This is a genomic window from Butyrivibrio sp. M55, assembly GCF_900116865.1.
Classification (GTDB): Bacteria; Bacillota; Clostridia; order Lachnospirales; family Lachnospiraceae; genus Butyrivibrio.
Genome location: NZ_FPCD01000001.1, coordinates 1 through 230,686 on the forward strand (window position 1 = coordinate 1; position 230,686 = coordinate 230,686).

215 protein-coding genes and 1 tRNA gene (1 of these 216 cut by a window edge) are annotated in these 230,686 nt (G+C 41.8%); 198 read left to right on the top strand and 18 right to left on the bottom strand.

From position 1 onward, the window contains the following. Window positions 1–4: 4 nt before the first annotated feature. From BM398_RS17575 to BM398_RS00080, 16 genes are all read left to right on the top strand, one after another. Window positions 5–157 carry a metal-sensing transcriptional repressor gene (locus BM398_RS17575; protein WP_092336240.1) on the top strand — a complete coding sequence of 51 codons (153 nt, stop codon included), beginning with the start codon at window positions 5–7 and terminating at the stop codon, window positions 155–157. 136 nt (window positions 158–293) lie between these two features. Then, the gene (locus BM398_RS00010) at window positions 294–2,171 is read left to right on the top strand and encodes a heavy metal translocating P-type ATPase (RefSeq protein WP_092335874.1); all 1,878 of its coding nucleotides are present in this window, start codon (window positions 294–296) and stop codon (window positions 2,169–2,171) included. Beyond that, entirely contained in the window at window positions 2,165–2,338 is a 174-nt protein-coding gene (locus BM398_RS00015) for a hypothetical protein (RefSeq protein WP_242949721.1), read from the top strand. Before BM398_RS00010 ends, BM398_RS00015 begins: the two co-directional genes overlap by 7 nt. Window positions 2,339–2,414: 76 nt before the next feature. Beyond that, window positions 2,415–4,274 carry a hypothetical protein gene (locus BM398_RS00020; RefSeq protein WP_092335881.1) on the top strand — a complete coding sequence of 620 codons (1,860 nt, stop codon included), beginning with the start codon at window positions 2,415–2,417 and terminating at the stop codon, window positions 4,272–4,274. A gap of 10 nt (window positions 4,275–4,284) precedes the next feature. Beyond that, window positions 4,285–5,691: a hypothetical protein gene (locus BM398_RS00025; RefSeq protein WP_092336241.1), complete on the top strand. Its 1,407-nt coding sequence runs from the start codon at window positions 4,285–4,287 to the stop codon at window positions 5,689–5,691. A gap of 69 nt (window positions 5,692–5,760) precedes the next feature. Continuing rightward, window positions 5,761–6,186: a phage holin family protein gene (locus BM398_RS00030; RefSeq protein ID WP_092335884.1), complete on the top strand. Its 426-nt coding sequence runs from the start codon at window positions 5,761–5,763 to the stop codon at window positions 6,184–6,186. After that, entirely contained in the window at window positions 6,186–7,616 is a 1,431-nt protein-coding gene (locus BM398_RS00035) for a phage tail tip lysozyme (protein WP_092335887.1), read from the top strand. The genes BM398_RS00030 and BM398_RS00035 overlap by 1 nt, the downstream gene beginning before the upstream one ends. Before the next feature lie 156 nt (window positions 7,617–7,772). Beyond that, window positions 7,773–8,699 (top strand): helix-turn-helix transcriptional regulator, encoded by a 927-nt coding sequence (locus BM398_RS00040; RefSeq protein WP_092335890.1) that lies wholly within the window; start codon window positions 7,773–7,775, stop codon window positions 8,697–8,699. After that, complete coding sequence (locus BM398_RS00045) at window positions 8,689–9,381, top strand: GyrI-like domain-containing protein (RefSeq protein WP_092335893.1); 693 nt, start codon at window positions 8,689–8,691, stop codon at window positions 9,379–9,381. The genes BM398_RS00040 and BM398_RS00045 overlap by 11 nt, the downstream gene beginning before the upstream one ends. 4 nt (window positions 9,382–9,385) lie before the next feature. Further along, complete coding sequence (locus tag BM398_RS00050; RefSeq protein WP_092335896.1) at window positions 9,386–10,264, top strand: SPL family radical SAM protein; 879 nt, start codon at window positions 9,386–9,388, stop codon at window positions 10,262–10,264. A 19-nt stretch (window positions 10,265–10,283) separates the two neighbouring features. Continuing rightward, on the top strand, window positions 10,284–11,030 hold the full coding sequence (locus BM398_RS00055; RefSeq protein WP_092335898.1) for an N-acetyltransferase: 747 nt from the start codon (window positions 10,284–10,286) through the stop codon (window positions 11,028–11,030). 10 nt (window positions 11,031–11,040) lie between these two features. Then, window positions 11,041–11,355, top strand: coding sequence for a TfoX/Sxy family protein (locus BM398_RS00060; RefSeq protein ID WP_092335900.1), 315 nt, complete (start codon window positions 11,041–11,043; stop codon window positions 11,353–11,355). Between the two features lie 132 nt (window positions 11,356–11,487). Then, complete coding sequence (locus BM398_RS00065; RefSeq protein ID WP_092335903.1) at window positions 11,488–11,703, top strand: excisionase; 216 nt, start codon at window positions 11,488–11,490, stop codon at window positions 11,701–11,703. A gap of 141 nt (window positions 11,704–11,844) precedes the next feature. Further along, window positions 11,845–13,122, top strand: coding sequence for a site-specific integrase (locus tag BM398_RS00070; RefSeq protein WP_092335904.1), 1,278 nt, complete (start codon window positions 11,845–11,847; stop codon window positions 13,120–13,122). A 262-nt stretch (window positions 13,123–13,384) separates the two neighbouring features. Next, window positions 13,385–13,879 carry a low molecular weight protein-tyrosine-phosphatase gene (locus BM398_RS00075; protein ID WP_092335905.1) on the top strand — a complete coding sequence of 165 codons (495 nt, stop codon included), beginning with the start codon at window positions 13,385–13,387 and terminating at the stop codon, window positions 13,877–13,879. Between the two features lie 31 nt (window positions 13,880–13,910). Then, window positions 13,911–15,275: an MATE family efflux transporter gene (locus BM398_RS00080; RefSeq protein ID WP_092335906.1), complete on the top strand. Its 1,365-nt coding sequence runs from the start codon at window positions 13,911–13,913 to the stop codon at window positions 15,273–15,275. Here BM398_RS00080 and BM398_RS00085 read toward each other — a convergent pair. Together BM398_RS00085 and BM398_RS00090 are read right to left on the bottom strand one after the other, a co-directional pair. Next, window positions 15,272–15,604: a YolD-like family protein gene (locus BM398_RS00085; protein ID WP_092335907.1), complete on the bottom strand. Its 333-nt coding sequence runs from the start codon at window positions 15,602–15,604 to the stop codon at window positions 15,272–15,274. The genes BM398_RS00080 and BM398_RS00085 overlap by 4 nt on opposite strands. A 51-nt stretch (window positions 15,605–15,655) precedes the next feature. Continuing rightward, entirely contained in the window at window positions 15,656–16,921 is a 1,266-nt protein-coding gene (locus BM398_RS00090; protein WP_092335908.1) for a Y-family DNA polymerase, read from the bottom strand. Between the two features lie 184 nt (window positions 16,922–17,105). On the opposite strand from BM398_RS00090, the gene BM398_RS00095 reads away from it, so the two are divergent. The 11 genes from BM398_RS00095 (at window position 17,106) to BM398_RS00145 (ending at window position 31,693) form a co-directional block, all read left to right on the top strand. Next, window positions 17,106–18,683, top strand: a complete 1,578-nt coding sequence (locus tag BM398_RS00095; RefSeq protein WP_092335909.1) for a helicase HerA-like domain-containing protein — start codon at window positions 17,106–17,108, stop codon at window positions 18,681–18,683. Window positions 18,684–18,960: 277 nt separating this feature from the next. After that, window positions 18,961–19,887 carry a hypothetical protein gene (locus BM398_RS00100; protein ID WP_092335910.1) on the top strand — a complete coding sequence of 309 codons (927 nt, stop codon included), beginning with the start codon at window positions 18,961–18,963 and terminating at the stop codon, window positions 19,885–19,887. A gap of 441 nt (window positions 19,888–20,328) precedes the next feature. Continuing rightward, complete coding sequence (locus tag BM398_RS00105; RefSeq protein WP_092335911.1) at window positions 20,329–21,093, top strand: flagellin; 765 nt, start codon at window positions 20,329–20,331, stop codon at window positions 21,091–21,093. A gap of 349 nt (window positions 21,094–21,442) precedes the next feature. Further along, complete coding sequence (locus BM398_RS00110) at window positions 21,443–22,369, top strand: ABC transporter permease (RefSeq protein ID WP_026654626.1); 927 nt, start codon at window positions 21,443–21,445, stop codon at window positions 22,367–22,369. A 17-nt stretch (window positions 22,370–22,386) separates the two neighbouring features. After that, a complete protein-coding gene (locus tag BM398_RS00115) occupies window positions 22,387–23,445 on the top strand; it encodes an ABC transporter permease (protein ID WP_092335912.1) in 1,059 nt (352 codons plus the stop codon). 49 nt (window positions 23,446–23,494) lie between these two features. Further along, on the top strand, window positions 23,495–24,484 hold the full coding sequence (locus BM398_RS00120) for an ABC transporter ATP-binding protein (protein ID WP_026666898.1): 990 nt from the start codon (window positions 23,495–23,497) through the stop codon (window positions 24,482–24,484). After that, on the top strand, window positions 24,481–25,473 hold the full coding sequence (locus BM398_RS00125; RefSeq protein ID WP_092335913.1) for an ABC transporter ATP-binding protein: 993 nt from the start codon (window positions 24,481–24,483) through the stop codon (window positions 25,471–25,473). Before BM398_RS00120 ends, BM398_RS00125 begins: the two co-directional genes overlap by 4 nt. Before the next feature lie 38 nt (window positions 25,474–25,511). Next, window positions 25,512–27,386: a peptide ABC transporter substrate-binding protein gene (locus tag BM398_RS00130; protein WP_092335914.1), complete on the top strand. Its 1,875-nt coding sequence runs from the start codon at window positions 25,512–25,514 to the stop codon at window positions 27,384–27,386. Window positions 27,387–27,571: 185 nt separating this feature from the next. After that, window positions 27,572–29,215 (top strand): SulP family inorganic anion transporter, encoded by a 1,644-nt coding sequence (locus BM398_RS00135; RefSeq protein ID WP_092335915.1) that lies wholly within the window; start codon window positions 27,572–27,574, stop codon window positions 29,213–29,215. Between the two features lie 89 nt (window positions 29,216–29,304). After that, the gene (locus BM398_RS00140) at window positions 29,305–30,696 is read left to right on the top strand and encodes a PhoH family protein (RefSeq protein ID WP_092335916.1); all 1,392 of its coding nucleotides are present in this window, start codon (window positions 29,305–29,307) and stop codon (window positions 30,694–30,696) included. 85 nt (window positions 30,697–30,781) lie between these two features. Then, entirely contained in the window at window positions 30,782–31,693 is a 912-nt protein-coding gene (locus tag BM398_RS00145; RefSeq protein WP_175531776.1) for an RluA family pseudouridine synthase, read from the top strand. A gap of 61 nt (window positions 31,694–31,754) precedes the next feature. On the opposite strand, the gene BM398_RS00150 is transcribed toward BM398_RS00145, so the two are convergent. Beyond that, window positions 31,755–33,038 carry a DNA polymerase Y family protein gene (locus BM398_RS00150; RefSeq protein WP_175531777.1) on the bottom strand — a complete coding sequence of 428 codons (1,284 nt, stop codon included), beginning with the start codon at window positions 33,036–33,038 and terminating at the stop codon, window positions 31,755–31,757. Between the two features lie 321 nt (window positions 33,039–33,359). On the opposite strand from BM398_RS00150, the gene BM398_RS00155 reads away from it, so the two are divergent. Then, window positions 33,360–33,917 carry a CAP domain-containing protein gene (locus tag BM398_RS00155; protein WP_242949723.1) on the top strand — a complete coding sequence of 186 codons (558 nt, stop codon included), beginning with the start codon at window positions 33,360–33,362 and terminating at the stop codon, window positions 33,915–33,917. A 173-nt stretch (window positions 33,918–34,090) separates the two neighbouring features. Here the strand turns inward: BM398_RS00155 and BM398_RS00160 are convergent, their stop codons facing one another. From BM398_RS00160 to BM398_RS00170, 3 genes are read right to left on the bottom strand one after another with little or no spacing between them, the layout of a single operon-like run. Next, window positions 34,091–34,534 (bottom strand): aspartate carbamoyltransferase regulatory subunit, encoded by a 444-nt coding sequence (locus tag BM398_RS00160; RefSeq protein ID WP_092335920.1) that lies wholly within the window; start codon window positions 34,532–34,534, stop codon window positions 34,091–34,093. Between the two features lie 20 nt (window positions 34,535–34,554). Further along, window positions 34,555–35,502, bottom strand: coding sequence for an aspartate carbamoyltransferase (pyrB, locus tag BM398_RS00165; RefSeq protein WP_092336242.1), 948 nt, complete (start codon window positions 35,500–35,502; stop codon window positions 34,555–34,557). 60 nt (window positions 35,503–35,562) lie between these two features. Further along, window positions 35,563–36,573 carry a DUF5050 domain-containing protein gene (locus BM398_RS00170; protein ID WP_092335921.1) on the bottom strand — a complete coding sequence of 337 codons (1,011 nt, stop codon included), beginning with the start codon at window positions 36,571–36,573 and terminating at the stop codon, window positions 35,563–35,565. A gap of 118 nt (window positions 36,574–36,691) precedes the next feature. Between BM398_RS00170 and pheA the strand changes: the two genes are divergently transcribed. From pheA to BM398_RS00250, 16 genes are all read left to right on the top strand, one after another. Next, entirely contained in the window at window positions 36,692–37,819 is a 1,128-nt protein-coding gene (gene pheA / locus BM398_RS00175) for a prephenate dehydratase (RefSeq protein ID WP_092335922.1), read from the top strand. Window positions 37,820–37,854: 35 nt separating this feature from the next. Continuing rightward, entirely contained in the window at window positions 37,855–39,402 is a 1,548-nt protein-coding gene (locus BM398_RS00180) for a Ppx/GppA phosphatase family protein (RefSeq protein ID WP_092335923.1), read from the top strand. A gap of 19 nt (window positions 39,403–39,421) precedes the next feature. After that, on the top strand, window positions 39,422–41,581 hold the full coding sequence (locus BM398_RS00185) for an RNA degradosome polyphosphate kinase (RefSeq protein WP_092335924.1): 2,160 nt from the start codon (window positions 39,422–39,424) through the stop codon (window positions 41,579–41,581). A 61-nt stretch (window positions 41,582–41,642) separates the two neighbouring features. Further along, window positions 41,643–42,218, top strand: coding sequence for a Maf family protein (locus BM398_RS00190; protein ID WP_092335925.1), 576 nt, complete (start codon window positions 41,643–41,645; stop codon window positions 42,216–42,218). 14 nt (window positions 42,219–42,232) lie between these two features. Next, window positions 42,233–42,487: a hypothetical protein gene (locus tag BM398_RS00195; RefSeq protein ID WP_026654642.1), complete on the top strand. Its 255-nt coding sequence runs from the start codon at window positions 42,233–42,235 to the stop codon at window positions 42,485–42,487. A gap of 15 nt (window positions 42,488–42,502) precedes the next feature. Next, the gene (locus BM398_RS00200; RefSeq protein ID WP_092335926.1) at window positions 42,503–43,321 is read left to right on the top strand and encodes a Cof-type HAD-IIB family hydrolase; all 819 of its coding nucleotides are present in this window, start codon (window positions 42,503–42,505) and stop codon (window positions 43,319–43,321) included. Between the two features lie 148 nt (window positions 43,322–43,469). Next, a complete protein-coding gene (locus tag BM398_RS00205; protein ID WP_242949724.1) occupies window positions 43,470–43,928 on the top strand; it encodes an RNA polymerase sigma factor in 459 nt (152 codons plus the stop codon). Next, a complete protein-coding gene (locus tag BM398_RS00210) occupies window positions 43,918–44,631 on the top strand; it encodes a hypothetical protein (RefSeq protein WP_092335928.1) in 714 nt (237 codons plus the stop codon). The genes BM398_RS00205 and BM398_RS00210 overlap by 11 nt, the downstream gene beginning before the upstream one ends. Beyond that, entirely contained in the window at window positions 44,628–45,317 is a 690-nt protein-coding gene (locus BM398_RS00215) for an ABC transporter ATP-binding protein (protein ID WP_092335929.1), read from the top strand. Before BM398_RS00210 ends, BM398_RS00215 begins: the two co-directional genes overlap by 4 nt. Before the next feature lies 1 nt (window position 45,318). Next, a complete protein-coding gene (locus tag BM398_RS00220) occupies window positions 45,319–46,449 on the top strand; it encodes an ABC transporter permease subunit (RefSeq protein WP_175531778.1) in 1,131 nt (376 codons plus the stop codon). A gap of 24 nt (window positions 46,450–46,473) precedes the next feature. Further along, window positions 46,474–47,325: a PHP domain-containing protein gene (locus BM398_RS00225; RefSeq protein WP_175531779.1), complete on the top strand. Its 852-nt coding sequence runs from the start codon at window positions 46,474–46,476 to the stop codon at window positions 47,323–47,325. 59 nt (window positions 47,326–47,384) lie between these two features. Further along, a complete protein-coding gene (locus tag BM398_RS00230) occupies window positions 47,385–48,761 on the top strand; it encodes a TrpB-like pyridoxal phosphate-dependent enzyme (protein WP_092335932.1) in 1,377 nt (458 codons plus the stop codon). A 104-nt stretch (window positions 48,762–48,865) separates the two neighbouring features. Further along, window positions 48,866–50,029: a glycosyl hydrolase family 8 gene (locus BM398_RS00235; protein WP_092335933.1), complete on the top strand. Its 1,164-nt coding sequence runs from the start codon at window positions 48,866–48,868 to the stop codon at window positions 50,027–50,029. Window positions 50,030–50,177: 148 nt separating this feature from the next. Then, entirely contained in the window at window positions 50,178–50,789 is a 612-nt protein-coding gene (locus tag BM398_RS00240) for a hypothetical protein (RefSeq protein WP_092335934.1), read from the top strand. Between the two features lie 78 nt (window positions 50,790–50,867). Then, on the top strand, window positions 50,868–51,170 hold the full coding sequence (locus tag BM398_RS00245) for a Dabb family protein (RefSeq protein WP_092335935.1): 303 nt from the start codon (window positions 50,868–50,870) through the stop codon (window positions 51,168–51,170). 113 nt (window positions 51,171–51,283) lie between these two features. Beyond that, window positions 51,284–51,859 (top strand): hypothetical protein, encoded by a 576-nt coding sequence (locus tag BM398_RS00250; protein WP_092335936.1) that lies wholly within the window; start codon window positions 51,284–51,286, stop codon window positions 51,857–51,859. Between the two features lie 60 nt (window positions 51,860–51,919). Here BM398_RS00250 and BM398_RS00255 read toward each other — a convergent pair whose 3' ends face one another. Both BM398_RS00255 and thrH read right to left on the bottom strand, forming a co-directional pair. Next, a complete protein-coding gene (locus BM398_RS00255) occupies window positions 51,920–52,339 on the bottom strand; it encodes an HIT family protein (protein ID WP_092335937.1) in 420 nt (139 codons plus the stop codon). A gap of 39 nt (window positions 52,340–52,378) precedes the next feature. Continuing rightward, a complete protein-coding gene (thrH, locus tag BM398_RS00260; RefSeq protein WP_092335938.1) occupies window positions 52,379–52,978 on the bottom strand; it encodes a bifunctional phosphoserine phosphatase/homoserine phosphotransferase ThrH in 600 nt (199 codons plus the stop codon). 123 nt (window positions 52,979–53,101) lie between these two features. On the opposite strand from thrH, the gene BM398_RS00265 reads away from it, so the two are divergent. Then, entirely contained in the window at window positions 53,102–54,736 is a 1,635-nt protein-coding gene (locus BM398_RS00265) for an Mbeg1-like protein (RefSeq protein ID WP_092335939.1), read from the top strand. Between the two features lie 239 nt (window positions 54,737–54,975). Further along, window positions 54,976–56,508 (top strand): zinc ribbon domain-containing protein, encoded by a 1,533-nt coding sequence (locus tag BM398_RS00275; protein ID WP_175531780.1) that lies wholly within the window; start codon window positions 54,976–54,978, stop codon window positions 56,506–56,508. 60 nt (window positions 56,509–56,568) lie between these two features. Here the strand turns inward: BM398_RS00275 and BM398_RS00280 are convergent, their stop codons facing one another. From BM398_RS00280 to BM398_RS00290, 3 genes are all read right to left on the bottom strand, one after another. Beyond that, window positions 56,569–57,444 carry a phosphoribosylaminoimidazolesuccinocarboxamide synthase gene (locus BM398_RS00280; protein WP_026654658.1) on the bottom strand — a complete coding sequence of 292 codons (876 nt, stop codon included), beginning with the start codon at window positions 57,442–57,444 and terminating at the stop codon, window positions 56,569–56,571. A 31-nt stretch (window positions 57,445–57,475) separates the two neighbouring features. Beyond that, entirely contained in the window at window positions 57,476–59,116 is a 1,641-nt protein-coding gene (locus BM398_RS00285; protein WP_027208831.1) for an ABC-F family ATP-binding cassette domain-containing protein, read from the bottom strand. A 164-nt stretch (window positions 59,117–59,280) separates the two neighbouring features. Next, complete coding sequence (locus BM398_RS00290; protein ID WP_092335942.1) at window positions 59,281–60,141, bottom strand: AraC family transcriptional regulator; 861 nt, start codon at window positions 60,139–60,141, stop codon at window positions 59,281–59,283. A 77-nt stretch (window positions 60,142–60,218) separates the two neighbouring features. On the opposite strand from BM398_RS00290, the gene BM398_RS00295 reads away from it, so the two are divergent. The 4 genes from BM398_RS00295 (at window position 60,219) to ppdK (ending at window position 66,840) form a co-directional block, all read left to right on the top strand. Then, window positions 60,219–61,397 (top strand): iron-containing alcohol dehydrogenase, encoded by a 1,179-nt coding sequence (locus tag BM398_RS00295; protein ID WP_092335943.1) that lies wholly within the window; start codon window positions 60,219–60,221, stop codon window positions 61,395–61,397. A gap of 125 nt (window positions 61,398–61,522) precedes the next feature. Further along, a complete protein-coding gene (locus tag BM398_RS00300; protein ID WP_092335944.1) occupies window positions 61,523–62,851 on the top strand; it encodes an MFS transporter in 1,329 nt (442 codons plus the stop codon). Window positions 62,852–62,961: 110 nt separating this feature from the next. After that, complete coding sequence (locus BM398_RS00305) at window positions 62,962–63,870, top strand: glycerophosphodiester phosphodiesterase family protein (RefSeq protein ID WP_175531781.1); 909 nt, start codon at window positions 62,962–62,964, stop codon at window positions 63,868–63,870. Between the two features lie 141 nt (window positions 63,871–64,011). Next, window positions 64,012–66,840, top strand: a complete 2,829-nt coding sequence (gene ppdK / locus BM398_RS00310; protein ID WP_092335945.1) for a pyruvate, phosphate dikinase — start codon at window positions 64,012–64,014, stop codon at window positions 66,838–66,840. Between the two features lie 82 nt (window positions 66,841–66,922). Here the strand turns inward: ppdK and BM398_RS00315 are convergent, their stop codons facing one another. After that, window positions 66,923–67,678, bottom strand: coding sequence for a hypothetical protein (locus BM398_RS00315; protein WP_092335946.1), 756 nt, complete (start codon window positions 67,676–67,678; stop codon window positions 66,923–66,925). Window positions 67,679–67,926: 248 nt separating this feature from the next. Here BM398_RS00315 and BM398_RS00320 point away from each other — a divergent pair, with 248 nt between their 5' ends. The 35 genes from BM398_RS00320 (at window position 67,927) to BM398_RS00490 (ending at window position 108,271) form a co-directional block, all read left to right on the top strand. Further along, complete coding sequence (locus BM398_RS00320; protein WP_092335947.1) at window positions 67,927–70,452, top strand: DUF342 domain-containing protein; 2,526 nt, start codon at window positions 67,927–67,929, stop codon at window positions 70,450–70,452. Between the two features lie 138 nt (window positions 70,453–70,590). Beyond that, window positions 70,591–71,280: a F0F1 ATP synthase subunit A gene (locus tag BM398_RS00325; protein WP_092335948.1), complete on the top strand. Its 690-nt coding sequence runs from the start codon at window positions 70,591–70,593 to the stop codon at window positions 71,278–71,280. Between the two features lie 22 nt (window positions 71,281–71,302). Continuing rightward, window positions 71,303–71,521, top strand: a complete 219-nt coding sequence (gene atpE, locus BM398_RS00330; protein WP_026654672.1) for an ATP synthase F0 subunit C — start codon at window positions 71,303–71,305, stop codon at window positions 71,519–71,521. 24 nt (window positions 71,522–71,545) lie between these two features. Next, window positions 71,546–72,037 carry a F0F1 ATP synthase subunit B family protein gene (locus BM398_RS00335; protein ID WP_092335949.1) on the top strand — a complete coding sequence of 164 codons (492 nt, stop codon included), beginning with the start codon at window positions 71,546–71,548 and terminating at the stop codon, window positions 72,035–72,037. A 268-nt stretch (window positions 72,038–72,305) separates the two neighbouring features. Then, entirely contained in the window at window positions 72,306–73,817 is a 1,512-nt protein-coding gene (gene atpA / locus BM398_RS00340) for a F0F1 ATP synthase subunit alpha (protein WP_092336244.1), read from the top strand. After that, on the top strand, window positions 73,804–74,748 hold the full coding sequence (atpG, locus tag BM398_RS00345; RefSeq protein WP_092335950.1) for an ATP synthase F1 subunit gamma: 945 nt from the start codon (window positions 73,804–73,806) through the stop codon (window positions 74,746–74,748). Before atpA ends, atpG begins: the two co-directional genes overlap by 14 nt. Continuing rightward, entirely contained in the window at window positions 74,745–76,136 is a 1,392-nt protein-coding gene (gene atpD, locus BM398_RS00350; RefSeq protein ID WP_092335951.1) for a F0F1 ATP synthase subunit beta, read from the top strand. Before atpG ends, atpD begins: the two co-directional genes overlap by 4 nt. 3 nt (window positions 76,137–76,139) lie before the next feature. Continuing rightward, on the top strand, window positions 76,140–76,565 hold the full coding sequence (gene atpC, locus BM398_RS00355) for an ATP synthase F1 subunit epsilon (protein WP_026654676.1): 426 nt from the start codon (window positions 76,140–76,142) through the stop codon (window positions 76,563–76,565). A gap of 13 nt (window positions 76,566–76,578) precedes the next feature. Continuing rightward, the gene (locus BM398_RS00360; protein WP_092335952.1) at window positions 76,579–77,157 is read left to right on the top strand and encodes a hypothetical protein; all 579 of its coding nucleotides are present in this window, start codon (window positions 76,579–76,581) and stop codon (window positions 77,155–77,157) included. A 33-nt stretch (window positions 77,158–77,190) separates the two neighbouring features. Beyond that, window positions 77,191–78,252, top strand: coding sequence for an acyltransferase family protein (locus BM398_RS00365; protein WP_175531782.1), 1,062 nt, complete (start codon window positions 77,191–77,193; stop codon window positions 78,250–78,252). A 3-nt stretch (window positions 78,253–78,255) separates the two neighbouring features. Next, window positions 78,256–80,724 carry a homocysteine S-methyltransferase family protein gene (locus tag BM398_RS00370; protein ID WP_092335954.1) on the top strand — a complete coding sequence of 823 codons (2,469 nt, stop codon included), beginning with the start codon at window positions 78,256–78,258 and terminating at the stop codon, window positions 80,722–80,724. 24 nt (window positions 80,725–80,748) lie between these two features. Further along, window positions 80,749–82,380, top strand: coding sequence for a biosynthetic-type acetolactate synthase large subunit (gene ilvB, locus BM398_RS00375; RefSeq protein WP_092335955.1), 1,632 nt, complete (start codon window positions 80,749–80,751; stop codon window positions 82,378–82,380). Window positions 82,381–82,420: 40 nt separating this feature from the next. Beyond that, complete coding sequence (gene ilvN, locus BM398_RS00380; protein ID WP_026515331.1) at window positions 82,421–82,903, top strand: acetolactate synthase small subunit; 483 nt, start codon at window positions 82,421–82,423, stop codon at window positions 82,901–82,903. 168 nt (window positions 82,904–83,071) lie between these two features. After that, window positions 83,072–83,575: an acetolactate synthase small subunit gene (ilvN, locus tag BM398_RS00385; RefSeq protein ID WP_026654681.1), complete on the top strand. Its 504-nt coding sequence runs from the start codon at window positions 83,072–83,074 to the stop codon at window positions 83,573–83,575. A gap of 88 nt (window positions 83,576–83,663) precedes the next feature. Next, window positions 83,664–84,692: a ketol-acid reductoisomerase gene (gene ilvC, locus BM398_RS00390; RefSeq protein ID WP_026654682.1), complete on the top strand. Its 1,029-nt coding sequence runs from the start codon at window positions 83,664–83,666 to the stop codon at window positions 84,690–84,692. Window positions 84,693–84,811: 119 nt separating this feature from the next. Then, window positions 84,812–87,292, top strand: coding sequence for a YfhO family protein (locus BM398_RS00395; protein WP_092335956.1), 2,481 nt, complete (start codon window positions 84,812–84,814; stop codon window positions 87,290–87,292). Window positions 87,293–87,375: 83 nt separating this feature from the next. Then, window positions 87,376–88,647 (top strand): 3-isopropylmalate dehydratase large subunit, encoded by a 1,272-nt coding sequence (gene leuC, locus BM398_RS00400; protein WP_092335957.1) that lies wholly within the window; start codon window positions 87,376–87,378, stop codon window positions 88,645–88,647. Window positions 88,648–88,659: 12 nt separating this feature from the next. Continuing rightward, a complete protein-coding gene (leuD, locus tag BM398_RS00405; RefSeq protein ID WP_092335958.1) occupies window positions 88,660–89,157 on the top strand; it encodes a 3-isopropylmalate dehydratase small subunit in 498 nt (165 codons plus the stop codon). 3 nt (window positions 89,158–89,160) lie between these two features. Further along, the gene (locus tag BM398_RS00410) at window positions 89,161–90,147 is read left to right on the top strand and encodes a glycosyltransferase family 2 protein (RefSeq protein WP_092335959.1); all 987 of its coding nucleotides are present in this window, start codon (window positions 89,161–89,163) and stop codon (window positions 90,145–90,147) included. Window positions 90,148–90,185: 38 nt separating this feature from the next. Further along, complete coding sequence (locus BM398_RS00415) at window positions 90,186–91,007, top strand: Mrp/NBP35 family ATP-binding protein (protein ID WP_092335960.1); 822 nt, start codon at window positions 90,186–90,188, stop codon at window positions 91,005–91,007. Between the two features lie 25 nt (window positions 91,008–91,032). Continuing rightward, window positions 91,033–92,427, top strand: a complete 1,395-nt coding sequence (locus tag BM398_RS00420) for an AI-2E family transporter (RefSeq protein ID WP_175531783.1) — start codon at window positions 91,033–91,035, stop codon at window positions 92,425–92,427. Window positions 92,428–92,515: 88 nt separating this feature from the next. Beyond that, window positions 92,516–93,559, top strand: coding sequence for a branched-chain amino acid aminotransferase (locus tag BM398_RS00425; RefSeq protein ID WP_092335962.1), 1,044 nt, complete (start codon window positions 92,516–92,518; stop codon window positions 93,557–93,559). Window positions 93,560–93,708: 149 nt separating this feature from the next. Further along, complete coding sequence (gene rlmH, locus BM398_RS00430) at window positions 93,709–94,191, top strand: 23S rRNA (pseudouridine(1915)-N(3))-methyltransferase RlmH (protein WP_092335963.1); 483 nt, start codon at window positions 93,709–93,711, stop codon at window positions 94,189–94,191. After that, window positions 94,188–95,237, top strand: coding sequence for a PhoH family protein (locus BM398_RS00435; protein ID WP_092335964.1), 1,050 nt, complete (start codon window positions 94,188–94,190; stop codon window positions 95,235–95,237). The genes rlmH and BM398_RS00435 overlap by 4 nt, the downstream gene beginning before the upstream one ends. Then, window positions 95,224–96,435, top strand: a complete 1,212-nt coding sequence (locus BM398_RS00440; protein ID WP_092335965.1) for a hypothetical protein — start codon at window positions 95,224–95,226, stop codon at window positions 96,433–96,435. The genes BM398_RS00435 and BM398_RS00440 overlap by 14 nt, the downstream gene beginning before the upstream one ends. Beyond that, entirely contained in the window at window positions 96,419–96,922 is a 504-nt protein-coding gene (ybeY, locus tag BM398_RS00445) for an rRNA maturation RNase YbeY (protein ID WP_092335966.1), read from the top strand. Before BM398_RS00440 ends, ybeY begins: the two co-directional genes overlap by 17 nt. A 24-nt stretch (window positions 96,923–96,946) precedes the next feature. Then, complete coding sequence (locus tag BM398_RS00450) at window positions 96,947–98,578, top strand: MATE family efflux transporter (RefSeq protein ID WP_092335967.1); 1,632 nt, start codon at window positions 96,947–96,949, stop codon at window positions 98,576–98,578. A gap of 11 nt (window positions 98,579–98,589) precedes the next feature. Then, entirely contained in the window at window positions 98,590–99,819 is a 1,230-nt protein-coding gene (locus BM398_RS00455) for an aminoacetone oxidase family FAD-binding enzyme (RefSeq protein ID WP_092335968.1), read from the top strand. Window positions 99,820–99,843: 24 nt separating this feature from the next. Then, a complete protein-coding gene (locus tag BM398_RS00460) occupies window positions 99,844–101,547 on the top strand; it encodes an NAD(P)/FAD-dependent oxidoreductase (RefSeq protein WP_092335969.1) in 1,704 nt (567 codons plus the stop codon). Between the two features lie 23 nt (window positions 101,548–101,570). Beyond that, window positions 101,571–102,173, top strand: a complete 603-nt coding sequence (locus tag BM398_RS00465; RefSeq protein WP_092335970.1) for a 5-formyltetrahydrofolate cyclo-ligase — start codon at window positions 101,571–101,573, stop codon at window positions 102,171–102,173. 18 nt (window positions 102,174–102,191) lie between these two features. Beyond that, window positions 102,192–103,433 (top strand): glutamate-5-semialdehyde dehydrogenase, encoded by a 1,242-nt coding sequence (locus BM398_RS00470; RefSeq protein ID WP_092335971.1) that lies wholly within the window; start codon window positions 102,192–102,194, stop codon window positions 103,431–103,433. Beyond that, the gene (locus tag BM398_RS00475) at window positions 103,433–105,358 is read left to right on the top strand and encodes a class II aldolase/adducin family protein (RefSeq protein WP_092335972.1); all 1,926 of its coding nucleotides are present in this window, start codon (window positions 103,433–103,435) and stop codon (window positions 105,356–105,358) included. The genes BM398_RS00470 and BM398_RS00475 overlap by 1 nt, the downstream gene beginning before the upstream one ends. Beyond that, entirely contained in the window at window positions 105,355–106,407 is a 1,053-nt protein-coding gene (locus BM398_RS00480) for a S66 family peptidase (protein ID WP_092335973.1), read from the top strand. The genes BM398_RS00475 and BM398_RS00480 overlap by 4 nt, the downstream gene beginning before the upstream one ends. A gap of 73 nt (window positions 106,408–106,480) precedes the next feature. Next, window positions 106,481–107,167, top strand: a complete 687-nt coding sequence (locus tag BM398_RS00485; RefSeq protein ID WP_092335974.1) for a hypothetical protein — start codon at window positions 106,481–106,483, stop codon at window positions 107,165–107,167. A gap of 39 nt (window positions 107,168–107,206) precedes the next feature. Then, the gene (locus tag BM398_RS00490; RefSeq protein WP_092335975.1) at window positions 107,207–108,271 is read left to right on the top strand and encodes a lactonase family protein; all 1,065 of its coding nucleotides are present in this window, start codon (window positions 107,207–107,209) and stop codon (window positions 108,269–108,271) included. A gap of 66 nt (window positions 108,272–108,337) precedes the next feature. Here the strand turns inward: BM398_RS00490 and aroC are convergent, their stop codons facing one another. Continuing rightward, window positions 108,338–109,435 (bottom strand): chorismate synthase, encoded by a 1,098-nt coding sequence (gene aroC / locus BM398_RS00495; RefSeq protein WP_092335976.1) that lies wholly within the window; start codon window positions 109,433–109,435, stop codon window positions 108,338–108,340. Window positions 109,436–109,662: 227 nt separating this feature from the next. Here aroC and BM398_RS00500 point away from each other — a divergent pair, with 227 nt between their 5' ends. The 14 genes from BM398_RS00500 (at window position 109,663) to BM398_RS00565 (ending at window position 129,650) form a co-directional block, all read left to right on the top strand. Further along, window positions 109,663–110,778 (top strand): M15 family metallopeptidase, encoded by a 1,116-nt coding sequence (locus BM398_RS00500; RefSeq protein WP_092335977.1) that lies wholly within the window; start codon window positions 109,663–109,665, stop codon window positions 110,776–110,778. A 9-nt stretch (window positions 110,779–110,787) separates the two neighbouring features. Continuing rightward, the gene (tgt, locus tag BM398_RS00505) at window positions 110,788–111,969 is read left to right on the top strand and encodes a tRNA guanosine(34) transglycosylase Tgt (protein ID WP_092335978.1); all 1,182 of its coding nucleotides are present in this window, start codon (window positions 110,788–110,790) and stop codon (window positions 111,967–111,969) included. 102 nt (window positions 111,970–112,071) lie between these two features. Continuing rightward, complete coding sequence (gene yajC, locus BM398_RS00510; protein WP_092335979.1) at window positions 112,072–112,446, top strand: preprotein translocase subunit YajC; 375 nt, start codon at window positions 112,072–112,074, stop codon at window positions 112,444–112,446. Window positions 112,447–112,568: 122 nt separating this feature from the next. Further along, complete coding sequence (leuB, locus tag BM398_RS00515; RefSeq protein ID WP_092335980.1) at window positions 112,569–113,672, top strand: 3-isopropylmalate dehydrogenase; 1,104 nt, start codon at window positions 112,569–112,571, stop codon at window positions 113,670–113,672. Beyond that, on the top strand, window positions 113,650–115,347 hold the full coding sequence (locus BM398_RS00520; RefSeq protein ID WP_092335981.1) for an ArnT family glycosyltransferase: 1,698 nt from the start codon (window positions 113,650–113,652) through the stop codon (window positions 115,345–115,347). Before leuB ends, BM398_RS00520 begins: the two co-directional genes overlap by 23 nt. A gap of 20 nt (window positions 115,348–115,367) precedes the next feature. Beyond that, window positions 115,368–117,044, top strand: coding sequence for a dihydroxy-acid dehydratase (gene ilvD, locus BM398_RS00525; protein WP_026666851.1), 1,677 nt, complete (start codon window positions 115,368–115,370; stop codon window positions 117,042–117,044). 33 nt (window positions 117,045–117,077) lie between these two features. Further along, window positions 117,078–118,760, top strand: coding sequence for a biosynthetic-type acetolactate synthase large subunit (gene ilvB / locus BM398_RS00530; protein ID WP_026654713.1), 1,683 nt, complete (start codon window positions 117,078–117,080; stop codon window positions 118,758–118,760). A gap of 24 nt (window positions 118,761–118,784) precedes the next feature. Then, complete coding sequence (locus tag BM398_RS00535; protein WP_092335982.1) at window positions 118,785–120,326, top strand: L,D-transpeptidase; 1,542 nt, start codon at window positions 118,785–118,787, stop codon at window positions 120,324–120,326. Window positions 120,327–120,388: 62 nt separating this feature from the next. Continuing rightward, on the top strand, window positions 120,389–121,966 hold the full coding sequence (locus tag BM398_RS00540) for a L,D-transpeptidase (RefSeq protein ID WP_092335983.1): 1,578 nt from the start codon (window positions 120,389–120,391) through the stop codon (window positions 121,964–121,966). A 387-nt stretch (window positions 121,967–122,353) separates the two neighbouring features. Beyond that, the gene (gene serC / locus BM398_RS00545; RefSeq protein WP_026654716.1) at window positions 122,354–123,436 is read left to right on the top strand and encodes a 3-phosphoserine/phosphohydroxythreonine transaminase; all 1,083 of its coding nucleotides are present in this window, start codon (window positions 122,354–122,356) and stop codon (window positions 123,434–123,436) included. Between the two features lies 1 nt (window position 123,437). Then, window positions 123,438–124,607, top strand: coding sequence for a phosphoglycerate dehydrogenase (locus BM398_RS00550; protein ID WP_092335984.1), 1,170 nt, complete (start codon window positions 123,438–123,440; stop codon window positions 124,605–124,607). A gap of 2 nt (window positions 124,608–124,609) precedes the next feature. Beyond that, window positions 124,610–125,848: a DUF1015 domain-containing protein gene (locus tag BM398_RS00555; RefSeq protein WP_092335985.1), complete on the top strand. Its 1,239-nt coding sequence runs from the start codon at window positions 124,610–124,612 to the stop codon at window positions 125,846–125,848. Between the two features lie 98 nt (window positions 125,849–125,946). After that, the gene (gene glgB, locus BM398_RS00560) at window positions 125,947–128,403 is read left to right on the top strand and encodes a 1,4-alpha-glucan branching protein GlgB (protein ID WP_092335986.1); all 2,457 of its coding nucleotides are present in this window, start codon (window positions 125,947–125,949) and stop codon (window positions 128,401–128,403) included. Window positions 128,404–128,555: 152 nt separating this feature from the next. After that, window positions 128,556–129,650, top strand: coding sequence for a hypothetical protein (locus tag BM398_RS00565; RefSeq protein WP_092335987.1), 1,095 nt, complete (start codon window positions 128,556–128,558; stop codon window positions 129,648–129,650). Window positions 129,651–129,739: 89 nt separating this feature from the next. Here the strand turns inward: BM398_RS00565 and BM398_RS00570 are convergent. Continuing rightward, window positions 129,740–129,812, bottom strand: a tRNA-Thr gene (locus BM398_RS00570). Window positions 129,813–130,028: 216 nt separating this feature from the next. Here BM398_RS00570 and BM398_RS00575 point away from each other — a divergent pair. The 31 genes from BM398_RS00575 (at window position 130,029) to BM398_RS17045 (ending at window position 160,272) form a co-directional block, all read left to right on the top strand. Next, window positions 130,029–130,346: a hypothetical protein gene (locus tag BM398_RS00575; RefSeq protein WP_092335988.1), complete on the top strand. Its 318-nt coding sequence runs from the start codon at window positions 130,029–130,031 to the stop codon at window positions 130,344–130,346. Further along, window positions 130,343–130,705, top strand: a complete 363-nt coding sequence (locus tag BM398_RS00580) for a DUF5082 domain-containing protein (RefSeq protein WP_092335989.1) — start codon at window positions 130,343–130,345, stop codon at window positions 130,703–130,705. Before BM398_RS00575 ends, BM398_RS00580 begins: the two co-directional genes overlap by 4 nt. 20 nt (window positions 130,706–130,725) lie before the next feature. Continuing rightward, the gene (locus BM398_RS00585; RefSeq protein ID WP_092335990.1) at window positions 130,726–132,342 is read left to right on the top strand and encodes a T7SS effector LXG polymorphic toxin; all 1,617 of its coding nucleotides are present in this window, start codon (window positions 130,726–130,728) and stop codon (window positions 132,340–132,342) included. Further along, a complete protein-coding gene (locus tag BM398_RS00590) occupies window positions 132,342–132,749 on the top strand; it encodes a hypothetical protein (RefSeq protein WP_092335991.1) in 408 nt (135 codons plus the stop codon). Before BM398_RS00585 ends, BM398_RS00590 begins: the two co-directional genes overlap by 1 nt. A gap of 67 nt (window positions 132,750–132,816) precedes the next feature. Then, window positions 132,817–133,125, top strand: a complete 309-nt coding sequence (locus BM398_RS00595) for a hypothetical protein (RefSeq protein WP_139233773.1) — start codon at window positions 132,817–132,819, stop codon at window positions 133,123–133,125. 64 nt (window positions 133,126–133,189) lie between these two features. Then, a complete protein-coding gene (locus BM398_RS00600; protein ID WP_092335993.1) occupies window positions 133,190–133,483 on the top strand; it encodes an immunity 53 family protein in 294 nt (97 codons plus the stop codon). Window positions 133,484–133,541: 58 nt separating this feature from the next. Then, window positions 133,542–134,024, top strand: coding sequence for a DUF2691 family protein (locus BM398_RS00605; protein WP_092335994.1), 483 nt, complete (start codon window positions 133,542–133,544; stop codon window positions 134,022–134,024). Between the two features lie 395 nt (window positions 134,025–134,419). Continuing rightward, window positions 134,420–134,944: an adenine phosphoribosyltransferase gene (locus tag BM398_RS00610; RefSeq protein ID WP_026654721.1), complete on the top strand. Its 525-nt coding sequence runs from the start codon at window positions 134,420–134,422 to the stop codon at window positions 134,942–134,944. A 5-nt stretch (window positions 134,945–134,949) separates the two neighbouring features. After that, window positions 134,950–137,235: a RelA/SpoT family protein gene (locus tag BM398_RS00615; protein ID WP_092335995.1), complete on the top strand. Its 2,286-nt coding sequence runs from the start codon at window positions 134,950–134,952 to the stop codon at window positions 137,233–137,235. Continuing rightward, the gene (locus tag BM398_RS00620) at window positions 137,235–137,888 is read left to right on the top strand and encodes an MBL fold metallo-hydrolase (protein WP_092335996.1); all 654 of its coding nucleotides are present in this window, start codon (window positions 137,235–137,237) and stop codon (window positions 137,886–137,888) included. The genes BM398_RS00615 and BM398_RS00620 overlap by 1 nt, the downstream gene beginning before the upstream one ends. A 1-nt stretch (window position 137,889) precedes the next feature. Further along, entirely contained in the window at window positions 137,890–139,287 is a 1,398-nt protein-coding gene (gene hemZ, locus BM398_RS00625; protein WP_092336245.1) for a coproporphyrinogen dehydrogenase HemZ, read from the top strand. A gap of 30 nt (window positions 139,288–139,317) precedes the next feature. Then, window positions 139,318–139,995, top strand: a complete 678-nt coding sequence (gene hypB / locus BM398_RS00630; protein WP_092335997.1) for a hydrogenase nickel incorporation protein HypB — start codon at window positions 139,318–139,320, stop codon at window positions 139,993–139,995. A 225-nt stretch (window positions 139,996–140,220) separates the two neighbouring features. Then, window positions 140,221–141,378, top strand: coding sequence for a GGDEF domain-containing protein (locus BM398_RS00635; protein ID WP_092335998.1), 1,158 nt, complete (start codon window positions 140,221–140,223; stop codon window positions 141,376–141,378). A gap of 119 nt (window positions 141,379–141,497) precedes the next feature. Continuing rightward, window positions 141,498–143,612 (top strand): type I DNA topoisomerase, encoded by a 2,115-nt coding sequence (gene topA / locus BM398_RS00640; RefSeq protein ID WP_092335999.1) that lies wholly within the window; start codon window positions 141,498–141,500, stop codon window positions 143,610–143,612. Window positions 143,613–143,751: 139 nt separating this feature from the next. Continuing rightward, entirely contained in the window at window positions 143,752–144,531 is a 780-nt protein-coding gene (gene codY / locus BM398_RS00645) for a GTP-sensing pleiotropic transcriptional regulator CodY (protein ID WP_026654729.1), read from the top strand. Window positions 144,532–144,843: 312 nt separating this feature from the next. Beyond that, complete coding sequence (gene flgB, locus BM398_RS00650; protein WP_026666844.1) at window positions 144,844–145,239, top strand: flagellar basal body rod protein FlgB; 396 nt, start codon at window positions 144,844–144,846, stop codon at window positions 145,237–145,239. A 45-nt stretch (window positions 145,240–145,284) separates the two neighbouring features. Continuing rightward, the gene (gene flgC / locus BM398_RS00655) at window positions 145,285–145,731 is read left to right on the top strand and encodes a flagellar basal body rod protein FlgC (RefSeq protein WP_026654731.1); all 447 of its coding nucleotides are present in this window, start codon (window positions 145,285–145,287) and stop codon (window positions 145,729–145,731) included. 46 nt (window positions 145,732–145,777) lie between these two features. Further along, window positions 145,778–146,119: a flagellar hook-basal body complex protein FliE gene (gene fliE / locus BM398_RS00660; protein ID WP_026654732.1), complete on the top strand. Its 342-nt coding sequence runs from the start codon at window positions 145,778–145,780 to the stop codon at window positions 146,117–146,119. Window positions 146,120–146,165: 46 nt separating this feature from the next. Then, window positions 146,166–147,782 (top strand): flagellar M-ring protein FliF C-terminal domain-containing protein, encoded by a 1,617-nt coding sequence (locus BM398_RS00665; RefSeq protein ID WP_092336000.1) that lies wholly within the window; start codon window positions 146,166–146,168, stop codon window positions 147,780–147,782. Window positions 147,783–147,796: 14 nt separating this feature from the next. Further along, on the top strand, window positions 147,797–148,822 hold the full coding sequence (gene fliG / locus BM398_RS00670; protein WP_175531784.1) for a flagellar motor switch protein FliG: 1,026 nt from the start codon (window positions 147,797–147,799) through the stop codon (window positions 148,820–148,822). After that, window positions 148,815–149,690: a FliH/SctL family protein gene (locus BM398_RS00675; RefSeq protein WP_092336001.1), complete on the top strand. Its 876-nt coding sequence runs from the start codon at window positions 148,815–148,817 to the stop codon at window positions 149,688–149,690. The genes fliG and BM398_RS00675 overlap by 8 nt, the downstream gene beginning before the upstream one ends. A 56-nt stretch (window positions 149,691–149,746) precedes the next feature. Continuing rightward, window positions 149,747–151,066 carry a flagellar protein export ATPase FliI gene (fliI, locus tag BM398_RS00680; RefSeq protein ID WP_442857300.1) on the top strand — a complete coding sequence of 440 codons (1,320 nt, stop codon included), beginning with the start codon at window positions 149,747–149,749 and terminating at the stop codon, window positions 151,064–151,066. Window positions 151,067–151,084: 18 nt separating this feature from the next. After that, window positions 151,085–151,543: a flagellar export protein FliJ gene (locus BM398_RS00685; protein ID WP_026654738.1), complete on the top strand. Its 459-nt coding sequence runs from the start codon at window positions 151,085–151,087 to the stop codon at window positions 151,541–151,543. Window positions 151,544–151,545: 2 nt separating this feature from the next. Further along, complete coding sequence (locus BM398_RS00690; protein WP_092336003.1) at window positions 151,546–152,493, top strand: magnesium transporter MgtE N-terminal domain-containing protein; 948 nt, start codon at window positions 151,546–151,548, stop codon at window positions 152,491–152,493. A 125-nt stretch (window positions 152,494–152,618) separates the two neighbouring features. Then, entirely contained in the window at window positions 152,619–154,112 is a 1,494-nt protein-coding gene (locus tag BM398_RS00695) for a flagellar hook-length control protein FliK (RefSeq protein WP_092336004.1), read from the top strand. Between the two features lie 21 nt (window positions 154,113–154,133). Then, window positions 154,134–154,817, top strand: a complete 684-nt coding sequence (locus BM398_RS00700; RefSeq protein ID WP_092336005.1) for a flagellar hook capping FlgD N-terminal domain-containing protein — start codon at window positions 154,134–154,136, stop codon at window positions 154,815–154,817. 24 nt (window positions 154,818–154,841) lie between these two features. Beyond that, window positions 154,842–155,267: a TIGR02530 family flagellar biosynthesis protein gene (locus BM398_RS00705; RefSeq protein ID WP_026654740.1), complete on the top strand. Its 426-nt coding sequence runs from the start codon at window positions 154,842–154,844 to the stop codon at window positions 155,265–155,267. 157 nt (window positions 155,268–155,424) lie between these two features. After that, the gene (locus BM398_RS00710; RefSeq protein WP_092336006.1) at window positions 155,425–158,589 is read left to right on the top strand and encodes a flagellar hook-basal body complex protein; all 3,165 of its coding nucleotides are present in this window, start codon (window positions 155,425–155,427) and stop codon (window positions 158,587–158,589) included. Between the two features lie 220 nt (window positions 158,590–158,809). Continuing rightward, a complete protein-coding gene (locus tag BM398_RS00715; protein ID WP_092336007.1) occupies window positions 158,810–159,223 on the top strand; it encodes a hypothetical protein in 414 nt (137 codons plus the stop codon). A gap of 213 nt (window positions 159,224–159,436) precedes the next feature. Continuing rightward, window positions 159,437–160,003 (top strand): hypothetical protein, encoded by a 567-nt coding sequence (locus BM398_RS00720; protein WP_092336008.1) that lies wholly within the window; start codon window positions 159,437–159,439, stop codon window positions 160,001–160,003. A 113-nt stretch (window positions 160,004–160,116) separates the two neighbouring features. Continuing rightward, window positions 160,117–160,272: a hypothetical protein gene (locus tag BM398_RS17045; RefSeq protein ID WP_175531785.1), complete on the top strand. Its 156-nt coding sequence runs from the start codon at window positions 160,117–160,119 to the stop codon at window positions 160,270–160,272. A 43-nt stretch (window positions 160,273–160,315) separates the two neighbouring features. Here the strand turns inward: BM398_RS17045 and BM398_RS00725 are convergent, their stop codons facing one another. Next, window positions 160,316–160,885 carry a tyrosine-type recombinase/integrase gene (locus BM398_RS00725; RefSeq protein WP_092336009.1) on the bottom strand — a complete coding sequence of 190 codons (570 nt, stop codon included), beginning with the start codon at window positions 160,883–160,885 and terminating at the stop codon, window positions 160,316–160,318. A 308-nt stretch (window positions 160,886–161,193) separates the two neighbouring features. On the opposite strand from BM398_RS00725, the gene BM398_RS00730 reads away from it, so the two are divergent. Further along, complete coding sequence (locus tag BM398_RS00730) at window positions 161,194–162,126, top strand: hypothetical protein (protein WP_092336010.1); 933 nt, start codon at window positions 161,194–161,196, stop codon at window positions 162,124–162,126. A gap of 63 nt (window positions 162,127–162,189) precedes the next feature. Here BM398_RS00730 and BM398_RS17485 read toward each other — a convergent pair whose 3' ends face one another. Then, a complete protein-coding gene (locus BM398_RS17485) occupies window positions 162,190–162,312 on the bottom strand; it encodes a hypothetical protein (protein WP_255367598.1) in 123 nt (40 codons plus the stop codon). A gap of 187 nt (window positions 162,313–162,499) precedes the next feature. Between BM398_RS17485 and BM398_RS17050 the strand changes: the two genes are divergently transcribed. From BM398_RS17050 to BM398_RS00975, 49 genes are all read left to right on the top strand, one after another. Beyond that, window positions 162,500–162,664: a hypothetical protein gene (locus tag BM398_RS17050; RefSeq protein ID WP_175531786.1), complete on the top strand. Its 165-nt coding sequence runs from the start codon at window positions 162,500–162,502 to the stop codon at window positions 162,662–162,664. A 623-nt stretch (window positions 162,665–163,287) separates the two neighbouring features. Then, a complete protein-coding gene (locus BM398_RS00740; protein ID WP_081670600.1) occupies window positions 163,288–163,461 on the top strand; it encodes a flagellar FlbD family protein in 174 nt (57 codons plus the stop codon). Between the two features lie 50 nt (window positions 163,462–163,511). Continuing rightward, on the top strand, window positions 163,512–164,321 hold the full coding sequence (locus BM398_RS00745) for a motility protein A (RefSeq protein WP_092336012.1): 810 nt from the start codon (window positions 163,512–163,514) through the stop codon (window positions 164,319–164,321). Further along, window positions 164,321–165,154 carry an OmpA/MotB family protein gene (locus BM398_RS00750; RefSeq protein WP_092336013.1) on the top strand — a complete coding sequence of 278 codons (834 nt, stop codon included), beginning with the start codon at window positions 164,321–164,323 and terminating at the stop codon, window positions 165,152–165,154. The genes BM398_RS00745 and BM398_RS00750 overlap by 1 nt, the downstream gene beginning before the upstream one ends. An 18-nt stretch (window positions 165,155–165,172) precedes the next feature. Further along, window positions 165,173–165,715 (top strand): flagellar basal body-associated FliL family protein, encoded by a 543-nt coding sequence (locus BM398_RS00755; protein ID WP_026654749.1) that lies wholly within the window; start codon window positions 165,173–165,175, stop codon window positions 165,713–165,715. Window positions 165,716–165,775: 60 nt separating this feature from the next. Beyond that, complete coding sequence (gene fliM / locus BM398_RS00760; protein ID WP_026654751.1) at window positions 165,776–166,759, top strand: flagellar motor switch protein FliM; 984 nt, start codon at window positions 165,776–165,778, stop codon at window positions 166,757–166,759. Window positions 166,760–166,763: 4 nt separating this feature from the next. After that, window positions 166,764–168,032: a flagellar motor switch phosphatase FliY gene (gene fliY, locus BM398_RS00765; RefSeq protein ID WP_092336014.1), complete on the top strand. Its 1,269-nt coding sequence runs from the start codon at window positions 166,764–166,766 to the stop codon at window positions 168,030–168,032. A gap of 58 nt (window positions 168,033–168,090) precedes the next feature. Next, a complete protein-coding gene (locus BM398_RS00770; protein WP_092336015.1) occupies window positions 168,091–168,432 on the top strand; it encodes a flagellar biosynthetic protein FliO in 342 nt (113 codons plus the stop codon). A gap of 3 nt (window positions 168,433–168,435) precedes the next feature. Further along, the gene (gene fliP, locus BM398_RS00775) at window positions 168,436–169,380 is read left to right on the top strand and encodes a flagellar type III secretion system pore protein FliP (RefSeq protein ID WP_081670602.1); all 945 of its coding nucleotides are present in this window, start codon (window positions 168,436–168,438) and stop codon (window positions 169,378–169,380) included. 33 nt (window positions 169,381–169,413) lie between these two features. After that, on the top strand, window positions 169,414–169,686 hold the full coding sequence (fliQ, locus tag BM398_RS00780) for a flagellar biosynthesis protein FliQ (protein ID WP_026654755.1): 273 nt from the start codon (window positions 169,414–169,416) through the stop codon (window positions 169,684–169,686). Between the two features lie 9 nt (window positions 169,687–169,695). Then, window positions 169,696–170,481: a flagellar biosynthetic protein FliR gene (fliR, locus tag BM398_RS00785; RefSeq protein ID WP_026654756.1), complete on the top strand. Its 786-nt coding sequence runs from the start codon at window positions 169,696–169,698 to the stop codon at window positions 170,479–170,481. Continuing rightward, window positions 170,456–171,610, top strand: a complete 1,155-nt coding sequence (flhB, locus tag BM398_RS00790) for a flagellar biosynthesis protein FlhB (protein WP_242949727.1) — start codon at window positions 170,456–170,458, stop codon at window positions 171,608–171,610. Before fliR ends, flhB begins: the two co-directional genes overlap by 26 nt. 48 nt (window positions 171,611–171,658) lie before the next feature. Continuing rightward, window positions 171,659–173,716, top strand: a complete 2,058-nt coding sequence (gene flhA, locus BM398_RS00795; protein ID WP_026666838.1) for a flagellar biosynthesis protein FlhA — start codon at window positions 171,659–171,661, stop codon at window positions 173,714–173,716. Continuing rightward, window positions 173,717–174,994: a flagellar biosynthesis protein FlhF gene (flhF, locus tag BM398_RS00800; protein ID WP_092336016.1), complete on the top strand. Its 1,278-nt coding sequence runs from the start codon at window positions 173,717–173,719 to the stop codon at window positions 174,992–174,994. A 17-nt stretch (window positions 174,995–175,011) separates the two neighbouring features. Then, on the top strand, window positions 175,012–175,938 hold the full coding sequence (locus BM398_RS00805; RefSeq protein WP_026654761.1) for a MinD/ParA family protein: 927 nt from the start codon (window positions 175,012–175,014) through the stop codon (window positions 175,936–175,938). A 37-nt stretch (window positions 175,939–175,975) separates the two neighbouring features. Then, the gene (locus BM398_RS00810; protein ID WP_092336017.1) at window positions 175,976–176,698 is read left to right on the top strand and encodes a flagellar brake protein; all 723 of its coding nucleotides are present in this window, start codon (window positions 175,976–175,978) and stop codon (window positions 176,696–176,698) included. 2 nt (window positions 176,699–176,700) lie between these two features. After that, the gene (locus BM398_RS00815; protein WP_175531787.1) at window positions 176,701–177,771 is read left to right on the top strand and encodes a protein-glutamate methylesterase/protein-glutamine glutaminase; all 1,071 of its coding nucleotides are present in this window, start codon (window positions 176,701–176,703) and stop codon (window positions 177,769–177,771) included. 115 nt (window positions 177,772–177,886) lie between these two features. Then, entirely contained in the window at window positions 177,887–180,013 is a 2,127-nt protein-coding gene (locus BM398_RS00820; protein WP_092336019.1) for a chemotaxis protein CheA, read from the top strand. 38 nt (window positions 180,014–180,051) lie between these two features. Next, window positions 180,052–180,555 (top strand): chemotaxis protein CheW, encoded by a 504-nt coding sequence (locus tag BM398_RS00825; protein WP_026654765.1) that lies wholly within the window; start codon window positions 180,052–180,054, stop codon window positions 180,553–180,555. A 17-nt stretch (window positions 180,556–180,572) separates the two neighbouring features. Then, a complete protein-coding gene (locus BM398_RS00830) occupies window positions 180,573–181,208 on the top strand; it encodes a chemotaxis protein CheC (protein ID WP_026654766.1) in 636 nt (211 codons plus the stop codon). A 10-nt stretch (window positions 181,209–181,218) separates the two neighbouring features. Further along, window positions 181,219–181,704: a chemotaxis protein CheD gene (locus BM398_RS00835; RefSeq protein ID WP_026654768.1), complete on the top strand. Its 486-nt coding sequence runs from the start codon at window positions 181,219–181,221 to the stop codon at window positions 181,702–181,704. Then, on the top strand, window positions 181,701–182,042 hold the full coding sequence (locus tag BM398_RS00840) for a hypothetical protein (RefSeq protein ID WP_092336020.1): 342 nt from the start codon (window positions 181,701–181,703) through the stop codon (window positions 182,040–182,042). The genes BM398_RS00835 and BM398_RS00840 overlap by 4 nt, the downstream gene beginning before the upstream one ends. A 26-nt stretch (window positions 182,043–182,068) precedes the next feature. Next, complete coding sequence (locus BM398_RS00845; protein ID WP_092336021.1) at window positions 182,069–182,845, top strand: FliA/WhiG family RNA polymerase sigma factor; 777 nt, start codon at window positions 182,069–182,071, stop codon at window positions 182,843–182,845. 30 nt (window positions 182,846–182,875) lie between these two features. Next, complete coding sequence (locus BM398_RS00850) at window positions 182,876–184,453, top strand: DUF342 domain-containing protein (protein WP_092336022.1); 1,578 nt, start codon at window positions 182,876–182,878, stop codon at window positions 184,451–184,453. A 15-nt stretch (window positions 184,454–184,468) separates the two neighbouring features. Next, on the top strand, window positions 184,469–184,864 hold the full coding sequence (locus BM398_RS00855) for a hypothetical protein (RefSeq protein WP_026666834.1): 396 nt from the start codon (window positions 184,469–184,471) through the stop codon (window positions 184,862–184,864). A gap of 66 nt (window positions 184,865–184,930) precedes the next feature. Then, window positions 184,931–185,800 carry a DUF6115 domain-containing protein gene (locus BM398_RS00860; protein WP_092336023.1) on the top strand — a complete coding sequence of 290 codons (870 nt, stop codon included), beginning with the start codon at window positions 184,931–184,933 and terminating at the stop codon, window positions 185,798–185,800. Window positions 185,801–185,814: 14 nt separating this feature from the next. Next, window positions 185,815–186,624 carry an endolytic transglycosylase MltG gene (locus BM398_RS00865; protein WP_139233774.1) on the top strand — a complete coding sequence of 270 codons (810 nt, stop codon included), beginning with the start codon at window positions 185,815–185,817 and terminating at the stop codon, window positions 186,622–186,624. 278 nt (window positions 186,625–186,902) lie between these two features. Further along, window positions 186,903–187,658 carry a 30S ribosomal protein S2 gene (rpsB, locus tag BM398_RS00870; RefSeq protein WP_026654775.1) on the top strand — a complete coding sequence of 252 codons (756 nt, stop codon included), beginning with the start codon at window positions 186,903–186,905 and terminating at the stop codon, window positions 187,656–187,658. Between the two features lie 83 nt (window positions 187,659–187,741). Beyond that, window positions 187,742–188,695: a translation elongation factor Ts gene (gene tsf / locus BM398_RS00875; protein WP_026654777.1), complete on the top strand. Its 954-nt coding sequence runs from the start codon at window positions 187,742–187,744 to the stop codon at window positions 188,693–188,695. A 183-nt stretch (window positions 188,696–188,878) separates the two neighbouring features. Further along, window positions 188,879–189,622, top strand: a complete 744-nt coding sequence (minC, locus tag BM398_RS00880; RefSeq protein ID WP_092336025.1) for a septum site-determining protein MinC — start codon at window positions 188,879–188,881, stop codon at window positions 189,620–189,622. 12 nt (window positions 189,623–189,634) lie between these two features. After that, entirely contained in the window at window positions 189,635–190,414 is a 780-nt protein-coding gene (gene minD / locus BM398_RS00885; RefSeq protein ID WP_026654778.1) for a septum site-determining protein MinD, read from the top strand. A gap of 15 nt (window positions 190,415–190,429) precedes the next feature. Then, window positions 190,430–190,711: a cell division topological specificity factor MinE gene (gene minE, locus BM398_RS00890; protein ID WP_092336026.1), complete on the top strand. Its 282-nt coding sequence runs from the start codon at window positions 190,430–190,432 to the stop codon at window positions 190,709–190,711. Window positions 190,712–190,839: 128 nt separating this feature from the next. Beyond that, the gene (locus BM398_RS00895; protein WP_026654780.1) at window positions 190,840–191,283 is read left to right on the top strand and encodes a MarR family winged helix-turn-helix transcriptional regulator; all 444 of its coding nucleotides are present in this window, start codon (window positions 190,840–190,842) and stop codon (window positions 191,281–191,283) included. Between the two features lie 122 nt (window positions 191,284–191,405). Continuing rightward, a complete protein-coding gene (locus BM398_RS00900; RefSeq protein WP_026515425.1) occupies window positions 191,406–191,696 on the top strand; it encodes a metal-sensing transcriptional repressor in 291 nt (96 codons plus the stop codon). 169 nt (window positions 191,697–191,865) lie between these two features. Then, a complete protein-coding gene (locus tag BM398_RS00905; protein WP_242949729.1) occupies window positions 191,866–193,662 on the top strand; it encodes an NADH-quinone oxidoreductase subunit 5 family protein in 1,797 nt (598 codons plus the stop codon). Then, window positions 193,662–194,531 (top strand): respiratory chain complex I subunit 1 family protein, encoded by an 870-nt coding sequence (locus BM398_RS00910; protein WP_092336028.1) that lies wholly within the window; start codon window positions 193,662–193,664, stop codon window positions 194,529–194,531. The genes BM398_RS00905 and BM398_RS00910 overlap by 1 nt, the downstream gene beginning before the upstream one ends. Window positions 194,532–194,547: 16 nt before the next feature. Beyond that, window positions 194,548–195,216 (top strand): NADH-quinone oxidoreductase subunit B family protein, encoded by a 669-nt coding sequence (locus tag BM398_RS17505; protein ID WP_092336029.1) that lies wholly within the window; start codon window positions 194,548–194,550, stop codon window positions 195,214–195,216. Beyond that, window positions 195,213–195,545, top strand: a complete 333-nt coding sequence (locus BM398_RS00920) for an NADH-quinone oxidoreductase subunit C (RefSeq protein ID WP_026654786.1) — start codon at window positions 195,213–195,215, stop codon at window positions 195,543–195,545. Before BM398_RS17505 ends, BM398_RS00920 begins: the two co-directional genes overlap by 4 nt. A gap of 14 nt (window positions 195,546–195,559) precedes the next feature. Further along, window positions 195,560–196,639 carry a hydrogenase large subunit gene (locus BM398_RS00925; RefSeq protein ID WP_092336030.1) on the top strand — a complete coding sequence of 360 codons (1,080 nt, stop codon included), beginning with the start codon at window positions 195,560–195,562 and terminating at the stop codon, window positions 196,637–196,639. A 37-nt stretch (window positions 196,640–196,676) separates the two neighbouring features. Next, a complete protein-coding gene (locus BM398_RS00930; protein ID WP_026654788.1) occupies window positions 196,677–197,144 on the top strand; it encodes a 4Fe-4S dicluster domain-containing protein in 468 nt (155 codons plus the stop codon). Between the two features lie 6 nt (window positions 197,145–197,150). Next, window positions 197,151–199,499 (top strand): carbamoyltransferase HypF, encoded by a 2,349-nt coding sequence (gene hypF, locus BM398_RS00935; protein WP_092336031.1) that lies wholly within the window; start codon window positions 197,151–197,153, stop codon window positions 199,497–199,499. 3 nt (window positions 199,500–199,502) lie between these two features. Further along, window positions 199,503–199,721 carry a HypC/HybG/HupF family hydrogenase formation chaperone gene (locus tag BM398_RS00940; RefSeq protein ID WP_026654790.1) on the top strand — a complete coding sequence of 73 codons (219 nt, stop codon included), beginning with the start codon at window positions 199,503–199,505 and terminating at the stop codon, window positions 199,719–199,721. A 1-nt stretch (window position 199,722) separates the two neighbouring features. Then, the gene (gene hypD, locus BM398_RS00945) at window positions 199,723–200,769 is read left to right on the top strand and encodes a hydrogenase formation protein HypD (protein WP_092336032.1); all 1,047 of its coding nucleotides are present in this window, start codon (window positions 199,723–199,725) and stop codon (window positions 200,767–200,769) included. A gap of 90 nt (window positions 200,770–200,859) precedes the next feature. Then, a complete protein-coding gene (hypE, locus tag BM398_RS00950) occupies window positions 200,860–201,870 on the top strand; it encodes a hydrogenase expression/formation protein HypE (RefSeq protein ID WP_092336033.1) in 1,011 nt (336 codons plus the stop codon). A 50-nt stretch (window positions 201,871–201,920) separates the two neighbouring features. After that, a complete protein-coding gene (locus BM398_RS00955) occupies window positions 201,921–202,769 on the top strand; it encodes an adaptor protein MecA (RefSeq protein WP_092336034.1) in 849 nt (282 codons plus the stop codon). Window positions 202,770–202,827: 58 nt separating this feature from the next. Then, on the top strand, window positions 202,828–203,538 hold the full coding sequence (locus BM398_RS00960) for a pseudouridine synthase (protein WP_092336035.1): 711 nt from the start codon (window positions 202,828–202,830) through the stop codon (window positions 203,536–203,538). Between the two features lie 104 nt (window positions 203,539–203,642). Then, the gene (ligA, locus tag BM398_RS00965; protein ID WP_092336036.1) at window positions 203,643–205,685 is read left to right on the top strand and encodes an NAD-dependent DNA ligase LigA; all 2,043 of its coding nucleotides are present in this window, start codon (window positions 203,643–203,645) and stop codon (window positions 205,683–205,685) included. Continuing rightward, window positions 205,675–206,640, top strand: coding sequence for a homoserine O-acetyltransferase MetA (metA, locus tag BM398_RS00970; RefSeq protein WP_092336037.1), 966 nt, complete (start codon window positions 205,675–205,677; stop codon window positions 206,638–206,640). The genes ligA and metA overlap by 11 nt, the downstream gene beginning before the upstream one ends. Before the next feature lie 115 nt (window positions 206,641–206,755). After that, window positions 206,756–207,235, top strand: a complete 480-nt coding sequence (locus BM398_RS00975) for a hypothetical protein (RefSeq protein ID WP_092336038.1) — start codon at window positions 206,756–206,758, stop codon at window positions 207,233–207,235. Window positions 207,236–207,292: 57 nt separating this feature from the next. Here the strand turns inward: BM398_RS00975 and BM398_RS00980 are convergent, their stop codons facing one another. After that, entirely contained in the window at window positions 207,293–211,546 is a 4,254-nt protein-coding gene (locus BM398_RS00980) for a 2-hydroxyacyl-CoA dehydratase (RefSeq protein WP_092336039.1), read from the bottom strand. A 152-nt stretch (window positions 211,547–211,698) separates the two neighbouring features. Here BM398_RS00980 and BM398_RS00985 point away from each other — a divergent pair, with 152 nt between their 5' ends. From BM398_RS00985 to BM398_RS01000, 4 genes are all read left to right on the top strand, one after another. After that, entirely contained in the window at window positions 211,699–212,610 is a 912-nt protein-coding gene (locus tag BM398_RS00985) for a hypothetical protein (protein WP_092336040.1), read from the top strand. Between the two features lie 94 nt (window positions 212,611–212,704). Continuing rightward, window positions 212,705–213,583, top strand: coding sequence for a rhomboid family protein (locus tag BM398_RS00990; protein ID WP_092336041.1), 879 nt, complete (start codon window positions 212,705–212,707; stop codon window positions 213,581–213,583). Window positions 213,584–213,590: 7 nt separating this feature from the next. Then, a complete protein-coding gene (locus BM398_RS00995; RefSeq protein ID WP_092336042.1) occupies window positions 213,591–214,358 on the top strand; it encodes an RNA polymerase sigma factor region1.1 domain-containing protein in 768 nt (255 codons plus the stop codon). After that, window positions 214,355–214,771: a hypothetical protein gene (locus tag BM398_RS01000; protein WP_092336043.1), complete on the top strand. Its 417-nt coding sequence runs from the start codon at window positions 214,355–214,357 to the stop codon at window positions 214,769–214,771. The genes BM398_RS00995 and BM398_RS01000 overlap by 4 nt, the downstream gene beginning before the upstream one ends. A gap of 70 nt (window positions 214,772–214,841) precedes the next feature. Here BM398_RS01000 and rpmB read toward each other — a convergent pair whose 3' ends face one another. Beyond that, complete coding sequence (gene rpmB / locus BM398_RS01005) at window positions 214,842–215,027, bottom strand: 50S ribosomal protein L28 (protein WP_026512990.1); 186 nt, start codon at window positions 215,025–215,027, stop codon at window positions 214,842–214,844. Window positions 215,028–215,256: 229 nt separating this feature from the next. Here rpmB and BM398_RS01010 point away from each other — a divergent pair, with 229 nt between their 5' ends. From BM398_RS01010 to BM398_RS01075, 14 genes are all read left to right on the top strand, one after another. Continuing rightward, window positions 215,257–215,619 (top strand): Asp23/Gls24 family envelope stress response protein, encoded by a 363-nt coding sequence (locus tag BM398_RS01010; RefSeq protein WP_026654842.1) that lies wholly within the window; start codon window positions 215,257–215,259, stop codon window positions 215,617–215,619. A gap of 72 nt (window positions 215,620–215,691) precedes the next feature. Continuing rightward, window positions 215,692–217,548, top strand: coding sequence for a DAK2 domain-containing protein (locus BM398_RS01015; protein WP_442857301.1), 1,857 nt, complete (start codon window positions 215,692–215,694; stop codon window positions 217,546–217,548). 93 nt (window positions 217,549–217,641) lie between these two features. Continuing rightward, entirely contained in the window at window positions 217,642–219,711 is a 2,070-nt protein-coding gene (gene recG / locus BM398_RS01020; protein ID WP_092336045.1) for an ATP-dependent DNA helicase RecG, read from the top strand. Between the two features lie 68 nt (window positions 219,712–219,779). Beyond that, a complete protein-coding gene (locus BM398_RS01025) occupies window positions 219,780–220,649 on the top strand; it encodes a DegV family protein (protein ID WP_092336046.1) in 870 nt (289 codons plus the stop codon). A gap of 35 nt (window positions 220,650–220,684) precedes the next feature. Further along, the gene (locus tag BM398_RS01030; protein WP_027208386.1) at window positions 220,685–222,607 is read left to right on the top strand and encodes a DNA gyrase/topoisomerase IV subunit B; all 1,923 of its coding nucleotides are present in this window, start codon (window positions 220,685–220,687) and stop codon (window positions 222,605–222,607) included. A gap of 10 nt (window positions 222,608–222,617) precedes the next feature. Further along, complete coding sequence (locus BM398_RS01035; protein WP_092336047.1) at window positions 222,618–224,855, top strand: DNA gyrase/topoisomerase IV subunit A; 2,238 nt, start codon at window positions 222,618–222,620, stop codon at window positions 224,853–224,855. Then, entirely contained in the window at window positions 224,852–225,409 is a 558-nt protein-coding gene (gene rsmD, locus BM398_RS01040; protein WP_027208384.1) for a 16S rRNA (guanine(966)-N(2))-methyltransferase RsmD, read from the top strand. The genes BM398_RS01035 and rsmD overlap by 4 nt, the downstream gene beginning before the upstream one ends. Beyond that, entirely contained in the window at window positions 225,406–225,909 is a 504-nt protein-coding gene (coaD, locus tag BM398_RS01045; RefSeq protein ID WP_026654850.1) for a pantetheine-phosphate adenylyltransferase, read from the top strand. The genes rsmD and coaD overlap by 4 nt, the downstream gene beginning before the upstream one ends. Further along, window positions 225,910–226,623 (top strand): ATPase, encoded by a 714-nt coding sequence (locus BM398_RS01050; RefSeq protein WP_092336048.1) that lies wholly within the window; start codon window positions 225,910–225,912, stop codon window positions 226,621–226,623. 91 nt (window positions 226,624–226,714) lie between these two features. Then, the gene (locus tag BM398_RS01055) at window positions 226,715–227,755 is read left to right on the top strand and encodes an N-acetylmuramoyl-L-alanine amidase family protein (RefSeq protein ID WP_092336049.1); all 1,041 of its coding nucleotides are present in this window, start codon (window positions 226,715–226,717) and stop codon (window positions 227,753–227,755) included. 2 nt (window positions 227,756–227,757) lie between these two features. Next, window positions 227,758–228,486 (top strand): pseudouridine synthase, encoded by a 729-nt coding sequence (locus tag BM398_RS01060; RefSeq protein WP_092336050.1) that lies wholly within the window; start codon window positions 227,758–227,760, stop codon window positions 228,484–228,486. 18 nt (window positions 228,487–228,504) lie between these two features. Next, window positions 228,505–229,113, top strand: a complete 609-nt coding sequence (locus BM398_RS01065) for a hypothetical protein (RefSeq protein WP_092336051.1) — start codon at window positions 228,505–228,507, stop codon at window positions 229,111–229,113. Window positions 229,114–229,121: 8 nt separating this feature from the next. Next, a complete protein-coding gene (locus tag BM398_RS01070) occupies window positions 229,122–230,102 on the top strand; it encodes an RluA family pseudouridine synthase (RefSeq protein WP_092336052.1) in 981 nt (326 codons plus the stop codon). A gap of 49 nt (window positions 230,103–230,151) precedes the next feature. After that, window positions 230,152–230,686, top strand: the 5' portion of a protein-coding gene (locus BM398_RS01075; RefSeq protein ID WP_092336053.1) for a Holliday junction resolvase RecU. The gene runs 2 nt beyond the window's last position; the window shows 535 of its 537 coding nt (coding positions 1–535); the start codon lies at window positions 230,152–230,154; its stop codon straddles the right edge of the window (only 1 of its three bases is visible, at window position 230,686).

Consider the following 230,686-nt stretch of genomic DNA (forward strand, 5'->3'; position numbering starts at 1 on the left):
GCAGATCAGTGCGGCAAAGTCTGCACTAAACAAGGCAGGTCAGGTTGTTCTTGAAGGACATATCAATCACTGTATCAAAGATGCAGTTGAAGAAGGCGATGAGTCGAAAATTGAGAACTTTACCAAGGCGATAGAGCGGTTCGCAAATATGCAGTAATAGACAAAGATAGAATATAACTGATTACGAGAATAGAAGGCAGTCGTTGGACTGTCTTTTATTATGGACTTGACAACCTATACCCCCATAGGTACAATATAGGGCATACCCCCATGGGTATAGATTGGAGGTTCATATGAAGAAATTCATGTACCGATTGGAGGAATGGATGGAGATCGGCGGTACGAAGAAGGACATCGTGCTGCTTGTGATAGGCGGCATTTCTCTTATCTTAAGTTTATTGGATAGCAGATTGCACTTTAATCCGTTTCCATTTGATATTGCGTGGGCTGCGATCATTCTCTGTGGTATTCCCATCATACTTGAGGCGATTATCGGTCTTATTACACGCTTTGATATCAAGGCTGACGTGCTTGTTTCCCTTGCTCTGATTGCGTCCGTTTGTATCCATGAAGACTTTGCGGCTGGCGAAGTTGCTTTCATCATGCAGCTTGGGTCATTGCTTGAAGACCTAACCGTAGCACGTGCAAGAGCAGGAATTGAAAAACTTGTACATCTTACTCCGCAGACAGCCAGGGTAATAAAAGACGGAACTGAACGGATTGTTCCGGCAGAGCAGGTACAGGTGGATGACCTGATCAGGGTGCTGCCTGGTGAGACAATCCCGGTTGATGGTATCATCACATCCGGGCAGACAAGTATCAATCAGGCTGTTATGACCGGTGAATCCCTTCCGGTGGATAAAACCGTCGGGGATGAGGTTTCCAGTGGAACTGTCAATCAGTTTGGCGCTTTCGAGATGAAGGCTGCCAAGGTCGGCGAAGATAGTTCCATCCAGCGGATGATAAAGCTGGTTCAGTCTGCGGATGCTGATAAAGCAAAAATCGTAGGATTGGCTGACAGATGGGCAACTTGGATCGTAGTCATTGCGTTATCGGCAGCGGCTCTTACATGGATATTTACTGGGGAAATCATTCGTGCGGTGACAATACTGGTTGTGTTCTGCCCGTGTGCATTGGTGCTTGCCACGCCAACAGCTATCATGGCTGCGATAGGAAATGCAACGAAGCATGGTTTCCTTGTGAGAGAAGGAGATGCACTGGAACGGTTGGCAAGAGTATCACGGATTACCTTTGACAAGACGGGAACGCTGACCTATGGAGTACCAAAGGTTACAGCGGTAAAGTCCGTGTCGAATTATACGGAAGATGATGTATACAGACTGGCTGCTTCTGCTGAAAAATTATCTGAGCATCCGCTTGGCAAAGCGATTGTGAAATCATACGGGAAAGACATTCCGGTTCCGACAGACTTTCATATGGAACCGGGTGAGGGAGTTACTGCGAAGGTTGATGGGATTACAGTCCGTGCCGGAAATGAGAAGATGATCAGAAATGCTGGACTTGATCTTCCTGTTTCAATGGACATCAAGAAGTATCTGGAACAGGGCAGCACAGTCATCTATGTGGGGACTGATCAGGAAACGATTGGATATATCGTGCTGTCAGATACTCTGCGTGAAGAGGCAGGGGAGATGATACAGAAGACGAGGGCACTTGGTATTACACCGGTGCTGCTTACCGGTGATAACGAACAGGCTGCAGGTCATATCGCAGGAAAGCTTGGAATAGAAAACATCACTGCGAATTGTATGCCTGAGGATAAGCTGAAAGAAATCGGGAATCTTCAGAGTGGCGGAAATAGAGTCTTAATGATCGGTGACGGTATCAATGATGCGCCTGCACTTAAGAAGGCGAATGTCGGTATTGCAATGGGAGGTGTTGGAAGCGATATCGCTGTGGATGCCGCGGATATCGCACTTGTTGATGATGAGATCAAGGAATTGCCTCATCTTCTGGCATTGTCGAAGAGGATGATGACAACGATAAAGATTAATCTAACGTTTTCGATGACGCTAAACTTCCTTGCAATCACTCTTGCGATAACGGGGACTCTGGGGCCGGTAATCGGGGCTCTTGTGCATAACGCCGGAAGTGTGGCGGTCATTATAAACTCAGCTTTACTGCTTAAATGGAAGAAAAAGTCATGGTAATTGGAATTATTGAGATCATCATAGGATTGCTTGTGTTGGGAGCAGGAATCTATTATTTGGTCAAGGAAAAGGACGATAAGGAATCGAAGAAAATATACGGAATCACATCAGGTGTGGGTGCTGTGGTTTCTGTTGTAGCCGCAGTAATATTGATAACGCATCTGTAAAACAAACATAGGATGATTATTGAAGGAGAGTCGAGTAACATCGGCTCTTTTATTTTGTCCGGAGGGAGGTGGTCATTTGTATCCGGTCAGCAATGCTTTCCTGACAGCGGTGAAGGCGAATACAAGAAAATATTACTGGACGGGCAGGATCACAACGACTGCCGAGACGGTTTATGAATTTGATCAGGATGATATGGTCAAGGGCAGCGGGTATATCACATCTCAGTGCTGCGGTTCCACAGAGATCGAGCTGGGAACGGTGTATGCTGCGGAGATGGGGATTTCTCTTTTTTCTGAGATCAACCGATACACGCTGGAAGATGCAAAGGTGGAGCTGTTCTATCATCTGCAGGTGGCTAGCGGTTCCTATGAGAGGATCCCGATGGGGATCTTTGAAGTATCGGAGGCGAACCGGAAAGCGAAGTGTCTTGAGATCAAAGCCTATGACTACATGGTGAGATTTGAGAAGGCTTTTACTTCTTTGGAATCCATCGGTAATGCTTATGATTTCATGGTGCTTTGCAGTACGGCCTGTGAGGTGACGCTTGCTCAGGACAGGGCAACGATTGAGGCGATGCCGAACGGAACGGAGAACCTGTCCATCTATTCTGATAATGACATTGAGACTTACCGCGATGTGCTGTTCTATGTGGGACAGGTGCTTGGCGGTTTTTTCGTGATCAACAGAGCCGGGGAACTGGAACTTCGGAAGTATGGGAATACGCCGGTGCTGACGGTGGAGAGGAAGCATAGGTTCTCTTCCAGCTTTTCAGACTTTATCACGAGATATACAGCGGTCAGCTCAACAAATCTTCGGACACAGATTGCGGAGTATTATGCGCTGGATCCGGATGATGGGCTGACCATGAATCTGGGCGTGAATCCGCTGCTGCAGTTTGGTCTGGAAGAGACAAGGCAACAGCTTTGTACGAATATCCTGAACGACATTTCAGTGGTCAATTATGTGCCATTTGATTCAGACACGATTGGAAATCCGGCGCTTGATCTGGGGGATGTGCTTCAGTTTACCGGAGGACAGGCAGATTCCAATAAGGTTTCGGCTATTACGTCATTTAACTGCAAGATCGGCGGGAAAATGACATTAAAGGGTGTCGGCAAGAATCCAAGGCTGGCTCAGGCTAAGAGTAAGAACGATAAGAACATCAGTGGTTTGCTGAACCAGATCGAGGCAGGAAGGATCGGGATACATACTTTCACGAATGCTTCGGCGTTTACTGTGACAGATACGGATACCAAGATCATTTCTATTCAGTTTGCTACTTCCGAGGATAATCATGCTCAGTTTTTCGGGCAGATCATCGTGGATGTGGATGCAGATGCGGTGACGAAGACGGCAACGGCTGAGGGGGATGTGGTTATACCGTCTGTGGCGGTGGATGAGCCGGAACCTGTGGATCCCGATAATCCAGAGGTTATCGGCAATACGGAAGAGCAGACGGTTTCCGTATCCTTGCCGGTGAGCTGGTCAGAGGATGGAGAGGCTGTTGTTCATTTTATTTTTGAATTTAATGAGCAGACGGTTGATATCCATCAGCCTGAAGAGACCTGGCATTCCGGAAAGCATACGATCTTGCTTTATTATCCGATCGAGAACGTGGTGGCAAACTACACCAATACCTTCAATGTCTATATGAGGGTGACAGGCGGCAGCGGAACCGTTGCGGTCGGTGGCTGTGTTGCTTCCATCAGCGGTCAGAGCATGGGCGCAGATGCGGCATGGGATGGAAAGATCGACCTGGAAGAGCAGGTGACAAGGTTCCAGATCGGAGGAAATCTTGCGGTACGCAGCTTTACCTTTACCGATGGCTGGGAGATCGATGAACTTGTGAAGCGTGAATACACGGATTCTAAGTCGGGAAGATCCGGCATCGGAGGCTTTGCAATGCCTGTAGATGTAAACGGAAGCAATGTATAAGGAGGGTACGATGAGAAAGTACAGTGGAAATTTGGTCTTGGAGCTGACCGATGAGAATTCGGGAACTACTGAGACCTTAACAGAAACAAATATGGTGACAAATGCCGTGAATGACATTTTAGGCATTAATCCGCTTGCACTCTTTTATAAGGTGGCCGGTGAATATGATGAGATGGTCATCTGGAATGAGGAACTGCTTCCGATATGCCCGAACATGATCGGAGGCATTCTTTTATTTCCGAGTGCACTTACGGAGGATGCGAACAATCTGTATCCGTCATCCAGTAATCTGCCGGTGGCGTATGCTTCTAATGATGTGAATGCAACGGCAAATGTCCAGAGAGGAAGCATGAACCTGACGGAGAGTATGGCGCTGGAAGATGGCTATAAATTTGTCTGGGAGTTTACACCATCGCAGGGAAACGGAACGATCGCAGCTGTGGGTCTTACATCAAAGCATGGCGGAGCCAATGCTTACGGCAGTTCTGCAGAGGTGGATACCGGACTTTTACTTTTGAGGCAGAATTCGCTTTCGCTGGATGTGTCATGGCTGAATATCCTGTTTCGAACGGTTGAGGTGGATTTTGAGAATGGGCTGTTGTATTCCATCGCTTATTCGAGCAGCACGGTGTCTATCAGCAGGTACAGGATACCGGTATTTGATATAGGGCTGAATGAAAAGTTGGATGATACGACGCTGACCTTAGAAGATACAACGGTGCTGCAGTGTTCTACTTTCAGCTTTTATGGAAGTTATACACCGTATGGAATTTTCCTTGATGGAGGCGATGGCTACTGGTACGGCTTTTCCAATCAGTCTAATTCTTCCGGGGATTCTACAATGCTCTGGATCAAGATCAAGAAGGATGACCTGACCTTTACAGAAGGATCCTGGACGTTATCGAATGCCCATTTGAAGGCTGTGGGAAGTTTTCGTGAGGATTCCAGTTATCCGAATACGCAGAGGAACGCCGTGGTAAGAAACGGATATCTCTATGTGCTGGGTTATGACGATGACGGTGTCTACAAGATCAATGTGAGCAATTCAACAGATGTTACATTTATTAGCTTTGGCTTTACTTCGGAGGCAAAGTCCATCTGTACTTCCGGAAGCTGTGAGGCGAGGCTTTTGATGCTTAAGGATCTGATCATCGGATATGATTTTATGATCGATGTAAATGATAACATGATCCAGACATACGGCGGTACGAGGACCAGTAATCTGGCGACTCCGCTGTTTTGCTATAAGGAATATGTGATGGGCTGGGGCGGCTCATACGGAAATGAGTACAGATATAATTATCTGCTTACGCCGTATCTGGCGACAATCTGTAACCTGAGCCAGGCAGTGGTCAAGAATGCGGATAAGACAATGAAGATCACATACACTCTGACGGAGGTTGTGGAAAGTACATAAGATTATTGGAACTGTTGTTAAAGGCGGTGCTCTTAAAAGGGTGCCGCCTTTTTGAATGGAGGGATTGCGATGAAAGAATTTTGGGGATTTATTCAGATGATTTTTACGGCTGTCGGAGGCTGGCTTGGTTATTTCCTTGGGGGATGTGACGGGCTGCTATATGCTTTGCTGGCGTTTGTGGTACTGGATTACATCACGGGGATCATGTGTGCGGTGGCAGATAAGAAGCTTTCTTCTGCCGTCGGTTTCAAGGGGATTTGCCGCAAGGTGCTTATCTTTGCCCTGGTCGGGGTGGCACATCTGCTTGATGTGCAGATCTTTGGTGAGACAGGGGTACTGAGAACAGCCATCATTTTCTTCTATATGAGTAATGAAGGGCTTTCGCTTATAGAAAATGCGGCGTATCTGGGATTGCCTATACCGGAGAAGCTTAAGAGGGTTTTGGAACAATTACACGATAGAGCTGAGGAAGATAAGAAGGACGGTGAGAAGTGATGAAGTATTCGGATAAGAATAAGCCTATGGTCTGCATGATGACTCAGAGTACCTGCTATCGGCAGACGAAGAAGATGCAGATCAAGGGCGTGCTCTGGCATAGTACCGGGGCGAATAATCCTACATTGAAAAGATACGTGCAGCCGGATGACAATGCCGCTGACCGTGAGGCGATGCTTGCTCTGCTTGGCACGAATGCTTATAAGAACGACTGGAACCATAAAACTGTGCAGGCTGGACTCAATGCATGGATCGGGAAGCTGGCTGACGGCAGTGTTGCAGCGGTTCAGACGATGCCCTGGGAGTACAGACCTTGGGGATGTGGTTCCGGAAGTAAGGGGAGCTGCAATAACGGCTGGATCCAGTTTGAGATCTGTGAGGACGGGCTGAATGACGAGGATTATTTTGCAAAGGTTTATAAGGAGGCTTGTGAGCTGACGGCGTATCTTTGCAGGATATATGGGATTGATCCGAAGGGAAGCGTAGACTTAAACGGAGTAAAGGTTCCTACGATTCTCTGCCATGCGGATTCTCATAAGCTGGGGCTTGGGAGCAATCATGGGGATGTGTTGCACTGGTTTCCTAAGTTTGGGAAGAGTATGGAGAGCGTGAGAGAGGATGTGGCTGCTCTTATGAGTGCTTCGAGTGCGGTACCGACAGATCAGATGCCGGTTGCGGATAAGGTTTCGGATCCTGAGAAATACATTTGGGATTATCTTATGGGTAAGATAGGCAATGCCGCTGGCGTGGCAGGTCTTATGGGAAATCTTTATGCTGAGTCAGGGCTTAAGTCCAATAACCTGCAGAACAGTTATAATAAGCGGCTGAATATTTCTGATGAGGATTATACAAGGCTGGTGGATGGGGATAATTATCCTGATTTCATCAAGGATAAAGCAGGTTATGGTTTGGCGCAGTGGACATTTTGGAGCAGGAAAAAGGATCTGTTGGAGTTTGCGAAGCGTCAGGGCAAGTCGATCGGAGATCTTCAAATGCAGCTTGATTTCCTCTGGAAGGAAATGAATGACAGCTATCCGGCGGTGCTGGTGGTGCTGAAGGGTGCCGATAATGTAAGGCAGGCATCGGATGCAGTGCTTTTATGGTATGAGAGACCTGCGGATCAGAGCGAAGCAGTGCAGGTGAAACGTGCCGGGTATGGAGAGAAGTATTTGAAGAAGTATGATGAAGGCAGCGTTCCGTCATCCAGTGGGATGAGCAATGCGGATTGTCCGTTCCTTGTGAAGGTGACGGCGGAGGATCTGAGGATCCGGAAGGGTGTTGGAACTGATACGAAATGGACAGGGAAGTATGTACCGCCCGGAGTGTATACGATTGTGGAGGTTAAGGATGGCAAAGGCTCTGAGGCCGGATGGGGAAGGCTGAAGAGCGGAGCCGGGTGGATTGCGCTCGATTATTGTAAAAGAGTGTAGGTGAATAACGATTCGTTACCCCGCCTGCGGGTATTGGGAGAGATCCTGATGCTTGCAGGCTATTTTTATTTACGAAAAAAATTTTGACTGTTATAATAAACATGACATATAGTTGTCATGTTAGGTTTGATATGATACATACGGAGCGTGAGCAGAATGAAGATAGACAGGCTGATCGGAATATTGTCAGTACTGCTGCAGGAAGAGAAAACTACGGCACCTGAGTTGGCAGAACGGTTTGAGGTTTCAAAAAGAACAATTAATCGTGACATTGAGGATCTTTGCAAGGCGGGCATTCCTATACGTACAACACAAGGCACCGGCGGCGGTATAAGTATTATGGATGGATATCGGATGGACAGGACAATCCTGACATCAAAGGATATGCAGATGATCCTTGCAGGGCTGCGGAGTCTGGATAGTGTGAGCGGAAGCAGCTATTACGGTCAGCTTATGGAAAAAATCCAGGCAGGATCTTCTGAGTTTATTACTGGTAGGGATTCCATTTTGATTGATTTGTCATCATGGTATCGGGATTCGCTGGCTCCAAAGATAGAGACAATACAGGACGCAATTGGGGACAGGCATTTGATCAAGTTCCGGTATTATGCTCCATCAGGTGAGAGTGAACGGACGGTTGAGCCATATTATTTGGTGTTTAGGTGGTCGAGTTGGTATTTGTGGGGATGGTGCCTGAAAAGGAAGGACTATAGGCTGTTCAAGCTGAACCGCATGGATAAAGTCCGTGGAACAGACAAGGCATTTGAATGCAGAGAGGCTTCAATGCCAGATCTTTCTAATGAGAAAATCTTTCCGGGTGGTATCAAGGTGAAGGCGCTGTTTGATGCGGATCAAAAGTGGCGGCTAGTAGAAGAGTTCGGGACGTCATGCTTTACAGAGAATGATGATGGCAGGCTTCTCTTTACAGCGGATTATACAGACATCGAGAATTTGGTTACGTGGATTATGACTTTCGGAGATAAAGCTGAGTTGCTTGAACCGCAAGAAGCAAGAGAAAAGATATCAAATATGGTGCAGAAAATGACAACCTTTTATAAGGAGGCAAAACACGGTGGTTTTTGATTTCAAAAAAGAATACAAAGAGTTTTATATGCCGAAGAATAATCCCGGTATAGTGACAGTGCCGCGCATGAATTATATTGTCGTGCGAGGAACCGGAGATCCGAATCAGGAGGACGGGGAATACAAGCATGCTATAGGGTTGCTGTACGGAATCGCCTTTACAATCAAGATGAGCAAGAAGGGTGATTATCGGATTGATGGGTATTTTGATTTTGTCGTTCCACCATTAGAAGGATTCTGGTGGCAGGTTGAGCGACACCCGGTGGATGCCATGCAGCGGACCGACCGAGCCGGCAGACGAGAAGGCGTGGACGGAATCGACTATGCACACAAGGAAGATTTCCATTGGATTTCCATGATACGCCTTCCGGATTTCGTGACAGAGGATGATTTCCGGTGGGCTGTAGATGAGGCTACGAAAAAGAAAAAGCAGGATTATTCAAAGGTGGAGCTTTTGACAGTTGAAGAAGGGTTGTGTGTACAGTGTATGCATATTGGTTCTTATGATGATGAGCCTATTACAGTTGCTATGATGCATGAGTTCATGGAAAAACAGGGTTATGAGCTTGATATTACGGATAATCGCTTTCATCATGAGATTTATCTGAGTGATGCCCGGAAGGTTGCTCCTGAGAAGCTGAAGACCGTGATCAGGCATCCAATAAAAACGAAGGGGAACTGATAAAATGCATTTTGTTGATGCAAAAGGGATTCTATCTGGCAATGGCGGGTATTATGGAATGAATATTTACAGGGGATGTACTCACGGCTGCATTTACTGTGACAGTAGGAGCAAGTGTTATCAGTTCACGCATCCCTTTGAAGATATTGAGGTAAAACAGAATGCACCGGAACTTCTGGAAAAGGCGCTGAAGTCGAAAAGAAAAAAGTGCATGATTGGAACGGGTGCGATGTCGGACCCGTATATGCATTGTGAAGAAGACTTAAGGCTGACAAGGCGATGTCTGGAGATTATTCAGGAAAATGGTTTTGGTGTCACGATTCAGACAAAATCAGACCGTATCCTTCGGGATATTGATCTACTTTCTGAGATCAATCGGTCTGCAAAATGCGTGGTGCAGATGACACTTACAACTTATGACGATGGCCTGTGTCGAATATTGGAACCGAATGTCTGCAATACAAAGCGACGGATTGAAGTATTGGAAGAAATGCGAAAGAAGGGCATTCCAATGATTGTCTGGCTTACGCCGATTTTGCCTTTTATCAATGATAATGAGGATAATATCAAGGCAATTCTGAATGAGTGTGTAAGAGTCGGGGTAAAGGGCATTATTGATTTCGGCATGGGTTTGACGCTTCGGGAAGGAGACAGGGAATACTACTATGCAGCGCTTGACAAGTACTTTCCGGGAATGAAAGAACGCTACATCAGGATGTATGGGAATTCGTATGAACTGCCAAGTCCTAATGCAAAAGAATTGAAAGGGTTATTTCAGAGAATTTGTAAGGACAATGGAATATTATCAACTCCGGATGAGTGTTTCAGGTTTATGCAGGAACTACCGGATAAGTATCAGCAGATGAGTATATTTGATTTGTAAAACGAAGGAGGCTGATTATATGGAGTACATCAGGGTAACAAGGGATAATTTGGAAAAGGAACACATTTGCTGTGCAATTTCTAATAATAAGGATGTACAGGTGTCTTCAAAGAAGGCCTGGCTGGCTGACAGGTTTGATGAAGGACTTGTTTTTTTGAAGAGTGTTGAGCGGGGCAAGTGCTTTATCGAATATATCCCGGCGGAAAGCGCATGGGTTCCAATCGATGCAGATGGGTATATGTATATTGACTGTCTGTGGGTGTCGGGGTCTTTCAAAGGACACGGATATTCCACGGATCTTCTTTCTGCTTGCATCGAGGATAGTAAAGTAAAAGGCAAGAATGGGCTTTGTATTTTATGTGCAACTAAGAAAAAGCCGTTTCTGGCTGACCCGAAGTTTCTGAAATACAAGGGCTTTGTCGTCTCTGATGAAGCTGATAATGGTATTCAGCTTTGGTATCTGTCGTTTGAAGAGAAGGCAGATACACCACGCTTCAAAGATTGTGCTAAGCATCCGCATATAGAAGAGAAGGGCTATGTTTTGTATTATACGAGCCAGTGCCCATTCAATGCAAAGTATGTTCCGATTCTGGAACAGACGGCTAAAGAGAATGGTATCCCATTCCGGACAATTCATATAGAGAGCAGAGATGAAGCTCAAAATGCCCCGACTCCCATCACGAATTATGCTCTTTTTCATGATGGAGAGTATGTAACAAATGAGCAGATGAACGATAAGAAGTTCTTGAAGCTCGTAAAAGGATAGGAGGGGTAGCATGGCATCGACAAAAGAGTATCTGGACTTTGTCCTAGAGCAATTATCAGAATTAGATGAAGTCAGCAGTCGGGCGATGATGGGAGAATACATCCTTTATTATCGCGGAAGAGTGTTTGGCGGGATATACGATGACAGGCTTTTGGTAAAGCCGGTTCCGGCGTCGGTGAAGCTGATGCCGGATGCATCAATGGAACTTCCCTATGATGGGGCAAAAGAAATGATTCTGGTTGATGATGTTGATAATCGGGAATTCTTGTGTGGACTGGTTCAGAGGATGTGGGAAGAACTGCCAGAGAAGAAAAAGAAGAAGTAGAGTCAATAAGTGAATTGGCGGCGGTCAGTGGAGAGAAAACTCTGCTGGCCGTTATTTTTTTGGCTTTTTTCGGTTTTTACCGGAAATATCTCATCCAAAGGCGCTTAGGAAGATAGAAGGGAGGTGCCTTGGATGAACGGTACAGATAAACAATTATTGCCATGGTGGCAGAAATACACATTAACGCTTAATGAAGCATCAGAGTATTTCGGAATCGGATATAAAAAATTGAAGCTTTTTGTTCAGGAACATTCAGATGCGGATTTTGTGCTCTGGAATGGAAACAGGGCTCTGATCAAACGGGAACTGTTTCAAAAGTATATGGACGACCAGATGAATGTGATCTGATACAAAACTTTTTCAAATTTGTATGGTAAAAGAGCCGTGTCTGTGATATGCTATTGATACATAGTCGGATACATACTATGTACCTTCTATTAAAAGCAAATAGAATACGGCTCTCCGATAACAGAAAGGAGACGATGTTCAATGAGCGAAAAGCGACGCGATAGTAAAAATCGCATTCTTCGCACAGGGGAGAGCCAGGAAGCGGATGGACGATACAAGTTCAGATACATCGATGCCAATGGAAAACGTAAATCGGTTTATAGTTGGCGGTTGGTGGCAACGGACAGTATTCCAGCCGGAAAAAGAGATAATGCGCCTTTGCGAGACCAGGAGAAAGCAATCAACAGAGACCTTGATGATGATATTATTCCTGATGGCGGTGGTATGACGGTTCTCCACTTGGTGAAGAAATATACAGCAACGAAGACCGGCGTAAAACATACCACAAGAGCAGGTTACGGTACGGTAATCAAGTTATTAGAGAGGGATCCGTTTGGTTCTAAAAGAATTGATAAGGTGAGGCTCTCTGATGCAAAAGAGTGGTTGATCAGATTGCAGCAGGAAGACAAGAAGAGTTACTCAACAATCCATACCATTAGAGGTGTGGTGAGGCCTGCATTTCAGATGGCAGTCGATGATGACTTATTAAGGAAGAATCCTTTTGAGTTTCAGATGACAACCGTATTGGTAAATGATTCTATGACTCGTGAAGCCATTACAAGAAAACAGGAAAGAACATTCCTTGATTTTATTAAGAATGACTCGCATTACTGCAGGTACTATGATGGCATGTACATCCTGTTCAAGACAGGGATGCGCATTTCAGAGTTTACGGGCTTGACTGTATCGGATCTCGATATGGAAAACAGAACCATCAATATTGATCATCAGTTGCAGAAAACCGGAACTTTGGTTTACATTGATACGACAAAGACCTATGCCGGAACGAGGGTGATTCCCATGCAGGATGATGTGTATGAGTGCTTTGAGCGTATTCTTGCCAAAAGACCTAAGTTGAAGGTGGAGCCTATGATTGATGGGCATTCAGGATTCCTTTGCTTTGACAAGGATGGAAAGCCGATGGTGGCAATGCACTGGGAGAAATATTTCCAGCATGCGGTGGAGAAGTATAATAGCATATATCGTGTGCAGCTTCCGAGGATTACACCTCACGTGTGCCGTCATACCTATTGCTCAAATATGGCAAAGTCCGGTATGAATCCCAAGGTGCTTCAGTACCTGATGGGGCATTCGGATATCAGCGTTACTCTCAACACCTATACGCATTTGAAATTGGATGATGCGAAGGAAGAAATGGAGAAGCTGGCGCAGAAGCAGGAGGCAGCAGAGTCGGAATTGAGGCAGCTTGGCATGAAGGAAAATGAGATTACGGTGCTGAAGTTTGGTACAAATGGTTGACGGAGTAAAGTGGTAAAGGGTTTTAAAAAATACTTTGCCATAGGTGAGCGGCAAATGTCAGGAAAATAAGCAATGGTCTAAAACGAAAATTTGAGACCAATTTAGACCAATATTTAGACCATTTGAAGGAAAAAGCATACCGAGATAAGCCGAAATAAGCCGAGATACAGTCAAAATGCCAGGATATTGACAAATGCAGTAAACAAGCCAAAAACCGAGATAAATCAAGGTAAAACCGAGATAAATTAGGAGCAAAAAAGTTATGATTAGAGTGCTATTCATCTGCCACGGCAACATATGCCGTTCTCCTATGGCAGAGTTTGTATTAAAAGATATGGTGAAAAAACGCGGGCTTGAAGATGAGTTCTACATCGAATCCGCAGCGACAAGCACGGAGGAAATCTGGCACGGAGTAGGTAATCCCGTGTATCCGCCGGCTAGGGCTAAGCTTAGAGAGCATGGAATTGGAACTTCTGATAATGAGCTTGGTGTTAGTGAGAAGAGAGCCAGGCAGACTGTGTGCGGCGACTATGAGAAGTTCGACTATATAATAGGTATGGATAGCGCCAATATGAGAAATATGCAGAGGATATATGGCGGAGATCCTGAAAACAAAGTGTACAAGATGCTGGATTTTGCGGGAAGAAGCGCTGATGTGGCAGATCCCTGGTATACGGGTAATTTCGATGCTACATGGAACGACGTTGTTGATGGTTGCAACGGTCTTATTTCCAAAGTTATAGGAGCAACAACATAAAAATTATCGCTTACATGGAAGAGGATGCTCGATGAAAAAGGCAGGAAATACAGTTATAGATGAAAATACACCGCTTCTGGTATTGGCAGGCCCCATGTTTTTGGAGCTTTTGCTGAATACGATGCTACATAACGTCGATACTGTCATGCTAAGTCATTTTGATGAATATGCTGTCGGAGCGGTGGGCAATGCAAACACTATCATGTTTATGATGATCATTCTTTTCAACATCATTGCAACGGCTACAAGTGTAGTTGTTGCGCAGTATCTCGGTGCTAAGATGTATGACCGGATGAACATGATATATACGCTTTCGATTGTTGTAAATCTGGTATTGGGAATCGGGCTCAGTGCGGCGTTTTGTGCTGCAAATCCGTTTATTATGGATTTTCTTCATGTGTCGCCCGAGATGCGTCCGTTCTCAATGACATATATTTATATTGTCGGAGGCGCAGGTTTTCTGATGGCGGTTTCCAATGTTATGCTCCAGATTCTGCGCTGTAACGGATATACCAAGATAGGCATGTGGGTTACGTTTGGCATAAATATCGTCAACATTGTCGGAAATTATTGCTTCCTTTACGGACCACTTAAGTTTTTGAATATGGGCGTTGCCGGTGTGGCGATATCTACAGTGGTGGCAAGGCTTTTGTCTGTGGTAGCGCTTATTGTTTTCTTCTATGTGACAAAAACAGGAAGGATTTCCCTTCGCTATTTGATAACGTTTCCGATGAAACTGCTCTTAAAAATGGTAAGGATAGGCCTTCCTTCTGCGGGTGAGAACCTTACATACAATCTTTATCAGACAACACTTCTTTCCTTTATTAATGCGATGGGAAATGATGCGGTTAATGCAAGGGCATATTGCAATACGCTTATTTCCTTTGCGATGATCTTCTCGAATGCTTCTGCGATGTCAACGCAGATAATCACCGGGCATCTGGTAGGTGCGGGAAAGACTGAAGAGGCATATAAAAGAGTGTTCAAAACGCTTAAGACTTCTATGCCTATCACGATAGCACTGGCATGTATCAACGCGATTCTTTGCGGATATACGTTGCGTATATTTACGGATAACCTCAATATAATCGCTCTTGGCAGGACGATAATGATCGTAGACATATTTGTTGAGACGGGACGTTGCCTTAATATGACATTTGTCAGCAGTCTCAAGGCTGCCGGGGCTTATATATTCCCGTTTATAGCCGGAGTTTTGTGTAACTGGGGACTTGGTCTTACGGTGGGATATACGGTCGGAGTTGTGCTTGGACTGGGCGTTGCCGGAATCTTCATAGGAACGGCAACAGATGAATGTATCAGAGGCCTGATAGTTATGTACTATTGGTATAAGAAGAAATGGCTTGGAAAATCCGTGGTGAGTCGTAGCGTGGACTAGGGCATATAGCGGGGGCTGTTTTCTTCAAATTCAATATCGAGAATATCATCAAATTTTATCTTGGTATTTACAATCTGAAGTATTCTTGCTACTTCATCAAAGCGGGCGACCATACCTGTTACTTGAAGGTATTCACCTTTATTAAAGTAGACACATGTTAAAATTAATCCCTTTCTAATGTTATGCATTTTCTTATCGAGTTCTTCGGCCATTTCGTCGGAGAGCTCGATTTTTGGTACTTTTATTTTTTCTTTTGCCAAAAGAGCTTCATCAAGTCCCTTAACAGCCTGAAAAGGCAGGAACTGAGCGGCTCTTTTATCCATGGACATTTTTTGCCTCATTTATATATCCTCTGATGAAAACTTGATTCAATCCTCAACTTACGCTTTGTGGCCGCCAATCTGATTATTCCTGTCTCTGGTTGTGGCGCCTTCTTCAAAGTTAAGTCCCTTTAATATTGCGTTTTTACCGAATTTATTCTTTATCTCAAGAACTGCCTTTTGCATGCGTCTGTCGCGCTCGAGGTCGGCGGGAGATACGAAGAAGGAGTACTGAGTATATTCTTCGGGAATGACGTTGTTTGCAACGACGTACATTCTGCGGACAAGATACAGTGGATTGACAATCTGTTTGTAGAGGTCGGCAATTCCGGGAATCAGAAGCATTGATGCATTGGTCTCGGTATCGAGCGAAAATGTGCCTTTCGCTGAAGGAATCGGCGTTCCTTTGGCATATCCGACCATAAGGGAAAAGGATTTACTGACAAGTCCTTTGTCGACCATATCAAGACACATCACATCCATCATTTCTTTTGCTATGATAAGTCCTTTTTCATAGCTGTAATCGCTCATAAGGACCTGCCCCTGGCTGAGGGAATGGGAAGAAGAGCTGTAGGCTTTGATGTCGCTTATCGTAACCGGCTCGCGCCCCCACGCGTGGTCTATAAGGAGTTCGGCATTTACGCCAAAAAGTTTGTAGAGAAGATTCTCATCGCCGTTTGCAATGTCTCTCATTGTGAGCATTCCGTATGTGGCAAGGCGGTTTGCGATACCTTTTCCGATGCGCCAGAAGTCGGTGAGCGGTCTGTGATCCCACAAGGTCTCGCGAAAGCTCTTTTCATCAAGTTCTCCGATAAAATCGGGGGAGTGTTTGGCTGTGATATCAAGAGCTATCTTGGCCAGAAAGAGGTTGCTTCCGATTCCGCAAGTGGCGCGGATTTTTAAGTTTTTGTCTATGTCATCCATTATCTGCCGGCCGAGCTGCTTGGCGGTCATATGGTAGAGGTTTAGGTATTCCGTGACATCCATGAACGCTTCGTCGACGGAGTAGACGTGAATATCGTCCTTGGAAATGTACTTAAGGTAGATTGCGTATACTTCGGCGGAGTAATCGAGGTATTTCTGCATTCTGGGAACAGCCATGATGTAGTCGATATTTTTGGGTATCTCAAATACACGGCATCTGTTGTGGACGCCGAGGGCTTTCATGGCCGGTGATATGGCAAGACATATCGTCTTGTCGGAACGCTTGGGGTCTGCCACAACAAGGCGGGTTGTCATAACATCAAGGCCTCTTTCCGCGCATTCAACCGATGCGTAGAAAGATTTGAGATCTATGCAGATGTAAGTTCTTTCTTTTCCTACCATGAGATAATAGTACAGAACAAACGTTCTTGTGTCAAGCGATGTATCAGATTAAAAACGATATACCGCTCCATTTGTTAACATGAAGCCGAAGGCTTGAAATAGGGATTTGGACTTGAGGTGCCATCGTGTTATAATAACCAAAATGGCCAATTGCTATTAATTGAATATGTAAGAGGAGGGGACTATGTTAAAAGACGGAAAGATTTGGATCGCCAACACAGAAGACGGAAAAAATGTATTTCTTTTGCCCAAGATGGCTAACAGGCACGGACTTGTAGCCGGTGCTACGGGAACGGGAAAAACGGTAACGCTTAAAGTTTTGGCGGAATCATTCAGTGACATGGGAGTCCCCGTATTTCTTGCAGATGTTAAGGGCGACCTTTCCGGAATGGTGTGCGAGGGCGCGGATTCTGAAGATATGCAAAAGAGAATCCAGAAATTTGGACTTGCTGAAGCGGGCTTTAAATATCAGAAGTATCCTGCGACATTTTGGGATGTTTTTGGAGAAAAAGGAATACCGCTCAGGACGACAATCTCGGAGATGGGACCGCTTCTTTTGGCCAGAATATTGGGGCTTAACGACCTTCAGAGAGATATTCTCTCGATTGCATTTAAGATTGCGGATGACAACAACCTTCTGCTTATCGATACCAAGGACTTAAAGGCAATGCTCAACTATATCTCCGATAATAACAAGGAGTTTGCGGCTGACTACGGAAATATCAGTAAGGTTTCCGTGGCTGCTATCGTAAGAGCGGTGGTATCGCTTGAGATTGCAGGGGGCGACAAGTTCTTTTTCGAACCCGCACTTAATATAAGGGACTGGTTCACAACAGGAAGCGACGGCAAAGGAATGATCAACATTCTGGATAGCACAAGCCTTATAAACAACGGCACTTTGTACGCGACGTTCCTTCTGTGGATGCTTTCGGAGCTTTTTGAGACGCTTCCCGAAGTTGGTGACCTTGATAAGCCCAAGATGGTGTTCTTTTTTGACGAGGCACACCTTCTGTTTGCGGATACGCCAAAGCCTCTGATGGATAAGATTGAGCAGGTGGTTAAGCTCATTCGTTCCAAGGGAGTCGGTATCTATTTTGTAACGCAGAACCCGAGGGATATTCCGGACGGTGTTCTTGCACAGCTTGGAAATAAGATCCAGCATGCGCTTCATGCATATACGCCGGCTGATATGAAGGCGGTCAAAGCAGCAGCCGATTCTTTTAGAGAGAATCCGGAGTTTAAGACGGAAGACGTGATTCAGGAGCTTGGAACGGGTGAAGCAATATGTTCGTTCCTTGCAGAAGACGGTACGCCGACTGTGTGTGAGAGGGTTAAGATTCTTCCTCCTCAGAGTAAGTTTGGCGGAATTGATGATTCAGTCAGGGAAAAAGAGATCAAGGGTAGCATTTTGTACAGCAAGTATTATGAGCCCGAAGATCCCGATTCTGCGTATGAGTTCCTTGAGCGTAAGGGAATCGCCGATGCGGAAGAAGCTGCCAAGTTAAAGGCTGAAGCAGAAGCAGCGAAGGCAAAAGAAAAAGAGGATGCCGCAGCAGCAAAGAAGAAAGAAAAAGAAGAAGCCGCTGCTGAAAGAAAGAGAAAACAGACGGCTAAGACAATAGGAAATTCAGTAGTTGGAACGGTCGGAAGAGAAGTTGGCAAGACTGTCGGAGGGAAGTTTGGTAAATTCGGAAAGACTCTCGGCGGAAACCTTGGTGCCAGCCTCGGAAGAGGGATTTTATCAACATTATTTAAGTCATAATTTAGAGAACTCACACAAATGGAGAGCGTTTTTTATTTGATGGGAATTTCCTATCAAATAAAAAAGCGCCTTCGAATCCGAAAGACGCATTGTTTTTGGGAGGAGGGGTTGCTGGTGGGGAAACCGGCAACCCGTGTATGAAAAAAAGTATTGTTGGGGGTTCAGAAGGTATGTTCTTCTGACAGTTTTTATGATACAGCCCAACTGTTGCCAAATTGTGTCAGAACTCTAAAAGATATATAACGTATTATTAAATAAGTATTGGAGTAAAATAAAAATGTCAGGAAATAATCTAAACAGAAGAGATGCGCATATCCCCAGAGACCGGGACGGATACGGAGGAGGCGATGAATATAGAGAAATAGAGCGATATGAAGACGAATTCAATGAATACAGCGATGATTTCAGCGACAGATATCGTGATGACGACAGATACAGAGATGACTACCGTGATGACTATAGAGACGACGACTACAGAGATGATTACCGCGACGACTATAGAGACAGGGATGACTATAGGGACAGAGACGATTACAGAGATGACTATCGCGACGACTATAGAGACGGAGACGGCTACAGAGACAGAGACGATTACAGGGATGATTACAGAGACGGCTACGATGGCGATGGCAGGGATCGTTACAGGGATGATGATTATGACAGAGACCGTTATGATGATGAAGACCCTGGTATATACAGAAATCGCGGCAGCTATAGAAAAGAAGTCGGAGATATCGATCGCTACAGGGATATAGACAGGAATAAAGAAGATATGGGAAGAGGAAAGAAAAACACTTACATTCCGAGAGACAGAAACAAATTTGTTTTCGGAAAGTTTATCTTTACACTGATGGTTGTTTGCCTTGTTTTGATGATGTTTATCAAGGTTGCGCTTCCGAAGCTTGTTAAGAAGGCAAAGAAAGCAGCAGCAGATAAGGCAGTTGAAATCATGTATGACAATGTTGAGAAGATCGCGGGAAAGAATCCCAAGGTAAAAGAAGCACTGGAATCAATGTCTGAAGAAGATAAAGAGAAGGTGAGCGAGATAGTTGCGGAGCACATGGATGCCGAAACTATGACAGATGTCATGGAATACGTGAATAAGAATGATCAGGCCGGACTCGTTGAATATGCGGCAAAGAATTTTTCACCCGAAGAGATGAACGAGTTCAAAGACCTTTATGAAAAATATGGCGATAAGTAATAATGATCAGTAAAAAGAAAAAGAGCTTGCGGCGGTTTATTTAACCGGTCGCAAGCTAATTTTTTAATTTGTATAAAAAATATCCCTAACACGCAAAAACACCCACGGGGGGACGTGAGTGCCTGCGATTTTCTTATGAGGGGGAGATAGTGATTAGCTCTACAGATTAGAGCAAACTTACATCACTAACTTAATAATAACTATATACTAAAATTGTGTTCAAAAAGTGAAAAAATCCGACTTTTTTTGAAAAAATTTCTAAGCCAGTATCCATCGGGGTTTTTATCTTTTTTGAAATCATTATTTCAATTTTAATTGGAAATTTCGGTAATTCTGTTTCATTTTTACGAATTTGTCATCGAAATTGTATAGATTTTTTTTACGATAATGCTACTATATGTTCAAGAAATTGTTTTTTTGCACTTATAAAAGGAGGTTTATATGAGTAGCGTATCATCTGTCAGCGGATCGGGTTATTCGTCATACTCTGTTATTGCTAATGGCGGAACCTATGTCAGGGCTGCTCAAGGGGCGTCAGAACTTGCAATGCAGGAGAGAACCAAACAGCAGGTGGGTGGACTCGAAGCGGGTTCTGAGAATCTCACATCAGCCAGATCGGCACTTAAGGTCGAAGACGGTGCTATGGGAGAAGTTACCGGGTATCTACAGTCGATCAGGGAATTGTCTGTAAAGGCAATGAACGGAACGATGTCGGACAGTGACAAGAAATCCATTCAGGATCAGATCGATCAGTACAAAAAAGGTATTGAAGATATTGCAAACAATACCACGTACAACGAGAAGAAACTATTAGACGGAACAGCTAAGGATATGACGGTTGCATCTGATGCAAACGGATCATCCGAGACTATATCAGGCTACAATATGACACTTGAATCCCTTGGTATAAAGGACTTTGATGTCACCAAGGATTTTGACCTTAAAGATGTGGACAAGGCTCTTGATAAGCTTTCGGATTCAAGGACCGGAGCGGGAGCTAAGACAAACGGAGTTGAGTATTCTCTTTCATATAATTCTCATGCAGCATTGGAACTTGATGGTTTCCAGATGGACAAAGAGGAGAAAAACAGCGTGGATGCTTACCAGCAGCTTAAGACAAAGCAGGCGCTGGATGCTTACAAAACAACGCTTCAGAAGAAGCAGCAGGATGACGAAGAGCGCAAATCTATGATGCTTTTCGCATAATTTCAAGTTTACATAAATACAAAAACGTTAAATCTGTCCGTGTATTGCGGACAGATGTTTTTTTGTCACAGATGGTTGATATATATTAATCACTTTCATATACTTTTGAGCGAATTTAATCAATCTACTTGACATAAGTTTGGTATTTATTTATCATAATTTTTGCTTGCACGTATTATTTACATAAATACGTGTATATCAAGGTGATAGAACGATACAATGGCGTACGGGCAAGTATGTCGTTGTATTTTTTTTTGTGATTTAACGTGGTGCAGTGCTAATGTTATGAACGAAACATCTTGATAACAATTTTTACATTTATATTTTTAGAGAGACAGGTTGGAGAATTATGAACACAAAGACACTGATGTACATTCTAAAGAGGATTTTGCTTGCAGTTGTTACAGTATGGGTGGTTATAACAGTTACATTTTTTGTAATGCATGCAGTTCCCGGTGGCCCCTTCGTGGGAGAGAAAGCCGTAACCCCGGCGGTTCAGGCGGCTATGGAAGCTAAGTATGGTTTGGATAAGCCTCTTAGCGAACAATATTTTACTTATCTTAAGGACATCACAAGATTAGATTTTGGTCCTTCACTTAAGAGCAGAGGTCGTTATGTAACAGACATGATCTTTGATGGAATGAAAACTTCTATCAAGCTCGGTGTTATAGCAGCATTCATTGCACTTGCTTTTGGTGTTGTATTCGGCGCTATAGCAGCTCTTAGAAGAAACAAGATTATCGACAGAATAATCATGGTAATCACAACGGCATTTGTATCAATGCCATCATTCATTATGGGTTCTTTGTTACTTGTTGTATTTTCTACAAAGCTTGGATGGTTGCCGGCTAACGGAGCACAGAAGAACGGACTTATTCTTCCTATAATCACGTTGTCGCTTTATCCGATGGCTTATATAACAAGACTTACAAGATCGTCAATGCTTGAAGTTCTTGGTCAGGACTATATCAGAACCGCTAAGGCCAAGGGTGTTTCGGGCGTCAAGATAATCTTTGGACATGCGCTGAAAAATTCGCTTATTCCAGTCATCACATATTTTGGACCTATGCTTGCATACATCGTAACAGGTTCACTTGTAGTAGAGCAGATCTTTGCTGTTCCCGGAATCGGAAGAGCTTTCGTAAACAGCATCACGGGTCGTGATTATCCGCTCGTTATGGGAACAACGATCGTACTTGCTACACTTATCGTAATAATGAACCTTATCGGCGATATTATGTATAAGATTGTCGATCCTCGTATTACATTAGAATGATTGGAGATATTTCAGACATGGATAATAAGATATTAAGCGCACAGGTTAATATGGATGATTTCATTCCTGCAACCGAAGAAGAAAAAGAATATATGGTGCAGATGCGCCCTTCATCAACATTTTTTAAGGATAGCGTTAAGAGACTTCTTAAAAATAAGGTCGCAACTGTTTGTTTCTTTATAATAATATTAATTACATTGGCAGCAATTTTCATTCCTATGTTTTGGCCTTATTCATACGATCAGGCTCTCGGAGTTATTCCCGGTAAGCCGGTTGATAACACATTCAACGATCTTGCACCGTTTGAATATGGTAAGGCAGAGCTTAAGAGAATTGAAAAAGGAGAGAGCGTTGTTCCTCACATTTTCGGAACAGATGCTCAGGGACGTGACTATTTCATAAGAGTAGTTTACGGAACACGTATTTCTCTTGCTGTTGGATTTTTTGCAAGTATCATCGTTCTTATAATAGGTATGACTATCGGAGCTGTGGCAGGTTATGCCGGCGGCAAAGTCGACCTTATTATCATGAGAATTGTCGATATTATTTATTCACTTCCTGACATGCTGATGGTTATCCTTCTTTCATCGGTACTTAAGGTTGTTCTTGAGGGAGCACTTGATGGAACTGTGCTTTCCAAGATTGGTTCCAACATCATAAGCTTGTTCCTTGTCTTTGGTGTACTTTACTGGGTATCAATGGCAAGACTTATCAGAGGACAGATCTTGTCTCTCAGAGAACAGGAATATGTACTTGCTTCACAGGCGGCCGGAGCAAAAGGAAAGTGGATTATCTTAAAACATCTCATTCCTAACTGCTTTTCGGTTATAATTATATCAACAGCACTTCAGATTCCCAGTGCGATATTTACAGAGAGCTATCTTTCATTCCTGGGACTTGGTGTAAATGCTCCCATGCCTTCATTGGGATCACTTGCTTCAGATGCGCTTAACGGAATCAATTCATATCCTTACAGATTGGTATTCCCTGCGCTTGTTATTTCACTCATCGTTTTGTCTCTCAATCTTTTCGGTGACGGACTTCGCGATGCGTTCGATCCTAAGCTTGATACTTGATGTGACAAAGTTTTTTACAGTAGACAATATTATGTGGAGATTTTAAAAGATGAGTTTATTAGAAGTTAAAGATCTGCATACCTCATTTTTTACCGACGCCGGAGAGGTTAAGGCAGTTAATGGCGTATCATTTTATTTAGATAGAGGAAAAGTCCTCGGAATAGTAGGAGAGTCAGGTTCCGGAAAATCTGTAACGGCATATTCGATCATGCAGATTCTTGCAGGAGCCGGCAAAATTGTTTCAGGCTCAATAAAGCTTGACGGACAGGAACTTGTTGGTTCAGGTGAGAAAGTTATGAAGACCGTTCGTGGAAATAAGGTTTCAATTATTTTCCAGGATCCCATGACATCACTTAACCCTACATATACAATCGGTCATCAGCTTATGGAGGCAATTCTTCTCCATACTGACAGAAACAGAGAGCAGGCTAAAGAGCGTGCTATCGAGATGCTCAAGCTCGTTAATGTAAACGAACCTGAGAAGAGAATGAATCAGTATCCGTATGAGTTTTCAGGCGGAATGAGACAGCGTGTTATGATCGCTATGGCACTTGCGTGCGAACCCGACATTCTTATCGCTGACGAGCCTACAACAGCTCTTGATGTAACAATTCAGGCTCAGATCCTTGATCTTATGAAGTCACTTCAGAAAGAGCTCGGAATGGCTATTATCATGATCACACATGACCTTGGTGTTGTTGCACAGATGTGTGATGAAGTTATTGTAATGTATGCAGGATCAATATGTGAGCAGGGTACAGCAGATGAGATATTCTACAATCCCCGCCATGAATATACAAAAGGGTTACTTCGCTCAATCCCTACAGAGGGAAAGGAAGGCAAAAAGTTAGAGCCTATCACAGGTACACCTATTGACCTTCTCAATATGCCTAAAGGATGTCCTTTTGCACCTAGATGTGACGCTGCTATGAAAATCTGTCTTCGTGAGAGAGCAGAACGTATGCAGATCAATGATGATCATGCAGCATGTTGCTGGATGAATGTTAAGAAGCAGATGGAAGGCGGTGAACCACAGTGAGCGAAAATATCAATAATGAAAAAAATCTCGTTGAAATAAAACATTTAAAAGAGTACTTTAATATTAATGTAGGATTTTTTAAATCAAAGTATTTAAAAGCCGTTGATGATGTTTCATTTACAATAAAGAAGGGTGAAACACTCGGTCTCGTAGGTGAGTCCGGATGCGGTAAGACTACAGTTGGAAGAACAATATTAAACTTATATAAGCCTACAGCCGGAGAAATCTGGTACGACGGTAAGCTTATTAAGACAAAGAGTGATATCAAGGAATTCAGAAAAAAGGCAACAATGGTATTCCAGGATCCATATTCATCATTGAATCCCAGAATGACTGTTTCCGATATTATCGGAGAGCCTCTTGACATTCACAAGCTTTATGATACAAAGGAAGAGAGAAGAGAGCGTATTCTTGAGCTCATGAACTATGTAGGTCTTAACAGTGAGCATGCTTCAAGATATGCGCATGAGTTCTCAGGCGGACAGAGACAGAGAATTGGTATTGCAAGATCTCTTTCCGTAAACCCTGAGTTTATAGTCTGCGATGAGCCTGTATCCGCTCTGGACGTTTCAATCCAGGCACAGGTTATAAATATGTTTGATGAGCTTCAGGATAAACTTGGACTTACATACTTGTTTATCGCTCATGACCTCTTGGTTGTAAGACATATTAGTGACAGAATAGCGGTTATGTACCTCGGTAAGATGGTTGAGCTTGCAGATGCTGATGAGATCTACTTGCATCCGCTTCATCCATACAGTAAGTCTCTTCTTTCCGCGGTTCCTATTCCTGATCCTAAGATTGCAAGAGCAAACCAGAGAATTGTACTTTCGGGTGATATCCCAAGTCCTCTCAATGCTCCTTCAGGATGTCCTTTCCGTACCAGATGCCCTTATGCAAAAGCAGATTGTGCAGAGAGTATGCCTGAATTTAAGGAAGTTAGCAAAGGTCACTTTGTTGCGTGTCATCATGTAGAAGACGCCAACTAAATGATATATTACATTCATAATTCAGAAGGAGGAAAATTATGAAAAAGAAATTGCTCTCAGTACTTCTTGCTTCCAGCATGTTACTGAGCCTCGCTGCTTGCGGAAAATCATCTGATGCCGCAAATGAAGCGGGATCACAGACAGCTGCAGATTCAGCAGCGCAGGAAACATCAGCAGCAAAGCCTGCTGAAGAAAAAAATTCAGGTATTATCAATGTTTGTATCGGCTCAGAGCCTCAGTCACTCGATCCGGCAATCAACTCTACAGTTGATGGCGCAACAGTAATCAGCCATCTTTTCTCAGGCCTTGCAAAGTGGGGCGCTGATGCTAACGGAAAAGCTGAGCTTCAGCCTGATTGTATAGAAGGATTTACAGAAGGCGTTAAGAATGATGACGGAACTGTTACATACACATACAAACTTAGAGATGGCCTTAAGTGGTCAGATGGTAAGGACTTGACAGCAGGAGATTTCGTATATTCATGGAACCGTGCTGCAGGAACAGAACTTGCTGCTGACTATTGCTACATGTTCGATGTAATCGTAGGTTACGACGAGATGTGGGCTGACAATGCAAAGGGTGATGAGAAACTTAAAGTTGAAGCACCCGATGATAAGACTATCGTTGTTACACTTAAGAACGATGTTCCTTACTGGAACGAGCTTCTTGCTTTCCCTGCATACATGCCTGTTCGTGAGGACGTTGTATCAAACGAGAGCTGGGCTGCAGAACCAAGCGGATACATCTGCAACGGACCTTACACAATCAGTGATTGGCAGCACAACTCAGTTATCAAGGTAACTAAGAGAGATGATTATGTTGACGCAGCTGATATAACAATTAATGAGATCAATTTCTATCTTTCTGATGATCAGAATAACATGCTTGCTAACTTTGAGAACGGATCATGGGAGTTCATCGATGATGTTCCTACAAACGAAATCCCTAACCTCAAAGAGAACTATCCTACAGAGTTCAAGGTAGAAGGTCAGCTTGGAACATATTTCATTTGCTGGAATATCAACAAGAATCTCCTTCCTAAGTCAAGCAAGCTTACAGGCGTTGAGAAGACAAGAGCAGAGGAAGAAATCCGTAATGCATTTGCTCTTCTTATCGACAGAAACTACATCGTAAATGACGTAGCAAAGGGTGGACAGGTTCCCGCTTCTTCATTCGTTGCTATGGGTCTTACAGATGCTGACGGATCACAGTTCTATGAGAACGCAGGTCCCGATCCCAGCTATGTTGGATACTATGATGTAAAAGAAGATGCTTATGAAGCAAACTGGGAGAAGGCTCTCACAACACTTAAGAAGTATTACACATTTGACGAAGCTACACAGAAGTTCACAGATGTTCCTACAATCATGTACCTCTACAACACAAGTGAAGGACACAAGGCTATCGCAGAAGCTGTTCAGTCTACACTTGCAGGTATCGGTATTACAATGAACCTTGAGAACCAGGAGTTTGCTACTTGCGTTGAGACTCGTAAAAAGGGTGATTACTATGTAGCACGTCACGGTTGGCTCGGTGATTACAATGATCCTATTTCATTCCTTGATATGTGGACATCAGGATCAGGTAACAACGACGTTCAGTACGGTAAGGGTGCTAACGCTGATGTTAAGGCATACAGCATTGACCTTACAGACCTTGGATATGAGACAAAGGTTGAGAACGGAACATGGGCTGAGACTTATGATGTTATAATTAAGGATATCAAAGAGAGCACAGATACAAAGACTCGTTATGAGCTTATGCACAGAGCAGAAGATCTCCTTATGTCAACAGGATGCATCTGCCCTATCTACTTCTACACAGATATCTACATGGTAGATGACAGTGTAAGCGGATTCTACTCAAGTCCTCTTGGATTTAAGTTCTTTATGCACGCAAAAGTTAACAAGTAATAGAATACGTGTTATAATATGAAACGCCGCCTCGGTATTCCGGGGCGACGTTTTTTTGAGTAGAGCACTTAGTGAGGTCTTTTCGAACTTAGTGCGAACCATGGGGGAACACTTAACGAGCTGCAAGCGAGTTTAGTGAGAATCCCATGTGCAAAGCTCAAAGTACAATATCAAGGGAGATTATTATGGAAAATGAAAGACTAAAACCCATGCTGTTTACTGTTTTGAAAGGGTATAACGGCAAGCAGTTCTCGCAGGATCTTATCTCGGGAATCATTGTTGCGATTATTGCGCTTCCGCTCTCAATCGCGCTTGCGCTTGCATCGGGTGTGGGACCTGAAGAGGGACTCTATACCGCGATAGTAGCTGGATTTATCATCTCGTTTCTTGGTGGAAGCAGAGTTCAGATTGCGGGACCTACTGCAGCTTTTGCGACTATAGTTGCAGGAATTGTTGCAAGTAAGGGAATGGAAGGACTTGCGCTTGCTACGATATTTGCAGGTGTTATTCTTGTTTTAATGGGTGTATTCAAACTCGGATCACTTATCAAATTTATTCCTTATACCATCACTACAGGATTTACGGCAGGTATTGCTGTAACTATCTTTGTCGGCCAGATTAAGGACTTTTTAGGCCTTACTTATCCGGCAGGAACTACAACAGTTGAGACAGTAGAGAAGCTTGAAGCAATCGGAAAGAATATTTCTACGATAAATTACAGCGCTCTTATTGTCGGCGTAATATGTCTTGTTATCCAGATTGTCTGGCCTAAGATAAATAAGAAGATACCCGGATCGCTCATTGCGGTTATTGTCGGTATCCTTATGGTTAAACTCCTTAATATGAATGTTAATACTATCGGCGATCTTTATGAGATAAAGGGACAGCTCCCTGCACTCAGATTTCCGGCTTTCAGCTATAAGACACTTAGGGAAGTTGCAGGAGATGGCTTTACCATCGCAATCCTTGCAGCTATCGAATCTCTTTTGTCCTGTGTTGTCGCAGACAGCATGATTGATTCCAAGCACAGATCAAACATGGAACTTGTTGCACAGGGTGTAGGTAATATCGGTTCTGCTTTATTCGGCGGAATCCCTGCTACAGGTGCTATCGCACGTACCGCTGCAAATATCAAGAACGGTGGAAGAACTCCTATTGCAGGTATGATCCACTCAATATGCCTTGTTCTTGTACTTGTTGTTCTTATGCCTTTTGCGGCACTTATTCCTATGCCGACAATTGCGGCAATTCTTTTCATGGTTGCATATAATATGTGCCAGTGGAGAACTTTCGTACATTTGTGTAAGACAGCGCCAAAGAGCGACATCCTTGTTCTTGTAATGACTTTTGTTCTTACAATCGTATTTGACCTTGTTGTTGCTATTGAGATCGGTATGGTTGCGGCCTGCGTTCTCTTTATGAAGAGAATGAGCGAAGAGTCAAGGGTCAAAGGCTGGAAGTACTATGATCCCGAGGATGATCCGGACGGAACAGGTCTTAGAGATATTCCTAAGCATGTTCGTGTGTACGAGATAAGCGGACCTATGTTCTTCGGTGATGCTGAGCAGATTGCGGCTATCGGATTTAAGGAATTCACAAGAGTTCTTGTTATTCGTATGAGAGGTGTTCCGGCTATCGATGCGACAGCTATGCACTCTTTTGAAGAACTTTACAACAGATGCAAGAAGAACAATGTAACTCTTGTATTCTCACACGTAAATGAGCAGCCTATGAGCACTATGGAAAAGGATGGCTTTGTAGATCTTGTGGGACGTGAGAATTTCAGACCTCACATTGATGATGCGCTTGCAAGAGCCGCTGAACTGTAATTTCTACTGCTTGTACACTCCCTGTTTCTGTAACACAATATGTGGTATAATAAAGGTGTATCAAAAATAAAATATGGGGAGGGCTCCGTATGAAGAAGATCTACGTACTGGACACCAATGTTTTGATTCAGGCACCACACGCCTTGAAGTGCTTTGAGGATAACGAGGTCGTTCTTCCGCTGGTAGTCTTAGAAGAACTTGACGCCCACAAGCGTGACGAGGGCGAGAGAGGAGCTAATGTACGAGAGGCAATCAAGATCCTCGAGCAGATTCGGGGTAAAGGCGATCTTGTTGCAGGGGTTAAGCTCGATAACGGTGGAGTTCTGAGAGTTGAAAAGAACTTCAAGGATGTGGAGCTTCCCAAGGATCTGTCGGAGCACAAATCCGACAACCGAATTCTGAAAGTATGTAAAGGGCTTTCGGAAAGTAGGAAAGAGCAGGTAATTCTTGTAACCAAGGACATTCTCATGAGGATTAAGGCTCAGATACTCGATATGAGGTCTGAGGACTTTACAACTGAGCAGGTTGCGGGAGGTGGTGAGCAGTACAGCGGACGTGTAGATGTGTACGCTCCCGAGGATGCTTTTAAAGAGTTCAAGAAAAAGGGCATTCCGGTCGATAAGGTTTATTGTTGCGATGCAGACGGCAAGCAGTTCACACCGGAGCTCTATGAGAATGAGTTTGTTGTTGTAAGAGCAGATCAGTCCAATAACAAAACTCAGATGGGCAGAGTCTCAAAGGGCTTTATCAAAAAGCTTGATTATGAAAAGAGTCAGCCCTATGGCGTTAAGCCAAGAAATGCAGGTCAGTATTTCCTTCAGGAGGCACTTATGCAGCCTGCTGAGGTTGCACCGCTTGTTATTGTCAAAGGAATGGCGGGAACTGCCAAGACTTTCTACTCTCTTGCAGTCGGGCTTGAGAAGATGCTCAACAGACCAACGGGCGAGTACAGAAGGATTCTTGTGTGCAGACCAAATTCGCAGTTTGATGATGATATAGGCTTTTTGCCCGGAGACGAGCAGGAGAAGATTTCACCGCTTATGCGTCCCATAATCGACAATCTGGAACAGCTCATTGATTCCAACGAGGAAGAACGCTATAAGGATGAAAAAGAACTGACTGACAAAACAGACGAAGTCTTTGAGCGAGGCATCATTCAGTGTGAGGCTTTGAACTTTATAAGAGGACGTTCCATTCTAAAAACGTTCCTTATTATTGATGAGGCACAGAACATGACGCCTACTCAGGCCAAAGGTATTATTACAAGAGCAGGTAAAGACACCAAGATAATTCTTCTTGGCGATCCTAACCAGATTGACAGGCCGTTTCTTGATGAGAGAACAAACGGTTTATCTTACGCAAGTGAGCATATGAAGGGAAGTCCCTTCTGCTGGCAGATTTCTCTGTCTGCATCTGAGTGTGAGCGTAGCCGCCTTGCAATGGATGCTATTGAGCGTATGCGTGATAAGAAAGACTTCTGATGTTTTATTTATTAAAAAACTTCATAATGATTATTCTGTGCGGGTGATTTTGACACCCGCACTTTTTTTTAATAGAATACCCACTATGGGTAACGAATATAGAGAAATTGAATATACAGTGAAAGAAGCGGACGGAAAGCTAACGGCAGGAGAAATTATGAGAGAACGTCTCATGCTGTCAAGCAGAGAGGTCAGCAGATGTAAACTCTTTGATGACGGTGTTATGTGTAAGGGGATGCCTGTCAGGATAATCTCAGAGCTTGAACCCGGTGAGGTGCTTACGGTAAGGCTGTATGAGGATATAGAGAATAGTTCTGAAATTGTGCCGAGTGACGAGCCGATTGATGTTGTTTATGAGGATGAAGATCTTATCTTATTAAATAAAAAAGGAGATCAGGTTGTGCATCCCTCGTATGCTCATTATAAGGATTCGCTCAGCAATGCTCTTGCCGGATACTATGTAAGAACGGGGCAGGAGCACGTTATGCGTGTGATAGGAAGGCTCGACAGGGAAACGTCGGGACTTATTATCTTTGCAAAGAACAGGCACAGCGCGTCGATTCTTTCGCGTAAGAATGAGAATATGTCACGCAGAAAAGAGTACCTGGCCCTGTGCAGCGGAATTTTTGATGAAAAAGAAGGAACGGTAGATGCTCCGATTGAGAGAATTCCCGGACAAAGGATGATAAGAGAAGTTCGAGATGACGGTAAGAGAGCGATAACTCATTATAAGGTTGAAAAAGAGTTTAAGGATTTTTCATTGGTACGCCTTAAGCTGGATACCGGAAGAACGCACCAGATAAGAGTCCATATGTCATACCTCGGGCACCCGCTTCTTGGAGATAATCTTTACGGAAAAGAGATTGAAGATAACAAAGGACTTACAAGGGCGGCACTTCATGCATGTCACCTTGAATTTGAACAGCCTATAACGGGAGAAAAGCTTTCTTTTGAAGCCGAACTTCCCGAAGACATGAAAAAGGCGATGGGAATATAAAGATAAAAAGAGCAGATTTATACATATAACAAATTGTATAAATCTGCTTTTATTTTGAGTATCAAACGCGTCCCTTCTTTATAGTATCTTTTCCGAATTTTAGATTGATCTCATCGGCCATCTTATTCAGTCTCTTGGTTCGTTCATCGTTCTTGTTGCTGTTGTTACTATTAAATGAAACATCAAACAGTGAGAGCTGTCTGTAGGAACCGTCGTCGAGCTTACTTACTCCGACGCCTACAAGCCTTACGTTTTCGCCTTTCATAAACAGTCCGTCTGTTCCTAGCATCATCTTATCTGCAAGCTCTTTGGAATAAATAAAGAGCTTATCTGCATCGTCAATTGAATTTTCAAGCTGCATTTGGCAGGAGTGACGCCTAAAATCTGTTGTCTTTACCGATACGGTAACGGTGCGGCCAAAAACACCATCTCGCCTTAGCCTTCGTGATACGCTCTCGGATAAATGTTTCAGAATGGGAATAATATCTTTATCATAATTATCTGCCGTAAGGTCTGAGGAAAGAGTGGTCTCATTGGAATAACTCTTAGCCTCTTCATATTCTCCGGAAACTTCGGTGCTTCCGTATCCGTTTGCACTGTAATAGATATAGCTTCCTATATTTTCTCCAAGTATATGAGACAGCATTACGGGATCTGCATTTGCAGCATCTCCGATTGTTCTGATGCCGATCCGCATAAGCCTGTCGGCGGTTGCCTTACCGCATCCGTATAAGTCACCTATGGGAAGCGGCCACATTTTCTTTTCCACTTCTTCAGGGAAAAGAGTGTGAATCCTGTCGGGCTTGGTAAAGTCACTTGCCATCTTTGCAAGGAGTTTATTGTCCGAAATTCCGACATTAACTGTAAAGCCCAGAGTGTCACGGATCTCATTTTTTATCTTATCGGCAACACAGATAGGGAAGGGCATATCGGGAGTTACAAGATCTGCGTAGACAACTTCCGTTCCCGTCATATCAAGATACGCTTCATCGACCGATACCTGCTGAACACACGGAGAATACTTGTTCAATATTTCGATAAAAGCGTGAGAGTATTCTCTGTAAGTTGCAAAATCCGATTGAACAAGGACGAGTTTGGGACATTTCTGGAGAGCCTTGATGACAGGTTCTCCCGTGACAATCCCGTATTTCTTTGCGGGGATTGATTTGGCGGTGATAATGCCGTGACGGGTCTTGACGTCGCCACCTACTGCGGAAGGGATAGTCCTTAGATCAATGCTTCCGGGCTCTTCACGGAGCTTTTTTAGTGCTGACCATGAGAGAAATGCTGAGTTTACATCGATGTGAAATATATAATTATCATAATTATACGAAATAATGTTCAAACGTAGCCTCTTAAACGATAAAGTGTACGGAATAACTGATTTTTTTATTACAATACCACTATACACCGAACATATATTCGAATCAACAGGGCAAAATGTGAATTTTTTAAATCCAGTAGGTAAGGGCGTTTGAAGAATTCTATCGAAATTTAGGTAAAAAAATTTCATCGGACAACTTATTTAAGTGAAATAATAGATATTTTTAACCCAAAAAATGTGATTAACTATATTGAATGATAAATAGAATTGCTTTAAAGTATATTTAGGTTATGAGAGGGTTATGTTGTACCTAATATTTATGCTTATGCAGGAGAGATGGATATGAGAAATTTAAAAAAACTTTTCGCTGTAATGTTTTCATGTGTACTTGCTTTTACTTTTGTAGCTTGCGGTTCTACCAAAGAGGGGGCACTTGATGGTGGTGCTGCTGCAAGAGGAGCTGAAGAGGGCGCCGGAGAAATCTACATTGATGATGAGGCAATTGCTCTTGCAGGATCAGCTTCATCAAGCCAGGCAGCTATCGATGCTTGCGCAGGTGTTTTCAACCTTATGAATCAGCAGAGAGCAGCTCAGGGACTTTCAGCACTCGTATGGAGCGATGCTCTTACATCAGCAGCTCAGGTTAGAGCTAATGAGATCACAACTTCGTTTTCACACACAAGACCTAACGGATCTGATTTCTGGACAGTAGATAGTAATGTTCAGTACGGTGAGAATCTTGCTAAGCTGTATCAGTCAGCTGACGCAGTATACACAGCATGGATGAATTCACCTACACACGCTGCCAACATTATGGATGCAGGATATAAGACAGTAGGTATCGCAGTATTCCTTGCTCCCGATGGTAACTGGTACTGGGCACAGGAATTCGGATATTGATAAATTGATAATATAAACAAATACAACAGACAAACCCCAATGAAATAGAAGCCTTGAGAAACAGATGATTTCTCAAGGCTCTTTTCATATGCAAAAATGTAAGAAAAACGCCATAGCAAGTGTTTGCCATGGCGCATATTTATAATATCATAATGTGAATGTCCGACACATTGTCAGTTCTTGGAAGCGTCCCCTTCTGTATACTTCTCATCGCAGTACTTGCAACGGTAAACCTCGTTCTTTTCGTCTGCAAGATAGAAGACCTGTGGAAGCCCCTGCTCGATAGATGAGATACATCTGGGATTGTGGCAGCGGATAACGTTTGTAATCTCCTTAGGAAGTACGAGAGCACGCTTTTCGATGATTTCGCCGGCTCTGATAACATTAACCGTGATATTGTGATCGATGTATGCTAGGATATCGAGGTTGAGAGTATCGATGTCGCATTCAACCTTTAAGATATCTTTTTTGCCCATAACCTTACTCTTGGCATTCTTTATTATGGCAACCGTAGAATCGAGCTTATTGAGCCCCAAATGGTTGTAAATCTGCATGCCTTTTCCGGCCTGGATATGATCAAGTACAAAACCTTCTTCAATTTTTCCGATATTTAACATGTATGACCTCTTTCTGTTTATTAGAATTTTTTAAGCAATCCTTCATTCATGTGCGCATCTGTCATATTAAGAAGCGTAAGGATAAGTGCCATTCTTACATACAGACCGTACTGAACCTGCTTGAAATATGCAGCTCTGGGGTCTTTGTCTATCTCGACCGCAATCTCGTTAACTCTCGGGAGCGGATGGAGAATGTGCATTTTTTCTTTTGCGAGAGTCATCTTTGCTTCATCTAAGATATAGAAATTACGAAGTCTGATATAATCTTCCTCGTTGAAGAAACGTTCTTTCTGAACACGTGTCATGTAGAGGAAATCAAGCTTTGGCATAACTTCTTCAAGCTTTATAACTTCTTCATATTTGATGCCCTTGTTATTGAGCATTTCTGTGATGTAATCGGGAACACGAAGTTCCTTGGGAGAAACGAAGATGAAATTAATTCCTTCATATCTTGTCAGAGCATTTATCAAAGAATGGACTGTTCGACCAAATTTAAGGTCGCCGCAAAGACCGATAGTGAAATCGCCTAATTTACCGTGTAAAGATCTGATTGTAAGAAGATCGGTAAGTGTCTGTGTAGGATGCTGATGGCCGCCGTCACCTGCATTGATAACAGGGATTTCTGAGTTGGCAGCTGCTACCATCGGAGCACCTTCCTTGGGATGACGCATGGCACATATGTCTGCGAAACAAGAGATAACACGAATGGTATCGGCAACGCTTTCGCCCTTGGCTGCCGAAGAGTTACTTGCATCTGCAAAACCGAGGCACTTGCCTCCGAGTCTTAACATAGCTGTTTCAAAACTAAGTCTTGTTCTTGTGCTTGGTTCATAGAAACATGTAGCCAGAAGCTTTCCGTCGCACTTGTGAGAGTAGGCTTCCATATTATTCTCAATGTCGTTGGCTACATCGAAAAGGTCCTCCAATTCAGATACACTGAAGTCGAGGGGGTTCATCATGTGTCGCATATTATTCATACCGTCTCCTCAATAAAATACAAAAGATTACTAAAAAATATATCAAACGGATCAATAAGCACTTACAAAAATAGAAGCAGGTGACGATCCGCTCAATGGCATATGATACATCACATCATCCAATCCGTAAACCTTAAAATAAACATATTTGGATGACAGATTTATACTATTCACAATTCCGTCATATAAGACCACTGTGTCCGATCCGTCAAGGTTACATCTCCTAAGAGACGGAACATTCGGATCGGAAAATGCGTAGTAAATATAGTTGTCGTTCATGGCAAAGCAGTCGAGTCTGTCGCTTACAACAGGCTGCGCATTGCCGCTTGCAAGATTGGTGCGCCATAAACTGTAATTGTCATCGCCGTTCATATAGTAAATATAATCTCCCTGAACAACAGGATAGAAGTAATTTCCTTCGATAATGGTAGATATTGCATCACCTGCAGTTGTCTGCAGAGTGTGAATGTTGTGATCTTCGGTAACACCTGTAAAGTAGATGGTGCCGTTGTTGTAGCAGACCGGAGATATCTTCTCGTTAGCGACGGTAGAGCGGTTCTTCTGGTCGACTCTTATCTTTTCAAGAGTTCCGCCGTTACCGTTATTTACCTGGAAATACAGATATTCTCCGCAAAGCTGAACTTCTCCGCAAAAATCTCTTAAAAGGCATGTCTGGTTTCTGCCGTTTACCTTGCATCTGTAGATACCGTACTGGTTGGTTACGGTACTGAGACCTGAAAGCTTGTCGGATTTTTTGGTCGAATCCATATAGAAATACAGAAGACCGTTTGCACCGTTTATATATTTGACTCCCATGCTGGTGAGTCTTTTTTGATTAGCTTCGTTGGGATCCATGGAATAAAGACAATTGCTGTCGGCGGGATTGGAAAAAAAGACCTTGCCGTCCATTTCAAAGACAAGACCGGAATTGTGAAGGTTGCCTGCCAGGTTTCCATGATCTGAAGGGAACATAGTAATCTGCTGTTCCTTGATGTGGGCAGCAACAACAAATGCTATGATAAGAGTGATTAGCGCGAAAGTAACCGCAGTACGTTTGGTCATTTGTCTACCTCTTTCTATGTTTCCGTTATAATTATTATAGGCGTGTTATTTCTTGCTATCAAGAAGCATTTGTTCTAAAATTCTATTAGATTTAATACTGGGAGGAATGTGTGGATTTATGGATCTGAAAGATTTACGAAGCGAGATTGATGTTATAGACAGGCAGATAGTTGAACTGTTTGAGAAGAGAATGGATGTAGCATCACAGGTCGCTGATTATAAAATATCGGTTGGTAAAAAAGTATTTGATAAAGAAAGAGAAGACGAGAAGCTTAAGGCAGTTAAGGCGCTTGCACATTCTGACTTTAACAGGACGGGAGTTGAGGAGCTTTTTTCACAGCTGATGTCAATGAGTAGAAAGCTTCAGTATCAGAAACTTTCAGAGAAAGGAGCTTCGGGTAATCTTCCTTTTATACAAAAAGACAGTATAGATAAAAAGAACTCAAGAGTGTGCTTCCAGGGAGCTGCGGGCTCTTATTCGGAAGAAGCAATGAAGAAGTTCTTTGGAAAAGACGTAAACAGTACGGCGGTTGAGACGTTCAGGGATGCAATGGCTCTTTTGGAGGAAGGAAGTGTTGATTATGCGGTTCTTCCGATTGAAAATTCGACAGCCGGAATCGTAAGCGAGATATACGATCTTCTTGCGGAGTATGAGCACTACATTGTAGGAGAACAGATAATAGAGATAAAGCATTGTCTTTTGGGCGTGCCCGGAGCGAAGCTTGAAGATATCAAGACGGTCTTTGCTCATCCTCAGGCACTTATGCAGAGCGCAAAGTTCTTATCGGACAACAGCAGCATTCAGCAGATCGGTATGAAGAATAATGCATTTGCGGCAGAGAAGGTTGCTAAGGAAAAAGATAAGTCTCAGGCTGCAATTGCCGGAGCCGGAGCTGCAGACGTTTACGGACTTGAGATAATAAAAGAGGGAATAAATCAGGCGGATTCAAACTCGACCAGATTTATCATAGTTACGAACCAGAAAGTATTTTTGAAGGATGCGAAAAAGATAAGCATATGCATGGAAATTCCACACGAGGCAGGCTCTCTTTATCACATCATGTCACATTTTATATACAACAATCTCAATATGACCAAGATAGAGTCAAGACCTATCGAGGACAGAAATTGGGAATACAGATTCTTTATTGATTTCGACGGAAATCTTGGAGACAGTGCAGTTAAGAATGCTCTTCGCGGACTTCGTGAGGAAGCAAAAATGCTTAGAATACTCGGTAATTACTGATTTTATACTAAATTAAACTATGAGGGGTTTAACTTATGACGGGTGAAGTATTTGCTGCAATTGATGTCGGTTCATATGAAATATCGCTGAAGATCTTTGAGCTGTCCATGAGAAAGGGCGTAAGGGAGCTTGATCACGTGCGCCACCGCATGGATATCGGAAGTGAGACTTATGCAACGGGAAGGATATCGAGTTATCACGTAGATGAGATGATTCGTATCCTGTCCGAGTATAAGAAGATAATGAAGGAGTACGGAGTAACTCATTATCAGGCTTACGGAACGAGTGCGATCAGAGAAACCAAGGATATAGCGATAGTCCGCGATCTTATAGAGAACAGGACCGGCATACACATTGATGTTCTCAGTAATTCGGAACAGCGTTTTATTGACTATAAGTCTATCGCTCTTAAATACGATCAATTTGAAGAGATAATCTCAAAGCCTACCGCGATTGCGGATATCGGAGGCGGAAGTATACAGATATCTCTTTTTGAAAAAGATACACTTGTTGTTACGCAGAATCTTATGACAGGTGTTCTTCGTCTTCATACCACCATGGAACAGGTACACGCATCGAGACTTAAGTACGCGGAGCTTGTAACGGAGCTTATCAATTCAAGGCTTTCTGTCTTTAGTAAGATGCATCTTAAGGACAAAAAAGTCGAGAATCTTATCATCATTGATGACTACGTTTCTCCTGTACTTCAGAAGATGGGGCTTGGCACTGAGAGAGAGGGCTATGCTTCAGCGGAAGAGTTTCGTAAGCTCTTTAAAAAGGCTTATAAAAAGAGTGACCTTGAGGTTGCCAAAAAGCTTAATATCCCGGAGGAAAATGTACCTCTTTTCCATGTTGCGGGAGTTCTTGTTAAGTGTATTCTTGACGTCACAAAGGCAGAAAACCTCTGGGCGCCCGGAATTACTCTGTGCGACGGAATAGCTTACGAATACGCGGAAAATAAGAATTATATAAAATCGCCTCATGACTTTGAACAGGATATCATCGCATGTGCTCAGAATATCTCAAAGAGATATATGGGTAGCAGATCAAGAAGAGAGACGCTTCAGAAGATCGCACTGACTATCTTTGACAGTACCAAGGAACTTCATGGGCTTGGCGATAGGGAGAAGCTTCTTTTACAGATTGCGACTATCCTTCATGACTGCGGCAAGTATATAAGTCTTGTTTATCTTGGAGATTGTTCGTACAACATAATAATGTCGACTGAGATTATCGGTCTTTCCCATGTAGAGAGAGCCATCGTTGCCAATGTGGTCAGATTTAATCACGAGAGTTTTGAATATTACAATAATAAGAGCAAGTTCTTTGACGGACTTTCAAGAGAAGACTACTTAAGGATTGCCAAGCTCACGGCGATAATAAGAGTAGCCAACGGTCTTGACAGGACGCATAAGCAGAAGTTTAAGGACGTAACCGTCGAGCTCAAAGAGAGGGAACTTGTAATAAACGTTGATACGGCGGCTGATATAACGCTTGAAAAAGGTCTTTTTACAAACAGAGCGGAATTTTTTGAGGAAGTTTTCGGAGTAAAGCCTGTAATAAGGCAGAAGAAGATGTTGTGAAAGATATGAGAGGGATGCTATGACTAAGGACAAAACTGTGGGTAAAACGAGCGTCAATGTTGAGAGCTCCAAATATTATACAAACAGGGAACTTAGCTGGATTCAGTTTAACGAAAGGGTTCTTTGCGAAGCCGAGGATGAGTCGAATCCGCTTCTTGAGAGAGTTAAGTTTCTGAGTATCTCTGCGAGCAATCTGGATGAGTTTTTTATGGTCCGCGTTGCGTCTTTGAAGGACATGATAAACGCGGAGTACAAAAAGCCGGATATCGCCGGAATGACTGCGACAAAGCAGCTTCATGAGGTGCTCAAAAAGCTACATGATTTTACTGAGAATCAGTATGCGGTTTATAATGATTGTCTTTTGCCCCTTCTTGAAGAGAATGGGTTTAGTATCTGCGATATAAGCGAGCTTGGGGGGAAAGAGCTTGCTTATGCGGAGAGATATTTCGATGAGGTTGTATTTCCGGTTCTTACGCCGATGGCGGTAGATTCATCAAGACCGTTCCCGCTTATAAGGAATAAGACGCTTAATATCGGAGCGCTCCTTAAAAAGAAAGAGGGTAAGGACGACGTTGATTTTGCTACCGTTCAGGTGCCTGACGTTCTTCCGAGGCTCTTTCACATTCCGGGAAACGAAGAGAACAAATTCGGGAAGTATATCTTCCTTGAAAATCTCATAATGCACAACGTAGATAAGCTCTATCTTAACTACGATGTCATTGCGAGTGCGCCTTACAGGGTTGAGCGAAACGCCGATCTTTCAATTGATGAAGATGAGGCGGAAGATCTTCTTAAAGAGATCGAGAAGCAGATAAAAAAGCGTCAGTGGGGACAGGCTATAAGACTTGAAGTTTCTACGGGAATGGATGAGAAACTCTTAAAGCTTATAGCTGAAGAACTTGACGTTGATGATAATGAGATATTTAAGGTGAACGGACCGCTCGATCTTACCTTTTTGATGAAGCTGTATAAGGTGGAAGGGTTCGATCATCTGAAGGAACACGGATACAGACCGCCCAGCGCTGTGCCTGAATTTATCGGGGAAAAAGATATTTTCAGTGCGATAAGTAAGGGCGATATACTGATGCATCATCCTTATCAGACATTTGAGAATGTCGTTAAGTTTGTCGAAGAGGCAGCAGTTGATCCCGGAGTTCTTGCCATTAAGCAGACTCTTTACAGAGTAAGCGGTAACTCGCCTATTATCGCGGCGCTTGCAAAGGCAGCTGATAACGGCAAGCAGGTTACCGTGCTTGTAGAGCTCAAGGCAAGGTTTGATGAAGAGAATAACATCGTATGGGCAAAGATGCTTGAAAAAGCGGGATGCCACGTAATATACGGTCTTGTCGGTCTTAAGACGCACTGTAAGATAACGCTTGTAGTCAGAAAGGAAGAGGACGGTATAAAGAGATACGTCCATCTTGCGACGGGAAACTATAACGATTCGACGGCAAAACAATATACAGATATAGGTCTTTTCACCTGTGCACCTGCATTTGGTGAGGATGCGACCGCTGTGTTTAATATGCTCTCGGGATATTCTGAGCCGCTTGGTTGGAATAAGCTTTCTCTTGCACCTTTGTGGCTTAAGGACAGGATCATAGATCTTATCAGAAGGGAAAAAGAGCATGCTCTTAAGAATGAACCTGCAAGGATAGTTGCTAAGATGAATGCGATATGCCACAAGGATGTCATTGCGGAGCTTTATCTTGCGAGCTGTGCGGGTGTTAAGATAGACCTTATAGTAAGAGGTATATGTTGTCTTAAAACGGGAATAAAGGGTGTTTCGGAGAATATTACGGTAAGGTCCATAGTAGGTAATTTCCTTGAGCACAGCAGGATATTCTGTTTTGAGAACGGCGGCAGCAGGGAAATCTACGCAAGCAGCGCGGACTGGATGCCCAGAAACCTTGAGAGGCGTGTGGAGATTCTTTTCCCTATTGAGAATGAAGAACTCAAGAAAAAGGCATGGCACATACTTGAACTTGAACTTCGTGACACCGAGAAGGCTCACATAATGAATGACAAGGGAGAGTACGAAAAACCTGTTATTTCGGAGGATGTACCGAGAATAAACTCGCAGAAGATCCTGTGTGATGAGGCGTATGGAGCAGCGAAAACCCTCAACAACAGGAATACGAGAATCTTTATTCCCGAGACAAATCCTAATATGAAATGATATAAAACTTCATAAAAAGTGAAAAATGTACTATTGTAAAGGAGCAGCACGAGGTAATAAGATGAGATATATACTGGCATCGGGGTCACCCAGACGCAAAGAGCTTTTGAGAAAGGTGATTGAAGACTACGAGATTCTTATACCGGAAGGTGAAGAGATCGCCGACTCAAAGGAGCCCGATAAAATCGTCATGGAGCTTTCGTTCCGAAAAGCTTCAGAGATTTTTCATAAAATTTTTACGGAAGACGTGGTTGTAATAGGCGCTGACACAGTCGTATCATATAATCAGAAAGTGCTCGGTAAACCTACCGATAAAGATGATGCGAAGAATATGATCGGGGAGCTTTCGGGCAACACACATCAGGTATACACAGGGGTGACTTTATTTTTCAGAAAAGACGGAAAAGAAGATCACGTATCATTCTGCGAAGAAACTAATGTGGATGTCGTGAAAATGACTGATGAAGAGATTAACGCTTATGTTAAAACTAACGAACCTGACGACAAAGCGGGAGCCTATGGGGTTCAAGGCTTGTTTGCACGTTATATCAGCGGTATTAAGGGTGATTATTACAATGTCGTAGGTTTGCCTGTGGCAAGACTCTACACAGAGATGAAAAGGAAAGATTTGTTGTAATTGGAGGTTTTTTTATGCATGAGTATGATGAAGCAGTATTGAGATGTTTTTTGGAGAATCAGGGACAGCTTTTTCCTGAGGACGTAGCAGAGAACATGGAAGAAGCGGAAGCTTTTTTGGAGGATTCGATGGCAGTTGTTGTTGACAGTCCTGATGAAGTCGAAGAGTATTTTGAGGAGTCGGGCGTTGACACTGAAGGTAGCAATGTACTTGAAGCTAATGAAGTTTTTGATATAGGTGATGGAAGATATTTGATCGTTGAAGCATAAAGTTAGGAGTATTAAGTGAAGAGATTGGACAGAAAGATTTTTTTCTTTGACCTGGATGGTACTCTTCTTACAACTAAAAAAGATATTTCACCAAGGACGATGGATGCCCTGAAGAAGTTCACGGATGCCGGTAATTATTTTTGTATAAACACCGGCAGGGCGATAGATAGCGCAAAAGCTGTCTATCGCGGACTGGGACTTAACTTTAAGGGCTCTTTTTTGTGCGGTTGTAACGGAACTGAGATATACAGTGTCGATGAGGAAAAATACGTTTATAAGACGGGCGTTCCGCTTGAGCTGGTGCCTGTTATCATGGATATGGCAAAGGAGCATGATATGCATTGTCATACCTATAATGACACGCATATTGTCACTGCAATGAACGGTGAGTGCATGGAGTATTACAGAAGAGTCATTAAGACGCCGCTTCTTGTTACGGATGATGTGGTAAAAGAGCTGACATCTCCTCCACCTAAGATGATAGCGATCGAGCTTCACGATAAGGCGAAGCAGGAGAATTTCCGTAAGGCACTCGATGAGGTTGTGGGCGATAAACTCACTCTTTTGTACTCAAGTCCGTATTATCTTGAGATATTTCCTAAGGAAGCAGGCAAGGGAAATGCGGTAAAGAGACTTGCGGATATATTGGGAGTTCCTATCGAGAATACCTATGCTGCGGGAGATGAGGAAAATGATATTTCAATGCTCGAGGCAGCAGGTGCCGGCGTAGCGATGCTTAATGCAAAGGATGCGGTCAAAAAAGTCAGCGACGTTGTGACGACTTTCGATAACGATCACGACGGACTTGCTGATATAATACTGGGTGCAATCTGAAAAATTATATATATGTTTGTAGGAAGCAATTGAGATTGAAAAATCTTGGTTGCTTTTTTCTTGGATTAATTGCATAAAAGTTATTTAGTGCCGCACATTTTCGTGGTGATATCCGTTAATCATTATGAAGGGGGTCAAAACTGAATCCATGGACTTAGAAAAAGCTTATGACAAGATATACCGGTATACGTACTTTAAACTTAATGATCAAGCCGTTGCGGAAGATATAGTGCAGGAAACGTTTCTTCGCTTTATGGAACAAAGAGGAAGATTTAACGATTATGAAATGCGATATTTATATACCATAGCCAGAAATCTTTGTATTGACGAATTTAGAAGGGTTAAACCGGAACCATTGCCTGATGACTATGAACAGAGGAACTTTTATTCGGGGAAATCCACGGAAGATATAGTGATGGTTCGTGAAGCGTTATCACATTTATCTGTTGAAGATCAGGAATTATTGCTATTAAGGCATGTGAACAAAGAATCGGTTGGAACTATCAGTAATGCGCTTGGAATATCCAGATTTGCGCTTTATAGACGGTTGAAGGCAGCTGAGAATGAACTTCGCATGAGATTGGAGGTGGAGAAAAATGAAGGATGATATGGAAAAACTTTTAAGTGACGCTTTTTATGCGCCGGAGCCAAAGAATAAACAGGCATTTCTTAAGAACATACGACCAAGGGAAATAAGCACATTTGAAATGATCCTTCAGCAGTTTTCTTATATCAGATTTTCCGTTTGGCTATATGTACTGGGATTGATCGTGGTCGTGGTTTCGGGGGCGTTATTACAATTTGAGGCTATAAGAATTCTTTTTACCATTATGATGTCTTTTACTGCGGTAATTACGGTTCTGGAGACAAGAAGATCAAAAAAATTCGGAATGTCGGAATTGGAAATGGCAACGAGATATTCATTAAAAAGTGTGGTTATTGCAAGAATGTTGATCGTTGGAATGGTTTCACTTGCTGCTTTATTCATCTCGTCACCGATTATGGCAATTTCTTTTCATGAGGATGTAATAATCACGACAATGCGAACAATGATTCCGTATCTTGTTACATTGTTCGTCAGTCTGAGATTTGAGCGAAGTGTACTTGGAAAATCGACAGAATATGGTTCTTTGGTTATAGGATTTGCTGTTTCAGCAGCTATGATCTTTTTTCACACTAATTGCAGGGAGATTATCATTGGATACATTGAAATGGTAGAAAAGTGGGGCGTTTTTATAGTGGTATTACTTATTGCATTAACTGTGTCTGAGCAATGGAAGACCGTGAAAAATGTGGAGGAGTTTGCATGAACTTATCAGTAGACAGATTATCTAAACAATACAAAAACAAAATTGCAGTTGATCGGATATCTTTCAATCTTACGGATGGTGTGACCGGCTTATTGGGGGCAAACGGAGCGGGAAAGACGACACTTATGCGTATGATGTCGGGAATATTAAATCCGACAAGCGGATCTGTGACAGCAGATGGTATTCCTGTTCAGACAGAAGAATACCGTGCTCTTCTGGGCTATTTACCGCAGGATTTTGGATATTACCCTGAATTTACTGCAAGAGAATTTGTGCAATATATAGCGGCACTTAAAGGAATCGAGAAGAAAAAAGCAAAACGAAAAACGGAAGAATTATTGGAGACGGTAGGCCTTTCTGATGTTGCAAATAAAAAGATCAAGACTTTTTCCGGAGGTATGAAACAAAGAGTCGGTATTGCACAGGCTCTTATAAACGATCCGAAAATTCTGATTTTGGATGAACCGACTGCAGGACTTGATCCTAAGGAGCGCGTACGTTTTCGAAATCTGATCGCAGAGATCGGTAAAACAAGTATAGTCTTATTTTCAACGCATATTGTGTCTGATATTGAGCACATCGCCGGCAATTTACTTATGATACGTGACGGACAATTGATTTATGAAGGAAAGTGGGACAACAGGAAAGGTGACCTTGAACAATTCTATATGGAGGAGTTTGGCTGACATGAATAATCTCGGAACGCTTTATAGATTTGAAATTAAAAAGATCCTGAAGAATCGAGTAACTCAGGTAATGTTGGTAATCTTATGTATAATTACCATACTGGAAGCGATAGTTCCCGGTCTGTCTGTGACACGAGATAAGCGCGATGCACGTATGGAACTGAACGGAAGAATTATTGATGATACATTGCTGAATGAAATGTATCAAAATATAGATGATAATGGACATTCGTCAACCCCGAATAATGAAAAGTATTTTGAAATATGTTACTTGGAACAGACTTCGATCCCCGGGCCTGATAATGTTCTTGCTGATTACACGGCAGAAGATATGTATAGGGCTCGAGAAGAACAAATTTTGGGATATATGGATGATATAGAGCTGAGCGATCAAATTATTACCCACTGGAAAGAAACAATGAAAAATGAAAAGCCTTTTAAATATATTTATTCGTGCGGAAGTCTTTTCTTATCACAGGGACTTGGCGTAATGATGTTGATAATCATGCTTTTGTCTGCATTATGTCTTACTACGGTATTTACGATTGAGTACAGGCAACGTACGGATCAGATTGTGCTAAGTAGCAGGAACGGCCGAAAAGAGACTTATCTTGTTAAATTATGCGCGGGGCTTTCTGTTATTATTGCAAGCACTGTTTTTGCAACCGGACTACTTACAGTGCTTATACTTGTAATATACGGTAGTTCGGGATTTGATTCTATTGTTCAGTTATCATCGCCGTTTTCAACATATCCTTTTTCAATGGGGCAGTTCATTATTATTCAAATGATAATAATGATCACGGTGGTAATAATGTATGCTGTGTTTGCAATGGTGGTTTCAATATTTACTAAAAACAGTCTTGCCGTTATGGGGATGATGTTTGGTGCATATCTGTTTGGAGAGCTTGATGCTTTATCGTATAAGGCAGGGAATATATCTTTTCTGAGAACTTTAATGCCGTCATATGTAATCAGCATGCATTCTCTTTCGGAATACAGGATGCTGAATATCGGAGGTAAACTGTTTACGATATATGTTGCTTCACCGATACTATATCTGCTAATATCAATCATATTAACTGTTGTAGGAAGTATGGTTTATGAAAAAGGTCAGGTTAACGGCCGCTGATACCTGCAAGATATAGGAGAAATCATGAGAGCAATCGATCTACATACACATTCAACATATTCTGACGGAACGTTTTCTGTAAAAGAGCTGATTGACAGGGCGCATGAAAAGGGGCTTGCTGCGATAGCGCTGACAGATCATGACACAGTGGACGGCATTGATGAAGCCATAGAATATGCCGCTTCGAAATATCCGGATTTAGAAGTTGTTCCGGGAGTGGAGCTCTCTACGGAAGGCGAAGGAAGAGAAGTACATATCGTGGGACTATATATAGATAACCACGATAAGGAATTTGTAGATGGGCTTAGTGCTTTTATTGATTCGAGAACTGTTAGAAATAAGAAGATGTGTAAGAAGCTCACTGAAGAGGCTGGGATTCCCATCTCGTATGTGGAGCTTACCAAAGAGTTTCCGGATACCGTGATAACAAGGGCGCATTACGCCAAGTTCATGGTGGATAGGGGATATGTAAACAGCAGAGCGGAGGTTTTTGACAGATATATAGGAGACCATTGCCCGTACTATGTCGGAAGGGAGAAGATAACTCCGGAAGATGCCATAAGGAGCATACTTAAGGCTAAGGGAGTTCCTGTTTTTGCCCATCCTATCTTGTGCAGATTCGGCGACGACAGACTGGATGCGTTTGTAGGAAAGCTTAAAGAGGCGGGGCTTGTCGGCATAGAAGCTGTTTATTCAACATATGAGAGAAGAGATGAGACTCAGATAAAAGAGCTGGCTAAGAAGTACGATCTTCTTATCAGTGGCGGATCTGATTTTCACGGGGCAAATAAACCTGATATAGACCTTGGAACGGGCTGTGGAAGGCTGTTTGTTCCTGAGGATTTACTTATACCTATAAAGGCTGCAAGAGGTTGACATTGCAGTCTTTTTTGTGCTTTAATGGACTAAATTGCGAAAGTTAGGGGGCTATAATTATGAGTCAAAATAATATTCCTTATAAAATTTATTTGAGCGAAGATGAGATACCCAAGCAGTGGTACAACGTAAGGGCTGATATGAAGAACAAGCCTGCGCCGCTTCTTAATCCTGCGACATTGCAGCCGATGGGATTTGACGATCTTCGTCCTGTTTTTTGTGATGAACTTATTAAGCAGGAACTTGATGATACAACTGCTTATATCGATATTCCGGATGAAATCCGTAGCTTCTACAAGATGTACAGACCCGCTCCTTTGGTAAGAGCATATTGTCTTGAGAAGGCGCTCGGAACTCCGGCTAAGATTTACTACAAATTTGAAGGTAATAACACAAGCGGAAGCCATAAGCTTAACTCCGCCATTGTTCAGGCATATTATGCTAAGCAGCAGGGCCTTAAGGGTGTTACCACAGAGACCGGTGCAGGTCAGTGGGGAACAGCTCTTTCTATGGCATCTGCATATCTTGGAATTGACTGTAAGGTATACATGGTTAAGGTTTCATATGAGCAGAAGCCTTTCAGACGCGAAGTTATGCGTACATACGGAGCAAGCGTAACACCTTCTCCTTCAATGGATACAGAGATCGGAAGAAAGATAAATGCCGAGCATCCCGGAACAACAGGTTCACTTGGATGTGCTATTTCTGAGGCTGTAGAAGTTGCAACCAAGACAGAAGGATACAGATATGTTCTCGGAAGCGTACTTAATCAGGTCCTTCTTCATCAGACTGTAATCGGTCTTGAGGCAAAGGCTGCACTTGATAAGTATGGCATCACTCCCGATATCATCATTGGATGCGCTGGTGGCGGATCAAACCTCGGAGGACTTATTTCTCCGTTCATGGGTGAGAAGCTTCGCGGTGAAAAAGATTATCAGATCATTGCTATTGAGCCTGCAAGCTGCCCGAGCTTTACAAGAGGTAAGTTTGCATATGACTTCTGCGATACCGGAATGGTTTGCCCTCTTGCCAAGATGTATACACTTGGAAGCAACTTTATTCCTTCTGCGAACCATGCGGGCGGACTTAGATATCACGGCATGAGCCCTATTCTTTCACAGCTCTATCACGACGGTTACATGGAAGCAAGATCTGTTGAGCAGACAGCTGTATTCGAGGCAGCAGAGCAGTTTGCAAGAGTTGAGGGAATTCTTCCCGCTCCCGAGAGCAGCCATGCTATCAGAGCTGCCATTGATGAAGCTCTTAAGTGCAAGGAGACCGGTGAGGAAAAGACAATTCTCTTTGGTCTTACAGGAACAGGCTATTTCGATATAGTTGCTTACCAGAAGTTTAACGACGGTGAGATGTCAGATTACATCCCTACAGACGAAGAACTTGAGAAGAGCTTTGCAACACTTCCAAAGGTAAATATTTAAAAAAGTAAATGCTTAAAATTGAGGCAAAAGTGATTTAGGATGATAAGTCACTTTTGCCTTTTTTGTTTATAATAAGAACTATGATTACTATAAGGAGGGTTCTTATGGCGGCGTATAATGACAAAAAATACAGAAATGTTTTTAGTGAGATCGGAAAAAGCGATGCTGAGATCGAAAAGAAGATCAAGGATGCGGTAGATACCTTTTTCTATGGATCGGAAGATGAGAGAATTTATCATCCCGTGGGCGATGATATGGGATATCTTGAGGATACTGGCAATCATGACGCTAGGACTGAAGGTATGTCTTACGGAATGATGATGTGTGTTCAGCTAGACATGAAGGAAGAGTTTGACCGTATCTGGAAGTGGTCCAAGACCTACATGTGGATGAATGAAGGTGAAAACGAAGGCTATTTTGCATGGAGCTGCAATGTAGACGGATCAAGGAATTCTGACGGTCCCGCACCCGACGGAGAAGAGTTCTACGCGATGGCTCTTTTCTTTGCATCTCACAGATGGGGCGACGGAGAAGGAATCTTTAATTATTCAGCAGAGGCAAAAGAGATTCTCAGGGCCTGCGTTCACAAGGGTGAGAACGGCAGAGCCGGTGCGCCTATGTGGAACAGGGACAATCATCTCGTTTTGTTTGTTCCGGGACATCCTTTTTCAGATCCTTCGTATCATCTGCCTCATTTCTATGAGCTTTTCGCAGAGTGGGCTTATGAAGAAGATAAAGAGTTCTGGCAGACTGCAGCCAAGGAGAGTAGAAAGTATCTTGTAAAGACCTGCCATCCTGTTACAGGACTTAATCCCGAGTATGGAAATTTCGACGGATCTCCTGTAAACGATCCCATGCCTTGGGACGGAAGTATTCACGGAAGATTCTTTAGCGATGCATACAGAACAGCAGCTAACATTGGTCTTGATGCGGAGTGGTTTGGAACAGATGAAGGCCAGCTTTCTGTTCCACTTAAGATGATGAAGTTCTTCGGAACAGATATTGAGGCAATGAGATGCGTATATGAAATTGACGGAACAAGCCTTGAGCTTCCTGTTCTTCATCCTGTAGGACTTCTTGCAACAATGGCCCAGAGCGCACTTTCAGTTCCTTACAGCAAGGCTGAAGGCAGTGACTTTGAGATTGCGTCAAAGTGGGTTGAGTGGTTCTGGAATCAACCGCTCAGACAGGGTAAGAGAAGATATTATGATAACTGTCTGTACATGTTTGCACTTCTTGCTTTGTCAGGAAAATACAGAATCTGGTAATTGAATTAAGGGATTATTGCCCCGTGTTTTCGGGCTATGAGCAATCGTGTTATTGCTTAAAGCCTGCAAACACGGGGCTTTTTATTTGATTTGAAGCAACGAACGGCTCAATAACTTGTGTTATCATATAAAGCATATTGGAGGTTATATGGAAAAAAAGAAGATAATTAGCATTGCTTTGATGATAGGCATTTGCGTATTGATGTGGGGAATATTTTTTATGCTGGGGATTAAGACGATAGGTGCGGTACTTGCTCCTATTGTAATCTGTTTAATATGCTGGGGAGCCGGTGTGGCATATGATAAGCTCATTGATAAGACAGGCGAGAATAAGAAGACTTTAGTAACAATACTTTTACTTGCCTTTTTGGGAGTTCTTTCTGTTTTGTTTCTATCAGAAGGAAAAGATATAGCTGGAAAGGTAGTCAGCTTTATTTTCCCCGGTGTACTCGGAGGAATGATATTTGCGGGAGGATGCCTTGGAAATAAATGTAAGGCGGATGATGCGAAAAAGCTTAATATGTTTAAGGGCATTGCTGTAGGTGTTGGAGTTGTTTTTCTCCTGCTATATGTATTTGCTGTGTTTAATAAGCATGTGATTGGAACCCTGAACGATGTATTGCAGATGATCGTTTTTGGGGTGATATTCTTTGTTGCAAGCTTTCTGGAGAAGACGTCTGAGTCTGAGTGTGATGATACAGAAGAGAGCGCTATAGAGGAACCTGCTGAAACTGTGGAAGAAAATACACAGGAGCACTAAAAACTATCAATAGGTTCGATTTTAATAGTATAATATTAATTGAATTGCAAAAAAAGCAATATAGAGGAGGGGAACCAAATGGTAAAACATGTAATTATATGGACACTTAAACCGGAGCTTGATTCTGAAGATAGGGCTATAGTTATTCCGAGGATAAAGGAACATCTTGAGGCTTTAAAGGGTGTTATTCCGGGAATTGTTGAGCTCAAGGTATATACTGACGGACTTGCTTCTTCAAATACCGATATCATGCTTGATTCAACATTTGAAAATGAGGAAGCACTTAAGAATTATGCAACGCATCCCGAGCATGTGAAGGTGGCAAGTCGCTATGTACGACCTTACACATATATTAGAAGTTGCTTTGATTATGAAGTGTGAAAATAGAGTATTAAAAATAGGATATTATAAACAAATAATTAACTTTTGATAGTAATTATTCGAATGCTGTGATATCATACAAAGCGTAATATTGTTTTTAAGGAGAGAAAAGTATGAAAAAGAAACTTTTAACATTATGCGCTATTGTATCTATAAGTGCCATGGCAATAGCATGTGGGGATACAGCCGCTGAGACTGAGGAACCCGCTGTAGAAGAGTCAGCAGAAGTGGCTGAAGTTGATACTCAGACAGACGCAGCGGATGCAGAAGTATCTGAGGAAGCGGATGATGCTGCATCTACCGATGGTAGTGGCGAAGAAGGAAAGTATTCTGTATTTACAGATGCCAGCGATGCTGAGGTAGAGGCATATGCACAGAAGGTTGTAGATGCAGTTCTTGCAAAAGACTGGGATTCTGTTGGCGATATGATTTCTTATCCTATCGGTTCTAAAGAGGATAACAACCTTTGCAATAATAAGGAAGAGTTTGTGGAATATGCCAAGAATACAGGTTTTGATGATGAATACTTCAAATCACTTTCAGATTGGAAAGTTTCAGATTTATGGGGCAACTGGCAGGGTGGTTGTATTGATGATGGAAATATCTGGTTTAGTGGTGTAAATGATGAAGGATTCAAGATTCTTACATTGTTTGATTTACGCATGGGTGATGCTACAATAACAGATTAAATTTAAAGGGCTAAGCACAAATAATCAGTGCTTAGCCCTGTTTTTTCTATCAAAGTTCTATCAAAGATTTGCTTTGATCTTAGCGATAATTTCGCCGTACTCAGCATCAGTAAGGAATTTCTCCTGAGGATTCATTGCGAATACGCCGCCCCATTCATAGCCATCCTTGTACTTGGGTACGAGATGCATGTGAAGGTGGCAGAGAGTATCACTGTAAGCGCCGTAATTAACCTTATCGGGATTAAATGCAGCGTGGATAGCCTTTGAAGCGCGGTTAACATCTGCAAAGAAAGCGTTTCTTTCTTCATCGGAAATGTCTACCATTTCATGTACGTGATCCTTGTATGCTACGATGCATCTTCCAAGGTGGCTTTGCTCTTTAAAAAGAACAAGCTGGCTTACTCCGAGGTCACAGATTTTGATTCCGAATTTTGCAAGGGCTTCTCCGCCTGCGCAATAAGGACAATTGTTGTCTTTCATACTTCTTTTCCTTTCAAAACGTCAAATTCTATTATGATATTATAATGCTTTTTTGATCGCTTGTAAAAGGTCTTTGTACTCTTCGAATGCAGGAAGATCGGGATAATCAGCCTTGATCTTATCTGTAGAGCGGAAGAGGAAGCCTGCTTTTGAAGCCTGGATCATTCCAAGATCGTTGTAGCTGTCGCCGCTTGCGATGGTATCATAGCCGATTGACTGAAGAGCCTTAACGGTTGTGAGCTTTGAGTTTTCAATTCTCATCTTGAAACCTGTGATCTCGCCGCTTTCTGCAACTTCAAGAGAATTGCAGAAGATTGTGGGCCATCCGAGCTTCTCCATAAGAGGAGTTGCAAACTGTGTGAAAGTATCACTGATGATGATTACCTGAGTTGTCTTTCTGAGCTCGTCGAGGAACTCTTTTGCTCCCGGAAGCGGATCGATCTTAGCGATTGTGTCCTGAATCTCTTTGAGTCCGAGACCATGCTCTTTAAGGATTCCGATTCTCCATTTCATAAGCTTATCGTAATCGGGCTCGTCTCTTGTTGTTCTCTTAAGTTCAGGGATTCCGCTTGCCTCGGCAAATGCGATCCAGATTTCGGGAACGAGCACGCCTTCAAGGTCTAAACAAACAATATTCATTATTTTATGCTCCTATTTCGTATTTTTTCTTTGACGATTTTAACACATTAAAGCGATACAGACAATGTTTTGTTGGACAAATCTCACATTAGGATTAATATTAATTATAAGAGGTAAGAGATTATGGCAAATCTTATAAATTATATTAAATGGCGCGGGGATCTTGATTTTGAGCAGTCGCCCTTTAATGAGGTGGACAATCTTGCACTTTCGCTTCTTATATACAATGACTTAAACGGGATTGTTCCCGATTCGGAAAACGGCGGTAAGATTTCGGTCAAAAAAGCCGCCGACATATATTTTAGTACGCATCCTATCGATGGACTTTCGAGAGTCGATTTTGATTGGGTGCTACTTTACATGGCAAAGAGTAAAAGGTTTGGGGAACTGACACTTTCTGATTATCTTGATGTCAACGATATGGACAAAGACATGCTTATAACGGCGATGACGATACATTTTCCGGACGGAAGCCTGTTTGTCTCATTTCGCGGAACGACTATGGATATCGATGACTGGAGGATGGATTTCAAGATAAGTTTTGAAGAGATCATGGCGCAGAAAGAGGCTGTGAACTATCTTAGATATATTTTGTCCAAGTACGCAGGCGATGTGTATGTCGGAGGGCATTCAAAGGGCGGAAATCTGGCTGTTTATTCCGCAATGAATCTTCCAAATATAGTTCAGCCAAGGATCAAGCATGTTTACAGTAACGACGGTCCCGGAATCTGTCCTGAACTTCTTAATGAAAGGAAGTTTGCAAACGTAAAGTGGAAGCTTACGCATATTGTGCCTACGTACAGTATTGTTGGAATGCTCTTTGAACTTGATGTTCCGCATAGGATAGTTGCAAGTGACGGCGAGAGAATGCTTCAGCATTCGGGAATGACCTGGAAAGTTGCGGGAGATCATTTTGTTACAAAAAAGCACCTTACAGAGGAAAGTTCTGCGCTCAACAGAGTTATCGATGACTGGATAGAAAACGCTACAATGGAGCAACGAGAGGCGTTTACGAGGGATATTTTTGATGCAATGAAAGCAGGAGGTGCGGTCTCTTTGTATGACATTTCAAAGGGCGGATTCCATGATTTTGGAACGATTCTTTTATCCGCGGCGCAGTCTGAGAGTAAGACCAAGATTATTCTTGGAAAGTTCTTTGGATCTCTCTGGCGAGAATTTGAGAAAATAAGGGTTATGGAGGCACTTAAGACTCAGCAGGGCCTTATTGATGCATTTCTTATACTTCTGGGAATTGTGTTCCTTGCTATTCCTAAAGCTATCTACAACATGATAGGCGGCGCCGTTGCGCTTACGTGCGCGCTTTTTAGCGCTTCTAGAATAATTAAAGCAGGAATGCGCGATGAGAAGGCGTTTATCAAGCGTGGACGAATGCTTTTTCACATACTTGTTATGAGTTTCATGGTATTTATCGTGTCGAATATAGAGCGCATTCCGAAATGGACGAACGTGTTTATTTCAATTGTCTTTTTCACCATGGCGTCAGCAAGCGTTCAGTACGTTATCAAGCATAAAAAGACAATAAAGTCGGCGGGAAAATTCTGGATGATCCTTATAGCTGTAGTCAACATCAACATCGGTATCATTTCTTTTGCCACGCCGCAAAGGCTCACTTCAGTTAAATCTCTTACGGTCGGAAGCTATCTGGTGCTAATCGGAGTAGTGAGACTGCTTATTCAGATATTGTCGAAAAGACCTTCTTCAAAGGACAACGGATATTCCTATGAAGATGATGATTGATATTTTTCAGGAAGATGGGAGTAATCCGTACGCAAAAGTACCACCACCGGGAGTCTACCGCAGTGATGGTACTTTTATTTATTGTTTAAAGGGAGGTTATTTAGCAGGTTTATTTATCTTTGTAAGATATATCGGAAAAATCATATTGGGGTTTAGCGGTTTATATTTTTTTGATATATTGTTTAGAAATGGGAAATTTAGTTGAGGATAAAAATAGTTTGTTGAAGGAGACGAGAGTGATGAGGTGTACTGATTGTGGGAGAGAAATAAATAATGGAAGCAAATTTTGCCCGTACTGCGGAGTACCTGTAAAAAAGAAAAATGAAAAACTGTTGCTGATCGTTTTGGTAGTGGCTATTTTTGCAATTGCTGCGGGAGCTGTGTGTGTAATTGTTTCGAGTGTATTTGGCCGGATTAAAGAAGGTGGCGCGGTTTCTCAAGAGGCAAAATCCGGAATCAATATGGTTGCCGTCAATGGGCAAATATTCAATTCTTCCGGAGCTGTAAACGATAAGTTTAAGGGGACGGATTATTACGAATTTTATACCGATCCGGAAGGCGCAGTCGGAATGATATTTGCTGACGGAGGAGTATATATGATCGACTCTGCTCTCAAGGAAACTCTGATTGATGATGGTTGTGTGGATGCGGTAATGAATTATACAGGTGAATATGTTTATATTGCGACCTCTGAAAAATCCAAGCTTGGCAAAGGTCTATGCGTATACAGTACCAAAGATAATAGTTATAACTTGATAGAAGCGTGCGATATTACATACTTAAGCTGTATTACGGCTTCTCCTGACGGTAATACGGTGCTTGTTTCAAGAGGAGATGGAATTTTTATAATGGGTCTTGACGGAACGAGCGAAAAGATATACGACGAACAGCATAGTGTATCTAATGTGTTTGCTGTATCAAATGACAGAAAAGTGGCATATTTTTCGCCTGATCCCGGTGAAGGGCTGTTTTGCTGGAAAGAAGGCAATGTGATTAATCTTTATAATGAATACTTTGGCGGCTATATCGCTCTTAATTCTGATTGTAAAAAAATAATGTTTGAGAATACAGATGGATTGCGTTATTTTGATTCAAACGCAATGAACGAGTCTAAAGTGATTCTGTCATATCCATATTTTGATGCGATCTTTAAAGGAAAAGAATTTTTTTATTCAGATGTTGATGCAAATTATTTTCCGGGGGCTGATTCGTTTGAAGGAATGTACATAAAAGCCGATAGAAGCAGTTATTGGCTTAATGCCGATATGGAAGCTGTCTGCAAATCGGACAGCTTGGCATATGCATATTCAGACCGGGAATTTAAAGTCTATGATATAGAAGATGATTCGATAAAAGCAATTTTATATAAAGACGGAGAAACACAGACAGAAGAGTTGTACCACAATGATAATGGTGTATATGATGTTGCGGTAAGTGATAATGGCGAGGTTTTATGGATCTTATTGGATGATAAGATCGTTACATACAAAGACGGAAAAGTTATGAGCGAAGCATTTAAGGTTCCGGGTGATGGTTTTTCCATCGGAAATATAATGAATGATCCATTGAGTGATAAAGCGTATTGCTTAAGCGATAACGGAACTGTATTTGCTCTCGATGAAAATGGAAACCATTCCGAGATCGGAACAGTTAAAAATGCGTATGGTCTGTGGAGGGATTATTCCAATGGGAAAAGCATTATTGCTGTAGAAGATGATGATGGAGATATGACATATATTGTACACGATCACCTTGTAAAAAAAGACAGATAAGAAATTACAAAAAAAGCCGGTCGCATAAGCGGCCGGCGCATTTCATTCCTGTTATTTACATCAAACGTTAAGTTCTGAACCTGTAAGGAGCTTATAAGCTTCAAGGTACTTAGCGATTGTCTTGTCAATTACGTCCTGAGGAAGGTTGTAATCACACTCAGGATTAGCCTTTAAGTAGTCACGAACGAACTGCTTGTCAAATGAAGGCTGACCGTGTCCGGGTTCATAACCTTCTACAGGCCAGAAACGTGAGCTGTCAGGTGTGAGCATCTCGTCTGCAAGAACAACTTCGCCGTTCTCATCGATACCGAACTCAAACTTTGTGTCTGCGATGATGATTCCGCGAGTGAGAGCGTAGTCTGCACATTTCTTGTAAAGAGCGATTGTGTAATCCTTGATCTTTGTTGCGTACTCAAGGCCCTTTCCGGGGAATGCCTTCTCGAGAACTTCTACGCTGCGGTCGAAGTCGATGTTCTCATCGTGATCACCGATCTCAGCCTTTGTGCTGGGAGTGTAGATGGGTTCAGGGAGCTTGTCGCACTCTTTGAGACCTTCGGGAAGCTTGATTCCGCATACAGTTCCGTTTTCCTTGTAGCTGTTCCAGCCACTTCCTGTGATATATCCACGAACGATGCACTCAACGGGAACCATGTTGAGCTTTTTGCAAAGCATGCTGTTTCCTTTAAATTCCTCGCTTCTGAAAAATTCAGGCATATCGTTTGTATCAACGCTTACCATATGGTTGTTTACGATGTCCTTGGTATAATCAAACCAGAACTTTGACATCTGGGTCAACACAGCACCCTTCTTAGTAACTTTGTTCTTGAGAATTACGTCGAAAGCGGAGATTCTGTCTGTTGCAACCATGATAAGGTTCTCTCCGATGTCGTAAATTTCTCTTACTTTTCCTTCTTTTACGGGACTAAATGTCTGCATGCTTATGCTCCTCCTAATATAAATGCTTTAATCAGTCGTCTTCCTCTTCTTCGGCAACTGTATTATAAACTGTACGTTTTCTAGCCATCTCATCACTTTCAAGATATTCGTCATAAGTAGAACGCTTGTCGACAAGTGATCCGTCGGGGAGAATTTCCATTATTCTGTTTGCTGTTGTCTGAACAACCTGATGGTCACGGCAAGCGAAAAGTTCTACGCCGGGAAATTTGATCATTCCGTCGTTGAGAGCGGAGATTGATTCCATATCAAGGTGGTTTGTGGGTTCATCGAAGATAAGGCAGTTTGCGCCGCTTATCATCATCTTTGAAAGGAGACAACGAACTTTTTCTCCTCCTGAAAGAACCTTAACTTTCTTGACGCCGTCTTCACCTGCAAAGAGCATTCTTCCGAGGAATCCTCTTACGTAAGTTGCGTCCTTTATCTCAGAATAGCCTGTAAGCCATTCGGTAATGTTGTAGTCGTTATCAAATTCTTTTGTATTATCCTTGGGGAAGTAAGCCTGTGAAGTTGTTACACCCCATTTGTATGTTCCTTCGTCGGGCTCAAGTTCTCCTGTGAGGATCTGGAAGAGAGTAGTCTTTGCGAGCTCGTTTCCACCTACAAAAGCAATCTTGTCATCGTGCTGTACGACGAATGAAATGTTGTCGAGAATCTTCTCGCCGTTTATTGTCTTTGAAATTCCTGAAACGGTAAGAACTTCGTTACCGATCTCACGCTCAGGTCTAAAGTCGATGTAAGGATACTTTCTGCTTGAAGGCTTGATTGTATCGAGCTCGATCTTCTCAAGAGCTTTCTTTCTTGAAGTAGCCTGCTTTGATTTACTTGCGTTAGCAGAGAAACGTGCAATGAACTCTTTGAGTTCCTTGATCTGTTCCTCTTTTTTCTTGTTTGCTTCCTTCATCTGGCGAATCATGAGCTGTGATGACTCGTACCAGAAGTCGTAGTTACCGGCATAGAGCTGAATCTTGCCGTAGTCTATATCAGCAATGTAAGTGCAGACTTTATTGAGGAAGTAACGGTCGTGAGATACGACAATGACCGTATTCTCGAAGTTGATAAGGAATTCCTCAAGCCATGCGATAGCATCGAGATCCAAATGGTTGGTAGGCTCGTCGAGAAGCAGGATATCGGGGTTGCCGAAAAGAGCTCTTGCAAGAAGAACCTTGACCTTCTGATTACCGTCAAGTTCTTTCATGAGCTTGTAGTGATTTTCAGTTTCGATACCAAGTCCGTTAAGAAGGCTCTCTGCGTCTGATTCAGCTTCCCATCCGTTCATCTCTGCAAACTCAGCTTCGAGTTCACTTGCGCGGATTCCGTCTTCGTCAGTGAAATCTTCCTTTGCATAAATGGCGTCTTTTTCATTCTTGATCTCAAAAAGACGGGCATTTCCCGAAATAACGGTATCAAGAACTACCTTGTCGTCATATTTAAAGTGATCCTGTTCAAGGAAAGACAAACGCTGGCCGTCTGTGATAACGACATCGCCGTTTGTTGTCTCAATCTGACCTGATAAGATCTTCAAAAAGGTAGATTTTCCGGCGCCGTTTGCACCGATGATTCCGTAGCAGTTTCCTTCGGTAAATTTGATATTTACGTCTTCGAAAAGAGCTTTTTTACCAACTCTCAGTGTTACGTTATTAGCACTTATCATTAAAAATAGCCTCGCTTATTAATATAGAAATAGTCTTTGCAACATTTCGTATTATAGGAGAAACTCCTGTAAAATGCAATAAGGACAAAAAATGAGAAGCCCATATATCAAAATATGGGCAGTTAAAAGCAGGGTGATGAATTATATTTTCAAATATAGCCGGATTAAGCAGAAAAGCTTGCGCGATATTCACTTGGCGACATATTCTTTTGCTCCTTAAAAACCCTGTTAAAAGAGGATATACTTTGAAAGCCTGACAGCATGGCAATTTCTGTCAGTGACATGCCGTCATTTGACATAAGCTCCGCGGCTTTTTCGACTCGTATAAGATTCAGCCACTTATTATAATTAAGACCGGTTATTTCTTTAAAAATACGTGAGAAATAATCTTTGCTTATTCCGGCTCTTTTTGCCATTTCTGATTGCGTTAGGTTGTCATCTGTGAGATTATTTTTTATATAGTCTGTTACCTTTACCATTTTGAAAAACAGTTCGTCTGTGACGGAAGCATAGTAGTTATCGGTAAGTTCACCGCTAAGTTCCTGCTTGTGATCGTCAAGAAGCATCATAAAATCAAAAAGGAGCTTGGTACACAGTATTTCTTTGTTGTTTTTGTTCGATCTGAAGGTATCGCGCATCTTATGCGCAATCTCACCAAGTTTAAGGGCAAGTTCCCTGTGATTGTTTATGCAGATAACGTGAAGATTGTGATAGTAGTGAATGATACGTTTAAAGTCAAAAACGGCATCTGCTATCGTATTACTAAACTGCAGGATGACAGAGCATGTTCTGTCGGCATCAACAATCTCGTGAATTTCCATAGGCCATATAAGCACGATATCACCTTCAACCAGGTTATATATTTTTTGACCGATCTTATATACATTTTTTTCACCGGGTCCTACGAGGATGATCTCGCCAAAAGAGTGCCAGTGTGACGGGAACGATCTTTCCTCAGAACCGGTAGCAAGATTAAATGCGTGGGTAGTCTGAAAAGGAAAAGTCTCATATTGACTTGGATCCATATTCGTACCTCCGTTTTTGCTAAATGAAATAATAAAATAATTTTATATGAATCTTATATAGAAAGGAATGGAAAAAAATGGACAATTTTACCTTTTATTCTCCCACATATTTTGTTTTTGGAAAAGACACTGAGAACGCAGCCGGCGAGTATGTGAAAAAATTTGGCGGAAGCAAAGTTCTCATTCATTACGGCGGAGGCAGCGTAGTACGTTCCGGCCTTCTTGACAGGGTGAAAAAATCTCTCGAAAAAGAGGGCATTTCTTATAAAGAACTCGGAGGAGTAAAGCCCAATCCAAGGAGCGGCCTTGTATATGAAGGAATAAAGCTCTGCAAGGAAGAAAAAATAGATTTTGTTCTCGCTGTAGGAGGCGGAAGTACGATAGATTCTTCAAAAGCAATCGCGGCAGGAACATTGTATGACGGCGATTTCTGGGATTTCTATCAGGGAAAAGAAAGAATTAAAGAGGCTCTTCCTGTAGGAACAATCCTTACGATCGCTGCAGCCGGAAGTGAAGGAAGTCCCGATTCTGTAATAACAAAAGAAGAGGGAATGTTTAAAAGAGGCGTGGGTTCCGATGCGCTCAGACCTAAATTCAGCATTTTGAACCCTGCACTTACACAGACTCTTCCCGCATATCAGACGGCAGCCGGGGTGACAGATATCATGGCACATCTTTATGAGAGATATCTTACCAATACCAAGGATGTTGAAGTTACGGACAGAATGATCGAGGCGCTCCTTCTTACAATGAAGCATGAGGCTCCGAGAGTAATAGAAGATCCCAATAACTATGAGGCAAGAGCGAATATTATGTGGGCAGGAATGATGGCTCACAACAATTCTTGCGGTGTGGGAAGAAGTCAGGACTGGAACAGCCACAATATTGAACATGAGCTCTCTGCGGTTTATGACTGTGCGCACGGTGCGGGACTTGCGGTTACCATGCCTGCGGTATTCAGCTATGTTATGAATCACGACGTTATGAGATTTGCAAAGGTTGCAACAAGAGTATGGGGCTGCCAGATGGACTTCGATCATCCCGAAGTTACGGCAAAAGAGGGAATCAAAGCATTCCAAAATTTCCTTATTTCTATCGGAATGCCAAAGAACTTTGAAGAACTCGGTGCAAAGGAAGAGGATATTCCCAAGCTTGTTGAAGTTCTTTGCAGAGGTGACGGAAGAAACGGTACTATCAGCGGTTTCGTTACTCTTAATGAAGATGATTGCACGAAGATTTACAAGATGATGGTATAAAAAAGCTTATATTTAGACGTGTTTATGGCAGAAGACTGTTGCATATCGGCAGTCTTCTGCTTTCTTTATGATAATTCTTCATATATAATATAGTGTACAAAAAAATGGGGATATGGAGATACACTATGAAACTAAACTATAAGAGAACTATACTTATCGGATTTGCATTTCTATCTATCTGTGCATTCTGGCAGTTTTATGATAACGAGATTCCAAAGATATTAAAATATAGCTTTGGTCTTGGCGAGACCGCAACAGGTATAGTGATGGCTCTTGATAATGTGTTTGCACTTTTTCTTTTGCCATTGTTCGGAAATCTTTCGGATCATACCGACAGTAAAATAGGAAAAAGAATGCCGTATATTCTTGTTGGAACGGCAATGTCGGTTTCTCTTTTATATTTGCTTATTGCTGTAGCTAGAAAGAGCGGAAACTTGCTCTTATTTATGTTCGGACTTCTTTTTATTTTGTTTGCAATGGGAGTCTACAGATCGCCCGCAGTTTCACTTATGCCCGATCTTACACCGGCTCCCTTAAGAAGCTCGGGAAATGCGATAATAAATCTTATGGGAACAGTCGGTGGTATCTTTGTTCTTATCATGACAAAGGTTTTGCTAAAAGAGGCTGAGAATCCGGCACAGACGGATTACATGCCTTTTATCATTAGCATTATCATCTGCATGGTTGTGTCTGTGGGAATATTGTTTTTTACCATAAATGAAAAGAAGATAAGAAAAGAAGTAGAAGAGCAGGGAGGACTTAAGTCTCTCGGAGAGGCTTTCGATGAGAAAGCTTCGGAAGACGGCGACGGTACTTCGGAGGAAGAAACAAAGGGTAAGATGCCTGCTGAGGTGAGAAGAAGTCTCATTTTTCTTCTGATCTCGGTATTTTTCTGGTTTACGGCTTACAATGCGGTGACTACGGCATTTTCGCGCTTTGTTGGCGTTGTGTGGGATCTTCATAACAATGATTACGCCACATGCCTCCTTGTTGCCACTGTTGCGGCTACACTCAGTTATATTCCTATTGCGTATATATCAGGAAAGATAGGTAGAAAAAAGACTATTCTTTGCGGAATTGTTCTTATGGCTGCAAGCTACATTATTACAGGACTTTATCCGCATTTTTCGGCTTCAATAAATATCTTTTTTGCAATTGTGGGAATAGGATGGGCTGCAATCAACGTAAACTCTTATCCGATGGTTGTTGAGATGTGTAAAGCGGGAGAGATAGGCAAATACACGGGAACATACTATACGTTCTCGATGGCTGCCCAGGTGTTTACACCTGTATTCTCCGGATATCTGCTTGAGCATATATCATACAAGACGTTGTTCCCTTATGCGTTTATCTTTTCGGCTTTGGCATTTTTAACAATGCTTATGGTCAAACACGGCGATGCGAGACCCGATATGAAGGGTAATATACTCGAGAATTTCGACGTTGATGATTAAAATTATATGAAATTAATGTCGATTAACGCATTTAATTGTTGCGAATTAAACAATTAGGAAGTAAAATATGTAGCAGACGTGTTAAAAAATTATCAGTAGGAAGTGGATTAATGCTTTTTATTAAGGTTTTGTGCGAAATAGCACCTATAATGGTCGTTCTTTATTTTCTGATGATCATGCCGAGGGTAGTGCATAAACCTGAAAGATTACCTCATGTAGGTGTGCGTTATGCGCACCGCGGACTTCATGACAATTCATCAGATGCACCGGAAAACACGATGGCGGCCTTTAAGAAGGCAGTGGATGCCGGCTATGGGATTGAGTGTGATGTTCAGCTTACCAAGGATGGTGTTCCGGTTATTTTTCACGATTTTACACTTGCCAGAGTGGCGAGATACGCAGAGGGTGAGATTCCCGAAGATGCTGTGAAGAATAAGGACGGGAGCTTCGGAGTTAAGGGTAAGGTAATTGACTATACATATGAAGAGCTTCAAAGGTTTCATATTCTTGATTCTGTTGAAAAAATCCCCAAATTCGAAGATTTTTTGGCGCTTGTAGACGGTAAAGTTCCGCTTATCGTGGAGCTTAAGATCGAATTTAAAAACTGTACTGTTTGTTCGAAAGCGGATGCGCTTCTTTCATCATATAAAGGAGTATATTGCATCGAGTCCTTTAATCCTCTCGGAGTGCTTTGGTATAGAAGGCACAGGCCGCAGATCATGAGAGGACAGCTCTCCGATGAGTTCCACAAGGAGTCGCCTTCGGAATTTAACAGCTTTCTTTACTTTGCGCTTACAAATCTTTTTCTGAATTTTTTAACCAGACCCGATTTTATTTCATACAATCACAAATATCCGGGTAACCTGTCATTATGGCTGTGCAGGCACCTGTATAAGAATGTCACCGCTGCATGGACGATTAAGAGCGAAGAGGAGCTTGCAAGGGCAGAGCAGAATTTTGACATTTATATATTTGACAGTTTTGTTCCAAAAAACGGTCCCAAAGTTAATAAAGTGTAATATTTAGAGGTTTTATATTTTATTAAATCGGTAATTATCCGCGTTTTATTTCACGGTCAGTGGTTTCCGCGGTAGTTATAAAATAGAAATACATGAAAGGTACCGGTTTTATATAGTACCGGTAAGAAAGGTAAGACAAAAATGGCGAACAAGTGGGTTTATATGTTCAACGAAGGTAACATGACAATGCGTAACCTTCTCGGTGGTAAGGGTGCTAACCTTGCTGAGATGACAAGTATTGGTCTTCCTGTACCTCAGGGATTCACAATCACAACAGAAGCATGTACACAGTACTATGAGGATGGTCGTAAGATTAACGACGAGATCATGGCTCAGGCTATGGACGGCGTTAAGAAGATGGAAGAGATCAACGGCAAGAAATTCGGCGATCTTCAGAATCCTCTCCTTGTTTCTGTTCGTTCAGGAGCTCGTGCTTCTATGCCCGGTATGATGGATACAATCCTCAACCTCGGTCTTAACGATGAAGTAGTTGCAGCAATGATCAAGGGAAATCCCGATCCTGCATTCGAGCGTTTTGTATATGATTCATATCGTCGTTTCATCCAGATGTTCTCTGACGTAGTTATGGAGGTTGGTAAGAAGTACTTCGAGCAGCTTATCGACCAGATGAAAGAGAAGAAGGGTGTTAAGTTTGACGTTGACCTTACAGCAGCTGACCTTAAGGAGCTCGCTGAGCAGTTCAAGGCTGAGTATAAGAAGCAGCTCGGCAAGGACTTCCCTTCAGATCCTGTAGAGCAGCTTAAGCTTGCTATCGAGGCTGTATTCCGTTCATGGGATAACCCTCGTGCTAACGTATATCGTCGTGACAACGACATCCCTTACTCATGGGGAACAGCTGTTAACGTAATGCCTATGGTATTCGGTAACCTTAACAATGAGTCCGGTACAGGTGTTGCATTCACTCGTGACCCTGCTACAGGTGAGAATAAGCTTATGGGTGAGTTCCTTATCAACGCACAGGGTGAGGACGTAGTTGCAGGTGTTCGTACACCTATGCCTATCGCTCAGATGGAGAAGGAGTTCCCTGAGGCATACGCTGAGTTCATCAAAGTATGTGATACTCTTGAGAACCACTACCATGACATGCAGGATATGGAGTTCACTGTTGAGAACAAGAAGCTCTATATGCTTCAGTGCCGTAACGGTAAGAGAACAGCTCCTGCTGCTCTTAAGATTGCTTGCGACCTCGTTGATGAGGGACACAAGACTCCTGAAGAAGCAGTTGCTATGATCGATCCTCGTAACCTTGATACACTTCTTCACCCTCAGTTCGATGCTGCTGCTCTTAAGGCTGCAACACCTATCGGAAAGGGTCTTGGTGCATCTCCCGGAGCTGCTTGCGGTAAGGTTGTATTCACAGCTGATGACGCAGTAGAATGGGCTGCAAGAGGCGAGAAGGTTGTTCTTGTTCGTCTTGAGACATCGCCTGAGGATATCACAGGTATGAAGGCTGCTCAGGGTATCCTTACAGTTCGTGGTGGTATGACATCACACGCTGCCGTAGTTGCTCGTGGAATGGGTGAGTGCTGCGTATCAGGTTGTGGCGACATCAACATGGACGAAGAAAACAAGAAGTTCACTCTTGGTGGAAAAACATTCACAGAGGGAGACTTCATTTCAATCGATGGTACAACAGGTAACATCTACGAAGGACAGATTGCAACAGTTGACGCACAGATCGCCGGCGAGTTCGGACGTATCATGGCTTGGGCTGATCAGTTCAGAAAGCTTAAGGTTCGTACAAACGCTGATACACCTGCTGATGCTAAGAAGGCTAGAGAGCTTGGTGCTGAGGGTATCGGTCTTTGCCGTACAGAGCACATGTTCTTCGAGGAAGACAGAATTGCTGCATTCCGTGAGATGATCTGTTCAGATACAGTAGAAGAGAGAGAAGCTGCACTTGATAAGATTCTTCCTTATCAGCAGAACGACTTCAAGGCTCTTTATGAGGCACTTGAAGGAAATCCTGTTACAATCAGATTCCTTGATCCCCCGCTTCACGAGTTCGTTCCTACAACAGAGGACGAAATCAAGAAGCTTGCAGATGCTAAGGGCAAGAGCGTAGAAGATATTAAGGCTATCATCAATTCTCTTCACGAGTTCAACCCTATGATGGGTCACAGAGGATGCCGTCTTGCAGTTACATATCCTGAAATTGCTAAGATGCAGACTAAGGCTGTTATCCGTGCTGCTCTTGAAGTTCAGAAGGCACACGCTGACTGGAACGTTAAGCCTGAAATCATGATTCCTCTTGTTTGCGAAGTTAAGGAGCTTAAGAACGTTAAGAAGGTAGTAGTAGAGACAGCTGATGCTGAGATCGCTGCTGCAGGCGCTAAGCTTGAGTACGAAGTTGGTACAATGATCGAGATCCCCAGAGCTGCTCTTACAGCTGATGAGATCGCTAAGGAAGCTGACTTCTTCTGCTTCGGTACAAACGACCTTACACAGATGACATTCGGATTCTCTCGTGATGATGCTGGTAAGTTCCTTGATGCTTACTATGATGCTAAGATATTCGAGAATGATCCTTTCGCTAAGCTTGACCAGACAGGTGTTGGTAAGCTTATGGAAATGTCACTTAAGCTTGGTAAGCCCGTTAATCCTAGTCTCCACGTTGGTATCTGTGGTGAGCACGGTGGTGATCCTTCATCAGTTGAGTTCTGCCACAAGATCGGTCTTGACTATGTATCATGCTCACCTTTCCGTGTACCTGTTGCTAGACTTGCTGCTGCACAGGCTGCTATCGCTGAGAAGAGCGCATGCTGCGGTTCAAAGAACATCGTAGATGACGAGACAAAGGAAAAGCTCAAGGATGCTGCTGAGAAGGCTACAGTTATTGCTAAGGAACTTGCTGAGACATCAGCTGAGGTTGCTAAGGCAGGACTTGCTGGACTTAAGGCAGGACTTGAAGAGGCTAAGAAAGTTTACAACAACTCAAAGAAGAACTGATAATGATTATCAGATAAGATTCTAAAAGAAAAGAGCTTCACACATTTGTGTGGGGCTCTTTTTTAGAAGTGAAATATTTAAATTATTCAGCTATTTTTTCTGCGCTTAATAATTCTGAGTCATAGTTATCGGCTTCAAGTCCCGATCCTGTGAAAGTTATAATATAACCGTCTTTGATAAGACAGATACATCTCTGGTACAGAACTGTGCCGTTTATTTTTGCATTAAGTACAAGTGAAGGATGATCTTCACCCAAGAACTTAACTGTCTCCATCTCGGCAGTTACATCTGTTAATCCCTGAGCTTCAAGAGCTGAAATTGAAGGCTCTTTCTGAGATTCCATAATTGACTGCTCATTTGCAAGTGCTCCTGCAAGTGAACCTACACTCTGAAGAACAACATTAAGTGTTTTGCCTGTTGTTCCGTCAACAGCGTAAGTTACTACCATAATACTACCGCTGTCGAGAGCTTTCTTTGCAGCTTTGTTATCTTTGAATGCATCAAGATCTGTTATTGTGCTGTTTAATGTCTGAAGCTCTTCAGCATTTGCAAATTTGTAGTTATCGCCTAAAGAAAACTTAACCCCAAAAAACTTGTTTTCATATGTGGTTCCGTTTACAACACCTGAAATGTTTTCGCCGGAATCACTTGCGTCAGAGCTTTCTGAAGATGTGCTTTCTGCAGCGTCTTCATTTGAAGAATCAGAAGGTGCTGCTTCAGCGGATGCTTCGCTTTCTGCATTGTTGTTTGTTGCAGGCTCAACTTTCTGAGCTCCGCAAGCAACAGAGCTTGTTGCTAATGCAAGTGCGAACATTGTTGCCAATAATTTCTTTTTCATATTTTTCTCTCCTAATTTAAAATAAAAACTCGTTTCATTCTAGCACATTATATTTGGGAATGCTATTAAAAAATTAACGGTTTTATCGTTTGTGTAATAAACGCAGATTTGAACTGGGTTTACAAGGGAGGGGGATTAATTAGTTCTTGAGTGGTAATTGTAATAATGATAAAATTGTTATAAGAAATAGATAATTGATAGTGCATTGCAGGCCGATATTTCATGACCGGTTGGGAGATGTGACATCTATGGATGCTCAGGAACTTGATTTAGAACTTGATCTTGAAAATGAAACGATGTCTTACTCCGGTCTCTCTTCACTTAATAAGAGTGCGTTGGAGAGAGAACTAGAGATGTGCAAGAATTTAGGGGCTGATGCTGATAAGCTCAGAGCTCTTAATTTTAATGCGCTTCAGCTTTCCGAAATACGAAAAGGTATCAAGGATAAAGTTGATGTTGCAAAGTATATGGATCCCAGAAAATCATGGACTGAGATGGAAGAACTTCGTCTTGAAATGTCTCAGAACATTGATATGAGCTCGTATAGGGAGCAGGGATTTGATGTTCAGCAGCTTTCCGAGATAAGGAAGGGAATTGCTGCCGGAATTGATGTATCTTCATATGCAAAGAGGGAATACCTTGCAGACCAGATGAGAGAACTTCGTATCGGTCTTAGCAGGGGAGAGGGCGTTCCCATTATTTTCTTTCAGGACCCGGCATTTGACAGCCTTCAAATGCGTGAGATCAGAAAAGGTCTCGAAGCGGGGATTGATATCTCTAAATACGCTTCTGTTGATATTCCATACATGAAAATGAGAGCAATAAGAAAAAGTGCGGAAGACGGACTTTTCTTTGATGATGCCCAGATACGCAGTTATAATGCGAGCATACTTGAGGAACTGCATGCGGCGCACAATGATAATGTTGATATAAGCCAATATGTCAGAGAACGATATGATGCGGAGCAGATTGAACAGATCAGGATCTGCCTTAAGGAAAGAATCTCGATTGATAAATATATCAACCCTGACATGAGAAGTGATGCGATAAAAGAGATAAGGATAGGTCTTGAGAATGGTATTGATGTCGGAAGATATGCAGATGCATCGTATGGCTGGCAACAGATGTATGAGATGCGAATAGGCCTTGAACATCAGATTGATATTACACCCTATACCAATCCTCTTTATCAGGCCGATCAGATGAGAGAGTTGAGGCTCGGTATAGAAGACGGACTTGATATAAGCGCATTTTCATCGATGATGTATACTGCCCGCGATATGCGCCGCATAAGAGAGCGCATATTGGGTGAAGGATATGGTTTTGTAGGACACAAAGTGCATGATGCCGAAGTACTTGATAGGACTGACGGTGTTCCCAATGAAACTGTTCTTCTTAATTACATGCTTGAAAACAGAGATGAGTTCCTGTCGTTTACTTCCGATGAGATGATATGCTGGATCAAGCTTCCTGCGCGAAATGACGGCGCGGTATATACCGAGGATCTCATTATGAGCTTCCTGGTTCAGTGTAGAATAATGGCCGGAATCAACAAAGAAGCAATTTCAAATATGCTAAGTAACTTAAATCATAATGAGAAATATGTTGTTGCCGCAGGAAAAACTGCTGTTAACGGAGTTGACGGCTACTATGAATTTTTGGTGGACATGGAGCAGGAACAGGAGCCTGTGATATTAAATGACGGAACGGCGGATCTTTCTAATATCGAAGCAATCAAGCAGGTTAAGGCCGGTGATAAGATTGCGATATATCACAAGGCGAAAAAAGGAGAAGACGGATATAACGTATACGGAGAGGCTCTGCGTGCAAGAAACGGTAAAGAAATCCCTATCTTAAAAGGAGAGGGATTCATGATATTAAATGACAGGGTTACTTATGTTGCAAAATATTCCGGCGCCATCAGCATGGTTGACGGAGTGATCAATATCGAAAAGATCATGATACTTCCTGAAGTTAAGATAACCGATAATAAAATTTCTTATGACGGAGTAGTATATATAACCGGAGATGTTCATTCCGGATGTGATATTAACGCGTCGGGTGACGTGATAATAGGCGGTCACATGGAAAGCTCTGAAATAGTTAGCGGAAGGAATGTTGTCATTAAAGGGGGTGCGACATGTCCCATAAGAGGCTCGATAAAAGCAAAGGGAGATGTCTCGGCGAAATTCTTTGAGGGTGTGACGATAACCGGAAAAAATATTTCCGCTAACTATTTCATAAACTGCAATGTCATTGCGAGCGGACTTATCAGAACATATGGAAGAGTGGGAACTATTTACGGAGGAAGTGTTCAGAGCCTTTTTGGAATCGAGACGGCATCAGTCGGAAACAAAGCCGGTGCAAAGACTATTGTCACTCTTGGCGTAAACAATACCATACTTGCTGAGCTCAGCAATATTAATAAAGCAATCAGCAGAGAGGAAGAGGAACTAAATAGCCTTAAGGTACAAAGAGACAGGCTTTCTGAGGATGCATCCGCCGACAGACAGAGGATGCAATGGAAGATCAAGGTTAATGCTGCTATAGGAATGAAGGAAGGCAAGATAAAAGACCTTGAAGCGAAAAAAAGTAAGGTCCAGGCTGAAATTGACAAAGGAAGCGAGGCTAGAGCAACAATTACCGAAGTTGCTTATTCCGGAACGGTGTTTGTCATTGACAGAATGGTGCTTAGAATTGAGGAAGACAGAAAGACATATGATAAACTGACAATCAAAGCAAGCGCCGACAGAGACAGTATAGAAGTAATATAAAACATGGTACAAAAATAATATCAAAAGCTTTAACTTTGCCAAAACACCAAATTAAGCAAAGTTAAGGCTTTTTTTTACATTGCATTATTAAAGTGGATTTTCTATAATTATTGTATATTTTTGGGGAAGGTATACGCTATGGATTTAAAAGAGATTCTTAATGAACTTTTGATGGAAGATAAAACGTTCCTTAGAATTCCTGTCGGAAGCGGAACTTTGGAAATATATAAGTCCGTTGTCCTGACATGGGTGGTTATGCTTGTTTTGTTTATTCTTATGCTAATCCTTACAAGGGATTTTAAGGTACATAATATTTCAAAACGCCAGGCCGCGGTTGAAAGTTTTGTGTTATGGATAAGAGGCGTTACCGGCGGAATGCTGGGAGAAGAGGCAATAGGATATGCCGATTATATTGCAACGGTGCTTATATTCATTGCTTTTTCCAATATGGTCGGATTATTTGGTGTTGTACCTGCGACCATGGACCTTAACGTGACGATAGCGCTTTCAATCATGAGCATTATTCTTGTTGAAGCCGCAGGCTTTAAGAAGAAGGGCTTCAGGAACTGGATCAAAGGCTTTGCACAGCCAATGGCTGTGATCGCACCTATGAATGTTTTGGAGCTTCTTATAAGACCGTTGTCTCTTTGCATGAGACTTTTCGGTAATATTCTCGGAGCTACGGTTATCATGGAGCTTATCAAAGCTGTCGCACCGGTAATCGTACCGGCAATGTTTAGCTTGTATTTTGACATATTTGACGGAGCAATCCAGGCATATGTCTTTGTCTTTTTGACGTCATTATACATTAAAGAAGCCGTTGAATAATACGGCACAAGGAGGAAATAAAATGGATTTAACAGCAATAGGAGCAGCTATAGCTGCATTCACAGGATTAGGAGCAGGACTTGGTATCGGTATAGCTACTGCAAAAGCTACAGATGCGGTTGCAAGACAGCCGGAAGCTGACGGTAAGATAATGAAGCTTCTTCTTTTGGGTTGTGCACTTGCAGAGGCTACAGCTATCTACGGATTTGTAGTTGCTATTATGATTATTATTTTCAAATAATTATCGACAAAAAGGGGTTACGACGTGTTAAATGTAGATTGGATACAAATTGGTTTAACTATATTTAATCTTTTGGTTTTGTATTTGCTGGCGAAAAAATTTCTTTTCGGCAGGGTCGACGCTATTCTCATGCAGAGAAGAGAAGAAGTGGACAGTGCTACAAAAGCGGCAGATGCTGCTCAGCAGGAAGCGCTTGAGACCAAAAAAGAATATGAAGAAAAGATTGCTCATGTTGATGAAGAGAAAGAGCAGATCCTTGGCGACATCAAGAAGCAGGGATATGCGGAATATGAGCGTATTGTTAATGACGCCAGGAAAAAGGGCGATCAGATCATTGTTGAGGCTAAGCACAATGCCGAAGTTGAGAATGAACGTGCCAAAGAGGTATACGCAGCTCAGCTTACAGATATGGTTATAGATGCGGCATCCAAGATTGCCGCTACCAAGCACAGTGCTGCCGACGACAAAGAATTATACGACAAATTTATAAACGAAGCCGGAGCAAAGAATGAGTGAATTATTGAAAGCTAAACTGCGCTATGCGGGCATTGCTCCCAGTGAGGAACAGCTTTCCAAGATAAAGGGAATACTCCTTAAGAAGTTTGACGTTCCGGAAATTGATATGGAACTTGTTCAGGATACTTCTATCGGAGGCGGATTCATCGTATCATGCAAGAACTTTGAATACGACTGGTCCGATGCGGGAAGAGCAAGGCAGCTTCGTGCAGAATTAAATAACTTAAGCAGGAAGACCGGAGACAGAGAAACCGGCAAGATCATCAGTATGCTCAGCAGCAAAGTTGAGAACTTTGATCTTGCAATAGGTGACAGAGAAGTCGGAACGGTAACCTGGGTTGGAGACGGAATCGCTAATATCGACGGTATCGAGCATGCTTTCTATGGCGAGATCATCGAGTTTGAGGGCGGAACCAAAGGTATGGCCCAGGATATACGTGAAGATCACATCGGATGTATCCTGTTTGGAAACGATACAGGCATCAGACAGGGAACAAGAGCTGTCAGAACTTACAAGGAAGCCGGAATACCTGTCGGAGAAGCATTTATCGGAAGAGTAATAGATGCTCTCGGAACGCCTATTGACGGACTTGGAGATATCAAGGAATCCGGATACAGACCGGTTGAACAGCCGGCACCCGGAATTATTGAGAGACAGTCCGTAAATGAGCCTATGGAAACGGGAATCTTGTCTATTGATACCATGTTCCCTATAGGACGCGGACAGAGAGAGCTTATTATCGGTGACAGACAGACCGGTAAGACATCGATTGCCCTTGATACCATTATTAACCAGAAGGGCAAAAACGTAATATGTATATATGTTGCAATCGGTCAGAAAGCATCTACCGTTTCAAAGATCATACAGACACTTAAGAAGACGGGAGCTATGGACTATTCGATAGTTGTAAGCTCAACAGCATCAGATATGGCGCCGCTTCAGTATATTGCGCCGTATTCAGGAACAGCAATGGCTGAGTATTTCATGCATCAGGGTAAGGATTGCCTTATTGTTTATGACGATCTTTCCAAGCATGCCGTTGCATACAGAGCAATATCACTTCTTCTTGAGAGATCACCGGGAAGAGAAGCGTATCCCGGAGATGTATTTTATTTGCACTCAAGATTGCTTGAGAGATCAAGTAAACTTTCATCGGAACTTGGAGGAGGTTCAATTACTGCACTTCCTATCATTGAGACACAGGCGGGTGATGTATCTTCATACATTCCTACCAACGTTATATCTATTACAGACGGACAGATCTTCCTTGAGAGTGACCTGTTCTTTGAGGGAATGAGACCTGCCGTTAACGTAGGACTTTCCGTATCCCGTGTAGGTAGCGCGGCTCAGACCAAAGCGATGAAAAAAGCAGCGGGAAGTATAAGAGTGGATCTCGCACAGTACAGAGAAATGGCTGTGTTTACACAGTTTAGTTCAGACCTTGATGAGACAACCAAGAATCAGCTTGCACACGGAAATGTTCTTATGGAACTTCTTAAGCAGCCGCTTGAGCATCCGCTTGCAATGCATGAGCAGGTAATCATTCTGGTTGCTGTCGGTGCGGGCAGACTTGATATGATCCCTGTTAAAAAAGTCAGGGAATACAAAGAAAGACTTCTTGCTTATTTCGATACGGAACAGGGCGATATCTGCGAAGAACTTTCTAAGAGCGGAGATTTGTCCGATCAGTTAAAGAAGAAAATTATCGAAGCCGTTGATGCTTTCAACGACAGCGAGAACAAGAGACTTAAGGAAGAATTGGAAAGTGGCGACCATTAAAGAAATCAGGGATCGTATAAACAGTGTAAACGATACCAGAAAAATTACAAATGCGATGTATCTGATCTCTTCTACAAAGCTTCGAAGGGCGAAGAAGATGCTCACTGATACCGAGCCGTTCTTTTTTTCCACGCAGGCAATGATCTCACGTCTTGTAAGACATTTACCGGAAGGTGTTGATAATATCTTCCTGGAGACGAGGCTTGAAATCCCTGAGGATGAGCGAAGGAGAGGATACATCATCTTCACTGACGACAAGGGACTTGCGGGTTCTTATAACCACAATGTCATAAAGCTTGCCGAAGAGAAGATTGCAGCTGATAAAGGGGGCTGGAAACTCTTTGTCATAGGTGAGGTCGGCCGTTTTCATTTCCTTTCCAAGAATGTTGATATTGAGGAATCATTCATGTTTACGTCGCAGAATCCCACTCTTCACAGAGCAAGGAAAATAGCGGCGGAAATTCTTGATTATTACTATTCGAGAAAACTGGACGAGTTCTATATTATTTATACGACCGTTCACGGAACAAAGATTGATACTAAGTTTGAAAAGCTTCTTCCTCTTGAGATCATTACCGATATCAAGAGAGAAAAACCGGTGACCGGAACCATACTCGAAGAGTTCCTTATGGAGCCAAGCCCTTCGGCGATCCTGGATAATATAGTTCCCAATTATGTTACGGGATTTATTTACGGAGCATTGGTTGAGGCTTTTTGCAGTGTTCAGAGTGCCAGAATGATGGCGATGGATTCCGCGAATAAGAATGCGGAGGCAATGATCGCCGAACTTCAAAGAACCTATAACAGGCAGAGACAGGCAATGATAACTCAGGAAATAACTGAGGTTGTCAGCGGAGCGAAAGCTCTTAAGAATGCCAAAAAAGCCAAAGAGAGAAACAAAGATAAGCAGAAAACGAGGAATTACAGTTGAAAAACGGTAAGATTTTGCAGGTCATGGGACCTGTTGTAGACGTAAAATTTGAGGACAGCGATCTTCCTTATATCAGTGATGCACTCTTTGTAATGGTCGAAGACCAGAAGCGTGTCATGGAAGTTGCACAGCATATCGGTGACAACGTTGCAAGATGCATCATGCTTTCTCCCAGTGAGGGACTGAGCAAAGATATGGAAGTTTATCTCACGGGTGGACCTATCAGTGTTCCTGTAGGAGAGGAAGTCCTTGGAAGATTGTTTAATGTTCTCGGAGATACGATCGACAAAAAAGGTGATGTGAAGACATTGGAAAAATGGGATATTCACAGAGAACCACCGAGGCTTGTCGATCAGAGTCCCGTAGTTGAGATTCTTGAGACGGGAATAAAGGTTATCGATCTTCTTGCACCTTATGCAAAAGGTGGTAAGATCGGACTTTTCGGTGGTGCCGGTGTAGGTAAGACCGTCCTTATCCAGGAACTTATCCAGAATATCGCGACGGAGCACGGCGGATATTCAATCTTTACGGGAGTTGGAGAAAGATCACGTGAAGGTAACGACCTTTGGAGTGAAATGAATGAATCAGGCGTTATTAATAAAACAGCGCTTGTGTTCGGCCAGATGAATGAGCCACCCGGAGCAAGAATGCGTGTTGCGGAGACAGGGCTTACAATGGCTGAGTATTTCAGAGATGTAAAGCACCAGGACGTACTTCTTTTCATAGATAACATATTCAGATTTGTACAGGCGGGTTCAGAGGTTTCTTCACTTCTCGGAAGAATGCCTTCGGCGGTTGGATATCAGCCTACTCTTGCAACGGATCTTGGTATGCTTCAGGAGAGAATTACATCAACCAGACTTGGATCGGTTACATCCGTTCAGGCCGTATATGTGCCTGCGGATGACCTTACGGATCCTGCTCCTGCGACGACATTCGCGCATCTTGATGCTACGACGGTTCTTTCACGTAAGATTGTTGAGCAGGGTATTTATCCTGCGGTAGATCCTCTTGAATCTTCAAGCAGAATCCTTGAAGAGGACATTGTTGGAAAAGAGCATTATGAGACCGCAATAAAGGTTCAGGAGATACTCCAGAAGTACAAAGAACTTCAGGATATCATCGCAATCCTCGGTATGGAGGAACTTAGTGATGAAGATAAGATTACTGTTTACAGAGCAAGAAAGATTCAGAGATTTTTGTCTCAGCCTTTCCATGTTGCTGAACAGTTTACGGGTATAGAAGGAAAGTTTGTACCTCTTGCCGATACCATTAAAGGTTTCAAGGCCATTATTGACGGTGAGATGGACGAGTATCCGGAAGCTGCATTTTTCAACGTCGGTACTATTGAAGAAGTCGTTGAAAAAGCAAAGCAGATAGAGGCATAAAATATGAATGGTAATAAGGTAATGACCTTCGGACTGAGGGTAATTTCCGTCAACGGAATATTTTATGACGACAGGGCGGAAGAGATCATTTTACCTTGCGCAGACGGTGAGCTCGCCGTACTTGCCAATCATGAGGAAATGATCCTTGCGTTATCTGACGGTGTGATCAAGATTAAAAAGCCCGGTGGGGAGTGGCTTTATGGTGTGGTTAGTCTTGGTTCTGTTCAGGTTGCAAACAACAGATGTATCGTGCTTGTAAATACTGTAGAGAAACCCGAGGATATCGACAAACAGAGAGCTAGGGAGGCTTATGAATTCGCGATGGAACATTTGCAGCAGAAGCAGTCCATCAAGGAATTCAAGAAATCACAGGCCGGTCTTGCAAGAGCGCTTACAAGACTTAAGGCTGCATCAAAATACGTTGATTGATATGGAGATTGTTTTGGAAAAGAAGAGAAAATTCAAGATTGTTAATGTTGTTCTTAGTATGACATTTTTTATGGTATTAACAATTATGACGGGGTGTGGAAAGAAAGAGGATAGTGCTCTTTCTGCGTATAAGACAAGTATGTCGGAGTTTTACGACAAACTTGCGGAGTATGACAGTTCGATAAACGGTATAAATCCTGATTCCGACTCTGCAAAAGAGGAACTTCTCGGTTACCTTGATGAGATGAATGAGGCCTATAAGGCTATGGGGGAACTCAAAGTTCCGAATGAATTTTCAGGTATTGCGGATATTGCATCCGAGGCAAAAGACTATATGCAGATGGCGAATGAATGCTATCACAAAGCATATGACAATGAGTTTGATGAAGAGAGCTTATCTCTTGCAAGTCAGTATTACGAACGTGCAAATAAAAGAACCTTCATAATGTTGCAGGTTCTTCACGGGGAAAATCCCACGGATGAAGGCGTTTCGGTAACTACCGAAGATGCATTCAAATTTGCTACTATAAGTGATGATGACGAAGCTGAAGAAACAGAAGAAGTTACAGAAGATACAGAAAGCACTGAGTAATATCAGTGCTTCTTTTCTGAAATGGCCAAAATAATGAAAGAAAACAAATTCTTATATCTTGTAAATTTTATAGCATGCATGCTGGTTATCGTGATACATACAAGGTTTCCCGGAAACTTTGGAACAGCGATGGATGCCGTAAGCAGAATAGCGGTGCCTTATTTCTTTGCGTTGTCCGGAAGATTTCTTTTACGAGACGGGGATGAAGATACAGATAAGATCAGGGAAAAGAGCGGAAGATATCTCGTTAAGTTACTTAAGATAACGGGAATTGTCTATGCCGTTTATTTTGTTTTTTCTCTTTTAATTCATATTTATCTTGGCGATTCGATAAAAGAGTGGCTTGTATCAAAATATTCTCCGAAGGAAGCGCTTTGGTTTGTGCTTTTTAATTCAGGTACTTTTGTTTATGACTCTGTATTTACGTTCGATCATATGTGGTTTCTCTTTGCACTCATTTATGCGATCGGGCTGATCTATATATTTGCCGGAGTTCTCAGAAAATGGTACAAGTGGCTGATTGCGGGCCTTCTTTTTATGTTATATTTTGGAGAGGCACTTCAGACTTATTATCCGATAAGACCTTTTGATATCAGCATTACAACGTGGTATGTTATGAGAAACTGGCTGTTTGTCGGCCTTCCGTTTGTGCTTATAGGAATTTTTTTGTCTGATATTTTCAGGGAAAAGAAACAGGAATACGGCGATTCTTATGTTGAAGTGATGACAAAGAAAAAGCCCGTATTTATTCTTATGATCGCGGCAGGGATTGCCTGTTCGGTCGCAGAGACTTTTATCTTTGGAAAAAAAGAAGTCTATGTAGGATCGCTTATTGCGGTTGTCGGAATATTTCTTTTGTCCGAGTGCGAAGCCGGTTGCGGAAAGTATCTGTATAAGATCGGTAAAAAGAGTTCTGATGTAATTTACTATTATCATGTACTTGTTATTGCGGTACTTGATAGATTATCATACAGTGGGGTGATTCCTTATCCGTCAATGCGGGTTAAACCTGTGTTGGTGATGATACTGTGCTTGATGATTTTTTATGTTACCCCGATAGTTTTTGAGCAAAAGATTTGTGTAAAAGGAAAATGATCTATGACCAGAGAAGAATTTTTGAAATTTAGCGAAGACAGGGTAATATTCCTTGACGGAGCTACGGGATCCAATCTCATAAAAGCAGGAATGCCGGTCGGAGTATGCCCTGAAGACTGGATTCTTAATCATAAGGATGTCTTGAGAAATCTGCAGAGTGCTTATGCGGAGGCAGGCTCTCATATTGTCTATGCTCCCACTTTTACGGGAAACAGGATAAAGCTTGCAGATTATGGATTTGAAGGAAGAATTGAAGAGATAAATTCCGAACTGGTCAAGCTTTCCAAGGAAGCGGTCGGCGAAAGAGCGCTTGTCGCAGGCGACCTTACCATGACGGGAAAGCAGCTTAAGCCTATTGGCGACCTTGATTTTGAAGAACTTGTAGATGTTTATAAAGAACAGATAAGAATACTTGAAGGCGCAGGATGTGATCTTCTTGTTGTTGAGACGATGATGAGCCTTCAGGAATGCAGAGCTGCGCTCATTGCGGCAAAAGAAGTGTCCGATCTTGCGGTAATGGTAACTCTTACTTTTGAAGCGGACGGAAGAACTCTCTTTGGTTCAGATGCTGCGGCAAGTGCCATAACATTGGAAGCTCTCGGCGCATGTGCGATAGGTGCGAACTGCTCGACGGGCCCCGATAAGATGGTTGAGATTATTGGGAATATGGCTTCTGTAACAAGTATTCCGATCATTGCAAAACCTAACGCAGGACTTCCTTCAGTCGATGAAAACGGAAACACCGAGTATGACATGGACTGCAAGACTTTTGTAATTGAGATGGAGAAGCTTATAAATGCGGGTGCATCTGTCCTTGGCGGATGCTGCGGAACAACTCCCGACTTTATAAGCGGGCTCAAAGAAAGATACGGCGATCTGAAGCCTTCTACGATAAGAGATGATGAAGGAAATCCCATTCGCAGAAAAGATTCTTCAAAGAGATATCTTTCTTCAGAAAGAAGTAGTCTGGCATTTGGAATGGACGATCTTTTCATGATAGTAGGTGAGAGAATAAATCCTACAGGTAAGAAGAAACTTCAGGAACAGCTTCGCGAGGGCAATCTTGATATGGTAATCGACTTTGCTGAGAAACAGGAAGAAGACGGAGCGTCTATTCTTGATATAAACGTCGGCATGAGCGGAATTGATGAAAAGGGCATGATGCTCACGGTTATGGAGGAAGTTACTTCCATAACGGATCTTCCTCTTTGCCTTGATACGAGTAGTGCGGAGGTTATGGAAGCGGCTCTTAGAAGGTATCCGGGAAGAGCGCTTATGAATTCCATATCACTTGAGAAGGGTAAAGCAGAGGTATTTCTTCCGATTGCGAAGAAGTACGGAGCTATGTTCATCCTTCTTCCGCTTAATCCGGAGGGACTTCCCAAGAACACCGAAGAGAAAATCGGCAATATCGTTAAGCTCTCCGAGATGGCAAAAGATATGGGCATGACAAAACAGGACATTGTTGTCGACGGTCTTGTTGCGACAGTCGGAGCGGATCCCGCTGCGGCGCTCAATACGCTTGATACAATTGATTATTGTTATAAAAACGGTTTCGCTACAATATGCGGACTTTCAAATATTTCATTCGGACTTCCTCAGAGAAGTAACGTAAATACTGCGTTTTTGACCATGGCAATAGAAAAGGGACTTTCGATGGCAATTGCCAACCCTTCTCAGGAAATGCTGGTAAATGCCGCGTTTGCATCAGACCTTCTTAAGAAGAAAGAAGGCGCCGATCTTCGCTACATCCAGAGGATGCAAAGATATGAAATGAAGAATGAAAGTGGTGCACCTTCGGGAAAAGAGGTTAAAATCACCACTAACTCTAATGAAGACATTCTTGATATAATAAAAAAAGATGTGCTCACGGGTTCTAAGCGCAGCATCGTTAAGAACACCGAAAAAGCCGTGAATATGGGAATCGAGCCGAGGGTTATTCTGGACACCGTCCTGATGCCTGCGATCAACGAAGTGGGTGACCTTTTTGACAAGGGTAAATACTTCCTTCCGCAGCTTATAGCCGGAGCTGAAGCGATGAAGCTTTCAATCTCTTATCTTGAGCCGCTTCTTAAGGGCAGTGATGACGACGGCAAGGAACTTCCTGCAATAGTTATCGCAACCGTGCACGGCGATATTCACGATATAGGTAAGAACCTGGTGGCACTTATGCTTAAAAATTACGGCTTCAACGTCATCGATCTTGGAAAAGATGTGCCCAAGGAAGAGATAGTAAAGGCTGCGAAAGAAAACAACGCCAGCATAATCGCTCTTTCCGCACTTATGACCACAACAATGAAAGAGATGCGAAACGTTGTCGACCTTGCTCACGAAGAAAATCTTGATTCCAAGATAATAATAGGGGGCGCCGTTGTAACTCCCGATTATGCGGAAGAGATCGGCGCGGACGGATATTCAACCGATGCCGCAGATGCAGTGAGGCTGGTAAAACAGATTTTAAGCATAGACTAATAGAATAGATTTTGGAGGAACGACATGATAGGAGCTGAGGCTATAGTAAAATGCCTTGAAAAAGAGAAGACAGAAGTTGTATTCGGTTATTCGGGAGTTGCGATAGATCCTTTTTGGAACAAGATTCTCGAAACTGACATCAAGAGAGTACTTATAAGAACCGAGCAGAATGCCGCACATTGTGCAAGCGGATATGCGAGGATAAGTGGTAAGGTTGGTGTCTGTGCCGTGACTTCGGGCCCGGGTGCCACAAATCTTATTACAGGTATTGCAACGGCTTATGCCGACAGTATTCCTCTTGTTGCTATCACAGGTCAGGTAAACAGCGACATGATCGGAAGCGATGTTTTCCAGGAAGCTGACATTACCGGCGCTGTCGAGTCTTTTGTAAAATACAGTTATCTTGTGAGGGATGTTAATGACATTCCCAGAATTTTTAAAGAAGCTTTTTATCTTGCGGGAACAGGCCGAAAGGGACCCGTCCTTATAGATATTCCTTTTGATGTGCAGAATGCGCAGCTTGAAGGAAAATTCAGTTATCCCGAGACAATTTCCATGAGAACCTATAAGCCCACCGTTAAGGGAAATATGGTTCAGATAAAGAAAGTCATAAAAGAAGTTGAGAAGGCTAAGAAACCTATTATCTGCGTGGGAGGCGGTGTTCATTTAAGTAAGGCTACCGCTGAGATCAGAAAGTTTGCCGAACTTAACAGTGTGCCTGTTGTTTCTACAATGATGGGTATCGGCGTAATGCCTACAGAACATCCTCTGTATTTCGGAATGGTCGGAAATAACGGCCAGAGCTATGCAAACAGAGCGATGAACGAGTCGGATCTTCTTCTTATGGTAGGTGCGAGAGTCGCTGACAGAGCGGTAAACAGACCCGATCTTATAACCGAGAATAAGGTTATGGTTCATATTGATGTAGATCCCGCCGAGATCGGTAAAAATGTCGGACCGACGATTCCGCTTGTAGGTGACATTAAGCATATTTTTGCTGATTTCCTTGAGCAGGACGAGCATGCGGACGATCATTCAGAGTGGCTTGAGATCTTAAACGGTTACAAGAAAGATGCGGCTGTTAAGGCTAAGCCCGCAAAGAGCGGTTATGTTAAGCCAAAGGATTTCATCGTAAGACTCTCAGAGCTTATGAAGGACGATGCGATCTACGTTGCAGACGTAGGACAGAATCAGATGTGGTCCTGCGCATATCATATAGTAAAGAACGGCAGATTCATTACATCAGGCGGTATGGGAACAATGGGATATTCAATCCCCGCAGCTATGGGCGCAAAACTTGTAGATAAGAAAAAGCAGGTTATTGCGGTTACCGGCGACGGTGCTTTCCAGATGTCGATGATGGAACTTGCAACAATGAGACAGTACGGAATAAACGTAAAGATTGTTGTCATGAAGAACGGTTTCCTTGGAATGGTAAGAGAGCATCAGCACTTTGCTTATAACGACAATTATTCCATGGTTGAACTTCAGGGTGATCCCGATCTTTCTCTTATTGCCGCAGCATACGGAATGGATTATGAGAAGGTTGACGGAAACAGCGACATAGACGCCGAGATCAAAAAGTTCTTAAAGGACGATAAGTCGGCTCTTATGGAAGTCTGTGTAGATCCCATGGAACTTACAAAAGAGAAGTGATGATCGCTGTCACATATGATATTAGATAAGGAGCCCAGATATGAAGCGTATTTATTCAGTTCTTGTAGAAAACAGAGCAGGTGTCCTTTCCAAGGTATCCGGTTTGTTCTCGAGAAGAAATTTTAATATTGATTCACTTGTTGTAGGTGAGACTGCTGATAAGAGCGTGTCCTGCATGACAATTGTCTCATCGGGAGATGAGCGCACGATCGAACAGATCGAGAAACAGCTCAATAAGAAAATAGATGTCATCAAGGTAAAGACATTTAAAGAGAGCCTTAGTATAAACAGAGAGCTTATGCTCATCAAAGTAAAATACAATAAAGAAAACAGAAGAGACATCATGGAAAACTGTGAGATCATGAATGCTCAGATAGTTGATATGTCAAAGAACATGATGATCATTCAGATCTGTGATACGTCTGAAAGAATAGAACTCTTTATCGAAATGCTCAGAAGTGTAAGTATTGTCGAGATTGCGCGCACCGGAACGGTTGCACTTACAAAATGCAAAGAACAATGACGGCTTAAATCCGTCAATACAGCGCTTTATCGAGTTGAATCGGTAAAAAATTAAAGTGAAAAAGAAAAACTTGTTGAACAAGTGTGCTTGTAGTGCTACAATGCATATAATTGGTTAAAAAACAGGGTGCATATTTATCCTGAAATAATCAAAGGAGCAGAAAGTAAAATGCAGAAAAAAGTATTTCAGCTTCTCGTAGATAATAACCCCGGCGTTCTTTCGAGAATTTCGGGTTTGTTTTCAAGAAGAGGATATAATATTGAAAGTATCACGGCCGGTGTAACAGCCGATCCCAGATACACAAGAATCACTATAGTGGCTTCGGGAGACGACGTCATACTCGATCAGATTGAGAAACAGGTTGGCAAATTGGTGGATGTCAGAGATATTCACGAACTTATGCCTTCGGACAGTGTTTACAGAGAACTTGCCATGGTCAAAGTTAAGGCGGCTGCCGAGCAGAGACAGAGCATTCTTGCTACGGCAAATGTCTTCAGAGGAAATATTGTCGATGTCAGCGTTGATTCGGTCATTGTTGAGATCACAGGTAACCAGTCCAAGATTGATGCGTTCCTTAAACTTCTTGAGGGATATGAGATCCTTGAACTTGCAAGAACAGGAATTGCTGGACTCGGAAGAGGAACAGACAAGGTCATTTACTTAGATGATTGATGTTTAATTATTGATAATATATGATTTTGATCTTTCAAAATATATATAAACTTTTAAAACCTTAAAAGGAAAAACGGAGGAAAAAGAAATGTCACAGGATGCACGTATTTTTTATCAGGAAGATTGTAACCTTTCATTATTAGAGGGTAAGACTATTGCAATTATCGGTTATGGTTCACAGGGACATGCTCACGCACTTAACCTTAAAGATTCAGGATGCAACGTAATTATCGGTCTCTACGAGGGATCAAAGAGCAAGGCTAAGGCTGAGGCTCAGGGACTTAAAGTTTACAATACAGCAGAAGCTGCTAAGATGGCTGATATCATCATGATCCTTATCAATGATGAGAAGCAGGCTAAGATGTACAAAGAGGACATCGAGCCCAACCTTCAGCCCGGCAACATGCTTATGTTCGCTCATGGTTTCAACGTACACTTCGGACTTATCAAGGCTCCTAAGGATGTAGACGTTGCTATGATCGCTCCTAAGGCTCCCGGACACACAGTTCGTTCAGAGTACCAGGCAGGAAAGGGAACACCTTGCCTTGTTGCTGTTGAGCAGGATGCTACAGGTAAGGCACTTGATCTTGCACTTGCTTACGGTGCAGGAATCGGTGGAGCAAGAGCAGGTCTTCTTGAGACTAACTTCAGAACAGAGACAGAGACTGACCTCTTCGGTGAGCAGGCAGTTCTTTGCGGCGGTGTATGTGCACTTATGCAGTGCGGTTTCGAGACTCTTGTTGAGGCAGGATATGATCCCAGAAACGCTTACTTTGAGTGTATCCACGAGATGAAGCTCATCGTAGACCTTATCTATCAGTCAGGCTTCGCAGGAATGAGATATTCAATCTCTAACACAGCTGAGTACGGTGATTACATCACAGGACCTAAGGTTATCACACCTGAGACAAAGAAGGCTATGAAGCAGATCCTTAAGGACATCCAGGATGGAAGCTTCGCTAAGGAATTCCTTCTTGATATGTCAGAGGCAGGCGGACAGGTTCACTTCAAGGCTATGAGAAAGCTTGCATCTGAGCATCCCGCTGAGAAGATCGGTGAGGAGATCAGAAAGCTTTACAGCTGGAACAACGAGTCTGATAAGCTTATCAACAACTAATCCGTATATAATTGAAATTGTTTCAAAATAGGGATAATATAGAAAGAGTGTCGTTTATTTAAATGGCGACACTCTTTTTTCTTTAGATTAAGCATTTTTTTATATACGAGGAGATTATATTGGATACTGGTTTGGAAACTACTAATACTAAGAAAAAAATTACGGAAAAAAGCTGGTATGTGCCTGTGGTAATGTTTCTTAGCGCATACCTTATGTATGTGATCGCTGTACTTCCTATTCTCATCAAGAGAGGAATGCCTTTCTTTTATTATGGCGACTACAATGTACAGCAGATCCCGTTTTATATCCTTGCACACAGAGCGGTACGAAACGGACAGTTCTTTTGGAACTGGAATGTCGATCTGGGCGGAACAATGTTTGGAGATTTTGCATTTTATCTCTGGGGAAGTCCGTTCTTTTGGCTGACCACTCTTTTCCCTGAGAGTGCGATACCTTTCATGATGCCTTTTCTGATGGCACTTAAATATGCCGTATCGGCTACATGTGCTTATCTGTATATCAGAAAATATGTACATAAGTATACCTATGCCATGATCGGTGGTTATCTCTATGCATTTTCAGGATTTAACGCATGCAACATAGTGTTCAACCATTTCACGGATGCAGTTGCATTCTTCCCACTGTTCCTTTTGGCATTTGACAATCTTATGAATGCGCCCGCAAAAGAAGACGGTAAGTATAAGTTCGCAGGAAAGCCGTTTGTATTGTTTGCGCTTATGACAGCTTTTATGTCTATCGTGAATTACTACTTTTTCTTCGGACAGGTTGTCTTTCTGATTATCTATTTCGTTATCAGATATGTCGATCTTGAAGATAAAGAAATCATTGCGGTCAGATTCGGAAGAGCATTTGCTTCGGGAGTTGTGGGAGTTTTGTTTGCGGGATTTTTCCTTCTGCAGGCTTTTGTCGGTGTTCAGGGCAACACAAGACTTGATAATTATATAAACGGCTATGATATGCTTGTTTATCCAAGCGAAAAGCTTCTTTTTGATATCGTTAAGAGCCTTTCAATGCTTCCCGACATAATCGGAAAGGGAACACTTTTCTATACCGGAACCGTTAAGAATGCATCTCTTGCGGCTTATATTCCTTTGTTCGGAATTTCAGGCGTTATAGCATTCTTTTTACAGAATAAAAAGAAAAAGACCTGGCAGAAGACACTTATCACGGTATGTGCGGTTATAGCAGTGGTGCCTGTATTAAATGCGGCATTTTCTATGTTTAACAGTTCATACTATGCAAGATGGTTCTATATGCCCATCCTTATCATGTGTCTTATGACTTCAATGGCTGCTGAGCGTGGAAAGTCAATACAGATGAAAAAGGGCGCCGTTGCTGCGGTTATAATGTTCCTGTTCTTTGTTTTTGTATACCTTCTTCCTTCCAAGAATGACAAGGGAGATATTGTATTCTTCAACATGACTGAGAATGTTCACATCTTTTTAAAGGATCTTCTCTGGTCTTCAATTCTGTCATTTATGCTTTTGGTTACGATATTCCTTATACCGAAGCGCTTTAAATTTGAACAGAAGATGTTTGAAGAAAAGAAAGTAAGAATGCACATCAGCTTCAGAGATCATCTTGTTCTCGGAATTGTAATCGTAAGCTGTGTTCTTTCTACATATGTTCCCATCGTCAACGGAAGTTCCATCATTTCCGACAGGGGAAAAGAGAAGTGGCAGAATCAGATGCTCTTTAACAAGGTTAATGTTGATCAGTCAAGTTTCTGCAGAGGTGAAGTTGACAGCACATCGACCAACTACGATATGGTCTGGGGAATACCTTCGATTCATTGCTTCTTAAGTACGGTTCCGTCTGAGATCTTTGATTTCCTTGACGGCGCTGCAGGAATCACAAGAACCGTTGAGACCAATATTCCAGTAAACAGAGCAGGTATCCGTTCAATCTTATCTGCAAGATATTACATGGAAAATGAACAGGTTAGTAAGAACAGGCTCTTCAATGACGGAGAGGGTACAGAAGGATATTCATTCCGTGATAATCAGGACGGATTTGACGTATTTGAGAATTCAAATTACATCCCTATGGGATTTGCGTATGATTACTACATAACCGAAGATGAGTGGGGCGACCTCGATCCTGCGGATTATGACTATGAACTTGCAAGAGTCCTTATCCTTTCAACTGAAGATGCGGTCAAATATGCCGATTCACTTGGAATGGAAGAGATGAAGTCTGAGGAATTATCCAATGCAAGTCTGACTTACAGCAAGTTTACGGAAGAGTGTAAAAAGAGAGCACAGACCGCATGTACATCATTTACAACCGATACATATGGATTCAGCGCAAAGACAGCCAATCTTGGGGAAGGAAGACTCGTATTTTTCTCGGTTCCTGCGACAGAAGGCTTTAGCTGTACGGTTGACGGACAGGATACTGATATAGTAAAAGCCGATTACGGTCTTATGGCTATTCCTGTACCTGCGGGAGTTCATGACATCAGAGTTACCTACACACCTGAAGGATTCAAGGCAGGTCTTGCAATGTCGATCGTAGGAGCGGCTTTATTGGTAATTTATTCAATCTATACATTAAAAATTATCAAGAAAAACGATTAAATTTGTCATGTTCTTTATGTGAGAACGTTGTGTTATATTTAGTAGTATATTTTTGATTATAATTAATTGAAGGAGATTACAATATGAGCGGAATGACTATGAGCCAGAAGATATTGGCAGCCCATGCCGGACTTCCCGAGGTAAAAGCTGGGCAGCTTATCGAGGCTAATCTTGATCTTGTTCTTGGCAATGACATTACAAGTCCCGTTGCTATTAACGAGATGGCTAAATTTACAAAGGACGGCGTGTTTGACAAAGATAAGATCGCTCTTGTCCCCGATCACTTTACTCCTAACAAGGATATTAAGTCTGCAGAGAACTGCAAGTGCGTAAGAGAATTCGCAAGAAAGAATAAGATCACAAACTACTTTGAAGTAGGCCAGATGGGAATTGAGCATGCGCTTCTTCCCGAGCAGGGACTTACGGTTCCCGGTGACCTTATCATCGGCGCAGATTCACATACATGTACATACGGTGCGCTCGGCGCTTTCTCAACAGGTATCGGTTCTACCGATATGGCTGCCGGAATGGCTACAGGTAAGGGATGGTTCAAGGTTCCCAGTGCCATTAAGTTCAACATCATCGGAAAGCCCTCAAAGTGGATTAGCGGTAAGGATGTTATCCTTCATATTATCGGTATGATCGGTGTTGACGGAGCTCTTTATAAATCAATGGAGTTTGTCGGTGAAGGTATCAAGAACCTTACAATGGATGACAGACTTACAATTGCAAATATGGCTATCGAAGCAGGCGGAAAGAACGGTATTTTCCCTGTTGATGATATTGCAAAAGAATATCTCAAGGAGCATGCTCTGGGTAAAGAATATACTGTTTATGAAGCAGATCCAGATGCTGAATACGATGAGGAGTATACAATTGACTTAAGCACTCTTAAGCCTACAGTTGCTTTCCCTCATCTTCCTGAAAATACTCACACATTTGATGAGATTGAAGATACAAAGATCGATCAGGTTGTTATCGGTTCTTGTACAAACGGACGAATCGGAGATCTCAGAACTGCTGCGGAAGTTATCAAGGGAAGAAAAGTTGCACAGGGAATCAGATGTATCGTTATCCCCGCAACTCAGAAGATCTTTTTACAGGCTATGGAAGAAGGACTTATCAAGAGCTTTGTTGAAGCCGGTGCGATCGTATCAACACCTACCTGCGGTCCTTGCCTTGGCGGATATATGGGTGTCCTTGCTTCAAAAGAGAGATGCGTTTCTACAACAAACAGAAACTTTGTCGGCAGAATGGGTGCAATAGATTCCGAGATTTATCTTGCTTCTCCGGCTGTAGCCGCTGCAAGTGCGATCACAGGAAAAATTTCACAACCCGCTGAACTTGGATTATAAGGAGAATAGAAAATGAAGGCTGCAAAAGGTACAGTTTTTAAATATGGTGATAATGTAGATACAGACGTAATCATTCCTGCCCGTTATCTTAACAGTACAACGGGTGAAGAGCTTGCAAAGCATTGCATGGAAGATATCGATAAGGACTTTACAAAGAATGTTAAAGCAGGAGATATCATCGTTGCCGAGAAGAATTTCGGTTGCGGATCTTCAAGAGAACATGCACCTCTCTCAATTAAGTGCGCCGGCGTAAGCTGTGTTATTGCTAAGAACTTTGCCAGAATCTTTTACAGAAACAGCATCAATATCGGACTTCCCATCATTGAATGCGAGGAAGCCGCAGATGCTATCAAGAACGGAGATATTGTAAGCGTAGACTTTGACTCCGGCATCATTACGGATGAAACGACAGGGGAGAAATTCCGTGGACAGGCTTTCCCTGAATTTATGCAAAAGATAATTGATTCTGAGGGGCTTATCAATTATATAAACTCATCGGAGGAGAAATAAAAAATGAACAGATTATTCTGCGTGATTCCTTGTTATAACGAACAGGAAGTATTACCTGAGACATCCAAAAGACTCAAGGAAAAGATTGAAGACCTTGTCGGAAGAAAGATGATCGCTCCCGACAGCAGGATCCTTCTGGTAAACGATGGTTCAAAGGATGAAACATGGAATATAATTAAAAAACTTCATGAAGAAGATGAAGTCTTTCAGGGAATAAATCTCTCAAAGAATATGGGACATCAGAACGCTCTTTTGGCAGGACTTATGACTGCCAAGGATCTTTGTGATATGGCCATTTCTCTTGATGCGGATCTTCAGGACGACATCAATGCGATCGATGCCATGGTTGATAAATTCAACAAGGAAGATTGCGAAGTTGTATACGGAGTAAGATCTAAGAGAACTACTGATACTTTTTTTAAGAGATTTACTGCTGAATCATATTACAAGCTCATTGATGCAATGGGTGCAAAGACAGTCTATAACCATGCGGATTACAGACTTCTTAGCAGAAGAGCTCTTCAGGCTCTTTCTGAGTTTGGAGAAGTTAATCTTTTCCTCAGAGGAATTGTTCCCATGCTCGGCTTTAAATCTGATATTGTATATTATGAGAGAGCTGAGAGATTTGCCGGAGAGAGTAAGTATCCTCTTAAGAAGATGCTCAGTTTTGCGATTGAGGGAATCACAAGCCTTAGCACAAAGCCCATAAAGATGATAACGGGGCTTGGCTTCTTTATTTTCTTTGCAAGTATTGTGGTACTTATATATTCACTTGTGAGATATTTTACAAACCATACGATTCCCGGATGGACAACAACCGTTCTTTCCGTATGGGCAATCGGTGGTCTTATCATGATCTCTCTTGGTGTAATAGGAGAGTATATTGGCAAGATCTATCTTGAGACCAAGAATCGTCCGAGATTTATTATCGAGTCTTATGTCGGTGACAAAGAAGATGAAGAAATTGCTGATTGCGTATATAAGCGTTAAACTTTTGCATAAACTTTTTTATGAAACGGAGATAGAAAATGGCTAACGGACACGGTAAGAAGCCGGAGGACTTTAAGAAGCAGATGGAGGACAACTTTAAAGTTGCTCCCGGAGAACATACACATGTAAAGAAGGTTATCGGAATAGTAAGCGGAAAGGGTGGTGTTGGAAAGAGTCTTGTGACAGGCCTTTCTGCTGTATATATGGCAAGAGAAGGCTTCAAGACAGCAATCCTTGACGCTGATATTACGGGGCCTTCAATTCCGAAGATGTTTGGAATAGGACAGGCTAAGAACGCTGATGAGACAGGTCTTTTACCTGCTGAATCAGAAAAAGGGACAAAGGTAATGTCTCTTAATATGCTTATGGATAATGAGACGGATCCCGTTATCTGGAGAGGACCTGTTATTGCAGGTATCGTTAAGCAGTTCTGGTCTGATGTAAACTGGGGTGATGTTGACTTTATGTTTGTTGATATGCCTCCCGGAACTGGTGATGTTCCGCTTACTGTTTTCCAGTCTCTTCCCGTGGACGGAATAATTGTTGTCGCGACTCCTCAGGAGCTTGTCGGCATGATAGTTGAAAAAGCAATAAATATGGCTGAGATGATGAAAATCCCGGTACTTGGTATCGTGGAGAACATGAGCTATATGAACTGCCCTCATTGCGGAAAGCCTATAAATATATTCGGCGAGAGCAAGATTGAGAGCTATGCGGCTTCAAAGGGAATCAACATTCTTGGAAGGATTCCTCTTGATCCGGCTATTTCAGCACTTTGTGACAGTGGAAAAATTGAAGAAATAAATGATGATTATCTCGACAGCTTAAAGTACATTTTGAAGGAAATGACAGAGCAGTAATGTCGGATAATCGGGGGGCATGAATATGAAAATGAGACCGGAGAAAAACCAGGTAACCTGGGCAATAACAATTTTCTTCCTTAGCATTGCGATAATGCTCGCTTATTATGTAATATTTAACGGAATATCTGTCGTCAAGACGGTTTCCAAGGTGGTGGATTCCTTATCTGGAATTATAATAGGCGTGATCATTGCGTTCGTTCTCATACCGCTTACGGATGGGATTGAGAGGAAGATAGTTATTCCCATATATCATTTGAGGGGATATGACATTTCGCGTGCATCAAACGTGAATGCTAAAAAGAGAAAACAGGCTAGGAAAATATCTGTTGCAATCACAATGCTTATTTTCCTGTTTGTAATATACAGTTTGTTCAGGATCATTATTCCTGAACTTATAGACAGTATCAGGCAGATCGTAAGGAAGTTTCCTGAGTATGAAAAGCAGATAAACGAAGAATCACAGCTTTTGTTTGAATCAAACTCAATCGAGGTTCAGAATTTTATTAATTCGCAGCTCGACCGTTCTTATGTTTCGCTAAGTGAATTCCTTCAGGAAAAGCTTATGCCGCTTGTGCCGAGTGTTGATTCTTTCTTTAAGATGGCATCTCAGGGAGTGTTCTCTATTATCAAGGTTCTTTTTGACCTTGTTGTAGGACTTATTGTTGCAATATATGTTCTTAATTCCAAAGAGGTGTTCTCTACAAAAGGTAAGAAAATTGCCTATGCTTTATTTAGGGAAGAATTTGCAAATGAAGTTATCGGCGGATTCAGATTTATCGGTGATATTTTTGAAGGATTTGTGGGCGGTAAGCTGGTTGATTCCGTAATAATAGGAATTATTTGCTATATAGGATGTGTTCTTCTTAAACTTGATTATCCTTTGCTTATTTCTGTTATTGTAGGCGTGACCAATATTATTCCTTTCTTTGGACCGTATATCGGAGGAGCGATAGGAGCGATGCTTCTTTTGATAACTCCGGTAAAGGCACTTATTTTTCTGATATTTATTATCGTACTGCAGCAGTTTGACGGAAATATTTTAGGACCTACGATCCTTGGAAGTTCAACAGGTCTTTCAAGTTTTTGGGTTCTCTTTTCAATCACATTCTTTGGCGGAATGTGGGGAATAGTAGGATGGCTTGTGGGTGTTCCCATTTTTGCCGTCATATATGCCTTTATATCGAGGATTACCAATATCCTTCTTACCAAGAAAGAACTCAGTGTCGTGACGGAGGATTATGACGATCTTGCGTATATAGAGAATAAAGAGTACAAGACGCTTACCGATGAGCATAATGATAAGTACAATGCACACAAAGAAGTCGGTATGGTGACAAAGCTCTATCACAACGGCCGCGATAAGGTGAAGGGGATTGTCGAAAAGGTTAAAAAGAAAGATAAACCCGACAAGAAATAATTGTTTTTATTCATTACTTGACGTTCAAAAATATTGGACTATAATTTAACTATTAGCGCTTTGCCGCATTAAAGTAACTGGAAAGGGGATGCAGTGTAAAATGAGCAAGAAAAATTTAGATTGGGCAAATATCGGCTTTAATTACATGGTTGCCGATAAGAGATTCGTTTCAAATTATAAAGACGGAAAATGGGATGACGGTGTCATTACCGATGACAATATGATCGTACTTAGTGAGGATGCGGGTGTTCTTCATTACGCACAGGAGTGCTTTGAGGGACTTAAGGCCTATGAGACTGAGGATGGCAAGATCGTAACTTTCAGACCTGACTTAAATGCCAAGAGAATGGTAGATTCAGCTACAAGACTTGAGATGCCTGCTTTCCCTGAAGATAAATTTATCGAGGCTGTTGAGAAAGTTGTTAAGGCTAACCTTGACTGGGTTCCTCCTTACGGAAGCGGAGCAACACTTTACATCAGACCTGTTATGTTCGCTACAGGTAATGTTATCGGTGTTAAGCCAGCTGACGAGTATCAGTTCAGAATTTTTGTAACACCCGTAGGACCTTACTTCAAGGGTGGTGCTAAGCCTATCGTTGTTAAGATAAGTGATTTCGACAGAGCAGCACCGCACGGAACAGGAAACATCAAGGCCGGACTTAACTATGCAATGAGCTTACATCCTATCGTAAAGGCTCACGAGGAAGGTTTTGCCGAGAACGTATATCTTGATGCAGAGAGCAGAACATACATCGAGGAGACAGGCGGAGCTAACATCATCTTCGTTACTAAGGAAGGTGGACTTGTAGTTCCCAAGTCACACACAGATTCAATTCTTCCTTCAATCACAAGAAGATCTATCGTTTATGTTGCTAAAGAGATTCTTGGTCTTAATGTTGAAGAGAGACCTGTTAAGCTTTCAGAAGTTGAGAACTTTGTTGAGATGGGACTTTGCGGAACAGCTGCTGTTATAAGCCCTGTTGGTAAGATCAACGATCACGGCAAGGAAATCTGCTTTGCAAGCGGAATGGATGAGATGGGACCTGTTATCAAGAAACTCTATGATACACTTACAGGAATCCAGATGGGACGCGTTGAAGCTCCTGAAGGATGGATCCACACAATCAAATAAAATGAACAATATCGAAGCAGATGCAGAAATAACAATGCATCTGCTTCTTTTTTTGCGCGATTTAATGCATAGAATGTGATATAATGTATGAGATTATTTGATGATAGCCTGCGGTCATTTTATGTAGACTTAAAAACAGGAGAATATTTTTGGGTAATATCAGTATAATTTGTGTCGGCAAGATCAAGGAAAAGTACTGGAATGATGCGATAGCGGAATATTCCAAGAGGCTTTCGAGATATTGCAAATTAAGTATCGTGGAAGTTGCCGACGAGAAAACTCCGGACAATGCTCCGCCTGCGGTAGAGGAGCAGATTAGGAAAAAAGAAGCGGAGAGAATTTTAAAGAATATTGATGAGAGAGCACATGTCTGTGTACTTGCCATAAAGGGCAAGAGATATACGTCGGAAGCTTTTTCTGAATATATAAGCGGGCTTGGTGTAAACGGCACAAGTCACATACAATTTGTCATAGGAGGATCGCTTGGACTACATGAAAGCGTCCTTAAGAGGGCGGATTCATCAATCAGCTTTTCGGATATGACATTTCCTCATCAGATGATGAGAGTTATTCTTTTGGAACAGATTTATCGTGGTTATAAAATTTTCTGTGGAGAACCGTACCATAAATGAGTGAGATTACAGAACTTAGATTAGCGCTTACTGCTGAGGATGAGCGCAATATATTCGGCGGAAACGACAGCTATATCCGCAAGATTGAAGACAGTCTTCATGTTGAGATCATCGACAGAAACGGTGAGCTTCGCATAATCGGTGAAAAAGAGGGAGCAAACAAGGCTTCAAGTATTATAAGAGAACTTGTTCAGCTTTCAAGGAGAGGCTCGAATATTGAAGAGCAGAGCGTTGATTACGCAATCTCATTAAAAGAAGATGCCGCTAAGAACAAGGATGTTGCACAGAATGACAATGTTCTTGTTGATATAGACAGAGATATAATCTGTCATACGATTTCGGGTAAACCTATTAAACCCAAGACTCTCGGACAGAAGAAATACATTGATGCGATCAGAAATAAGATGATCGTTTTCGGACTCGGACCTGCCGGAACGGGTAAGACTTATCTTGCCATGGCTATGGCGATAACGGCGTTTCAAAGGGAAGAGGTCAGCAGGATCATTTTGACAAGACCAGCGATTGAGGCAGGAGAGAAGCTCGGATTTTTGCCGGGTGACTTACAGAGTAAGGTTGATCCTTATTTAAGACCTTTATACGATGCTCTTTATCAGATAATGGGCACTGAGAATTTTATCAAGAATATGGAAAAAGGGCTTATTGAAGTTGCGCCTCTTGCGTATATGAGAGGAAGAACTTTGGATAACGCTTTTATAATTCTCGATGAGGCACAGAATACAACACCTGCGCAGATGAAGATGTTTCTTACACGAATCGGATTCGGTTCAAAGGTTATCATCACAGGTGATGCGACTCAGAAGGATCTTTCAGCAGATGTCAGATCCGGACTTGAGATTGCGGGAAATGTCTTAAAGGGAATTGATGATATAGCTTTTTGTACACTTACCAGCAGCGATGTTGTGAGACATCCGCTTGTTCAGAAGATTGTTAAGGCTTATGAAGATTATGAGAAGAAAGCCGAAAACAAGAAGAAAAAGAAGTCTATACAAAAATTGGAGAAGCGTTCAGACAATGGCAAACGATAAGATTTCGAATGTGAAAGTCAAATTGTTATATGCGGCAATGCTTATTTTTACAGGAGTTATTGTATTTGCTTTTTCTTTTTTCACGGATAAAAGCTATGAAGCTACTTTGAGAAACACGATCGTATCCGTAGCCATCGCGGGGACAATTGTTTTTATGCTTGTTGATGCCGTGGCTGACGGACAGAACAGATTGTTATATGATAACAATGAGGTGAGAAACCGCTTTGTTGCGGGATATTTTGTTGCACTCATTTTGGCATGTGTATTCAGCCTGATACCTAATGTGTTTTGGCCGTACATGTCACTTTTTGTTATGCTTGCACTTTTTTCAAATACGGAGATCGGTATGATAACAGGCGTAGGCCTTGTTTCGATTTCTGTCATGCTCGAAAAAAACGGAGGATGCGGAGAGTTATTTATGTATATCCTTGCCGGAGCGGTTGCTATAGCAATGTTCAGGGACTTGGAAGAAGATACCGAGATAGGTATTCCGACATTTATTTCTCTTATGATGCAGGCGGTATTTTTGATTGCATATAACGTATTGTTCCAGAACAGAACTTTTTCCGTAATCCTGCTTGTTTCACCGGCCATCAATATTATGCTCAATCTTACCATCCTTCTTATATTCCTGAATATTTTCGGTGTTTATGTTATAAGACGGACAAATGATATGTATATGGTAATCAATGATGCGGATTTCCCGCTTCTTGTTACTCTCAAGGAAAATAATAAAGACGAATATTACAGAGCCATCCATACGGCATATATTGCCGAGAGAATGGCGCTTGGATTAAATATAAATGCAAGAGCGGTCAAGAACTGTTCTTATTATCACAGGATAGGTGTGCTTGAAGGAAAGACGGAATGGGATGATGTCAAACATATCTATACGGATAACAGCTTCCCGACGGAGGCGATGAATTTTTTACATGATTATATCGAACCTAAAAAGAATGAGCCCAAATCCAAGGAGGCACTTGTTGTCAGACTTGGCGAAATGCTTATTGCGTCCATAATGTATCTTCTTAAAAAAGATAAGGATGCGAAGATTGATTATGACAATCTTATCGATTCGATAATAGACAAAAAAATTTCCGAAGGTGAACTTAAAGATTATGATGTCACGTTCAGGGAACTTGAAGTTATGAAGAAGATAATGAAAAAGGAGAAGCTTTACTATGACTTTTTGCGTTGAAAATGAGACGGGAGCTGTTTTTGATTTTGATCCCGAGGAAGTTGCGACGCTTGTTGCAAAAGAAGTCTTAAGGTCAGAGGGGTGTGACAGGGAAGTTGAGATAAGTCTCACGATCACCAATGATGAGGGAATACAGGAGCTTAACAGAGAATTCAGGGAAATAGACAGGCCGACGGATGTTCTTTCTTTTCCCAATGTCTCATATGAGGAACCGGGGGATTTTTCCGTTATGGAGGGAGAGCAGGAGGTCGATCTTCTCAATCACGATACAGGAAATATTATGTTTGGCGATATTGTTGTGAACGAGGACAGGGTTAGAAGTCAGGCTGAAGAATACGGTCACAGCACAAAGAGGGAATTTGCTTTTCTCATCGCTCACAGCATGCTTCATCTGTGCGGTTACGACCACATGGAGGAAGATGAAGCAAAGGTAATGGAAAAGAAACAGAGCGATGTTCTTAATACACTTGGAATAACAAGAGACTGAAAATAATACAATTGGAGATCAAACATGAAAAAGTACTACGAAGAAAAAAGAATAAGACCCGATGTGCTTACAGCCGCTGTATATTGGGCAATCATAATACTTATGTTATATGAGGTTGTTGCAATTAGAATTTACGGAGAAAAGGGAGCAGGTTATTCTGCGGGTTCTCTTGCGATATTCTTTGCATTTTATTGTTCTTTTGTTCTTGCCGTGCAGAAGGCCGTATGGGTAATGGTACGAGTAAGAGCAAGAAAATCCCAGTACAAAAATGCTGAGGAGAACATGAAGAAATCACTTAAGATATTTGCATTTACCGGTGTTCTTGTGACAGTGGTATTTACTGTTATCGGAATCAACTTTTCCGATCTTTTGCTTGGTTCCAAATGGGGAAGATTTCAGTTCCTTATTTCTACTTTTTCAGTTTTGTTCCTGTGTGTTCAGGGTGTTGTAAGAGGATATCTTCAGGGAGTCGGATATACCAAGCCTATCGTTATTTCCGATGCCTTGATGGCAATCGTGGCATTTCTTGTCGGAACTTTGTTTTCTGCGGTTATGTACGGATACGGACTTAAAGTAAATACACTTATGCACATTGAGGAATTCAGTGCGGTATACGGTTCGACCGGAATGACTATCGGACTTTTTGTCGCATCGATCGTGGGACTTGTTCATACATCCGTAAGCTTTTACGTAAGAAGAAATGAGCTTGAAGAGATCGGAAAAAGAAGTGCTCCCAGATATGTTGACAGTAAGAATGACGTAATGTCGGGACTTAGACCTATTCTCTTCATGTATGCTTCACCCGGAATAGCTCTTTTGGTCGATCAGGTCTTTTACATGATCCATCACAGAACTGTCGGAAGCAAGGCGGATCCTATTTATAACTACGGTATTTATGCGGGAAGAACTATTCCCATCGTAATAACATGTTCGCTTCTTTGCTGTCTTCCTTTCCTTATCGAGTGGAACAGGATAAGAGCGAGATTCGAGAGAGACGAGCCCGAGAATGCGGGAGAGAAGCTTTCTAGATTTGTAAAACACTTTATTGAGATCACGGTTCCGGCCGCGCTTCTTATCTTTACACTGGCTCCGTCTATCGATACGGTTGTTTACTGGAAGGGAAATGATTTCAGTGTTGAGCTTTTGAGAGCAGCAAGCTGTCTTGTTATTCTTGTTCCTTTTGCGATTTTCTTTTCATGGATATTGTTCCATGCAGGTAAGTCTATCCTTATCGTTTTCGGACTTGGAATAACATGGCTTGTTCATATCGCGATGCTTTTTGCATGTGCGAGTGTAGGAAACATCGGATTGTACGGAGTTTTGATTCCTGTTATCGTTTCGTTCTTCGTATATGATGTTCTTTCGCTTATTGTATTTAAGAAAATGCTTAATGCAAATTATGCGCTTGCGGTCAACTTTGTAAAAACGCTTGTTGCAGCTGCTGTTGCAGGATTTGTTGTATTTTTGATCGATATGGCTTTGGCTAAGAATATAGGTGAGGTTCTTACATTTATAATCTGCGCGCCTGTTTTCTATGTTGTATATCTTGCAATTATGGTTATGACCGGAAGTATTGATGAGAGGGAACTTCGCAGTATCCCTTTGGGCAAGTACTTTAAGTCACTGCCTGTTTTTATCAAGACTGACGAAGCGTAAGAGGATTTAGTGTGAGTAAAAAAGTGTATGTTGCAGGCGGCGGCGCTGCGGGAATGTGTGCTGCGATCTATGCGGCAAGAAACGGCGCCGATGTGACGATTGTTGAGAAGAATACAAGACTTGGAAAAAAGCTTTCCGTTACGGGAAACGGAAGATGTAATCTTACCAATCTCGATATGCGCCCGGAATATTACAATAAGGCTGCAGAGGGAAGGATGAAGAACTGGCTTTCACTCTACGGACCCGAAGAGACGATAAAGTTTTTTAAATCACTAGGTGTGATAGTAAAGAGTGAGAACGGTTATATCTATCCAATTTCGGGACAGGCTTCTACGGTTGTTAATGCGCTCATAAACGAGCTAAACAGACTTAATGTGAATGTTGTTACGGAAAGTCAGGTTAAGGCTGTAAAAAAGGCCGAAAACGGCAAATCGCCGTATGTGCTTGTTACCAATAAGGATAAGTACGAAGCCGATGCTGTTATTCTTGCACTTGGATCTCTTTCGGGAGCAAAGAGTACAATGTCAACCGGCGACGGATATTATATCTGCAAGCAGCTTGGAATGAGTTTAAAAGATACATATCCCGCGCTTGTCGGATTTAAGTGTGAGGATGACGGGACCATGCCGGATGCGGGAGTAAGGGCTTTGGCCAGGATTTCTTTTTATCTTGGAGAAGAACTTTTAACTTCCGAGATCGGAGAACTGCAGATATCAAAGGACGGTATTTCCGGTATTCCCGTTATGCAGGCGAGCAGGGAGATAATAAAGTTTGTGACCGAGAAAAAGCCTGTGGTTGCTTCTGCAGATTTTTTCCCTGAGTATGACGAAGAAGATTTCGAAGCTCTTAAACGTGATATGTATAAGCTTCGTGATAACAGGACGCTTGAGGAGTTTTTGCTTGGTTTTGCAAACAGCAATATAAATTCGATGGTGCTTAAGAAGATGAAACTTTCGCAGAGCATGCATATGAAGAATATTGCAGACAGCATGGTATCGTGTATACTGGACAGGTACAGAGATATACGTTTTAATCTTACGGATAGCTATGGATATATCCAGTCGCAGGTTACGACGGGCGGAATGAGCCTTGGTGATATCGGCAATGATATGGCTGTAGCGGGCTATCCCGGAGTATACTGTGTCGGAGAGCTTCTTGATGTTGACGGAAGGTGCGGAGGATACAATCTTCAGTTTGCATGGACGAGCGGAAGCATAGCCGGTACAGCCGCTTCAATGTAAGAATGCACAGAAATCAGGAATTATATGATAAGAATCAATCAGATAAAAATACTTAACGACGGTAATAATATACGTAGTCACGAGGAGCTTTGCGATGTCTTAAAGAAAAAGGCAGCAAAGCTTTTGCGTATAACGGAAAATGATATTGAAGATCTTGTTATAATGCGTCAGTCGATTGATGCAAGGAAAAAACCTCAGATAGTGGATGTCTTTATGGTTGATGTTTCCGTAAAGAGAGCTTTGGATAAAAAATCTGAGGAAAAGATCGTTTCCAGATTGAAAGATAAAGGAATTTCGGTTGTGACTCCCGTTATTTACAATTTCTTGGAAAAAGCGGGAATTGAGGGAGAAATACCTTCAAAAGCAGCCGGTGCAAAGATTGCCGTTATCGGATCGGGACCCGCGGGACTTTTTTGCGCATATATGCTTGCTTCAAACGGCTTTAAGCCTGTTGTGTTTGAAAGAGGAGCCGATGTCGACAAAAGGCAGGAGATAGTAGAAAAGTTTTGGGAGACGGGAAAGCTTGATACCCGCACGAATGTCCAGTTCGGAGAAGGCGGAGCGGGAACATTTTCTGACGGCAAATTAAATACGATGGTAAAAGATAAGGACGGAAGAGGAAGAAAAGCGTTGTCCTTGTTTACGACTTTCGGTGCAGATAGTAAGATAATGTATGACGCAAAGCCTCATATCGGAACGGACGTACTTAGAAACGTCGTTAAGAATATGAGAAATGAGATCATTTCTCTGGGAGGCGAGTTCAGGTTTGAGACGCAGGTGACTGATATCCTTACGGATGAAAGCGGCGCCGTAAAAGCGGTTGTTGCAAACGGCAAAGAGCTTCCTTTTGATGTAGCTGTTCTTGCTATCGGACACAGCGCGAGAGATACTTTTTCAATGCTGAAAGACAGGAAAGTATCTATGCAGAAGAAGCCTTTTGCTGTGGGATTTAGGGTTGAGCATCCTCAGAAACTGATAAATCTTTCCCAGTACGGAATTGAGGAACCAAAGTCTCTTCCCGTAGCTTCATACAAACTTGTTATGAATACAAAAGAGGGACGCGGTGTTTATTCTTTTTGCATGTGCCCCGGAGGGTATGTCGTAAATGCATCATCCGAAGAGGGAAGACTTGCGGTAAACGGAATGAGTTACAGCAAGAGAGATTCAGAGAATGCCAATTCAGCCATTATTATCACGGTCGACCCCAAGGATTTCGGATCGGATGATATACTTGCAGGTGTTGAGTTTCAGAGAAGGCTTGAAGAAAAGGCATATGAGCTTGGAAAAGGCAAGATTCCCGTTGAGTACTACGAAGATTTTAAGAAGGCGGTAGCATCGGACGGTGGAGCCAATGAAGAAAATAATCTGAAAGAACCTGTGAGATTCAGGGATGTGTGCAAGCCTTGTATGAAGGGCGCGTATACTTTTTCAAATGTTCATGAGATTTTACCGGACGATCTTAATAAATCCTTTGTTGAAGGAATGGAGAAGTTCGGTACAATGATAAAGGGATATAATTCACCGGATGCTCTTATCGCCGGTGTTGAAACAAGAACTTCGTCTCCTGTAAGGATTAATCGCACGGAAAACGGTGAGTCGGAAAATATTAAAGGACTTTATCCGTGCGGTGAAGGAGCCGGATATGCAGGCGGAATCATGTCTGCAGCGATGGATGGTATCAAGATAGCCGAATTTATTGCAAAAAAATTAGTAGAAACTTTGCGCTGATTCAAATACAATGGAAGGTACCGATGGAAAAAGACTTAATACGAAAAGATGTCTTACAAAAAAGAGATGAACTCAGTATATATAAGATTGAGGTGAAAAGCAGGGAGATATTCGAGGAACTTATCACAAGACCCGAGTATGCCGAAGCCTCAAATATTCTTATTTATGCTTCTGTCAGAAATGAAGTTAAGACGGATGAGATTATCCTTGATGCGCTTGCGCTGGGGAAAAGAGTTTTTTGCCCTAAGGTTACAGATAAGAAAAATGGCATAATGAAGTTCGTCAGAATTTACGAGCCCGAAAACCTTGTTCCCGGTGATTATGGCCTTATGGAGCCGGAGATTAAGGAGGATAGCGAGATATTCGATCCGGATTTTTATGCCGATGAATCAAATGTTCGCCGGATAGATGGTGAGAACGCCGGAAAGACGATGGTTATCGTTCCGGGAGTTGCTTTTGATGAAAAAGGCAACAGGATAGGTTACAAGGGAGGATTCTACGACAGATTTCTATCCAAAGTAAGCTACGCCGATACTGTGGCACTTTGCTATAAGATTCAGATTGTTGATGAGATTATACCGAGTGAGCATGATATTCCCGTAAAGAGTATCATTCACGAGAAATAAAGGAGCTGGAGAACATAGATGGAACTTATTGAGATTTGCAAAAAAGCTAAAAAAGTAAAATACGAGATTCAGTGTCTTACTACGAAAGAGAAAAATGATGCTCTTATTGCGGTTGCGGATAAGCTTGTTGCGGAAGCGGACAGCATTATCGCTGCAAATGCAAAGGATTATGAGAGAGGCGTTTCAAACGGAATGAATAAAGGCCTTTTGGACAGACTTCTTCTTGATAAAAAAAGAATTGAAGCTATGGCAGAGGGGCTTAGGCAGGTTGCGGCTCTTCCGGATCCCGTAGGAGAAGTTATCGATAGCTTTGAGCGTCCCAATGGTCTGAAAATAAAAAAAGTAAGGGTTCCTATGGGCGTTATCGGTATAATTTACGAAGCGAGGCCCAATGTTACCGCGGATGCTTTTGCGCTTACATTTAAAGCGGGTAATGCCGTTGTTTTAAAAGGTGGAAGTGATGCGATAGACAGTAATATTCAAATTGCTAATGTTATGAGAGCTGCACTTGGGAAATGCGGCATCAATCCCGATGCGATACAGCTCATTGAAGATACAGACAGAGCGGTTACAACTAAGTTTATGCAGATGAATGAGTACATAGATGTTCTTATTCCCAGAGGTAGTGCAAGACTTATAAATGCCGTTGTTGAAAATTCTACGATTCCCGTAATCGAGACCGGAACGGGCAATTGTCACATCTATGTCGATAAGGATGCCGATATTGACAAAGCGATCCCTATCATTATCAATGCCAAAACTCAGAGAATAGGCGTATGTAACGCTGCTGAGTCCCTGGTTGTCCATGAGGATATTAAAGACAGATTCCTTCCTCTTTTTGAGAAAGCAATGAACGAGCATAACGTTGAGATAAGAGGCGACGAAGAGAGCCGCAAGCTTATGAACAGTGCTGTTTCTGCTACTGAAGAGGACTTTGGAAAAGAGTTCCTTGATTATATTATTTCTGTAAAGACGGTTAAGAACGTCGATGAAGCCATTGAACATATAAATAAGTACAACACAAGCCACTCCGATTGCATTATCACGGAGAACGAAGAGAGTGCAAAGAGATTTCTTGACAGAGTGGATTCGGCTTGCGTATATGTAAATGCTTCAACAAGATTTACAGACGGATTTGAATTTGGATTCGGAGCCGAAATTGGTATAAGCACACAGAAGCTTCATGCGCGCGGACCTATGGGGCTTAAAGAGCTTACATCATACAAGTATCAAATTACCGGAGAGGGGCAGATCAGATAATGAAAAATAGAAAAGAAGATTCTGAATTGCTTGAGGCAAAACAGCATGTCATTGATGTGGCAAATGAGTTGCACAAAAAAGGCTATTTACCACGTACATGGGGAAGCGTTAGCTGCAGAGTCAACAAGGAAATCTTTGTGATCACTCCGAGTGGGATCAGATATGAAGATATGACGCCGGATATGATATGTCTTGTTAATCTCAAAAATCTGAACTTTATGGGAGAGTTTACTCCGTCTTTTGAAAGGGGAGTACATGCAGCTTGCTACAGAACCAGAAAAGATGTGGAGTTTGTCGCTCTTACACATCAGGTTTTTGCTTCGTGTGCCGGAGTTTTGGGTCTTAAGAGAATATACACATATGTTGAGGACGAGGATGTTGTCATTCCTTGTGTTCCGTATGCTTATCCCGGAAGTGCCAAACTTGCGGGAAATGTTGCTGCGACCGTTAAGAAGAACAGGGAGTCTGACAGCTTTATCCTGTCTAATCACGGTGCATTGTTTATGGGCGCAAATTCCGATGAAGTAATCGAGAATATCGAGAGAACAGAGGATGCCTGTGATAACTTCCTTATGGATGTATGCAAGACCGATATGTATCATGGTGTTGAAGAGGGATTCGGAAGCCATATTGAAGACGATGAGATTATTTATGATGTCGAGGATACACCTGAGCGTGTTAAACATATTCACAGAGAGATCTATGACAGAAGACCGGATGTAAAATATATCGTCCACAATAAGTCTGATGCGGTTATGACGGTTTCAAGAACCGCAACTCATTTAAGACCTCTTTTGTTCGACTTTGCCGAGCTTGTCGGATACAGTGTAAAAATCCCGAGTAACGAGCATGGAAAAGACGGACACAGTTATCATAATATCAAGAAAAATTCAAATGCAGTTTTTGCGCTTAATGACGGCGCTTATTGCCTTGGTGAGACTTTGGAAGATGCGGTTGCCGCATCGATAGTTCTCGATAAGGGATGTATTGCTTATCTTGCGGCTCTTCGTCATGGAGAGGGACATCCCATATCATATTTTGACTGCATTAAGATGAATAAGTACTATAAAAAGATTTATTCAAGAATTTCATCCGATTATCTTGAAGAGAAATACAGAGATGAAAGAGATGAATTTGAAGATGACGAAGACGATGAAGAGGAAGAGATCGTAAGAAAACCTTCAAGGAAATCCGCACGTGAAAATTCACGTGAATCATCGAGGGAGTCAAAGAGAGAAACGACAAGAGAAACCGGAAGAAGATCGTTCAGAGATGAAGATGAAGATTCTTCAAGAGAAAAATCCAGAGAATCTGTCAGGGAATCCAAGAGAGAGTTAAGAAGAGAGTCTGACAGAAGGGCAAAGAGAAACGTAGATATTGACCTGGATGTAGATTTGGATGAGGAATCTGAAATAGTTTCAAGTAAAATTGCCAGAAGAAACGCTGTAAGAGATTCGATAAAGAACTCACTCAGAAAGCCTGAACCTACAAGGGAACTTTCAAAGCTGCCTAAGAGGGAATCATTCAGAAGATCGCAAGATGATTTCGAAGATGATTTTGAGGAAGAGGAAATCAAGCCCAAGAGAAGTTCAAAAAAAGAATCTTTCAATGATTCGATAAAGAACCTCAGAAAAAATTCGAGACCTGCTACAAGAAAGAGCTTTTCGGAAGAATATGAAGATGACTTCGAAGATGAGCTTGAAGACGATTTCGAGAATGATTTTAATGATGACGAATATCATGATGATTACGAAGAAGAGTATATAGAAGGCTTTGAAGAAGAGTACGAAGATGACTTTGAAGAGGGCTTCGGAGACGATTTCGAAGAAGAATTCAGAGAAGAATTTGGCGATGATTTCAGAGCTGATTACTCAAAAATGAGATCAAAAGGAAAAGATTCAAGTAAGAGAACGAGGAGAAGATGATAAGGAAGCCTGGCAGCTTAAAAAAAGGTGACACAATAGGAATTACGGCTCCGGCATTTGGTGCGGCAACTGAACCGTACAGCTTTTTAATAGATATTGCGGAGAAAAAGATAAAAGAAAGAGGCTATAATATCATCGAGGGAAAGACTGCAAGGCTTGGCGACGGACTTGGGATCAGTACAGATCCGAAAGTTACCGGCGCAGAACTTATGGAGTTTTATAAAAGAGATGATATTGATGCGATAATTTCTGCAGGTGGCGGCGAGCTTATGGTTGAGACAATCTCAAATGTTGATTTTGAGGTTATAAAAAAAAGTAAGCCCAAGTGGTACGTCGGATATTCGGACAACACAAGCTTTTTACTGCCGCTTGTTACGATAGCAAATACATGTGGAATTTACGGCCCGTGCATTTCGGGCTATGCCAAGGAGTGGGAAGGTACCGAATATGATGCTTTCGCTCTTTTGGAGGGAACAAAGACTTCTTTTAAGGGATATGATAAGTTTGTAAAGCCCAAGGAAGAAAAAGAAGAAATTGATTATTCCAAGCCGTTTTTTTACAACTGTGATACAAAAAAAGTACTGACTAATTTTGACTGTTCTTCAAAGAAAGCTGAGAAGACGGACGAAAAGATAAACATGCAGGGAATTCTTTTGGGCGGTTGTGTTGATGTAATGGCTAATATGATAGGAACAAGGTTTGACAAAGTCGCAGAATTCGTAAAGAGATGCGATGAAGGAATACTTTGGGTCATTGAGAACTGCGAGCTTAGTCCAATGAGCTACAGAAGGGCAATTTGGAACATGAAGGAAGCCGGATGGTTTGAAAACGCCAAGGGCTTTATCATGGGAAGGGCAACCGGCTGCTTTGAAGGCGACCTCATGGGAGTAGATAAGTTCAATGCAGTTACGGATCTTTTGCAGGAATACTGTGTTCCTATGATTTTTGATGCGGATATCGGACATATCGACCCGATGCTTCCCGTTGTAATGGGTGCGAAAGCAAATGTATCGGCAGATACCGATAACCTTGAGATTGGATATTTATAACGTTATAATTATAAATATAAAAACAAAAAGAGAAGAGACAATAAGATTAAGATAAGACACGGAGGAAAAATTTATGACTAGAATGAAAAAAAATCTTATTACTGCGCTTAGTACATTTTTGATTGCGGGATCGCTCATGTCGGTTAATGCACATGCGGAAAGTGATCTTCCGATGTACTTTGACTTTGGGGATACTGTAATTAACATGAACGCAGGAAGCGAACACACAATGCATATGAGGTCTAAATTTAACTATACATATCATCTCGGACCTCACACAAGTACAGGAACATATCTTGAATGCTCATTCAAGAGCGGAACACAGGATGTTATTTTCCATGTTGGCGCCGATGAGCAGGCTAAGGACGTACCTTTCTATTTCTACATCGATGATGCAAAGGTTCAGTCTGACGGAACATATGACGAGGTTCTTGTACGCGTAGGAAATGCCGCTCAGGTTTCTGAGTCTGTTCAGGTTGAGCTTGCAAAGAAAGCTACCGGAACTGTAAAGAAGAACGGAAACATTGCAATGCTTTACAACGATAAGGATGTTGCAATGGCATCATTCTCTCTTACAAACGGAAACGGACAGATGGCATCACTTTCATTAAAGGGCGTTGCCGTTAATGAGGGTTCCAAGTATTTTGATGTTGCTTCAGCAACAGATTCTACACCTGTTATTTCAGAATCAGACAAAGCTGTTATGACAGCAAACGGATTTGCCGGAGTATGCGTAAACGGCAAGTATAAAAATTGGTAATACTTATTATTAATAAACATTCAGGAGGCATGTTGTAAAATGGCTGGAAAAGACAAGTATGTGGCTTATGTATCTAGCTACACTTCCGGACTTGGTTCCAAATATGGAATTAAAATTTATGACGTTGATATGAAAAACGGCAGATTTAAGGAGAAGCAGAAGGTTGAGATAACCAATTCATCTTATATTGGAATATCTCACAACAAGAAGACTCTGTATTCAATTACGGATGCGGGCGTTGAGGCTTATCATATTCTGCCCGACGGTGGCCTTGAGTTTTTGAATGAGGCTTCTATCAACGGAATGCGCGGATGTTATCTTAATATGGATCAGGAAGACAATTTCCTTTTGACAGCCGGATATCACGACGGTAAGGTGACAATCCTTAAGCTTAATAAAGACGGAAGTATCGGTGAGATTACCGACGAAAGATACCATAAGGGTCTTGGAACAGCAGCCGGAAGAAACCACGTGCCTCACGTTCAGTGTATTAAAGTATCTAAGGATAATAAGTATCTTCTTGCGGCCGATCTTGGTATGGACAGAGTTAATGTATACTCTCTCAATGTTGAGTCGGGCAAGATCAAAGAAGTTGATGTTATCCATTGCGATCAGGAGTCTTCACCGAGACATATGCAGTTCTCTAAGGATGGAAGATTTCTTTATGTATGTCTTGAGCAGAAATGCGGCATAGAAGTATATGAGTACGTAGATAACAACGGAGATCCCGAGTTTAACAAGATTCAGACTGTATCAAATTCAGATGAAGCCGATTCTATCGGTGTTGCAAGCAGTGCGCTTACATTCTCTGAGGATTACAACTATCTTGTAAGCTCTACAGCGGGAGAGAACAATGTAATTATCTACAAGGTTGATAAAGAGACGGGACTTCTTACAAAGAAGATCCAGCTTCCGATCGCGGGTGAATATCCTAAGGATGCTGCATTGTTCCCTGACAACAAGCATCTTGTATCACTCAATCATGAGTCGGATTCATTGACATTCTTTAAAGTGGATCCCGAGGCAGGAACTCTTGTTATGAACGGACCCGAAGAGCCCGTAAAAAGACCTAACTGCATCGTATTCCACAAATTAGAGGGATAATAAAATGGGGCTGTTGCTTCTGATGATCGATTGTGATCATACAGGCAACGCCCCTTTTTGATTGCTTTATTTATAGAAATTGATTATGTTTTGAGCCTTTGCGGACATGTTGGAGATTAGAAGATCGAGGAGTGTGAAAGCACACATGCTTTCGACTACTACGACGGCTCTTGGAACTACAACAGGGTCGTGACGGCCTTTTATGTTTATTTCGATATTTTCACCGGATTTGTTGACTGTGTTTTGGGAGCGGGCAATGCTGGGGGTTGGTTTTACGTAAGCTCTGAGTATAATTTCGCTTCCGTCTGACATTCCTCCGAGTATTCCGCCTGAATTGTTTGTCTTCTTACCAATCTCGTTATTTTCGATTACGAATTCATCATTGTTTTCTGAACCGTAGAGTCGGGCTACTTTTGTTCCGCATCCGATCTCAACAGCTTTAACTGCGCCGATACTCATAACGGCTCTTGCAAGGAGAGCATCGAGCTTATCAAATACGGGTTCGCCGATTCCTGCGGGAACACCTTTTATACGACACTCAATAACTCCGCCTATTGAATCCATGTTTTCACGGCATTTCATGATAAGATCCATTGCCTTTTTGTCAGCATCCGCATCGGGCATGGAAGTGGGAGTGGTGTATATTGTGTTTCTGTCAAAGTTACTTTCGTTTATCTCTACGTCACCGATAGAGCGTGTATAAGCAAAGACATCGATTCCCATTTCGCCCAGCATTTTCTGACAGAGAGCACCTGCAGCGACTCTTCCTATAGTTTCTCTTCCTGATGAGCGACCGCCGCCTCTGTAGTCTCTGAAACCGTATTTTTCATCAAAACAGTAGTCAGCGTGTCCGGGGCGGTAATAGCTTGCAATCTCGCTGTAATCCGCGGATCTCTGAGAGGTATTTTTTACCATCATCGATATGGGGGTTCCGGTTGTCTTTCCCTCAAATATTCCTGACAGAATGTGGACTTCGTCGTCCTCTCTTCTTGAAGTTGTGGCAGATGAAGTTCCGGGCTTTCTTCTGTCGAGGAACTTCTGAATATCTTCTTTTGAAAGATCAAGTCCTGCGGGAAAGCCGTCAACAACGACTCCGAGTGCTTCGCCGTGGGATTCTCCCCATGTTGATATTGTTATGTTTTTTCCGAGTGTTGAACCTGACATAGGTATCCTTTCATATTGTGTGTGAATTTTTGAAATATACTATATATAGCGCATTGCAGCGCATAATTTGCTATAAAAAATGATGTAATAAACGCTAAATTGTTATATAATTATATAGACGTTATAACAAAAATGGCGTATAACGTGGAGTAATTCGCATAACATATCATATTATATGCGTTATCATATTACAAGCCAAGTATCCGAAATGAGAGGGGATTTCCGATATGAACGCTAGTAGCTTGCAGATGAAGCTTGCTTATAAAAATAAAATTTTTTCCAAGGTGAAAAGATTTAACAGAAAACACAAAGCACTGACCTTTTTAGGCATTGCTTATGCTTTTGCGGCAATAGCACTTTACGATATTCTTTTTTACTTCTACAGAAGCAGTAAGAGGTATATTTGTCTTGCGTGCGGATTGCTGTTTTTTGTATTTAGCAGCAGTTTTTCGTATCCCGCCATGTCACTCAATATCAGTTTTGCTTCGGATGTGAGTATGGACGGGTATTCTTCCGATACGGAAGAAGTGCTTTCGAGTGAGGAAGTTGCGGAGTCCGATGCCGAGCTTGCGGTAAGCCAGGACGTTGATTCCGAGCTTATCAAGGAAGCTATGGAGAGTGAGAATCCCGATGTTGCGGAGGCTGAGCACCTCGATCCCGAGAAGCAGGCTTCTCTTTCACAGATTCTTGAAGCGACGGACGATGGCACGGCAGTGCCTGAAAATACGGATGACGGAGTTAATCTGTCATATCTTGGAGTTACGAACTTTGACAGCAGTGACTGGAAGATATTGCTTGTAAATAAGCAACATCCGATTCCTGATGATTATGATTTCCCGCTTGGAACAATCAGCGGAACAATGAGATGCGATGAGCGAATTATTGCACCGCTTCTTGAGATGATGAGAGCTGCAAATAAAGACGGAGTGGCACTTATCATTTGTTCTCCTTACAGAGACAGGGACAGGCAGACAATGCTTTTTAACAACAAGGTCAGCAGGTACATGGAAGGCGGAATGAACTATATGGAAGCGTATAATCTTGCTTCTCAGGCGGTTACTGTTCCCGGATCTTCTGAGCACCAGATAGGCCTTGCGATTGACATTATCACGGAAGGGTATTCAAGTCTTGATGAAGGCTTTGGCAATACACGTGCCGGAAAGTGGCTTGCAGACAACAGTTACAAGTACGGATTTATCTTAAGATACCCTGCCGGAAAAGAGAATATTACAAGTATTGAATTCGAACCCTGGCATTTTAGATATGTAGGGGTTGACGCAGCGACTGTTATACATGAAAATGGTATCTGTCTGGAAGAATTCTGGAATACTTATGTTAATTAGAGGATTTATATGTACAAAATTGTAAATAAGGACGGAAACGCCAAGAGTGCTACTTTTTCCACTGTGCACGGTGAGGTACAGACTCCCGTATTTATGAATGTTGCAACCGTTGCGGCAATAAAGGGAGGTGTATCCACAAGAGATCTTGAGGAAATAGACACTCAGGTTGTTCTTTCGAACACGTATCATTTGCACTTAAGACCGGGAGATGATCTGATATACAGAATGGGCGGACTGCATAAGTTTATGTCATGTAACAAGCCTATTCTTACAGATTCAGGCGGATTCCAGGTCTTTTCTCTTGCTAAGACGAGAAAGATAAAAGAAGAGGGAGTATACTTCCATTCACATATCGATGGACACAAGCTGTTCATGGGACCTGAGGAGAGCATGAGAATTCAGTCTCATCTCGGATCCACGATCGCGATGGCTTTTGATGAGTGTCCTTCTGCAAAGGCTGAGCACGAATATGTTCAGATGTCTGTGGATAGAACGACGAGATGGCTCGAGCGATGCAAAAAAGAAATGGACAGGCTGAACGGCCTTCATTATACGGTTAACCCGCATCAGATGCTTTTTGGAATCAATCAGGGAGCTATTTTTAACGACATCAGGATAGAGCATGCCAAGAGAATCAGAGAGATGGATCTTGACGGATACGCGGTCGGCGGCCTTGCGGTTGGTGAGAGTCACGAGGAGATGTACGATGTTCTTGAGAACGTGGTGCCTTTCCTTCCAGAGGACAAGCCTACTTATCTTATGGGTGTGGGAACTCCCGCAAATATCCTTGAAGCAGTTGACAGGGGAGTGGACTTCTTTGATTGCGTTTATCCGAGCAGAAACGGAAGACACGGACATCTTTATACCAAGAGAGGTCACATCAATATATTAAATGCCAGATATGAACTTGATGACACTCCTATTGAGGAAGGATGTAACTGTCCTGCGTGCAAGAACTATTCCAAGGCTTATATCAGACACCTTTTGAAGGCGGGAGAGATGCTTGGAATGAGACTTTGTGTTCTTCACAACCTGTACTTTTACAATAATCTGGTAAAAGAGATCAGAGAGGCAATAAGAAACAACAATTATCAGGCTTACAAGAAGAAGACCTTAGAGGGCATGCTGGAGTTTGATTCTGTTGCAAAAAGCGAGTCATACAATATTGCCCGCAATTGGAGAAAAGGTTAAATTTGTAATGTGTGCAGATGAATTTTGACTACTTGAATTTGCCGTTTCTTTCTAGTATTATTGTTTGGTATATAATTAAAGAATAAGTTTTTGGAGGATGTTATGTTATTATATTTCACTGAAGCAGCAACAGAGCCTGTTTCTGCAAGTTCCGCAGTTGTACCGACATTACTTTTTTATGCTGTGGTAATGGCAATTTTTTATTTCCTGCTTGTTCGTCCCAACAGAAAAGAACAGAAGCAGAAGGCGCAGGTCATCGCTTCTATGGCAGTAGGTGACAGCGTAAGAACTACAGGTGGTTTTATCGGAACTATCATCGACATCAACGACGATATGGTTATTGTTGAGTTTGGTAACAATAAGAATTGTCGTATCCCCATGGTTAAGGATGCAATTGTTGAAGTTGAGAAGCCCGAGGACGCGATCGCTTCTTCAAACGATAGCACCAAGGATTCAAAGAATTCAAAGAAAAAGTAATTAAATTTTGATTCTGTTAAGCCTGATTGGTGCTTGCGCACTCAATCGGGCTTTATTGCATAATGAGATGAAAAACATTAAGTTATGACTTAAAAAATACATTATAGAAAAGAGATACGGGTATGAAGCTTAATATTACATGTATTCCGGGTGACGGAATAGGACCTGAAATTGTTACCGAAGCAAAGAAAGTTCTTGATAAAGTTGCTTCAGAATTTGGACATTCCATCGAATATAAGGATATTCTGATGGGCGGTTGCTCAATCGATGTTCACGGAGTGCCTCTTACAGATGAGGCTATTGAAGATGCAAAGGCTGCCGATGCCGTACTTATGGGATCAATCGGCGGTAATACATCAACATCCCCTTGGTATAAACTTGAGCCTTCACTCAGACCTGAGGCAGGTCTTTTGAAACTCAGAAAGGCTCTTAATCTTTTTGCAAATTTGAGACCTGCATATCTGTATCCTCAGCTCAAGGATGCATGTCCTTTGAAAGAGGCTGTTGCGGATAAAGGTTTTGATATGCTCATTATGAGAGAGCTTACAGGCGGTCTTTACTTTGGTGACAGATTTACCAAGGAAGAAGACGGAGAGCTTGTAGCTACAGATACACTTGTTTACAGAGAGAGCGAGATCAGAAGAATTGCGATCCGTGCTTTTGATGTTGCAAGAAAGCGCAGAAAGAGCGTTATTAGCGTAGATAAGGCCAACGTTCTTGATTCTTCAAGACTTTGGAGAAAAGTTGTTGAAGAGGTTAAGAAAGACTATCCCGACGTAACACTTGAGCATATGCTCGTTGATAACTGTGCTATGCAGCTTGTAAAAGAGCCTACACAGTTTGACGTTGTTCTTACAGAGAACATGTTCGGTGATATTCTTTCTGATGAAGCAAGTATGATCACGGGATCTATCGGAATGCTTCCGAGTGCTTCACTTAACGATACAAGCTTCGGACTGTATGAACCCAGTCACGGAAGCGCTCCCGACATTGCGGGAAAAGATATTGCAAATCCCATTGCCACTGTACTTTCTGCGGCAATGATGCTCAGATATTCCTTTAACCTTGATAAGGAAGCGGATGCTATAGAAAATGCCGTTCGCAAGGTTTTGGAAGACGGTTACAGGACAACAGATCTTTTGCCTAAGGGTCAGGAAGATAACTTTAAACTTGTCGGTTGTCGCATGATGGGAGACTTATTGGTTGAACGGATCAGTAATTGCTAAAACTGAAAAGAAAATAAATGAACTTCTTCCGCAAAGCCCCGAAGGAATGGCGGTTACTCTTTTTGTGATCGCGATGGCTTCTTATTATCTGTGGAGAATGTTTGCGATAACTCCGAATTACGATGAGCTTTATACATATTATAATTTTGTTTCGAGAGGTCCTTTGTATTCAGCTATACATTGGCCTCTTCCGAACAATCATGTGGGATATTCGATCCTGTCGGCATTGCTTTATCGCTGCGGCAATTCTTACATAGCTTTAAGAGGCGTTTCGTATGTTGCCGCTATTGTAAATCTGATCCTTGTATACAGGATCTGCAGGAAGTATTATTCCCATGCGATTCCGTTCGGAGCTGTCGTGCTCTATGCATCGATGCAGATAGTAAATGATTACAGCGTGCTCGGAAGAGGATATACACTTGCTACGACATGTTTTCTTCTTTCGATATATTACATAGGTTATATTTGCAGGCTGGGAGCCGATAAGAAGTCGTATTACTATTTGTTCGGAGGAACGCTGGTTCTTGGGATGTATATTGTTCCGAGCAGCATATACTGGGTTGTGCCGGTATGGGCTTCGGGTGCTATATTTCTTTTCATCAATGCGATGAGAAGTAAGGGCGTATACAGTTCAATCTCCGAAAACATCTATTACGGGAAACTTCGCAAGCTGCTTGATACGGCGGTAGTTTCTATGACGATTGTCATATTGTTATATATGATAATTTGGCTCGCAATCGGATCTAACATACTTGTGAGTTCGGAAGATTCAGCATTTTTTGAATTATCTCATTTTAGTGTTATTATTAAAGCGCCTCTTAAATCAGTCATGACCGGAATGAAGTATATGATGTCTCATTCCTATATCCAAAGGCTTTCTTCGGCGGCTTTTGGAAAAAGGTTATGTTCATGGTTTATGAGCCTTTTAAATTCTTTGGTGCCGAAGTTTAGCATCATGACACTTTTATTCCTGCTGATAAGCCTGGGATGCTTGTTTTATGAATGCTTTAAACATTTTGAATACAGCAGGACTGTGATCAATCTTGTTGTTATCGTAAACCTGATGTTTCTTGGCATTGTTTTATTTTCACTTCATACATTGCCATATCTTCGCATTTTTGGTTATGTTGCATTTGTTATTGTCTTGTGCGTCTGCACGGCGCTTGAAAGACTCATAAATGTGGGCATAAGACTGTATAACCGGAGAAAACTCATCGCAAGAGGTGATGAGGGGATCAAATCTCATGAAGAGATAGAAACGGTTGAAAAAGGCGATAAATGGTACTCGGGTATCGGAATTTATATACCTGTTATTGTAATAGTGATCCTTTTTATTTTCAGATTTTTTGACCCCGGATTTAGTTGTCAGATAGCTGAAAGAGAAAACAATGTGTTTAACACGCTTTATGTCGCTGAAGTGACAAAGAGACAAAGTATCGCAGTATTAGACTGCGATCAGCAATATCTTCTAAAGTTTGGCTGGGATATTGATTGCGACAAGACAGACGTTGAAGGTGCCGATTGCGTATTGCTTGATAAGAATATGTTTGATCCGAATTATAACGGAGAAGATCTTTGGAAGTTCTATCAGACATACAGGACGATCGATTGGGATTACTTATCTTCAATGCACGTAAGATATGAGAATGACAAATTTATTTTATATACCAAGTAAAAGGAGAAAAGATTATGGCTATGAACAGTGACAGAGTTATGGAGGGCGTTCAGCAGGCTCCTCACAGAAGTTTGTTTAATGCTCTTGGATTTACTGAAGAAGAGAGAAAGAGACCTCTTATTGGAATCGTTAGTTCTTATAATGAAATAGTTCCCGGACATATGAATCTTGATAAGATCACGGAAGCTGTAAAACTTGCGGTAGCAGAAGCGGGCGGTATGCCTGTTGTTGTTCCCGCTATTGCTGTATGTGACGGTATCGCAATGGGACACATCGGAATGAAGTATTCTCTTGTTACAAGAGACCTTATTGCAGACAGCACAGAGTGTCTTGCAACAGCTCATGCTTTTGACGGAATGGTATGCATTCCCAACTGCGACAAGAACGTTCCAGGTCTTCTTATGGCGGCTGCAAGGGTTAATATACCTACAGTATTTGTATCAGGCGGTCCTATGATGGCAGGAAGAGTTGATGGACATAAGACATCTCTTTCATCAATGTTTGAGGCTGTAGGAAGTGTTTCTGCAGGAAAAATGACAAACGAGAAGCTTTGTGAGTACGAAGAGAAGGCTTGTCCTACCTGCGGTTCATGTTCAGGTATGTACACTGCAAATTCAATGAACTGTCTCACAGAAGCAATCGGTATGGGACTTCCCGGAAACGGAACAATCCCCGCTGTATACTCAGCACGTATCAGACTTGCTAAGCATGCCGGCTACGCGGTAATGAATCTTATCGAGAAGAATATCAGACCAAGAGATATCATGACAAAAGAGGCATTTATGAATGCCATGGCAATGGATATGGCTCTTGGATGTTCAACAAATACAATGCTTCACCTTCCTGCGATTGCGCATGAAGCAGGCGTTGATCTTAATATGGAAATCGCTAATGAAGTATCAAGCAGAACACCTAACCTTTGTCACCTTGCACCTGCAGGTCCCACATATATGGAAGACCTCAACGAGGCAGGCGGTGTACTTGCGGTTATGTCTGAGCTTGTTAAAAAGAACCTTATCAATACAGACCTTATCACGGTTACAGGTAAGACAATCAAGGAAAATCTTGAGGGCGTAAAGAATCTCAATCCCGAAGTTATCAGGCCTATTGAGAATCCTTACATGCAGTCGGGCGGAATTGCCGTTCTTAAGGGTAACATTGCTCCCGATACAGGTGTTGTCAAGAAGTCTGCGGTTGTTCCTGAGATGCTTGTTCATGAAGGACCTGCCAGAGTATTCGACTGTGAGGAAGATGCTATCGAGGCAATTCTTACAGGTAAGATTGTGGCAGGAGATGTTGTTGTTATCAGATATGAAGGACCTAAGGGCGGCCCCGGAATGAGAGAGATGCTCAATCCTACATCAGCTATTGCAGGAAGAGGACTCGGATCATCTGTTGCTCTTATTACGGACGGAAGATTCTCAGGAGCCAGCAGAGGAGCGTCTATCGGACATGTTTCTCCTGAGGCTGCTGTAGGCGGACCGATCGCTCTTATTGAGGAAGGTGATATCATCAGCATCGATATTCCTAATAATGCACTTAATGTTAAGGTCTCTGATGAAGAGCTTGCCAAGAGAAGAGAAAAATGGCAGCCCAGAGAGCCTAAGATCACAACAGGTTATCTTGCAAGATACAGAGAACTTGTTACAAGCGGAAACAGAGGAGCAATCCTTGAGATTCCCGGAACTTCAAAATAATTCGAATAAATCTTATAGGATGGTACATTTAAAATGCAGTTAAACGGGTCACAGATAGTTTTAGAGTGTCTTAAAGAGCAGGGAGTAGATACCATATTCGGTTATCCCGGCGGAAGTATTCTTAATATTTATGATGAACTTTACAAGCAGAGTGATGATTTTCTTCATATCAGAACTTCTCATGAGCAGGGAGCTGCCCATGCTGCAGACGGATATGCAAGATCTACGGGTAAGGTTGGCGTATGTTTTGCAACAAGCGGCCCCGGAGCAACGAATCTTGTAACAGGTATTGCTACGGCATATATGGATTCTGTTCCTATGGTAGCGATAACATGTAACGTAAATCTTCCTCTTTTGGGAAAAGATACTTTCCAGGAAGCTGATATTGCGGGAATAACTATGCCTATCACAAAGCATGGTTTTATCGTAAAAGACGTAAAAGAACTGGCAGATACTTTGAGGAAAGCATTTAAGATTGCAAGCACCGGAAGACCGGGTCCTGTTATCGTAGATATTACAAAAGATGTAACAGCAAAAAGCTGTGAATTTAAAAAAATAAAAAAAGTTGCTGACAAATCGACGATAAAGACATATACTGATGATAACATTAATGTAACAATCAAAATGTTAAAAGCATCAAAAAGACCTTTCATTTATGTGGGAGGTGGTGCTATTATCTCAGGCGCTTCCAAAGAGGTATTGGAGTTTGCTGAGAAGTTTGATTGTCCGGTTTGCGACACACTTATGGGCAAGGGGGCTTTCGACGGTACACATCCCCTTTATACCGGCATGATCGGTATGCACGGCACAAAAGCTTCCAATTACGGCGTAAGTGAGTGCGACCTGCTGGTTACCTTAGGAGCAAGATTCTCTGACAGAGTAACCGGTAACACTAAGACTTTTGCATCAAAAGCGAAGATTCTGCAGATAGATATCGACGCTGCTGAGATCAATAAGAATATCAGAACAAGTTATTCCATAGTCGGAGATCTGAAGGAGGTTCTTTCTGAGATAAACGCTAAGCTTGATCAGATGGATCACACCGAATGGAAGGAAAAGATAAACGGATACAAGGAAAAGTTTCCTTTGAGCTATGAGACGGATAAGCTCACATGTCCGTATATCATCGAGACACTTTATAAGCTTACTGAGGGTAATGCCATTGTTTCAACTGATGTAGGACAGCATCAGATGTGGACAGCCCAGTATTATAAGTTTAGAAAGCCGAGGACATTCCTTACATCAGGTGGCCTTGGAACTATGGGTTACGGACTTGGAGCATGTATTGGTGCAAAAGTAGGAAATCCTGATAAAGTCTGCGTAAATATTACGGGAGACGGATGCTTCAGGATGAACATGCAGGAGCTTGCGACTGCATCGGGTTATGGCCTTCCTATTGTTGAGATCATAATAAACAACAAAGTTCTGGGAATGGTAAGACAGTGGCAGACACTGTTTTATGAAAAACATTATTCTCAGACGGTATTTGAGGATAAGGTTGACTATTGTATGGTAGCCAAAGCACTTGGTTGTGAGGCTGTCAGGATCACCAAGAAGGAGGAAGTTGAACCTGCTCTTAAGAAGGCGTTAAGTTCAAAAGTACCGATCGTCCTTGATTGTGTTATTGAAGAGGATGACAAGGTATTTCCGATGGTACCTGCAGGCGCTTCAATTAGTGAAGCTTTCGATGCAAGCGATATAGAAGGGGAGAAGTAATTATGTTTTGGGGAAAGAGAGTAAATGAATGTACGGACAAAATTAATCGGGCGCATTGTGCTCCTGATTATTTCGGCGTTGGTAGTGCTCTATTTGATCATCGGGTACTACTACAGCAAAGGATTTCCTTGTGCAGCTAAAGTAAACGGAATTAAATGCACAGGAAAAAGCGTAGCGGAGGTGAATTCCGAACTATGTAAAACAATTCAGTATCCGGGAATAAATGTTGTTGACAGAAACGGTTCAACATTGTTTATTAGTGCTGAGGACCTTGGGTTTACAGTGGATTATACCGAAGAACTCAATAAGTTTATTTCCGAGCAGAATGCTTTATCATGGGGAGTATATGTTTTTAAAGGACTGACAGGCTCTGTACAGCCCAGTATCAGTTATGATAAAGAAAAACTTGATAATATAATCGCCGGCTGGGATATATTTGTTCCTGACGAAACAAGGGATGTCTCTATTGTTAATACAGAAAACGGGTATGAACTTAAGAATACTCTTTTGAGCACTCCCATAAGGGAAAATATAGCTCAGGTTGTAGGCGATGCAGCTATGCAGATGCAAGGTGAGCTGGATCTTTCTTCCGAACAGTTTGATAACTGCTATGAACCCGTTACGCTTACGGAAGAACAGCAGACAATTGTTGATTTCTACGGAAAGTTACAGCGAATCCTTAATTGCGGCATTACTTATCAGTTTGGAAATGATACAATTCCGCTTAAGGGCGAAGTTGTTAATGGATTTCTTTTGACTTATGATCAGCTCTCGGGAGATGTTTATGACTATGAAAATCCCGGGCTTGGAAGATTTATTTCCGGAAGTAACGAAGTTGGCATTTCGGCGGACACTGTTCGTGATCTTGAAGGCTTTGCCGTTACTTCGGACAATGAACCGCTTATATCTGAGGCAAGACTCTACGATTTCTTTTACCAGAAGCAGAAATTGTGCGATGCGCCAACTATGCTTAGGAGGTATCAGAACGGTGAAGATGTCGATATAATTTGCCCGAAAGACAGAAACGGCAGTACTTTTGTATTTGATCATAATGCCGAATATAAACACTTGATAGAAGCTTTTACATCGGGATCGTTTGAACAGGAAGAGACCAGAAATCTTACGAATCCGAAGAAGGTTGATGTCTTCAATGCCAAGAAAGCACTTGGCGGAACATATATTGAACTTGATATAGCGAACCAACACCTGTATTATTATAGGAATGGAGAAGTCTATATAGATACTTTGATCGTATCCGGTACTATGCTTGGAGGTCACGGAACTCCTGCAGGTCTTTTCCATGTATATGATAAGCAAAGAAACAAAGTATTAGTAGGAGAGGACTATGAATGTCCGGTTGAATATTGGATGCGTTTGACCGACACTGGAGTAGGTATTCATGATGCTTGGTGGCAGGAATCGTTTGGCGGTGAGATATATCGTGAATCAGGATCGCACGGATGCATAAATTGCCCTCCTTACATAGCTCGTCTTCTCTATGAAAATGTTAAAGAGCAGACACCGGTTATTGTTTATTACAGAAGTTCGGTGACTTACTCATACTAGTGCTCTGTCAGGGTGATCAGACGGTCAGTCGGGCGGATCACTTAAAGAATACGAGAGAGTGAATGAAAGATAAGACTAAACTAATCGTGCGAATTGCAGCCCCGGCTTTTGCCGGATTGGTTGTACTGTATCTGATCATCGGATATTTTTACAGCAAAGGTTTCCCTTGCTGCACCTGGGTTAATGGGGTGTACTGCACGGGAAAGAGTGTTGAACAGGTTAATTCCGAATTATGCAGTAAATTTGATTACAAAGGAATAACCATTAAGGATCAGAACGGAGCAACACTTTTTGTAAGCGCTAAGGATATGGATTTTAACATAGATTATACGGATGCGCTCAAAGAGTTTATTAAGAATCAAAATGCTTTGTCATGGGGAATATATATTTTTAAGGGACTTGCCGGTCAGGTTGAGCCCAATATTACCTGTGATGAGAAGAAACTTGCAAAGATAGTTGGGGATTGGGAAATATTCGTACCACAGGATACTTTGGATGTATCCATTGTTAAAAACGATAAAGGGTACGAGCTTAAGAACGAATTATTGTCGGTTCCGAATAAGGATAATATTATTAAGGCTGTAGATGTTGCTGCGCTTAATGCTGCGGCAGATATAGATCTTACAGCAAAAGATTATAAGGACTGTTACGGTCCCATCAAACCGAATGCCACGCAGCAGGAAGTTATCGATCTTTATTCGAAGATTGAACCGATTATTAATTGCAATATTACTTATATTTTTGGAAGTAAAAAGATTCCTTTGAAAGACGGAACAGCAAGTAAATTCTTGCTTACCAATGAGGAGATGAAGGAAGGAACGGAAGATTATGAGTACGATAATCCGGGACGCGGCCGTTATATTGCGGGCAGCTCAGAAGTGGGCCTTTCGGATGTACGTAATCTCCAGGGGTTCGTGGTCACTCAGAACGGCGATCCTTTGATCTCCGAAGCGAGAATTTATGATTTCTTTTATAAGATGGTTAAGGCCGGTTATACCGCGGACGCCCTTGAACGTTACAAGAACGGCGAGGATGTTGAGATAATGGTTCCCAAGAACAACCGTGCCGGTAATCCGAAGATCTTTGATAACGTCGCTGAATATAATTACCTGAAGAAGGTATTTACTTCGGGAGCGGGCAATCAGAAGATTGACGAAAAGAAAGACGACAAGAAGGAAGAAAATAAGGACGAGACCGGCGAAGAAGTAAGGGAACTTACCAATGAGAATAAGGTTGATTGTATCAATGCCAAGAATGATCTCGGTAGTACATATATTGAAGTGGATGTTTCCAATCAGCATCTGTATTACTATGTAGACGGAGTGGTAAGTATCGAGACAGATGTTGTTACGGGAGATATGTCCAAGGGACACGGAACCCCGAGCGGATACTATAAAGCTTACGATAAGCAGAGAGAGAAGACTCTTCGAGGCGATGATTATGAGACTCTTGTTCATTATTGGATGAGACTTAACAATGCGGGAATCGGTATTCACGACGCTTACTGGAAGCATGAATTCGGAGGCGATATATATTTGCATAATGGATCCCACGGGTGCATAAACTGTCCTCCGGATATGGCGGAATTGTTGTGGAACAATGTAAAAAGTAAGACACCGGTAATCGTTTATTACAGATAATCGGTAAATTATTCATAAGTTTTATATGAGAATGTATTTATGAAATTCTCTTGGCAATGTTTTTGAATGTTGTCGAGAGAATTTTTTTTGAGAAAATGCAAGAAAAATTTGAAAAAAAATTGAGAGAAATTTGAAATTTTTGAGAGGGCATTTTTAGAAGGATACAGTAAAGATAAATTTGTTCAAACACAGTTAATATCCGGAATTGTGGGGGAATGATTCACGGTTGAATAAAAAAGTGTGTATTAATAATGCAACTAAAAATAATAAAATAACACGCATTATGGAATGACGTTCTTGACATTTTTTGAATTGAGTATAGAATGAAATTTATGAGTTATTTTAGCGTATTAAACTATTAAATCGTCTATAGGAGGACAAAAAGAAATGTCTAGAGTTTATAATTTTTCTGCCGGCCCGGCAGTGCTTCCTGAGGAAGTGCTTAAGAAAGCAGCAGCAGAGATGCTTGATTACAACGGATGTGGTATGTCTATCAACGAGATGAGCCACAGATCAAAGACTTTCGATGAAGTTATTCAGACTGCAGAGCAGGATATCAGGGATCTTATGAACATCCCCGACAATTATAAGGTTCTCTTTTTACAGGGAGGCGCAAGCCAGCAGTTCGCAGCTGTTCCTCTTAACCTTATGAAGAACGGCAAGGCTGCATATATTGTAACAGGTCAGTGGGCTAAGAAGGCTTATCAGGAGGCTCAGAAGTACGGAGAGGCTATCGAGGTTGCTTCTAGTGCGGATAAGACTTTCTCATACATTCCCGATTGCTCAGATCTTGATATTCCTGAGGATGCTGACTACGTTTATATTTGTGAGAACAATACAATTTACGGAACAAAGTTCAAGACACTTCCCAACACAAAGGGACATATCCTTGTTTCTGACGTATCATCATGCTTCCTTTCAGAGCCTGTTGATGTAACAAAGTATGGCGTTATCTACGGCGGTGTTCAGAAGAACGTTGGACCTGCAGGTCTTGTTATCGCTATTATCAGAGAAGATCTCATCACTGATGATGTTCCCGCATACACACCTACAATGCTTAAGTGGAAGACTCAGGCTGATAACGGATCTCTTTACAACACACCTAACTGCTGGAGCATCTACATGTGCGGTCTCGTATTCAAGTGGCTCAAGGAACAGGGCGGTCTTGAGGAGATGAAGAAGAGAAACGAAGCTAAGGCTAAGGTTCTTTATGATTATCTCGACCAGAGCAAGATGTTCAAGGGAACAGTAAGACCTGAGGACAGATCACTTATGAACGTTCCTTTCGTTACAGACAGCGAAGAGCTCAATGCTAAGTTCATCAAGGAAGCTACAGCTGCAGGATTTGTAAGCCTTAAGGGACACAGAACAGTTGGCGGTATGAGAGCTAGTATCTATAACGCAATGCCTATCGAGGGTGTTCAGAAACTCGTAGAATTCATGGCTAAGTTTGAGAAGGAGAACAGCTGATATGTACAAGTATAAATGCATGAACCCGATTGCAAAGATCGGTCTTAATAATTTCACAGATGAGTATCAGACAGTAGACAATGTTGATGATGCAGAAGGCATTCTTGTAAGAAGTGCCAACATGCTTGAGATGGAGTTTTCAGACAACCTTCTTGCTATCGCAAGAGCAGGTGCCGGTGTAAACAATATTCCTCTCGACAGATGTGCTGAGAAGGGTATCGTTGTATTCAACACTCCCGGTGCAAACGCTAACGGTGTTAAGGAGATGGTTCTTGCTGCAATGCTTATCGCATCAAGAGATATCATCGGCGGAACAGAGTGGGTTAAGGCCAATGCAGGCGATCCTGACATTGCAAAGCTCACAGAGAAGTCAAAGAAGAAGTTCGCAGGAACTGAGATCTTTGGTAAGAAGCTTGGTATCATCGGACTCGGAGCTATCGGTGTAAGAGTTGCGAATGCCGCAAGACAGCTTGGTATGGATGTTTACGGATACGATCCTTATCTTTCAATCGACGCTGCTTGGAGACTTTCATCTGACGTTAAGCACGTAACAAATGTTGATGATATCTATTCAAAGTGCGACATCATCACAGTTCATGTTCCTGCGCTTGATTCAACAAAGGGAATGATCAATGCCGAAGCGATCGCTAAGATGAAGAAGGGTGTTATCATTATCAACCTTGCAAGAGATATTCTATGCAACGAAGTTGATGTTCTTGCAGGAATCAATTCAGGTAAGATCCGCAAGTATGTAACGGACTTCCCGAACCCTACAACATCAGGTCACGACGGATGTATCGTTATCCCTCACCTTGGAGCATCTACAGAGGAGTCTGAGGATAACTGTGCGGTTAAGGCTGTACTTGAGCTTAAGGATTACCTTGAGAACGGTAACATCAATAACTCTGTTAACTATCCCGGATGTGATATGGGAATTGCAACAAAGCCCAGAATTGCTATCTTCCACAAGAACGTAGCAAATATGATCAGTCAGTTTACAACAGTACTCGGCGAGGCTGGTTATAATATTTCAGATATGACTAATAAGTCAAAGGGTGATTTTGCTTATACTCTTATTGACCTTGAAGACAAGATAACAGATGCACTTATCAAGAAGATGGAAAAGATTGACGGTGTTATCAGAGTCAGAGTTGTAAAGAAGGAAGCATAATTATGGCAGACATCAAACCTTTTAAAGCGTATAGACCAACAAAGGATAATGTGGGAAGAGTTTCGGCTCTTCCCTATGATGTTTTTAGCAGGAAAGAAGCTTATGAAGAGGTAAAAAAGAATCCCGATTCATTTCTTGCTATAGACAGACCGGAAACTCAGTTCGCTGAGGACTACGATATGTATGCTCCGGAAGTGTATCAGAAGGCACATGATATGCTCTGGGGGCAGATTGAAAGCGGCGTCTTTGAACAGGACGAAACTAACTGCTATTACATTTATGAGCAGACAATGAATGGCAGAACACAGACAGGTATTGTTGCATGTGCATCTATTGATGATTATCTGAACAATGTTATCAAGAAGCACGAGAATACCAGGGCTGAAAAAGAAGAAGACAGGATCAAGCATGTTTATACCTGTGAAGCGCAGACAGGACCTATCTTTTTGTGCTACAGAAATAACAAGATGCTTAGCGACCTTGTAGACAAGATCAAGGAAGTTGATGAACCTGTTTATGATTTCACATCTGATGACGGTGTAAAAAACAGAGTGTGGATCATTTCAGATCTTGAAGAGACCGAGACAATTTGCAGAGTGTTTGCAACAATAGACAGTATCTATATTGCGGATGGACATCACAGATGTGCTTCTGCGGTCAAGGTTGGGCTTAAAAAGAGAGAAGAGAACGCCGGTAAGGTAAAGGGGAAGCAGCAGTATGATTATTTCCTCTCAGTTCTTTTCCCTGACAATGAGCTTATGATCATGGACTATAACAGAGTCGTAAAGGATCTTAACGGACTTACGGCCGACGAGTTCCTTGGTAAGCTTGAAGATGTGTTTGATATCGAAAAAGCTTCTGGCGCGGTTAAGCCTTCATGCAAGGGTGAGTTTGGACTTTTCCTTGAAGATAACTGGTACAAGCTTGTTGCAAAAGAGCATATTAAAAAGAGCGATGCGGTTGAAGGCCTTGATGTATCTCTTTTGCAGAACGAGGTTCTTTCTCCTATTCTTGGAATCGGTGATCCGAGGACGGATAAGAGAATTGATTTCGTTGGCGGAATAAGAGGACTTAAAGAGCTTGAGGACAGATGTCACAAGGATATGAAGCTTGCGTTTTCGATGTATCCGACATCAATCGCTGAACTGTTTGACGTTGCGGACGCGGAAAGACTTATGCCTCCAAAGTCAACATGGTTTGAACCAAAGCTTCTCAGCGGATTATTTATACATGCTATTTAAAATTGTCTGAGCAAATCGTGCAATTAATGGTACAATTAACTAAATAAAGGTTATATTCAGATTGTATTTAGATTGTATTTGATTTGGAGGGCATCACAGTGAACAGTAAATTGTACAAGATGATGAATTGGCCGGAGATTGAGGAAATTATCTACTCTGACGGAGATAATCCTCACAGAATACTTGGAGCACATAAGGTGGGTTCCAATTATCTTGTTCAGGCTTTTTTTCCGGATGCTGTATCTGTAAGCGTGTATGTCGACAATCATAAGAAGTCGTATGAGATGGAACTTGCCGATGAGGCGGGATTCTATGCTGCGATTGTTCCTTATGTTGAGAAGTTAAAATACAAATTTATCATTAAGGGTGTTGGCGGTAGCGAGACTACCGTTGTAGATCCGTATTCTTTCGAACCGCTTCTTGAGCGCGAAGATTTTATCAAGTTTGGAAGCGGAATTCATTATCATATCTATGAAAAACTCGGAGCTCATCCGATGAGGCGCGGAGGTGTGAACGGAACGCAGTTTGCTGTCTGGGCACCTTCTGCAGCCAGGGTGAGTGTTATCGGAGATTTCAATAATTGGGACGGACGTCTTTGCCAGATGCGAAGGCTCGATCCTATCGGTATTTTTGAGATATTTATCCCGGGAGCAAAAGAAAATGACGGCTATCAGTTCGAGATAAAGACAAGAAGTGGTCTTGTGTTTAAGAGACCCGATCCTTATGCGACTGAGTCGAAGGGTGAAAACGGTATTATTTCTGTAATTAATAAGCCGAGATCTATTGCGTGGACGGATCAGAAGTGGATGACGCAGCGCAGAAAGTTTGATAAGGATATGAGTTCTCTTTCTATCTGCGAGATCTCTATAGAGGCGTTTGCGGACAGACATAACGGCAAGACTGGATTTAAAGAGATTACGGCGGATATATTGGAATATGTAAAAAATCACGGCTTTGATACGGTTGAGCTTATGCCTGTAATGAAGCATGTGCCGGAGCATTTTTATCATATTCTTAATTTCTATGCGCTTGATGAGTCAAACGGTACTGCGGAAGATTTCATGAACTTTGTAAATACGATGCATAACGAAGGAATCAGGGTAATTCTTGACTGGGTTCCGACATTTTTCCCGAAGGCATCGTTTGGGCTGAGTGATTTTGACGGAAAAACTCTGTATGAATATGAGGATCCGAGAGTGGGCATCCGTCCTAAGTCGGGTGATCTTATTTTTGACTACGGAAGGAAAGAAGTTACGAATTTCCTTATTTCGAATGCTCTTTTCTGGATTGAGAACTATCATGTGGACGGTCTCAGAACTTCGGATATCTCAAGGATTCTTTATCTTGATTATGACAGAAAGCCCGGCGAGTGGATGCCGAATATTTACGGCGGAAACGAGAATCTGGAGGCGCTTGAGTTTCTTAAGCAGCTGACGGAGAATGTGCATAAGAATAATCCGGGAGTTCTTTTGATCACCAAAGAGACTGCGTGCTGGCCTCAGGTTACCGATTCTGTTGAGAACGGCGGCCTTGGCTTTGATTATAAGTGGAACAACGGCTGGACCAGGGATTTCCTCAGTTATATGAGAAACGATCCGCTGTTTAGGGCGGGACATCACGATGAGCTGACATTCAGCATGATCTATTGCTACACTGAGAGATTTGTCCTTGCGTTTACACATGAGGAACTTGAGAAGGGGCTTGAGGGGCTGTATTATATGATGCCCGGAGATTCGTATCAGAAGCTTGCAAATTTACGACTTGCGCTCAGTTATATGATGGTGCATCCCGGTAGAAAGCACATTTACATGGAGCCCGATGCGCTTACAATTGACCAGGCGGTTTATATTGAAAATATGCTTGGCAGGCTGAATGAGATATACAAAGAAAAATCTGCTCTTCACGAGGCGGACAGCTCAAACGACGGCTTTGAGTGGATAAACAATATGGCGGCCGATGAGTGCATGATCTCTTTTGCAAGGAAGAGTTCCGATGAAAAAGAGATGCTTATCGTTGTTGCCAATATGGCCGGAATCGAGAGAGAGATTGAGGTTGGTGTTCCCGCTGACGGAAGATATACGGAGGTCTTTAACAGTGACGACATTTCTTACGGCGGAAGCGGACTGCTTAACGAAGGCAAGCTTGCAGCTGTCAGAAAAGAAGTTGACGGAAGAGATTATTCTTTGAAACTTAAACTTGCACCTGTTACACTTGCGATTTTCAGCTACGTTCCTTATTCCGAGCAGGAAAAGAAAATCCGTGCGATAAAAGAGGAAGAAGAAATTAAGAAGGAGCAGGAGCGCAAAGAAAAGATCGAGGCTTTGAAAGAAAAGCAGAACGAGGAAGAGAAAATCCTTCTCAATAAACTTAAACTCAAGTATGAGAAAGAACTCGCTGAGCAAGAGCGTGCAATCGAAGAGAAGTACGAGAAGATAGAGGAAGAGCGAATCTGTGATATTGTTTCGAAGGAAGCGATAAAGAGTATTTCGTCTTCTTCAAAGTCAAAGTCGAAACGTGGAAAGACTTCGGGTTCGTCGAAAAGTAAAAAGAAATAAGGCGTGATATTGGATGTTTTGTGTTAGGGAAGAGCTTATCTGCGGATGGGCTCTTCTGTTTTTTTGAGTGGTATGTGGTAAAATGGCATAACAACCTTTTTGATTGAGATAATCTGAAAAAAGAATTGTTGGGATTTGAAGGTGTTCATAGAGTGAAAAAGAATAATGAGATATTAATATTAATTATAAGTATTCCGGCTATTATCATTGCTATATATCTTATCTATGGTATTTGCTGTCGCTTGGGCGACTGGAATACTAAAAAAATAGGGCGCAATAATGCTGTTAACTATGTTCAGGAGAAATATGGTTTTAAACCGGAAGTTATCTATACAGAAAGGATTCACTATTGGTATTGGTTTAAAATGTATTGGGAAAATAACGTAAAGGTTAAAATGCGTTATGAGGGAAAAGAATTTTGGGTTTATATAAGTGGTGAAAAAAAGACAACTGATGGGAAAGATGATTATCAGGCTGAGGAGATACGCGAGGCTGTTAATGAGAGAATATCCTCTTATTTGGGATGTGAACCATTGTGGGTAGAAAGTTGGTATTGTATAAATTCTGATTATTCAAAATATTATGATGGTACTAATCTTGATAGTTTTCTAAATGAAGTGGGAAGTGATCTTTTTATAAGCACTGTAGGCTTGGATATCGAAAAAATCGATTTGAAGCCACTAGCCAAGGATATGAATGCTTCAAATATAGTTATATTAGATTATTTGTCTGAAGATGATTATAGTATTGCCAAATCTTTAAATTATGCAGGCTATTTTGATTTTCCAGAGTTGAATAATTACAAAGATACGGTATCTAGTGAGGGTGCGTACGGTTACCTTCCGCTTCTTGATGAGTATGCAAAAGTAGATGCAGAAGGTACTTCGGAATATTTAAAAGTTAAATTAAAAGAGGCATATGGCTTTTTGTATGGAAAATGTGACGGGACTGATACATGTATCGAAAAAGTATCGGATGATGTAATTAAAGAACAGGGAATAAGCGAAGAGGATATTGGGATAGAAGGTGTGGATGTATATTCTGTTGATGCGTCTTCCGGAACAACTTATATATATTTACCAAAAGAACAGTATGATTATCTGGATAGTTATGATTGTAAGTGCACATATATTAACGAGGATGGAGAAAGAGAGGTAAAATCTCTTAAGGATTGCGGAATAGAAAAGCATTATATTTTAGAAATTGAACCTAAAGTTGATTATATTATTATTCCCAAACGGAAATAGATGGGATAATGGTATGGGTGTTAAGAAAACTTATAATTAAAACCAGCAATCATCTCAAAAGTAGATGATTGCTGGTTTTTTTAATTTAGAGCTGGAAAAGGGACTTGAACCCTCGACCTACTGATTACGAATCAGTTGCGCTACCAACTGCGCTATTCCAGCACATGTGAGTTATAAAATTCACACAAAAGAGATTATACAATCGAAAAAGCCTTTTGGCAAGGTGGAAATACGCGTTGTTGCTTCGTTTATTTTATATGTGAATTTTTGTAAAAACAAAATAGTACGCAAGAATTCTTGATACAGGCATAATTAACATGATATCATGTTAAATAATATGTATTGAAATTAATATATTAGAAACATAGAGGCGAGCATATGGCAGAAAAAGAAGTATTTATGGATACCAATATATTTACCGGTATTGTTGATGATATAAGGGGAGCTGCTTCGGCGTGCATACTGAAGACTGAGCCGCTTTTGAAAGCAGATTTCTTGGATGATACAGACGTTGGAAGAGAATTGCATTCTCTTTTACAAGAAGCATACAAAATGACGGACCTTCATAGAACTGAAGCATCAGAGGCTTTACCGTGTGCGCTTTCAAAGCTTCGCGATAGTATGATTACAGTTGATGATACCCTCAGTAAGAGTATTGTAGTTGAATCAGCGGGAGGCAATAAAAGAAAAGTATGAGTAATCACGATAGAATGGAATATCTCAGGGATAAGATAGATGAATACAGAGGATATATCTCTGAGCTTGAGGAAGCGTGTGCATTTGTAAATGATGTTCGGGCAGAAATACGAAGTGATAATGAGGAACCTATTAAAAGATTTAATATTTCATCAGCCGGAAGTTGGGAAGGGAAGCTTGAAACTGAGGCTGAGGATCGTAGAAATGATATTGTCTGCAGCATAGCTGCCGGTCAGAATCTTGCTTCCGATTTTATATCTGATGTTCAGAATATAATCGAAAGATTACATGAAAAGATTGAGGATTATGAAAGCGAATTATCAAGCCTCGAAGCGGCGCAAGATGAATCGGGTTATTGAATAAAGGTTAGAGGAAAGGTATGGGGAAAAGATATGATGCTCGGAAAATGACCGAGCTTTGTGACAGTATTAGTCATGCTGTGAGTAATTATACTGTCAGAGCAGAGATGCTTGAAAATGAGTATTCTGTATACAACAGTAACAACACATATCGGGGAGAAGCTGCTAATGCTTCAAAAGAGTTTGTATACAAAGGACAGGGGAAGCTTATCAAGGAACAAGTCAGAGTGCTTAATAAGCTAAGAAGAAAGTTTAATGAAACGCAGGATGCATTCAGGGATATAGTCGATTCTTCGCCAAACGCCAAGATAGACATGGATGTGCTTGAAGAAAATAAAAGATTTTTTTCAATGCAACACGAGAGTTTTGAAGATAAAGCAATGCAGCTTGAACGCTTGTCTCGTGAAATACGTGATAGATTTGATCGGTTTGGTTATATAACTACTATAAGCTATGACAGAGCAAAGTATGGCTTTGAGGATCTTTGCGGCTACAGCGGGTTTATGAATAAATGCATGAGATCGTTCGAGGAGTTTGACGAGGAAACCAAGGCATATTTAAAGAACTCCGAGCTTGATAGGTACATGTATGATATTGAGACAGATACCAAAGCTACGATGAACGCTCTTAATGGAATGACGGTTTATAATCCCGATGTCAAAAAGATTACAATGACTCCGGTAGCGCAGATGGCTGCGAAGCTTATGAGTACTGCAGGTATTCAATCATCATTGAATAATTCAATAAGCTCAGATAATGAAATTAAAAAATGGGCTAAGCTATTAAAAGTTAAATGCAGCTTGAAAACAGTTGTTGGTAAGGATGAAATTGCACAGGCGGCAGAGTTGACACTGCTTAATTGCAAGACGGATAAAGACAAGATTGTTGTACAGAAATGTGCGGCTTCAATGATGTCTGTGGATACTTTAGTGTTGCAAGATATTATGCAACAACTTGAAAGATGGGCGATGCAATTAGGACCCTATGGAGTTCTCCTCATGTTTGCTATAATTATTGTTGGTGTGATAAATTTTGCCGCTGAACATGCAGGTGATATTGAACAATTTGTTACTCCTAAACCCAAAGAGGAAAATGGTCATATTATTGATATTCCGCCACAGGAAGACAATAAACCTATAATTGAAAAACCAACTCCAGTGCCACAGAAGCCCTCGGTAACTGATATTCCGTCTGGGGATGTGGAAGAAAAAGAGTTAGGTCGTGAAATATTCCCGAAGACTCCGGCAGAAGAAGATAAACCAAAGATAACGACTATTCAAGGAAATGAAGATGGATTGGATTATTCTAATAGTGATTATGGTAAGTTGGTAGTTGTTTCAGAGGAAAAAATGTATCAGCAAGGCAAACATTACAACAAGCATGGCCGTGATATGGGGTATTCCAGTAAAAAAGAGTACGAACAAGGCGCACGAGATTTTCTTGAACAGAACCGTGAGGAAGCTGAAATATATGAAGGAACATGGAATGATTCTAGGGGGAGTCAAGCAGGGCAAAGACAAATAATTATACGACATGATGGAAAACAGTTGATAATAAATAAAGAAACAAATCAAATAATAGATTTTTATGAAGGCAATGATCTAGGCGGATTTAAAGATTTAGAAAGGGTACAATAATGTTGATTATAGGTGAAATTGAACCAGGTATAAGAATTGGAAGCTTAAGAATTGGAGCAATGAAGGAAGAACTTCTTTCTCAAATCGAGGACAAATATACTGTTTGGGAAAGAGAAGATGGTTTTTCTATTTATACTTTTGATAACTACAAGCTTTGGTTTGATGTAGATGGTTCATTACGGCAGATTGGCGTAACAGATGGATTTATAGGGAGTTATAAGTCTGTTCATATTGGTACAACCATGAAAGAAATAAAAAATGATTTTGGTGATTATGAGAATGAGAATGATGAATATGAAATTTCAGGCGTCAAAGGACTTTGCTTTGAATTAGGTGATATGGATGACTGTGATGATTGGGATGAATTGGAAGCACCAATAGAATGGATTTTTGTTTATAAGTGTTAATGGGATTATGCATAAACTTAAAGAATTAGAAAATAATTTGCTCAATTGCATGTTTGAAGCGAATTTTATGGATAAAAATATTTTAGTAAAACAAGCAGAAAAATCAGTGATTACAACGTTGTACGAGGAGGGAATTATCACAATTAAGTTTTCAAATCTTCAAGGTGATAAATATCCTCATTCTGTGAGAGTTCCTGTTGAGATGAGAGCATTTCAGAAAGAATATGCACCGATTGTGTTTATGCTTCATGTGATTGAAGGATATTTGGATGAATTAGAAATATTTTCAGCGGATGGTTCAACAATTAATGCTGATAATATTTCGTTAGATAAATTGGAATATGTAATTGATCCCGAAGTTTCATTTGGCAATTAAAGAGGATGTAGCCTTCAATATTATTGGCTGCATCCTCAAAATCTAGATTATCGAGGATAATAAAGTGAACAGTTTTATATGGCTTGAAGAATGGTATAAAAGCAATTGCAATGGTGATTGGGAAGAATATTATGGTATTAAAATTCAAACAATTGATAATCCAGGATGGCATGTTGAAATCGATATTATGGAAACTGATTGCGAAAAAAAGATTTTTAATATGATAGATATTGATAATTCTGATGATGACTGGGTCAAGTGTGAAGTAAAAAATGGAAAATTTACAGGTGTAGGAGATAATACAAAATTATCATTTATAATTGGCAAATTTAAAGAGCTGGTTGAGGGGAAACAGTAATATTTTGAAATGTTGATTTGTTTTTTTTCTCCTTGTGGTTTAGCTGGGGATGTAGATAATGTTAGGAATAGTAATTAACAAGGGTGAAAATTATTATACGGATATAAAGGACATACTTAATACAATAGGAGATTTATATAAGAAGTATAAATGGCTTATTTCAGGATATGAATGTTACCCACAAGACGAAAAACTGGCAAAGTTATTTTCTGGGAAAGCGGTTTTTATATCCAGTGTAGATCTGAAGAATGTATTGGATATAGAGAATTTTCAGCTTATCTGGGGTGTATTATCTGCAATACCTCAGAATATATCTAAAGAGGAAGTTATGAAATATAAACTACCATATGCTGAATCTAATAATGAAATATGGGATGAATCATATCCTATGCAACATCCGTTGGCAGATATTGAGATAATTGGATGGGATAGTTCTGCAACTGTAATTAAAAGTAAAGATGATAGCATAATACGGATGGTAAAGGCTAAAAAAGGACAAGCTATATCTTTGAATGAATATAATTCATCTTCTAATGCTTAGCATGCACAGCTTTTCAGATGTTCATTAAACTCCCAAATAACAGGAAGGTATATATTTAAACATTGTGAGAGAGCTTAGTTTTTCATGAGGTTTCCGGAAATGTCACAAAAATTCTGCTTTGAGGCTCACTGTTTGACGGCCGACTTCGTAGAAGTCGACCGGAGTTTTGAGCCGATAGAATTTTTGTGACATTTTTGGAAGGCCATGAAAACAAGCGATGGAACAGTTTAAATATATACCTTCCTGCCATTTGGGAGTCCATGAACACTGCAAACAGCCTGTGCAAGATTAAACAATATTCGCGGAAAGCCGCAATTTGTGATATAATTTTAAGTTGAAAAATTATTTTTATGTGATAACGCACGTTTGGTGCATATTTCAGAGAGGACTATTCAATGAAAGAATTAAAAGATTACGTCAGAACTATTCCCAATTTCCCTGAAGAAGGTATCATGTTCAGAGATATTACATCGGTACTTCAGGATCCCGACGGATTCAAGCTTGCCATCGATGAGATGATGGACCTTGTAAAGGATCTTGATTTTGATGTTGTTTTGGGCGCTGAGTCAAGAGGATTCATTTTCAGTGCACCCATTGCATATGCAAGAGGAAAGGGACTTGTTCCTGTTCGTAAAAAAGGAAAACTTCCTTGCGAGACTATTGAAGTTGAATATGATCTTGAGTATGGAAAGGCTGTACTTGAACTTCATAAGGATGCTATCAAGCCCGGACAGAAGGTTCTTTTGGTAGACGATCTTATGGCTACAGGTGGAACAATCGAGGCTATGATCAAGCTCGTTGAGAAGCTTGGCGGTGAAGTTGCAGGAATCCTTGTTCTCATGGAACTTAAGGGATTAAAGGGCAGAGAGAGACTCAGTAAATACAGACTTGATTCTGCAATAAGCTACGAAGGGAAGTAATTTGCATGCCACAGGACTTCGATGATGGAAAAATTGAAGCCATTGAGGAATTCCAATCGCCTGACAAACTATATGAAGGACTTATTGCGAGGGTAAGAAAATACCATCCGTCCGACGACATTACTCTAATTGAAAAGGCGTATCAGGAAGCGGCTGAGGCTCATAAGGAGCAGCTTAGAAAATCGGGTGAACCATATATAATTCACCCTCTTTGTGTTGCCATAATTTTGGCAGATCTTGAAATGGACAAAGAGACTATAGCTGCGGGCCTGCTTCATGACGTCGTTGAAGATACCATACTTACCAAAGAGCAGATAGAAGAGAGTTTTGGAGCCGATGTTGCGCTCTTGGTTGACGGTGTTACAAAGCTGACCGCTTTGCAGCTTCATGCCAACAGCGACATGGGTAACAAGACTCAGGAGCAGATCGATATGCAGGCTCAGAACCTGCGTAAGATGTTCCTTGCTATGGCAAAGGATATCAGAGTCATTCTTATCAAGCTTGCGGACAGACTTCATAATATGCGCACGCTTGAGCATATGCCGCCTGAGAAGCAGTCGAGGATAGCGCAGGAGACTCTTGATATTTATTCGCCTATAGCCGGAAGACTTGGTATCAGCCGTATCAAGGTTGAACTTGATGATCTTTCGCTCAAATATCTTAAGCCCGACATCTATTACGATCTCGTTGAAAAGGTTGCGATCAGAAAAAACGAGAGAGAAAAGTATGTTGAGGATATTTGCGTTAAGGTAAGAGAGGCTATTGCAGACGCCGGTATTTCCGGAGAAGTAAACGGAAGAGTTAAGCATTTTTTCAGTATCTATAAGAAAATGCGCAATCAGAACAAGACTCTCGATCAGATATACGATCTTTTCGCAATAAGGATCATTGTCGGAACCGTTAAGGATTGTTATGCGGCACTTGGTGTCATTCATGAGATGTATAAGCCGATTCCCGGTAGATTTAAAGATTACATCGCAATGCCCAAGCCTAACATGTATCAGTCGCTTCATACGACACTTATCGGTCAGACGGGACAGCCTTTCGAAATTCAGATAAGAACTTATGATATGCACAGAGCCGCTGAATACGGTATCGCTGCGCACTGGAAGTATAAAGAAGCTTCGGATGGCAAAAAAGCTGAAAACGGCGAAGAGGAGAAGCTCACATGGCTTCGTCAGATCTTGGAATGGCAACAGGACATGTCTGACAACCAGGAGTTTATGAATCTCTTGAAGAGTGATCTTAATCTCTTTTCAGAGGATGTTTATTGCTTTACTCCTACGGGAGAAGTTAAGAATCTGCCGGCAGGCTCTACACCTATTGACTTTGCGTACAGCGTTCATTCCGCTGTAGGTAATAAGATGATCGGTGCCAAGGTCAACGGCAAGCTCGTTCCGATTGATTATAAGATTCAGAACGGCGACAGAGTTGAGGTTATAACCAGCCAGAATTCAAGGGGACCCAGCAGAGACTGGCTCGCCATTGCCAAGGCTACTTCAACCAAAAACAAGATCAATCAGTGGTTCAGAAATGAACTTAAGGAAGAGAATATCGCAAAAGGAAGAGACCTTCTCATCGAGTATTGTAAGAGTAAGGGAATAGATCTTTTTGCAATATCCAAGCCTGAATTCCAGGCTATAGTAATAAATAAATACGGATTCCATGATTGGAATGCCGTTCTTGCGGCTGTTGGACACGGCGGACTTAAAGAGGGCCAGATCATCAACAAGATGCTTGAGCTTGGTGAAAAGGATCACAAGCGCAACATGACTGATGAAGAGGTTCTTGCTGCAGTTGCCGAGTCGAATATCACGCCTCAGGTTTCAAGTTCCGATAATGCCATCATCGTTAAGGGTGTTCATGATGTTGCGGTCAGATTTTCAAAGTGCTGCAATCCTGTTCCAGGCGATGAGATATGCGGTTTTGTAACAAGAGGCCGCGGAGTATCGATTCACAGAAGAGACTGTGTAAATGTTATTAAGATGCAGGAAGAGGACAAGACAAGGCTTATTGAAGCGAAGTGGCAGTCTGATTCCCAGAGCGGTGGCAAGTATGTTGCGACTATCAAGATATTTGCCAATAACAGAAACGGTCTTCTGGCCGATATTTCCAGGGCGCTTACGGAAAAAGATATTGATATCATTTCAATGAATACAAGAACAAGTAAACAGGGACTTGCCACAATGGAGATGTCTTTCAAGGTTTCTTCGAGAGGACAGCTTCGCGGCATTGTCGATAAGATCAGAATGATCGAAAGCGTAATTGACATCGAAAGGACTACGGGTTGATGAGTAAGCATAATATACAAGTCGGAGTTTTGACTCTGGGAATGGTGGCTACAAACTGCTATTTTATTTTTGATGCGGATAATACCGATGAAAACGGCAAAAAGCATGCTATCGTTTTTGACCCTGCGGACGCCGGTGAGAGGATTTATGACGAACTTTCGAAAAATGATATTGTTGTTGATCTGATTCTTTTAACCCATGGTCATTTTGACCATATAATGGGAATCCCTGAGCTTAAAGAGCTTACGGGTGCAAAGGTTGGATGTTATGAGAAGGAAGCTGCTATATGCAGCGATCCTCATCTCAACCTTTCTGTTTCTTTTGGCAGTAATTTTGGCGTTAAGCCTGATATTACATATAAAGATGGCGATGTTATTGAAGCTGCGGGACTTTCCTGCAAGCTTATCGCTACACCCGGTCATACATCGGGCGGATGTTGCTATCACTTTGAAGATGATAATGTACTTATTAGCGGAGATACATTATTCGAAGAATCGGTCGGAAGAACCGATTTTCCTACGAGTTCTACAAGCGAGCTTGTAAGGTCTATACGAGAAAAGTTATTTATCCTTCCGGATGAAACGATCGTTTATCCGGGACACGGAGAGATGACCAGTATCGGACATGAAAAAGAGTACAATCCTTATGCATAATATGATCAAGATAATTATTCCCGAAGATAAATACGGATATGATATACATTCGCTTTTTAAAGCTTTTTTTCCTGAGGAGAATGTTAAAGTCATTGTTTCTCCCGATGGAAATTACGAGGCTGAAGAAGGCGATAAGATCTATAATATAGATGTTTCCGTTTCGAAGAACGATCTTAAAAAGAATATATACAGGCTCCTTAGTCTTGAAACCAAAAAAGAGCTCCCGTGGGGGAATCTTACGGGTATAAGGCCGACCAGAATTGTTATGAACCTCATCGAGCAGAATATGAGCGATGAGGATATATTTATGTATATGAAAGACAATTATTATACGAGCGATGAGAAAACTGCGCTCAGTCTTTCGATTGCACACAGGGAAAAAGAGATATTAAAAAATATCGATTATGACAACGGTTACAGTCTTTACATCGGTATTCCTTTTTGCCCGACAACATGTCTTTACTGCTCGTTTACGTCATATCCGATATGCTCGTATGCGAATATAGTTGATGATTATCTTAAGTGCATAATGAAAGAGATTGATTATGTGGCTGAGAATTTCAAAGGAAAGACACTTGATACGATTTATGTCGGAGGAGGAACGCCCACAACGCTTCTTCCTGAGCAGATAGAGAGGCTCCTTGGATATGTTTACGATAAGCTTGATGTGTCAAAGGTAAAAGAGCTTACGGTTGAGTCGGGGCGCCCTGATTCGATAACAAGAGAAAAACTTGCGACCATGAAAAAGATGGGCGTTACAAGAATTTCCGTAAATCCCCAGACTATGAGGGATAAGACACTTGAGCTCATCGGAAGAAGGCATACTGTAAGCCAGCTTATCGATGCCTATAATATGGCAAGAGAAGAAGGTTTTGATAATATTAACATGGATATCATCCTTGGGCTTCCTTATGAAACTGCAGATGATGTCAGATATACTATGGATGAGATAAAAAAGCTTGATCCCGACGACCTTACGGTTCATTCTCTTGCGATCAAAAGAGGATCCAAGCTTGCCGAAGTTCTGAAGCAAAAAGAGTTAAAAGGTGAACTAAAAGGAGATGTCTTTTCATCTATACAAAATACCGAAGAGATGATGAAGATTGCATCCGAGGGAGCACTTTCCATGGGGCTTACACCGTATTATCTGTATAGGCAGAAAAATATAAGCGGTAATTTTGAGAATACGGGTTATGCGCGTCCGGGAAAAGCGGGAATCTACAATATACTTATTAATGAAGAAGTTCAGTCAATTGTTGCACTTGGTGCGGGAACCGTAACAAAGAGAGTGTACGGATATGACGGCAGGATAGAGAGATGTGATAATGTTAAAGATGTTAAACTCTACATGTCGCAGATTGATGAAATGATTCAGAGAAAGAAAAATCTATTTTCATAATTTAAAATTAAAAAACGGAGGTTTTATTTTATGGGAAATGTAAGAATTATAGATCTTAAAAGAAGTATTTTTGAGAGTAACGACGAGGATGCGAACAAGTTAAGAGAAGAGTTAAAAAGAAGCAAGACATTTCTTTTGAATCTCATGTCATCTCCGGGGGCAGGAAAAACAACGACTCTTTCACAGACAATAGCCAAACTTAAAGATAAATACCGCATTGGCGTTATGGAAGCCGATATAGATTCAGACGTTGACGCACTTAAGATACAGGAGACGGGCGTAAAAGCAATCCAGCTCCATACCGGCGGAATGTGCCATCTTGATGCCGACATGACAAGGCAGGGTATCAATGCTCTCGGAGTAGAAGATGTTGATTTTGCTATACTTGAGAATGTCGGAAATCTTGTATGTCCCGCGGAGTTTGATACCGGAAGTACCAAGAATGCCATGATCCTCTCTGTACCTGAGGGAGACGATAAACCTCTTAAGTATCCGCTGATGTTTTCTATATGCGACGTGGTTTTGATCAATAAGATCGATGTCATGCCATATTTTAATTTTGACCTCGAAAAATGCAAAGAATACGTTTTGATGAGAAATCCCAAAGCCAAGATAATTCCTATATGCGCGAAGACAGGTGAGGGCTTTGATGAGTGGATTTCCTGGCTTTCTGAAAATATAGACAATGCAATCGATGGTCGGGACTAAAATTGATGCAATTTTATAATATCTACTGTTTTTGTTTAGAGAATTTTTATAAAATATGCATAAAACTGCACCAATACTCGCAAATCTTACACTGACATTTGTGTATTATGACTAAGACGTCTTGAAAAAAATAGACCCCCGTAGTAAAAATGTATAAGGGTTTTGTTTAGGAAATTGTGGCATGTGTTTCATGGTTTTTTTCTTAAACTAATAGGGGGATTTGCTATGGATATGGCGTTCTTAGGGGATTTAGTGATTAATGTCTACACATTGTTTCTGTCTCTTATGTTACTGTTCTTCCAGGAGAGGGGCAGAAAGTCACATTCCAGTGTAGCTTATATCAGGTTGATCGGAATACTGGCCATCTTGGTCGGGGTTTCCGCTATGAGAGACGTTGCAAGTCTTTCAGACGGAAACTTCATATTCCTTTCGAAGCTGTCCAATTATCTGATATATGCCCTGGATCCGTTCAGCTTCCTGTTTGCAATTAAATATATTGACAGTTTCGTTACCGCCGATGACAGGAACGGCCGAAACGCATATATTAACCCTATTATGATCTATGCGATCTTTAACTGCATACTTGTCGCTCTCGATGCGCATCTGTCAAAAGGATGGTTTTATATAAGCTATAAGACGGGTTATGAGAGGGGAAGTTTGTATATGTTAAGACTTTTTATGCAGATCATGTCATGTGCGATAATTTTCGCGTTTATAACTGTATATAAGAGCTACATTCACAAATGGTACGTGGCTCCGATACAGGCTCTTCCGGTTATTGTAGTCACGGGAGAATTTCTGCAGTATTTTATTCCGTATATCAATTTCGCCTACGCATCTTCTGTGTTCGCGTTTATGGTTCTCTTTATCTATGTTCAGAGAAGAGATATCCATATGGATTACCTGACGGGTACCGTGAACAGAAGAGGAATAGATGCCGCGCTTCGAAGGGCTATGGCCGACAGTGCCGAGAATCCTTTCTGTGCGGTCATGATCGATATTGACTACTTCAAGCTCATAAACGACAACTTTGGACATAAGGTCGGAGATGAGGTTCTTGAGGGTATCGCGGCTATTCTTCTTAACACATTTGACAAGAAGGACGTAGTCGGAAGATATGGCGGAGACGAGTTCTGTATTATAACTCATACGACCGATGAACTCGAGATTGAAAAGAGAATTCATCAGGTTAAAAAACTTGTTGAAGATTTTGAGTGGAGCAACCGTGGTAAAATGGATCTTTCAGTGAGTGCGGGTATTGCCGTTTACAGTAAAGAAATGGAAATGCACGGCAAAGATTTCATGGAATTTGTTGACAGCAGAATGTATGAGGAAAAAGCGCTTCATCATCTGTCCAAGCAGGTTAAGGTGGCAGCAAATTGATAATAATTTATTAAAGGGGTTGACGAAAACTTTAAAAATGTATATTAATAAGAACGTGAGTTTTAAGCGGAACTAACATAATTAACAATTAATATATATGAAGGGGCATAATTTAAACAATGGCAAGTAGCAAGCGTACAGCGGATAAGAAAAATTCGCTTCTTATTGTTGAGTCACCCACAAAGGTTAAAGCTATAAAGAAGTTTTTGGGCTCAGGATATGAAGTTGCGGCAAGTAACGGTCATGTCAGAGATCTTCCGAGAAGTCAGATGGGGGTAGATATTAATAATGACTTCGAGCCTAAATATATAACCATCAGGGGAAAGGGCGATGTTCTCGCTACTCTCAGAAAGCAGGTCAAGAAGGCCAAGTGCGTATATCTCGCAACTGACCCGGACCGAGAGGGTGAAGCAATTTCATGGCACCTTATCTCGGCTCTTAAATTAAATGAATCAGATGTTAAGATACAGAGAGTGACATTCAATGAGATCACCAAGAATGCCGTCAAGGAAGCAATGAAGCATCCAAGAGACATTGATATGAATCTCGTTGATGCACAGCAGGCAAGAAGAGTGCTTGACCGAATGGTTGGTTACAGCATTTCACCTCTTCTCTGGTCTAAGATAAAAAGAGGCTTAAGTGCCGGAAGAGTGCAGTCTGTTGCGCTCAGGATCATTGCCGACAGGGAAGAAGAAATTGATTCTTTTATCCCCAAGGAATATTGGACACTTGATGTCAATCTCAAGATTAAAGGCGAAAAGAAGCCTATCGTAGCTCATTACTACGGAACAACCGAAGAGAAAAAAGAAATTGAGAGTAAGGCAGACCTTGATGCTATTTGCGCTTCACTTAAGGGCAAGAAGTTCAAGGTTACTGATATAAAGAAGGGCGAGAGAACCAAGAAGGCTCCGCTTCCTTTTACAACATCAACACTTCAGCAGGAAGCTTCCAAATCGCTCAACTTCTCTACACAGAAGACAATGCGTGTTGCGCAGCAGCTTTACGAAGGAATCGACCTTGGCAAAGAGGGTACTGTAGGTCTTATCACATACCTCAGAACAGATTCCACACGTGTATCTGATGAAGCTGTTGCAGCTGCAAATAACTATATCTCCGAGAATTTCGGAGACGAGTATCTTGCTTCGGGAGCAGGTGCTAAGAAGCAGGAAGCTAAGATTCAGGATGCTCACGAAGCAATCAGACCTTCTTATATTGACAGACATCCTGTTACCGTAAAAGAATACCTTTCAAAGGATCAGTTCAGACTCTATCAGCTCATATGGAGAAGATTCATGGCTAGCAGAATGGCTGCCGCTAAATATGAGACAACATCGGTTAAGATAGATGCCGGAGAACACAGGTTTACAATGGCTGCGTCCAAGACTGTATTTGACGGTTTCCTTAACGTGTATACCGATGAGGATGATCAGGTTGAGAAGAATGTTATTTCTTCCAACCTTAATGTAGATTCTGAGCTTACATTTGAGTCATTCGATGAAGACCAGCACTTTACACAGCCGGCTCCTCACTACACAGAGGCTTCTCTTGTTCATGATCTTGAGGCTCTCGGTATCGGAAGACCCAGTACTTACGCGCCTACAATCTCTACGATCATTGCAAGACACTATATTACAAAGGAAAATAAGAGTCTTTACATCACAGAGCTTGGACAGGCTGTAAATAAGATGATGAATGATGCTTTTCCTCAGATTGTTGATGTTAACTTTACTTCCAACATGGAGTCACTCCTTGATGGAATTGCCGACGGAGAAGTTAAGTGGAAGACTGTTATCAGAAACTTCTATCCCGATCTTGATAAGGCTGTTGCCGATGCAGAGAAGGAAATGGAAAAGATTCAGGTTCAGGATGAAGTGACAGATGAGATCTGCGAAGTTTGCGGAAGAAATCTTGTCATCAAGTACGGTCCTCACGGTAAGTTCCTTGCTTGCCCCGGATTCCCCGAGTGCAAGAATACCAAGCCTTACTATGAGAAGATAGGTGTTCAGTGTCCTAAGTGCGGCAAAGATATCGTAATGAAGCGCACAAGAAAGGGACGTATCTTCTACGGATGTATCGACAATCCTGAGTGCGACTTTATGTCCTGGGCAAGACCTGTTGCAACTAAATGTCCTAAGTGCGGAAGCCTTATGGTTGCTAAGAGCAGTAAGTTGGCATGCACAAATACAGACTGCGGATTTGTGTGCAACAAGGACGAACTCGAGAAGAAAAACTGAGTTGATTGAATATTTAGAAAAATTTAGATTTTTTTCATAATTGTAGGCGCTTTATTGTTTGAAGCGCCTATATTTTTATGCTAAGATTACGTTAAGACACCGTGAAAACATTTCTTTTTGATAATAGAAGGAGATTCTTATGAGTAGTGTTCAACTACTGGATAAAACCCGGAAAATCGGAAAACTGCTTCATAACAGTAACTTAGGTAAAGTGGTATTTAATGATATCTGCAGGGTTTTATGTGATATTCTCTCGTCAAACATGTTTGTCATCAGTAAGAAAGGGAAGGTTCTTGGAATCGGAGAGAGTGCCAGCGTTGAATCGTTAAGTGGATTGCTCGTTGACAGCGTAGGCTCTTTTATTGACCCGATGCTCAATGAGAGACTTCTTACCATTCTTTCAACAAAGGAGAATGTCAATCTTGAGACTTTAGGTTTCGAAGGAATTGACAGCAGTAAATTTCAGGCGATTATTACTCCCATAGAGATTGCCGGAGAAAGGCTCGGTACTCTTTTTATCTATAAGACGGATAAACCTTATGATATCGATGATATTATTCTGTGCGAGTACGGAACGACGGTTGTCGGACTTGAAATGCTCCGCGCAGTAAATGAAGAGAATGCGGAAGAGAGCAGAAAGCTTGCGGTTGTAAAATCAGCGATCGGAACATTGTCATTCTCCGAGATGCAGGCAATCATCCATATCTTTGATGAACTTGACGGAATGGAAGGTGTGCTTGTAGCAAGTAAGATCGCGGACAGAGTTGGAATCACAAGAAGCGTTATCGTCAATGCCCTCAGAAAATTTGAGAGTGCCGGCGTTATTGAGTCCAGATCTTCGGGAATGAAAGGAACATATATCAAAGTAATTAACGATGTTGTCTTCAGCGAGATCAAGAAACTAAAACAAGAGATGTAATTGTCCGATATATATAAAGAACAGCATAAAATACGGATAGTATTTGGATGAAGGGATTTATCGAAAGGTAGATTCCTTCTTTTATTTGGATAAAAAATAACATAGAAAAACGTTTGTTTAATATTAATATTAATTTTTATGTTTAATTAAGTTGTGTTTAAAATAAGTTTTCGTACTTCATTTAGTAGTTAATTTTGAAATTAGGCACAATATAAAGTATATTTTACTTGTATTTTAGCTAAAAAAATTCTATTATAAATATAAGTATGATACATAAAGTGTACCCATCTTTATGATTTAAGGAGGAAGAAGATGATCAATAGCAGCGTTTTTGATTATATCAATGTCTTGGATAAGGCTTCTGACGCGTCTTGGACAAGAAATGAGATTATCGCGAACAATATAGCGAATGTAGACACTCCGGGGTACAAGAGACAGGACCTGAATTTTGAGGATGAGCTTGAGAGAGCGCTCGGACATTCAAGATACAGGACCATGGACCAGAAAGTTTCGGATTTAAAGGATAAGCATTTAAAAGCAAGAGTTGTCAACGACTACTCGAATTTCTCTTACAGGACCGACAGAAATAATGTTGACATAGATACTGAGAATGTCACACTTGCAGCTAATCAGATTAAATATCAGGGACTTATGGCAGGACTTAATTCTGAGTTCAAGAATCTTCTTGCTGTTACTAAGTCTTCGTAATCATTCATACATTATTTTTTATTTATTTCATAGGAGGTAACCGGTATGAGTATTTTCGATTCTTTCAACATCAACTCATCAGGAATGACGGCTCAGAGATTCAGAATGGACATTATCTCTGAAAACATTGCCAACGCAAATACAACAAGAACACAGGATGGAACTCCTTATGTCAGAAAGGTAGTTACATTTGCAGAGAAAGGTTCACAGACTCCTTTTTCAAGGATATTGAACGAAAGACTTGACCACTATTCGGGAAGAGGTGTCAAGGTTACTAAGGTTCAGGATGACACATGGACACAGATGAATATTGTCTACGATCCTTCACATCCCGATGCCGATGAAAATGGATATGTGACTTATCCCAATGTCAATACGGTTACAGAGATGACAAACCTTATTGATGCAAGCAGATCTTACGAAGCAAATGCTACAGCTTTCAATGCAAGCAAGAATCTTGCTACCAGAGGTCTTGAGATAGGAAACGGCTGATACGGTATGGTATAAACTGAACCGTTAATTTTGGAGGTAGTATTTAATGGCTTCACTTGATATATCACAACTTAGGAATGTAACTTCACAGGCAATCAAGAATGCAGAGAAGACAAACAGCAGAGTCTATAACGTTTTGGGGAACAATGATGACTCGGCAAACTCTTTTTCTTCGATCTTTGATCAGGCTGTGCAGAACATAAATACAACAAATGCATATCTTTCAGATGCCGAGAACGAAGAGATAAGATGGGCTCTTGGCAAGACTGACAATACGCATGACCTTACCATCGCGCTTCAGAAGGCTCAGACAGCGCTTCAGTATACGATCGCTGTGCGCGACAAGGCCCTGGCTGCATACAGAGAGCTGACACAAATGCAGATCTGATCGCTCATTTTTTATAGTTTTTTAGTTTTTTTGGGAGGGAGAATAAATGGCTGACAGGTTTAAAGAGCTGTGGCAGAAAATTCTCGATTGGTGGAACAAGTTTACAGCGAAACAGAAAACGCTGGTTGTTGGAGCGGGGACAGTAGTTCTTCTCACACTTATCATCTTGTTATCTGCTTTGAATCAGCCTCAATATGTTCTTTTGGCGAGTGCCAATTCTACAAAAGAGGCATCGGAGATCAAGGACCTTTTGGACTCAAACGCCATCAACTACAAGATGTCTGATGACGGTCTTGACTTTAAGGTTCTCAAAAAAGATCAGGCTAATGCCAATCTTCTTTTAGGTGCTAATGATATACAATCATACGCATACAGTATCGACAACGTAACTAACGGAAGTTTTTCCACGACAGAATCAGACAAGCAAAAAAAGTATGTGGTTTATCTGGAGAAACAGCTGGAGTCTGACTTCATCCAGAATTTTACAACAATTGACGCTGCGCATGTTCAGTTGCATATACCGGACAATGACGGAACCCTTATCGGAAACAAGGAAGAATCTTCCGCAACCATTATGCTTGAGATTGCAGAGGGAGCGGAGTTTACCGAGGATAACGCTGCATTTCTTGCAAAAGCGGTAGCGAAGGCTCTCGGCAATTCGGATACGAAGAATATTGTAATCGTAGACAACCAAAGTAATCTTCTTTTTTCGGGAGATGAAGATTCTACCGTTACAGGACTTGCAAGCACTCAGCTTTCGCTTAAGTCCAAGGCTGAACAGATTGTAAAAAACGAAGTCAAAAAAGTTATACTTGGAACCAAGTTGTATGACGCAGTCGAGGTTGCAAGTAATCTTGATATGGATTTTTCTCATGAAGAGGTTGTTCAGCATGACTATACACCGGCTGAAGATCAGACTCAGGGCGTGCTCAGTCATGAGGATATCTATACTGCAGAAAACGTAAACGGCATCAGTGGCATACCGGGAACGGACACAAATGCCGATGATGAGACTACATACGTAACTCAGGACAATAATAATTCAAGTTCAAATATCAACGAGGAGTCGAGAGATTATCTTCCGAATGAGAAGATAACGACAACGACAAATCAGCCCGGTGCTGTAAAATACGCATCTTCTTCGATATCCGTTACAGCGATCAACTACGTTGTTATGAATGAGGAAGATTATAACAGCGCAGATCATGAAAATCTTACATGGGCTGAATTTAAGGCACAGAACAAAACTCCTTCAACAGAGGAAGTTCCCGAAAACATCGTGAATGTTGTTTCCAAGGCTACGGGAATTCCTGCTGAGAATGTTGCTATAGTGGCATCTACGGAGTACATGTTTTTTGATAAGACAGGATCTTCGATAACGCTTTCGGACATCCTTCAGATAGTTCTTATCCTTGTGATCTTGGGACTTCTTGCATTTATTATCATAAGGAGTATGTGGACGACCAAGAAGACGGAGGAAGTGGAAGAACCCGAGCCTTTGTCTGTTGAATCACTTCTTGAGTCACAGCCCGAGGAACTTCTCGAAGATATTGAGATGGATACGGGATCTGAGACAAAGAGACTTATCGAGAAATTCGTTGACGAGAATCCCGAAGCGGCCGCAACGCTTCTTCGAAACTGGTTAAACGAAGACTATACATGATGGGGTGAAATAATATGGATATAGGGTCAAATCCTTTAACTTCGGATTTTACCGGCACACAAAAAGCGGCGATTCTCCTTATTGCACTGGGACCGGAGAAATCATCCGCCATATTTAAGCATCTGAAAGAGGAAGAAATCGAGGAACTTACCCTCGAGATCGCCAATACAAGAAGCGTTACTTCGCAGATCAAGGAAGCGATTCTTGAAGAATTCTACGGAGTCTGTCTTGCTCAGCAGTATATTGCAGAAGGTGGTATCAATTATGCTAAGGAGCTTCTTGAAAAAGCTCTCGGTGAAGATAAGGCTCTTGATGTTATCAGCAAACTTACGGCTTCACTTCAGGTTAAGCCCTTTGAGTTTATCAGAAAGACAGAACCTTCTCAGATACTTACATTCATTCAGGACGAGCATCCGCAGACAATCGCACTTATCTTGTCATATATGTCACCGGCTCAGAGTGCGATGGTTTTGTCGGCTCTTCCGCCTGACAGACAGGCTGATGTTGCAAAACGTATTGCAGCCATGGACAGAACAAGTCCGGATACCATAAAGGAAGTGGAAAAAGTGCTTGAATCAAAGCTTTCTTCTCTTGTAAACCAGGATTACACGATCATCGGCGGCGTAGACGCTGTTGTAGATATCCTGAATACGGTAGACAGAGCTACAGAAAAGCATATCATGGAGACTCTCGAGATCGAAGAGCCCGAACTTGCGGACGAGATCAGAAAGAAGATGTTCGTGTTCGAGGACGTTCTTCTTTTGGACGACAGATCGATTCAGAGAGTGTTGCGTGAAGTTGAGAACAGCGATCTTGCTCTTGCATGTAAAGGTGCTACAGAGCAGGTTCAGAATGCTATTTTCAACAACCTTTCAAAGCGTCTTGCAGCTATGATCCGCGAGGATATGGATTTCATGGGACCTGTTCGTATGAAGGATGTTGAAGAGGCTCAGCAGAAGATTGTTAACGTCATCAGAAAGCTTGAGGATTCCGGTGAAATTGTAATCTCCAGAGGCGGAGGTGATGAGCTAATTGTCTAATCTTTTTAAAGCCGGCTTTGTGAGTTTTGATCAGAGCGATGCAAGAATAATAGATAATAACGATCTTTCAAACAGAAAGATCGAGGCATATCAGGAAAGAGAACTTAAGCGTCAGAGAACCAGAATGATGCAGGAGGAAGGCTACGAAGAGGGCGAGAGCGTTGAAGATTTTGTTCCGGGGATAGGACTTGAACAGATTGATCAGCTTACTCAGGACCAGAATATGCTGGGATCCTTTCCGGACCCTCAGTTTGATATGGAAGCCATGCAGGCTGAGATAGACCTTAAACTCCAGCAGGCTCAGGAACAGGCCGAGATGATCATAAATGATGCACAGCAACAGGCTGAGAACATCAGAAATCAGGCTATGGATCAGGGAAGACAGGAAGGGTATGACGCCGGATATCAGGAAGGCCTTGCTGCTGTTGAGCAGATAAAACAGGAAACTCTTCAGAAGCAGGAAGAACTTGATAAAGAGTATCAGCAGATTGTCGATGAGCTTGAACCCGAGATGGTTGATGTGCTGACTCAAATTTATGAGCATGTATTTGGTGTAGACATGAGGGAAGATAAGGGAATAATCCTTCATCTTCTTAAGAATACGCTTTCCAGAATCGAGCCCGGTAACGACCTTATCGTGCATATTTCTCCCGATGATTACGACGATGTCATGGATGAAAAAGATTCTATTGACGCATGTATTTCTTCTCCGAGTACGACGATGGAGATTATCGAAGATCCGCTTCTTAAGAAAAATGAATGCATGATAGAATCGGATAGCGGTGTTTTTGATTGTAGTCTCGGAGTTGAGCTTTCTGAGCTCACAAGGAAACTCAGACTTCTTTCTTTTGACAGAAAGAAAAGATAAAGAGTAGGTTATAAATTATGCTCACATCTTCAATTGATATATCTAAATACAAGAAAATGCAAAATGCTCCTTATTATCGCATGAGGGGCAAGGTTGTCAATGTTATCGGTCTTACTATCGAATCGGCGGGACCCGATGCGAAACTCGGCGATATCTGCCTTATTTACCCAAAGAAAAAAGATAGCGAATCTACGATTAACATTGATGCTAAGCCTGCGATGGCTGAAGTTGTGGGATTTAAGGACAATCACGTTCAGCTTATGCCTTATGAGAATGTAAGCGGCATAGGAAACGGAAGTATCGTTGAGAATACGGACTCACCGCTCAGGGTAAATGTGGGCGAAGGGCTTCTCGGAAAGACGCTTGACGGGCTTGGAAGGATTGACGGTATTTCTTACGGACATGGAACTGCACTTGAAGGCGGAGTTGCATATTCGGTTGAGAATGAACCGCCGGATCCCATGACAAGAGACCCGATTTCGGATGTTCTTTCGCTTGGCGTTAAGGCGGTTGACGGCCTTCTGACAGTCGGAAAAGGACAGAGAATCGGAATTTTTGCGGGTTCAGGTGTTGGTAAGAGTACACTCCTTGGTATGTTTGCGAGAAATACCCAGGCGGATATAAATGTTATCGCGCTTATCGGAGAGCGTGGCAGGGAGGTTAGAGAGTTCATCGAAAGAGATATGGGTGAAGAAGGTATGAAGCGCTCGATTGTTGTCTGTGCTACTTCCGACAGACCCGCTCTTGAGAGACTTAAGGCAGCCAAGACGGCTACTTCGATAGCTGAATATTTTAGGGATAAAGGTAAGGATGTCCTTCTCATGATGGATTCTCTTACCCGTTTTTCAATGGCTCAGAGAGAAATAGGACTTGCGAGCGGCGAACCGCCTGTTTCAAGGGGGTATCCGCCCAGTGTATATGCTGAGATGCCAAAGCTTCTTGAGAGAGCCGGAAAGTCAAAGAAAGGCTCGATAACGGGTCTTTATACCGTTCTTGTAGACGGTGATGACATGAACGAACCTATAACGGATACCGCGAGAGGTATTCTGGACGGGCATATAGTGCTCAACAGAAAACTTGCCCAGAAAAATCATTATCCGGCGATAGATGTTCTTGCGAGTATTTCAAGATGTATGTCTGCAATCGCTGATCCGGAGCACAAGAAGGCTGCGGGAAAGCTTAAAAATGTCCTTGCCACCTATAATGACGCCGAGGATCTTATAAATATCGGCGCGTACAGAATGGGTGCAAACAAGAACATAGACTATGCGATATCCAAGATTGAGATGGTAAATGAATTTCTTTTACAGGAGACTGATGAGAAATTCTCGTTTGAAGAGATCAGGAATCAACTTATCAATATGTTCAGATTTTGATAAATCGGCGGTTTTATTATGGCAAGATTTGTCTATAAGATGCAGAGCATCCTGAATATCAAGGAAAAGACCGAAGGGCAGGTGAAGATGGAATTTGCCGCAGCCCAGGCGGAGCTTAACAAGCAGTACGATATTCTGGATGAGTATGTAAAAAGAAAAGAGAATTACCTTATCGAAGCTGAGGAGCTTAGAAACGAAGCGAGCCTGAGACTTCAGGACATATTGGATAACCAGTATGCCACTGCTCAGATGGATGTTATGATAGCTTCCCAGTCGAGGGTAATTAAGGAATATGAAGCTGAGGTCGAAAAAGTCAGAGTAAAGCTTACAAGAGCCATTCAGGAGAGAAAAATGCAGGAGACCCTTCGTGACAGGGCTTATGCGGAGTATCTCGAGGAAGAAAAGCAGGAAGAAGCCAAAGAGAACGACCAGAGAAGTAGTTTCACATACGGACAGAGACAACAGGAGAAGAAGTAAATATGGCTGATCTGGAAATGCCGATGTCCCCTTTTGAGGATCAGAAGGCGGCGAAGGCAAAGCTAAAAGCTGACAAATTAGAATATAGGAAAAAACTTAAAGAACAGAGAAAAGCTGATAAGGAAAAGCTGCATGAGTTTGCCGAGAGATCGGCGGAACTTAGCGGAGACGATGCGGGCGGATTTGCCACCATCGTTATCACTTTTTTCATTGTTCTTATTTGGCTTGCTATAATGGCACTTCTTATAAAGTTCAACGTAGGAAATTTTGGATCCGATATCATGGCTCCGCTCATTAAGGATATTCCTGTAATTAATGCTATTTTGCCCAAGGAAGCAAGAAATGATGCGGATGCAAAGATTGATGAGCCGATTGACTTCAGTACAGAAGGAAGTGAAGCCGGCGGTATTCAGACTATCGATGAAGCCAATGCATATATAAAGAGGCTTGAGAAGGCTCTACAGGATGAAATGAACCAGAACAGCAGCTATGCGTCCACGATAGACAGGCTTGAAGCGGAAGTTAAAAGACTTGAGCCCTTCGAACAGCAGCAAAAAGAGTTCTATGAAGAGAGAGCGGCTTTTTACAACAGTATTGTCTATAACGACAATGCGCCGGATCCTGAAGAGTATGCCAAGTATTTTGAACAGATTGATCCTGATACCGCTGAGAAAATCTATGAGAAGATCAAGCGTGATGAAGGCGAAGAAGCTGCCATTAAGGCTTTTGCTACGACATATTCGGGAATGAAGGCTAAGCAGGCTGCCAAGATCTTTGATGAGATGGTTAATGAAAATCAGATCGAACTTGTTTCAAAGATTCTGGCTCAGATGAGCGTAGAAAACCGCGGAGATATTCTTGCCCAGATGAAGGAAGAAAATGCCGCAAAACTCACTCAGCTGTTGGAACCCAATGCGCTCAAGAACAAGTCAACCAAAGTTACGGGATGATTTCCAAAAAAATCTTTTGAATTATGTATAAAGGTTTAAGATATTAAGCCGATATAATGTATGAGATGCCATGGTCTCTTTATGGGATCATGTATTTCGGAAATTAAATACATAAGGAGGAAGCTATGAGCAGTGCGGCAAACCCAATTAGTGCAGCCATGAACATTATGGCGACCGGCACTGCAGCCTCAAATGTTTCAGTCGTAACAATGTCTGAAGGATATAGCGCAAATGCTTCAATGAGCTTTGGCACTATTTTGAATCAGGCAAACGATGCGGTTACTCAGCTTAATTCTGTAAATACAGCAAAAGATGTGACTGTGTCGAAGGAAAAGACAGACTTAAATGTATCGGTGCAGAAGGAAACTGCAAATGTCGCTACAACGGATGTAACAAGCGACAACACGGGCACAGAAAATAAGCTCGTTGATACAGACAACAAAGTGGTTGCGGAAGAAACAAATGGCAAGGAAGCCGGCGAAGAGCTGCAGGATGCCATTGCAGAAGAAGGCAAAAAGCTGATCACCAGGATTGCAGAAGAGCTTGACGTATCTGAGGAAGATATCGTGAATGCTATGCAAGCACTTGGAATCACGGCGGCGGACCTGTTTAAACCTGAAAATCTTATACAGCTTATTTCTACTGTAGGAGGACAGGAACAGGCGGTAAATCTTATCACAGACTCAGACCTCTATACATCATTGCAGGACCTCATGGAGGATGCGGATGGTATGAGAAGCGAACTTATGAATGAGTTTGGCTTAACTGAGGAAGATTTTGAAACCGTTGTCAGCAACATGCATGAGGAATTTTCTCAAGTGACGGAAAAAGATGCACAGCCTAAGGCAGAAGCAGAGCCTTTGATCGAAATTAACGATCTTAGACCTGAAAAAGCAGTAAGGGAACCTATGGATAAGGAAATCCACAAGGATGTTCAAAAAGAGGTTTCTGTAGACAGAGCTGATGTATTCAAGGATGAATTCAAACCCGTTGAAAATTCCAACAACACAACAAAAAACAACAATCAGTCAGGAAACTACGATCACGGATCACAGGGAACAACCGTATTTAATCAATTCCTTAACGGAGTTACGGATGCGATAAACGGTTCGACGGCAGCTGAAGAGATGCTTGCATATACCGACAGGGCTCAGATGGAGAACATCGTGAGACAGATCACGGAAAAGATAACAGTTTCTGCAAGCGAAGATGTGACCAAGTTGGAACTTCAGCTTCACCCGGCAAGTCTCGGTAATGTAAATATCCTTCTTACAAGCGGTAAGGACGGTATTATTGCAAGATTCACGGCACAGAACGAGATTGTAAAAGAAGCGGTTGAAAGCCAGATGATCCAGCTTCAGCAGAAATTTGAAGCACAGGGCATTAAAGTTAATTCCATAGAAGTTACCGTTTCCAGCCATGCATTTGAAGAGAATCTTCAGCAGCAGGGCGGAAGCGAAGGAAATAACGAACAGGCTTCAAAGGGCAGAAAAGGACTTCGCAGAATCAATCTGATGGATGCAGATGATATTGCAAGTGAAACGGATATGGACGAAGCCGAGAGATTATCGGCACAGATGATGGCTATGAGCGGAAACACTGTTGATTTCAGTGCGTAAGCCGGCCGGAAAGAGGTTATTATGGCAGATGTAAGTTCTGTTACTGCAATAGTTAAAGACGGCAAGATTGAGAACGCTTCAAACAAAACCGAGTCGAAAGAAAAAAATACACAGGCTAAGGGCTACGACAAGGATTCTTTTCTTAAGATCCTTGTCGCACAGATGAAATATCAGGATCCCATGGAGCCTACTTCAAATACCGAGTACATTTCACAGTACGCTACATTCACTCAGGTTGAGCAGATGAATAACATGGCTAACGCCATGAGCCTTTCAAGAGCATCTGAGATGGTTGGAAAGACTGTTACAATAACTCAGACCAATCCTGAAACCGGAACTAAATCCGAGGTTCAGGGTGTTGTAGACTTTGTTACCTACAGCGGAAATAAGGCATTTCTTAACATTAACGGAACTAACTATAATGTTGACGATGTTACTCAGATACTTGGTGAAGACTATGAGAATGCACTTAATACAGTGAAGGATTTCCAGGAGAATATTGATAAGCTTCCTGATAATATTTCGCTTGTGACTCTTGAGGAGCACGAAAAGACAATCGATTCTATGTATGACTATTACATGAACATGGATGAAAAAGCGAAAAGGCTTATGGATAAAGACTATGTAACTTCGCTTCTTCAGTATGTAAATAGAATTGATGATCTTAATAATAGTGAACATCGAACATTTAATAAAGATAAGTAAACAAATGCATAGGAGGTATAAGCTATGACAATGGATGGTCGTCAGTTTATGTCCATCGGGCAGGTGCAGGACCAATATTTAAACGGTACTGTACCAAAAACGGATAAGAACAAACAAAATATTCCAACAGGTGAAAATTCTTTTGCATCTGTTCTAAACAAAATCCAAGAGTCTGCCGATAATAATATCAGCACGGAGAATCTTAGATTTTCTAAGCATGCTGTAAACAGACTCAGCGACAGAAACATTGAGCTTTCTGAGGAACAGATGCAGAGACTTAACCGTGGAAAAGCTGAGGCCGGTGAAAAGGGAATCAAAGAGTCACTTATTCTGGTTGACCAGCTTGCTTTTATAGTGAACGTTCCCAATAACATGGTCGTTACAGCCATGGATCAGACAGAAAACAAAAACAATGTTTTCACAAACATAGACGGTGCAGTGATCGTATGATTGGACCGAAGCGGCAGACAGGCCCGAAGTGCCTTGCCGTCAGGAAATCTTAACTTCCCGACCGACAGAAGGAAGTTCTTTGACGAAAATCACGACGCATCCGTCCAAAATCAATCTATTTAATTTATTTCTTTTTTATGATGGAGGACTTTGCCTTATGATGAGAGCTCTTTACTCCGGTGTTGCCGGACTTAAGACACACCAGACCAAAATGGACGTTATCGGTAACAACATCGCTAACGTTAACACAACTTCTTACAAATCTCAGTCAATCACATTCTCTGATCTTATGTATCAGACAACACAGACAGCTTCAGGAGCAACAGAGACAAAGGGGGGTATCAACCCTCGTCAGATCGGTCTTGGTGCTAAGTCGGGGGCTATCAATACAGCAATCACATCTCAGGGAACAACACAGACAACAAACAACCCTTTTGATATTATGATAAATGGTGATGCTTTCTTCGTTGTTAATAACGGAGTTGAGAATCTCTATACAAGAGATGGATCTTTCTATGTTGACGGTGCAGGTAACCTTGCAATGCAGTCAAACGGATATCTCGTTCAGGGATGGGCTGCAAAAGAAGACAGAGAGACCGGTGAAATTACAGTAAATAGGAATGGCGGACTTTCAAGTCTTCAGATCATGAGTCCCGCTAACTTTACATATGCACCTGCTTCAACTACAGCTGCTGTTTTCCAGGGAAATATTGATGACAATGATTCAAATGTAAATTCAGCAGACGGAAAGACAATTACACTTGAGTTCTATGACAATAAGGGATATCTGTATACAGGAAAGTTTACACTTAAGAATACAGATGATCCGGATCTCTTTGCATTGTCACTTACAGATATTATTGATTCCAACGGAAAAACAATAAATGATAACAAAGATAAAGTGGATCTTATGAGCCAGATTACATTCGGTAATGTTTCCGGTAACAGCAGAACTATAAAAAATGATGCTCTTCGCGGATTCTCTATCGAGGCAACTACAGATTCAAACTTTATCAATATTATTAAAAGTGATGGGGACGTCAAGTATCCAAGTGTAAGCGCAACAGGAAATCTTATTGATCTTTATAATAATGGGCTTCTTGAAAGTGCATATGGACTTAGCAGAACTTCACTTGAGAATAGATATACCAAAGAGGGCTTTGCGAATGCAACATATCAGATTGGTGCAAATGGTGTTCTTTCAGTAACATATCCCACAGTAGATGTTGCGGAAGGTATATATTCAGGTGATTTTGATAATAATAAGATAGATTTTACAACACCGAACAGTGATAATTATTTTATAAATGAACAAACACAGGAAGCTTACAAAGTTCCTGATGAGAATTTGAAGGATAATGTTCAGAGAATTTCAGGATTGCTCAAAGATGTATTCGGAAAGACTGATTTGAGTAGCTATAGTGGCTTTAAATATGCAGGCGGTAATCTTTCGTTATATGAGAAGTTCACATATCTTAAGGATGAAACTGTTTTGACAGAGTCATTCGAAGATAAAGGAAAAGTTTCACCCAACCTGGTTTCAAGAGATTTCGGGCAGTTCACCGGACTTACTGACGCAATAACTGACTATATTAACGGTGGCGGATCTTACGATAAGCTTAAATATACATATAAATCTGACGGAACACTTACAATTACTCAGAGCGTAAATGTCGATAAAGAAAAAGAAATAGATACTCGAAATACACAATTTGGCCAGCTTGATGAAGACAAAAAAACTGCATTTAAAAATGCAATTGAAAATATGCTTGCTAAGTTTGATGGGGCAAATTATAGCTTTGGCTCCCAGTATTCAAGTGAGATTGGTTATGAAGTTATTGAAGAAATTGCAGGTTCAACTGCAGATTTAGCAAACGAAAAAGGAAGAACATTTACTGATGATGAGATTAAAGCTGCGCAAGCAATTAAGAGTGTAATTGATACTCAATATGGCGAAATTGATACTAATGATAAAGCTAAAGCTAAACCAGACTCATTTAAATTGGTTGATATAAGTGGCGATGGCGGACTTATCGTAAAATATACTTCAGCAGAAACAGTAGACAGAAATTTCCCTAATGCCGATTCAAACAGAAATACTAATTATAAGCGCAGCGCAAAAGAAGTTCTTTCTGCCAATGATTATAAAAACGGCTATACGATTAACGGATCTGCACCTGCATATGTATTTAAGAACAGAGATGACTACGGAAAGTCATATTATGTTGCCAATGATTTGCTTTCAAGAGCGTTTAAAGGAAACAATCAGGATGTTATTGATTTTATAAAGAATGTATTCCCTGATGATACACAGAATATGACATTTGATTCTAATGCAGAATATAAAATGAGTATTTCACAAAAAGGTGAGCTTACGCTCAGTCATGATGTGAAAGATTCAACAAATTTCCCGGTTCAGACAGCTGCGACAGGATTTAAGGCAGAGAGAAATGATGATGGAACATATAAGTATACATCAACATCAGCATATAAGAACGTACCTGTAAAGGGGAAAATTTCAGATCTTCTTTCTGTATCGGAGGATAGCCCTCAGAAAGAGCTTCTTTCTAAAGTATACGGAATCAGTGATGAAGCCGCAGATGCATACGGACTTGACGGTACATATGAGATTATCACAGCAGAGGGTACTGACAAAGGTAAGATTAACCTTACAATAGGTAACCGTACAATCCAGATTGCATTTGATCCTGCGACCGGAGCAATTGTTTCGGCAGATGGAAATTCATTGGACAAGAAAGCTAATATTACATTTGGACTTAACGGACAGGCTACAGCAGGATTGGAAGCTTTTGGATTCCAGGCTTCTCCTACAAATGCAGCTGAACTTGAGAGAAATCATACAATTTCTGTTGATTTTTCGACTCTTTCAAACTATCGCTCGAATAATGCTTCAACAATCACAGCTTCTAAAGGTGATATGAAATCGCTTAATACAGGGCGTGCGGTTGGTGAAATGAACGGTGTAAATGTAAGTGACAACGGCATGATTTATGCAAACTATTCAAACGGGCAGACAAAACTTTTGGGACAGATTGCATCTGCAGAGTTTGCTAATGCTTCAGGTCTTTCAAAACAGGGTGATAACCTTTATGCATCAACACTTAACTCAGGTGATGCTACTATTCAGGACATCACAACTGACGGTGGTTATATGCGAACTGGCGTATTGGAAATGTCTAATGTTGATCTCTCGTCACAGTTTACTGAGATGATCACAACACAGCGTGGATTCCAGGCTAACAGCCGTATCATAACAGTTTCTGATACACTTCTCGAGGAACTTACAAACCTTAAGAGATAATTATTTGTAATAAGAGTATATAGTCATAAGGTGAGCGCTCACATCTTGTCGGAGATGTGAGCGCTATATTATTGATTGCATTTAAAATGAATCTAATAGTTTAATTATCGTGAAAATATCAAAAAAAGAATAAAAATATCTGTTTTTTTATTGAATTGCACAACAATATACTGTATAATTATGCACTGTAACTAAATAAATTAAACTTGGAGGAAAAGAAATGAAGAAAGTAAAAATGCTGTTTTTGTTATCTTTTGTTTGTTTAATGTTTTTTGTTGCGGTTCCTGTTGATGCACATGCTGCTCCAGCGCCACCTTTGAGGTCGGTTACTATTACTGATGTTACAGCGGATGATAATGATGTTGTACATATTGAGGTGGTAGAAATTGGAACAAGCAAAACTAGGTATGTATATTGCGATAATACCTTGCTTAAAGAGAATATAAGAGAAATGCAGATGCTTGATTTAAATGGGGATGGATTAATTGATGGATACGTGAGATATTTTACAACTAGATATAGGGTTGATGATATTGTTCCAGGATTTAATCTTAATGTTAGGGCGGAATTTACTAATGAGTCGCGCCCTTGGAATGTGATTAGTACATCTAGAAGATTTGTGTTTGATTTTTAAATGAGTTTTAATAATTATTTTTGAGGATTTACCAGTGTTTTAGGGTCTGCCATAGGCGGACCCTATTTTAATAGGCGCTTTGAAAGGGCGAGAGACAGATTTAAAAGATTTAAAAAATGTTTTTTGTGACTTAAGAAAAAATATATGTTGGCCGATAATATTATAAAGGGATTATAAAAAGAGATGGAGCTCAAGAATTATGGAGGATATTACATGTCACTATTAATTAGTTCTAGTCTTTATGATCCGTATATTCAAAATAATAATGATGGTGCTTTAAAAAAAGAGACGGTAAAATGCTGTAATAGAGCTACGTCCATAGGGGATGTTGATGAGCATTCTCAATCTTCTTTGAATACTGGAGAAAAGCTTGGGGTAACATCGTTTGGGGATAAGATGTATGTTGCGACGTATGCTGATTGTTCTACTGAAGAAGAACCAGTTGTAAAAGTTGGTCAGTATGAAGTGAGAATAAATGATGTAAATCCTAATAATGCTACTAAACTTGAATTATTTGCATTGATGTCTTATCTTGATAAAAATGGTGCATTGAATAATAGAGGTATTAGTTCTTATAGTAAGATAAAAGCTTTTTCTTATCAAGCAGAGGCGAATGGTTATTGTTCAGGTTTGGATGATATAGAAAAGATTTTTTCACAAAAACGAGATTGGATTTCTATTCTTAATAATGCTAAAGAAACGTTTTTGGGAAATTCAGAAACATATCATCAAGCATTGGAAATTGATAAAATGATTTTTTCTCTTTCGTGTAAATGGTAAGATAATATCTGTAAGGTAATGGAGGGTGTGAAGCAGATATATTTATCTGGCGCGTGCTTTTTCTGAATATAGAAATATTTTACCGTTTATAATATAAAAGGAGTAAGGGGGGCATGAAAAATAGAAATGAAGAAGAAATTTTAAAAAAAGAATTTGATTTTAGCAAAACTGTAAAGAATCCTTATGCTGAAAAGTCAACCATAAATGCACTAGAAAAAGATATTGATTGTACAGATCATAATAAAAAGCTTGAGATTAAATGGAAATAAAGGAATCGCCCACAACTATGCAATGTTGTGGGCGATTTATTCATTATACTAGTTCAACATGGTTCTGGAGTGCTTCTTCCATTTCACGGGCGTCTACACCGAGATATCTCTTTGTAATGTCAGGAGAAGAGTGCTGGAAAAATTCCATAACGAGAACGATGTTATAGCCGTTGGATTCATATAAACACATTCCACAGTATTTCCTGAAACTGTGGGTGGATACATTTTCGTAGCCAAGGTATTCGCAGACTTTGCGTAGATATTTCTGGACGGCTCTTTCGCTAATATTAAATATTAGATCTTCGTTTTTAATGTTATTTTCGGTAATATATTTTTTCAGATGTATATAATATTCTTCAGAAACGGTCTTATACCGCTTTTTCTTAGTTTTCATTTCAACAATATTTATCTTGTGGACATTTCCTGCAGCAATAAAGCTTGAAGGCTTCAGAGCTAGAATGTCTTCGATACGGATTCCGAGATTGGCCTCCGCTATAAGAATCTCGGCGATTCTGGGATTGGCCCTGAATTGCTTGGAAGCTCCGGTTCTCATTGTTTCAATTATTTCAGTGTATTGTTCTCTCGTAATCGGTACGGTAGCGTATTGTCCCATTATTTTAGTCCTTGATCAAATCTGATCTAAATCTGATGTCTCTCCATGTAATTTTGAGCCGATTTTTTTGCGAAATTCATGAATTGAATTTTGGCGTTAAAATTGGGCATAACGATAGTATATACGTATTTATCGCGTTTTTCAATGATTTTAGGTTCACATAATATGCATTTTGCGAACTTTATATACGTGTACAATGTATACATTGTAATGTGTACATTTTGTATTGAGATTAAGAGACTGAGATGATACAATAAAGTCAGTAAAAATGCATATTTCATTAAGATTACTATTATTAAGGAGGCATAATGAGCAACAAGGAAGTAACTAAGGAAGAAAGAACAGTAGATGATACAACAAAGCCTCGTACAATGAGACTTACGGATGAAACGTTTGAATATATAAAGAAACTGGCGGCACAACTCGGCGGGAATCAGCAACATGCCGTATCAGAGCTTCTTAGAGTGTATGAAGGACAGATAGAGAAAGATGCTTTACCTGCAGGTGCGGAACAGCTCGAAGAATTCGAGAAGTACCAGGCTAGGATGCATGATATTTTCATGGATCTTATAAGATCCAGAAATGATGCTGCAGATCTTGCACGCGTAGATTATGCGAAACAACTTGATACTAAAGATGAGATAATTTGCGAACTTCAGAAAAATCTTAAGGATATAAAAGCCGGAGAAGATGGCGCCACGGAAAAAGCGGAGTCGCTTCGCAAAGAAAATGATGAATTAAAGCAAAAGATGCAGGATGAGATTGAACATCTGAAAGGAGAGCTTAAGAAAAGTAAAGAAGAGTGCGGCGAATTAAAAGAACAAGTTTCTTCTATAAAAGAAGAGCTTGCTGAAGCAAAGAAGAATGAATCCGATATAAGGAAGCTTTATGACGAAAGAGTTGCTTCTTCCGTGAAGCTCATGGATGAAGTGGAAGAACTTAAGAATAAAGAAAATCCTCTCAGAGAGAATATATCAAAAGTTGCTTCGGAAAACAGAGTTTTACTTGCGGAAAACGCAAGACTTACGCAGGAGAATAAATCTTTGCGTGATGATATCGAATCTTTAAAAACAACACACACAGCTGAAATTAAGCTTATTACTGCCAATACGGAACTTAAGGCTAAGAATGACGCTTATAAAGAATTGCTTGCTGAAAAAGACAGGTATTCTCAGCTTATTGAAAAAATAAAATATGATAGAACGGAAAAAATCCTTGATAATCTTAAATCGGATAAATAAGAAGATGCCACTCGCGTGATGTAATTAATCGAGTGGCACTTTCTTTATTTGAAAATTATAAAATTATTTGTTTCCTTCGTCTGTCTTTTCGCTGTCGCTTGAATTTTTATGGTCAAAAAGCGTAATCCAAATAACAGCACCGATCATAAGAACTGTGCATAGTATAGCTATAATATTAGGAATCATTTTTATCTCCGTTTCTTGCTGGTTTTCAGCATATATTGTTTCTTTGGTATTTATGCGAGGATAAAATGATTATTTTTTGCCATCCTTTCTCTGGATGTAACGGAGCATTCTGCGTCTTGAAAGGATGATATCTGAAAATGGGAATATAGAGGGGATTGTTGAAAAGATTAGAGAACCCCTGGATATAATGACAGAAACTATAAGCGTCAGAATGATGATACGTTTTGTAATTGAGTTCTTTTCGAGCTTTTTGATTAAATCGGTTACGGTCTGCGCATTTTTGATTTCTGTATCGAAAGAAAAAATTGAAATGTTTTTCCGAATCGATATGGTTCCTGAGGAAGAAGAATGACTGTCGGACGAAAATGTTATAACTGATGTATTTTGTGCGTTTAAAAGTTTTTCGGAATTATCTATACCAAAAAGAAGACCGTCAATAGCGATGGCCAGTATAAATAACAACAATATCAGTTTTCGTGTAGGGCTATATTGTTTCAAATTCCGTTCCTCGTGGAAATATAATAATCCATTAAAAATGCAGATGTAAATATAAAACAAATAATTATGTTTGAATGGGCTTGTAAAATGAAAAATTAGCACTGAAGCGTTAAAATTAATCACACGTTTGGAACGCAATATTTTTCTTACATGCGGCAGGTTTTATTTTTGTCAAGAAAAATCGCGGAAACTTCCATTTGTTTTTGATATTTAGTACTGTACAGTAAATGAAAATGTGTTAAAATAAATTGAATACCACTATATGTAGTATATTGCATGCACTATGAAACATAATTACTAACTTTATTTCATTCATTTTGCTCTAAAATGAAATTACGATTCAAATTGGACTAAAAAAGTTGCATTTAAGCAAGAATTAAGCATTTTAGTATGGTAAAATTAATATGCTAAGAAATTAAGTTTCGTTTCTAGTCTGTTTTTTCACTAAAAAATGTAATTTTATATCAGAAGGTGTTTATGAACAAGGGAGTAATTGAGCTTACCAAAATGGATACGCGTAAGATACTCATTAATCCGAGCTTGATCGAGACAGTTGAGAGCAATCCGGATACTGTCGTGGTCTTATCTACCGGAAGAAAGCTTATTGTGAAAGAGAGCATGGAAGATATTTGCAGTCTTATCAATTCCTGAAACGTGCGGAATAAGATGTTGACTAATTTTTAATGTGAGAGGTAAATGCTGTGGATATTGCGTCGATTATCGGTGTAGTAATGGGAATTGTATTTATGCTTCTTGGAATCATCACGTCCGGAGGCATCGGTTCTGTTGGAAATTTCTTGGATGCGCCGTCGGCTCTTGTTACATTCGGTGGAGCTTTGATGGCCGTTTTGGCATCCAGACCGCTTGCGGAATTTACAGGCGGACTTAAGTGTTATACGAAAATATTTAAACTTACTACCGATGATACCAAGGCCGTAATCAAGCAGATCATCGATCTGTCCAATACAGCCAGAAAAGAAGGTCTTCTTGCTCTGGAAGAAGCTGCCGGCAATCTTGACGATGCTTTTATGAAAAAAGGCGTCATGCTTATTGTTGACGGTACCGAGCCTGAACTTGTAAAGAGCATTCTTGAGGCCGAGATAGATGCTATGGCTGAGAGACATAAGACTAACTATTCTTTATTTGAAGACATTGCGTCACAGGGTCCTGCCTGGGGTATGATCGGTACACTTTTGGGACTTGTTAACATGCTTAATGATATGAGTGATGCATCGAAGATCGGACCTTCCATGGCGACTGCTCTTATCACGACATTGTACGGTTCAGTTATGGCGAACTGGTTCTGTTTCCCTGCTTCAGCTAAGTTAAAGGCAAGAAGTAATGCGGAGTACATGTCAAAGAGTATTGTCATTGAAGGACTTTTGTCTATACAGGCGGGTGAAAATCCCCGTGTAACAGAAGAGAAGCTTAAGTCATTCCTGTCACCCGTTGACAGAACGGCTTACGAAGCTGAGACCGGAACAGGTTCAGCAGGTGGAGGCGAAGAATAATGGCAAAAAAAGCAGAAGAAGTAAAACCGGGCGCGCCCGCGTGGACCGCGACATTTGGAGATCTGATGAATCTGCTCCTTTGTTTCTTCGTACTTCTTTTCTCCATGTCAACTATGGATGCCGCTAAGTTTGAAGAGGTTGCTGCGTCGTTTAGTTCGGCGTTTGGCTTTTTCTCGGGCGGTGAGATGGCTATCGGCCAGGGTGCACTTATCGGAGACGGTGTGTCACAGCTTACCGAGCTTTCAAGTTATGTAACGTCCATGGGTCTTGCGCAGACTGGTGAAGATTCCGACACCGAGGATGTGGAAGTCGGTGATATGAATCAGAAGGAACTTATGGAAGCGGCTGAGGAAGAACAGCTCGAAGCTTCGGCGGAGCTTGCTGAGAAGATTGAGGAAGCTCTCAATGAAGAAGAGATAGAGGATGTTGTTGCTCTTAATTATACGAGTCAGTTTGTTCAGCTTACCATACAGGGTTCGATCCTTTTTGATTCTGCCAAGACTGATATCAAGGAAGATGCAAAACCTGTAATAGATAAGGTTGGACAGATACTTGAGACTTATGCCGGAGGAACCGTTGCGGTTGAAGGTCATACTGATAACGTTCCAATGACTTCTGGCGGAAAGTATGCGAACAACGATGAACTCAGTTCCGGAAGAGCTCTTTCGGTTTTCTATTATCTTTGTGAGAACACTAATCTTGATCCTGCGAACATAGTTCATACGGGCAGAGGGGAATATAACCCGATCGCTGATAATTCAACCGATGAGGGAAGAGCCCGTAACAGACGAGTTGAGATTAAAATATATAATCCACTTAGTTCTTCATACTAAAAGAGGGGGATTTTTCAAATGAAAAAGAATTTACTATCAATCATCATTCTGGCTTTACTTGTTGTAAATATCGCCATGACGGGCTTTATGCTCTTGAGTGTTATGACAACAAATTCCCAGACGGCCAAACTTGTTTCCGACATAGCGGCTGCGCTTGAACTTGAGACAAGCGGCGGTGTCGGCGGAGGTCTTAACACTGAGCCTTCAGAGCCTTCGGGAGTTAATGAAATAGCTACATTCGGATTTGTAGGAAATCAGGACAGACTTACCATCAATCTTAAGCCCGGTAATGACGGCAAATCACATATGATGGTTGTTGAAGTTGTTTTTTCCATGAATACAGCCAATCCTGATTATGCATCATATGGCTCATCCGAGCAGCTTTCAGGAATGAGAGACCGTGTGAAGTCAATTGTTACCGATACACTTTCAAGTTATTCAATGGAAGAGCTTCAGGAAAACAGTCAGCCGGCAAAAGACGCAATTGTAGATAAGGTAAGAGAACTCTACAATTCCAACTTTATTTACAGAGTTGATTTCAGCAGTGTGCTTTATCAGTAATGCTGCATTTTATTAAAAAGGATACGCCGATAGCTACTTATCGGAGGAAGGAGATCCAACTTGAGCGAAGTACTGTCACAAAATGAAATAGATGGTCTGTTGGCAGCACTTAATAGCGGTGAACTAGATGTAGATCAGATGCAAGCCGCAGACGAGAAAAAAGTCAAAGATTATGACTTTAAGCGTCCGGCGAAGTTTTCCAAGGAACATCTCAGAACTTTGGAGATGATATACGAGCATTACGGAAGACTTTTGTCTACTACATTACCTTTATATCTTAGAAAGAATGTTACGGTGTCGGTTGCTAACTCAGAGACGGTTACATATTCGGAGTTTAGCAATGCCCTTTCAAACCCGGTTATTTTGGGGGTTATAAGCTTCCTTCCCTTACAGGGAACGATTATTTTGGAACTGCAGGCCAACATCGGATTCTCTTTTATCGACAGGATGCTTGGTGGTACCGGCATCGGACTTGATAAACCGAGACCATTCACCGATATTGAGATGCCACTTATAGAGAAGCTTGTGACTATTTGCATGCAGCTTATGGTAGAACCGTGGCAGAATGTTGTTTCTATCAATCCGGTCATGGAAAAGATAGAGACAAACCCGCAGTTTGCACAGGTTATTTCACCTACAGACATGATCGCCATTGTCACTCTTAATATTAAGATCGGTGAAACGGAAGGACTTATGAATGTATGCCTTCCTTATTTCACACTTGAGAGTGTTATGGATAAACTTAATACCAAGTTCTGGTTCTCCACGATGCAGAAGAACGTGGATGAAGACTTCGGAGAATATCTTGAGACCATGGTTAAACATGTTGATGTTCCCGTAAGAGCGGTTCTTGGTAAGTGTAATGTTTCCGTTAATGACTTTGTTCATTTGCAACCCGGCGACATTATCAGACTTGATAACAGAGTAAACACGGATATGCAGGTTTACGTTGGAAATATCTACAAATTCACCGGTTTGCCCGGTACTACGAAAGATAAATACGCCGTCAGGATTACGTCGGTAGTAAGAGAGGAGGAAGAGTAGGAGCATGGATGGAATGTTATCTCAAGATGAAATTAATGCTTTGCTATCCGGCATGGATTCAACAGCCGGTGGAGAAGGTGATGCTCCGGCTGCAGAAGCACCTTCCGATAATTCGGATATACCGGTAACTTCCGGCGCACCGGTTTCAGGAGGAAGCGAGATAGACGAATCGCTTCTTAATGACGCGGAAAAAGATGCCATCGGTGAGGTGGCTAATATAAGTATGGGATCTTCAGCTACTACGCTGTATTCCCTAGTAAATCAGAAGGTTAATATTACAACACCTCAGGTTGAACTTGCCAACTGGGAAAATGTAATTAATAACTATGAGAGACCTTGTGTCTTTATTCAGATTCAGTATACGGAAGGTCTTGACGGAACAAATATCCTTATCCTGAAAGAACGCGATGTTATGGTCATCACCGATCTTATGATGGGTGGCGACGGAACAAATATTTCCGGAGAAATAGGAGAACTTCAGCTTTCGGCTATCTCTGAAGCAATGAATCAGATGATGGGCGCGGCTGCGACATCTCTTTCTACAATGATCAATCAGAAGGTCGATATCAGCCCACCGCAGGCTACACTTCTTGATATGATCAACGACGATCCTTCGGATATCGCAGAGTTCCTTATGGGAACATTTGTAAAGATATCTTTCAAGATGCAGGTCGGAGATCTTGTGGATTCAACACTTATGCAGTTGTATCCCATTGATTTTGCCAAGGCGTTAAAAGACCTTGTTCTTACAGATGCAGGAGCAAAAGAAGGAGCAGCACCTGCGCCCGCTCCCGAACCGGCACCGGCGCCTGCAGAAGCACCGGCACCCGCAGCGCCCGATCCGAATATGATGGCGCAGCCTCAAATGGGAATGCCACAGATGGGTATGCCGCAAATGCAGATGCCTCAGATGGGAATGCCACAGATGCAGACCCCTCCGATGGGTATGCCGCAGATGCAAATGCCTCAGATGATGAATATGAACATTCAGCCCGCACAGTTCCAGACATTTGCGGGTGGTCCCGGAATGATGGCCGGTGGGGAAAATATCGGCATCATCAAGGATGTTCCTTTGGAAGTTACGGTTGAGCTTGGAAGAACGGCTAAACCGATCTCGGATATTCTGGAGTTTGCGCCCGGTACCATTATCGAGCTTGATAAGGTTGCGGGTGAGCCTGTCGACGTGCTTGTAAACGGTAAGTTCGTTGCAAAAGGCGAAGTTGTTGTAATTGAAGAAAGTTTCGGTGTACGTGTGACCGAGATTGTTCAGTGACGATTTCTTTTTACAAGATTTAACTTATATAAAAAGAAACAGATGGAGTGTTTGCATAATGTCAGCCGAATCTTACTTACAGTTTGTTGCCATCTTAATAATCTTTGTTCTTGTACTTGGGCTTACTTATTACGTGACCAAGTGGCTTGCCGGTTATCAGAAGGAGAAGGGCAGCGGAAAGAACATTGAGGTTTTGGAGACCGGAAGGATCTCAACTACCAAGTACATCCAGATAGTGCGTCTTGGTAACAAATATATGGCTATCGCAGTGGGGAAGGATGAAGTTACTGCATTATGCGAACTTGACAAGGAGTCACTTGTTTTTGACAATCCTGAAAATGCGAGCACGTTAAGCTTTAATGAAATTCTTGAAAAAATAAAAAGCGAGTTTAAGAAATAAATTATGAGTATACAGTGGGGAGAGAATAAAAAGAATATCTTTAAAAAACGTCGTTTGAAAAAAGGGGCGTTTATCGCCTTTTTGTCTGTTTTTCTGATACTCTTTTTGTCATTTGCAGTGCCCGTTAAAGTAGTGGCTACCGAAAATGTGGTTGAAGATACCAAACCTACCGATCCTACGAATTCAAGAAAATCTAATCTTACAGGTTCTGAAGCTGAACGAACAAACATCACGGATCCCGGTTCAGCAGAGTCCCCTGACGATCTGAAAAAACTTAATATAGCCAATACGGTTACGGTCACATATGACAACGGAAACGGATCACTGAGCGGATCTCTTAGAATACTTATTACTTTGACGCTCATATCCCTTGCGCCGACACTTATTGTGATGATGACTTCTTTTACGAGAATCATCGTGGCGCTTCATTTCACCAGAACCGCGATAGGAACCCAAACATCTCCGCCCAACCTGGTGATGATTGGGATTGCTTTGTTTATGACACTTTTCATCATGCAGCCGACGCTTACGACTGTTTATAATGATGCGGTCATTCCTTTTGAAAAAGGAGAGATGGACCAGAAAGAGTTCGGAAAGGTCGCAATGGCGCCGTTTAGGCAGTTTATGTACGGCCAGACCCAGACCAAGGACGTTAAGCTCTTTATGGAGATAAACAAGACCGAGTGGGATGGAGAACTTGAGAGTATTCCCAATGTTGTCCTTATTCCGAGCTTTATTGTAAGCGAACTTAGAACAGCGTTCATAATTGGATTTTTGATATATATTCCATTTATTGTTATTGATATGGTTGTGGCATCTGTACTTATGAGTATGGGTATGATGATGCTTCCGCCGACTACGATCTCGATGCCGTTTAAGATACTTCTTTTTGTCCTTGCTGACGGATGGAGCCTTATCATCGGTAATCTGGTCAAGTCGTTCTATTAGTTTTTGGTTATGAGATAGGGGAGGAATGTTTTTATGATAACAATGGCGGATATCAATACGATCGTAAATCAGGGACTTATGCTCGTTATTAAGATGTCGCTTCCGGTTCTTTTAACTTCGATGATCGTCGGACTTATTATTTCAATATTTCAGACGGTTACTTCGATTCAGGAGCAGACGCTTACCTTTGTTCCTAAGGTAATATGCGTATTTCTTATGATTATGCTCACGGGAAACTGGATGATGACTGAGCTTTCGGGCTTTATTACACTTATTTGGTCTGATTTTTCGAAGTATGTGCGCTAGAGGTGAAGTATGATCGATTACAACTTCAGATACGGCGATCTGGAAGTTTTTTTGCTAATAGTTGTAAGAGTCACAAGTTTTATCTTTGTTTGCCCTTTCTTTGGTGGAAGGCAGACGCCTAACCTTGTAAAAGTGGGATTTGGCCTGCTTTTGTCAACTCTTGTGTACGGAGCTGTTCCGTATACGGCGCCTTCATATAATACGCTTATCGGTTACACGGTGATCGTGATGAAGGAGGTTACGGTTGGATTTCTTGTGGGTTATGCGGTGCAGTTGTGCCAGCTTGTAATTAACTTTGCAGGCCAGATTGTTGATATGCAGATAGGCTTGTCGATGGTAAACCTTTTTGACCCGAATACGAACGAGCAGGTTACTATTACAGGTCAGCTCTATTCGCAGGTACTTATTGTTTCGCTTATCATTACGGGAATGTACAGATATATTCTGGATTCGCTTATTGATACATTTTCTCTGATACCGATTAACGGCGCGGTCATTCACAGTGACAGGATGCTAAACGCTGTGGTCGCCTTTTTGAGAGATTACATTGTTATCGGCTTTAGAATAAGCCTGCCGATATTTATCATTACGTTTATCACAAACGTTATCCTCGGCGTTCTTGCCAAGGTGTCGCCTCAGATGAACATGTTCTCTGTAGGTATTCAGATAAAGATTATCGTAGGGCTTATGGTAATGCTGATCACGGTATCGATGCTGGGAGATGCGTCAAACTTTATTTTTAATAATATGAAGGAGCTTATGCAGGAATTTGTATACAGCATGCAGAGAGGCTGAGTTTGAATACAGGCCGTTGTTAATTAAATACAATCTGCAGTTCTTTGCCGAGGATGCGAACGGCGCCGAAAAGTCTGAGCAGCCTACGGCTAAAAAGCTTGAAGATGCCAGAAAAGAAGGACAGGTTGCAAAGAGCCAGGAAGTTGCGACGGCGTTTAGCCTGCTTGCGCTTTTCGTGATCTTGCGATTGGTTTACGCGCTTATGGGAAGCACTTTTACCAATATTTTCCCGAGAGTGTACAATGACATTCCCAATGTTGCGAGGACTTATGACGGGCAGCTCCCTGTTGCGTATATCACAAGCATTATAAATAAGGCGATGCTGACACTTCTTTTATTGTGTGCACCGTTTTTTATAGTCGGATTTGCCGTGGCTTTTATCTGCGACTATGTTCAGGTTGGGTATAAGCCGACCTCAAAGCCGCTGCAACCGAAGCTTTCAAAGCTTAATCCCGTTTCCGGACTTAAGAAGATTTTTTCTACGAGAAAGCTTTTTGAACTTGCAAAATCAATCCTAAAGCTCATAGTTATGGGAATTGTGATATTTTCATTTTTTTCAAAAAGAAATGATTATCTGTTCCTTCTGTATGATATGCCGCTTGGTCAGGCAATCGGGCTTATGGGAAATCTCATAATTGACCTTGGATTCAGGGTTGCGATCGCGTATATGATCATAGCAATCGCGGATTTCATCTATCAGAAGCGCAAGTTTACCAAAGATATGATGATGACCAAACAGGAAGTAAAGGATGAGTTCAAGAATTCCGAGGGAAGCCCGGAGGTTAAGTCTGCGCAGAAGAGAAAGATGATGGAAGCGTCAAGACGAAGAATGATGCAGGCTGTTCCACAGGCGGACGTTGTTATCACGAACCCGACGCATTACGCTGTTGCCGTAAAGTACGACGCGGAAGAAGCGGAAGCTCCCATTGTTGTTGCGAAAGGTGCGGATTTCATGGCACAGAGGATAAAAGAGCTTGCTAAGGAAAATGACGTCGAGATTGTAGAAAACAAGCCGCTTGCGCGTATGCTATATGCGAATGTTGAAGTAGGCGAGCTTGTTCCGCCGGAGCTTTATAAGGCGGTTGCCGAAGTACTTGCTTATGTTTACCACTTAAAGGGTAAGATTTAAAAGGTTTAGTTATGGATTTAGAAATTTTTACAGAAAGGAGAGTATGGCATGGACGCGAAAAAAATCAGAGACCGCGTATATGATTACGGTCTTGCTTTATATATTGTTGCGGCTATCGTAATGCTCATTATACCGCTTCGTGACTGGGTGCTGGATATTCTCCTTGCTTTTGATATGTCACTTTCTTTTGTGATTATGTTTACCGCCATGTTTGCGGCTGATGTTCTGGATATGTCTTTTTTTCCTACGATACTTCTTTTTACGACTATCTTCAGAATTGCACTTAACGTTTCATCTACCCGTCTTATCCTGACAGAGGGCGGTGCGGGTAAAGTTATTGAAGTTTTCGGTTCCTTCGTTGGCGGAGGTGACCTTATTGTCGGAGCTATCGTCTATGTAATTCTCATAATCGTACAGCTCATGGTCATCAACAAAGGTTCTGAGAGAGTTGCGGAAGTATCGGCAAGATTTACTCTTGATGCTATGCCCGGTAAGCAGATGGCTATCGATGCCGATCTTAATACCGGCGCCATCACTGATGTAGAGGCAAAACAGAGAAGACAGAAGATTCAGGATGAAGCAAGCTTCTTCGGAGCTATGGACGGTGCTACGAAGTATGTAAAAGGAGATGCGACTGCGGGTCTTATTATTACGGCAGTTAACCTTCTTGGCGGTATTGCTATGGGTATCCTGAGAAAAGGGATGGACGTAAATACTGCCATCAATACATATTCGATTCTCACGATGGGTGACGGACTTGTAAGTTCTATTCCTTCTCTTATGATATCGATGTCAACAGGTATCCTTGTTACCAAGGGATCAAAAGAGGCGGATTTTGGGCATGTGCTTATCGGTCAGCTCTTTGGTATGCCGAAGACTCTTTACCTTGTGGGCGGAGTTTTGTCGGGACTTGGAATCTTTTCACCGCTTCCTACGCTTCTCTATGTTGCTTTCGGTGCGGGATTTATCTTTATGGGAAGAATCGCGAGCCAGACTATCGAGGAAGTTGCGGTTGAGGGAGAAGTTGCATCGCCTGAAGAACAGCAGGCTGAAGAGATTAGACAACCCGAGAATGTAACAAGTCTTTTGCAGGTTGATCCCATCGAGCTTGAGTTTGGTTACGGTATTATTCCGCTTGCGGACGTTAATCAGGGCGGAGATCTTCTCGACCGAGTTGTTATGATCAGAAGGCAGGTTGCCCTTGAACTTGGTACCGTTGTTCCGATAATTCGACTAAGAGATAATATTCAGTTGAATCCTAATCAATATATCATTAAAATTAAAGGTATACAGGTTAGTGACGGTGAGATTTTGTTCGATCATTACATGGCTATGAATCCCGGACATGTTGAAGAAGAAATTACCGGTATTCCTACATTTGAGCCGTCATTCCACCTTCCTGCGATATGGATCACGGAGGGACAGAGAGAAAGAGCGGAGAGCTTTGGCTATACTGTTGTAGATCCGCCGTCAATCATTGCTACACATTTGACGGAGATAATAAGAGAGCATATCGCGGAACTTCTTACAAGGCAGGATGTACAGAACCTTGTGGACAATCTGAAAGAGAACAATCATGCTCTTGTGGAAGAGCTTGTGCCTAAGCTCATGAGCCTTGGTGAGATTGAGAAGGTTCTTCAGAATCTCCTTCGTGAAGGCATTTCCATAAGAGACCTTGTGACAATATTCGAGACGCTTGCAGATTTTGCTCCGTCTACACACGATCCGGATATCCTTACGGAGTATGTAAGGCAGAGCTTAAAGAGAGCTATCTCCAACAAGTATTTTGTGCCGGGAGAGACTACGAGCGTTGTTACTCTTGATCCCAAGATCGAACAGGAGATCATGAGCAGCGTTAAGCAGACAGAAACAGGTGCTTATCTTACACTTGATCCCGCCAGAACCAAGTCTATACTTGCTGCTGTGGGAGAGCAGGTCAAGAAGCTTGAAGATGCGGGTAAACAGGCAATCATCATGGCGTCACCTATAGTGCGTATGTACTTTAAGAAGATGACGGAAGACTACTATAAAGATCTGGTTGTTATTTCATATAACGAAGTCGAAGCCAGTATCGAACTACAATCGGTGGGGATGGTAACTGCGTAAATGATTATTAAAAAGTATGTTGGAAAAAATGAAAGCGAAGCCACGGATGAGGCAAAAAAGGAGCTCGGGGGAAACATCGTCGTAATGAATGTGCGACCTGTTAAGAAGTCCGGTTTTTTGGCTCTGTTCCAGTCTCAGAAGATTGAAGTTACTGTGGCACTCGAGGAGGAACCTGAAAGGCCGGTAAGAACGACCTATACTCCGCAAAAGCCCAAAGTACAGGAAAGCAGGGGCTCTTTTGACAATGCTCAAAGAGATACCGTGGTTTCGGCTGCGGCGACTGCGACTAAGGTTTCCACTCCGAAGGAAGATAACAGTGCTATCGAAGAAAAACTTGATAATCTCAGTTCTCTTTTGGAGAAAAATATTCTCAAGAATGAGAAGGAGGTTGTTACTCCCAAAGCTGAAAAGGAAACTGGAGTTGTTCCCGAGAAATCTAATGATGGCGTAAAAACTTCTAAAAATGATATATCAGAAGAAACACTTTCTTTCATAAAATTGTTATATAATACTCTTATAGAGAATGAAGTTGACGAGATATACGTAAACCAGCTTACCGATGAGGTTGAAAAGATAAGTAAACCCGGACTTCCTTTTGATTACGCGCTTGCAAACGTTTATCAGAAGATGGTTCTTAAGTTCGGTAAGTCTGAGCCTATAAAAGAAGTCGGTGAAGAAAAGCCGATAGCTGAGATTTTTATAGGTCCCACAGGTGTCGGCAAGACAACTACGATTGCCAAACTTGCGTCGGAGCTTACTGTTTCTAAAAAGAAGAAAGTAGCTCTTTTGACCATGGATACATACAGAATCGCGGCAGCCGAGCAGCTTCGCACATATGCATCGATACTTGAGATTCCTTTCAGGGTTATTTATTCTGTCGATGAGATGAAGCAGGCGGCTGAAGATTTCAGGGAATATGACTACATCATGGTCGATACGGCGGGACATTCACTTAAGAATGAAGAGCTTATAAGAGATGTTGAGAACTACATAAGGGCTTTGGAGGAGCTTATGGAGTGCGAAAACTATCTTGTTTTGTCAGCGACCACAAAGTACCGCGACCTCATTGAGATTTCGGATGCGTATTCGGAGATGGTTGCATATAAGCTTATTTTTACAAAAATGGATGAGACAGGCGCAAAAGGTAACCTTTACAATATCAGAATGCATACGGGTTCGCCCATCGCGTATATCACAAACGGCCAGAACGTGCCGGATGACATCGCGGTATTTGATGCACAGAAAATAGTAAAGAACCTTCTTGGCGGAAAAAGTTGATTTGGGGATAGTTATATATGGATCAGGCGCAACAGCTTAGAAATATTATTAAAAATTCAAATAAGCCGCAGCGTCCGCTTGCTAGAATTATCACCGTTACAAGCGGAAAAGGCGGTGTTGGTAAGTCAAATGTTTCCATAAATCTGGCGGTTCAGTTCAGAAAGATGGGCAAAAGAGTCATCATTCTGGACGCCGATTTCGGACTTGCAAATATAGAGATAATGTTTGGAACTGTGCCAAAGCACAATTTATGCGATCTTATCTATCAGGGTAAGAATATTAAGGACATCATTACCTGGGGACCTGAGGGTGTCGGATTTATCTCCGGCGGATCGGGAATTTCGGGTATGTACAACTTAAGCAGAGATTATCTTGTATATATTATTGTTAATCTTGCCGAACTTGATGCAATTGCTGATATAATAATAATAGATACGGGAGCGGGAATATCGAGCGCGGTAATGGAGTTTCTTGTTGCAAGCGGTGAGATCATACTTGTTACAACACCGGAACCTACATCGATAACCGATTCGTATTCACTTCTTAAGGCACTGAATCAGTCTCCGCGTTTTTCGAGGGAGAACACCAAGGTAAAAGTTGTTTCGAACAGAGTTTCATCAAGTGATGAAGGTCAGCAGCTGTTTAATAAGTTAAACGCGGTTGTGGCCAGATATCTGAAACTTCCTTTATCTTACATGGGTGCAATCCCGCAGGATCAGTATCTTGCCAGAAGTGTAATGCAACAATCACCGGTTTCATTGCAGTATCCGAATGCCAAGTCAGTTAAGGCGTTTGAGAGTATTGCGAATCAGCTTATGAATCCGGGAAGTCAGGAAGAAGTAAAACAGAGAGGAATGGCGGCTTTCTTTTCACATATTATTACGGGAAGAAAGCTTAGCAGCAGGGAGACAGCACAGGGACAAAGCATAACTTCAGAAAACTAAGTCGTTAATTTTTGGCGGATTGGAGACAAGGTATTATATGCTCACTGATTATATTTCACCCGGGATAAGAGTGGAACTTAAGGCAGCCGGTAAAGTCTGGATGGATGAGGATACGCGAACGAGACACATCTATATGAGCAAAGTTATGGATGTGACTTCGGACGATCGGATTGAAGTCCTCATGCCGTTTGAAAAAGGCAAACTTGTTCTACTGCCCGTTGACGGAGAATATAGCTTGTGTTTCTACAGTACCAAGGGATTGTTTCAATGCTATTCCAGGATTGTAGACAGGTACAGAAGCGACAATATGTATATACTTGTGCTCGATCTTTCCAGCGAGCTTCAACGACTACAAAGACGAGAGTATTACAGGTTCAGCTGTGCTCTCGAATTAAAATCCCGAACCTGCACAAAAGGAGAGCTGGAAGCCTTTGAAAAGAACAGAAAATATCTCGTCGACAAGACAAAACCGCTCCAAAGGAGCGTTATAGTTGACATAAGCGGAGGCGGGCTGCGGTTTGTAGCTAACTTCCAATACGAGGAGGGCAGTACAATTTACTGCTCGTATCGTTTACCGAGGGGGGCAAATGATAGAGAATATGAGATGATTTGCAGCATATTAAAGGTACAAGAGTTAGAAAGTAGACCGGGTTTATTTGAACATCGTATTCAATACGTGTATATCGACGAACCTTCCAGAGAAGATATTATCCACTTCATCTTTGAGGAAGAACGAAAAATAAGAAAGAAGCAAACATAATTATGAAAAAAATTTTGATAATTGATGATTCTGCACTTATGAGAACAGTTCTTAGTGATATTATTAACTCAGATTCAAGATTCCAGGTAGCTGACAAGGCTAAAGACGGAATTGAGGGATTGGAGCTTTTAAAGCAGAATACTTATGATGCTGTCGTACTTGATATTAATATGCCGAGAATGGACGGTATCACAATGCTTAAAGAACTTCATAAGAACGGAATAAAGGCCAAGATAATGATGGCCAGCACCGATACTAAGGAAGGTGCAAAAGTAACAATGGATGCGCTTGATCTGGGTGCGCTTGATTTTGTGCACAAGCCGGACAGAGCATCGGAGTGTAAGGGCGAAGAGTTTTGTAAGCTTTTCCTGAATACACTTGCAGCTGTTGCAAACAGTAAAGCACCGGGTTCAACAAAAACCTTTTCATTTGATGAAGCTAAGGAATCACGTAAGGTTGTTGAACTGGTCACAAAATCCGCGAGCAAGATCACGGGAAACAGAATCGTTGCAATAGCAAGTTCAACGGGCGGCCCAAGGGCGTTACAGTCGGTAATACCAAGGCTTCCCAAAAACCTCAAAACCCCTGTAGTTATAGTTCAGCACATGCCGGAAGGCTTTACAGCATCACTTGCTGAAAGACTTGATTCTCTGAGCGAGGTCCGTGTTAAGGAAGCCGCAGAAGGCGATATATTGGCACCGGGAACGGTATATATATCAAAGGGTGGCAAACACATGCATATCATTAAGAATGCAGGAAAAAGTGTTATCCATTATATGGATGGACCGACCAGAGAAGGCGTAAGACCTTGTGCAAATTTCATGTATGAATCACTTGTTGATTCCGATTACGATGAAATCTGCTGCGTAGTAATGACCGGAATGGGCGCCGATGGAACTGAGGGAATCAAGAATCTGAAATCTAGGAAAAAAGTACATGTAATCGGCCAGGACGAAAGTACCTGCACCGTTTACGGAATGCCCAAATCAGTAGCAACAGCTGGACTTGTCGATCAGGTTGTAAAACTTGATGACATCGCCCAGGAAATAATAATGAGTGTTGGTGTTAATTGAGGGTTATACTTTTGATCTTTCATATCTGACGATCCATATCCCCTCCATTAACTACCGATGAAAACAAGCATAATTTGCATGACTAAACAATTTTTCTTATGGAGGTAGATTGATTATGGATGTTTCTCAGTATCTAAGTGTCTTTCTTGATGAAGCAAAGGAGCACCTTCAGTCTTTAAACGACAACATCATGGTTCTTGAGCAAGATCCTGAAAATGAGGATTGTATCAATGAAATTTTCAGATCCGCTCACTCAATGAAAGGTATGGCCGGAACCATGGGCTATACCAGAATGCAGAATCTTACTCATGACATGGAGGATGTTTTCTCCGATGTTAGAGCCGGTAAGATTAAGATCAAATCAGAGATGATCGATGTGCTTCTTCAGTGTCTTGACGCTATTCAGGGATATGTTGACAACATTACCGAGAATCAGGACGAAGGTACTGAAGAACACCAGAATATCATTAAAGCACTCGCTGATATCAGATCGGGTAATACAGGAGCAGAAGCTGCAGCTTCCGATGGAGCGGCTGAGGCTTCGGAGTCTGCTGAAAGTGCGGCTCCCGCAGTTGAACCCGGTGCAGATCCCGCGAGTGACTACAGAGCTATCAAGCTTGATTCTTCCGCAAGAACTACATTGGAAGAAGCTAAATCTCAGGGAAAAAATGTTTTCGGTGTTACCGTACATATTCAGGAATCCTGTATTCTTAAGGCAGCCAGAGGTTTCCTTGTATTTAAGGGAATCGAAGAAATCGGTGAGATTGTTGTTTCCGAGCCTAATACACAGGATATAGAAGATGAGAAATTCGATTTCTCATTCAGCCTTGTAATTATCACAGATGAGTCAAAAGAGAAGGTCATGGAAATAGTTAAGTCTGTTTCTGAAGTGGCAGGATGCGAATGTGGAGAATTCGATCTCGATGCAGAAAAAGCTGCAGCAGAGGAAGCTCCCGAGCCCGTACCCGCAGCTGCAACAGCACCGGCAGCCGTTCCCGCACAGGGAGCAGCGCCTGCGCCCGCACCTGCAGCAGGCAAGGCACCTGCAGCAGGACCTGCAGGCGGCAAGAAGCCTTTGGGCAAGCCTGTCGTAAACAGAACAGTCCGTGTTGATATTGAGAAACTGGATGTTCTTATGAACCTTGTCTCTGAGCTTATTATTGCAAAGAACTCACTTATTTCCGCAGCTAATACTTCAGGTGTCAGCAACGGAAACGTTAATGAGCAGATTGAATATCTTGAGAGTGTTACCACAAACCTTCATGAATCAGTCATGAAAGTTCGAATGGTTCCTATCGAGAGTGTCCTTCAGAAGTTCCCTCGTATGATCAGAGATCTTAACAAGACTCTCGGCAAGAAGATGGAATTGACAATGACCGGTGAAGATACAGAAATGGACAGAACTGTGGTTGATGAGATCGGTGATCCTTTGATGCACCTTATCAGAAACAGTGCCGACCACGGAATTGAAGCGGCTGATATCCGTGCCCAGAGAGGCAAGCCGGAAGTAGGACAGATTTTCCTTCACGCTTTCCAGGACGGTAACAGCGTTGTTATTGAGGTTGGCGATGACGGTAACGGAATAGATGCGGAAGCTGTTAAGAACAAAGCCATCGAGAAAGGAATAGTTACTCCCGAGCAGGCAGCTCTTTTGACAGAGAAGCAGTGCGTAGAGCTCTTATTCCATCCCGGATTCTCAACAGCAAAGCAGGTTTCTGAAATTTCAGGACGTGGTGTAGGACTTGATGTTGTTAAATCCAAAGTTGAATCTCTTTCCGGTGAGGTATCCGTTAATACCAAGCTTGGAGCAGGATCTACATGGATCATCAGACTTCCTCTTACACTTGCCATTATTCAGGCTCTCATGGTTATTGTCGGAGATGAGAAGTATGCAATACCTCTTGATTCAATCCAGAGTATTGAAGATGTATCTCCTTCAGACCTTAAACTTGTAGAGAATAAAGAAGTTATCAATCTTCGTGGAAGCGTAACACCTATCGTAAGACTCAATGAAGTGCTTGATACAGAGTCAAGTAAATCGCCCGACGACGATATGGTAGTTGTTATCGCAAGAAAGGGAGACCAGCAGATCGGACTTGTTATCGACGAACTTATGGGACAGCAGGAAATCGTTATCAAGCCTTTGGGTAAATACACAAATAAGTGCAAGCTTATAAGCGGAGCTACTATCCTTGGTGATGGTGAGATCGCACTTATTCTTGATACCAATTCAATTTTCTGATGGTAACATTTGTTTAGCGAAGAAAGGATGAGCCGAATATGAATGAGATAAAAGAAGTTAAAGAAAAAGCCGATAAAGGTGAACTTATTCAGTATATAGTTATAAAGATTGATGATGAGCAGTATGGTATCAACATCAAATTTATAGACAACATTGTAAGAATGCAGCAGATTACGAGAGTGCCGAAGGTAGACGCATTCCTTAAGGGAGTTATCAATATCCGAGGCGAGATCGTTCCTGTTATGAGTGTAAGAATGAAGATGGGACTTTCCGAAGACGTGATCACAGGCGCTTCAAGAATAATCATCTTAAAGACTGAGGCGGGTGATCTTGTAGGTATAATCGTGGATCAGGTTAATCAGGTTCTTACACTTAATGAAAAAGACATTGAGAAAGTTCGTTACGACGATAAGAAAGGACAGTCAAAAGTTTCTTTTGTCAGCGGCGTAGGCCATTACGACGGCGGACTGGTTTCAATACTCGATCTCGATGCGGTTGTGTCTGAGAAAGAATCAAAAGAAAAAGCGTCTAACGCAAGTTAATTCGGAGGATCTATTTTATGGCAGACATGAGTTTGGATAATTTATCCGACAAGTATTTTGACGTGCTGAAGGAACTTGGTAATATCGGTGCCGGGAATGCAACTACAGCGCTTGCTCAGATGATCGGAACAAAGGTTGATATGTGTGTTCCGCAGGTACGACTTCTGGACTTCAAAGATGTCGGAGACCTCATGGGCGGAGCTGAGAAGATAATGGCAGGAATTTATCTTGCCGTTGACGGCGATATCGATGGAAGCATCATGTTCCTCTTGGGCAAACAGGCAGCCAGACATTTGGTTGACCAGCTTATGGGTACAGGCCCCAAGCCTGAAGATCAGGATTTTGATGAAGTTGAGATGTCAGCCCTTAAAGAAGTCGGTAATATCATTACCGGTTCGTATCTCAATTCACTTTCCATGATGACAAACCTAAAACTCATTCCATCTATTCCATATGTTGCCATCGATATGGCTGCGGCGATACTCAGTGTTCCCGCGATCCAGTTTGGAATGATGGGTGACAAAATCCTTCTTATTGAGACACAGTTCTTTGATGAACTTAAGTTGAGCGGTTATTTTATTCTTTTACCTGATATTGATGGATACCGTAAAATTCTCTCTTCTTTAGGCATGGGAGACGTTTCAGATTCGTGAAGGGGCTAATATGAGTCAAATAATTAAGGTTGGAATGGCCGATCTGAATATTTGTGTCAGCCCCGACGGAATTACAACTTTGGGGCTTGGGTCCTGCGTTGGAATTGCTATAAGGGATCCTGTCACCAAGATTGGTGGGCTGGCTCATGTAATGTTGCCGGATTCAACTGAGATTAGGAACAATTCGAATATACCTAAATTTGCCGATACAGGAATTGAAGAACTTGTCAGGCTCATAATTGCCAAAGGCGGTAATAAATCACGTCTTGTGGCAAAGATTGCCGGCGGCGCGCAGATGTTTGCTTTTCAGTCAAACAATGCCACAATGCGTGTCGGTGACAGAAATGTTGCGGCATCATTAAAAAAATTAAAGGAGCTTAACATTCCTGTACTTGCTCAGGATACCGGTGATTCGTACGGACGGACAGTTATTTTTTATCCCGAAAACGGAAACTATATTATCAGAGCTGTAGGAAAGCCTGAAAAAATCATATGAATACCGATTTAGATGAACTGAAGAAAATTAATACCAAACTAATAACTCCCCTGATAGTGCTTTCAGCAACGGCTGTCGTTTCAGTGTTTACGTTCTTTAAGCACTATCCGGCGGGTGAGTGGATTTTTATTGTATTTGTTTCGGTAGTTATATTTTTGGTGATCGGACTTATCACGGAGAAGATGATCGCCAAGTTTTTGGATATTAACTACGAGAAAGCTTTGGCCGAAAAACTCGAAGCTGAGAGACTCGAGGAAGAGGCAAGAGCAGCAATGGAGGCAGAGAGCAATGCCGGGGAAGATGTCGATAATATGGAAGTACACGACATTCCTCAGTAAAAAAATAGAACCGGGGAAACTTAGACATGGATGATGCAGCTAGAAATAAATTATGGACAGAATATGGTAATACCAAATCCGGTGAACTCAGAGAGCAGCTCATATTAGAGTATGCTCCTCTTGTTAAGCTTGTAGCCGGAAGACTTAGCATGTATCTTGGATTTAATGTCGAATATGACGATCTTGTAGGATATGGCATTTTCGGACTCATAGATGCCATTGATAAGTTTGATCTCATGAAAGACGTTAAGTTTGAAACTTATGCCAGTCTGAGGATCAGAGGAGCAATCCTCGATCAGATCCGCAAGATGGACTGGATTCCCAGAACTATAAGACAGAGACAGAAGAAGATAGAGACTGCCATTAGAGAGATTGAAAAAGAGAGCGGTCATATTGCTACAGATGCCGAAATAGCGGCAAAAATGGATATTACTGAAGATGAATACCAGAACTGGCAGAACCAGATGAAGGTTACGGGGGTTGTTTCCTTAAATGAGTTCATGGATCAGGGTGCGGATATTGCCGATGATTCAAGCAATGCTACCGGTTCAGGTTTCACAAAGCCTGAGGAGGCTATAGAAAAGGAGGAACTTAAAAAGATGTTGGCCGAATCCTTGGAGCATCTTACAGACAAGGAGAAAAAGGTCATACTCTTTTACTATTATGAGGAGCTTACGTTAAAGGAGATAAGTGAGGTTCTGGAGGTTTCAGAGTCGAGAGTGTCACAGCTTCACACAAAGGCGCTTCAGAAGATGCGCGAAAAGCTGGGAGACTATCTGGGTATTATTACAAACTCAAGATAGTAGGAAATTTATTTATGGAAGAGGATTTGTATGAACGGATATTTTCAACTCGTAAACACACCGCAGGGAACCGGTATCAGAATTTACGCCCCAACCGATGGAGGTAAGCCGCTAAACGTTAATGACGTTCGTGAGTACTTGGACGATAGGAAAATTCAATACGATGTAATCAAGCTAAATGATGCTGTGACCAAGTCTGATGCAAACGTCTACGTTTTTACCGAAACGCAGGTACATCCTGAGCGTGAAGGGGTAAAGTTTGACGTTTCTAAGGATAAAATGACTGTCACGGCATTTTTCTATCCGCCGACAGAAGGCGCGCAGCTTATGACGGAGAATGAGTTCAGAAGCTCGATCGCGTACAGAAAGATCACTTATGGAATTCAGGACGAAAACATAAAAGCATTTTTTGAACATAGAGAGTACTGTAAGGAAATACTTATAGCTCAGGGAAAAGAAGTTGTTCAGGGTAAGAATGCATACGTTGAGTATCACTTTAATACCAACTTAAGAGCACGTCCCACGCTTAAAGAGGACGGAAGTGTGGACTATTTCCATCTTAACCTGATCAATAATATAAATGAAGGCGATCTTCTCGCTACACTTCATAAGGAGATTCCGGGCGTTCCGGGAATCAATGTTTTTGGAGAGAATATAAAGCCTGCTGTTGTTAAGCCTTCTCATATCAGAGCGGGTAAGAATACCATTCTTTCGGAAGATAAGCTTACTCTTAAGGCGGGAAAGTCCGGCCACGTAACTTTGAGCGAAGGTAAAGTTGTTGTTTCCGATGTATTGCAGCTTGAGAATGTCGATGTTGCCACAGGTAATATTGATTATGAAGGAAGTGTTGAGGTGAACGGCGTTGTTGCAACCAACTTCAGCGTAAAGGCAGGCGGAAACATCATTGTCAGAGGTATTGTTGAAGGAGCCGTTCTTGATGCGGGCGCCGATATAATCCTTGAATGCGGAGCAAAAGCCGGTGGAAATATTAAGGCCGGTGGTAATATAGTTACAAGATTTATTGAGAATGCAAATGTGAGCGCAAGGGGATGCATCACAAGTGAATGCATACTCCACTCAAACGTTTCCTCGGGAACGGAGGTAAACGTAACCGGACGAAGAGGCTTTATCGCCGGAGGAAGAGTGAGTGCCGCAGATAAGATTCAGGCTAAGGTTCTCGGATCTGAGATGGGAGCAAATACCATCATTGAAGTTGGGGCAGATCCGCAGCTTAAGCAAAGACTCAAAGAGCTTCAGAAAGAAATGACCGAAGCACAGAAGAGCATAGAAAGCATAAAACCTACTATCGAAGGCTTTACCAAGATGCTCAAGTCGGGAGTGAAGTTTAGCCCTCAGCAGGTTGAAAGTGCAAAGAAGCTTATAGAGTTAAACAAGACCCTTACGGAACAGATTCAGGATGACTCGGAGGAATATGCAAATCTTATGGAAAGACTTGCGGAAGCAAAGGAAGCCGAGGTTGTGGTTGAGGGAACCGCATATCCAGGAACTACCGTTAATATTGGTGAGTTGTCCATGATCGTAAAGAAACCTGTTCAGTACAGCAAGTTTGTTGTCAGGGAAGGAGATGTAAGATTAGCACCTATCTAAACGGAGGAGAGAACCATGTCAATAAACAGAATTGACTTTGGCGTGATCGCTGCTTCTAATGAGGTTTCCGCGGTGAAGGCGTCGGAGGATGCAAGACCCATGATGGACAGGCAGAACTTTCAGACTCAGTTTAACGAAGAGGTTGATAACCAGCGTAATTCGGTTATTCAAAAGGATGACGTTAGCGGAGCCAAAGTTTCTGCGGATGCCGGCGAGAAAGGCGGCAATGAATACGCGGGGGACGGCGGAAAAAACAGAAAAAAGAAGCAGGACGAAAAGAATGAGAATAATCCCATTTTAGAAAGACAGCTATCAGTTGAGAAAATGGAAAAAATTTCGGAGCACATGCTCGACCGAAATGGAAAGCCTGTAGATCTTGGTATTTCTCACGGTTTTGATTTGAAGATTTAACATTTCTATATTATAATGGTGGAAACGGGCACGGTGCCTGAATTTTTTAGTAAAATAGGCGGATAAATGATTAGTATTACAGAGATTGTTCTCATCGTTGTCGGATTTGCGGCAATAATATTGGGTTACCTTCTTCCTGCGGGAAAGGAACTTGACGAGGAAGATAAGATGCTCATGGAGAGAGAAATCCGTGAGCTTGTTCGTCGTGAAGTCGAAGATCAGAGAGAAAATATTGAAAATATGGTAGACGATACCGTAGATCTTTCTTTGGACAGAACAGAGAGAGCAATGGAACGTATATCAAACGAAAAACTTTCCGCTATCGGAGAATATTCCGATACTGTGATCAACGATATACACAAGAATCATGATGAAGTAATGTTCATGTATGACATGCTTAATGATAAGCATAAGAACCTCACTTCCGTGGTTTCCGAAGTGACCAAGAAAGCCGATGAGGCCAAGAAAGTTGTAAAAGAGGTAGAGGAGAAGATTATTACTCCCGCTCCGACAGATGAAATCATACCTGTTACACCGGTTGCACCTGTCGCAGCTTCTGCAACTGTCGAAAAAGAGCCTGTCATGGAACTTGAAAAGATCACGGCTAAAGTTATAACTCCCGAAGAAGCTATGGGGCTTCATGTTGTAGGAAACACTTCTACCGATGAAGAGGAAGTTAAGCCTATACAGGAGCAACAGCCGAATGCCAAAGTTGTTCCCATTACTGAAGCTGTGAGAGTTGAAGCTAAGAGCACCAATCCCGATAAGAACATGAAAGAACTCACAGCAGCCGATCCGATCTCACAGAACAGACAGATCATTGAGATGCATAAGGCCGGAAAATCCAATATGGTCATTGCAAGAGAGCTTGGTCTGGGTATCGGAGAAGTTAAGCTTGTGATAGATCTTTCCAACAAGCACAGAAAAGTTAAGTGAGGAATACTCTATAAATGAAACTAAAATATTACCTTAGGGGGATTGGTCTTGGTGTCGTACTTACCGCTATTATCATGGGCTTTGCACTTGGAGCCAGAAATGCACCGGTCAGCGATGCCGAGGTAATCGAGAAAGCAAAAGATCTCGGAATGGTTGAAGGCGGTGTCCTTTCGGATTATTCCGGTGAAGACGCAAGTAACGGCGAGGCGGTAAAAGAGGAACCCGATATTTCAGCTCCGGCAGATAAGGTTACGGATACTGCCAAAGGAGCCGACGCAGGACCCTCATTACCCGATACATCTGTAAGCGATTCAGCTGCCGGCGGTGCGGATATTGAAAAGCCTGAGACTTCTGCCGGTATCGGCACGGGTACAGGCACATCTACCGTTGCAAACGGTATAAGCGGTGCAATGGAAAAAGCTTCATCAGCAGGAAATTCTGTCAGTGCAAAAGATGCTGACAAGAATAAAGACAAAGATAAGGATAAAGAAAAGCCTGTCATTGACAACAAGAAAAAAGAAGAAGTCAAGGAAGAACCTGAAGAAGCAGAGGAAGAGCCTGCCGAGGAGCCTGATGATACTCCGGATAACAGTCAGCCGGAACCTTCGCCTGCAAATCCTGTACAGGTTCAGGTTACTATTTCAGGAGGCTCGTCATCCGATACGGTTGCCAAGATCCTGCATGATGCCGGACTTGTGGATGATGCCGTTAAGTTTAACAGATATCTTATCGAGAATCGTCTCGATACAAGGATCCATTCAGGCAGTAAGACCATTACACAGGGCGCTTCATATGAAGAAATAGCGAAAGCTATCACACAATGACCGTGTATTAAATAATTTTAGCTTTAAAGCTGTGAAAATAACTTATTTTCACAGCTTTTTTACTTGAAATATGTTTTTCCTTGTGATATAGTTAAAAAGCTGTGTTCATAGGTATGTTTATGCCTATTTCACGGTAAAACAAATAATCACGTACATTTAATTCTCTTTCCGGTGTCGGTTATACCGATCAGAAGAGAGCTCTGTATATCGGAAGACGCGCTGATATATCATATGAGCCAAGGATGTGCGGAAGATTCTAACCAAATGGAGGTAATATCATGAGCGTTGTATCAATGAAACAGTTACTTGAAGCAGGTGTTCACTTCGGACATCAGACAAGAAGATGGAACCCTAAAATGGCTCCTTACATCTTCACAGAGAGAAACGGAATCCACATCATCGACCTTCAGAAGTCAGTTATCAAGGTTGACGAGGCTTACAAGGCAGTATTCGAGATTGCACAGCAGGGTGGAACAATCCTTTTCGTAGGAACAAAGAAGCAGGCACAGGACGCTGTTAAGTCAGAGGCTGAGCGTTGCGGAATGTACTACATCAACGAGAGATGGCTCGGTGGAATGCTTACAAACTTCAAGACAATCCAGAGCAGAATCGCCAGAATGAAGACTATCGAGAAGATGCAGGAAGACGGAACATTCGAAGTTCTTCCCAAGAAGGAAGTTGCTCAGCTTAAGAAGGAACTTTCTAAGCTTCAGGCTAACCTTGGCGGAATCAGAGATATGAAGAGAATCCCTGATGCTATTTTCGTAGTAGATCCTAAGAAGGAAAGAATCTGCATTCAGGAGGCTGAGTCTCTTGGAATTACTCTTATCGGTATCGCTGATACAAACTGCGATCCTGAAGAGCTTGACTTCATCATCCCCGGAAACGATGACGCTATCAGAGCAGTAAAGCTTATCGTTGGTAAGATGGCAGACGCTGTTATCGAAGCTAACCAGGGTGCTGAGGCTGACGTTGCAGCTGAGTTCGTTGCAGAGGCAGCTGAGGATATCGAAGAAGTTGCAGACGCAGAGTAATATAGATTGATAATTTGGAACTAAATTGGTGCAGCCAATCATTATATGGTTGGCTGCTATTATAAAAACGGAGGAAAATACACATGGCTATCACAGCAGCAATGGTTAAAGAATTGCGTGAGTCTACCGGTGCAGGAATGATGGAATGCAAGAAGGCTCTTACAGAAACTAACGGAGATATGGATGCAGCAGTAGAATTCCTTAGAAAGAACGGAATCATGAAGGCTGAGAAGAAGGCTAGCAGAATCGCTGCAGAAGGTCTTACAAGAGTTGTTCTTAAGGACGACCAGACAGCAGCAGTTGTTGAAGTTAACTCAGAGACAGACTTCGTTGCTCAGAACGACAAGTTCCAGAGCTTTGTTGAGGCAGTTGCTCAGCAGGCAGTTAATTCAGATGCTAAGGATCTTGATTCATTCATGGCTGAGAAGTGGAACCTTGATGAGTCTAAGACAGTTAACGATGCACTTGTTGAGATCACAGCAGTTATCAGCGAGAAGCTCAGCATCAGACGTTTCGAGAAGGTTGTTGCTTCTAACGGTATCGTAGTTCCTTACGTACACGGAAACGGAAGAATTTCTGTTGTAGTTGAGGCTGAGACAGATGTTGTTAACGATAACATCAAGGAAGCAGTTAAGAACGTAGCTATGCAGGTTGCAGCTCTTAATCCTAAGTATGTTGCAACTGAGGACGTTTCACAGGAATACAGAGATCACGAGAAGGAGATTCTTCTTGCTCAGGCTATGAAGGAGAACGAGGAGCTTCCTGAAGGAAAGAGAAAGCCTCAGGAGATCATCGAGAAGATGCTTATCGGACGTCTCAACAAAGAGCTTAAGGAAATCTGCCTTAACGAGCAGGTATTCGTAAAGGCTGAGGATGGAAAGCAGACAGTTGGTCAGTACATCGCTAAGGTTGCTAAAGACAATAACGCTAATCTTTCTATCAAGAGATTCGTACGTTTCGAGACAGGTGAAGGAATCGAGAAGAAGAACGAGAACTTCGCTGAGGAAGTTGCTAAGCAGGCTGCCGGTCTCAACTAATAATATTAGATTATTAATGAGCTTCGGATTTCCGGAGCTCATTTTTTCTTAAATGTGTAATAATTAAGCTATTTTTAGCCACCAAACCTTTGGCATAAATGGGCTTTGATATCTTTAATTTTTTACAAAAATAGCCTATACTGTTGTAGTATAGATTTTTATAAAGGTTGGGTGAATTAAACATTGAGTCAGTTAGTTACAATTAAGGGTACAAGATCTGGCATCATTCTTGTTTTGGATCCCGAGGTCGATTTTTCAACGCTTATCAAGGAAGTTGGCGAGAAATTCAAGGAAGCATCTTCGTTTCTCGGAAAGAATAACATGGGCCTTATCATAAGAGGCAGAAAGCTTTCCGAATCGGAAGAAGATGAAGTTCTAAAGAGTATCAAAGATAATTCAATGCTTACAATTACATGTATTATCGACGAAGAGTCAGATATTCAGAGAAAATTTGAAGATGTCGCAGCTTCAAACGATAATGTTGTTCTTGAGATCAATACGAACAAGAAGTCGGATGCTACAGTAAAAGTGGATCAGAACAGTGCACTTATTTATAAGGGCAGTTTGAGATCCGGTCAGGATATTTCCTGTGAACAGAGTATTGTTATTTTAGGAGACGTTAAGCCGGGAGCTAACGTAATCTCCTATGGAAGCATATTTATCTTGGGAGAACTGCGAGGTAATGCATTTGCCGGTGCAGGCGGAGATAAAGATGCTGTAGTAATGGCACTTAGTCTCAACCCATTACAGGTCAGGATCGCGGATTCTATCGCAATATCTCCTGAATCTGAAAAAAGTGCCAAACTCAAATTGGGAAGAAAGAAACCTTCTACGGTAGAAAGTGAGCCTGAAGTTGCATATATCGAAAACGGGCACATCGTAAAAAGTGTTTACGGTTCTTCTTTTTTGAGACAATTTAATATGTAAACGGAGGAAACTATGGGAGAAGTTATAGTTATAACATCGGGAAAAGGTGGAGTAGGTAAAACTACGAGTTCCGCAAATATCGGAACAGGCCTTGCAAAGCTGAACAAGAAGGTTGTTCTTATTGATACAGATATAGGACTTCGAAATCTTGATGTTGTTTTGGGACTTGAGAACAGGATTGTCTACAACCTTGTTGATGTTATTGAAGGTAACTGCAAGATTAAGCAGGCGCTTATCAGAGATAAGAGATATGAGAATCTCTTTCTTTTGCCCGCTGCACAGACTAAGGACAAGACAAGCGTTACTCCTGAGCAAATGAAGAAGCTTACAGATGAACTTAAGCAGGATTATGATTATATTATTTTGGATTGTCCTGCAGGTATTGAACAGGGATTCAAGAACGCTATTGCCGGCGCTGACAGAGCACTTGTTGTTACAACACCTGAGGTATCAGCTGTTCGTGACGCCGACAGAATCATCGGGCTTCTTGAAGCAAACGAGATTAAAAAGACTCATCTCATAGTAAACAGACTTCGCCCTGATATGGTCAAGAGAGGTGATATGATGTCATCAGATGACGTTATAGATATCCTTGCTATTGAGCTTATTGGTCAGGTTCCTGATGATGAGAGTATTGTTGTAGCGACTAATAACGGTGAACCGCTTGTAGGTGACAATTCACTTGCAGGACAGGCTTATATGAACATCTGTCGCAGAATTACAGGCGAACAGGTTCCATTTCTTGACCTTGAAGCCAAGAGAGGACTTTTTTCTTGGTTTAAGAAAAAATGATAAGGGGGCAGAGTTATGAAACTCACTGATTTTTTCAAAAAGAAATCTTCAAGTGATATAGCCAAGGATAGACTGAAGCTTGTTTTGGTTTCAGACAGAGCATCATGCTCACCTGAGCTTATGCAAAAAATCAGAAGCGATATCATAGAAGTGCTTTCGAAATATGCTGAGATAGATATGGAAGGAATTGACATCAATATTACAAGTCTTGATGCTGAAGATAACGGCGGAAAATCCGCACCGGCTCTTTATGCTAACATTCCTATCAAAAATATGAATCATAATTCAAAGCTTTGATCGGCATTGTAACCCGTGAATTTCCAAAAGGATTTTCACGGGTTTTTTGTTTTTTGCAAACACGTAATCTCTATTGTGATATAATGATATATGATTAAATAGGATAAAATTGTTTTTTGGAGACGCTTATGAATTGTAATAATGAAAAATATGATTCTTTAAAACTTGGTAATCAGTTATGTTTCCCATTATATGCATGTTCAAAAGAGATTATCAGAAAGTACAAGCCTTTTCTTGATGAACTGGATCTTACATACACCCAGTATATTACCATGATGGTCATGTGGGAAAAGAAGAGCGTTAATGTAAAAATGCTCGGAGAGTGTCTGTTTCTTGATTCGGGTACACTTACGCCTGTTCTTAAAAAGCTTGAGAGCAAGGGGTATATTACACGTGAGAGATCTGAAAAAGATGAGAGAAATCTTGTTGTTTCGATTACCGATTCCGGTATGAAATTAAGGGATAAAGCTGTTACGATTCCTTCCAAGGTGGGAAGCTGTGTTAAGCTTACGGAGGAAGAAGCCAAAGTCCTTTACAATCTTTTACATAAGATTATCAGTAATGTTAGATAATCTTTATTGTATTTTTCCCTAGAAGGAATATAATATATTTTGTTAAAAAATATATGTAGATTTATTTTTTTGACCTTTTATAAGTTAAAAAAATAACAATACATATATTTATTGGAGGTTTTATGAGTTCTCATACCCATAAACATCATCATGATCCTGAGAAGATGAAGGCTATCGTTAACAGACTTTCCAAGGCAATCGGACACCTTGAGTCGGTTAAGAGAATGGTTGAGGATGACAGGGATTGCACTGAAGTACTTGTACAATTGGCAGCTGTACGCGCAGCAATCAATGGAGCAGGCAAGGAGATTCTTAAAGAGCATATAAGTCATTGTATAGTCCATGCTGTTTCAGATGGTGATGAAGAGGCTATCGTTGAGTTAAATGATGCCATCGAGAAATTTATGAAGTAATGAGTTGCTCGTGAGTATGTATGTGAAAGGGGCGAACACCTTGGCAAATCTTTTGAATTTAGTTTATTTTCTTATTTTATTTCCCTTTTGTATGGCAATAATAATATCTATTTTTAAACACGCAAGTTTGTTTAGAAGCCTTCTTATTATGGCGGGAGGCTTTGCAATCATGGGTGTTGCTATTTATGTTGCCGTCAATGTTCTTATGTCCGGTGATACATCTCAGTTTGTATATTTGGAACATCCGGAGATTCCTGAAAAGGCAATTCTTTGTGGGGAAATCTTCTTAATGGGTCTTGTATGTTTTCTCAGTATTAAATACAAGAAGTATTATGCGATTATTTTTTCGCTTGTCGGAACAATTCCCGTACTTTGGATGGATCTGACACACAAGGCAGTAGAAGGAAATACTTGTCTTAGAATCGATACATTTGCTGCCGTAATGTATTTGATCGTTGGTTTCGTAGGTATTCTTATCTGTATTTATGCATCAGGTTACATGAAGGATTATCACCATCATCACACTGATGTTGAAGACCGTTCCGGATATTTCCTTGCGCTTATGTTTGTATTCCTTGGCGCAATGTTCGGACTTATTTCTTCCGATAATCTTGGATTTATCTATTTCTTCTGGGAGATCACAAGTGTATGTTCATTCCTTATGATCGGATACACAAGAACAGAAGAAGCAGTAAATAACTCATTCAGAGCTCTCTGGATGAATCTTTTGGGTGGATGCGGATTCGCGGCAGGACTCATGTATTGCAACATGGTTCTCGGTATCTCGAATCTTAGTGAGATTACACCCGGTGTTTCTACTACAATTATTGTTCCCGTAACTTTATTTGCATTTGCCGCTCTTACAAAGAGTGCGCAGTTCCCGTTCTCAAGATGGCTTTTGGGAGCGATGGTTGCGCCTACACCTTCAAGTGCACTTTTGCACTCTGCAACGATGGTTAAGATCGGTGTGTACATGCTTATAAGACTTGCACCCGTAATGTTCGGAACTCTTACGGGAGTTATGATCACAGTTATCGGTGGATTTACTTTCTTTGCGGCATCACTTCTTGCGATTACCGTAAGCGACGGCAAGAAGGTACTTGCTTATTCGACAATTTCTAACCTCGGCCTTATTACCGCATGTGCGGGAACAGGAACTACCGAAGGTGTTTGGGCTGCAGTTATGCTCGTTCTGTTTCATGCGGTTTCAAAGTCACTTTTGTTCCAGACAGTCGGAGATATCGAGAACTGTATGGGAAGCCGTGACATTGAGGATATGCATGGACTTATAATCAAACTTCCCAGACTTGCATTTATCATGATAATCGGTATTTGCGGAATGTTCATGGCACCGTTTGGAATGCTTGTTTCCAAGTGGGCTGCTCTTAAATCATTCGTAGATTCCGGTTCTGTTTGGCTTGTTCTTTTCCTTGTTTTCGGATCGGGAAGTACGCTTTTCTACTGGGCAAAGTGGCTCGGCAAGATCTGTGCGGTTATCCATCAGTCATTCGAGCTTGAAGACATAACTCCGAGAAGTGAGATGGTATCTATTTTCCCTCTTACGACAATGATAGTTATCATGTGCTTTGCATTCCCCTGGATGTCAGGAAACATGATACAGCCTATTCTTGATGAGGCTTATCACACAAATATCCCTGATGTTATCGGCGGAAGCGATGTTATCATCATGATGATCATGGTTGCTATGGTATTTATGATTCCTATCGGTTCCAGAATAATGTCTATCGGTAAGAACAGTAAGATGACAATGTCTTACGTTGCCGGTGTAAATGCAGGAGATGACAGACATTATATCGATTCTTTCGGTAAGGAGAGAGCGCTTTATATGTCTAACTGGTACATGGATGAGGTCTTTGGTGAAAAGAAATTCTTAAAGCCCTGTATCTATGTTGCGACTGTTCTGGTTGCCGTTATGCTTATTGTTGTTGTCGGAGGTGCTATCTGATGAATGTTTATATGATCATAAGAGTTTTATTATATATTCTTTTGGCACCTGTTTTAGGTGGTCTGCTTTCGGGAATCGACAGAGTTTTCTCGGCCCGTATGCAGGGAAGACAGGGTCCCCCTCTGTTTCAGCCTTTCTATGATGTGTCCAAGCTGATGAGTAAGCAGACAACCGTTGTTAACAGTATTCAGGTGTTGTTTGTTACAAGTTATCTTGTATTTACCATATTTACAGGTGCGTTGTTTTTTGCCGGCGGAGATATGCTTCTAGTATTCTTTGCGCTTTCTATGTCGGAAGTTGTTATGGTTCTTGCAGCTTTTTCAACAAACGGACCATACAGTATAATGGGCGCACAGCGTGAGCTTTTGCAGATGATGTGCTACGAGCCAATGACACTTCTTGTAGCTATCGGCTTCTATTATGCAAACGGAAGCTTCATGGTAGATGAACTTGCAAAAGCAGATGTTCCGGCTATTGCGCAGATTCCCGGCTTCTTTATAGGCTTTGTATTTGTGCTTTTGATCAAGCTCAGGAAATCACCTTTTGACCTTAGTACTTCACATCATATGCATCAGGAGATGGTAAAGGGTCTTACAACGGATCTTTCCGGTGGAAACCTTGCACTTGTCGAGATCGCAGAGTGGTATGACGTGGTACTTATGATGGGTATTGTGGGAATGTTCTTTGTTACTTCTGCACCTATCAGTATTCTTGGAGCTGTTATTGCATGTGCTGTTGTATTTTTCCTGGAGACACTTATCGACAACCTGTTCCCCAGAGTTAAGTACATGACAATGCTCAAGGTTACCTGGTCGGTTATATTGATTTTTGCAGGTACAAATTTGCTTATTCTTAATGTGTTGAAATAAGAAGAGGGAATGATATATGAAAATATCTAAATCACCATGGGTGTTACATTATGACGGATCCAGCTGTAACGGCTGTGATATAGAAGTTTTGGCTACGATGACTCCTCTTTATGATGTGGAGAGATTCGGAATTATTAATACAGGTAATCCCAAGCATGCAGATGTACTTTTGCTTACGGGAGGAATGAATGCGCAGACGGCACCTGTTGTAAGACAGCTTTACAACATGATGCCCGATCCAAAGGTTGTTGTTGCGTGCGGAATCTGTGCATGTGACGGCGGAATCTTCAAGGAATGCTACAACATTTTGGGTGGCGCCGACAAGATCGTTCCGGTTGATGTTTATGTTCCCGGATGTGCAGTAAGACCCGAGGCTCTTATTCAGGGCGTTGTTAAGGCGGTTGGAATCCTTGAAGAAAAGAAGAAGAAGTTAAAACAGTCACTGAAGGCCGGATATTGTACTGTTGACTACAGCAAGATGGCTGTTCATATGACTGAGGAAGATTATAATCCTGCAGATCAGTATGATGCTGTTCTTACGGAAGAGGCGCTCAGAGAACAGGCGGAAGAGAAAATCAAAGCTTCTGCAAAGCCCGCTCCCAAGCCTGCAGCACCTGCGGCAGCCGCTACACCGGCACCCGCTGCAAAAGCGGCAAATACTGAGAAAGGAGACGAAAAACAATGAATACCGAGTTTGTAAATGTTAATCCCGAGAATGTCATTGACGAGTCTCAGAAGCTTAAATTTGCAGGATATCATCTTATGCAGCAGTGCGCTACAAGAGTTCCGGATGCTTTTGAACTTATTTATACATTCGGAAAAGATCTTGAAGTTAAACAGCTTAAGATAACTCTTCCCGAAGAGAATGAGATCTCCAGTATCACAAGTATTTTCCCTTGTGCATTCATCTATGAGAATGAGATGCACGATCTCTTCGGAGTTAAGATCAAGATGATAAATATTGACTATGAAGGAAAACTCTATCGCACAGCTATAGAGACACCGTTTAAATAATTGGAGGAACTGTAATGTCTAACAGAAGTGTAATCCCATTCGGACCTCAGCATCCGGTTCTTCCGGAGCCTATTCACTTAGATCTTGTTATGGAAGATGAGAAGGTGGTTGAGGCTATTCCTTCAATCGGATTCATCCACAGAGGTTTGGAGAAACTGGTTGATAAAAAAGATTTTAATGAGATGGTATATGTTGCAGAGCGTATCTGCGGTATCTGTTCTTTGGGACACGGTCTTGGTTATTCCGAGGCTGTTGAGCATATTATGGATATCGAGGTACCTGCTAGAGCCAGATATATGAGAACTATCTGGTCTGAGCTTAGCAGAATTCATTCACATCTTCTCTGGCTCGGACTTTTGGCAGATGCTTTCGGATTTGAGAGCCTTTATATGGACTGCTGGAGACTCAGAGAGGAAGCTCTCGATATGTTTGAAGAGTCTACGGGCGGACGTGTAATCTTCTCAGTTATGAAGGTTGGCGGAATCAGAAGAGATGTCACAGACGATCAGCTCAAAGATTTCGATAACAGAATTTCCAAGATGGAAGAAGATCTTAAGGCTATTGCAAGACCTTTCCTTGAGGATGCTGCCGTACAGACAAGACTTAAGGGAGTCGGTGTTCTCAGCGCAGAGCAGGCAGATGCTCTCGGATGCACCGGACCTTTCCTTAGAGCAAGCGGAATCGTTAGAGATATCAGATCTACCGGATACTGTGCTTACGGTGATGTCAACTTTGAGCCTATCGTAAGCAGCGAAGGCGATTCTTATGCACGTACATATTGCCGTATACAGGAGATTTTCCAGGCATTTGATATTATTCACCAGCTTATTGCAAAGATGCCTGACGGACCTATCGAGGCGCCTGTTAAGGGAATGCCAAACGGCGAGTATATGATGAGAATTGAGCAGCCAAGAGGCGAAGCTCTTTACTACGTTAAGGCAAACGGAACCAAGTTCATTGACAGAATGAGAGTTCGAACACCTACTTTTGCAAACCTTTCAGGTCTCGTAGAGATCCTTAAAGGCTGCGATCTTGCTGATGTTCCGATTCTTGTACTTACGATTGATCCTTGTATCAGTTGTACAGAGAGATGATCGCATTTCGTGAACACAGCACAGATAGGAGATTGAAATGGCATTTGTTAGTTTTAAAAATACAATTATAAAAAACCTTTTTTCAAAGCCATACACCAGAAAAACCGAGAAAGAGTTTCCGGAAGGAACAAGAGGTCATGTCGAGAATGATATGGATCTTTGTATCCTTTGCGGTCTTTGTTCCATAAAGTGCCCGACTCATGCCATCACGGTTGATAAGGTAGAAAAGACTTGGAATATCAGACCCATGAGCTGCATCCAGTGCAGATGCTGCGTTGACAGCTGTCCTAAGAAATCTCTTTCTATGGGAACAAGATTCCAGGAGCCCGGCAGTGAGAAGGTTGTAAAATCATTTAAGCAGTCTGAGAAGGCTATTGCCGCTCAGGAAGCTCTTATGAAGGCTGCAAAAGAAAGAGCTGCTGCCGCAGCCAAGGCAAAGGCTGAGAAGGAAGCTCAGGAGAAAGCGGCACAGGAAAATACTGCTGAGAAAAAAGAAGACAAATAATAAATAATGATACTTTTGATCAAAGTAAAAGGGGCGGTACAAGGCGTTGGCTATCGCCCCTTTATTGCACAAAAAGCAACTGAATACGGATTAAAAGGCTATGTCAAAAACATAGGAGCAGCTGTAGAAATTCTTGCGGCGGGAGATGAAGATAGGCTAAGGGCATTTTCTTGTCTCTTAAAGAAGGAATATCCTGCGGGTGCTTTTATTTTAGATGTTGAATTATCGGAAGCTAAGGAGGAGTCTGTAGAGTTCGAAGATTTTTCAATTGTTGAAAGCGCTGATGTTGATCTTTCCTTTGAACTTCCTGTTTTTCTGCCGGATATAGGTATCTGCGACGATTGTCTTTCTGAGATGCTTGATGAGAGTAACGTAAGATTCGGGTATCCTCTGATAAGCTGTGCGTCGTGTGGCCCAAGAATCAGTATAGCGGATGCACTTCCTTACGACAGGGACAATACCGCGATGAAGCCTTTTAAGATGTGCCCTGTTTGTGCAAGCGACTACAAGGTAGGAAGACGAAGACATGCACAGACTGTATCGTGCTTTGAGTGCGGACCTCAGCTTATTCTTGAGTATAAAGAAAACGGAAGGGCTTTTACTGAGGATAAAAAGACTTCTGTTTCTAAAGCAATCGAGCTCCTTCGAAACGGTAAAATTTTGGGCTTAAAAGGCGTTTCGGGTTATCAGCTTGTCTGTGTACCAAAAGAAGATGTTGCGGCAAAATTACGGGAAATAAAAGGGCGTGAGAGCAAGCCTTTTGCAATCATGTTCAGTGAGGCTGAGAAAGTAAGAGAATATTGCAAGATAACTCCTTTCGAAGAACAGATCCTTAAGTCATCCGCAAGACCTATTGTCCTTCTTGATAAGATAAAGGATTTTCCAAAGGAAGTATGCGGAGACAGCGATTATATCGGTGCGTTTCTTCCGTCTGCAGGAATTCACAGGCTTTTGTGTGATGCGCTCGGACCTCTTATCGTTACGAGTGCTAACAAATCTGGCGATGCGATGGTGATTGATGACTTGGAATTTGATAAAGTCTTCTTTGGGCGCGATATGGTTGACGGCGGTAATGAGAATTACGGAAAACACTGTGTTGACGGCGTTCTTAGACATGAGCGAAGAATAAACATGGCACAGGATGATTCCGTGGTATTCGTTCATAAGAATCTTTCGGATAAGCTCACTTCGAATGAAGAATGCCGGGATAATGCAGAAAAAATGTTGTTTATAAGGCGCGCAAGAGGATATGTGCCGCTTCCGTTTATATTACAGAATACATCGGGATATGATAAGAGCGTTCTTTCACTTGGAGGAGATTTAAAGAGCACTTTTTCTTTTGCCAAAAAAGACAGAGTGATCACATCGCAGTATATCGGTGACCTTGAGGACTTGGGATGCCTTGAGAACTTTAAAAAATATATAAAAAGATATATGGATCTTTATCATATAAAGCCGGATATGATCGTCTGCGATCTTCATCCGGGATATCATTCCGCGCAATATGGCAAGAACCTAGCGGATGAAATGGGATTGCCGTTCTATGAAGTTCAGCACCATCATGCACATGCGCTTTCTGTAATGGCTGAGAATTCGCTTGAGAGTTGTATCGGTGTTTCTTTTGACGGAACGGGATATGGAACTGACGGAAAAATCTGGGGCGGAGAGTTTTTACTCTGCAAGAACACAGAATTTGTACGGGCAGGACATCTTTCGTATGTGAAACTGTGCGGAGGTGACAAGGCTTCCGTTAATGCGGAGCTTGTTAAGTCGTGCTATGAATACGGCAATAATGAAGGAGCTGAAATAGATCCACTTATTAAGGCAGCTCTTTTGAACAATATAAATACATTTGAGAGCTCGAGTACAGGCAGGCTTTTTGACGGTGTCTGCGCTCTTCTTGAGATAAAAGATCAAAATTCGTATGAAGGCGAATGTGCGATACTTCTTGAAAATGCCGCGAGAAGGGGCGTGAATTTGAATAAGCCCTGTATTTCATTTAAGATAGATAGGGCGGGTGATATGCTTATTGCGAATCAGCTCAAGCTTTTTGATGATATAGAAACAGCGTACAACAGCGGCAAATATCAAAAAGAAGCCATCGCATATGCTTTTCATGAGGCACTTGCAGGAGCTATCGCCAAAATATGCCGTCTTATCAGAGATGAGCATAAAGAGAATAATGTATGTATGTCAGGAGGCGTTTTTGCGAACAGGATATTGCTTGAAAAGGCTGCGAGCGCGCTTTCGGAAGACGGTTTTAGTGTATATATAAATGAGTTTGTGCCTGCGGGAGATGCGGGAATATCTCTCGGGCAGGCTTATTATGGTTTATTATCGCAGAAAGAGGTGTAAAAAATGTGTGTTGCGATACCCGGAAGAGTTATAAGTATGGACGGCACAAAGGCTACCGTTGATTTTAGCGGGAATATTGTTGTTGCCGATGCGGGGCTCGTTGATACGAAAGTCGGCGACAGAGTTCTTGTCCATGCGGGATGTATCATTCAGACAATGAGTGATGAGCTTGCGGATGAAGTTGAAAGTCTTATGAAAGAAATTGAGGATTTAAGTAACTGACATGGCAGGTTTTGATATAAAAAAGATTGCAGAAGAACTGAAAAACTATGACGGAGACGAAGTCCGTATTATGGAAGTTTGCGGAACTCATACAGCTGCGATATCAGAAAACGGCATTCCATCCATGCTTTCCGACAAGATAAAGCTTATTTCGGGACCCGGATGCCCTGTTTGCGTTACTGTGACCGCGGTTATCGATAAGCTTATCGAGCTTTCCATGCGAAGCGATACGGTGGTCCTTACGTTCGGTGATCTTATAAGAGTTAAGGGTACAAGTATGTCTCTTGCGGAAGCAAAGGGCGAGGGCGCGCAAGTGAAGATGGTCTATTCGCCAATGGAGACTGTTAAGCTTGCAAAAGAAGATCCGGATCACAACTATGTTTTCGCCGCTATCGGATTCGAGACCACAACGCCCGTGTATGCGATGGTCTTGGAAGAGGCTGTAAAAAATAATCTTGATAATCTTAAGCTTCTTACGTCATTAAAGACTATGCCCGAAGTCATTAGATATGTCGTAAAAAACGGCGGCGGGATCGACGGATTCATTGCTCCCGGGCATGTTGCCACGATTACCGGAAGCGATATCTACAAAGAGCTTTCTAAGGAACTTGGCATTCCGTTTGTAGTTTCAGGATTTGAGGGCGCACAGCTTCTTTTGACCATATATTCTCTTGTGAAGATGAAGGGAAAAGGCGGATTTAAGAACCTGTATAAGAGTGCGGTAAAAGAAGAAGGTAATATCAAGGCAAAAGAAATCATAGAAAAGTATTTTAAAGCTGCTGATGCATCCTGGAGAGGAATGGGAAAGATTCCGGGTTCCGGCCTTATTCTAAGAGAAGAATACAAGAAATATGACGCGGGAAGCGATATGCTTGATGAGGATAATATGCCGCCCGGATGCAGGTGCGCGGATGTTCTTGTGGGAAAGATAAAGCCCTGTGATTGTCCGATGTTTGGAAAAAAATGTACGCCCGATACGGCTCACGGAGCATGCATGGTTTCGACAGAGGGAAGCTGCTACAACTATTTTGTTTCGGGCAGAAGATGATTTTTACAGATATAATAATTTCTATCGAATCAAAATCTTTGCGCTATTATGTGGAGATAAATTATAGATGACTAACGAAAGAGGCACGGTATGAAAGTTACAATGGCTCACGGAAGCGGCGGAGAGTCCACTTCCAAGCTTATAAAAGATGTTTTTGCCAAATATTTTAATAACGATATCTTAAATAAACTCGAGGATTCCGCAGTTGTCGGAGGTGCAGCGAGACTTGCGATAACAACCGACAGTTTCGTGGTTACTCCCATAGAATTTCCCGGAGGAAATATCGGGAGACTTTCTGTTTGCGGAACGGTAAACGACCTTCTGATGAGCGGATCTAAGCCCATGTATATAACATGCGGATTTATCCTTGAAGAGGGGCTTGATCTCGATGTCCTTGAGAATCAGGTCAAGGCTCTTTCTGAGTGCGCGAAAGAGGCCGGGGTTACGATAGTTACGGGCGATACCAAGGTTGTCGAGAACAGAGGCCAAGAAGCGGGACTTATAATCAACACCTCGGGAGTCGGCTTTATTTCTGATGATGCAGAATCTATAGGGCCTTCTAATCTTCAAGATAACGATATTATTATCCTTTCCGGAAATCTCGGAGACCACCACGCCGCTATTTTGGCTAAAAGAATGGGAATCGAAAATAATATTAAGTCGGATTCGGCTCCTTTGACGGACGCCGTAAATAATCTTATGGCACAGAAAGTCAGAATCCATGCGATGCGAGACGTAACAAGAGGCGGACTTGGCACTGTTTTAAATGAGTTTGCGGAGAGCTCTTCCTGTGATATAGAACTTTACGAGGATAAGCTCCCTGTATCTTCTGAAGTCAAAGATTTCTGCGGACTTCTTGGACTTGATCCGATATATATGGGCAACGAAGGGAAGTTTGTACTTAGCGTTCACCCCGAAGACGCTGACAGAGCGCTTTCAATAATTCGTAGCTCCCAATACGGCGAAAACGCCGCCATTATCGGCATAGTCAAAAAAAATAATCAGCCTTCCGACATGCATAAAGTGGTGCTAAATACCAATATAGGCGGAAAAAGAGTGATAGGACTGATGTATGGAGAGGGTCTTCCAAGAATCTGCTAAATGTTGTAAAATAGTTATGCTATGCAGTCGTATAAACGCGAGGTAGATTAATGGAATTTAAGAGAATTAACAAAGACACCGTCAACTGTATCATCACAGAAGATGATATGGATGAACAGGGAATAAAGCTTGAAGACCTTTTTGAGAAGAAAAAAGAAGCATTGGATTTTTTACACGATGTAATGCTTAAGGCACAGGAAGAAGTTGACTACAAGCCGACCGGTTCTTTCATGCCGCTTCAGATAACTGTTTTACCCGATCATTCGATTTCACTTACTCTTTCTGAAAATGCATCAGCTTCATTTGGGGAAATCTTAAGAAATCTTACAGAGAAGGCGGGAGTCAATATCCCTAAGAACGTTCTTGAGGACATTGGAGATGCGGTTGATGAGGACAGACTTTCAAGACTTAACGATTATCTCAAGAGTCTCAAGAATCTGACCAATTCAATGAAGAATATAATAAATAAAGAATCTGTTCCGATAAATGTAAACGGTTCTGCAGATAAGAACAAGAACCTTGCCGACAGTCTTTCCGTCGGTGCTAAGAGAAAAGCAGAGAACAGGCGTGTTCATAATGAGGAAAACCTTAAGCAGCTTCAGTTCAGTGAATTTGTATTCACATTTGACAGCTTCATGGAAGTTAAGAAGTTCTGTGCAAAGGCTCCTATGGACAACAATATCTGCAGCACTCTGTACAAGAATGAGGAAACAGGTAAGTATTTCCTTGATATCAGAAGAGGTGACGAAGATACCAAGAAGTTTGCATCGCTCTTTACGATGGCTTATGAATTCGGACACTTCCAGTGTTCGGCTCCTCAGGCAATCGCTTATATCAGAGAGAGCTATGATTGTATAATCAGAGAGAATGCGATCGAGCATCTGGCACAGATGTTTTAAAGAATAAAAAATAGAAAGAGTTGCTTAAATCGGCAGCTCTTTATTTTTTGAGGTAAAGATGAGGCTTAATAAATTCATTGCTTCCTGCGGAGTCTGTTCAAGAAGGGAAGCCGATAAGCTTATTGAAGATAAAAGAATAACGATAGGCGGCGTCATAGCTACGTGCGGCGCACAGGTCGAGGACGGCGACATAGTCTGCCTTGACGGAAAAGAGATAAAACCTAAGGAAGATAAAATTGTTCTTGCATATTATAAGCCGGTTGGCGTTGTATGCACCGAAAACGACGTTCATGCCGAGAAAACCGTCATAGAAGATCTTGGGTACAAAGAGAGAGTAACTTATGCGGGCCGTCTTGATAAGGATTCTGAGGGACTTCTTATCATGTCAAATGACGGTGATCTGATCAATGCAATGATGAGAGCCGCAAATAAGCATGAGAAAGAATATGAAGTAACGGTAGATAAGGACGTAACGGGTGAGTTTATAACAGGAATGGCGTCCGGAGTTTTTTTGCGTGAGCTGGGTGTAAAAACAAGGCGGTGCAAGGTCAGTAAAACGGGCAAAAGATCTTTTATCATAATACTCACACAGGGGCTTAACAGGCAGATTAGGCGAATGTGCGAAGAACTTGGCTACAAAGTTGTAAAGCTTAAGAGGGTTCGCGTCATGAGCGTTAAGCTTAGCGACTATAATCTTAAACCCGGCGGATATGCCGAACTTTCCGAGGAGGCAAAGAAGCTCTTGTACGGCGAAGCGGGAGTTAAATAGCCTCCCATATTTGTATATTTGCTGATATAATAAATTTGTTGCCTGCGTGAGCCGCTATGGATTCGCGAGGCAGGTTAGTTTGTAATAAATTTGGGGAGAGTTGTATGTCATTAAATCAAGACACAGATTTGATAAAAAAAGAGTATGAGGGGCTCGTTAAGACAATAAAGCATCACATGGATCTTTATTATAATCAGGATGAACCTGAGATTTCCGACTATGAGTACGATATGCTCATGCAAAAGCTCAAGGAGATCGAGAAGGAGCACCCCGAGTTTGTAAAGAAGGATTCGCCCACCAGGATAATCGGCGGTGTTGCGAAGAGGGAAGCCGGAGTTAAGATAACTCACAATGTCCCGATGCTTTCGATAGAGGATGTTTTTAGTAAAGAGGAAGTTGCCGAGTGGATCGGGAAAGTTACCGCAAGGCACAGTGACGCAGTTTTTTCCGTTGAGCAGAAGATAGACGGACTCAGCCTGTCGCTTAGATATTATAAGGACGAAGCTGACGGAAAGCTTCATCTTAGGACTGCGGAGACAAGAGGCGATGGTTTTATCGGCGAAGATGTTACCGAGAACGCTCTTGTTATCCCTGATGTGAAAAAAGTGATCGATCTTCCCTATGAGTATCTCGAGCTCAGAGGAGAAGTTTATATGTCCCATGAGGATTTTGATAAGTTCAACGAGATGCAGGAGAAGCTTGGGAAAAAGCTTGCCGCAAATCCGAGAAACCTTGCTGCGGGAACGCTCAGACAGCTTGATCCGCAGGTTACAAAGGAAAGAGGCCTTCGAATGTTCGTGTTTAACGTTCAGGACGGCCCCGAGGAAGTAAAGAGCTCTCACGTAAAGGGACTTGATATCCTTGAAAAAGCGGGAGTTAAGACTGTTTATCACAGAGCATGCGTTTCTTCAAGTGAAGTTAGTGCGGCAATCGATGATATCGGTAACATGAGAGAAAATCTTGATTTTGACCTTGACGGAGCTGTTATAAAGATTGATACGACTTCTTGGAGAGAGGAATTTTCTACAAGTTCCAAGTATTCGAGCGGCCACATTGCATATAAGTATCCACCCGAGGAAAGAGTCGTTGTCATGGACGAGATTCTTGTCGATGTCGGAAGGACAGGTAAGCTCACATTTACGGGAAGCTTCCACGATAAAGAGACGGGCAAGGCAGCAAGACTCTGCGGAACCAGTGTTTCAAGAGCAACGCTTCACAATCAGGATTATATTAACGAGATGCAGGTCGGAATCGGAGGCGAGTACAAGCTGTTTAAGAGCGGCGAGATTATTCCCAAGCTCAACGGCTGTGTTAAAGCGCCTTCCGAAGTATATAAAGCGCCGGAAACATGCCCCGTGTGCGGTGGCGTGCTTGTAAGAGAGGAAGATACCGCAGATATCAGGTGTATAAATCCTATCTGCCCTGCGCAGGTTACAAGAACAATCGCGTATTTCACTTCAAGAGATGCCATGAACATTATGGGACTTGGTGATACTCTTGTAGATGCACTTGTTTCAGAAGGTTATCTTAAGAGCTATGCGGATATTTACAGCCTTAACGAGCACAGAGACGAGCTGATCGAAAAGGGAATCATAGGAAAAGAGAAAAATACCGATAAACTTCTCGGCGAGATTGAGAAGTCAAAGTCAAATGACGCTGTAAGGCTTCTTACGGGACTTGCGATAAGGAATGTTGGAAAGTCAACAGCCCGTGAAATCATGAAGCACTTTGACAATGTCATGGATCTTTCAAAGGTCACAAAGGATGGATTTCTTCATATCCCTGATATCGGAGAGACTACAGCCGGCGATCTTTACGAGTTTTTCCATGATGAGAAGAACCTTGAGGTTTTATCCAAGATGCAGGCACTTGGTGTAAATATGACTGCTGCAAAAGATGAGGACGCATCAGATATTTTTGCCGGTAAGACCATTGTTGTAACGGGAACACTTCCTACGCTCGGAAGAAAAGAAGCTGAAGAGCTCATTGTTAAAAACGGCGGAAAAGCCTCGGGAAGCGTTTCTAAGAAGACAAGTTTTGTCCTTGCAGGCGAAGCAGCGGGCAGTAAACTTACCAAAGCAAACGATCTTGGTATTAAAATTATAGACGAAGCTGAATTTATGGAGATGATTAAAAATGCCAATTAAAATACAGAACGATTTACCTGCCAGAGAGATTCTTGAAAAGGAAAATATATTTGTTGTTGATGAGAACAGAGCTTGTCATCAGGACATCAGATCGCTTCAAATCTGTATTCTTAACCTGATGCCTCTTAAAGAAGACACCGAGCTTCAGCTCCTTAGATCAATGTCAAATACACCGCTTCAGATTGATGTTGCGTTTATGCAGATGAGTTCTCACCATTCTACGAATACATCGCCGAACCATCTTAACAGGTTCTATCATACCTTTGATGAGCTCAAAGACAGGACGTTTGACGGAATGATCATCACGGGAGCTCCTGTTGAGCAGATGCCTTTCGAAGAGGTTGATTACTGGCAGGAACTCTGTAAAGTTTTCGAGTGGACAAAGACAAATGTCACATCGACATTCCACATCTGCTGGGGGGCTCAGGCCGGAATCTATTACCATTTCGGAATTGACAAGAAGCCTCTTTCGGAAAAGAGATTTGGAATATATGAGCACAAAGTCATGAACAGAAAGGTTCCGCTTGTGAGAGGATTTGATGATGTATTCAAACTTCCTCATTCAAGACATACCGAGACACCTTCCGATGCAATCCATGCCTGCGAAGACCTCATTGTTCTTGCGGAATCTGAGATTGCAGGAGTGTTCCTTTGCATGAACAGATCCGGCAGCCAGATCTTTGTTATGGGACATGCCGAATATGACAGACTTACACTTGATTCCGAGTACAAGCGCGACCTGTCAAAGGGACTCGATATCAAGATGCCCATAAATTATTATCCTGATGACAATCCCGATAATAAGCCCACACTTCAGTGGAGGAGCCACGCAAACATCCTCTACACTAACTGGCTCAACTATTATGTTTACCAGAATACGCCATACCAGTGGGGCCAAATCCTTGACGAGGAGAAGCGTAAGCTCGCTTCGAAGGGACTTACGCAGAAAATATAAGCGCCTCCTTTTGGTTGTAATATGAATCTAAATAAGTTAAAATATATATGTTAACTCGTTTATCTTGTGATAATAATGTGCATCGAAAAGCGTTGAACGAAAAGGAGAATGCTTTATGGGTCTTGAGCTTGAAAATAATGAAGTTGAAACAAAGAACGAACTTAAAAAGAAACCTACTAAGAAGACCAAAGAGATGCTTGAAGAGAACGCAAGGCAGATAGAAGAGCTCAAGAGCGAAAAAGTTGAGCTCAATTCTGTGCTGTCAGATCTTGAAAAAGAAGCAGCGGACCTCGGAGAGAAGTCTGCTCTTAAGATGAAGGTTACACATAGAAAATTCGGTGAAGGAAAGGTTATTTCACAGGATGGAAAGTATATCGAAGTGAAATTCAAGGATGTAGTTAAGAAGTTTGTCCTTCCGGGATGCATCGCCGATAAATACCTCGAAGTTGAGGATGAAGAAGTTTACGAGTACTATGTAAAGTGTAACGAAACTCACAAAAAACGCATGGATACTGAATTAAAGATTAAGTCAGCTACGTACGCTATTCAGAGACATGAGGATGCGATAGAGAAGCTAAATGCAAAGTATAAATAATAATTGATGTTTGAGCCTGATCGGTAACGGTCAGGCTCTTTTTGATTTTCTCTTATATTAACTTGTCTTTCTGACTTTTTCTTCGACTTTTTTCTGGGCGGTGGAGAGCATCAGCTTGATACGATTGAGCTGATTTACTTCCGAAGCACCGGGATCATAGTCTATCGCAACAATGTTGCAGCCGGGATAGAGGTGTCGCATCTGCTTGATTACACCCTTACCGACAACGTGGTTTGGAAGACATCCGAAGGGCTGTGTGCAGACAATGTTGCTTGCACCGTTCTTGATAAGTTCAACCATTTCACCTGTAAGAAACCATCCCTCACCTGTCTGATTTCCGATATCTACGATGGGTTTAGCGTACTCGACAGTCTCATAGATGTCTGTAGGCGGATCGAAGTGAACACTCTTTTCAAATGCCTTAGAAGCGCTGCTTCGAAGTTTCTCTAATCCCCATATTCCCAATCTGCAGAAGAGTGCGGTCTTCTTAGAAGTTCCGATGTTTTCTGCCTTGTATATCTGGTTGTAGAAGCAGTAGAGCATGAAGTCCATAAGATCCGGAACAACGGCTTCTGCGCCTTCATCCTCAAGTAGTTTAACAAGGTGGTTATTTGCTGCGGGAGCAAACTTAACCAGGATTTCTCCGACAATACCTACGCGAGGTTTAACTTCATCTTTTATCTCGATTCTGTCAAAGTCCTCGATGATAGCCTTGCACATCTTTTCGAATTTGAAAAGACTTGGATGCTTTGAAGTTACGAACTTCTTGCACTTTTCAAGCCATTTCTCGTGGCATGCGTTTACAGAACCCGGAATTCTCTCATAAGGCCTCATTCTGTAGACACATCTCATGAATATATCGCCGAAAATAACCGCATAAGCAGCCTTGATAAACATATTTGCATCTAAATGGAAGCCGGGGTTTGCTTCAAGCTTACTTAAGTTAAGTGAAACAACGGGAATCTGTTCCATTCCGGCTTTCTTAAGGGCACGTCTGATAAAGCTTACATAGTTTGTGGCTCTGCATCCGCCACCTGTCTGTGACATCATGACTGCAACTTTGTTGAGGTCATATTTGCCCGATAAGAGTTCATCCATTATCTGACCGACAACCCAGAGTGAAGGGTAGCAGGCATCGTTATTTACATATTTAAGTCCGACTTCAACTGCGTGTCTGTTATCGTTTTGCATTACGACAAAATTGTAACCGCAGGATGCGAAGGCGGGTTCAAGGATGTCAAAGTGGATGGGAGACATCTGAGGAACAAGAATTGTATAATTCTTTCTCATGTTCTCATCAAAGATCACCCTGTTGTGTGCACTTGACCTGATTGTTCTTTCTTTATTATGTTGCTTACGAACTCTGATAGCTGCAAGAAGAGATCGAACTCTAATCCTTGCACTTCCGAGGTTATTTACTTCATCGATCTTAAGGCATGTATAGATCTTGTCTGAGCCTGCGAGAATGTCATTTACCTGATCCGTTGTAACGGCGTCAAGTCCGCATCCGAAGGAGTTGAGCTGAATAAGATCTATGTCATCTCTTGTCTTTACAAAGCTTGCAGCGGCGTAAAGTCTTGAGTGGTACATCCACTGGTCGGAAACGATAAGAGGTCTCTCAGGCTTTCCTAGGTGCGATACACTGTCTTCTGTAAGAACTGCAACACCGTAAGAGCAGATCATATCAGGGATTCCATGATTGATCTCGGGATCCACGTGGTAAGGTCTTCCGGCAAGAACGATACCGTGCTTGTTGTTTTCCTCCATCCACTTAAGGGTCTCTTCACCTTTTTTGCGGATGTCATTTCTTGCATTTTCCATTTCATCCCAGCCGAGTTTAGCGGCTTTGATAATCTCGCCTGCAGGAATCTCAGAAAACTCTTTTACAAGAGCGTCGGTAGCAATTTCAAGGCTTGTGAATGCCATGAAAGGATTTCTTATTTTAACTTCGCCGTTTGTAATTGCCTCAACGTTATTCTTTATGTTCTCCGAATACGAAGTGACAATAGGGCAGTTGTAGTGGTTGGTTGCACCCTCAACCTCTTTTCTCTCATAGAAAAGACCGGGATAGAAGATAAAGTCAACCTTCTGCTTAATAAGCCACTCGATATGTCCGTGCGAGAGCTTTGCAGGATAGCATTCCGATTCACTCGGGATTGATTCGATTCCGAGCTCGTAAATCTGGTGAGTCGATCTTGGTGAAAGAACAACTCTGTACCCGAGATTTGTAAAGAACGTAAACCAGAAAGGATAGTTCTCGTAGAAATTAAGGACTCTCGGAATACCTACGGTTCCTCGTGTTGCCTTGTCGGCGGTAAGAGGCTCGTATCTGAAAATTCTCTTATATTTATAGTCAAAAAGGTTAGGGATATTGTCGGCATTTTTCACCTTGCCGATTCCGCGCTCACATCTGTTTCCTGAGATGTGCTGGCGACCGCCTGTAAACTTGTTGATAGTAAGTCTGCAGTGGTTGGTGCATCCCTGACATGTTGTCATGCTCGTTGTGTACTCGAGTTTGTTGATCTGATCGATCGTGAGCATGGTTGTCTTGTAATCATTTGTTTCAAAGAATCTGTCTCTTGCGATAAGAGCAGCGCCGAAAGCACCCATGATTCCTGCAATGTCGGGACGGATTGCTTCTGCGCCTGAAATGATCTCAAATGCGCGAAGAACCGCATCGTTGTAGAAAGTTCCACCCTGAACAACGATGTGTGAGCCAAGATCCTTGGCATCAGATACCTTGATAACCTTAAACAAGGCGTTCTTAATAACAGAGTATGCAAGACCTGAAGAAATATCGGCAACATCGGCGCCTTCCTTCTGAGCCTGCTTAACTCTTGAATTCATAAATACAGTACATCTTGTTCCGAGATCTACGGGAGACTTCGCAAACAAAGCTACCTTAGCAAAGTCCTGAACGCTGTATGACAGAGATTTTGCAAAAGTTTCAATGAAAGAGCCGCATCCTGATGAGCAAGCTTCATTGAGCTGTACCGAATCAACGGACTGGTTCTTTATATGAATGCACTTCATGTCCTGACCGCCGATATCAAGGATACAGTCAACCTTAGGGTCAAAGAAAGCAGCGGCGTTGTAGTGAGCGATTGTCTCAACTTCGCCGTCATCAAGAAGGAGCGCAGATTTAAGAAGCGCCTCGCCGTAACCTGTTGAACATGCTCTTGAGATCTTAACGCCTTCGGGCATGAGCTTATATATTTCCTGAATAGAAGATATCGCTGTTTTAAGCGGACTTCCGTTATTACTTGAATAGAAAGAATAAAGAAGATCGCCGTCTTCACTTATAAGAGCACACTTAGTAGTAGTAGAACCCGCGTCGATTCCAAGGAAAGCATTTCCCTTATAATCATCGAGCTTTCTTGTCTTTACCTTGTACTGATCCTGACGTGCTCTGAATTTCTTATAATCGTCTTCATTCTCGAAAAGAGGATCGAGACGTGATACTTCAGCATCCATAACAATCTTATGAGAGAGTTTTTTTACCATCTCATCCATCTCGTAGCAAACGTTCTCGTCAGCGTTAAGGGCAGAACCGATTGCTGCAAAAAGATGAGAGTTGTCGGTCTCAATTGTATGCTCCTCATCGAGATTGAGAGTCCTTATAAATGCAGCCTTGAGCTGATCAAGGAAGTGCAGAGGACCACCGAGGAAAGCAACATGTCCACGAATGGGCTTTCCACATGCAAGACCTGAGATAGTCTGGTTGACAACGGCCTGGAAAATAGAAGCTGCAAGGTCTTCTTTGGTTGCACCTTCATTAATTAATGGCTGAATGTCGGACTTTGCGAAAACGCCACATCTGGCTGCAATTGTATACAGTGAATTGTAATTTTTGGCATACTTATTAAGCCCTGAGGCATCTGTCTGTAAAAGCGACGCCATCTGGTCGATAAAAGAACCTGTACCACCGGCACAGATTCCATTCATACGCTGTTCTACATTTCCGTCTTCGAAATAAATAATCTTTGCATCTTCACCGCCAAGCTCGATCGCTACGTCAGTCTTGGGAGCGAGAGTCTTGAGCGAAGTTGATACTGCAATAACTTCCTGAACAAAAGGAACATCAAGGTGTTTGGCAAGTGTAAGTCCGCCCGAACCTGTGATAACAGGGTGAAGCAGGACATTACCCGACTTCTTACTTGCTTCTACAAGAAGTTCAGCCAAAGTTTCCTGAATGTTTGCAAAGTGCCTTTTATAGTCGGAAAAGATTATATTTCTTTCTTTATCCAAGAGAGCCACCTTTACTGTGGTGGATCCGATGTCAATACCTAAAGTATAGTCTTTAGAAATCATTGTTAACCTCTTCTTATTAATATGCATAATTATATTGATTATAATGCACGAGTGATTAAAAATCAATTTACTGAATACGATATACGCTGTCAAACTCTGTTTAAGGTAAAACACTTTATGGTATACTTAAGCATCAGTTTTGGAGATGTTATATGGAAACAGAAATAGATAAGATATTAAAGAAAGAACAAATAAAACAAAGAAAAGAGCAGGAAAAAAATCTCGAAAAAGAAAAAGATCGTGCAAGAGAGTGGTGGGATGATGTGACCAAACTTTTCTACGAACTTTCAATAGATTCAAACAATAAAAATTACAAAGTATCGCTCGGAACGGTGATAGTAACGGAGGAGATTAAGACACAGGCTATTGAGAAATATGAATCGGATAAAAAGAAAAAGACAATAATGTACTTCATATATCTTGTGGCATGCATGATCTTTTTGCTGCTTCTGACATTATCAGTTTACTTTGGAAGTGTTGCAGGAATATTCTGGGCGCCGCTTTCAATGATCGCAGTTTTTTTCATTATAAAAGCATTTGAAAACAAGCATAAACTGGGGCTTAGAAAATATTTCGACGATAAAGATTCAAATAAGGAAAAACTATATAAGGCAATAGCTCTTTTGGCCAAGGCAAAAGGGTGTACAAAAGATGACCTAAACATCTATTTTCTTGGCGGTTTTTTTAAGAAAAGACACAGTATTTTGAGTCTTCATCACGAACAGATAATAGGAATAATATTTGCGGCGATGCTTATTCCGAGCGTGGCACAGCTTGTCGATTCAAAGTTTGAGCAGATGATGATTGCGCTTTTTTCGCTCCCCGGACTTTCTGATAAGGGAATGATACTTGCAAATAATGTACCGCTTCTTGGAATTTCATTGTACGGAGTTGTGTTCTGGTTTACGACGCTTACGATATGCGTTTTGATCCAGATTCCGGCAAATATTCTTATTAATGAAATAACTAAGATGCGCACGACCGATCAACTTTTTTATTTCTTTAAAGACTGCATTTTTGAAGACAGACTGAAAAAAGCAAACAAACTTGAAAATGGACAATAAATATAACTCATATATAAGTAAGTGGCTTGTTTACAATAAATTCTCACAATGATAAAATCAAAAAATATCAAATAAAAAAACAGAGGCTTAGTGAATGAACAAATTTTTGAATGATCTTGAGAGAAAAATCGGTAAATACGCGATCGTAAATCTTACAAAGTACATTGTTATGCTGTATGCCGTGGGTTATGTGCTGCAGCTTGCGCCGCAGAGCGTGAATATAACACGTTTTCTTACGCTCGATCCGTATCTGATATTGCATGGGCAGATCTGGAGACTTGTTTCATGGGTTCTGATACCGCCCGGAAGCTTTAGTCTTCTTATTATCATAACTTTGATGTTCTATTATTTTGTCGGAACCGGAATGGAGAGGACACTTGGAACATTCAGATATAATGTGTTTATTTTCGGCGGAATGATCCTTATGATCCTTGCTTCTTTTGCGACAATGCTTGTGTATCACGTATTTTTCGGTATTACAGGTGATGCGCTCGGAATGGTGATGTTCAGGGCTTCCGGTTCGTTTAGCACATATTTTATCCAGATGATGGTATTTCTTGCTTTTGCTGTTATGTACCCGGATATTCAGGTGCTTTTGATGTTCCTCATTCCTATCAAGGTTAGATGGATCGCAATCGCATACGGACTTATCCTTGGATATCAGTGCATCGGTGCGCTTATTAACAAGGATTTTGCGACTTTTTTTGCGATAGCGTTCCAGTTTATCAACTTGTTACTTTTTTATATTAGTACGGGTAAGCTCAACCAGTTCAGACCGGGTGAGATTAAGAGAAAAAGAGAATTCAAATCAAGCGTTAAGATGCAGCCTAAGGGAATAACAAGGCATAAATGCGCGGTTTGCGGAAGAACGGAACTTGACGATCCCAATCTCGAATTCAGATTCTGCTCAAAATGTAACGGAAACTACGAGTATTGTCAGGATCATTTGTTTAATCATGTACATGTAAAGTGAGGCTTAAATGGGAAATATAGACAACAAGGAAAAAGAATTTGCAGAGACACTTAAACTCGTCACAAGAACAGCGAGAGAGAACAGAAATATCATTTCCAAGGAAGAGGTAAAAGAGGCATTTGCAGACCTTGACCTTTCTTCCGAGCAGTTCGAGATGGTATTTGAATATCTCAGAAATCACAAGATTGGCGTAGATGAGCCGGCTCCCGAGACCGAAGAGGAGTTTACCGAGGAGGAAAAGAACTATCTCGATGATTATATCAGCAGCTTAGAGCAGCTTCCCAAATTCTCCGATGGGGAAAAAGAAGCTATCAAGATCGGTGCGCTTGCAGGCGAGAGCGATGCAAAGCTTAAACTTATAGATATGTATCTTCCTCTCGTAGTCGACGTTGCCAAGATGTATGCCGATCAGGGCGTATATATTGAGGATCTTATCGGTGAAGGAAACTATGCGCTTACAAGAGGCGTAAATATGCTTGATGCCGTCGGTGAACCTCAGGAGATCGAGAGCTTTTTGTACAAACTCATGCTTGATGCGATGGAGAACATCATCGAACAGGATCTCGAAGAAGCCGCAGGCGGCCAGAAGGTAGTTAAACTCGTTCAGGAAGTTGCTGATAAGGCAAAAGAGCTTGCTGACGACCTCAGAAGAAAAGTAACCGTAAAAGAACTTATGGACGAGACCGGATGGGATGAAGATAAGATCAGAACAGCCATCAAGTTCAGCGGTGATAATATCGAAGATCTCGACAGCGGAGAGAGAAAAGAGTCATGAATAACATTGTAAACGATGATGATTTTAAATACTGCATGCAAGATCTTGAGAGGAACTATTTCGGCGCAAGATACAGCTATGATGAGCTTCTTAAGAACGAGATGGTTCCGTTTAAATTCAAAACCATCATCACGAAATATATAAAAGATGATGTGGATCTTGATGTGACTTTGGAAAGTCACTTTTATCACATGACCAAAGAGACTTATGACTATAGAATTTACAAGCAGCTCCGCAGCAGGATAAGAGTTTCGCAGTACAAGGATATAAATAAACCGGAAAAAGGTTTTAAGGAGAAGGTTTATACGATAGAGAGCCTTGTGAAGATTCCCGCGGATGAAAAAGAGAAGATGGGGATTATTGTGAGAGAGCTTATTTTGTCGAAGTTGGCGCTTTTTGGTTTTAGCGTATAAAAAAATTAATTATCAAAAAAATCTAAATACAAAAAACCACCCATCAGGGTGGTTTAATTTTTTGATCTTATTAAGCTCTTTCAACCTTGTTAGATCTAAGGCAGCTAGCGCATACGTGGATTCTCTTTGTGCCGCCGTTAACTTTAACAGCAACGCGGTGAACATTTGAATTCCAAACTCTGTTAGATCTTCTATGAGAATGGCTTACATTGTTACCGAAATGAACGCCTTTGCCACAAATATCACATTTAGCCATTTTGACACCTCCTTATAAGCCATGTTCGTTCAATAGCATATTATTGCAAATATCCGCAACATTGATATATTAGCAGAAGAAAAACAGAATTGCAAGCAAAATATACGAAAAAATATGTCGCTAAAAATTATATGGTTTATTTTTCGATAAATTGCTATTATAATACATGTGTATGCTAAAACGGAGCTCCATGAGAAACTATGAGCTTCGGGTATTAAGGAGGGTAAATATGAAGGCTTCTTCTATGAATACTCACATGGGTAGTATATCTATTGACAACGAAGTAATCGCTCAGTACGCAGGAGCTGTAGCAATGGAGTGCTTCGGTATTGTTGGGATGGCAAATGTTAATGTAAAAGACGGACTTGTGAGTCTTCTTAAGATTGATTCGATGACAAGAGGAATCAACGTTTCTCTTGATGCAAATAACAAACTGATACTTGACTTCCATGTAATTGTTGCTTATGGAGTTAGCATTTCAGCTGTTTCAGACAATTTGATCGACAATGTAAAATATAAAGTAGAGGAATTTACGGGGCTTGAAATCGAGAAGATCAACATCTACATCGAAGGTGTCCGCGTGATTGATTAAGCCAAGAGATCAAGTTCTAGGAGGAATTTTGTTTTGAGTAATAATATAATTGACGCTAAACTGCTGGCTAAGATGTTTTTAAGCGGCGCCAAGAATCTGGAAGCGAAAAAAGAATGGATAAATGAACTCAATGTTTTCCCCGTTCCGGATGGTGATACAGGAACCAACATGACGATGACAATCATGTCTGCGGCAAAAGAAGTATCAAATCTGGGCGACAATGCTTCAATGGAAGCTATTTGTAAAGCTATTTCTTCGGGTTCTTTGAGAGGAGCAAGAGGTAACTCGGGTGTTATCCTTTCACAGCTCCTTAGAGGATTTACCAAAGTTGTTAAGCAGCATGATGAGGTTGATGTAGCAATTCTTGCAGAAGCTTTTGACAAGGCTGTTGAGACTGCATATAAGGCAGTTATGAAGCCCAAGGAAGGAACAATCCTTACGGTTGCCAAGGGAGCCGGAGAGAAGGCTCACGAACTCGCTGTAGAAGGCACAACAGATATCGCTTATTTCTGCGATGAAGTTATTAAATATGCCGAGGAAGTTCTTGCTAAGACTCCTGAGATGCTTCCTGTTCTCAAACAGGCCGGCGTTGTAGATTCAGGCGGACAGGGACTTGTTCAGGTGCTCAAGGGAGCATTTGACGGATTCCTTGGAAAAGAGATAGATCTTTCTATCACTGAAGAGCAGGTTACACCAGGTGCAAGGGCAAAAGAGTCTGCTCAGGAAGAGGTTGATATCAAGTTCGGTTACTGTACCGAGTTTATAGTTCTTTTGAACAAGCCTCTTAATGTAAAACAGGAAATTGACTTCAAGGGATTCCTTGAGTCTATCGGTGACAGTATCGTTCTTGTTGCCGATGATGAGATCTGCAAAGTTCACGTTCATTCAAACGATCCCGGACTTGCGATCCAGAGAGCTCTCATGTACGGTCAGCTTTCCAATATGAAGATCGACAACATGAGAATGGAACACAGAGAGAAGCTCTTCCATGAAAACAAAGACGGTTCATGGGCAGAGATTGAGACAGAGATAAACGGAGCAGCTGAGCTCACTCCTACATATGAGCCTACAGATGAGAATATTCCTCTTGCAGGAAAAGTAGATGCATCGGCTGTTTCTGAGAATAAATCCGAAGCTAAGGCTGAGACTGTAGCAGAGAAAAAAGAAGATGCGAAGGTTGATACTGCGGCCGCAAAAGAGCCTGAACCCAAAGCCGAGGAACCGGCTCCTGCAGTTGAAGAGCCAAAGATGCCTCGTAAAGATGTAGGCTTTGTTACCGTATGCGCAGGTGCAGGTCTTGCTGAGATCTTCAGAGGTCTTGGTGTTGACTATGTTATCGAGGGCGGACAGACAATGAATCCCAGTACCGCAGATATTCTTGATGCGGTTGAGAAGGTTAATGCAGATACAGTAATCGTTCTTCCCAACAATAAGAACATTATCCTTGCTGCAAATCAGGCTGCAATTATGTCTGAGGATGATGATACAGACAAGAAAATTATCGTTGTTCCTTCAAAGACTGTACCTCAGGGTGTTACAGCGATCATCAACTATGTTCCTGACATTCCGGTTGATGACAATGTAGCTGCAATGACAGAAGCTATCACAACAGTTAAGACAGGCGAAGTTACTTACGCCGTAAGAGATACTGTTATTGATGATGTTCAGATCAGACAGGGCGATTTCATGGGAATCGGCGATTCGGGAATTCTTTCCGTAGGCGTTGATATGTCTGATGTTACATTTGATATGCTCAACAAGATGATGAATGACGATCTTGAACTTATCAGCATTTACTATGGTGATGAGGTAAAAGAGAGCGATGCCGAGGATCTTAAGAACAGAATTTCCGAGAAATATCCTCAGTGCGACGTTGAGCTTCAAAACGGCGGACAGCCTATTTATTACTACGTTATTTCAGCTGAGTAATTATTGTATATACCGGCCGGGCAATAAAGCCCGGCTTTTTCATTATATTTACCTTACATAAGACATAATTTTTATCAAAAAACGAGGACCGTTATGGGAGAAAGAGAACTTACAGAATCTGTTGAAAATCTAAAAGGAATCGGAGAAAAGACGGCGAAACTCTTTAATAAGTGTGGCGTCTTCACGTGCAGAGACCTTATATACTATTTCCCCAGAACTTATGATGAGTTCAAAGCTCCCGTTCGCGCATCGGAACTTGTAGAAGGCGAAGTCTGCGCCGTTTCCCTCACAATTCTCGGAAGTATTATGAAGAGAAGGATAAGAAATCTTTCTATCATTTCTTTTGAAGGCGGCGACCAGACGGGCAGAGTTAAGATGACCTATTTTAATGCGCCTTACCTTGTGAGTTCATTAAAATCCGGAACGACTCATATTTTCAGAGGAGTTGTTAGGAAAAAGGGTAATTTCTTTACCATAGACCAGCCCAAGATGTATAAACCTGAAGAATATGCGGCTCTTTGTGGTAAACTGATGCCAAGATATCCGCTTGTAAAGAGCCTTAGCAACAATACCGTGACAAAGGCTGTTCAGAAGGCGTTTAATAATGCAGGAAGATTCGAAGAATTTGTTCCTGAAGATATCATCAAAAGACTTGGACTTATGAGCTTTTTTGATGCCATCTACGGTATCCACTTTCCAAAAGACAAAGCTTCTTTGGAACAGGCAAGAAGAAGGCTTGCCTATAATGAATTTTTCATATTTGTATTAAAACTTCGCCTTTTAAAAAAGCTTCAGGAAGAAAACAAAAATACATTTCCCATGATGGAAGTTGCAGAGGCAAAGCGTTTTCTTGAAAAACTTCCGTATAAGCTTACAAATGCGCAGCTTAATGCATACAACGATATCATAAACGACATCTCAGGCCCGTATGTCATGAACAGGCTTATTCAGGGCGATGTGGGATCGGGAAAAACCGTTGTTGCTTTTCTTACTCTTTTAACTGCTGCCGCAAACGGCTATCAGGGAGCAATAATGGCGCCTACGGAAGTACTTGCTGCCCAGCATTTTGAGAGTTTCAAGGAAATGATTGAGAAATACGGACTTACTAGCCTTAAACCTGTTCTTTTGACCGGAACTCTTTCTGCAAAAGATAAGAGAGAAGCGCAGAGAATGATAAAAGAAGGCGAAGTAAACTGCATCATCGGAACAAATGCGCTTATACAGGATAAAGTCGAGTACAAGAACCTTGCTCTTGTCGTAACCGATGAGCAGCACAGATTCGGCGTTCGCCAAAGAGAAGCTCTTGCAGGCAAAGGAGAAAATGTCCATGTTCTGGCAATGAGCGCGACGCCTATACCGAGGACGCTTGCCATTATTTTATACGGAGATCTTCATATTTCCATAATCGATGAGCTTCCGGGTGGCCGAATTCCGATCAAGAACTGCGTTGTCGGAACGGATTACAGAAATACCGCGTATAAATTTATCTGCGACCAGGTAAAAGCGGGACATCAGGCGTATGTAATATGTCCAATGGTCGAAGAAGGCGAACTTGACGGTGTTGAGAATGTTACGGATTATACGGATAAGCTTAAATCCGTGCTTCCGACAGATATTTCCGTTGCGATGCTTCACGGCAAGATGAAACCTTCGATGAAGGATGATATAATGGAAGCCTTCGCGCGTAAGGATATAGATGTTCTTGTATCAACGACGGTAATCGAGGTCGGAATCAATGTTCCTAACGCGACGGTTATGATGATAGAAAATGCCGAGAGATTTGGGCTTTCGCAGCTTCATCAGCTCAGAGGGCGCGTGGGAAGAGGAAATGCACAGTCATATTGCATCTTTTTGAACACATCAAAGTCTGATGATGCCAAAAATCGCCTTGATATAATGAACAAGTCAAATGACGGATTTAAAATCGCGGAGGAAGATTTAAGGCAGAGAGGTCCCGGCGAATTGTTCGGACTACGGCAGAGCGGTGAGCTTAATTTCAGGATCGGCGATATTTACCATGACAGCGACCTTTTGAAAGGAGCTTCGATGGATGCTGACAGAATTTTATCCGAAGATCCCGAACTAAATAATACACAATATAGTGTACTTAGAAGTACGTTAAGTACTAAATCGGCAAATTTTGTTGACTTTACTACTTTATAAAAGTAATATTATTTTAGTTGATTAGGTTGAAAATAGGAGGAATATCGGCTTTTTACCGATGAATATTTATGGCAAAAATAGCGATATTAACAGACAGTAACAGCGGAATAACGCAGGCACAGGCAAAGGAACTTGGCATACATGTAGTTCCCATGCCTTTTATGATCGACGAAGAAGAGTTCTTTGAAGATATAAATCTTACTCAGGAGCAGTTCTATGAGAAGCTTGGCGACAATGCCAACGTTTCTACAAGTCAGCCTACTCCTGATTCTCTTATGAAAATATGGGACGAGCTTTTGAAAGATCATGAGAGCATCGTTTATATTCCCATGAGTTCGGGACTTTCGGGCTCTTGTCAGAGTGCATATATGTTCGCACAGGAAGAGTATGAGGGCAAGGTATTCGTGGTTGATAACCAGAGAATATCCGTAACACAGAGACAGTCTGCAATTGACGCAAGAGATATGGCAAATGCCGGCTATTCTGCGGAAGAAATTGTTCAGAAACTCATGGACACCAAGTTCGAGTCAAGTATCTATATTATGCTCGATACGCTTTATTATCTCAAAAAAGGCGGAAGGATCACACCTGCTGCCGCAGCACTCGGAACACTCCTTAGACTTAAACCCGTCCTTCAGATTCAGGGCGAGAAACTTGATGCTTTTGCCAAAGCAAGAACAAGCAGTCAGGGCAAGAGCATAATGATAAATGCGATAAAGAACGATATCGAGACGCGTTTTGGCGGCGAGGAAGCCAAGGACTACTGGATAGCTGCTGCCTATACAAAGGATATCGACACAGCAAACGAGTGGAAGAAAGAGCTCGAAAAAGAATTCCCCGGAATGGACATCCACATGGATCCGCTTTCTCTTTCCGTCGCTTGCCACATCGGTCCCGGCGCGCTCGCTGTAACGGTAACGAGAAAATTACATTTTTAATAAAAAGAAAAGTTTTGAAAAGGGGTTTATAATTTATGGCTTCGTATGATTCATATGATGCTTCTAGTATTACTGTCCTTGAAGGTCTTGAGGCGGTAAGAAAACGTCCCGGAATGTACATCGGAAGCGTAACCACAAGAGGCCTTAATCACCTTGTGTATGAAATCGTGGACAATGCGGTAGATGAGCATTTGGCAGGATTTTGTACTTTGATAAAGGTAACTTTGGAAGCGGACGGTTCCGCAACGGTTTCCGATAACGGAAGGGGTATTCCCGTCGGTATGCATGCAAAGGGAGTGACTGCTGAACGTATCGTTCTGACAACACTTCACGCCGGCGGTAAATTTGATAATAATTCATATAAGACAAGCGGTGGACTTCATGGTGTAGGTTCATCGGTTGTTAATGCGCTTTCTTCAAGAATGAGCGTTAAAGTCTTTAAAGATGGATATATCTATCAGGATACCTATGAGAGAGGTATTCCCACAACACAGCTTAAGAACGGCCTTTTAGAGCCAATCGGCACAACAAAGGAGACGGGAACCACGATCAATTTCCTTCCCGACAATACCATCTTTGAAAAGACAAGATTCAAGGAAGACGATATCAAATCAAGGCTTCACGAGACGTCTTATCTCAATCCTTCACTGACAATAATATTCGAGGATAAAAGGCCCGGTGTCGAGGAATATACACAGTTCCATGAACCGGACGGTATTACAGGTTTTATTCGCGATATGAATAAGTCAAAAGAGGCTGTTCACGATGTTATCGCTTTCAGAGGCGAGAGCGAAGGCGTGGAAGTTGAGGTTGCGTTCCAGTATGTAAATGAGTTCCATGAGGATGTACTCGGATTTTGTAACAATATCTATAATGCCGAGGGTGGTACGCACCTTACCGGCTTTAAGACTATGTTTACCAACATAATCAATCAGTACGCGCGTGAACTTAATATATTAAAAGAAAAAGACGTAAACTTTACGGGAACAGATGTTAGAAACGGTATGACTGCCGTTGTTTCCATAAAGCATCCCGATCCGAGATTTGAAGGCCAGACAAAGACTAAGCTTGATAATCAGGATGCGGCAAAGATTGTTTCAAAGATAACGGGCGATGAGATGACAAGATTTTTTGACCGAAATCTTGAGACGCTTAAGTCTATCATCGGCTGCGCGGAAAAGGCCGCAAAGATCAGGAAGACGGAAGAAAAAGCCAAGACAAACATGCTTACAAAGCAGAAGTATTCCTTTGATTCAAACGGAAAACTTGCAAACTGCATAAGTAAGGATGCGTCTAAATGCGAGATCTTCATCGTAGAGGGAGATTCCGCGGGCGGTAGTGCGAAGATGGCAAGAGACAGAAATTATCAGGCCATCCTTCCGATCAGAGGTAAGATCCTTAACGTTGAGAAAGCAAGTATCGACAAGGTTCTTGCAAACGCTGAGATAAAGACAATGATCAATGCTTTCGGATGCGGATTTTCCGAAGGATACGGCAATGACTTTGATATAAATAAGCTTAAATATGACAAGATAATAATCATGGCGGATGCCGACGTAGACGGTGAGCATATTGCGACACTGCTTCTTACTCTTTTCTACAGATTCATGCCCGAGCTAATATATCAGGGACATGTTTATATTGCTATGCCTCCGCTTTATAAGGCTATGCCTGCAAGAGGCAAGGAAGAGTATCTCTACGATGACAATGCTCTTGTAAAATACAGAAATACACACAAAGGAAACTTCACCCTTCAGAGATACAAGGGTCTTGGTGAGATGGATCCCGAGCAGCTTTGGGAAACAACGCTTGATCCGGAGAGAAGACTTCTTAAAGCGGTCGAGATTGAGGATGCCAAGATGGCTTCTCAGATGACCGAGCTTTTGATGGGAGTGGATGTTCCTCCGAGACGTGAATTTATTCATCAGCACGCAACAGATGCTGAGTTAGATATTTAAAGGGGAAAATATGGAAGACAGAATTATAAGAACCGAGTATTCGGATATTATGCAAAAGTCGTTCATAGACTATGCCATGAGCGTAATCGTTGCTCGTGCGCTTCCTGATATAAGAGACGGATTAAAACCTGTTCAGAGAAGAACTTTATACGATATGTATGAACTCGGTATCAGATATGACAGACCGTACAGAAAGAGTGCGAGAATTGTCGGCGATACCATGGGTAAATATCACCCGCACGGCGACAGCTCAATTTACGACTGCCTAGTCGTTATGACTCAGGATTTTAAAAAGATCGTTCCTCTTGTTGACGGTCACGGTAACTTTGGAAATATTGAAGGTGACGGCGCAGCTGCAATGCGTTACACCGAGGCAAGACTTTCAAAGCTTACTCAAGAGAATTTCCTTGAAGATCTCGATAAGAACGTGGTTGATTTTGTTCCGAACTTTGATGAGACCGAGAGAGAACCTTCGGTTCTTCCCGTTAAGATACCGAACTTTCTTATAAACGGTTCAGAAGGTATCGCGGTAGGTATGGCAACAAGCACGCCTCCGCACAATCTCGCTGAAGTTATCGACGCCGAGATTGCATATATACAGAATGACTCTCTTACGACAAAAGAGCTCATGAAGTATATTAAGGGACCTGATTTCCCGACAGGCGGCGTTGTTATCAACAAGGACGAGCTTCTTAATATCTACGAGACAGGTACCGGTAAGATCAGGTTAAGAGGTAAGGTTGAGACTGAAAAGGGCAAGAACGGACATATCAATCTTGTCATCACAGAGATTCCTTACACTATGATCGGTATGGGAATCGGTAAGTTTATGGCTGATGTTGCCGAGCTTGCCGAAAAGAAGATTACCAATGACATCATCGATATCTCAAACCAGTCTTCAAAAGAAGGTGTGAGAATCGTTATTGAACTTAAGAAAGATACAGACGTCGAGAACTTCACAAATCTTCTTTACAAGAAGACTAAGCTCGAAGATACATTCGGCGTTAATATGCTTGCTATCGACAACGGACGTCCCGAGACAATGTCTCTTAGGGATATCATGAGGGCATGCGCAGACTTCCAGTTTGAGATAGCAACAAGAAAGTACACAACCCTTCTTAAGAAGGAGCAGGAGAAAAAAGAGATTCAGGAAGGTCTTATCAAGGCTTGCAATGTAATCGATCTCGTAATTGAGGTTCTCCGCGGTTCAAAAGACAGGGCTATGGCTAAGAACTGCCTTGTAAACGGTGTTACCGAAGGCATTAACTTTAAATCAAGAGAATCAAAAGCAATGGCTGCGCAGCTTCTTTTTACCGAAAGACAGGCTGATGCCATTCTTGAGATGCGTTTATACAAGCTCATAGGACTTGAGCTCGAGGCTCTTATCAAGGAACACGAGCAAACGGTCGCAAACATATACAGATACGAGGATATTCTTGAAAGTCACGAGTCAATGTCCATGGTTATCCAGGATGAACTCGGCAAGATCAAGAAAGAGTATCAGGCAAAGAGAAAGACTGTTATCGATAACAGGGAAAATGCCGTATATGAAGAAAAGCCCATTGAGGAGATTGATGTTGCATTTATCATGGACAGATTCGGATATGCAAAGACAATCGATGCTTCAACATATGAGAGAAACAAAGAGACTATCGAAGCCGAGTTCAAATATTCGTTTGTGATGAAGAACACGGGAAAAGTATGTCTTTTCACAAGTGCAGGTAACCTGCATACCATAAAGGCCATGGATCTTCCTCAGGGAAAAATGAGGGATAAGGGCGTTCCGATCGATAACGTAAGCAATTACAACGCTTCCGAAGAAAGTGTCGTTCTTGTCGCAAGCCAGTCTGAGCTTAATCTCTACAGACTTATCTTTACCACAAAGTCATCTATGATGAAGACGGTAAACGGCGGCGAATTTGATGTTTCCAAGAGAACCGTTGCAGCGACCAAACTTACGGACGGCGACGAACTTGTAAGTGTAGAAGTGCTTAAAGAGCAAAAGACTGTTATACTTAGAACAGAGGATGGTTATTTCTTAAGGTTCCCGGTTGATACGATTCCCGAGAAAAAGAAGACGGCTGTCGGCGTTCGCGGAATGAGACTTGGAAAAAATGATTTTGTAAGAGATGTTTATTATCTGAATGACCTTGAAGAAATGACTGTTGAACACAACAGTAAGAAGCTGGAGCTTGCCCATCTTAAGATAACAAGCAGAGATACTAAGGGAACAAAGGTAAGGATATGAGAGTAATTGCGGGAACTGCAAGAAGGCTGAGGCTCGTTACCCCTGAAGGAAACGATACCAGGCCGACTCAGGACAGGATAAAAGAAACACTTTTTAATATGATCCAGAACGAAGTACCGGGCGCTGTTTTTCTCGATCTTTTTGCGGGAAGCGGCGGAATTGGTATCGAGGCACTTTCAAGAGGCGCGTCCAAAGCGTATTTTATTGAAAACGCTGCAGCGGCTTATAAGTGCATTTTGCAGAATTTAAAGACGACGCATTTTGAAGAAGATGCCACAGTCCTTAAGCAGGACGTTGTTATCGGGCTTAGGAATATCCACGAGGAAGAAGTTGATATTATTTTCCTCGATCCGCCTTATCATGAAGGGCTCTACGAGAGAACGCTTGCCCAGCTTGGCACAATGAAATACGTGACCGAACATACAATGATAATTGTCGAGAGTTCGGCTGATATGGATTTTTCATTCGCTGAAGATTACGGTTTTGAAGTCAGACGCGAAAAAGAATATAAAACAAATAAGCATGTCTTTTTGTATAGAAAGGAAGCGCTATGAAAACAGCGGTTTATCCGGGCAGTTTCGATCCCATAACATACGGACATTTGGACATTATAAAACGTGCGGCTTCAATGTTTGACAAAGTTATTGTTGCCGTAATGTGTAATTCAGCGAAAACTCCATTGTTCACACTGGATGAACGTGTTAAAATGATTAAAGAATCCGTAATCGGAATTGATAATGTAGTTGTCGAATCATTCAGCGGACTTTTGATCGATTATTGCAAAAAAGAAGACATTCATATTGTTATAAGAGGATTAAGAGCGATAACCGATTTCGAATATGAACTCCAGATCGCGCAGACCAATAAGGAACTGTCGCACGATGAGGTCGATACGGTTTTCCTCACAACTAATATCAAATACTCATATCTTAGCAGCTCTGTGGTAAAAGAGGTCGCAAGTTATAAAGGTGATATATCACCTTGTGTTTCAGATTTTGTCGCAAAAGCTCTATACCAAAAGTTTGAAAAACAGAAAGATCAGGGGGATGTATAAATGACCAGCAAAATCGAGCAGTTAATTGATGAGATAGAGACTTATATCGATAATTGTAAGCCTCAGCCTTTGTCACAGACAAAGATTATTGTCAATAAAGAGGAGATTGACGAGCTTTTACGTGAGCTTCGCTCCAAAACTCCCGAAGAGATAAAGAAATATCAGAAAATCATCAGTAACAAAGAAGCCATCTTAAACGATGCGCGCAGAAAAGCCGAAGATATCGTAAATCAGGCCACAATAAAAACAAATGAACTTATAAATGAGCATGAGATCATGCAGCAAGCTTATGCTCAGGCCAATGAAGTCGTTTCACAGGCCGCTGTTCAGGCAAAAGAAATTCTGGACAACGCTATGACTGAAGCTAACAGCATGAAATCGGCAGCTGTACAGTATACAGACCAGCTCCTTGCAGGAGTTGAGGACATCATCACTCAGTCGATCGATGTCACAAGTAAGAGCACCGATGATATTGTTGAGACTATAAAGCAGAACAGCATCAATATGGTAAAAGAGATCTCACAGAGTACAGACAGCGTATTGTCAGCTCTTACCCAGTACGGTGAGGTCATAAAATCCAACAGGGCCGATCTCAGACCGCCCGAGGCTGTTCCGGCAAGCACAGCTCCCGCAGACGGAGCTACAGCCGAAGAGCAACAGGCTCAGGGAATAACCGAACAGGAAGCCCTTAACCTTGATATGCTAAACGGATAAACGGAATATCTAAGCTGCCGCTTATTTGCGACAGCTTTTTACATTTTCAGTAGGAACCACAGATAGTTTTAGAAAGAAAGAGGAGAGTAGTATGAGAAGATGTATCGCAACAATTGCTACAGCTGTTTTATTGTCGGTTAGCGGCATATTGCCGACAACCACAGTTACTTCAAACGCAGCTGACAAGCCGGTAGTTATCGTTATCGATCCCGGTCACGGCGCTGACAACCGTGGTGCGGAGTATAACGGTCTTATTGAAAAAAATATCAACCTTACGGTTGCAAATTCCATGAAGGCAGAACTTGAGAAGTACGACAATGTAACTGTTTATTTGACAAGAAGTGCGGATCAGGGTCTTTCTCTTGAGGATAGAGCAGCTTTTGCACAGAGTGTAAATGCTGATTTCTTGTTCAGTCTTCATTTCAACGCATCCAAGGATCATAATTTCTACGGATGTGAGGTTTGGACTTCGGCATTCGGTAATCAGTACCAGAAGGGGCAGGATTTTGGTAAGATCGAGCTTGCAGAACTCGGAAGCCTCGGAGTATATCAGAAGGGCGTTAAGACCAAGATCGGTTCTAAGGGCGTAGATTACTATGGCGTTATCAGAGCATGTACAGCAAGAAATATTCCCGGTGTAATCATCGAGCATGCTTACATCGATCACGGTTATGATGTTCAGAAGGTTAAGTCACCTAACTTCTATGCTCAGCTCGGTGTAAAGGACGCAACAGCTGTTGCAAAGTATTTCAAGCTTAAGTCTTCAAAGACAGGTGCTGATTTCTCAGGATTTAAGTATGATCCCACACCCGCACCCGCAGGCCCTGTTCGTCAGGATGAGACAGGTCCCGATGTTTGTGAGATAAAGGTTCTTGCATCCAGCAAGAAGGACGGAAACGTTCTTGTTCAGATGACTACAAAGGATAACCAGAGTCCTGTTGCTTATTTTGCATATAGTTATGACGGTGGTAAGACTTTCAGTCCTTTCCAGATGTGGGACAGATCAAAGGAGACACAGTCCTATAACGTAAAGGTTCCCGCAGGTTATGAGAATCCCGTTATCGTATGCCGTTCATACAATATCTATGAACTCGGTAAGGAAAGTAACGCTGTTCCTGTAAAGGATTATTGATCTTGAGACTCGATAAATATCTGGGTGACCACAATTTAGGAACCCGTAAACAGATAAAAGAATATTTGAAAAACGGTCGTTGTACGGTTAACGGTGTTGTTGCCGTTAAACCTGACGTACACATTGATGAAAATTCCGATGAGATTGCTTTCGACGGTAAAGTGCTTTCTTATGCACGCTTTCACTACTTCATGCTGTATAAACCGGCAGGAGTAGTGTCTGCGACAAATGATAAGAGAAACACAACGGTACTTGACCTTCTGAAGGAAGAAAATATAAGGGATCTTAGTCACTGCGGAAGACTCGATATCGACACCGAAGGGCTTCTTTTGATAACAGATGACGGCGTTTTGATACATAAGCTGTTATCTCCTAAAAAGCACGTAGATAAGGTCTATGAAGTTCATATTGACCATGAGCTTTCTGAGAATGATATCAAAAGACTTACTGACGGAGTTGATATCGGTGATAAAAACGATGACGGTTCCGTTAAGGCTACGCTTCCTGCGCGCGTTTGCGCAAAGGAAGCCGACCCTGACGGGCATCCCGTTATCGAGCTGACTATTCATGAAGGCCGTTTTCATCAGGTTAAAAGAATGCTTGAAGCGGTCGGAAATGAAGTTCTTTTTCTTAAAAGACTTTCAATGGGGCCGCTTTTTCTTGATGAAAAACTTGAGCCCGGAGAATACAGAGCTCTTACGTATGAAGAGCTGAAGAAATTAGGGCTTTAAAATAAGAGGGTGAATAAATTGAATCTGCACAGAGTATATAAGGGAGAATTTGGTTATATCAAATACAGAAAAAATGCTGCGATTATCAGGACGGTGATAAGCCTTGCAATCACTGTCGGAATATACGTGGCTGGTCTCTGGAAATACGGCTCTCAAAAGAATGTAATGAGTATTATCGCGGCTCTCGGCTGTCTTCCTACGGGCTGGAGCGCAGTAAATATGATCATGTTCATTAAAGCAAAGGGCTGCATAGAGAACGACAAAGATAAGATTGAAGCCTGCAGAGGCGGCCTTCTTATACACTACGATCATGTCATAACTTCTTATGACAAAAACTTCTATGTATCGGCATCAACTGTTCTTGATAAGAATATTTGCTGCTATTCATCTGATGAAGACATTGATGAGATTGACTGCGAGAAGCACATCAAGAAGATGATTGCTCAGAGTGGTTATTCAAACCACAGTATAAAGATATTTACAGATATTGATAAATTCTGCGACAGACTTACTCAGCTTGAGAAACTGCGTGCAGATAAGGGCATCGATCCTGTAGCTATTGAAGAAAGCTGGATTCCCGGAACAACACAGACTCCGGCATCAATTCTTTTGTCCATTTCATTATAAGGATAATCATGAAAGAAATTAAAATCGGAAATAACGCGGCAGGAAAGCGCCTGGACAGCTTCTTAAAAGGGTATTTGCCAGGAGCTGGCAGCGGATTTATCTATAAGATGCTGCGTAAAAAGAATATAACTCTCAACGGCAAGAAAGCCGACGGAACAGAGAAACTCAGAGAAAACGATCTTATTAAGATCTTTTTTTCTGATGAAACGTTCGCGAAATTTAAAGGAAATTCTGACGCTATTAAGAACGACAAAAACTCCGGAAAAGAGATAGATCTTTCTAAATACGGGGATGTGAAGGTTGTCTATGAAGATGACAATATTCTCCTTGCTTCAAAGCCTGTAGGACTCCTTTCGCAAAAGAGTTCTCCTAAGGATATCAGTTTGAATGACTGGCTTATTGATTATCTTTTGTCCAAGGATAGCGAAGCGACAAAAGAGCTTGATATCTACAAGCCGTCCATATGCAACAGACTTGACAGAAATACAGGCGGGATTGTTATTTGCGCAAAGTCGCTTTCGGGCGCAAGGATAATGAATGCGCTTCTAAAGACCAGAAACCTTGATAAGTATTACAGGACTATTGTTTCGGGCAATCTGTCTGAGAACATTTATCTGAAGGGATTTCTTTATAAAGACGAGAAGAAAAACAAGGTCTTTGTAAAAAAGGATGATCCTCATGATGACAGATATTCTTATATAGAGACGGAGATTGTTCCGGTTAAATATAACAAAGATGCGGATCTTACAATGCTTGAAGTTAAGCTTGTAACGGGAAAGCCGCATCAGATAAGGGCGCATTTATCAAGTATAGGACATCCGCTAATAGGCGATGTGAAATACGGAGGAAAGACGTACAAAGGAGTTAATCATCAGCTTCTTTTTTGTTACAGAGTATGCTTTCCGGATGATATGCCCGATGAATTTGAAAATATCAGGGGAAGAGAGTTTCAAACCAAGCTTCCCGGTGTTTATGATAAATTTTTTTGATTAATATAAGGTTCTGCTGCACAGACCGTATGAATAAAAGGGGAAAAATATGCCTACATGGAAATCGAGGGGACTTCGAGGCTCGACTTTGGAAGAGCTTATAAACAGGACTAACGAAAGATACAATGAGCTTTCGCTTGCGCTTATCCAGAAGATTCCGACTCCAATCACGCCTATAAAGATTGATAAGAGTACGAGGCATATCACGCTTGCTTATTTTGAGCAAAAAAGTACCGTCGATTACATCGGCGTCGTACAGGGGATTCCTGTTTGTTTTGATGCAAAAGAGTGCGCGGCTGAGACGTTTGCTCTTGAAAATATCCATCCTCATCAGGTTGAATTTATGAAAACCTTTGAAAAGCAGGAGGGTGTAGCGTTTTTTCTCATATATTACACAGGACTTAATGAGTTTTATTATCTCCCGTTCAGAAAGCTGTATGAATTCTGGGAGAGAGCGGAGAACGGCGGAAGAAAAAGTTTCAGGCATGAGGAACTTGACGAAGATTTTGTAATCAGATCTCCGGGTGAAAATGGTCTCCTTATTCCTTATCTCGAAGCACTCCAAAAAGACTTGGATGCCAGAT

Excerpts from the sequence above, each read along its gene's own strand:
- BM398_RS00615 (WP_092335995.1), top strand. The coding sequence starts at position 134,950 with ATGCCACAGGACTTCGATGATGGAAAAATTGAAGCCATTGAGGAATTC.
- BM398_RS00695 (WP_092336004.1), top strand. The coding sequence starts at position 152,619 with ATGAGCAGTGCGGCAAACCCAATTAGTGCAGCCATGAACATTATGGCG.
- minD (WP_026654778.1), top strand. The coding sequence starts at position 189,635 with ATGGGAGAAGTTATAGTTATAACATCGGGAAAAGGTGGAGTAGGTAAA.
- atpE (WP_026654672.1), top strand. The coding sequence starts at position 71,303 with ATGGATTTAACAGCAATAGGAGCAGCTATAGCTGCATTCACAGGATTA.
- BM398_RS00855 (WP_026666834.1), top strand. The coding sequence starts at position 184,469 with ATGTCAATAAACAGAATTGACTTTGGCGTGATCGCTGCTTCTAATGAG.
- BM398_RS00900 (WP_026515425.1), top strand. The coding sequence starts at position 191,406 with ATGAGTTCTCATACCCATAAACATCATCATGATCCTGAGAAGATGAAG.
- hypB (WP_092335997.1), top strand. The coding sequence starts at position 139,318 with ATGGGAAATGTAAGAATTATAGATCTTAAAAGAAGTATTTTTGAGAGT.
- BM398_RS00240 (WP_092335934.1), top strand. The coding sequence starts at position 50,178 with ATGGAAAAAAAGAAGATAATTAGCATTGCTTTGATGATAGGCATTTGC.
- fliQ (WP_026654755.1), top strand. The coding sequence starts at position 169,414 with ATGATAACAATGGCGGATATCAATACGATCGTAAATCAGGGACTTATG.
- BM398_RS00245 (WP_092335935.1), top strand. The coding sequence starts at position 50,868 with ATGGTAAAACATGTAATTATATGGACACTTAAACCGGAGCTTGATTCT.
- BM398_RS00490 (WP_092335975.1), top strand. The coding sequence starts at position 107,207 with ATGGCTGGAAAAGACAAGTATGTGGCTTATGTATCTAGCTACACTTCC.
- BM398_RS00865 (WP_139233774.1), top strand. The coding sequence starts at position 185,815 with ATGAAACTAAAATATTACCTTAGGGGGATTGGTCTTGGTGTCGTACTT.
- BM398_RS00070 (WP_092335904.1), top strand. The coding sequence starts at position 11,845 with ATGAGCGAAAAGCGACGCGATAGTAAAAATCGCATTCTTCGCACAGGG.
- BM398_RS00740 (WP_081670600.1), top strand. The coding sequence starts at position 163,288 with ATGAACAAGGGAGTAATTGAGCTTACCAAAATGGATACGCGTAAGATA.
- BM398_RS00120 (WP_026666898.1), top strand. The coding sequence starts at position 23,495 with ATGAGTTTATTAGAAGTTAAAGATCTGCATACCTCATTTTTTACCGAC.
- leuB (WP_092335980.1), top strand. The coding sequence starts at position 112,569 with ATGAAGCTTAATATTACATGTATTCCGGGTGACGGAATAGGACCTGAA.
- hypD (WP_092336032.1), top strand. The coding sequence starts at position 199,723 with ATGGCAGGTTTTGATATAAAAAAGATTGCAGAAGAACTGAAAAACTAT.
- BM398_RS01030 (WP_027208386.1), top strand. The coding sequence starts at position 220,685 with ATGGCTTCGTATGATTCATATGATGCTTCTAGTATTACTGTCCTTGAA.
- hypE (WP_092336033.1), top strand. The coding sequence starts at position 200,860 with ATGAAAGTTACAATGGCTCACGGAAGCGGCGGAGAGTCCACTTCCAAG.
- BM398_RS00025 (WP_092336241.1), top strand. The coding sequence starts at position 4,285 with ATGAGAAAGTACAGTGGAAATTTGGTCTTGGAGCTGACCGATGAGAAT.
- BM398_RS00665 (WP_092336000.1), top strand. The coding sequence starts at position 146,166 with ATGGCTGACAGGTTTAAAGAGCTGTGGCAGAAAATTCTCGATTGGTGG.
- coaD (WP_026654850.1), top strand. The coding sequence starts at position 225,406 with ATGAAAACAGCGGTTTATCCGGGCAGTTTCGATCCCATAACATACGGA.
- BM398_RS00420 (WP_175531783.1), top strand. The coding sequence starts at position 91,033 with ATGAAAATGAGACCGGAGAAAAACCAGGTAACCTGGGCAATAACAATT.
- hemZ (WP_092336245.1), top strand. The coding sequence starts at position 137,890 with ATGATCAAGATAATTATTCCCGAAGATAAATACGGATATGATATACAT.
- ilvN (WP_026515331.1), top strand. The coding sequence starts at position 82,421 with ATGAAGCGTATTTATTCAGTTCTTGTAGAAAACAGAGCAGGTGTCCTT.
- BM398_RS00215 (WP_092335929.1), top strand. The coding sequence starts at position 44,628 with ATGAACTTATCAGTAGACAGATTATCTAAACAATACAAAAACAAAATT.
- BM398_RS01050 (WP_092336048.1), top strand. The coding sequence starts at position 225,910 with ATGACCAGCAAAATCGAGCAGTTAATTGATGAGATAGAGACTTATATC.
- BM398_RS00920 (WP_026654786.1), top strand. The coding sequence starts at position 195,213 with ATGAATACCGAGTTTGTAAATGTTAATCCCGAGAATGTCATTGACGAG.
- BM398_RS00105 (WP_092335911.1), top strand. The coding sequence starts at position 20,329 with ATGAGTAGCGTATCATCTGTCAGCGGATCGGGTTATTCGTCATACTCT.
- BM398_RS00145 (WP_175531776.1), top strand. The coding sequence starts at position 30,782 with ATGGGTAACGAATATAGAGAAATTGAATATACAGTGAAAGAAGCGGAC.
- minE (WP_092336026.1), top strand. The coding sequence starts at position 190,430 with ATGAAACTCACTGATTTTTTCAAAAAGAAATCTTCAAGTGATATAGCC.
- BM398_RS00610 (WP_026654721.1), top strand. The coding sequence starts at position 134,420 with ATGAAAGAATTAAAAGATTACGTCAGAACTATTCCCAATTTCCCTGAA.
- BM398_RS00115 (WP_092335912.1), top strand. The coding sequence starts at position 22,387 with ATGGATAATAAGATATTAAGCGCACAGGTTAATATGGATGATTTCATT.
- BM398_RS00450 (WP_092335967.1), top strand. The coding sequence starts at position 96,947 with ATGAAAAAGTACTACGAAGAAAAAAGAATAAGACCCGATGTGCTTACA.
- BM398_RS00160 (WP_092335920.1), bottom strand. The coding sequence starts at position 34,534 with ATGTTAAATATCGGAAAAATTGAAGAAGGTTTTGTACTTGATCATATC.
- BM398_RS01015 (WP_442857301.1), top strand. The coding sequence starts at position 215,692 with ATGTTTTTAAGCGGCGCCAAGAATCTGGAAGCGAAAAAAGAATGGATA.
- fliR (WP_026654756.1), top strand. The coding sequence starts at position 169,696 with ATGATCGATTACAACTTCAGATACGGCGATCTGGAAGTTTTTTTGCTA.
- ppdK (WP_092335945.1), top strand. The coding sequence starts at position 64,012 with ATGGCGAACAAGTGGGTTTATATGTTCAACGAAGGTAACATGACAATG.
- BM398_RS00550 (WP_092335984.1), top strand. The coding sequence starts at position 123,438 with ATGTACAAGTATAAATGCATGAACCCGATTGCAAAGATCGGTCTTAAT.
- BM398_RS00840 (WP_092336020.1), top strand. The coding sequence starts at position 181,701 with ATGAATACCGATTTAGATGAACTGAAGAAAATTAATACCAAACTAATA.
- BM398_RS00155 (WP_242949723.1), top strand. The coding sequence starts at position 33,360 with ATGAGAAATTTAAAAAAACTTTTCGCTGTAATGTTTTCATGTGTACTT.
- BM398_RS00130 (WP_092335914.1), top strand. The coding sequence starts at position 25,512 with ATGAAAAAGAAATTGCTCTCAGTACTTCTTGCTTCCAGCATGTTACTG.
- BM398_RS00755 (WP_026654749.1), top strand. The coding sequence starts at position 165,173 with ATGAAAAAGAATTTACTATCAATCATCATTCTGGCTTTACTTGTTGTA.
- fliG (WP_175531784.1), top strand. The coding sequence starts at position 147,797 with ATGGATATAGGGTCAAATCCTTTAACTTCGGATTTTACCGGCACACAA.
- leuD (WP_092335958.1), top strand. The coding sequence starts at position 88,660 with ATGAAGGCTGCAAAAGGTACAGTTTTTAAATATGGTGATAATGTAGAT.
- BM398_RS17485 (WP_255367598.1), bottom strand. The coding sequence starts at position 162,312 with ATGATTCCTAATATTATAGCTATACTATGCACAGTTCTTATGATCGGT.
- flgB (WP_026666844.1), top strand. The coding sequence starts at position 144,844 with ATGATCAATAGCAGCGTTTTTGATTATATCAATGTCTTGGATAAGGCT.
- BM398_RS00845 (WP_092336021.1), top strand. The coding sequence starts at position 182,069 with ATGGATGATGCAGCTAGAAATAAATTATGGACAGAATATGGTAATACC.
- BM398_RS01070 (WP_092336052.1), top strand. The coding sequence starts at position 229,122 with ATGAAAGAAATTAAAATCGGAAATAACGCGGCAGGAAAGCGCCTGGAC.
- BM398_RS00860 (WP_092336023.1), top strand. The coding sequence starts at position 184,931 with ATGATTAGTATTACAGAGATTGTTCTCATCGTTGTCGGATTTGCGGCA.
- fliE (WP_026654732.1), top strand. The coding sequence starts at position 145,778 with ATGGCTTCACTTGATATATCACAACTTAGGAATGTAACTTCACAGGCA.
- BM398_RS00835 (WP_026654768.1), top strand. The coding sequence starts at position 181,219 with ATGAGTCAAATAATTAAGGTTGGAATGGCCGATCTGAATATTTGTGTC.
- BM398_RS00595 (WP_139233773.1), top strand. The coding sequence starts at position 132,817 with ATGGATAAAAATATTTTAGTAAAACAAGCAGAAAAATCAGTGATTACA.
- BM398_RS00905 (WP_242949729.1), top strand. The coding sequence starts at position 191,866 with ATGGGTGTTGCTATTTATGTTGCCGTCAATGTTCTTATGTCCGGTGAT.
- BM398_RS00060 (WP_092335900.1), top strand. The coding sequence starts at position 11,041 with ATGGCATCGACAAAAGAGTATCTGGACTTTGTCCTAGAGCAATTATCA.
- BM398_RS00825 (WP_026654765.1), top strand. The coding sequence starts at position 180,052 with ATGAATGAGATAAAAGAAGTTAAAGAAAAAGCCGATAAAGGTGAACTT.
- BM398_RS00850 (WP_092336022.1), top strand. The coding sequence starts at position 182,876 with ATGAACGGATATTTTCAACTCGTAAACACACCGCAGGGAACCGGTATC.
- BM398_RS00135 (WP_092335915.1), top strand. The coding sequence starts at position 27,572 with ATGGAAAATGAAAGACTAAAACCCATGCTGTTTACTGTTTTGAAAGGG.
- BM398_RS00750 (WP_092336013.1), top strand. The coding sequence starts at position 164,321 with ATGGCAAAAAAAGCAGAAGAAGTAAAACCGGGCGCGCCCGCGTGGACC.
- rpmB (WP_026512990.1), bottom strand. The coding sequence starts at position 215,027 with ATGGCTAAATGTGATATTTGTGGCAAAGGCGTTCATTTCGGTAACAAT.
- BM398_RS00190 (WP_092335925.1), top strand. The coding sequence starts at position 41,643 with ATGAGATATATACTGGCATCGGGGTCACCCAGACGCAAAGAGCTTTTG.
- ilvD (WP_026666851.1), top strand. The coding sequence starts at position 115,368 with ATGAACAGTGACAGAGTTATGGAGGGCGTTCAGCAGGCTCCTCACAGA.
- BM398_RS00280 (WP_026654658.1), bottom strand. The coding sequence starts at position 57,444 with ATGCAGACATTTAGTCCCGTAAAAGAAGGAAAAGTAAGAGAAATTTAC.
- BM398_RS00235 (WP_092335933.1), top strand. The coding sequence starts at position 48,866 with ATGGCGGCGTATAATGACAAAAAATACAGAAATGTTTTTAGTGAGATC.
- BM398_RS00635 (WP_092335998.1), top strand. The coding sequence starts at position 140,221 with ATGGATATGGCGTTCTTAGGGGATTTAGTGATTAATGTCTACACATTG.
- BM398_RS00010 (WP_092335874.1), top strand. The coding sequence starts at position 294 with ATGAAGAAATTCATGTACCGATTGGAGGAATGGATGGAGATCGGCGGT.
- rsmD (WP_027208384.1), top strand. The coding sequence starts at position 224,852 with ATGAGAGTAATTGCGGGAACTGCAAGAAGGCTGAGGCTCGTTACCCCT.
- BM398_RS00575 (WP_092335988.1), top strand. The coding sequence starts at position 130,029 with ATGGCAGAAAAAGAAGTATTTATGGATACCAATATATTTACCGGTATT.
- BM398_RS00325 (WP_092335948.1), top strand. The coding sequence starts at position 70,591 with ATGGATTTAAAAGAGATTCTTAATGAACTTTTGATGGAAGATAAAACG.
- BM398_RS00210 (WP_092335928.1), top strand. The coding sequence starts at position 43,918 with ATGAAGGATGATATGGAAAAACTTTTAAGTGACGCTTTTTATGCGCCG.
- BM398_RS00305 (WP_175531781.1), top strand. The coding sequence starts at position 62,962 with ATGCTTTTTATTAAGGTTTTGTGCGAAATAGCACCTATAATGGTCGTT.
- flhA (WP_026666838.1), top strand. The coding sequence starts at position 171,659 with ATGGACGCGAAAAAAATCAGAGACCGCGTATATGATTACGGTCTTGCT.
- recG (WP_092336045.1), top strand. The coding sequence starts at position 217,642 with ATGGGAGAAAGAGAACTTACAGAATCTGTTGAAAATCTAAAAGGAATC.
- BM398_RS00995 (WP_092336042.1), top strand. The coding sequence starts at position 213,591 with ATGGGAAATATAGACAACAAGGAAAAAGAATTTGCAGAGACACTTAAA.
- metA (WP_092336037.1), top strand. The coding sequence starts at position 205,675 with ATGCCAATTAAAATACAGAACGATTTACCTGCCAGAGAGATTCTTGAA.
- ilvC (WP_026654682.1), top strand. The coding sequence starts at position 83,664 with ATGTCACAGGATGCACGTATTTTTTATCAGGAAGATTGTAACCTTTCA.
- BM398_RS00225 (WP_175531779.1), top strand. The coding sequence starts at position 46,474 with ATGAGAGCAATCGATCTACATACACATTCAACATATTCTGACGGAACG.
- BM398_RS00220 (WP_175531778.1), top strand. The coding sequence starts at position 45,319 with ATGAATAATCTCGGAACGCTTTATAGATTTGAAATTAAAAAGATCCTG.
- BM398_RS00015 (WP_242949721.1), top strand. The coding sequence starts at position 2,165 with ATGGTAATTGGAATTATTGAGATCATCATAGGATTGCTTGTGTTGGGA.
- leuC (WP_092335957.1), top strand. The coding sequence starts at position 87,376 with ATGAGCGGAATGACTATGAGCCAGAAGATATTGGCAGCCCATGCCGGA.
- flgC (WP_026654731.1), top strand. The coding sequence starts at position 145,285 with ATGAGTATTTTCGATTCTTTCAACATCAACTCATCAGGAATGACGGCT.
- BM398_RS00075 (WP_092335905.1), top strand. The coding sequence starts at position 13,385 with ATGATTAGAGTGCTATTCATCTGCCACGGCAACATATGCCGTTCTCCT.
- fliY (WP_092336014.1), top strand. The coding sequence starts at position 166,764 with ATGGATGGAATGTTATCTCAAGATGAAATTAATGCTTTGCTATCCGGC.
- fliP (WP_081670602.1), top strand. The coding sequence starts at position 168,436 with ATGAGTATACAGTGGGGAGAGAATAAAAAGAATATCTTTAAAAAACGT.
- flhF (WP_092336016.1), top strand. The coding sequence starts at position 173,717 with ATGATTATTAAAAAGTATGTTGGAAAAAATGAAAGCGAAGCCACGGAT.
- BM398_RS00055 (WP_092335898.1), top strand. The coding sequence starts at position 10,284 with ATGGAGTACATCAGGGTAACAAGGGATAATTTGGAAAAGGAACACATT.
- BM398_RS00805 (WP_026654761.1), top strand. The coding sequence starts at position 175,012 with ATGGATCAGGCGCAACAGCTTAGAAATATTATTAAAAATTCAAATAAG.
- BM398_RS00080 (WP_092335906.1), top strand. The coding sequence starts at position 13,911 with ATGAAAAAGGCAGGAAATACAGTTATAGATGAAAATACACCGCTTCTG.
- BM398_RS01010 (WP_026654842.1), top strand. The coding sequence starts at position 215,257 with ATGAAGGCTTCTTCTATGAATACTCACATGGGTAGTATATCTATTGAC.
- BM398_RS00285 (WP_027208831.1), bottom strand. The coding sequence starts at position 59,116 with ATGATAAGTGCTAATAACGTAACACTGAGAGTTGGTAAAAAAGCTCTT.
- BM398_RS17505 (WP_092336029.1), top strand. The coding sequence starts at position 194,548 with ATGAAAATATCTAAATCACCATGGGTGTTACATTATGACGGATCCAGC.
- BM398_RS00050 (WP_092335896.1), top strand. The coding sequence starts at position 9,386 with ATGCATTTTGTTGATGCAAAAGGGATTCTATCTGGCAATGGCGGGTAT.
- BM398_RS00435 (WP_092335964.1), top strand. The coding sequence starts at position 94,188 with ATGAGTGAGATTACAGAACTTAGATTAGCGCTTACTGCTGAGGATGAG.
- BM398_RS00705 (WP_026654740.1), top strand. The coding sequence starts at position 154,842 with ATGACAATGGATGGTCGTCAGTTTATGTCCATCGGGCAGGTGCAGGAC.
- BM398_RS00910 (WP_092336028.1), top strand. The coding sequence starts at position 193,662 with ATGAATGTTTATATGATCATAAGAGTTTTATTATATATTCTTTTGGCA.
- BM398_RS00590 (WP_092335991.1), top strand. The coding sequence starts at position 132,342 with ATGTTGATTATAGGTGAAATTGAACCAGGTATAAGAATTGGAAGCTTA.
- BM398_RS00990 (WP_092336041.1), top strand. The coding sequence starts at position 212,705 with ATGAACAAATTTTTGAATGATCTTGAGAGAAAAATCGGTAAATACGCG.
- BM398_RS00925 (WP_092336030.1), top strand. The coding sequence starts at position 195,560 with ATGTCTAACAGAAGTGTAATCCCATTCGGACCTCAGCATCCGGTTCTT.
- BM398_RS01055 (WP_092336049.1), top strand. The coding sequence starts at position 226,715 with ATGAGAAGATGTATCGCAACAATTGCTACAGCTGTTTTATTGTCGGTT.
- BM398_RS00250 (WP_092335936.1), top strand. The coding sequence starts at position 51,284 with ATGAAAAAGAAACTTTTAACATTATGCGCTATTGTATCTATAAGTGCC.
- BM398_RS00500 (WP_092335977.1), top strand. The coding sequence starts at position 109,663 with ATGAACGCTAGTAGCTTGCAGATGAAGCTTGCTTATAAAAATAAAATT.
- BM398_RS00300 (WP_092335944.1), top strand. The coding sequence starts at position 61,523 with ATGAAACTAAACTATAAGAGAACTATACTTATCGGATTTGCATTTCTA.
- BM398_RS00460 (WP_092335969.1), top strand. The coding sequence starts at position 99,844 with ATGATAAGAATCAATCAGATAAAAATACTTAACGACGGTAATAATATA.
- BM398_RS00465 (WP_092335970.1), top strand. The coding sequence starts at position 101,571 with ATGGAAAAAGACTTAATACGAAAAGATGTCTTACAAAAAAGAGATGAA.
- BM398_RS17045 (WP_175531785.1), top strand. The coding sequence starts at position 160,117 with ATGAAAAATAGAAATGAAGAAGAAATTTTAAAAAAAGAATTTGATTTT.
- rpsB (WP_026654775.1), top strand. The coding sequence starts at position 186,903 with ATGAGCGTTGTATCAATGAAACAGTTACTTGAAGCAGGTGTTCACTTC.
- BM398_RS00720 (WP_092336008.1), top strand. The coding sequence starts at position 159,437 with ATGTCACTATTAATTAGTTCTAGTCTTTATGATCCGTATATTCAAAAT.
- BM398_RS00205 (WP_242949724.1), top strand. The coding sequence starts at position 43,470 with ATGGACTTAGAAAAAGCTTATGACAAGATATACCGGTATACGTACTTT.
- BM398_RS00295 (WP_092335943.1), top strand. The coding sequence starts at position 60,219 with ATGGACAATTTTACCTTTTATTCTCCCACATATTTTGTTTTTGGAAAA.
- ilvB (WP_092335955.1), top strand. The coding sequence starts at position 80,749 with ATGATAGGAGCTGAGGCTATAGTAAAATGCCTTGAAAAAGAGAAGACA.
- BM398_RS00370 (WP_092335954.1), top strand. The coding sequence starts at position 78,256 with ATGACCAGAGAAGAATTTTTGAAATTTAGCGAAGACAGGGTAATATTC.
- ilvN (WP_026654681.1), top strand. The coding sequence starts at position 83,072 with ATGCAGAAAAAAGTATTTCAGCTTCTCGTAGATAATAACCCCGGCGTT.
- BM398_RS00830 (WP_026654766.1), top strand. The coding sequence starts at position 180,573 with ATGGCAGACATGAGTTTGGATAATTTATCCGACAAGTATTTTGACGTG.
- BM398_RS00895 (WP_026654780.1), top strand. The coding sequence starts at position 190,840 with ATGAATTGTAATAATGAAAAATATGATTCTTTAAAACTTGGTAATCAG.
- fliI (WP_442857300.1), top strand. The coding sequence starts at position 149,747 with ATGCAAAATGCTCCTTATTATCGCATGAGGGGCAAGGTTGTCAATGTT.
- BM398_RS00085 (WP_092335907.1), bottom strand. The coding sequence starts at position 15,604 with ATGTCCATGGATAAAAGAGCCGCTCAGTTCCTGCCTTTTCAGGCTGTT.
- ybeY (WP_092335966.1), top strand. The coding sequence starts at position 96,419 with ATGACTTTTTGCGTTGAAAATGAGACGGGAGCTGTTTTTGATTTTGAT.
- hypF (WP_092336031.1), top strand. The coding sequence starts at position 197,151 with ATGATACTTTTGATCAAAGTAAAAGGGGCGGTACAAGGCGTTGGCTAT.
- BM398_RS00065 (WP_092335903.1), top strand. The coding sequence starts at position 11,488 with ATGAACGGTACAGATAAACAATTATTGCCATGGTGGCAGAAATACACA.
- BM398_RS00480 (WP_092335973.1), top strand. The coding sequence starts at position 105,355 with ATGATAAGGAAGCCTGGCAGCTTAAAAAAAGGTGACACAATAGGAATT.
- BM398_RS01035 (WP_092336047.1), top strand. The coding sequence starts at position 222,618 with ATGGAAGACAGAATTATAAGAACCGAGTATTCGGATATTATGCAAAAG.
- BM398_RS00985 (WP_092336040.1), top strand. The coding sequence starts at position 211,699 with ATGGAAACAGAAATAGATAAGATATTAAAGAAAGAACAAATAAAACAA.
- atpA (WP_092336244.1), top strand. The coding sequence starts at position 72,306 with ATGCTCAGCAGCAAAGTTGAGAACTTTGATCTTGCAATAGGTGACAGA.
- BM398_RS00485 (WP_092335974.1), top strand. The coding sequence starts at position 106,481 with ATGACTAGAATGAAAAAAAATCTTATTACTGCGCTTAGTACATTTTTG.
- BM398_RS00315 (WP_092335946.1), bottom strand. The coding sequence starts at position 67,678 with ATGAAAAAGAAATTATTGGCAACAATGTTCGCACTTGCATTAGCAACA.
- thrH (WP_092335938.1), bottom strand. The coding sequence starts at position 52,978 with ATGAATATTGTTTGTTTAGACCTTGAAGGCGTGCTCGTTCCCGAAATC.
- yajC (WP_092335979.1), top strand. The coding sequence starts at position 112,072 with ATGTTATTATATTTCACTGAAGCAGCAACAGAGCCTGTTTCTGCAAGT.
- tsf (WP_026654777.1), top strand. The coding sequence starts at position 187,742 with ATGGCTATCACAGCAGCAATGGTTAAAGAATTGCGTGAGTCTACCGGT.
- tgt (WP_092335978.1), top strand. The coding sequence starts at position 110,788 with ATGTACAAAATTGTAAATAAGGACGGAAACGCCAAGAGTGCTACTTTT.
- BM398_RS00580 (WP_092335989.1), top strand. The coding sequence starts at position 130,343 with ATGAGTAATCACGATAGAATGGAATATCTCAGGGATAAGATAGATGAA.
- BM398_RS00185 (WP_092335924.1), top strand. The coding sequence starts at position 39,422 with ATGACTAAGGACAAAACTGTGGGTAAAACGAGCGTCAATGTTGAGAGC.
- BM398_RS00955 (WP_092336034.1), top strand. The coding sequence starts at position 201,921 with ATGGAATTTAAGAGAATTAACAAAGACACCGTCAACTGTATCATCACA.
- BM398_RS00605 (WP_092335994.1), top strand. The coding sequence starts at position 133,542 with ATGTTAGGAATAGTAATTAACAAGGGTGAAAATTATTATACGGATATA.
- BM398_RS00940 (WP_026654790.1), top strand. The coding sequence starts at position 199,503 with ATGTGTGTTGCGATACCCGGAAGAGTTATAAGTATGGACGGCACAAAG.
- BM398_RS00475 (WP_092335972.1), top strand. The coding sequence starts at position 103,433 with ATGAAAAATAGAAAAGAAGATTCTGAATTGCTTGAGGCAAAACAGCAT.
- ligA (WP_092336036.1), top strand. The coding sequence starts at position 203,643 with ATGTCATTAAATCAAGACACAGATTTGATAAAAAAAGAGTATGAGGGG.
- BM398_RS00690 (WP_092336003.1), top strand. The coding sequence starts at position 151,546 with ATGGCTGATCTGGAAATGCCGATGTCCCCTTTTGAGGATCAGAAGGCG.
- pyrB (WP_092336242.1), bottom strand. The coding sequence starts at position 35,502 with ATGCGACACATGATGAACCCCCTCGACTTCAGTGTATCTGAATTGGAG.
- BM398_RS00140 (WP_092335916.1), top strand. The coding sequence starts at position 29,305 with ATGAAGAAGATCTACGTACTGGACACCAATGTTTTGATTCAGGCACCA.
- BM398_RS00290 (WP_092335942.1), bottom strand. The coding sequence starts at position 60,141 with ATGGATCCAAGTCAATATGAGACTTTTCCTTTTCAGACTACCCACGCA.
- BM398_RS00275 (WP_175531780.1), top strand. The coding sequence starts at position 54,976 with ATGAGGTGTACTGATTGTGGGAGAGAAATAAATAATGGAAGCAAATTT.
- BM398_RS00195 (WP_026654642.1), top strand. The coding sequence starts at position 42,233 with ATGCATGAGTATGATGAAGCAGTATTGAGATGTTTTTTGGAGAATCAG.
- BM398_RS00425 (WP_092335962.1), top strand. The coding sequence starts at position 92,516 with ATGCAGTGTAAAATGAGCAAGAAAAATTTAGATTGGGCAAATATCGGC.
- BM398_RS00265 (WP_092335939.1), top strand. The coding sequence starts at position 53,102 with ATGGCAAATCTTATAAATTATATTAAATGGCGCGGGGATCTTGATTTT.
- ilvB (WP_026654713.1), top strand. The coding sequence starts at position 117,078 with ATGCAGTTAAACGGGTCACAGATAGTTTTAGAGTGTCTTAAAGAGCAG.
- BM398_RS00975 (WP_092336038.1), top strand. The coding sequence starts at position 206,756 with ATGGGTCTTGAGCTTGAAAATAATGAAGTTGAAACAAAGAACGAACTT.
- BM398_RS00320 (WP_092335947.1), top strand. The coding sequence starts at position 67,927 with ATGGATGCTCAGGAACTTGATTTAGAACTTGATCTTGAAAATGAAACG.
- BM398_RS17050 (WP_175531786.1), top strand. The coding sequence starts at position 162,500 with ATGACAGAAACTATAAGCGTCAGAATGATGATACGTTTTGTAATTGAG.
- BM398_RS00715 (WP_092336007.1), top strand. The coding sequence starts at position 158,810 with ATGAAGAAAGTAAAAATGCTGTTTTTGTTATCTTTTGTTTGTTTAATG.
- BM398_RS01000 (WP_092336043.1), top strand. The coding sequence starts at position 214,355 with ATGAATAACATTGTAAACGATGATGATTTTAAATACTGCATGCAAGAT.
- BM398_RS01025 (WP_092336046.1), top strand. The coding sequence starts at position 219,780 with ATGGCAAAAATAGCGATATTAACAGACAGTAACAGCGGAATAACGCAG.
- serC (WP_026654716.1), top strand. The coding sequence starts at position 122,354 with ATGTCTAGAGTTTATAATTTTTCTGCCGGCCCGGCAGTGCTTCCTGAG.
- BM398_RS00930 (WP_026654788.1), top strand. The coding sequence starts at position 196,677 with ATGGCATTTGTTAGTTTTAAAAATACAATTATAAAAAACCTTTTTTCA.
- BM398_RS00030 (WP_092335884.1), top strand. The coding sequence starts at position 5,761 with ATGAAAGAATTTTGGGGATTTATTCAGATGATTTTTACGGCTGTCGGA.
- BM398_RS00555 (WP_092335985.1), top strand. The coding sequence starts at position 124,610 with ATGGCAGACATCAAACCTTTTAAAGCGTATAGACCAACAAAGGATAAT.
- BM398_RS00810 (WP_092336017.1), top strand. The coding sequence starts at position 175,976 with ATGCTCACTGATTATATTTCACCCGGGATAAGAGTGGAACTTAAGGCA.
- BM398_RS00095 (WP_092335909.1), top strand. The coding sequence starts at position 17,106 with ATGTTAAAAGACGGAAAGATTTGGATCGCCAACACAGAAGACGGAAAA.
- BM398_RS00440 (WP_092335965.1), top strand. The coding sequence starts at position 95,224 with ATGGCAAACGATAAGATTTCGAATGTGAAAGTCAAATTGTTATATGCG.
- BM398_RS00535 (WP_092335982.1), top strand. The coding sequence starts at position 118,785 with ATGAATGTACGGACAAAATTAATCGGGCGCATTGTGCTCCTGATTATT.
- atpC (WP_026654676.1), top strand. The coding sequence starts at position 76,140 with ATGAATGGTAATAAGGTAATGACCTTCGGACTGAGGGTAATTTCCGTC.
- BM398_RS00710 (WP_092336006.1), top strand. The coding sequence starts at position 155,425 with ATGATGAGAGCTCTTTACTCCGGTGTTGCCGGACTTAAGACACACCAG.
- BM398_RS00110 (WP_026654626.1), top strand. The coding sequence starts at position 21,443 with ATGAACACAAAGACACTGATGTACATTCTAAAGAGGATTTTGCTTGCA.
- pheA (WP_092335922.1), top strand. The coding sequence starts at position 36,692 with ATGGATCTGAAAGATTTACGAAGCGAGATTGATGTTATAGACAGGCAG.
- BM398_RS00090 (WP_092335908.1), bottom strand. The coding sequence starts at position 16,921 with ATGGTAGGAAAAGAAAGAACTTACATCTGCATAGATCTCAAATCTTTC.
- aroC (WP_092335976.1), bottom strand. The coding sequence starts at position 109,435 with ATGTCAGGTTCAACACTCGGAAAAAACATAACAATATCAACATGGGGA.
- BM398_RS00815 (WP_175531787.1), top strand. The coding sequence starts at position 176,701 with ATGAAAAAAATTTTGATAATTGATGATTCTGCACTTATGAGAACAGTT.
- BM398_RS00410 (WP_092335959.1), top strand. The coding sequence starts at position 89,161 with ATGAACAGATTATTCTGCGTGATTCCTTGTTATAACGAACAGGAAGTA.
- codY (WP_026654729.1), top strand. The coding sequence starts at position 143,752 with ATGAGTAGTGTTCAACTACTGGATAAAACCCGGAAAATCGGAAAACTG.
- BM398_RS00725 (WP_092336009.1), bottom strand. The coding sequence starts at position 160,885 with ATGGGACAATACGCTACCGTACCGATTACGAGAGAACAATACACTGAA.
- BM398_RS00255 (WP_092335937.1), bottom strand. The coding sequence starts at position 52,339 with ATGAAAGACAACAATTGTCCTTATTGCGCAGGCGGAGAAGCCCTTGCA.
- BM398_RS00470 (WP_092335971.1), top strand. The coding sequence starts at position 102,192 with ATGGAACTTATTGAGATTTGCAAAAAAGCTAAAAAAGTAAAATACGAG.
- BM398_RS00980 (WP_092336039.1), bottom strand. The coding sequence starts at position 211,546 with ATGATTTCTAAAGACTATACTTTAGGTATTGACATCGGATCCACCACA.
- BM398_RS00770 (WP_092336015.1), top strand. The coding sequence starts at position 168,091 with ATGTCAGCCGAATCTTACTTACAGTTTGTTGCCATCTTAATAATCTTT.
- BM398_RS00620 (WP_092335996.1), top strand. The coding sequence starts at position 137,235 with ATGAGTAAGCATAATATACAAGTCGGAGTTTTGACTCTGGGAATGGTG.
- BM398_RS00820 (WP_092336019.1), top strand. The coding sequence starts at position 177,887 with ATGGATGTTTCTCAGTATCTAAGTGTCTTTCTTGATGAAGCAAAGGAG.
- BM398_RS00230 (WP_092335932.1), top strand. The coding sequence starts at position 47,385 with ATGAGTCAAAATAATATTCCTTATAAAATTTATTTGAGCGAAGATGAG.
- BM398_RS00100 (WP_092335910.1), top strand. The coding sequence starts at position 18,961 with ATGTCAGGAAATAATCTAAACAGAAGAGATGCGCATATCCCCAGAGAC.
- BM398_RS00180 (WP_092335923.1), top strand. The coding sequence starts at position 37,855 with ATGACGGGTGAAGTATTTGCTGCAATTGATGTCGGTTCATATGAAATA.
- BM398_RS00540 (WP_092335983.1), top strand. The coding sequence starts at position 120,389 with ATGAAAGATAAGACTAAACTAATCGTGCGAATTGCAGCCCCGGCTTTT.
- topA (WP_092335999.1), top strand. The coding sequence starts at position 141,498 with ATGGCAAGTAGCAAGCGTACAGCGGATAAGAAAAATTCGCTTCTTATT.
- BM398_RS00415 (WP_092335960.1), top strand. The coding sequence starts at position 90,186 with ATGGCTAACGGACACGGTAAGAAGCCGGAGGACTTTAAGAAGCAGATG.
- BM398_RS00040 (WP_092335890.1), top strand. The coding sequence starts at position 7,773 with ATGAAGATAGACAGGCTGATCGGAATATTGTCAGTACTGCTGCAGGAA.
- BM398_RS00170 (WP_092335921.1), bottom strand. The coding sequence starts at position 36,573 with ATGACCAAACGTACTGCGGTTACTTTCGCGCTAATCACTCTTATCATA.
- BM398_RS00730 (WP_092336010.1), top strand. The coding sequence starts at position 161,194 with ATGAGCAACAAGGAAGTAACTAAGGAAGAAAGAACAGTAGATGATACA.
- BM398_RS00365 (WP_175531782.1), top strand. The coding sequence starts at position 77,191 with ATGAAAGAAAACAAATTCTTATATCTTGTAAATTTTATAGCATGCATG.
- BM398_RS00035 (WP_092335887.1), top strand. The coding sequence starts at position 6,186 with ATGAAGTATTCGGATAAGAATAAGCCTATGGTCTGCATGATGACTCAG.
- BM398_RS00960 (WP_092336035.1), top strand. The coding sequence starts at position 202,828 with ATGAGGCTTAATAAATTCATTGCTTCCTGCGGAGTCTGTTCAAGAAGG.
- BM398_RS00585 (WP_092335990.1), top strand. The coding sequence starts at position 130,726 with ATGGGGAAAAGATATGATGCTCGGAAAATGACCGAGCTTTGTGACAGT.
- BM398_RS00700 (WP_092336005.1), top strand. The coding sequence starts at position 154,134 with ATGGCAGATGTAAGTTCTGTTACTGCAATAGTTAAAGACGGCAAGATT.
- BM398_RS00685 (WP_026654738.1), top strand. The coding sequence starts at position 151,085 with ATGGCAAGATTTGTCTATAAGATGCAGAGCATCCTGAATATCAAGGAA.